This is a genomic window from Providencia sp. PROV040, from assembly GCF_032706145.1.
Classification (GTDB): Bacteria; Pseudomonadota; Gammaproteobacteria; order Enterobacterales; family Enterobacteriaceae; genus Providencia; species Providencia hangzhouensis.
Window position 1 is genome coordinate 1,730,145 of sequence record NZ_CP120530.1, and the last position, 230,686, is coordinate 1,960,830.

224 protein-coding genes, 8 tRNA genes, 1 other RNA gene and 2 pseudogenes (1 of these 235 running past the window's edge) are annotated in these 230,686 nt (G+C 40.3%); 154 read left to right on the plus strand and 81 right to left on the minus strand.

Going from position 1 to position 230,686, the window contains the following annotated elements; all coding sequences use genetic code 11:
• Nucleotides 1-377 precede the first annotated feature (377 nt).
• The 6 genes and pseudogenes from P3L40_RS07840 to P3L40_RS07865 all read right to left on the minus strand — a co-directional run bounded on the left by P3L40_RS07840 (nt 378) and on the right by P3L40_RS07865 (nt 5,044).
• Entirely contained in the window at nt 378-1,085 is a 708-nt protein-coding gene (locus P3L40_RS07840) for a DUF5677 domain-containing protein (protein WP_136134879.1), read from the minus strand.
• A gap of 390 nt (nt 1,086-1,475) precedes the next feature.
• Nucleotides 1,476-2,858, minus strand: coding sequence for a hypothetical protein (locus tag P3L40_RS07845; RefSeq protein ID WP_049221145.1), 1,383 nt, complete (start codon nt 2,856-2,858; stop codon nt 1,476-1,478).
• A complete protein-coding gene (locus P3L40_RS07850) occupies nt 2,858-3,334 on the minus strand; it encodes a hypothetical protein (protein WP_049221147.1) in 477 nt (158 codons plus the stop codon). Before P3L40_RS07850 ends, P3L40_RS07845 begins: the two co-directional genes overlap by 1 nt.
• 347 nt (nt 3,335-3,681) lie before the next feature.
• Entirely contained in the window at nt 3,682-3,948 is a 267-nt protein-coding gene (locus P3L40_RS07855; RefSeq protein WP_316928033.1) for an IrmA family protein, read from the minus strand.
• Nucleotides 3,887-4,093 (minus strand): annotated as a pseudogene (locus P3L40_RS07860) (antirestriction protein); the annotation flags it as partial. The pseudogene P3L40_RS07860 and the gene P3L40_RS07855, both read right to left, overlap by 62 nt.
• Nucleotides 4,094-4,183: 90 nt before the next feature.
• The gene (locus tag P3L40_RS07865) at nt 4,184-5,044 is read right to left on the minus strand and encodes a GTPase family protein (RefSeq protein WP_136134878.1); all 861 of its coding nucleotides are present in this window, start codon (nt 5,042-5,044) and stop codon (nt 4,184-4,186) included.
• Between the two features lie 272 nt (nt 5,045-5,316).
• Between P3L40_RS07865 and P3L40_RS07870 the strand changes: the two genes are divergently transcribed.
• Nucleotides 5,317-5,859: an RNA 2'-phosphotransferase gene (locus tag P3L40_RS07870; RefSeq protein ID WP_136134877.1), complete on the plus strand. Its 543-nt coding sequence runs from the start codon at nt 5,317-5,319 to the stop codon at nt 5,857-5,859.
• Nucleotides 5,860-5,862: 3 nt separating this feature from the next.
• Here P3L40_RS07870 and P3L40_RS07875 read toward each other — a convergent pair whose 3' ends face one another.
• Both P3L40_RS07875 and P3L40_RS07880 read right to left on the minus strand, forming a co-directional pair.
• Complete coding sequence (locus tag P3L40_RS07875) at nt 5,863-6,255, minus strand: SMI1/KNR4 family protein (RefSeq protein WP_136134876.1); 393 nt, start codon at nt 6,253-6,255, stop codon at nt 5,863-5,865.
• Nucleotides 6,256-6,261: 6 nt separating this feature from the next.
• On the minus strand, nt 6,262-7,740 hold the full coding sequence (locus tag P3L40_RS07880) for a VENN motif pre-toxin domain-containing protein (RefSeq protein WP_210852262.1): 1,479 nt from the start codon (nt 7,738-7,740) through the stop codon (nt 6,262-6,264).
• A gap of 332 nt (nt 7,741-8,072) precedes the next feature.
• Between P3L40_RS07880 and P3L40_RS07885 the strand changes: the two genes are divergently transcribed.
• Both P3L40_RS07885 and P3L40_RS07890 read left to right on the plus strand, forming a co-directional pair.
• Nucleotides 8,073-9,977, plus strand: coding sequence for a DUF3696 domain-containing protein (locus P3L40_RS07885; RefSeq protein ID WP_210852263.1), 1,905 nt, complete (start codon nt 8,073-8,075; stop codon nt 9,975-9,977).
• Nucleotides 9,978-9,981: 4 nt separating this feature from the next.
• Entirely contained in the window at nt 9,982-11,013 is a 1,032-nt protein-coding gene (locus P3L40_RS07890; RefSeq protein ID WP_210852264.1) for a hypothetical protein, read from the plus strand.
• Between the two features lie 161 nt (nt 11,014-11,174).
• Here the strand turns inward: P3L40_RS07890 and P3L40_RS07895 are convergent, their stop codons facing one another.
• The 9 genes from P3L40_RS07895 to P3L40_RS07935 all read right to left on the minus strand — a co-directional run bounded on the left by P3L40_RS07895 (nt 11,175) and on the right by P3L40_RS07935 (nt 17,219).
• On the minus strand, nt 11,175-12,347 hold the full coding sequence (locus P3L40_RS07895; RefSeq protein ID WP_210852265.1) for a site-specific integrase: 1,173 nt from the start codon (nt 12,345-12,347) through the stop codon (nt 11,175-11,177).
• On the minus strand, nt 12,302-12,511 hold the full coding sequence (locus tag P3L40_RS07900; RefSeq protein ID WP_210852266.1) for an excisionase: 210 nt from the start codon (nt 12,509-12,511) through the stop codon (nt 12,302-12,304). The genes P3L40_RS07895 and P3L40_RS07900 overlap by 46 nt, the downstream gene beginning before the upstream one ends.
• A gap of 104 nt (nt 12,512-12,615) precedes the next feature.
• The gene (locus P3L40_RS07905) at nt 12,616-12,762 is read right to left on the minus strand and encodes a hypothetical protein (protein ID WP_210852268.1); all 147 of its coding nucleotides are present in this window, start codon (nt 12,760-12,762) and stop codon (nt 12,616-12,618) included.
• 68 nt (nt 12,763-12,830) lie between these two features.
• Nucleotides 12,831-13,013 carry a hypothetical protein gene (locus P3L40_RS07910; RefSeq protein ID WP_096863383.1) on the minus strand — a complete coding sequence of 61 codons (183 nt, stop codon included), beginning with the start codon at nt 13,011-13,013 and terminating at the stop codon, nt 12,831-12,833.
• Nucleotides 13,014-13,042: 29 nt separating this feature from the next.
• Nucleotides 13,043-13,222, minus strand: coding sequence for a hypothetical protein (locus P3L40_RS07915; RefSeq protein ID WP_210852270.1), 180 nt, complete (start codon nt 13,220-13,222; stop codon nt 13,043-13,045).
• 44 nt (nt 13,223-13,266) lie between these two features.
• Nucleotides 13,267-13,767, minus strand: a complete 501-nt coding sequence (locus P3L40_RS07920; RefSeq protein WP_210852271.1) for a siphovirus Gp157 family protein — start codon at nt 13,765-13,767, stop codon at nt 13,267-13,269.
• On the minus strand, nt 13,767-15,743 hold the full coding sequence (locus tag P3L40_RS07925; RefSeq protein ID WP_210852274.1) for a hypothetical protein: 1,977 nt from the start codon (nt 15,741-15,743) through the stop codon (nt 13,767-13,769). The genes P3L40_RS07920 and P3L40_RS07925 overlap by 1 nt, the downstream gene beginning before the upstream one ends.
• A gap of 12 nt (nt 15,744-15,755) precedes the next feature.
• Nucleotides 15,756-16,088, minus strand: a complete 333-nt coding sequence (locus tag P3L40_RS07930; protein ID WP_210852276.1) for a hypothetical protein — start codon at nt 16,086-16,088, stop codon at nt 15,756-15,758.
• Nucleotides 16,089-16,466: 378 nt separating this feature from the next.
• Nucleotides 16,467-17,219: a S24 family peptidase gene (locus P3L40_RS07935; protein ID WP_210852278.1), complete on the minus strand. Its 753-nt coding sequence runs from the start codon at nt 17,217-17,219 to the stop codon at nt 16,467-16,469.
• Between the two features lie 107 nt (nt 17,220-17,326).
• On the opposite strand from P3L40_RS07935, the gene P3L40_RS07940 reads away from it, so the two are divergent.
• The 21 genes from P3L40_RS07940 to P3L40_RS25130 all read left to right on the plus strand — a co-directional run bounded on the left by P3L40_RS07940 (nt 17,327) and on the right by P3L40_RS25130 (nt 28,207).
• Nucleotides 17,327-17,575 (plus strand): helix-turn-helix domain-containing protein, encoded by a 249-nt coding sequence (locus P3L40_RS07940; RefSeq protein ID WP_125892425.1) that lies wholly within the window; start codon nt 17,327-17,329, stop codon nt 17,573-17,575.
• 44 nt (nt 17,576-17,619) lie between these two features.
• Nucleotides 17,620-18,075, plus strand: coding sequence for a toxin YdaT family protein (locus tag P3L40_RS07945; protein ID WP_210852280.1), 456 nt, complete (start codon nt 17,620-17,622; stop codon nt 18,073-18,075).
• 17 nt (nt 18,076-18,092) lie between these two features.
• Nucleotides 18,093-18,317 (plus strand): hypothetical protein, encoded by a 225-nt coding sequence (locus tag P3L40_RS07950; protein ID WP_210852282.1) that lies wholly within the window; start codon nt 18,093-18,095, stop codon nt 18,315-18,317.
• Nucleotide 18,318: 1 nt separating this feature from the next.
• Entirely contained in the window at nt 18,319-19,275 is a 957-nt protein-coding gene (locus tag P3L40_RS07955; protein ID WP_210852284.1) for a hypothetical protein, read from the plus strand.
• Nucleotides 19,272-20,009 (plus strand): replication protein P, encoded by a 738-nt coding sequence (locus tag P3L40_RS07960; RefSeq protein WP_210852286.1) that lies wholly within the window; start codon nt 19,272-19,274, stop codon nt 20,007-20,009. Before P3L40_RS07955 ends, P3L40_RS07960 begins: the two co-directional genes overlap by 4 nt.
• A gap of 54 nt (nt 20,010-20,063) precedes the next feature.
• The gene (locus tag P3L40_RS07965; protein ID WP_198633279.1) at nt 20,064-20,234 is read left to right on the plus strand and encodes a palmdelphin; all 171 of its coding nucleotides are present in this window, start codon (nt 20,064-20,066) and stop codon (nt 20,232-20,234) included.
• 2 nt (nt 20,235-20,236) lie between these two features.
• Nucleotides 20,237-20,467, plus strand: a complete 231-nt coding sequence (locus P3L40_RS07970; protein ID WP_198633280.1) for a hypothetical protein — start codon at nt 20,237-20,239, stop codon at nt 20,465-20,467.
• 113 nt (nt 20,468-20,580) lie between these two features.
• Complete coding sequence (locus P3L40_RS07975; RefSeq protein WP_164565073.1) at nt 20,581-20,751, plus strand: hypothetical protein; 171 nt, start codon at nt 20,581-20,583, stop codon at nt 20,749-20,751.
• 27 nt (nt 20,752-20,778) lie between these two features.
• A complete protein-coding gene (locus tag P3L40_RS07980) occupies nt 20,779-21,117 on the plus strand; it encodes a hypothetical protein (protein WP_198633281.1) in 339 nt (112 codons plus the stop codon).
• Nucleotides 21,118-21,229: 112 nt separating this feature from the next.
• On the plus strand, nt 21,230-21,859 hold the full coding sequence (locus P3L40_RS07985) for a hypothetical protein (RefSeq protein ID WP_198633282.1): 630 nt from the start codon (nt 21,230-21,232) through the stop codon (nt 21,857-21,859).
• Nucleotides 21,846-22,949 (plus strand): helix-turn-helix domain-containing protein, encoded by a 1,104-nt coding sequence (locus P3L40_RS07990; protein WP_210852287.1) that lies wholly within the window; start codon nt 21,846-21,848, stop codon nt 22,947-22,949. Before P3L40_RS07985 ends, P3L40_RS07990 begins: the two co-directional genes overlap by 14 nt.
• Nucleotides 22,950-23,019: 70 nt before the next feature.
• On the plus strand, nt 23,020-23,613 hold the full coding sequence (locus P3L40_RS07995) for a DUF1367 family protein (RefSeq protein ID WP_210852289.1): 594 nt from the start codon (nt 23,020-23,022) through the stop codon (nt 23,611-23,613).
• 11 nt (nt 23,614-23,624) lie between these two features.
• Nucleotides 23,625-23,939: a Ref family recombination enhancement nuclease gene (locus P3L40_RS08000; RefSeq protein ID WP_210852291.1), complete on the plus strand. Its 315-nt coding sequence runs from the start codon at nt 23,625-23,627 to the stop codon at nt 23,937-23,939.
• Nucleotides 23,927-24,457: an antiterminator Q family protein gene (locus tag P3L40_RS08005; RefSeq protein ID WP_131680999.1), complete on the plus strand. Its 531-nt coding sequence runs from the start codon at nt 23,927-23,929 to the stop codon at nt 24,455-24,457. The genes P3L40_RS08000 and P3L40_RS08005 overlap by 13 nt, the downstream gene beginning before the upstream one ends.
• Before the next feature lie 164 nt (nt 24,458-24,621).
• Nucleotides 24,622-24,816: a hypothetical protein gene (locus P3L40_RS08010; RefSeq protein ID WP_004912042.1), complete on the plus strand. Its 195-nt coding sequence runs from the start codon at nt 24,622-24,624 to the stop codon at nt 24,814-24,816.
• A 143-nt stretch (nt 24,817-24,959) separates the two neighbouring features.
• Nucleotides 24,960-26,009, plus strand: coding sequence for a DNA-methyltransferase (locus P3L40_RS08015; protein WP_210852293.1), 1,050 nt, complete (start codon nt 24,960-24,962; stop codon nt 26,007-26,009).
• Between the two features lie 38 nt (nt 26,010-26,047).
• Nucleotides 26,048-26,317 carry an HP1 family phage holin gene (locus tag P3L40_RS08020; protein WP_004912034.1) on the plus strand — a complete coding sequence of 90 codons (270 nt, stop codon included), beginning with the start codon at nt 26,048-26,050 and terminating at the stop codon, nt 26,315-26,317.
• Complete coding sequence (locus P3L40_RS08025) at nt 26,317-26,787, plus strand: lysozyme (RefSeq protein ID WP_210852295.1); 471 nt, start codon at nt 26,317-26,319, stop codon at nt 26,785-26,787. Before P3L40_RS08020 ends, P3L40_RS08025 begins: the two co-directional genes overlap by 1 nt.
• Nucleotides 26,769-26,942 carry a hypothetical protein gene (locus tag P3L40_RS08030; protein WP_210852297.1) on the plus strand — a complete coding sequence of 58 codons (174 nt, stop codon included), beginning with the start codon at nt 26,769-26,771 and terminating at the stop codon, nt 26,940-26,942. The genes P3L40_RS08025 and P3L40_RS08030 overlap by 19 nt, the downstream gene beginning before the upstream one ends.
• A gap of 20 nt (nt 26,943-26,962) precedes the next feature.
• Nucleotides 26,963-27,412 carry a lysis protein gene (locus P3L40_RS08035; protein WP_210852299.1) on the plus strand — a complete coding sequence of 150 codons (450 nt, stop codon included), beginning with the start codon at nt 26,963-26,965 and terminating at the stop codon, nt 27,410-27,412.
• Nucleotides 27,413-28,003: 591 nt separating this feature from the next.
• Nucleotides 28,004-28,207, plus strand: a complete 204-nt coding sequence (locus tag P3L40_RS25130) for a crAss001_48 related protein (protein WP_405029962.1) — start codon at nt 28,004-28,006, stop codon at nt 28,205-28,207.
• 271 nt (nt 28,208-28,478) lie between these two features.
• Here P3L40_RS25130 and P3L40_RS08040 read toward each other — a convergent pair whose 3' ends face one another.
• Nucleotides 28,479-28,610, minus strand: a complete 132-nt coding sequence (locus P3L40_RS08040; protein WP_048607741.1) for an entericidin A/B family lipoprotein — start codon at nt 28,608-28,610, stop codon at nt 28,479-28,481.
• A 401-nt stretch (nt 28,611-29,011) separates the two neighbouring features.
• On the opposite strand from P3L40_RS08040, the gene P3L40_RS08045 reads away from it, so the two are divergent.
• The 3 genes from P3L40_RS08045 to P3L40_RS08055 all read left to right on the plus strand — a co-directional run bounded on the left by P3L40_RS08045 (nt 29,012) and on the right by P3L40_RS08055 (nt 31,032).
• Complete coding sequence (locus tag P3L40_RS08045) at nt 29,012-29,254, plus strand: hypothetical protein (RefSeq protein WP_048607740.1); 243 nt, start codon at nt 29,012-29,014, stop codon at nt 29,252-29,254.
• Between the two features lie 404 nt (nt 29,255-29,658).
• A complete protein-coding gene (locus P3L40_RS08050) occupies nt 29,659-29,931 on the plus strand; it encodes a hypothetical protein (protein WP_110592070.1) in 273 nt (90 codons plus the stop codon).
• An 81-nt stretch (nt 29,932-30,012) separates the two neighbouring features.
• Nucleotides 30,013-31,032: a terminase small subunit gene (locus P3L40_RS08055; protein WP_210852303.1), complete on the plus strand. Its 1,020-nt coding sequence runs from the start codon at nt 30,013-30,015 to the stop codon at nt 31,030-31,032.
• A 1-nt stretch (nt 31,033) separates the two neighbouring features.
• Here P3L40_RS08055 and P3L40_RS08060 read toward each other — a convergent pair whose 3' ends face one another.
• The gene (locus P3L40_RS08060; protein WP_110732060.1) at nt 31,034-31,738 is read right to left on the minus strand and encodes a hypothetical protein; all 705 of its coding nucleotides are present in this window, start codon (nt 31,736-31,738) and stop codon (nt 31,034-31,036) included.
• 92 nt (nt 31,739-31,830) lie between these two features.
• Between P3L40_RS08060 and terL the strand changes: the two genes are divergently transcribed.
• The 24 genes and pseudogenes from terL (at nt 31,831) to P3L40_RS25140 (ending at nt 51,568) form a co-directional block, all read left to right on the plus strand.
• On the plus strand, nt 31,831-33,228 hold the full coding sequence (gene terL / locus P3L40_RS08065) for a phage terminase large subunit (protein WP_210852305.1): 1,398 nt from the start codon (nt 31,831-31,833) through the stop codon (nt 33,226-33,228).
• Nucleotides 33,229-33,232: 4 nt separating this feature from the next.
• Nucleotides 33,233-34,735 (plus strand): DUF1073 domain-containing protein, encoded by a 1,503-nt coding sequence (locus tag P3L40_RS08070; RefSeq protein WP_164565084.1) that lies wholly within the window; start codon nt 33,233-33,235, stop codon nt 34,733-34,735.
• A 37-nt stretch (nt 34,736-34,772) separates the two neighbouring features.
• Nucleotides 34,773-35,501: a phage minor head protein gene (locus P3L40_RS08075; RefSeq protein ID WP_110592065.1), complete on the plus strand. Its 729-nt coding sequence runs from the start codon at nt 34,773-34,775 to the stop codon at nt 35,499-35,501.
• Nucleotides 35,498-36,754, plus strand: coding sequence for a DUF2213 domain-containing protein (locus P3L40_RS08080; RefSeq protein WP_110592064.1), 1,257 nt, complete (start codon nt 35,498-35,500; stop codon nt 36,752-36,754). The genes P3L40_RS08075 and P3L40_RS08080 overlap by 4 nt, the downstream gene beginning before the upstream one ends.
• Nucleotides 36,754-37,251: a phage minor capsid protein gene (locus tag P3L40_RS08085; protein WP_110592063.1), complete on the plus strand. Its 498-nt coding sequence runs from the start codon at nt 36,754-36,756 to the stop codon at nt 37,249-37,251. The genes P3L40_RS08080 and P3L40_RS08085 overlap by 1 nt, the downstream gene beginning before the upstream one ends.
• Nucleotides 37,251-38,318, plus strand: a complete 1,068-nt coding sequence (locus P3L40_RS08090) for a major capsid family protein (RefSeq protein WP_042844781.1) — start codon at nt 37,251-37,253, stop codon at nt 38,316-38,318. The genes P3L40_RS08085 and P3L40_RS08090 overlap by 1 nt, the downstream gene beginning before the upstream one ends.
• A 54-nt stretch (nt 38,319-38,372) precedes the next feature.
• Complete coding sequence (locus P3L40_RS08095; RefSeq protein ID WP_105881054.1) at nt 38,373-38,714, plus strand: hypothetical protein; 342 nt, start codon at nt 38,373-38,375, stop codon at nt 38,712-38,714.
• 2 nt (nt 38,715-38,716) lie between these two features.
• Nucleotides 38,717-39,148 carry a DUF4054 domain-containing protein gene (locus tag P3L40_RS08100; protein WP_110592606.1) on the plus strand — a complete coding sequence of 144 codons (432 nt, stop codon included), beginning with the start codon at nt 38,717-38,719 and terminating at the stop codon, nt 39,146-39,148.
• Nucleotides 39,148-39,606, plus strand: a complete 459-nt coding sequence (locus P3L40_RS08105) for a hypothetical protein (RefSeq protein WP_110592062.1) — start codon at nt 39,148-39,150, stop codon at nt 39,604-39,606. Before P3L40_RS08100 ends, P3L40_RS08105 begins: the two co-directional genes overlap by 1 nt.
• A complete protein-coding gene (locus P3L40_RS08110; protein ID WP_110592061.1) occupies nt 39,606-39,974 on the plus strand; it encodes a phage collar protein in 369 nt (122 codons plus the stop codon). Before P3L40_RS08105 ends, P3L40_RS08110 begins: the two co-directional genes overlap by 1 nt.
• Nucleotides 39,964-40,479 (plus strand): phage gateway protein, encoded by a 516-nt coding sequence (locus tag P3L40_RS08115; RefSeq protein WP_110592060.1) that lies wholly within the window; start codon nt 39,964-39,966, stop codon nt 40,477-40,479. The genes P3L40_RS08110 and P3L40_RS08115 overlap by 11 nt, the downstream gene beginning before the upstream one ends.
• A 9-nt stretch (nt 40,480-40,488) precedes the next feature.
• Nucleotides 40,489-41,976, plus strand: coding sequence for a DUF3383 domain-containing protein (locus tag P3L40_RS08120; protein ID WP_110592059.1), 1,488 nt, complete (start codon nt 40,489-40,491; stop codon nt 41,974-41,976).
• 9 nt (nt 41,977-41,985) lie between these two features.
• Nucleotides 41,986-42,438: a phage tail fiber protein gene (locus P3L40_RS08125; RefSeq protein ID WP_068445366.1), complete on the plus strand. Its 453-nt coding sequence runs from the start codon at nt 41,986-41,988 to the stop codon at nt 42,436-42,438.
• A gap of 50 nt (nt 42,439-42,488) precedes the next feature.
• Nucleotides 42,489-42,947 carry a hypothetical protein gene (locus P3L40_RS08130; RefSeq protein ID WP_109911397.1) on the plus strand — a complete coding sequence of 153 codons (459 nt, stop codon included), beginning with the start codon at nt 42,489-42,491 and terminating at the stop codon, nt 42,945-42,947.
• Between the two features lie 82 nt (nt 42,948-43,029).
• Nucleotides 43,030-45,540, plus strand: coding sequence for a hypothetical protein (locus P3L40_RS08135; protein ID WP_405029961.1), 2,511 nt, complete (start codon nt 43,030-43,032; stop codon nt 45,538-45,540).
• On the plus strand, nt 45,537-46,064 hold the full coding sequence (locus P3L40_RS08140; protein WP_110592058.1) for a phage baseplate protein: 528 nt from the start codon (nt 45,537-45,539) through the stop codon (nt 46,062-46,064). Before P3L40_RS08135 ends, P3L40_RS08140 begins: the two co-directional genes overlap by 4 nt.
• A gap of 3 nt (nt 46,065-46,067) precedes the next feature.
• A complete protein-coding gene (locus P3L40_RS08145) occupies nt 46,068-46,361 on the plus strand; it encodes a phage baseplate plug protein (RefSeq protein ID WP_096863415.1) in 294 nt (97 codons plus the stop codon).
• A complete protein-coding gene (locus P3L40_RS08150) occupies nt 46,354-47,169 on the plus strand; it encodes a baseplate hub protein (RefSeq protein ID WP_110592057.1) in 816 nt (271 codons plus the stop codon). Before P3L40_RS08145 ends, P3L40_RS08150 begins: the two co-directional genes overlap by 8 nt.
• Nucleotides 47,170-47,172: 3 nt before the next feature.
• On the plus strand, nt 47,173-47,865 hold the full coding sequence (locus tag P3L40_RS08155; protein WP_110592056.1) for a Gp138 family membrane-puncturing spike protein: 693 nt from the start codon (nt 47,173-47,175) through the stop codon (nt 47,863-47,865).
• Nucleotides 47,862-48,206 carry a hypothetical protein gene (locus P3L40_RS08160; RefSeq protein WP_110592055.1) on the plus strand — a complete coding sequence of 115 codons (345 nt, stop codon included), beginning with the start codon at nt 47,862-47,864 and terminating at the stop codon, nt 48,204-48,206. Before P3L40_RS08155 ends, P3L40_RS08160 begins: the two co-directional genes overlap by 4 nt.
• Nucleotides 48,199-49,386: a baseplate J/gp47 family protein gene (locus P3L40_RS08165; protein ID WP_110592054.1), complete on the plus strand. Its 1,188-nt coding sequence runs from the start codon at nt 48,199-48,201 to the stop codon at nt 49,384-49,386. Before P3L40_RS08160 ends, P3L40_RS08165 begins: the two co-directional genes overlap by 8 nt.
• A complete protein-coding gene (locus P3L40_RS08170) occupies nt 49,383-50,042 on the plus strand; it encodes a DUF2612 domain-containing protein (protein ID WP_110592053.1) in 660 nt (219 codons plus the stop codon). Before P3L40_RS08165 ends, P3L40_RS08170 begins: the two co-directional genes overlap by 4 nt.
• Before the next feature lie 5 nt (nt 50,043-50,047).
• Nucleotides 50,048-50,428: pseudogene (locus P3L40_RS25135) on the plus strand (phage tail protein); the annotation flags it as partial.
• 546 nt (nt 50,429-50,974) lie between these two features.
• Nucleotides 50,975-51,568: a phage baseplate protein gene (locus tag P3L40_RS25140; RefSeq protein ID WP_405029965.1), complete on the plus strand. Its 594-nt coding sequence runs from the start codon at nt 50,975-50,977 to the stop codon at nt 51,566-51,568.
• Nucleotides 51,569-52,073: 505 nt separating this feature from the next.
• On the opposite strand, the gene ssrA is transcribed toward P3L40_RS25140, so the two are convergent.
• Nucleotides 52,074-52,437, minus strand: a transfer-messenger RNA (tmRNA) gene (ssrA, locus tag P3L40_RS08180).
• 48 nt (nt 52,438-52,485) lie between these two features.
• On the minus strand, nt 52,486-52,968 hold the full coding sequence (gene smpB / locus P3L40_RS08185) for an SsrA-binding protein SmpB (protein ID WP_004265004.1): 483 nt from the start codon (nt 52,966-52,968) through the stop codon (nt 52,486-52,488).
• A gap of 153 nt (nt 52,969-53,121) precedes the next feature.
• On the opposite strand from smpB, the gene P3L40_RS08190 reads away from it, so the two are divergent.
• Both P3L40_RS08190 and P3L40_RS08195 read left to right on the plus strand, forming a co-directional pair.
• A complete protein-coding gene (locus tag P3L40_RS08190) occupies nt 53,122-53,556 on the plus strand; it encodes a type II toxin-antitoxin system RatA family toxin (protein WP_036959027.1) in 435 nt (144 codons plus the stop codon).
• Nucleotides 53,540-53,845 (plus strand): RnfH family protein, encoded by a 306-nt coding sequence (locus P3L40_RS08195; RefSeq protein WP_004265002.1) that lies wholly within the window; start codon nt 53,540-53,542, stop codon nt 53,843-53,845. The genes P3L40_RS08190 and P3L40_RS08195 overlap by 17 nt, the downstream gene beginning before the upstream one ends.
• Nucleotides 53,846-54,018: 173 nt before the next feature.
• Here the strand turns inward: P3L40_RS08195 and bamE are convergent, their stop codons facing one another.
• The 3 genes from bamE to nadK all read right to left on the minus strand — a co-directional run bounded on the left by bamE (nt 54,019) and on the right by nadK (nt 57,171).
• Nucleotides 54,019-54,411 carry an outer membrane protein assembly factor BamE gene (bamE, locus tag P3L40_RS08200; RefSeq protein ID WP_004265001.1) on the minus strand — a complete coding sequence of 131 codons (393 nt, stop codon included), beginning with the start codon at nt 54,409-54,411 and terminating at the stop codon, nt 54,019-54,021.
• A 112-nt stretch (nt 54,412-54,523) separates the two neighbouring features.
• Nucleotides 54,524-56,185, minus strand: coding sequence for a DNA repair protein RecN (recN, locus tag P3L40_RS08205; RefSeq protein ID WP_210852308.1), 1,662 nt, complete (start codon nt 56,183-56,185; stop codon nt 54,524-54,526).
• Between the two features lie 86 nt (nt 56,186-56,271).
• On the minus strand, nt 56,272-57,171 hold the full coding sequence (nadK, locus tag P3L40_RS08210) for an NAD(+) kinase (protein WP_136134237.1): 900 nt from the start codon (nt 57,169-57,171) through the stop codon (nt 56,272-56,274).
• Nucleotides 57,172-57,272: 101 nt separating this feature from the next.
• Between nadK and grpE the strand changes: the two genes are divergently transcribed.
• Nucleotides 57,273-57,866 (plus strand): nucleotide exchange factor GrpE, encoded by a 594-nt coding sequence (grpE, locus tag P3L40_RS08215; RefSeq protein WP_004264998.1) that lies wholly within the window; start codon nt 57,273-57,275, stop codon nt 57,864-57,866.
• Nucleotides 57,867-57,919: 53 nt separating this feature from the next.
• Here grpE and ung read toward each other — a convergent pair whose 3' ends face one another.
• The gene (ung, locus tag P3L40_RS08220; RefSeq protein WP_110591984.1) at nt 57,920-58,600 is read right to left on the minus strand and encodes a uracil-DNA glycosylase; all 681 of its coding nucleotides are present in this window, start codon (nt 58,598-58,600) and stop codon (nt 57,920-57,922) included.
• A 380-nt stretch (nt 58,601-58,980) separates the two neighbouring features.
• Here ung and grcA point away from each other — a divergent pair, with 380 nt between their 5' ends.
• Nucleotides 58,981-59,364, plus strand: a complete 384-nt coding sequence (gene grcA, locus P3L40_RS08225; protein ID WP_036959024.1) for an autonomous glycyl radical cofactor GrcA — start codon at nt 58,981-58,983, stop codon at nt 59,362-59,364.
• A gap of 158 nt (nt 59,365-59,522) precedes the next feature.
• Complete coding sequence (locus tag P3L40_RS08230; protein WP_210852310.1) at nt 59,523-60,968, plus strand: ankyrin repeat domain-containing protein; 1,446 nt, start codon at nt 59,523-59,525, stop codon at nt 60,966-60,968.
• A 32-nt stretch (nt 60,969-61,000) separates the two neighbouring features.
• Here P3L40_RS08230 and srmB read toward each other — a convergent pair whose 3' ends face one another.
• The 4 genes from srmB to P3L40_RS08250 form a co-directional block, all read right to left on the minus strand.
• A complete protein-coding gene (gene srmB / locus P3L40_RS08235; RefSeq protein WP_004264992.1) occupies nt 61,001-62,338 on the minus strand; it encodes an ATP-dependent RNA helicase SrmB in 1,338 nt (445 codons plus the stop codon).
• A gap of 191 nt (nt 62,339-62,529) precedes the next feature.
• Nucleotides 62,530-63,735, minus strand: coding sequence for a sodium/glutamate symporter (gene gltS / locus P3L40_RS08240; RefSeq protein ID WP_036959023.1), 1,206 nt, complete (start codon nt 63,733-63,735; stop codon nt 62,530-62,532).
• A 521-nt stretch (nt 63,736-64,256) separates the two neighbouring features.
• On the minus strand, nt 64,257-65,174 hold the full coding sequence (hutG, locus tag P3L40_RS08245) for a formimidoylglutamase (RefSeq protein WP_112308258.1): 918 nt from the start codon (nt 65,172-65,174) through the stop codon (nt 64,257-64,259).
• A 2-nt stretch (nt 65,175-65,176) separates the two neighbouring features.
• Nucleotides 65,177-65,908 carry an IclR family transcriptional regulator gene (locus P3L40_RS08250; protein ID WP_036959022.1) on the minus strand — a complete coding sequence of 244 codons (732 nt, stop codon included), beginning with the start codon at nt 65,906-65,908 and terminating at the stop codon, nt 65,177-65,179.
• A gap of 158 nt (nt 65,909-66,066) precedes the next feature.
• Here P3L40_RS08250 and trmN point away from each other — a divergent pair, with 158 nt between their 5' ends.
• Nucleotides 66,067-66,801: a tRNA(1)(Val) (adenine(37)-N(6))-methyltransferase TrmN gene (gene trmN / locus P3L40_RS08255; protein ID WP_136134234.1), complete on the plus strand. Its 735-nt coding sequence runs from the start codon at nt 66,067-66,069 to the stop codon at nt 66,799-66,801.
• 30 nt (nt 66,802-66,831) lie between these two features.
• On the opposite strand, the gene nadB is transcribed toward trmN, so the two are convergent.
• The gene (gene nadB, locus P3L40_RS08260; protein ID WP_172766962.1) at nt 66,832-68,427 is read right to left on the minus strand and encodes an L-aspartate oxidase; all 1,596 of its coding nucleotides are present in this window, start codon (nt 68,425-68,427) and stop codon (nt 66,832-66,834) included.
• A gap of 394 nt (nt 68,428-68,821) precedes the next feature.
• Here nadB and rpoE point away from each other — a divergent pair, with 394 nt between their 5' ends.
• The 11 genes from rpoE (at nt 68,822) to acpS (ending at nt 78,713) form a co-directional block, all read left to right on the plus strand.
• On the plus strand, nt 68,822-69,400 hold the full coding sequence (rpoE, locus tag P3L40_RS08265; protein WP_004264984.1) for an RNA polymerase sigma factor RpoE: 579 nt from the start codon (nt 68,822-68,824) through the stop codon (nt 69,398-69,400).
• Between the two features lie 58 nt (nt 69,401-69,458).
• Nucleotides 69,459-70,082, plus strand: a complete 624-nt coding sequence (gene rseA / locus P3L40_RS08270) for an anti-sigma-E factor RseA (RefSeq protein WP_110591977.1) — start codon at nt 69,459-69,461, stop codon at nt 70,080-70,082.
• A complete protein-coding gene (gene rseB / locus P3L40_RS08275; protein ID WP_004264982.1) occupies nt 70,082-71,032 on the plus strand; it encodes a sigma-E factor regulatory protein RseB in 951 nt (316 codons plus the stop codon). Before rseA ends, rseB begins: the two co-directional genes overlap by 1 nt.
• Before the next feature lie 3 nt (nt 71,033-71,035).
• Nucleotides 71,036-71,500, plus strand: a complete 465-nt coding sequence (gene rseC / locus P3L40_RS08280) for a SoxR-reducing system protein RseC (RefSeq protein WP_004264981.1) — start codon at nt 71,036-71,038, stop codon at nt 71,498-71,500.
• Nucleotides 71,501-71,903: 403 nt separating this feature from the next.
• Nucleotides 71,904-73,697 carry a translation elongation factor 4 gene (gene lepA / locus P3L40_RS08285; RefSeq protein WP_036959062.1) on the plus strand — a complete coding sequence of 598 codons (1,794 nt, stop codon included), beginning with the start codon at nt 71,904-71,906 and terminating at the stop codon, nt 73,695-73,697.
• 17 nt (nt 73,698-73,714) lie between these two features.
• Complete coding sequence (gene lepB, locus P3L40_RS08290; protein WP_004264979.1) at nt 73,715-74,680, plus strand: signal peptidase I; 966 nt, start codon at nt 73,715-73,717, stop codon at nt 74,678-74,680.
• Between the two features lie 301 nt (nt 74,681-74,981).
• Complete coding sequence (gene rnc / locus P3L40_RS08295; protein WP_004264978.1) at nt 74,982-75,662, plus strand: ribonuclease III; 681 nt, start codon at nt 74,982-74,984, stop codon at nt 75,660-75,662.
• Nucleotides 75,659-76,567 carry a GTPase Era gene (era, locus tag P3L40_RS08300; RefSeq protein WP_004264976.1) on the plus strand — a complete coding sequence of 303 codons (909 nt, stop codon included), beginning with the start codon at nt 75,659-75,661 and terminating at the stop codon, nt 76,565-76,567. Before rnc ends, era begins: the two co-directional genes overlap by 4 nt.
• An 11-nt stretch (nt 76,568-76,578) precedes the next feature.
• Nucleotides 76,579-77,307 (plus strand): DNA repair protein RecO, encoded by a 729-nt coding sequence (gene recO, locus P3L40_RS08305; protein ID WP_004264975.1) that lies wholly within the window; start codon nt 76,579-76,581, stop codon nt 77,305-77,307.
• 288 nt (nt 77,308-77,595) lie between these two features.
• Nucleotides 77,596-78,327: a pyridoxine 5'-phosphate synthase gene (gene pdxJ / locus P3L40_RS08310; RefSeq protein ID WP_094961689.1), complete on the plus strand. Its 732-nt coding sequence runs from the start codon at nt 77,596-77,598 to the stop codon at nt 78,325-78,327.
• Nucleotides 78,327-78,713, plus strand: coding sequence for a holo-ACP synthase (gene acpS, locus P3L40_RS08315; protein ID WP_004264973.1), 387 nt, complete (start codon nt 78,327-78,329; stop codon nt 78,711-78,713). Before pdxJ ends, acpS begins: the two co-directional genes overlap by 1 nt.
• Nucleotides 78,714-78,800: 87 nt before the next feature.
• On the opposite strand, the gene P3L40_RS08320 is transcribed toward acpS, so the two are convergent.
• Nucleotides 78,801-79,061 carry a YfhL family 4Fe-4S dicluster ferredoxin gene (locus tag P3L40_RS08320; protein WP_036959019.1) on the minus strand — a complete coding sequence of 87 codons (261 nt, stop codon included), beginning with the start codon at nt 79,059-79,061 and terminating at the stop codon, nt 78,801-78,803.
• 540 nt (nt 79,062-79,601) lie between these two features.
• Nucleotides 79,602-80,051: a hypothetical protein gene (locus P3L40_RS08325; protein WP_004264971.1), complete on the minus strand. Its 450-nt coding sequence runs from the start codon at nt 80,049-80,051 to the stop codon at nt 79,602-79,604.
• A 184-nt stretch (nt 80,052-80,235) separates the two neighbouring features.
• On the opposite strand from P3L40_RS08325, the gene leuE reads away from it, so the two are divergent.
• Both leuE and tadA read left to right on the plus strand, forming a co-directional pair.
• A complete protein-coding gene (gene leuE, locus P3L40_RS08330; protein WP_004264970.1) occupies nt 80,236-80,883 on the plus strand; it encodes a leucine efflux protein LeuE in 648 nt (215 codons plus the stop codon).
• A gap of 95 nt (nt 80,884-80,978) precedes the next feature.
• Nucleotides 80,979-81,461, plus strand: coding sequence for a tRNA adenosine(34) deaminase TadA (gene tadA / locus P3L40_RS08335; RefSeq protein ID WP_004264969.1), 483 nt, complete (start codon nt 80,979-80,981; stop codon nt 81,459-81,461).
• 40 nt (nt 81,462-81,501) lie between these two features.
• Here tadA and mltF read toward each other — a convergent pair whose 3' ends face one another.
• Nucleotides 81,502-83,166: a membrane-bound lytic murein transglycosylase MltF gene (mltF, locus tag P3L40_RS08340; protein ID WP_050763803.1), complete on the minus strand. Its 1,665-nt coding sequence runs from the start codon at nt 83,164-83,166 to the stop codon at nt 81,502-81,504.
• A 270-nt stretch (nt 83,167-83,436) separates the two neighbouring features.
• On the opposite strand from mltF, the gene purL reads away from it, so the two are divergent.
• Entirely contained in the window at nt 83,437-87,324 is a 3,888-nt protein-coding gene (purL, locus tag P3L40_RS08345; RefSeq protein ID WP_210852312.1) for a phosphoribosylformylglycinamidine synthase, read from the plus strand.
• Between the two features lie 115 nt (nt 87,325-87,439).
• Here the strand turns inward: purL and P3L40_RS08350 are convergent, their stop codons facing one another.
• The 4 genes from P3L40_RS08350 to P3L40_RS08365 all read right to left on the minus strand — a co-directional run bounded on the left by P3L40_RS08350 (nt 87,440) and on the right by P3L40_RS08365 (nt 91,259).
• Nucleotides 87,440-88,087 carry a 3-keto-L-gulonate-6-phosphate decarboxylase UlaD gene (locus tag P3L40_RS08350; protein WP_196731759.1) on the minus strand — a complete coding sequence of 216 codons (648 nt, stop codon included), beginning with the start codon at nt 88,085-88,087 and terminating at the stop codon, nt 87,440-87,442.
• On the minus strand, nt 88,084-88,914 hold the full coding sequence (locus P3L40_RS08355; RefSeq protein WP_210852314.1) for a Cof-type HAD-IIB family hydrolase: 831 nt from the start codon (nt 88,912-88,914) through the stop codon (nt 88,084-88,086). Before P3L40_RS08355 ends, P3L40_RS08350 begins: the two co-directional genes overlap by 4 nt.
• Nucleotides 88,915-88,964: 50 nt before the next feature.
• Nucleotides 88,965-89,432 (minus strand): PTS sugar transporter subunit IIA, encoded by a 468-nt coding sequence (locus tag P3L40_RS08360; protein WP_094961694.1) that lies wholly within the window; start codon nt 89,430-89,432, stop codon nt 88,965-88,967.
• Nucleotides 89,433-89,504: 72 nt separating this feature from the next.
• Nucleotides 89,505-91,259: a PTS ascorbate-specific subunit IIBC gene (locus P3L40_RS08365; protein WP_094961695.1), complete on the minus strand. Its 1,755-nt coding sequence runs from the start codon at nt 91,257-91,259 to the stop codon at nt 89,505-89,507.
• Nucleotides 91,260-91,661: 402 nt separating this feature from the next.
• Here P3L40_RS08365 and ulaR point away from each other — a divergent pair, with 402 nt between their 5' ends.
• The 6 genes from ulaR (at nt 91,662) to P3L40_RS08395 (ending at nt 96,658) form a co-directional block, all read left to right on the plus strand.
• Nucleotides 91,662-92,417, plus strand: coding sequence for an HTH-type transcriptional regulator UlaR (gene ulaR, locus P3L40_RS08370; RefSeq protein WP_036959016.1), 756 nt, complete (start codon nt 91,662-91,664; stop codon nt 92,415-92,417).
• Between the two features lie 113 nt (nt 92,418-92,530).
• Nucleotides 92,531-93,598: an L-ascorbate 6-phosphate lactonase gene (gene ulaG / locus P3L40_RS08375; RefSeq protein ID WP_004264959.1), complete on the plus strand. Its 1,068-nt coding sequence runs from the start codon at nt 92,531-92,533 to the stop codon at nt 93,596-93,598.
• A gap of 258 nt (nt 93,599-93,856) precedes the next feature.
• A complete protein-coding gene (locus P3L40_RS08380; protein WP_112308265.1) occupies nt 93,857-93,961 on the plus strand; it encodes a pantocin A family RiPP in 105 nt (34 codons plus the stop codon).
• Between the two features lie 49 nt (nt 93,962-94,010).
• Nucleotides 94,011-95,141 (plus strand): ThiF family adenylyltransferase, encoded by a 1,131-nt coding sequence (locus P3L40_RS08385; RefSeq protein WP_112308266.1) that lies wholly within the window; start codon nt 94,011-94,013, stop codon nt 95,139-95,141.
• Nucleotides 95,128-95,799 carry a 2OG-Fe(II) oxygenase family protein gene (locus tag P3L40_RS08390; protein WP_136134228.1) on the plus strand — a complete coding sequence of 224 codons (672 nt, stop codon included), beginning with the start codon at nt 95,128-95,130 and terminating at the stop codon, nt 95,797-95,799. Before P3L40_RS08385 ends, P3L40_RS08390 begins: the two co-directional genes overlap by 14 nt.
• Nucleotides 95,786-96,658, plus strand: coding sequence for a DMT family transporter (locus P3L40_RS08395; protein ID WP_196731758.1), 873 nt, complete (start codon nt 95,786-95,788; stop codon nt 96,656-96,658). Before P3L40_RS08390 ends, P3L40_RS08395 begins: the two co-directional genes overlap by 14 nt.
• A 153-nt stretch (nt 96,659-96,811) precedes the next feature.
• Here the strand turns inward: P3L40_RS08395 and fbpC are convergent, their stop codons facing one another.
• The 7 genes from fbpC to P3L40_RS08430 form a co-directional block, all read right to left on the minus strand.
• Entirely contained in the window at nt 96,812-97,852 is a 1,041-nt protein-coding gene (gene fbpC / locus P3L40_RS08400; protein ID WP_210852316.1) for a ferric ABC transporter ATP-binding protein, read from the minus strand.
• A gap of 16 nt (nt 97,853-97,868) precedes the next feature.
• On the minus strand, nt 97,869-99,947 hold the full coding sequence (locus P3L40_RS08405; RefSeq protein ID WP_136134226.1) for an ABC transporter permease: 2,079 nt from the start codon (nt 99,945-99,947) through the stop codon (nt 97,869-97,871).
• Between the two features lie 154 nt (nt 99,948-100,101).
• Entirely contained in the window at nt 100,102-101,133 is a 1,032-nt protein-coding gene (locus P3L40_RS08410) for an ABC transporter substrate-binding protein (protein ID WP_094961702.1), read from the minus strand.
• A gap of 14 nt (nt 101,134-101,147) precedes the next feature.
• On the minus strand, nt 101,148-102,473 hold the full coding sequence (gene uhpC / locus P3L40_RS08415; protein ID WP_272693274.1) for an MFS transporter family glucose-6-phosphate receptor UhpC: 1,326 nt from the start codon (nt 102,471-102,473) through the stop codon (nt 101,148-101,150).
• A 106-nt stretch (nt 102,474-102,579) separates the two neighbouring features.
• Nucleotides 102,580-104,106, minus strand: coding sequence for an MASE1 domain-containing protein (locus tag P3L40_RS08420; RefSeq protein WP_110591969.1), 1,527 nt, complete (start codon nt 104,104-104,106; stop codon nt 102,580-102,582).
• A 7-nt stretch (nt 104,107-104,113) separates the two neighbouring features.
• The gene (locus tag P3L40_RS08425) at nt 104,114-104,740 is read right to left on the minus strand and encodes a response regulator transcription factor (protein ID WP_096863439.1); all 627 of its coding nucleotides are present in this window, start codon (nt 104,738-104,740) and stop codon (nt 104,114-104,116) included.
• A gap of 157 nt (nt 104,741-104,897) precedes the next feature.
• A complete protein-coding gene (locus P3L40_RS08430) occupies nt 104,898-105,923 on the minus strand; it encodes a methyltransferase (protein WP_210852318.1) in 1,026 nt (341 codons plus the stop codon).
• Between the two features lie 1,237 nt (nt 105,924-107,160).
• Here P3L40_RS08430 and P3L40_RS08435 point away from each other — a divergent pair.
• From P3L40_RS08435 to glnB, 5 genes are all read left to right on the plus strand, one after another.
• Nucleotides 107,161-108,600, plus strand: a complete 1,440-nt coding sequence (locus P3L40_RS08435) for a sensor histidine kinase (protein ID WP_153673946.1) — start codon at nt 107,161-107,163, stop codon at nt 108,598-108,600.
• Nucleotides 108,600-109,430 carry a two-component system QseEF-associated lipoprotein QseG gene (gene qseG / locus P3L40_RS08440; RefSeq protein ID WP_136134225.1) on the plus strand — a complete coding sequence of 277 codons (831 nt, stop codon included), beginning with the start codon at nt 108,600-108,602 and terminating at the stop codon, nt 109,428-109,430. The genes P3L40_RS08435 and qseG overlap by 1 nt, the downstream gene beginning before the upstream one ends.
• Nucleotides 109,427-110,767, plus strand: a complete 1,341-nt coding sequence (gene glrR / locus P3L40_RS08445) for a two-component system response regulator GlrR (protein ID WP_004264938.1) — start codon at nt 109,427-109,429, stop codon at nt 110,765-110,767. Before qseG ends, glrR begins: the two co-directional genes overlap by 4 nt.
• An 88-nt stretch (nt 110,768-110,855) precedes the next feature.
• A complete protein-coding gene (locus P3L40_RS08450) occupies nt 110,856-112,478 on the plus strand; it encodes an NAD+ synthase (protein ID WP_004264936.1) in 1,623 nt (540 codons plus the stop codon).
• Nucleotides 112,479-112,490: 12 nt separating this feature from the next.
• Entirely contained in the window at nt 112,491-112,829 is a 339-nt protein-coding gene (gene glnB, locus P3L40_RS08455; protein ID WP_004912721.1) for a nitrogen regulatory protein P-II, read from the plus strand.
• A gap of 187 nt (nt 112,830-113,016) precedes the next feature.
• Here the strand turns inward: glnB and hmpA are convergent, their stop codons facing one another.
• Nucleotides 113,017-114,216 (minus strand): NO-inducible flavohemoprotein, encoded by a 1,200-nt coding sequence (gene hmpA / locus P3L40_RS08460; RefSeq protein ID WP_210852320.1) that lies wholly within the window; start codon nt 114,214-114,216, stop codon nt 113,017-113,019.
• Between the two features lie 461 nt (nt 114,217-114,677).
• Here hmpA and glyA point away from each other — a divergent pair, with 461 nt between their 5' ends.
• The gene (gene glyA / locus P3L40_RS08465; protein ID WP_140172309.1) at nt 114,678-115,931 is read left to right on the plus strand and encodes a serine hydroxymethyltransferase; all 1,254 of its coding nucleotides are present in this window, start codon (nt 114,678-114,680) and stop codon (nt 115,929-115,931) included.
• Between the two features lie 81 nt (nt 115,932-116,012).
• Nucleotides 116,013-117,164, plus strand: coding sequence for a 3-phenylpropionate MFS transporter (locus P3L40_RS08470; RefSeq protein ID WP_004264932.1), 1,152 nt, complete (start codon nt 116,013-116,015; stop codon nt 117,162-117,164).
• A 38-nt stretch (nt 117,165-117,202) separates the two neighbouring features.
• On the opposite strand, the gene P3L40_RS08475 is transcribed toward P3L40_RS08470, so the two are convergent.
• The 10 genes from P3L40_RS08475 to P3L40_RS08520 form a co-directional block, all read right to left on the minus strand.
• Nucleotides 117,203-117,907 (minus strand): molecular chaperone, encoded by a 705-nt coding sequence (locus P3L40_RS08475; protein WP_136134223.1) that lies wholly within the window; start codon nt 117,905-117,907, stop codon nt 117,203-117,205.
• A gap of 13 nt (nt 117,908-117,920) precedes the next feature.
• Nucleotides 117,921-119,000, minus strand: a complete 1,080-nt coding sequence (locus tag P3L40_RS08480; protein ID WP_316928034.1) for a fimbrial protein — start codon at nt 118,998-119,000, stop codon at nt 117,921-117,923.
• An 11-nt stretch (nt 119,001-119,011) separates the two neighbouring features.
• The gene (locus tag P3L40_RS08485; protein WP_196724325.1) at nt 119,012-121,516 is read right to left on the minus strand and encodes a fimbria/pilus outer membrane usher protein; all 2,505 of its coding nucleotides are present in this window, start codon (nt 121,514-121,516) and stop codon (nt 119,012-119,014) included.
• A 14-nt stretch (nt 121,517-121,530) separates the two neighbouring features.
• Nucleotides 121,531-122,220: a molecular chaperone gene (locus P3L40_RS08490; protein WP_168697636.1), complete on the minus strand. Its 690-nt coding sequence runs from the start codon at nt 122,218-122,220 to the stop codon at nt 121,531-121,533.
• Between the two features lie 49 nt (nt 122,221-122,269).
• On the minus strand, nt 122,270-122,860 hold the full coding sequence (locus tag P3L40_RS08495) for a fimbrial protein (RefSeq protein WP_036958998.1): 591 nt from the start codon (nt 122,858-122,860) through the stop codon (nt 122,270-122,272).
• A 420-nt stretch (nt 122,861-123,280) separates the two neighbouring features.
• Nucleotides 123,281-124,558: a TRAP transporter large permease gene (locus P3L40_RS08500; RefSeq protein WP_004264925.1), complete on the minus strand. Its 1,278-nt coding sequence runs from the start codon at nt 124,556-124,558 to the stop codon at nt 123,281-123,283.
• Nucleotides 124,549-125,028, minus strand: coding sequence for a TRAP transporter small permease (locus tag P3L40_RS08505; RefSeq protein WP_004264924.1), 480 nt, complete (start codon nt 125,026-125,028; stop codon nt 124,549-124,551). Before P3L40_RS08505 ends, P3L40_RS08500 begins: the two co-directional genes overlap by 10 nt.
• Before the next feature lie 77 nt (nt 125,029-125,105).
• Nucleotides 125,106-126,110 carry a C4-dicarboxylate TRAP transporter substrate-binding protein gene (locus P3L40_RS08510; protein WP_004264923.1) on the minus strand — a complete coding sequence of 335 codons (1,005 nt, stop codon included), beginning with the start codon at nt 126,108-126,110 and terminating at the stop codon, nt 125,106-125,108.
• 51 nt (nt 126,111-126,161) lie between these two features.
• Nucleotides 126,162-127,607 carry a tagaturonate reductase gene (locus tag P3L40_RS08515; protein WP_167732477.1) on the minus strand — a complete coding sequence of 482 codons (1,446 nt, stop codon included), beginning with the start codon at nt 127,605-127,607 and terminating at the stop codon, nt 126,162-126,164.
• A gap of 364 nt (nt 127,608-127,971) precedes the next feature.
• On the minus strand, nt 127,972-128,877 hold the full coding sequence (locus tag P3L40_RS08520; RefSeq protein ID WP_004264921.1) for a GntR family transcriptional regulator: 906 nt from the start codon (nt 128,875-128,877) through the stop codon (nt 127,972-127,974).
• Between the two features lie 132 nt (nt 128,878-129,009).
• On the opposite strand from P3L40_RS08520, the gene P3L40_RS08525 reads away from it, so the two are divergent.
• On the plus strand, nt 129,010-130,038 hold the full coding sequence (locus tag P3L40_RS08525; protein WP_004264920.1) for a zinc-binding alcohol dehydrogenase family protein: 1,029 nt from the start codon (nt 129,010-129,012) through the stop codon (nt 130,036-130,038).
• An 86-nt stretch (nt 130,039-130,124) separates the two neighbouring features.
• Here the strand turns inward: P3L40_RS08525 and suhB are convergent, their stop codons facing one another.
• Nucleotides 130,125-130,928: an inositol-1-monophosphatase gene (gene suhB / locus P3L40_RS08530; protein WP_004264919.1), complete on the minus strand. Its 804-nt coding sequence runs from the start codon at nt 130,926-130,928 to the stop codon at nt 130,125-130,127.
• A 123-nt stretch (nt 130,929-131,051) separates the two neighbouring features.
• Between suhB and trmJ the strand changes: the two genes are divergently transcribed.
• The 24 genes from trmJ (at nt 131,052) to rluF (ending at nt 160,791) form a co-directional block, all read left to right on the plus strand.
• Nucleotides 131,052-131,783 carry a tRNA (cytosine(32)/uridine(32)-2'-O)-methyltransferase TrmJ gene (gene trmJ / locus P3L40_RS08535; RefSeq protein WP_004264918.1) on the plus strand — a complete coding sequence of 244 codons (732 nt, stop codon included), beginning with the start codon at nt 131,052-131,054 and terminating at the stop codon, nt 131,781-131,783.
• A gap of 119 nt (nt 131,784-131,902) precedes the next feature.
• Nucleotides 131,903-132,400: a Fe-S cluster assembly transcriptional regulator IscR gene (iscR, locus tag P3L40_RS08540; protein WP_004264917.1), complete on the plus strand. Its 498-nt coding sequence runs from the start codon at nt 131,903-131,905 to the stop codon at nt 132,398-132,400.
• A 121-nt stretch (nt 132,401-132,521) separates the two neighbouring features.
• Complete coding sequence (locus P3L40_RS08545) at nt 132,522-133,736, plus strand: IscS subfamily cysteine desulfurase (RefSeq protein WP_004264915.1); 1,215 nt, start codon at nt 132,522-132,524, stop codon at nt 133,734-133,736.
• Nucleotides 133,737-133,760: 24 nt separating this feature from the next.
• Nucleotides 133,761-134,147, plus strand: a complete 387-nt coding sequence (gene iscU, locus P3L40_RS08550; RefSeq protein WP_004264914.1) for a Fe-S cluster assembly scaffold IscU — start codon at nt 133,761-133,763, stop codon at nt 134,145-134,147.
• Nucleotides 134,148-134,348: 201 nt separating this feature from the next.
• On the plus strand, nt 134,349-134,672 hold the full coding sequence (gene iscA, locus P3L40_RS08555; protein WP_004264913.1) for an iron-sulfur cluster assembly protein IscA: 324 nt from the start codon (nt 134,349-134,351) through the stop codon (nt 134,670-134,672).
• An 88-nt stretch (nt 134,673-134,760) separates the two neighbouring features.
• A complete protein-coding gene (gene hscB / locus P3L40_RS08560; RefSeq protein ID WP_094961711.1) occupies nt 134,761-135,282 on the plus strand; it encodes a co-chaperone HscB in 522 nt (173 codons plus the stop codon).
• 12 nt (nt 135,283-135,294) lie between these two features.
• Complete coding sequence (hscA, locus tag P3L40_RS08565; protein ID WP_272515325.1) at nt 135,295-137,145, plus strand: Fe-S protein assembly chaperone HscA; 1,851 nt, start codon at nt 135,295-135,297, stop codon at nt 137,143-137,145.
• A gap of 2 nt (nt 137,146-137,147) precedes the next feature.
• Nucleotides 137,148-137,483: an ISC system 2Fe-2S type ferredoxin gene (fdx, locus tag P3L40_RS08570; protein ID WP_004912660.1), complete on the plus strand. Its 336-nt coding sequence runs from the start codon at nt 137,148-137,150 to the stop codon at nt 137,481-137,483.
• Between the two features lie 725 nt (nt 137,484-138,208).
• Complete coding sequence (locus tag P3L40_RS08575) at nt 138,209-139,396, plus strand: MFS transporter (protein WP_210852326.1); 1,188 nt, start codon at nt 138,209-138,211, stop codon at nt 139,394-139,396.
• A 44-nt stretch (nt 139,397-139,440) separates the two neighbouring features.
• Complete coding sequence (locus P3L40_RS08580) at nt 139,441-140,244, plus strand: hypothetical protein (RefSeq protein WP_210852327.1); 804 nt, start codon at nt 139,441-139,443, stop codon at nt 140,242-140,244.
• A 70-nt stretch (nt 140,245-140,314) separates the two neighbouring features.
• The gene (iscX, locus tag P3L40_RS08585; protein ID WP_004912658.1) at nt 140,315-140,515 is read left to right on the plus strand and encodes a Fe-S cluster assembly protein IscX; all 201 of its coding nucleotides are present in this window, start codon (nt 140,315-140,317) and stop codon (nt 140,513-140,515) included.
• Nucleotides 140,516-140,688: 173 nt separating this feature from the next.
• A complete protein-coding gene (pepB, locus tag P3L40_RS08590) occupies nt 140,689-141,984 on the plus strand; it encodes an aminopeptidase PepB (RefSeq protein WP_210852329.1) in 1,296 nt (431 codons plus the stop codon).
• A 112-nt stretch (nt 141,985-142,096) separates the two neighbouring features.
• Nucleotides 142,097-142,549, plus strand: coding sequence for an enhanced serine sensitivity protein SseB C-terminal domain-containing protein (locus P3L40_RS08595; protein ID WP_136134216.1), 453 nt, complete (start codon nt 142,097-142,099; stop codon nt 142,547-142,549).
• A gap of 317 nt (nt 142,550-142,866) precedes the next feature.
• Nucleotides 142,867-147,906: an alpha-2-macroglobulin family protein gene (locus tag P3L40_RS08600; protein ID WP_272693275.1), complete on the plus strand. Its 5,040-nt coding sequence runs from the start codon at nt 142,867-142,869 to the stop codon at nt 147,904-147,906.
• Nucleotides 147,907-147,984: 78 nt separating this feature from the next.
• On the plus strand, nt 147,985-150,306 hold the full coding sequence (gene pbpC / locus P3L40_RS08605) for a peptidoglycan glycosyltransferase PbpC (RefSeq protein WP_136134214.1): 2,322 nt from the start codon (nt 147,985-147,987) through the stop codon (nt 150,304-150,306).
• Nucleotides 150,307-150,583: 277 nt separating this feature from the next.
• A complete protein-coding gene (gene ndk / locus P3L40_RS08610; RefSeq protein WP_004264899.1) occupies nt 150,584-151,009 on the plus strand; it encodes a nucleoside-diphosphate kinase in 426 nt (141 codons plus the stop codon).
• A 161-nt stretch (nt 151,010-151,170) separates the two neighbouring features.
• The gene (locus P3L40_RS08615; RefSeq protein ID WP_004912645.1) at nt 151,171-152,352 is read left to right on the plus strand and encodes a bifunctional tRNA (adenosine(37)-C2)-methyltransferase TrmG/ribosomal RNA large subunit methyltransferase RlmN; all 1,182 of its coding nucleotides are present in this window, start codon (nt 151,171-151,173) and stop codon (nt 152,350-152,352) included.
• A 202-nt stretch (nt 152,353-152,554) separates the two neighbouring features.
• Nucleotides 152,555-153,499 carry a cytoskeleton protein RodZ gene (gene rodZ, locus P3L40_RS08620; protein ID WP_004264896.1) on the plus strand — a complete coding sequence of 315 codons (945 nt, stop codon included), beginning with the start codon at nt 152,555-152,557 and terminating at the stop codon, nt 153,497-153,499.
• 192 nt (nt 153,500-153,691) lie between these two features.
• Nucleotides 153,692-154,810, plus strand: coding sequence for a flavodoxin-dependent (E)-4-hydroxy-3-methylbut-2-enyl-diphosphate synthase (ispG, locus tag P3L40_RS08625; protein ID WP_004264895.1), 1,119 nt, complete (start codon nt 153,692-153,694; stop codon nt 154,808-154,810).
• A 219-nt stretch (nt 154,811-155,029) separates the two neighbouring features.
• The gene (gene hisS / locus P3L40_RS08630; protein WP_004264894.1) at nt 155,030-156,307 is read left to right on the plus strand and encodes a histidine--tRNA ligase; all 1,278 of its coding nucleotides are present in this window, start codon (nt 155,030-155,032) and stop codon (nt 156,305-156,307) included.
• 10 nt (nt 156,308-156,317) lie between these two features.
• Nucleotides 156,318-156,941 (plus strand): YfgM family protein, encoded by a 624-nt coding sequence (locus tag P3L40_RS08635; RefSeq protein ID WP_004264893.1) that lies wholly within the window; start codon nt 156,318-156,320, stop codon nt 156,939-156,941.
• A gap of 20 nt (nt 156,942-156,961) precedes the next feature.
• Complete coding sequence (bamB, locus tag P3L40_RS08640) at nt 156,962-158,134, plus strand: outer membrane protein assembly factor BamB (RefSeq protein WP_094961718.1); 1,173 nt, start codon at nt 156,962-156,964, stop codon at nt 158,132-158,134.
• A 129-nt stretch (nt 158,135-158,263) separates the two neighbouring features.
• Nucleotides 158,264-159,742 carry a ribosome biogenesis GTPase Der gene (gene der, locus P3L40_RS08645; protein ID WP_210852331.1) on the plus strand — a complete coding sequence of 493 codons (1,479 nt, stop codon included), beginning with the start codon at nt 158,264-158,266 and terminating at the stop codon, nt 159,740-159,742.
• A gap of 179 nt (nt 159,743-159,921) precedes the next feature.
• The gene (gene rluF, locus P3L40_RS08650) at nt 159,922-160,791 is read left to right on the plus strand and encodes a 23S rRNA pseudouridine(2604) synthase RluF (protein ID WP_094961720.1); all 870 of its coding nucleotides are present in this window, start codon (nt 159,922-159,924) and stop codon (nt 160,789-160,791) included.
• A gap of 121 nt (nt 160,792-160,912) precedes the next feature.
• On the opposite strand, the gene P3L40_RS08655 is transcribed toward rluF, so the two are convergent.
• Together P3L40_RS08655 and hemF are read right to left on the minus strand one after the other, a co-directional pair.
• Nucleotides 160,913-162,049, minus strand: coding sequence for a M4 family metallopeptidase (locus P3L40_RS08655; protein WP_164455470.1), 1,137 nt, complete (start codon nt 162,047-162,049; stop codon nt 160,913-160,915).
• A gap of 158 nt (nt 162,050-162,207) precedes the next feature.
• Nucleotides 162,208-163,125: an oxygen-dependent coproporphyrinogen oxidase gene (gene hemF / locus P3L40_RS08660; protein WP_004264888.1), complete on the minus strand. Its 918-nt coding sequence runs from the start codon at nt 163,123-163,125 to the stop codon at nt 162,208-162,210.
• Between the two features lie 136 nt (nt 163,126-163,261).
• Between hemF and P3L40_RS08665 the strand changes: the two genes are divergently transcribed.
• The 3 genes from P3L40_RS08665 to P3L40_RS08675 all read left to right on the plus strand — a co-directional run bounded on the left by P3L40_RS08665 (nt 163,262) and on the right by P3L40_RS08675 (nt 165,532).
• Complete coding sequence (locus tag P3L40_RS08665; RefSeq protein WP_004264887.1) at nt 163,262-163,693, plus strand: GNAT family acetyltransferase; 432 nt, start codon at nt 163,262-163,264, stop codon at nt 163,691-163,693.
• Between the two features lie 91 nt (nt 163,694-163,784).
• Nucleotides 163,785-164,390: an RpoE-regulated lipoprotein gene (locus P3L40_RS08670; RefSeq protein ID WP_136134212.1), complete on the plus strand. Its 606-nt coding sequence runs from the start codon at nt 163,785-163,787 to the stop codon at nt 164,388-164,390.
• Nucleotides 164,391-164,632: 242 nt separating this feature from the next.
• Nucleotides 164,633-165,532 (plus strand): Dyp-type peroxidase, encoded by a 900-nt coding sequence (locus P3L40_RS08675; protein WP_094961722.1) that lies wholly within the window; start codon nt 164,633-164,635, stop codon nt 165,530-165,532.
• Between the two features lie 65 nt (nt 165,533-165,597).
• Here the strand turns inward: P3L40_RS08675 and P3L40_RS08680 are convergent, their stop codons facing one another.
• Nucleotides 165,598-166,011, minus strand: a complete 414-nt coding sequence (locus tag P3L40_RS08680; RefSeq protein ID WP_094961723.1) for a type II toxin-antitoxin system HicB family antitoxin — start codon at nt 166,009-166,011, stop codon at nt 165,598-165,600.
• A gap of 49 nt (nt 166,012-166,060) precedes the next feature.
• Nucleotides 166,061-166,246 carry a type II toxin-antitoxin system HicA family toxin gene (locus P3L40_RS08685; RefSeq protein WP_210852332.1) on the minus strand — a complete coding sequence of 62 codons (186 nt, stop codon included), beginning with the start codon at nt 166,244-166,246 and terminating at the stop codon, nt 166,061-166,063.
• Nucleotides 166,247-166,568: 322 nt separating this feature from the next.
• On the opposite strand from P3L40_RS08685, the gene P3L40_RS08690 reads away from it, so the two are divergent.
• The 5 genes from P3L40_RS08690 (at nt 166,569) to cysM (ending at nt 171,630) form a co-directional block, all read left to right on the plus strand.
• Entirely contained in the window at nt 166,569-167,591 is a 1,023-nt protein-coding gene (locus tag P3L40_RS08690) for a sulfate ABC transporter substrate-binding protein (RefSeq protein ID WP_094961725.1), read from the plus strand.
• Entirely contained in the window at nt 167,591-168,421 is an 831-nt protein-coding gene (cysT, locus tag P3L40_RS08695; RefSeq protein ID WP_004264883.1) for a sulfate/thiosulfate ABC transporter permease CysT, read from the plus strand. The genes P3L40_RS08690 and cysT overlap by 1 nt, the downstream gene beginning before the upstream one ends.
• The gene (gene cysW / locus P3L40_RS08700) at nt 168,421-169,281 is read left to right on the plus strand and encodes a sulfate/thiosulfate ABC transporter permease CysW (protein WP_004264881.1); all 861 of its coding nucleotides are present in this window, start codon (nt 168,421-168,423) and stop codon (nt 169,279-169,281) included. The genes cysT and cysW overlap by 1 nt, the downstream gene beginning before the upstream one ends.
• A 2-nt stretch (nt 169,282-169,283) precedes the next feature.
• Nucleotides 169,284-170,372: a sulfate/thiosulfate ABC transporter ATP-binding protein CysA gene (gene cysA / locus P3L40_RS08705; RefSeq protein ID WP_094961726.1), complete on the plus strand. Its 1,089-nt coding sequence runs from the start codon at nt 169,284-169,286 to the stop codon at nt 170,370-170,372.
• 373 nt (nt 170,373-170,745) lie between these two features.
• Nucleotides 170,746-171,630 (plus strand): cysteine synthase CysM, encoded by an 885-nt coding sequence (gene cysM, locus P3L40_RS08710; protein WP_036958988.1) that lies wholly within the window; start codon nt 170,746-170,748, stop codon nt 171,628-171,630.
• A gap of 98 nt (nt 171,631-171,728) precedes the next feature.
• On the opposite strand, the gene crr is transcribed toward cysM, so the two are convergent.
• The 5 genes from crr to cysZ all read right to left on the minus strand — a co-directional run bounded on the left by crr (nt 171,729) and on the right by cysZ (nt 176,709).
• The gene (crr, locus tag P3L40_RS08715) at nt 171,729-172,238 is read right to left on the minus strand and encodes a PTS glucose transporter subunit IIA (protein ID WP_004264878.1); all 510 of its coding nucleotides are present in this window, start codon (nt 172,236-172,238) and stop codon (nt 171,729-171,731) included.
• Between the two features lie 48 nt (nt 172,239-172,286).
• On the minus strand, nt 172,287-174,014 hold the full coding sequence (ptsI, locus tag P3L40_RS08720) for a phosphoenolpyruvate-protein phosphotransferase PtsI (RefSeq protein ID WP_004264877.1): 1,728 nt from the start codon (nt 174,012-174,014) through the stop codon (nt 172,287-172,289).
• A 140-nt stretch (nt 174,015-174,154) separates the two neighbouring features.
• Nucleotides 174,155-174,412: a phosphocarrier protein Hpr gene (gene ptsH / locus P3L40_RS08725; RefSeq protein ID WP_004264876.1), complete on the minus strand. Its 258-nt coding sequence runs from the start codon at nt 174,410-174,412 to the stop codon at nt 174,155-174,157.
• A 352-nt stretch (nt 174,413-174,764) separates the two neighbouring features.
• A complete protein-coding gene (cysK, locus tag P3L40_RS08730) occupies nt 174,765-175,718 on the minus strand; it encodes a cysteine synthase A (protein ID WP_004264875.1) in 954 nt (317 codons plus the stop codon).
• Nucleotides 175,719-175,944: 226 nt separating this feature from the next.
• Nucleotides 175,945-176,709 (minus strand): sulfate transporter CysZ, encoded by a 765-nt coding sequence (gene cysZ / locus P3L40_RS08735; protein WP_210852333.1) that lies wholly within the window; start codon nt 176,707-176,709, stop codon nt 175,945-175,947.
• Nucleotides 176,710-176,927: 218 nt separating this feature from the next.
• Here cysZ and zipA point away from each other — a divergent pair, with 218 nt between their 5' ends.
• The 4 genes from zipA to P3L40_RS08755 all read left to right on the plus strand — a co-directional run bounded on the left by zipA (nt 176,928) and on the right by P3L40_RS08755 (nt 181,743).
• Nucleotides 176,928-177,911 carry a cell division protein ZipA gene (zipA, locus tag P3L40_RS08740; RefSeq protein WP_110591949.1) on the plus strand — a complete coding sequence of 328 codons (984 nt, stop codon included), beginning with the start codon at nt 176,928-176,930 and terminating at the stop codon, nt 177,909-177,911.
• A 57-nt stretch (nt 177,912-177,968) separates the two neighbouring features.
• Nucleotides 177,969-179,984 carry an NAD-dependent DNA ligase LigA gene (gene ligA / locus P3L40_RS08745; protein WP_096863456.1) on the plus strand — a complete coding sequence of 672 codons (2,016 nt, stop codon included), beginning with the start codon at nt 177,969-177,971 and terminating at the stop codon, nt 179,982-179,984.
• A gap of 278 nt (nt 179,985-180,262) precedes the next feature.
• Nucleotides 180,263-181,447, plus strand: a complete 1,185-nt coding sequence (locus P3L40_RS08750; RefSeq protein WP_102137575.1) for a NupC/NupG family nucleoside CNT transporter — start codon at nt 180,263-180,265, stop codon at nt 181,445-181,447.
• Between the two features lie 80 nt (nt 181,448-181,527).
• A complete protein-coding gene (locus tag P3L40_RS08755; protein ID WP_094961728.1) occupies nt 181,528-181,743 on the plus strand; it encodes a DUF3820 family protein in 216 nt (71 codons plus the stop codon).
• On the opposite strand, the gene P3L40_RS08760 is transcribed toward P3L40_RS08755, so the two are convergent.
• On the minus strand, nt 181,740-182,159 hold the full coding sequence (locus tag P3L40_RS08760) for a MarR family winged helix-turn-helix transcriptional regulator (RefSeq protein ID WP_228677319.1): 420 nt from the start codon (nt 182,157-182,159) through the stop codon (nt 181,740-181,742). The genes P3L40_RS08755 and P3L40_RS08760 overlap by 4 nt on opposite strands.
• Nucleotides 182,160-182,279: 120 nt before the next feature.
• On the opposite strand from P3L40_RS08760, the gene P3L40_RS08765 reads away from it, so the two are divergent.
• Nucleotides 182,280-183,032 carry an SDR family NAD(P)-dependent oxidoreductase gene (locus P3L40_RS08765; protein ID WP_136134211.1) on the plus strand — a complete coding sequence of 251 codons (753 nt, stop codon included), beginning with the start codon at nt 182,280-182,282 and terminating at the stop codon, nt 183,030-183,032.
• Between the two features lie 70 nt (nt 183,033-183,102).
• On the opposite strand, the gene P3L40_RS08770 is transcribed toward P3L40_RS08765, so the two are convergent.
• From P3L40_RS08770 to gltX, 3 genes are all read right to left on the minus strand, one after another.
• Nucleotides 183,103-183,178, minus strand: a tRNA-Ala gene (locus P3L40_RS08770).
• 42 nt (nt 183,179-183,220) lie between these two features.
• Nucleotides 183,221-183,296 (minus strand) — tRNA-Ala (locus P3L40_RS08775).
• A gap of 176 nt (nt 183,297-183,472) precedes the next feature.
• Nucleotides 183,473-184,894, minus strand: coding sequence for a glutamate--tRNA ligase (gltX, locus tag P3L40_RS08780; RefSeq protein WP_210852334.1), 1,422 nt, complete (start codon nt 184,892-184,894; stop codon nt 183,473-183,475).
• A 423-nt stretch (nt 184,895-185,317) separates the two neighbouring features.
• On the opposite strand from gltX, the gene P3L40_RS08785 reads away from it, so the two are divergent.
• The 6 genes from P3L40_RS08785 to P3L40_RS08810 all read left to right on the plus strand — a co-directional run bounded on the left by P3L40_RS08785 (nt 185,318) and on the right by P3L40_RS08810 (nt 187,693).
• Nucleotides 185,318-185,393, plus strand: a tRNA-Val gene (locus P3L40_RS08785).
• A gap of 26 nt (nt 185,394-185,419) precedes the next feature.
• Nucleotides 185,420-185,495 (plus strand) — tRNA-Val (locus P3L40_RS08790).
• Nucleotides 185,496-185,529: 34 nt separating this feature from the next.
• Nucleotides 185,530-185,605, plus strand: a tRNA-Val gene (locus P3L40_RS08795).
• 36 nt (nt 185,606-185,641) lie between these two features.
• Nucleotides 185,642-185,717: transfer RNA gene (locus P3L40_RS08800), tRNA-Lys, on the plus strand.
• Between the two features lie 32 nt (nt 185,718-185,749).
• Nucleotides 185,750-185,825, plus strand: a tRNA-Lys gene (locus P3L40_RS08805).
• A 1,574-nt stretch (nt 185,826-187,399) separates the two neighbouring features.
• Nucleotides 187,400-187,693 (plus strand): helix-turn-helix domain-containing protein, encoded by a 294-nt coding sequence (locus tag P3L40_RS08810; RefSeq protein ID WP_036959042.1) that lies wholly within the window; start codon nt 187,400-187,402, stop codon nt 187,691-187,693.
• A 248-nt stretch (nt 187,694-187,941) separates the two neighbouring features.
• On the opposite strand, the gene P3L40_RS08815 is transcribed toward P3L40_RS08810, so the two are convergent.
• The 5 genes from P3L40_RS08815 to P3L40_RS08835 form a co-directional block, all read right to left on the minus strand.
• Entirely contained in the window at nt 187,942-189,708 is a 1,767-nt protein-coding gene (locus P3L40_RS08815) for a potassium/proton antiporter (protein ID WP_227528923.1), read from the minus strand.
• A gap of 360 nt (nt 189,709-190,068) precedes the next feature.
• Nucleotides 190,069-190,737, minus strand: a complete 669-nt coding sequence (locus P3L40_RS08820; RefSeq protein ID WP_004264861.1) for a methionine ABC transporter permease — start codon at nt 190,735-190,737, stop codon at nt 190,069-190,071.
• The gene (locus P3L40_RS08825) at nt 190,734-191,747 is read right to left on the minus strand and encodes a methionine ABC transporter ATP-binding protein (RefSeq protein WP_210852335.1); all 1,014 of its coding nucleotides are present in this window, start codon (nt 191,745-191,747) and stop codon (nt 190,734-190,736) included. Before P3L40_RS08825 ends, P3L40_RS08820 begins: the two co-directional genes overlap by 4 nt.
• 3 nt (nt 191,748-191,750) lie before the next feature.
• Nucleotides 191,751-193,211: an FAD/NAD(P)-binding protein gene (locus P3L40_RS08830; RefSeq protein ID WP_210852336.1), complete on the minus strand. Its 1,461-nt coding sequence runs from the start codon at nt 193,209-193,211 to the stop codon at nt 191,751-191,753.
• Between the two features lie 4 nt (nt 193,212-193,215).
• Complete coding sequence (locus P3L40_RS08835) at nt 193,216-194,340, minus strand: CMD domain-containing protein (RefSeq protein WP_210852337.1); 1,125 nt, start codon at nt 194,338-194,340, stop codon at nt 193,216-193,218.
• A 212-nt stretch (nt 194,341-194,552) separates the two neighbouring features.
• Between P3L40_RS08835 and P3L40_RS08840 the strand changes: the two genes are divergently transcribed.
• Complete coding sequence (locus tag P3L40_RS08840; protein ID WP_094963177.1) at nt 194,553-195,395, plus strand: MetQ/NlpA family ABC transporter substrate-binding protein; 843 nt, start codon at nt 194,553-194,555, stop codon at nt 195,393-195,395.
• A 229-nt stretch (nt 195,396-195,624) separates the two neighbouring features.
• Complete coding sequence (locus tag P3L40_RS08845; protein ID WP_110591943.1) at nt 195,625-196,362, plus strand: cyclase family protein; 738 nt, start codon at nt 195,625-195,627, stop codon at nt 196,360-196,362.
• A gap of 52 nt (nt 196,363-196,414) precedes the next feature.
• On the opposite strand, the gene P3L40_RS08850 is transcribed toward P3L40_RS08845, so the two are convergent.
• Complete coding sequence (locus tag P3L40_RS08850; RefSeq protein ID WP_110591942.1) at nt 196,415-197,650, minus strand: SLC13 family permease; 1,236 nt, start codon at nt 197,648-197,650, stop codon at nt 196,415-196,417.
• A 546-nt stretch (nt 197,651-198,196) separates the two neighbouring features.
• Here P3L40_RS08850 and P3L40_RS08855 point away from each other — a divergent pair.
• The 6 genes from P3L40_RS08855 (at nt 198,197) to P3L40_RS08880 (ending at nt 203,454) form a co-directional block, all read left to right on the plus strand.
• A complete protein-coding gene (locus P3L40_RS08855; RefSeq protein ID WP_136134207.1) occupies nt 198,197-200,146 on the plus strand; it encodes a PTS mannitol transporter subunit IICBA in 1,950 nt (649 codons plus the stop codon).
• A gap of 11 nt (nt 200,147-200,157) precedes the next feature.
• Nucleotides 200,158-201,318, plus strand: a complete 1,161-nt coding sequence (locus P3L40_RS08860; RefSeq protein WP_136134206.1) for a mannitol-1-phosphate 5-dehydrogenase — start codon at nt 200,158-200,160, stop codon at nt 201,316-201,318.
• A 101-nt stretch (nt 201,319-201,419) separates the two neighbouring features.
• Nucleotides 201,420-201,950, plus strand: coding sequence for an MltR family transcriptional regulator (locus P3L40_RS08865; protein WP_228677318.1), 531 nt, complete (start codon nt 201,420-201,422; stop codon nt 201,948-201,950).
• A gap of 97 nt (nt 201,951-202,047) precedes the next feature.
• Nucleotides 202,048-202,470 carry a GNAT family N-acetyltransferase gene (locus tag P3L40_RS08870; protein ID WP_136134204.1) on the plus strand — a complete coding sequence of 141 codons (423 nt, stop codon included), beginning with the start codon at nt 202,048-202,050 and terminating at the stop codon, nt 202,468-202,470.
• A 77-nt stretch (nt 202,471-202,547) separates the two neighbouring features.
• Nucleotides 202,548-203,054, plus strand: a complete 507-nt coding sequence (locus P3L40_RS08875; RefSeq protein WP_136134203.1) for an AAA family ATPase — start codon at nt 202,548-202,550, stop codon at nt 203,052-203,054.
• A 229-nt stretch (nt 203,055-203,283) separates the two neighbouring features.
• Nucleotides 203,284-203,454 (plus strand): hypothetical protein, encoded by a 171-nt coding sequence (locus P3L40_RS08880; protein WP_168697633.1) that lies wholly within the window; start codon nt 203,284-203,286, stop codon nt 203,452-203,454.
• A gap of 330 nt (nt 203,455-203,784) precedes the next feature.
• Here the strand turns inward: P3L40_RS08880 and P3L40_RS08885 are convergent.
• Nucleotides 203,785-203,859 (minus strand) — tRNA-Arg (locus tag P3L40_RS08885).
• A gap of 355 nt (nt 203,860-204,214) precedes the next feature.
• Between P3L40_RS08885 and mlaA the strand changes: the two genes are divergently transcribed.
• Nucleotides 204,215-204,967, plus strand: coding sequence for a phospholipid-binding lipoprotein MlaA (gene mlaA, locus P3L40_RS08890; protein ID WP_136135008.1), 753 nt, complete (start codon nt 204,215-204,217; stop codon nt 204,965-204,967).
• A gap of 570 nt (nt 204,968-205,537) precedes the next feature.
• Here the strand turns inward: mlaA and fadL are convergent.
• Nucleotides 205,538-206,833: a long-chain fatty acid transporter FadL gene (fadL, locus tag P3L40_RS08895; protein WP_094962706.1), complete on the minus strand. Its 1,296-nt coding sequence runs from the start codon at nt 206,831-206,833 to the stop codon at nt 205,538-205,540.
• Nucleotides 206,834-207,186: 353 nt separating this feature from the next.
• Between fadL and P3L40_RS08900 the strand changes: the two genes are divergently transcribed.
• The 4 genes from P3L40_RS08900 (at nt 207,187) to sixA (ending at nt 212,125) form a co-directional block, all read left to right on the plus strand.
• Complete coding sequence (locus P3L40_RS08900) at nt 207,187-207,483, plus strand: YfcZ/YiiS family protein (RefSeq protein ID WP_004257173.1); 297 nt, start codon at nt 207,187-207,189, stop codon at nt 207,481-207,483.
• Between the two features lie 272 nt (nt 207,484-207,755).
• Nucleotides 207,756-209,075, plus strand: coding sequence for an acetyl-CoA C-acyltransferase FadI (fadI, locus tag P3L40_RS08905; RefSeq protein ID WP_210852338.1), 1,320 nt, complete (start codon nt 207,756-207,758; stop codon nt 209,073-209,075).
• Nucleotides 209,075-211,297: a fatty acid oxidation complex subunit alpha FadJ gene (fadJ, locus tag P3L40_RS08910; RefSeq protein WP_094962704.1), complete on the plus strand. Its 2,223-nt coding sequence runs from the start codon at nt 209,075-209,077 to the stop codon at nt 211,295-211,297. Before fadI ends, fadJ begins: the two co-directional genes overlap by 1 nt.
• A 345-nt stretch (nt 211,298-211,642) precedes the next feature.
• Nucleotides 211,643-212,125 (plus strand): phosphohistidine phosphatase SixA, encoded by a 483-nt coding sequence (sixA, locus tag P3L40_RS08915; RefSeq protein WP_004257190.1) that lies wholly within the window; start codon nt 211,643-211,645, stop codon nt 212,123-212,125.
• Between the two features lie 19 nt (nt 212,126-212,144).
• On the opposite strand, the gene smrB is transcribed toward sixA, so the two are convergent.
• On the minus strand, nt 212,145-212,687 hold the full coding sequence (smrB, locus tag P3L40_RS08920) for an endonuclease SmrB (RefSeq protein WP_004257192.1): 543 nt from the start codon (nt 212,685-212,687) through the stop codon (nt 212,145-212,147).
• 224 nt (nt 212,688-212,911) lie between these two features.
• On the opposite strand from smrB, the gene hutI reads away from it, so the two are divergent.
• From hutI to P3L40_RS08975, 11 genes are all read left to right on the plus strand, one after another.
• Nucleotides 212,912-214,150: an imidazolonepropionase gene (gene hutI / locus P3L40_RS08925; RefSeq protein WP_136135010.1), complete on the plus strand. Its 1,239-nt coding sequence runs from the start codon at nt 212,912-212,914 to the stop codon at nt 214,148-214,150.
• Between the two features lie 270 nt (nt 214,151-214,420).
• A complete protein-coding gene (gene hutC / locus P3L40_RS08930) occupies nt 214,421-215,158 on the plus strand; it encodes a histidine utilization repressor (protein ID WP_036957971.1) in 738 nt (245 codons plus the stop codon).
• Between the two features lie 322 nt (nt 215,159-215,480).
• Nucleotides 215,481-217,160 carry a urocanate hydratase gene (hutU, locus tag P3L40_RS08935; protein ID WP_094962702.1) on the plus strand — a complete coding sequence of 560 codons (1,680 nt, stop codon included), beginning with the start codon at nt 215,481-215,483 and terminating at the stop codon, nt 217,158-217,160.
• 11 nt (nt 217,161-217,171) lie between these two features.
• Nucleotides 217,172-218,704, plus strand: a complete 1,533-nt coding sequence (gene hutH, locus P3L40_RS08940) for a histidine ammonia-lyase (protein ID WP_210852355.1) — start codon at nt 217,172-217,174, stop codon at nt 218,702-218,704.
• Nucleotides 218,705-218,793: 89 nt separating this feature from the next.
• Complete coding sequence (locus P3L40_RS08945) at nt 218,794-220,185, plus strand: amino acid permease (protein WP_036957973.1); 1,392 nt, start codon at nt 218,794-218,796, stop codon at nt 220,183-220,185.
• A gap of 212 nt (nt 220,186-220,397) precedes the next feature.
• The gene (prmB, locus tag P3L40_RS08950) at nt 220,398-221,330 is read left to right on the plus strand and encodes a 50S ribosomal protein L3 N(5)-glutamine methyltransferase (protein WP_004257202.1); all 933 of its coding nucleotides are present in this window, start codon (nt 220,398-220,400) and stop codon (nt 221,328-221,330) included.
• Between the two features lie 115 nt (nt 221,331-221,445).
• Complete coding sequence (gene aroC / locus P3L40_RS08955; protein WP_004257206.1) at nt 221,446-222,534, plus strand: chorismate synthase; 1,089 nt, start codon at nt 221,446-221,448, stop codon at nt 222,532-222,534.
• Nucleotides 222,535-222,711: 177 nt separating this feature from the next.
• The gene (locus P3L40_RS08960) at nt 222,712-223,515 is read left to right on the plus strand and encodes a TSUP family transporter (protein ID WP_004257209.1); all 804 of its coding nucleotides are present in this window, start codon (nt 222,712-222,714) and stop codon (nt 223,513-223,515) included.
• A 17-nt stretch (nt 223,516-223,532) separates the two neighbouring features.
• A complete protein-coding gene (locus P3L40_RS08965; RefSeq protein ID WP_136135012.1) occupies nt 223,533-224,081 on the plus strand; it encodes an elongation factor P hydroxylase in 549 nt (182 codons plus the stop codon).
• Between the two features lie 28 nt (nt 224,082-224,109).
• Complete coding sequence (locus P3L40_RS08970) at nt 224,110-224,382, plus strand: YfcL family protein (protein WP_136135013.1); 273 nt, start codon at nt 224,110-224,112, stop codon at nt 224,380-224,382.
• 72 nt (nt 224,383-224,454) lie between these two features.
• Complete coding sequence (locus P3L40_RS08975; RefSeq protein ID WP_136135014.1) at nt 224,455-224,970, plus strand: GNAT family N-acetyltransferase; 516 nt, start codon at nt 224,455-224,457, stop codon at nt 224,968-224,970.
• Between the two features lie 4 nt (nt 224,971-224,974).
• Here P3L40_RS08975 and mnmC read toward each other — a convergent pair whose 3' ends face one another.
• Nucleotides 224,975-227,014 carry a bifunctional tRNA (5-methylaminomethyl-2-thiouridine)(34)-methyltransferase MnmD/FAD-dependent 5-carboxymethylaminomethyl-2-thiouridine(34) oxidoreductase MnmC gene (mnmC, locus tag P3L40_RS08980; RefSeq protein ID WP_136135015.1) on the minus strand — a complete coding sequence of 680 codons (2,040 nt, stop codon included), beginning with the start codon at nt 227,012-227,014 and terminating at the stop codon, nt 224,975-224,977.
• 201 nt (nt 227,015-227,215) lie between these two features.
• Between mnmC and fabB the strand changes: the two genes are divergently transcribed.
• Nucleotides 227,216-228,430: a beta-ketoacyl-ACP synthase I gene (fabB, locus tag P3L40_RS08985; RefSeq protein WP_004257234.1), complete on the plus strand. Its 1,215-nt coding sequence runs from the start codon at nt 227,216-227,218 to the stop codon at nt 228,428-228,430.
• A 55-nt stretch (nt 228,431-228,485) separates the two neighbouring features.
• On the opposite strand, the gene P3L40_RS08990 is transcribed toward fabB, so the two are convergent.
• The gene (locus P3L40_RS08990; RefSeq protein WP_136135016.1) at nt 228,486-228,947 is read right to left on the minus strand and encodes a hypothetical protein; all 462 of its coding nucleotides are present in this window, start codon (nt 228,945-228,947) and stop codon (nt 228,486-228,488) included.
• 183 nt (nt 228,948-229,130) lie between these two features.
• Here P3L40_RS08990 and P3L40_RS08995 point away from each other — a divergent pair, with 183 nt between their 5' ends.
• Nucleotides 229,131-229,307: a hypothetical protein gene (locus P3L40_RS08995; RefSeq protein ID WP_210852339.1), complete on the plus strand. Its 177-nt coding sequence runs from the start codon at nt 229,131-229,133 to the stop codon at nt 229,305-229,307.
• A gap of 148 nt (nt 229,308-229,455) precedes the next feature.
• Here the strand turns inward: P3L40_RS08995 and P3L40_RS09000 are convergent, their stop codons facing one another.
• A protein-coding gene (locus tag P3L40_RS09000) for a tripartite tricarboxylate transporter permease (RefSeq protein WP_136135017.1) crosses the window boundary here: on the minus strand, nt 229,456-230,686 show its 3' portion. It continues 278 nt past the right edge of the window; the window shows 1,231 of its 1,509 coding nt (coding positions 279-1,509); its start codon lies off the right edge, out of view; the stop codon is at nt 229,456-229,458.

Here is a 230,686-nt window from a genome sequence, read left to right on the forward strand (position 1 = left end):
AAAATTAATGGCGTAACTCATCTTATAGTTACAAAGGTGATAACATTGTCTGGCGGAGTCTGAATTAAATTTGTAGGTTATTGATCTTAAGCTAAAAAAATTCAATTCAACTTTTAATTTGGGCCTATTGTTGGGCCTAAAGTTTATTTTGCTGTTTTTGTGATGTGGGTTTGAAAAGTAGATTGCTATTTTAACATGGCTGCTCGGTTAAACGAGTAATAAAATTTGGTGGTTTGTTATGCGCCAGAAGCGGACGTTATTAACATCTGTTTTTTTATTTAACAGGCAAGCAAATCAGAACATACTAGATGTACGATGAGCGCTATTTAATGATTTACATTCCACCATCATGTAACACACCTTAATAAAATATAACATCACCATGGTTTTAATACACCTTCCGGCACGTTTAATTCAATCCTTAATCTCTCAAACATATCAAATGCATATTTTTGTGCAGATACAATCAGTATGTTAAAGCTATAGATGCAACTTGCTTCGTTATGTCGATTGATAAGATATGAAGTAGGATGCAATAATTTTGAAAATAGTTTGAATAGCGCCGTGTATTCTTCTTGTTCACCAATTTTTTCAGCAATACTTTTGACTGTTTCAGGGCTTTTGACACTTTTTAAGTTATTTTGATCTAGAATAGAATCATTTAGTTTCTTTTTGTTTTCGAACAACTCCAGTTCAGTGGTGTGGTTATCATTAGCAATCGTTGATATAGCGTCTATAATCTGCTTTTCATCCATAACCATCTCACTCATCCATTTGTTAAGTGAGTTTTCATCTTCAATTATCGATCTTAGCCTGATATTAAGCTCAAAAAGGTTTCTCGCACATAATGCTATTAATGTTATATCATAGTCATCTGACAAATTGTTGGCCAGTAAACTTAAAGAACGGTGGGTTCCTTTTGCAATATTAGTTAGTGCTACATTCTTATTAGTTCTTTCAATATTTTCAGTGCCCGAGCAAAACTGAATAAGTCTTTTATAATTCAAGTCTATTTTTAATACATTTTTTTTGACATTTTTGATTGAATCATGTTTCACAAACTCTCTAAGAGTTTTCTTAGACATACTTAATTCTCCCTTGGAAAATAAACTCATTAGCGATTAAGAAATTATTATATCACATAGACATCCATAGGCTGCGTGAGTTATAAAATAATCACAAGTTGTATTTAACGACTTTGAGATTCAACCTTTCGTGAAATTGTTCCGTAAGGTGTAATATTTTAGGCGTCCTAGCGCTCGTTAATATATCCGTAGCTGTATTAGTAAAGCCTCAATCAACTGTAATAAGAATCGTGGACTTCCGCTATTCTCTCAAAACTGCTCTTTGAGTTCAGTATGCGAGCGGTTTAGAGCCCTAATATTAACGCTAACATAAGTGGTACTATGCAGGAGCGATTAATGATAGTTGACCACTTCAGCTTGAATTTAATAGCTTTGTTGGATATCTTGTTTTTATATCGGAAGTCGTGAGGCTCTCTCAGATAAAGTATCCAGATCAATAATTATCTGTTGCATATCTTCAATTTCTCTTTGGGAAATGCCATCCCATAATTTGAGGTGACGGTCAAAAGCAACCCATTTAAGTGCATGAAAACCATTCCAAGCCAATCCTAGCCATGAAGCATAATTAGCATTCAAAATATTCTTTGTAATATACATTTTTCCTGCATTAATTGAGCTACTAGTCCCATAAGCTAAAGCGAGCACTATTCTGAAGCGAGGGTTTATTTTTAATGGCATTGTATCCATGATTGATTCACCAAAAGGCCTATCGTACAATTTCATTTGTTTTATAACATAAAAAGCTCGCAGCATTACTTCCATTATTGTCATTGGAATGCTGGTAACAACGAATTGCCTAAAGTCATATCCATTTACATACATAGACTCTATTTGCTTTCCAAAGTTTGAATTGCCCACAGGTATCCCTTCAAACATGCGTAGGATACCCATGAAAGGTGCGGGTAATCCCATTCCTCGATTGCCTTTCGCAGAAGGTGCATTAACATCTGAAAGCAAATGTCCTAGCATTCTTCCCAGAAGCTGAAAAACACTTCCTTCTGTTGGTGGCTTTGTACTAGGAATACTTTTTATGGTGCCATTAGTCACAACGGTGCAAGTTCCATTTAGCATATCGATGACACCAAATATGAATCCCAAAATTGGGTCATGGGCTAAAGATTTCAGCCTATGATTGAGTGGATTTATGGATATTGGTGGTGCACCAACAAGGTCGGCAATAGTTGATGAGTCTGGTGCACCAATTGGGTTGGCCTTACTGAGTGCATTACTTAAATCAGGAGGAATAATCTTGTTGAACGCTTGTTGAACCCATTTATTGAATACACCATCAACTTCTTGCTCCCATTTTACAGTCGGTTTAGGTGGAGCTTTAACGCATAAAATATCTAACATCGCAGCAAAAAGGCCGCACGAGCCTGCAATTGCATAGTCCCACCTATCCAGCCCATATTGGTTATTAAATGCTTCTACTCGCAAATTAATTTTATTATTAATTTCAAATGAATCCTGCTCGGTTAATACATCACTTAATGAAATCCTATCTTTATAATTGCTTTCAGCCGTACTATGGATTTGTTCTAAGCTAGAATCCTTCAACTGACCAATACCTGACATAGACTCTAGGTGCTTCTTCTTATTCTTAATAAAATCAGGGGAGTTCAGAACCTCTTGGTTATCTATTAGTCCTGACAATGCTGCCTTTATTGACTCTAAATCAGTATTTATTAACTCATGGGTCATAGATATTTCTGATGACCTTTCCTGTAAAAGCTTTATTGCTTTCAGCTCTTTCTGATATGAGGCTTTTTTCATTATGGCTTTTTCTTTGTAAGAAGATCTATTGTCGCCTTAATGCTTGCTATTTCTTCTTTGAAGTATTCAGCATTTTTTATAAGTCTTTCTTGTACATCATAAAGCTTTCGTATTGCAGTACCCAAAGCTGCAGCTAGTTTTGCATTTTTCTTCTTCTTAGCAATTGCATATGCACCGACACCGAGGATTGCCACAGGTGCAGCAAGAACTCCTATTCCTGCAACCATACCTCCACCCACAAGCGCCCCTGCTGCGGATAAGCCAGAAGTTATTCCAGCAGCAGATAAACCGACGACTTTACCTCCAAAATAAAGTGCTCCTAATGAGCCTAGAGCTCCTGTGCTAGATCCCAAGACAGTAGCTAACCCTTCAGTAATTCCTGGGTAATCCTTTTCCAGAGAGTTGAGGGCAGATGAGACATCTTCTGTTGCTTGTATTCTGATTTTCTCGACTTGCTCCTGGGACATATGTTCCATATTTTCTCCAAATTTAACTAGTTTTTATTTAATTATTTAATAATTTTAACCTAAATTAAACTGGGTTGTTATCGATTTTCCGATTCCTTAGGTAGTAAATCGTTAAACTTTCATAATTAGAATCTCGTTTATCGTATTTTAAAGTCTAGTGATGTGGTTGGGTTTACTTTTTGCTCAATCACTTCTTATCGATTCTTAGTGCGGTACCTTCTCAGGAATAAAAATGTATCTTAAAATTGATGAAAACTTTAAATGTTTCTACTTGCAAAGCCGATTAACCAAAAAAAACATAATTGGCAGACCATTCAGTCTGCCACATGTTTCTTTGATAGATACCTAAAAAACTATTATCTTTCCCCAGCCACCGACATTTTTGCCAACTCTGGATTATTCGCCTCAAAGATTGATAGCGGCAATTCAACCTTACGCCCGTTCTGATCTTCCACCGCTTTAACCACTTCAAACTCAGCAACATCTTCACAAGGAATTTCCAATCCAGCAAAAGTGGCACGAGTGGCGCTAGAATCGCCAAAAGGTTCAACTTCCAGTATCGTAGATAAAGGCACCGCCATTATTGAGTGAGCCGTACTCCCAGTAACCGCCATGATACTCATCGCAGAATTGGCCCATCGTGGTGAAGATCACCACTTCAAAGGTAGCCCAGCCCTTCACACTACCAAAATGCTTGAACCAAAAATCAAGGCGTTGTTCATCAGTGACTATTTCCATTGTGATAGCAGATTCAGTTGTGTTGTTCATAAGTTGATACTCCAATAAAAAGAAATAAAAAGCGCCAATCCCGTTAAGGACTGGCGCTAGATGTCATCAATGTTGCGTTAATTTAATAAGCTAAAAGAACAGGCTCCACAGGGATTTAGCGACGGAGACGATGCTGTTTTTAACAGTGCTAATCGTACTTTTTATCAATGGCGGCAAGGGAATGATATCGATTAAGGTATCCACAATATCACTGATACATTGCCCGAAATCATTACGTGCGGCATTCTCCAAGGATTGCGTTCGGTAAGTGCTGTTCAGTTGCCTGGCTACGCCGCTACTGGCTTGCGCTGGTAACGCCTGTATTAATTGCTCTGCTAATTCAGTGAGTTGAAAACCTTCTACCGCAGAGACTGTCATCACAGGGTGGTGCGGCTTGAATGCTGTTATCACAGCTTGTTGCTTCAATTCCAAGTTAGCTACTTGCTCAGAGGATGGTTGCTGGCACACTTCATCCCACTGGCGACAGGGCTCTATCTTGTCGGCTTGGTTCAGCATAAATAGAAATCTCTTAGGTTGATAACCGCATTGCTCAGTGAGAAAGCGATAACACTGTTCATCAGAAGACCATGCCCTATCATCGGCCTTAAGTACCCAGATGATTAAATCCAGTTCTGGTAATAAGTTACGATATAGCTGGTGGTACTCTTTATCTCGTTCGAGGCTTTCCCCTACGCCGGGTAAATCTATAAAGGTAAGCGTGTGATTGTTCATAGTTATACTGAAGCGCTGAGCCTGCCGTGTACAGCCTGAAACATCACTCACAGGCGATAAGGGCGATTGGAATAATGCGTTGATAAGACTGGATTTTCCTGCACCCGTTTTACCCATTAGACCAATGGTGGGCGAGTAGTTGATTAGGTGGCTAAGTTGGTTGAAAAAAGAGGTTTGGAATGAACTAGGTAGAGCTGATAAGAGAGAGTTATGAGGCATGTTAATCCTTGGAATAATAGGAAATTATAGTTATTCAAGGAGATGATATATATCTGAAATTATTTGTAATAACTGTAATAACAGCGCTCATTAATAGGAGCTGTCACGATGGCTAAGTGCGATTGTAGTGTAAAAACACAAGCAGCTAAGGGAAACCCTAGTGTGAACTGGGATTTATTTAGGTATATTAATAATATATGATGAGGCGGTTTGCCATTCAATAATAGATGTTAACTAAATCCACAATAATCGAAATTATTTAAGGTTGTTAAATGATTGAAAAACATTCAGATATTAGTAAGTTTTTAAGTTATATATTACGTCATCGACCAGAAGCAATCGGTTTATTTTTAGACAAAGAAGGATGGGCAATTATAGATGAGCTTATTCTTTGTTCTGCAAAAAAAGGATATGTACTTGATAAGATTCTTATTCGTAATATCGTTGATAATAGTGATAAAAAGCGCTTTACAATCTCAGATGATGGATCACGTATTAGAGCCTCGCAAGGGCATTCCTCTCAGCAAGTAAATATTGATTATAAGGAAAAAGTACCTCCATTTTTTTTATATCATGGAACAACTAAACGATTTTTACCTGCAATAAGAGAGCAAGGTTTACTCCCTATGTCACGACAGTATGTTCACCTTTCACTGGATGAAAATACTGCTATTTCAGTAGGTCAACGTCATGGAAAACCAGTTCTACTGAAAATAAAAACCCTGAACATGTACGAACAGGGCTTTAAATTTTATCAAGCTGATAATGGAGTTTGGTTAACAGAACAAGTGCCCTATGAGTTCATCCAAGAATAACTACTATTCATCATTTGCCTGTTCTGCTTTATAGCGGGCTGACTCAAGACGAGCTATTTTCAGCCATTCTGTAAAATTATCCATGTATCCTCTATCTTCCCAGCCAGCAGAGGCGAAAGCATGAACATAAAATACCTTTGGATCTCCCGAAGTATCATCCCCGTCAAAGCAAACAATATCATCAGAGTAAGATAGTTTTGCGAATGGAATTAGCTTTCTTGTTGGGTATTGGTTCTTCATTTCAAGCAACCAATATTTAGCAAATTTTTCAAACTCACATAAAAACCACCAAGGGTCTAAATCTAAAATAACCTCTTGATTTATGATTTCCAAAAAAGTACGCGGAAATTGAAATCCTTTTGGTAATTCATCTAATGAATAAATATAACATGACATACGATATTAATCCTTTGGCTTTCCAGTTACCCTAGGTGGCTCATTAGAGCCATATGGATTATTTTTACTAAAACCACCGCTTTGTTTATCAATTCTTCCTGTAATGGCTTCGCCCCAAGTTTTAGGCTCAAACCCTTTTCTCGGATCGGAAAACCGCGCTGATTCTGCGGCTGTTAATTTTTCATCAAAACTACGTAAATTAGCTTCAACTTTAATATCAGCATCCCTAGCCGCATTTATTCTAGTATTGTCTATACTAGTCATTTTTCCATCTGGCATTTTAACAACATCAACGGGAGCACCTTTCCAACCATCTTTTTTCATGCTGGAAACAAGATCATCGTAATTATATTTCACACCAGTACCTAGTTCTGTTTTATTGTATGAAACTGTATTTTGCGAAAAACGAATTTCATTAGCGTCAAATGAGATTGCATTTCCTTTTGGTGGAGTAACATCAGGTTTCACATCCGGCTTACCTGTAACTTTATTTCCTAAATAACCACCTGATACTGCCAATCCACCAAGACCAACATTGATACTCCCCTCGGCTATTTTACCATCTGCAATTTGTGCAAGACCAGTTCCAGTCTGATAAGAGCCCCCTGAAATCAAAGCCAACCGCATTATTTGGCTAATACGTCCCGGACCAGCCAATAAGGCATCGGTACCAATCATTGCTTGCCATTCCTGTCGAGCTTGAGTACTTAACTGACTTAATGCTTGATTATATTGCTCATCTAAGTTAGGTCCAATATGACTAGTTTCTTTCAATATATCCGCTATTTGTTTTTGTGCATCTGCTTCACTAACTCCCCTTAGCTGCAATTGCACACCGACAGCATTTAAATACTCAACTAAAACAGCTTGTTCTTTTTCATTTAGCAATCCTTTACTATTTCTTTCAATCAAGCTATTTGTATATTTATCCTTATCTATCAAATAGATGATATCTAAAGATGCAGATTTAAGGTTTTTCCCTGCCTCTTGGTCATCAAGTGCTTTATTCAGTGTAGCTCGTTCATCTTGGCTTAAGCGATTATTCTCAACCGCATTCTTCGCTGCTTGCGAGCCAGTAATCGCCCCAGCCACATCACCGGTAGTCAGTCCGCCAGCTAATCCTGAAGCCAGCTGACTCAGTGCACTGACTTGCTGTTTCTCACTTTCACTCAATTCCCAAATTTCTTTGCCCGGGAAGAGGGTATTCATGATAACGTGAGCCGATAGCTCACCGCCACCAGCGCCTAATCCACCTGCAACGGCAGATTGGTTGTTCAACTCAGCAACAACAGCACCTAATACCGCATGCGCCATCGCATTAGCCGCATCATCTCCCTTTGTTAATTCTTTAATCTTGGTTGCCAAGTACGGAGAAGATGCATTTGCCAATGCACCTGCTAAATTATCACCTGCCAGCCCTTGTAGCAAGCCAGTAACGGCTTGAGCGGCTTTTTGGAAGTCGCTGCCTGTGCCGTATTGTGCCATGGCGTTGTTGTAGGCTTGGTCTTTAATGGCCTGCTCGGTGGGAGTTGAACCCGAGTCCGTATTTTTTTAATTTATTGATTATGAAAGGGTATTTTCAGAGAGGGTCAATCATGTGCGCTAGGCGTGCACATGAAGGTCATGGCATAGGCTTACATAAACAGCAAGTGTAACTAGTATTTTCTTCTGAAAATAACTGTTATAGATGGTTTTATCATAAGAATATATGAGACTTTATATAGTATACTTTAAAGTATACGAATCTGAAAGTAATTGTTAGTGTTAGGTTATAGATGAGAAAACATAAACAATGAATTTAACTTTAGGGAGTATAGATGTTAAATCAAATATCCATTAAAAATTTCAAGTCCATAAATACAATTGAGCCTATTGAGTTAAAAGCGTTTACTATAATTTGTGGTTCTAACAGTAGTGGTAAAAGCTCTTTACTGCAAGCGATATTGATGTTAAGTCAAAGTTACTCTAGTAGATACCAAGATGAACCAATTACTTTGAATGGACCATTTATAAGACTTGGTTCCTTTCAAGATATAAAAAAACACAATACAGTTGAAGATGAAATTCATTTATCGATATCATTACCTATAAAGGAGAGATTTCTTTTTAGGAGTCGACGTGATGAAAATTTGTACCTTACTAACAACTTGAAAATAGGTTTAGATCCTAAAAAAGAAAGTAAAGATGATGAATTTCATCCTCGAATTTTAGAAAGTAAAGCAATAATTAGCGTAATTGATGATAATGGTTCTTTACAAGAGATAGATAGGATTGAAATTTCTATAAATGACGAACTATCTAAAGGTGAGGCTCCTTATTTAATAAAATCTTTCAGTACAAAAGAAGATGGAGCTATTAACTCTGAATTTCCAGATTTTAAAATTTTAGGCAGTGATAAGGGATCACTAATACCATCAACACTTAAAATAGAATATGACTTAATTAAGAAAATTAGCGGAAGTGTAATTGATTCAATTACTAGCGTTATAGTTAAAAGAGGTTATCAATCAGAAATTGATTTTGTTGATGAAGAGTATCAATTACTACCAAAGAAATTTATTGAAACAATATTGGATTTTATTAAAAAAGAAAAACGCGCAATTTATGATTCTATATCAATACCAGAAGATTTCTTTTCAAAACTACCAGCAGGTTCTAAAAAAGATACTGTTATTAAAACATTAAAAAACAACATCGTTAAATCGACATATAATCTTAATGAAAATGCTATTCCAAAAGATTTTCTAGCGAATAAATTTACCTCTTTGAATGATTGGAAAGCATATTTAATGGGACTAGAGGATAAACCTCAAAAGTCATTAATTGGAATTATTGATAAAAATAGGAAGATACTACAAAGTATATGGTGTCAAGAGATGCCACAAAAAAAAGATATTACATTTTTTAATTCGCGGATTTTTAATGATGTCGAGCGATTCTTAAGTTTTTATTTTGCTCGTTCAGTAAAATATTTAGGTCCCCTTAGAATAGAACCTCAAGCTATTTATTCATCTTTAGGTCATTATGATCCTAATACAGTTGGACTTAAAGGGGAGTTTACTGCAGCAGTTTTACATAAGAATAAAGATGTATTTGTTAATTATTTATCGCCAGTGTTAATTGATGAAAAGCTTAGTCTGGATAAAAAAAAGGGGCCTTTAAAAATAGCATGCCAAGAATGGTTGTCATATTTAGGAGTTGTTCAAGAGTTTACTACTGCAGATAAAGGTAAGTTAGGTTATGAATTAAATGTTAAAATTAATAAAAGTGAAAAATGGCAAGATTTGACACATGTAGGTGTTGGTGTCAGTCAAGTATTACCAATAGTTTTAATGTTCTTACTATCAGAAGAGGATGATATATTAATATTTGAGCAACCTGAACTTCATTTACATCCTAAAGTTCAATCTAGACTATGTGATTTATTTATTGCTATGAAAGCGTCGAAGCGTCAGTGCATTATTGAAACTCATAGTGAGTATCTTATTAATAGGTTAAGGCTCCGTATAGCTCAAGAAAAAGACACAGAAATTCAGGATAATACTTCATTATATTTTGTGAGCAAAAATGAAGGAACCTCAGAATTTATTAATGTGGAAATTAATAAATATGGAACAATAAAAAACTGGCCAGTAGATTTTTTTGATCAGACAGATAGAGAAATTGAAAGAATATTATATGAAGCTAGTTTAAAAAGGAAAATAGAGAAGAATAAGGAATAGGATAATGGTTGCAGTAATTAACTTTGAATATTTGATTTCTCCAATATTATGCGATAGCTCTATTTTTAGTAAAATAGTAAAAAATGTAAGATTGCTATCAGAGCTATTTTCTGCTGGGATACCGATCGCTTTTATAGAAGAAGATATTATCATAAAAATGAGTGAGCATAAATTATTTCCTAGTCAAAATATTTATCAAAGAATAATATCTCAATTAGATGAGGATATTTCTATATGTTCAAGTGATCTTGTGAGAATGATAAATATCATATTGACGCACTCCAAAGAGTTTGATAGTAGCTTTATAAGTCATGAGGTTGAATGGGATAGTGAAGTCGTTTTCAGTCCTGATTTTTGTTATATTTCAGATGTTCGATTTAATGAACTAAAAAGCCTCTATACTAATATTTCCATTGAAAATCATTTTTCAGAAATGAAATTTTTTCCATTATATTTTAACGATCAAAATCCTTTATGTTCGCAAAGGATAAGTATTACTGGAAAGGTGAGAAATATATATCCTGATAAAGATAAAGTTTATCCTTACCAATATAATGGTAGCGTTAATCTATTCGCGGACATTGATGATTTTTTTCTAAAGATGGATGGGTTTAATTTGTTTAAATTAGCAAAAACACCCTTGGAAATGAAATTATCATTTTATATTGGCACATTAAAAATAATAAATGAAAATAACTTAGATACTAATTTTTCATGGGATGACTTTAAGGTCGGCGCTAGTTTTATTGACTCGCTTAAGGTAAGTGAATGCTATGCTGAACAGCAATTTAGTTCAACTTTATATTCTATAATAATTAATTTGTTAGCCAAAACAAATAAAAGTGAAGTGAATCCTTTTTATAAAAGTGATTCGGCTGATGAGCCAAGAACTCTAGGGCATTTAACAGCATATAGAACACATGTTACAAAAAAAGGAAGAGCGCTTAGATTACTTTTTTGGAAAGATATGGAGGCTGATATATTAATATTTGCTAATGTGGGAAATAAACATGAACTAGAAATATTGAAACCGTAGGTTTTATCTCCACGTATCAGTGTGGAGATAAAAATAAAATTAAGTATATGATAATTCTATTAAATTGAATATTAAATTTTGATGTGTTAGTTTTTTGGCTATTTACTATTAATAATTTGTAGGTTTCTATTTTATTAAATTGTAAAAAATGAGGCCATAAATTAATTATTATGTACCTTATTTACAATATTTCCATCATACTCCTTAAGGTACCCCCCATAGTGCCTAAACAACATCTCAGGCCCCTTATGTCCCATTTGTCCTGCTAGCCAAAACAGGTTAGCGCCTTGGCTGATATGCCTCGTGGCAAAGGTATGTCTAGTTTGATATGGATTGCGATATCGAATACCTGCTTTTTTCAGCGTCGGTACCCATGCTTTTTTCCTGATTGCATCAGCGCCAGCCCAAGCTTTATTTGTTTTCGGATCTTCAAAAATTACATTGTCTTTCATGAACGTGAATTGCTTTTGGTCATTTAGGGCGTTCATGGCCTCACTATTTAATTCAACCTTTCTGGTACCGGCTTTAGTTTTGGTTTTCTTAATAACACCAACCACGCTGGCGGATTGCACATGAGCAGTATTTTCTATGAAATCTATATCACTCCATCTTAATGCACATAATTCGGAGCTTCTTAACCCAGTGTTAATGGCAAACTGGAATAAGTTTTTCCATTGCTCATATTTTGTCGCAGCGAGTAGGGCTGAAACTTCTTTTGGTGACATAGGATCAACAATATAACTGCTTTCAGCATCACTATTATTTGATTGATATCTTGAAGCCGATACAAGGCTCACAGGGTTAATCGGTACAATACCATCGGTAATGGCTTCATCCAGTGAGCTACGCAAAAATGAGAGCTGGTTACGGATGGTTTTTAATACTGTCGTTTGCTTTTGTATCCAGTTTTTAAGAATAGCCGGTGTCAGTGCTGAAACATGTAATTGGTGCAAATCAGATAAGGCACTTTTACATTTTTTATAACCGCCAATTGTTGAGGGCGATAAATTTCTAGTTTCACAAATAACTAAATATTCCTCTAAATAATCAATCACTCTTTTCTCTCGATTATTAACGCCAAAAAGTATTAATTTTTTAGAGTTAGGAAAATATTTAGCGTAATTAAAAGTGCCTTTTTCAATGTTATTTTGAATTTCAGCAAGCAACCTTTCAGCGTATTTTATATTTTTATTATCGACGGTTAATCTAGATAGGGGCTCTCTACAGAGCGCCCCTCTATAAGTAAACGTGATAACAATAGTTTGGCTGGTTTTGTTGTTACGAACAGTCACACCTCTTGGTAGTGCGTAGCCTGTTTGTTTTTTCGCGCCCACTTATTCACCTCAGCAATATCAATCCAACGTTCTTTTGAACCTTCAACTTTTAAAACATGTACACCGACTATCCAATATTGCCGTTGTATGCGCTTATTAATGGACTCTGGTGTTTCTCCGTACATATTGCAGTATGCGGAAATAGGCAAACATTCATATAACATAACTTCCTCCTATGTCCGCTTTCTTAATGTTGCGGGAAATTAAATCATAACCTTCTGTGATATTTTGTCTCATCTTGGTCTTGCCTCATCATTAATAAAATAAGTTAGTCAGCAATGTCGCAGGCATGCTTGATATCAGCTTCAGTACAGGGTCTGTTTTTTACACTGGCAGCTAATTTGCCTAACTTAATATCAAACTCAGTTAATAATTGTTCCTCGGGTGCCCAAGGGGTTAATTGTGGTTGTTTCATGGTGGTTATCCATTGATTTTGAATAAACCACCACAGTAAGAAAAAATGCAGAATAAAACTGATTCTGCTTAATCAATTAGATTGCCGACCACCCTTTGCTGTGCGGTTACTGTAGGCTGTATTTCAATTTTGATATGTGCCGGAAAGTCATAAGAAACCTTGCAACGCCTATCAGTTGAAACAAACCCGTGCGAGCCATCGGGTAGGGTGATTTTGACTTCTTGGTCTTTTTGGTGCTCGTGTCTTAGCATTGGTCTTGCCTCGTTTGTGACATGTCACGTTAATGAATAATTGCCATTGATATTGGATGGCCCAGCTGTAGCAAAACTGCTTTTTTCACCATGGATAACGTTTTTTCTTCTTGGCTGGTAGTTTGTTCTGTTGTGTCAACAGACCACTCAACGCTGCATTTATTGTTAGTTTCATCGTGAGTAATGATGACTTCTAATTTCATGGCCATAATATCATTTCCTATAATGCGCCGATTTAAAGGCGCTAACGCTATTAACGAACTTGTAAAGAACGTTCTCCAATTTCGAGATGTGCACCAGCAACTTTTTTGCCTTTTTCAATCGCATCTTTAATGGCTTTTTTGTCTGGTGTAGTCACTACTTGAACTTGAACTAAATCATTAGGAAGTAAATCTTCGTTATCGATGACAACAGAAGTTGATCCTTTACGTGCAGTAAACGTATTTTTAAGTGTTTTGAGCGTGCTTAGACCCGATGCTAGTAAGCAAGTTAACGCATATTTTTTCAGGTTCTTAACTTGGTTTTCGAATGACTTTTTACGGTCAGCCAAGCGTTTTGACTCTTCATCCAGTGTTTTGGCTTGCCCTTCCAAGTTGCGAGCATGGATCATAATTGCATCCAGTTTATCACCCAGTTCCCACTCGATACCCTCTAAGGTATCGGCGATCTCTTCTGCGGTGAATTCACCTGTTTCGACGAGTTGTTGTAATTTGCTGTAGTCAGCAGCCATTGCAATAGCGGTTGTCTTGGTCATTAGATTGCCTCTTCTTTTTGTTTCAGTTGGTCTAAACATTCTTTTTCAATTTCATTTAATCGACGTAGACGGCCGTTTAAATATTTTTCATACTCACTATCACCACGTTGTTTGGCCAACTTGGCATGGGTTGATATTTCACGGGTGAGGGTGGATGTGATACCCCGCAACTCGTTCGCCGTCACCGCACTGCGCATGGTTTCAGTGTGTCGCGTGAACTTCTCGTCTAACTCTTTGCGAATGCGGGTAGCATCTTCAGCGTTATCGCTGGCGGCTTTGATTTCGTACTCGAGCTTATTGCTTGCCACATATTCAGGGTTATCGTGCATTCCCATAAATACGTCAGAGCTAAAGCCAAGCATGGATAAGGCTTTTTTGATTGCATCGGTGAGAGATTTTTTTATCACTTCACCGTCCGTTCTTATTCCTTGCTTGCTTTGGTAGCGATAAGGTGTGGCACCATAGCTCTCGAATTCGCCACGAGTTTCGCCCTCAATGATGTACCAAAAGCGGATCTTGATTGAGTGGTTTTGTTCGAAGAGTAATGTTCCATCCCCATCGCGTAGGAATCTCATTGCGACTTGTTTATGGTGGGCATCGAGTACAGGCTCGACAAGGGGTTTCCCATCAATCATTTTTTCTTCAATGATTTCATAACCCCAACCTTCACCGATGGGGCCGAATATTTCAGTCGCACGCATAAACATATAGGTGCTGTTAATACTGGTACCAACAAAGCCAACGCCATCAAGTGGTTTGGTAAAGCGTGAATCAGTACGTTGTACTTGCTTCCAAATATTAAGGTTGTTTGTATTACCACTGTTAAGCACTTCATCAAGTACCGCCGCACGTTGTTCAAAATCATCTTGTTCAGTGGCAATTGGCGTAGGGGCAACAGGTGCCTCAATCACAACCGGATCAGGTTCTTTTTCTACTTTAGCCGGTGTATCTTTTTTCTTGCTGGTGCGCTTTGGTTTTTCTGCTTTAGCCGGTTGGTCGGGTGTTTCATCATTAGCCGGCTTAGCATCTAAATTATCAACTGCAAAACGGCCATTACCTAAGGCGGTTATCGTTGTTGTGCCGGTACCGAGTTTGGAATCAATAAACGCTTTACGGGCATTTGCATCATCGAATAATTCTGGCTTTTCGCGTGCCTCAGTCACTAATGCAAATATATTTTCACGAGGAATATCTAGAACGCTTGGGAAGGTACGTAAGTCCATCGCTAAGCGCTTCCATGCTTTGTCGTCAGTACTAATAAGTTCTTTCGCTTTGCGGACATCTGCACTTTTAACGTTGTTAATATCGACATCACCTAATAGAGCGAGGGCGATTTCCATATCTAGCATGGCATAATCACGTTTTACGGTTTGTTCAGGCTCAACAACTTCAATCTTAGGTTCATCTTTAAGCCAGCTTTCTCCTAAGGCTTTGGCATCTTCAATCGTGATATCGGCATCAGCATATTCATAAACCGCCTGCGCGATTTCCATGGTTTCATCAGCATTCATCAGAGAAACTTTGGTGATTTCAGCAAGGCCTGTCGCGATATGGCGAATTTTTGTTTCAGCTTCTTCATTATCACTGAGATATTTCAATGTTGAAGTGTATTCTTTATCAGTAATTTGAGTTTTACCGAACAGCAGTAAAGCAGCTACGCGGGGTTTAGTGGCTAACTTTTTAAATTCTTTATATTTAATGGGTTGCCATTTTTCACCGTCAAATTCATTTTCAACAGCAAATTTTTCATCGAACTGATCGAGTACAGGGCGGGGAGAACCTACCGCATCTTCACAAATAATAGGCTCATCGATATTAAAATTATCCATGGAATCGGGGTAAGCTTCCGATAATTTAATCATAGCTGTTGCCGCCGCAATCTTAGCGTTAGCCGAATTGAAAGCGATTGTTAAGGGTACAGCGCCGTTGGTTCGAGCCTCGGTCGTAGGCTCAAATACACAGATAAAAGTTGTCATTGGTCTTGCCTCTTAATAAGGGATTTGTTCGTCTTTTTTAGAAATGGGTTTGCCTTCCAAACACAGCAGCATCTGGATCTGGTCTTCCAGTAAGCTTGATTTCACCTGCGCATCAGCAAGAATTTTGCTTTGTTCAGCTTTGAGTGAGTCAATCTCTAATTGAACTAGCTCAGTGTTTGACGGAGCAGTAAAGGGAATGTCGATAGTATGCTCAGCAATGACAAAGCCTAAACCAGATTCAATATCATATTTGAATGGATAAGGGCGGTATTTGTATGAACCGTCAAGTTGCTTCTGTGCATGAATATAAAGGGTGACACTTAGGGTTTTAGGTTGTGCTTTCATAGCAGCTCCTTTAAAATAACTGTGATCAGTGATTTATCATTGGTCTTGCCTCTTCTAGCGTTTGGTCGCGCTAGTAGAACTCTCGGTTAGCTTTGGTCGGCGACCCGAGGTAAAGGAACCCACTTCGGTGGGTTTTTTTACGTCTGCAAATCAATACTCGTCTTTCCGATCTGTCTGGTCTTGCCTCTGGCTTTGGTCTAACTGTTTCCCTGGTGTGGGCTAATTTTTAAGTCTGAACACTTATCTAAATACTTGCTGTGTTTGTATTAATGAAATGAATATTAGCAGCGCTATTTTTAATTATCAATAGCAATGCTAATTATTTTAAGCAAAAAAAAGCCGCTAATATTAGCGGCGGTATTTAACTGTTTGTTTTAGTTAAGCAAAATCAACCATTTTTATTGGAAGAGATTTTATAACTTTACCTATCACACGCAAGTCATGCATCTCAGACTCTTCGATATAAAAGGTTTCATAGGCGGGATTATCTGATTTGACCGCAAGTTTTCGGCCTTTAACGCGTTGTAGTCGTTTAATGAATAGAGAATTTTCAAAACTAAACACATAAACGCCATCCCCATCAAAAAAGTCGCTATGTGTATCGACAAAGACAACATCTCTAGGATTAATTGCAGGGGACATGCTGTCACCATTGATATTAATCATCTCAATGCCTTTCAGACTTTTACGGCCAAATAACTCAAAAACTTTTTCGGAAGAGAACTCGATAGATTTTATGGTATCTGGGAAGTCATTGTTAATAAAACCACCCGGACCTGCTTTCGCATATATATCCATTAATCTCAATGTGTTGTGATCATTCCTAATTGATTGTTGCGGCTGAGCTATCTCAACATTTCGATTTGTTGACCTGACGTAGTCGAGTAAAATTTTTAATTCAGGGTTGATATCTTCAGGATCAACGCGAAGTAAAGCAGCAAATTTTAATGTGGTATCTGTATTTAAGGCGGTACGGCCATTTAGGTACTGACTAACTGCTCCCTGCGTAGCAAAACCAAGTGCCTCCGCGGCTTTTTCTTGAGTTAGGCCGAGAGATTCACGTTTGCTTTCCCAGATATTGCGTAAATTCTGGGCTGCTACCTTGTCAGATTCGGAAATTTTTCTGTTCATACTGCCTAGTTTATTTGTATTACTAATATTTTTCTAATAGCGTTGCTATTGATCTATTTAATTAGCATTGCTAATATTGCATTGTTAAGTTAAAAAGGAGCTAACAAATGAAATTAAATATCTACCTAAAGCAACAGCAAATTAGCCAGTCTGAGTTTGCTCAGGCAGTTGGCGTGACACAGGGCTACATTAGCCAAGTCATTGCAGGGAATTACATTCCAAAGGGACGAAAAGCTATTGAGTGGGCATCCAAAACAAATTGGCTAGTGACCCCACATGATTTGAACCCGATAGATTATCCAAACCCTTACGATGGCTTACCCAATGAGCCATCAGTATTACAGTTATCAGATTAAAAAACTGATTATTCATAATCAATTTTGCGACAGGAGACGCAGAGATGAGTTTTGATATCGATATTGTCCGCTCTGAAATTGAGAGCTGGGCTACAGAATATGGTCAAGAGCACGTAGCGATTGAGATAAGCCGTGCGTATTTGCAGATCACACGAGACAAGTCACAGAGCCGCTTACATGTGATTGAAGATGAACGAGGCCAAGCGGATTGGAAAGCGATTAACAATAACCGGCAGCAGATATTTCGTTGGTTGCGAGGCGATTCTAACGCATCAATGAAAAAATTAGCAGAGCTGATGCCTGCGATTGAAATGGCGTTGCCGGCTTCGAGGTTAGCTCGAGTACGTGGCGACACAAAAAACTATTTAGCTTCGGTGGCCATTCAACGTTTTGCAGATGCGATGACCGAAATTTTACTTGAGGGTCGTGACATGTCACGGAACATCAATAGCGCTATTACCGCACTCAATGCAATATCACGCCCGACCAGCGTGCACTAATTCAAGAGGCAAGACCAATGCTAAGAACGACTGAATTGATTACCTACTGCAATGGTTTTTTATTGAATGGAAAGCCAGCAGACAGACAACAGATCGAAGATATCTTCGAGGGAAGAAGGGCGGCAGCGCTCAATATTGGCATGCAATACGAACAACAAAAACAAAAGCTACTTTTAAAAAAGCTGACACCCGAGCAATACCAGAATGCTTGCCGCGATATCGCTAAAGCGCTGGGGGTGTGAAATGAGACCATCAGATTTGTTGCTTGATTTTGGGCGACCAGTGGCTTATTACCCTGGTCTAGTTAAACGCTTTGGTAGCGTTAATGCGGTGATATTTTTCAGCCAGATATTTTATTGGCAGGATAAAACCGATTCTGAATTAGGGGTCTATAAGTCTTCTGAGGATATTACGGCCGAAACGGGGTTAAGCTATCGCGAGCAACTCACCGCAAGAAAACATCTTGTGAAACGTGGGGTTTTAATTGAAACGGATAGGCGTTTAGAACACAAAATATATTACCGTATAGATTGTGACCAACTTGACCAAATTATGACGCAACCTGTTGATAATCTCCCAAATGCGCAAAGCGCAATCGGGGAAAGTCACAATGGGGATTTGGCGAAACAACAAAATGAACGGCCGCCACAAGACAAATTCGACGGTGGCGGTGAAACAAATCCGCAGTTCGATCCTACAGAGATTACAACAGAGAATACTACAGAGAATATAAACCCTTCTTGTCCGGTCGTTTCACAACCTGACGAAAACACGAATGATAATTCGTTTGTGGCTCGCCACCCTGATGCCGTTGTGTTCAGTGCAAAGAAACGACAATGGGGAACATCGGATGATTTGCTTTGTGCGCAGTGGATATCCAAACGGGTGACTGAACTTTACGAAAATGCATCTGCATCTGATGACGATATCAATCCACCAAAAGAACCAAACTGGGCGTTATGGGCCAATGATGTACGGTTAATGCGCACCATTGACGGCAGAACGCACAGGCAGATTTGTCGGTTGTTTGATAGGGCAAATAAGGACCCATTTTGGTGCAAAAATATTCTTAGCCCAAGCACACTTCGAAAACAGTGGGACAAACTGGTACTAAAATTTGCTGAAATTCCACAAGGTGAAGATTGTTTGCCTGCACAAGCTCATTGGAATAGCCCTGAAGCATGGGAGAACACACTATGAAAAGTCTCCTATTAGCAATTGAAACCAGACATAGCAAAAAATTATCGAGCCTAATTCAGCCAATCAATAAACCCACTGGAATCAATGAACATGCGGAAAAGTTGGTTGATATGCTGTTTGATAACTTAGTGCAAATTTTCCCAGCGGCAAAGCATACTGTGTTTTCAAACCAAGACGATATTTCAGCAACTAAACGGCAATGGGTACTGGCGTTTATCGAAAATGGCATAACATCTGTTGAGCAATTGAAAGCGGGAATGAGTGTGGCTAGGCAGCAAGAGTCTGATTTTTTCCCATCCTGCGGAAAGTTTATCAGTTGGTGCCGAGAGGGAATGATGCAAGCTATGGGTCTACCTTCAGTTTGTGAAGTCATGGCTGAAATGAAGCGCTATAGCAACATGGAGTGGCGATACCCATCCGTTGAGGCATTCCCTTGGAAATCAGCGGTGATGTATTGGATTGTGCCAGAAGCAAGGCGACGCATGACGCAGTATAACTTGTCCGATAAAGAGATTAGGGAATCTATCAAAAAGCAGCTGATAGCTTATTACAACCAGATACAGGAAGGTAAGCCAATCCCACCAATCAAGCCGTTAATAGGTCAAACTAAAAGAGGGGTTTCTACATCTGAACTCATCGATAAAGAGGGTAAGTATCGTTTAATTGGTGAGGAAGCGATAAAGGAAATAAGAGATAAAATTTTATGTAAAAAGGGTAATTACAGCCACAAATAAAAATCGATAAAAAGGCTAGACCAAGCCGTGACCATTAATACAGAGGCAGACCAAATGACAATTAAAGACCCAATCACCGGCGAGTCACTCGTCTGGAGCAATCACCCCATATTACCCGATGATGGTTTAGACCATTCACCATGTCATATTGAGCGCCTTAACGCAGCTGCAAGGGCAAGAACCAAAGCACCATATCAACCAGAGCCGAAACCCCAAAATAGGTAGTTATGTCAGGTAAATATTTACCTGATGGACTTCCTCATAACCGTGCTTTATGGCCAGAAGAATATCGCGAACTGGAGCAACTTGATTTATTCGCTAGCCGGTTAATTCGGCAATTGAAAAATCGCAAAATCTACAGGGAGCGAGTACTGGTTGAAATTGAAAAGGCACCGGTAGTACATCGGGAATTTTTTAGAGATAGGTTAAATTATTGGCGTGAGGTGATGAGGGTATGAAACGCACACACTTGGAAAAAATAAAATCGTTCCCATCATATAACTACAAGCTTTACAGCGTATATAAGTCCGTTTAGTCATAAGGTTATTAGATGTAGTTAGTTGGAGTTAAAATGAAAAAATCGGTTTATAAAGCAAGTGGTTTATGGAACCAAACGTCTTTCATAACTCTTTTTGTCGCAACAAGCGAAAAAGATGTACTTTCAACAATAGCATTTTGGGCAAATCTAGGTGGCGCTAGAGTAGATGATTTATCTATTGAGCGTTATTGCTCAGTGCATTAACCGAGTTGATATGAAGAGGCAAGACCAATGGCAAAAACAGCAGCAGAACGTAAAGCCGAACAGCGTAAGCGTCAAAAGGAATCAGGCGTTACTAAAATAGAGTTATTTCTTGATGAGCAAGAATTAGAAATGCTTCAAAGAAATTGCGCATTACGTAGACCAGGAAGAGAGCCTTATGATATCGCTGAATATCTCTCAATGTTGATTAGAATTGATGACCGTTCAGTTATATCGTTAATTACAGAACTAAATAAAAGGCACTGTAAAAAGTGTAATGAACAGCTACCGGTGGCTGAGTGTTGTCTCAGTGGTAGTTCTGAGTGCTGGAACACACGAGGTTGGCATGAACTGAAGCTAGCGCTTTAAGTACACTAAAAACACTTGGTTGACGAATTCCAATATATCCGAAGTTTTTTGGTTGACAAAAATAGAAATATGCGAAAATATAGCAATGCATTTCACCAATAGGATATAAAGAATGGAAGAGAAAAATTTAATGCCATGCTGGGATTTACAGCAAGAGCTAGATAAAAAATCAGTAATGGCATTACTCAGATCAATTGCTGGAGTATTGATTGAAATTCCTCAGCATGAGCATTATTTGGATAGTAATTGGTCAACAGGAGTTCGGGCTTATGATTGGGTCAGAAATTACTTGTGTTTAGCAGCAGAACAGGGAACTATACCCGGTTTAAAAATGATATCTAAACAGCTCGATTTTGTTTTGGCTATCAATGAGGTTCCTATTCAATTCTCTAAAGATTGTATTAGTGCCCCTAAAAAGAAACATCGTTTAGTTAGAAATCATGCTGAATTTGAACAAATGTCATTATTTGGCTCAAGTGAACCAGAAATAGATGTTATTTGGAGAGTACTAGCAGAACCATACTACATTGAAGATACGGATGAGTATCCGCAATGGGATGTTGCATTAGTTGGTATAAACCAATATGGCGTTAAGATGAGTGAAGTTAGATACCATGAAACAGTATCTGTACCTTTAACTGATAGTTCTGATTCACTACCAGAAGCTGCCGATATTAATGATGTACCTTTAAAACGCCGCAACGCACCAGATGAAACTGTGAAAAAAGATGGAACTGTTTGATTTCAAATCAGGCTATAGAGGGGACAAACTGAGACTTGCTAGGATGGCGAGGGGGCTGTCGTGTGAAGAATTAGCGACAGCTTTAGGTAAAAGTAAACAATACATTAGTAAACTAGAAAAAGGTTTTAAGCCATCAGAAGAACTTGCTGATGAAATAGCTCGGTATTTGAATATACAACCGGATTTTCTATTTACTGAACGAAGTTATCCAATAGAGGATGAACAGTGCCATTTTAGAAGTAAAAAATCTAGAACTAAAACTTTAACTAACAGCATATTAGCAAGGGCTGAAATTTTAAGTTCTTTGATTTCTTCTCTAGAAGATGAAATTGAGTATCCTGAATTAAATATCCCTGATATTTCAGATCGTCCAATGAATACCTTGGATGATATTGAAAGAATAGCTGAGAATTGCCGCCGTTATTGGGGGATAGGGCTAGGCCCAATAACATCGATGGTTAAATTCGTCGAAAACTTAGGTATTATCATTACTCATGTGACTGATGTTGATGATAGGGTTGATGCTTTTACTGTAAATAGTAAAAGGCCCATAATAATTCGTAATGATGCTAAAAGTTCAGTATGTAGATTTAGATCTGATATAGGGCATGAATTAGGTCATATAGTTTTGCATGAAGGGATTATTACTGGTGATAATTTAACTGAAAGTCAGGCTAATCAGTTTTCTAGCGCCTTTATGGTTCCTAGAGTATCTTTTATGAAAGAATTCCCTCGAATGAGGGGACGTTACTTGGATTGGAGTGCTTTAGGTGATTTTAAATTACGCTGGAGAGTAAGTTTGAGAATGATAATTTACAGAGCTTCAGCGTTAGGTTTAATTACGAAAGATCAGGCTAGACAAGGGTATATGTATCTTAATACAAAAGGTTACACCGCTGTTGAGCCCGGAGATCATTTAATTCCAGTAGAAGAACCAACTTTACTGACTAGAAGTATTGAAATGCTAGATGATTTATCATGGAATAACATTCTAGTTAAGACAGGTATTACAAGAGAATTAGTACGCGAGTTATTTGGTGTCAATAAACCAATCAGCGATAAAGCTTCTTTCATTTATTCTGTTGGTTAATTCATATATAATCCTATCATTGGTCTGAACACCCAATCTTAACACTTGCTGTGTCTACTGAGAGAAACGTATGGCACAGCATAGCTTTATCAAAATGTCTAACGACACTCTTGTACCGGCTAATCCCGCGGCAAGGGATTTTTTGCATTCAAAAATCAAGTGTGGTGATGTGCTTTCGGCTGATTTCAAGAAAGCCCGTAACCCACGTTTCCACCGAAAATATTTCGCACTACTCAATCTAGGGTATGAATACTGGGAACCAACCGGCGGCACAATTTCGCCTGAAGAAAAAGAATTGGTTCGTGGTTACGTTAAATTCCTCGCTTACTACACCGATAACGACGATGCTCTCCAATCTGCTGCTGATGTTTATCTAGACGATATAGCACAGAAACGTGCTCACAATATTTCAGCGACAAAATCTTTTGATGCTTTCCGCTATTGGGTGGTAGAGCAATCTGGCCATTATGAAACCTTTGATATGCCAGACGGTAGTCTACGCCGCGTCGCTAAATCAATTAGCTTTGCCAAAATGGATGAATTAGCCTTTGGCGAACTCTACAAATCAACCCTCGATGTGCTTTGGAACTTCATTCTATTCCGTAAATTTCCCACCCAAGAAGCTGCTGAAAATGCGGCGGCTCAGTTATTAGATTTTACCTAGAGGCAAGACCAATGACCAAAAAATCAAAGACAAAAGAAGATAAACAATGGCTATCAGATGTAGCCACACTTGGCTGCATTTGCTGCCGTAATATGGGATATGGGGCAACTCCCGCGGAAATCCATCATGTAAGAACGGGGCAGGGAATGGCACAGAGAGCTAGTCATAGAGATGTATTGCCGTTATGTCCACCTCATCACAGGCCTAGCTACGATACTGGCTTTCATGCGGCCCCCAAAACGTGGCAAAAAATTCACGGTACCGAAATCGAGTTATTAGAACAAACCAAAAGAGAAGTCATGGAGCTGCGCGCATGTCGAGTATAAAAAGTATTTCTGATGGGCTGGTATTAGACAAAGAGCGTGAGGCATGGTTACAAAATTGGTTAACTCGATTTGGTACATGGGTTCACAGTGGTCGAATTGATAAACGTCAAACCAGTATGATCGCTCAATTCATGGAAAGGGTAGAAAGGCGTGATTATCCTGACAGGCCCACATGCAGTGATGATGATGGTTTGCTTATTCAGCGAGTGGTTGACAGTATTTACCGTATAGATGTTAAGGCATTTGATATGTTACTTAGTCGGTATGCTTATTGTGCATCAGACAGAGCAATAGCGCGTCTCTATCATGAAAATAGTGAACCAAGAATTATGGCACGTAGAAATGGAATGCTAAGGGAGAGAAAACCTTCAATGTCTACTTGTCGACGAGAGGTGGAGGAAATATTAAAGGCAGCTGAATATTTATTGTACCAACCGCTGGTGGATGCATTTAAAAATAGAGAAAAAGAGGCAATATTGAAGCGAAATAGCAAAAACGTGTTGACTTCTTTGAACTAATGAGCCACTATTTTAAGGTAAGTTGCCATTTTAGTAACGTCACCAACTAACCCAGCCAATGCGCTGGGTTTTTTGCTTTCTAAAACAAGTAAAGCTTGCTGTCACCTTTGTTCAGAGTTACATGTGTATTCACGACCAATAAACGACCAAAGGTATGAAATATCATGTTAAAACATAATAGTATGACAGAAGAGGCAAAGCTTGTTTTAAATGCGGTTACAGGTGAACCTGCGACAGTCGGTGAAGTTTCTCAATTTACTGAACTAACAAATTCTTGTTGTCAGTTAATACTGACACAGCTTTCAATGGCTGGACTTATCAAAGAAAACGTCAAAGAAAAAACATATCAAAATATCTAAATCTGTGAAAATGGGCGACTGTAAAAGTGTTGGTAGCACTCTTACAGTCATTCGCCCGTTCCGCGAGATCACGGACAAACTAAAGCCCACCGCTTATGTGCACAAAGCATGGTGAAGCTTATCAAAAAAGGTTTCCCTGATCTATGAAAAATACTGTGAATTTAAACAGTGTAAATTTAGTTAATGATGACTCACTCAGCTACATAAAAACACTTCCAGACAACTGTATCGATTTAATCGCAACTGACCCGCCATACTTTCAAGTAAAGCCGTGCAGTTGGGATAATCAGTGGGAAAATGTCACGTCTTATCTATTATGGCTTGATGAAATGCTTGCGGAGTTTTGGCGCGTTCTGAAGCCCAATGGCAGCTTATATATGTTCTGCGGTTCAAAACTTGCAGCAGATACTGAGTTGTTATTGAGAGAACGCTTTAACGTCCTGAATCATATCATCTGGGCAAAACCGTCAGGGCCATGGCGTAGAGCATGTAAAGCTGACTTACGCAGTTTCTTTCCAAGTACTGAAAGAATTCTTTTCGCTGAACATTATCAAAGCCCATACAAAGGTAAAAGTAGTGATTATTTACAGCAATGTAAGCAGCTAAAAGAAAATGTGCTCAAGCCTTTGATTGAGTATTTCAAGCAGTCGCGTGAATCGTTAGGGATAACAGCAAAAGAAATAAAGCAAGCAACAGGTAAGCAAATGGCGTCTCATTGGTTCAGCTACAGCCACTGGCAATTACCTAATGAGTCTGATTACCAAAAGCTACAAGAATTATTTCACCGTGTAGCAAGTGAAAAACACAGTGAAAACCCGTTAAATCGAAGTCATTCAGATTTAACAGAAACACAAGTAACACTTAACCGCGAATATAGAGAGCTTGCTGAGCAGTATCAACTGTTACGCCGTCCTTTCTCGGTTACTGTTGATGTTCCTTATACAGATGTGTGGACATATCCGTCTGTGCAATATTACCCGGGCAAACACCCTTGCGAAAAACCTTCAGCGATGATGGAACACATTATCAATAGTAGTAGCCGTGAAGGTGATGTTGTAGCCGATTTCTTTATGGGCTCAGGTGCAACAATAAAAGCAGCATTAAAACTTAATCGTCGAGTTATAGGTGTTGAACTAGAAGCCGACAGATTTGAGCAAACCAAAGCGGAGATAAGTAAAACCTCCAGTTTCTAATTTTCAATTAACTCGGGCACTCCGTAGGGGGTGAATTTATGCGTATGGATAAATATAGCAACGCAGCCTACGGTAGTGCTGGGCTCACAGCATTCTTTGCAAGCTTATCGCTTTATGAATGGGGCTTCATTATTGGGATGGCATTTAGCATCATCCTAGGCCTAGCGACTTTTTTCATGAACAGACGAGAGCAGCGAAAGCGAACTCGTTTATTTGAAGATCTGGTTAACAAGACTGATCCACAAAACCCATCAGCTACCGCACGAAAAGCCGCCGAACTTATGGCGAAAGCACCTAAGGATATCTAATGTCACTCAAACAAAAACTAACTGTGCTAATTGGCGCAGGGGCTTCGGCCATCGCTTTAACGGTGATTGCGCATTTTGAAGGTGTAAGATATGAACCGTATGAAGACGTGGGCGGGGTTTTAACGGTCTGCTATGGGCATACGGGAATAGATATTGTTCCCAACAAGACTTACACAAAAGAAGAATGCGATGAGATATTAGAATTAGATTTCGAATTAACAAAAATGCAGGTTGATAGATTAGTGAAAGTTCCTATCAATGATTATACAAAAGCAGCTCTATATTCATTTGCTTTTAATGTTGGAACTAATGCATTTGCAAGATCAACAATGCTTAAAAAACTCAATGCGGGTGATCAATACGGTGCTTGTGAAGAATTAAAAAAATGGGTTTATATTAAAAAGAAAGTATGGCGTGGGCTTGTAAACCGTCGAGAAGCGGAGGCAGCTGTATGTCATGGAAACCTATAGTGGCTGTAATTCTCTTTATGCTGTTAGCGATATCAATAATTGTATTTGGTGCCTACAGACTAACTGACAATACATGCGGCATTGATAAAGCCAGTTTAGAAAAGCGCTGCCAGAAAGCTATCGACCACTATAAAGGTCGGCAAGTTAATTTTTAATCTTCTAGGTGGTAACTACCATGAATACAGTCAGAGCATTATTATTTGTCGCTGCATGGATGGCCATTTGGGGAATGTGGAAACAACACGAGAGGATAGGTGAATTAAACACCAAGAATGCCGAGCTGCTCGTTGAGCTCACGGAGCAAGTCAAAATTAATGAAGATTACCAAGAGCGTGTTCAAGCGCTTCATAAACTCGATACAAAATATACTCAGGAATTAGCCAATGCGAAGAGTGAAATTGACCAGTTGCGTATTGCTGCTGAGCGTAATCCTGAGCGGGTGTATATCAAAGCCAGCTGTAAAAAAGCCGAAGGCGCTACCACCTCCGGCATGGATGATGCAGCCACCGCCCGACCTACTGACTCCGCTATCCGAAATTATTGGTTACTCAGAGAGCGAATTGCAGAGTCAGAGAAAATAATACTTGGCTTACAAGATTATATTAGAACGGAGTGTTTACGTTAATACCAATCGGTAAATGCTCTTGCAAAAAAAATTAAACTTATGAAGGTAAGGGCGCTTAATAAGTAGATGGAAAACTTTAAAAAAAGAGTCGTTATATCTGGTTGTTTTTTATCTTTACTAATAATGAATAGGATGCAGATAAGGATAGGGATAGATATGAGTAAGAGCGCAATGGGGTAAGTATACATATATATTGATACAGCTCTCTTTGTGATGGAATTCTTATCAAATAGTAAAATATATTCTTAACAAGAAATCAATGCGGAAAATTGAACAACAACGACAGGCGATGAAATCAAAAAAAAGCCTACACAGCAGTAGGCTAAAAGATGTTGCTTTATACAATTGAATATCTCTTTAAATATAGTCGGTATTTCAAAGTATGCAAAATTATTTCTAAGTATTTTAAATTGATAGTCGATTAAGTGAACAATGAGCCTCCATTTGGGGGCTTTTTAGTAGCCAGATATTGAATAAGTCTCTCATTAGCCTTTAATTTGGTATGATCAGTCATTAATAATTTGAAATATCTGGATTCATATCTACTCTTTAAGTACTCATAATTAGTGTAATTGGTTATACGAAAGTAGTATGAAAAACAGAAGTCAACAATTACTAAATGATTCAGCACTCTTAGATGTAAGAATTAGATATTTAGTCAAATTTATACGTAGTAGAGCGTTTAATAAACTACCAGACAGTGAAAAAGGATTATTTGAGTCGCAACTTTATTCAATGAAGACGCTATCATCAATATTAAAAATGAGAGTAGATATAGTAAATGATAGAAAATAATAATAAATAATAGCCAGCCTCATACTAGTTTTTTATAAGGGAAAAATACAAAGTAACAACAAAGAAAAGCCCCTGTTCAGGGGCAAAATAAAATAAAGCAATAGTTTGAACACACTATCAGCATAGATGGTTTAAAAAGTTTTCATATGAACTAAGTGTAAGCAAATACGGAAAAGAAAATACGAATATGAGCCTCGTTAAAAGCTTAAGAAAACACTAGAAGGACAAAATAAACTTATCCTCTAGTTTGTTAGGTAAGAGAGTAGGCTTTTTACTGGGCTGCTCTTTGTATTGCCTCTCCTCCAGCCTCTATGTCTTCACCAACACCTTTAGTGGTGTTGCAGGCAGTTAATGTGAAAGCAACCGCTAATGAGCAGATGAGGAAACTGATTTTTTTCAACATATTTTCTTCCTTTTAGTGTGAAGTTATAAGTTACAAAAGATCACTTTTAATTATAGCAGAACAATTTGATTACCATTTTTATCAGTATAGAGCTGTAATATTAGTATTAATGCATGATATCTGTATGGGGTTGGTATGGTTAGATATACCTGACAAATGAAAATGAGCTGCTATATTTTAGGTGTTAATACTTTTTTTGGTAATTAATCACATTAGCAATAAAGGGTACACTCTATGATATTAAAAGAACTATTTATCCGTATGCTTTATGTTTTCCAATACTTAGTAGTTGGTTTTCTCTTGTTATTAACATCAATAGCCATACCAAACTGGTTAGGCAAGGCATCAGTCTTTTTTGTAGGGTAGAATTTAGTAAGTGGGTAGTGTTTAGGGAGGCTGCTATGGCAGGTAGTGAAGGGGACGAAATTAAATATTTACCATGGACAGGTGCGGCTTTGAAAGTAGCTTTGATAATGACGGTCGAAGCTATGAAGTTAACGCCTGAAGAGGCAGAAAGGAAAAACATTATAGTTGTAGTTGGTCCGTATGCTCGTCCATATAAGGAAATAATTTCCATAGCTGAAGAATATGGTGAAAAAGAAATTCCTAAATCAATGAGAGATGCTACTCCAGAAACAAAATAAAAAAGAATTCGCAATAACCCGCCTAGAGCGGGTTTTTTTATTTGAGGGAAATAGCTAATCAGAAAGTTTATTCCTACAAGTAGACTTTCTAATCGGCTAAGGAGATAAACACGATGGCTAAACCGGATTGGGGGACGCTACAGCAACAGTTCCACACATAACGTTATTTTGTGAGGGAAAAATAAAAATGCCCCAGATATCGGGGCGAAGTAGAGAATAATAGTTTATGAATGTGACGTCACTATACGTTAATCGTGAATGACCACAATCTGAAAAAGGTAGTAATCTCAAGCAGATGGTCAGATTAGAGCTTTGATGAATATCTCCTTTCTTATACATAAGTCAAATATGCGTTATTCATTATATTTAGCTAGTGTTAGTATCTCTCAAAAAGGGGGTAACTAATGATTTCATGGTTCGATGTTATGGCTCTTCTTGCGATACCAATAATTATATTGTTTGTAGTTATAAAGATGGCAATAGGAAGTCATAAGATGCTAGAAAAAAGTGAGCAAGTAAAAGGGGAAGTATTAGAATCTCACAAAAACGAAATTAAAGAGTCTAGCGATGATGTGCAGGCAAGGAAGATAAAGAAAAAAATAGTAACAAAGATAATCTGGTACAGGGTATGCTCTGTTGTACTATTGATACCGGTCCTATATTTTTTGTTTAGATAACACCTCGCTTAGAACGGGATTTTATTGCAAATCACAAAGCTCACTACGGTGAGTTTTTTAATTTGTTATGAGGAAAATATTATGGCTAAGCCGGATTGGAGCGAGCTACAAAAACAGTTCCTGTCTGACCATGCTAAATCAGGAATATCCCCTAAAGAGTGGTGTGAAGACCAGGGACTTAATTACGCAACAGCAAGGCGATATATAAAAAAGCCAGCTGCGCAATCTGCGCAAAAAACTGCGCACAAAAAATTGCGCACTGCGCACGAAAAAGAATGCGCAAAAGAGGCAATACACGATAGTGATATATCAACTGCGCAGGGTAGTGAACAAGATAATGCGCACAATGATGAAAACACGTTTAACCTGCGCAACTACAAGCTTACAGACCTACAATTTCGTTTCGTCAATGAGTATCTTATCGATTTAAACAGGACGGCAGCGTATAAGCGAGCAGGTGGAAATGGTGAAGGTAATACTGCTTATGTTGGCGCCAGTAGGATGTACAGAAATGCTAAGGTCAATCGAGCAATTATAGACGCGTTGGCAGATAGGGAACGCAGAACGCAAATAACCCAAGATGCCGTATTAAAAATGTGGTGGGATATTGCGACTGCAGACGTTAACGAGCTGACTGAATATCGTCGATTGTGTTGTCGTCACTGCTGGGGCTTTGGTTTCAATTATCAGTGGCGTGATGTGGTCGAATATGACGATGCTGTGAAAAAAGCCATGGCAGCAAGTAAACCACCTCCGCAAGATGTGGGTGGCTACGGTTACGATGATACATTAGACCCTAACCCTGATTGCCCTCGATGTAATGGCGCCGGCATTGGTCGTGCGCATTTTCACGATACACGTGATTTAACTGGCGCAGCTCGTCGTTTATTTGCTGGTGTGAAAGAGGGGAAGTTTGGTGTCGAGGTGATCACTCGTAACCAAGATGATGCGCTTAAAATGGTTGCGCAGCATTTAGGGATGGTTAAGAACAAGACTGAGATAACTGGTGCTGATGGTGGGCCCATTCAATCAACAGGGATAGATTTGAGCCACCTTAGTTTTGAACAATTAATAAAGTTAAGGGCTAAATTAACGAGTTGAGTTATTTGGGGATTTTTTCATACTCAGCTAATTTACCTGTAGGCATAATATCTCTTAACTCCTCGAATCCTCTTAAACAATTATATTTATTATTATTTTTTTTCTTAAGATTTAAGTATATAGAATATTCATTGCTTTTTGTTGCAGTGAGCGTATCTATAATGGATCTAGAAAGGTCATGATTTTTTATATAGACTTCACTTGCACAAATATTAGGTAAGTTATGAATTAGGTAATTATATCTCACTGTGTCAGTTACTGTGAACTCATTAGTTGGAAGGGTATTAACAAATGCAATGGTTTCTATTACATGAGTATTTTCTTTTTGAAATAATTCAGCTGCTTTATAATTTGTCATTATTGTGGGAGTAACTGTTATGAGCAAATTAATTAAAAGTAACAGAGAACTCAAAGCTTTTGGGATTCTTTGTTTTGTACTATAAGTTGAAATAATTAAAATAATGCTAATAATCGTTGATATTGCACCTAAAATGCCATTATAAAACATTGATCCAACAGTAAGTGAAATAGAGGTAATCCAGATTAGAATATCACGTTTATGGTATAATTTTTTAATAAGTTCAGTAATTTTCCAATGCTTCTTGTGTTTTTTTTTATTTCTTCGTCCCGGAGGGGGAGAGGATTCTGAAGGACTATTTATTTTTATTGATTTTTTTTCTATTTTTACCTTTGTTTCTACAGTCATGATATTTCCTTGATAGGGATTAAATTTAATTATGTATATTATATGAAAAGTTAAATTTATCTAATGTTGATTTCTATATTTTAGGTACAACCATGAACATCGATTTCAGCTTATTTGATGAAGAGATCGAAAGGGAGATAGCGCGCCGTAGTTTGCATGAATTTATTCAGTATATAAATCCTGAATACATCACAAGCCATTTCTCTCAAACGGTGTGTGATGCGCTCGACCAGTTCTTGGTTGATATGATGGACGGAAAGCGCCCTAAGTTGATATTAGGCGCACCGCCACAGCATGGTAAGTCTGATATTGTTTCCCGCTATCTTCCCGCTTATTTCTTTGGAAAATACCCGAACATGCGGGTTGGGGCGTTATCGTATTCCTCTGATTTAGCTGGTGATATGAATACCGATGTTCAGCGGATCATGATGTCGGCTGAATATCGTGTGCTATTTCCTAAGAGCTGGTTAGGCAACAAGCCTGAGAATGGTATCTCCGTTAAGCGTAACTCTGACGAGTTCGGCATTGCCAATCACAAAGGCAGCTATGTGTGTGCGGGTGTGGGTGGTCCATTAACGGGTAAGAAAGTTGACCTCGGTATTATTGATGACCCGATAAAGAACTCGAAAGAAGCACTTAGTCCGACGGTTAAAAAGTCGATTTGGAACTGGTACGTTTCGACCTTTAAGACCCGCTTATCAAAAAATAGCGGTGAAATCATCATGGCCACGCGGTGGGCGACCGATGATTTATCTGGTCAATTAAAAGAAAAAGCCCCTGAAACCAAGGTACTCGCATTCCCTGCTATTAATGAGCAAGGAGAAGCGTTGGTACCTGAACTTCATCCCATTGATAAGCTGTTGGAAACCAAAGCAATACTGGGTGATTATTTTTGGTCTGCCATGTATCAACAATCACCGAAGCCGGGCGACGGTCAAATCTTCCATGAAGAGTTTGTCCGCTATTATTTACCTAAAGACCTACCAGATAAATTCGATAAGGTTATTCATAGTTGGGATATGACCTTTAAAGACAGCGACGGTACCGACTATGTAGTGGGGCAGGTTTGGGGTAAGAAAGACGCCAATGCCTATTTGCTCTATCAAATTAGAAAACGCATGAGTTTTACTCAAACGAAGGATGCCGTGAAGCTACTTGCGGAAAAATTCCCAGAAGGGCGCCGTAAGCTGGTGGAAGACAAAGCCAATGGCCCAGCAGTTATCGACTCTCTTAAATCATCGGTATCAGGCTTAATTCCTGTTGAGCCCGATGGTAGCAAAATCGCACGTGCTCATGCCTGCACCGCGGAATGGGAGGCGGGCAATGTGTGGCTACCACACAAAGACATTGCGCCGTGGATAGTGGAAACCGTGGAGGAAATTACCACGTTCCCATTTGCTGGCCATGACGATACGGTGGATGCAATGACGCAGGCATTACGTGATTTATACCAGAAGAAAAAAGGCGGTTTCTTTACAACCAAGAGGTAATTCTATGTGGCCGTTTAAAAGGCGAAAAATTGCAGAACAGATTGCACCGCCGAAGCGGTCAGCGTTTACCACAGATTTGTATCCTGCATTAGCAAAAGAGAAGGGATTTAACGGGTTAGTTCTACCGCAGCCGATGATTAACGGTGTGGGGATGGACAGTATTGATACTTCCGTTCCTTCATTCAAAGGCGAACAAGTTTATGGTGTGCCTGAATCGCAAGCGGCTTGGTATGCCTCACAAATGTTTATTGGTAACAACATGTGCGCCATCATTGCGAAACATTGGCTGGTGGATAAGGCCTGTAATATGCCTGCTCGTGATGCTATTCGCCAAGGGTATGATATTGATTGCGATAATGACGATGACAGTGCTATCAGCAAGAAGCTACGCAAGCGCGATAAAAAGTACCGCATACAGCATCATTTGAAAGAACTTATTCACTTTGGGCGAGTGTATGGTGGTCGATTAGCGTTGTTTGTGGTGGAAACCTCAAACCCGAAAGAGTGGTATGAAAATCCGTTTAATCTCGATGGTGTGTCCAAAGGAATGTACAAGGGGATCAAGCAAATTGACCCACAATGGGTAACGCCTGATTTAACCGATTCCAATATCCAAGACCCAGCCAGCATGGATTTCTACGACCCAACCTATTATGTGATTGCGGGTCGCAAATACCATAAATCGCACTTTATTAAATTTGTGCCATTCCCCGTGCCTAATGTACTTAAGCCGCTGTATAACTACTTTGGTGTCTCGGTACCAGAGCGCATCTATGAGCGTGTCTATGCATCGGAACGAACAGCCAATGAAGCGCCGCAGCTGGCAATGACCAAACGGTTATTGACTATCGGTATGGCAGACCCTGAAGGTGCAGATAAGAACACCATTCAGGAAAACATGCTTTATTTTATGGAGATGCGCGATAACTACGGTGTGCAGGTGATGGGGAAAGAGGATGTTGCACAACAGTTTGATACCTCGTTAGCGGATTTAGATGCCACCATTATGACGCAATACCAGCTAGTCGCAGCGGCGGCAAACGTACCCGCGACTAAGTTACTCGGTACCACACCAAAGGGATTTAATGCCACCGGTGAATATGAAGAGTCGAACTACCGTGAAGAACTGGAAAGCGTCCAATCAAACGACTTAGAAGAACTTTTGCAGCGCCATTACGACATGTTGATGCGCAGCGAAGAACTACCGCTGACTGAAATATCGGTTACGTGGGCGCCACTTGATAGCCCAACGGCCGCAGAGAGTGCTGATATTGAGTTGAAATCTGCTCAGACGGATGCGGCTCTAGCGGCTACGGGGGCAATTGATGGGTTGGATATCCGTAAAAAATTGGCTGCAGATAAAGAGTCGAGCTATTACGGCATTGATGTAAACGAGAGTGACTATGTCGAGACGAATACGAGTCCGAACGAAAAAGGCGAAATGGGCAACCTCCCGCCAAGCGGTATTGAAGGGCAAACCCCTGCAGTATTCAGCAGCGCCATCTAGCCGTTATCAACGTGACATGTCACGGTTAATCAGTTCGATGATTAAAGACTATGAAAACGTATTTAGTGAATTGAATGATGATTTTTACGGCTCCACGATGGATGCCAGCATTGCGAGTCAAACGCGAATTTGGCTCAACCGGTTAAAACGCAAGTGGGATAAAATCTTTAGTACGCAGTCTAGCGCCATGGCCGATAAGTTTGTTTCCCAAGTCGATATCGGCGCGCAGCGTAATTTAGATGATTCTCTTAAACAGCTCTCTGGCGGTATTACCATCAAAACCGCTGTCATGCCGGACGCGTTAAAAGACCGAATGATTGCCGCCACGGCTGAAAATGTTTCCCTGATTAAATCCATCCCTACTCAATTTCATCAACGTATCGAAAGTGTCGCTCTGCGCTCTATCTCACAAGGGGGTGAGGGTGCGAAAACCTTATTAGATGAAATCAGGCACACTGGCAGCGTCACAGAAAGCCGAGCGAATTTTATCGCCGTTGACCAAACGCGAAAAATCACGACTGCGGCAAACTATGAGCGCATGAAATCAGCGGGAATTCGTAAGGCTATTTGGCATCACTCTGGTGGAAGCGCTGAACCTAGAGAATGGCATCTACAGCTGGATGGTGAAGTGTTTGATTTAGACAACCCACCGATTATTGAGCCCAAAACGGGTGAACGTGGATTGCCGGGTCAATTACCTAACTGCAAATGTTTTTGGACGCCTGTAATCGATTTTAGTGGGGAAGAAAGTGGCGAGGAGACATGACAAAACGAACCTATGACAATAACGGCTGGCTCGAAGTGACAGACAACCCCATCTCTAAAGTTGGGGTTTTTGATTATTTGGGGGCTGAAATTGGTGCGCCAATACCCGATAAAATCTATCGCGTATTGCGCCCTCCGGAAGAACTGGCCAGCGAAGCGACAATTAACTCTTTCAAACTCACTCCATTCATCATTGAACATGAAATGTTAGGCAAGCACGCGACCCCAGCGGAGAAAAAAGGCATTCAAGGGGTGATTGGTGAGAATGTCTATTTTGATCCACCGTATCTTAGAGCCAATATCAAAATCTTTTCAGATGTGGCGCTTAGCAATATCGACAGTGGCAAAATCGACCTTTCACCAGGTTATCGCAGTAAATATGAATTCACCTCTGGCATTTATGAAGGCCAACACTATGACGTTATTCAACGTCACCTACGTGGCAATCACCTCGCATTAGTGGATGAAGGGCGAACCGGCCCTGACGTCGCTGTGCAAGATCACCTCGTTATCACTATCGACACAAAGGAACTTATTCGCATGAACGAAGAAGAAAACAAAGAGAAGCAAACCACTGATGAAGGTGCGTTTACAGCGGAGCAAGTCACTGCGCTGAAAAGCATTATTGCAGAGGTGATTGCACAAACTAAGCCTTCAACCGATGAAGAGCCGAAAGAAGAAAAGAAATCCACTGATGCTAATCCCGAAGAAGAGCAAAAAGCGGAAGAAGCCGTGACAGCCGCCGAAGTTGCAGCAGAAGAAGCCACAACCGGTACACCTGAAGCCGTAGAAGCTGCCGAGGTGGCGATTGAGACAGCTGTCGAAGCGATTGAAGAAGCCAAGGAGCATCTCGACCAAGCAACAACGGATAGCTTAAATCGTCGCATCAAACGCTTGAAAAATGGCATCGGTACGATGGACGAGATTGCATCTTTAAAGCGCAAAATTAAGCGGTTAGAAGCATCAAAGCCAACCATGGACACTGGAGAGCTGTTAAAGCAAATCGGTGAGCGTGATTCATTAGCGCATAAGCTGACCCCATTCCTTGGCGTATTTGACCATGCCGCCATGACCAAGCAACAAGTGGCCGAGTATGGCGTTGATAAGCTCGGTATTCAATGCGGTAAGGGCAATGAAGCCATTGCACTCGATGCGTGGATGCAAGGGCGTGTGCCTGATTCACAGAAAGCCACAGTGACGATGGATTCTGCGGTGAGTAATCAATCAATTATGGATAAATGGGGAGCGAAATAATGGCAATTCCTAAATCAGTGTCGCATGGCTTAACGTCTGGCGTAGTGGGTGAAATCAGCCATGCAGGGCCTATTCGTGCCGTTGCCGCCATTCTCAGCTCAGCGGATGAAAAGCAAAATATCTTCGGTCGGGCTTACACCTACAAAGATGATTCTGTGGAGTCTGTGCAAGTGGGTGGCAAGGGCGCATTTGCGGGGATCATGATTAACCCGAAAGCGTATCGTATTGAAGTGAACTATGCACGCAATGGCACCCAAGGTGAGTTTTTAACGATGGGTGAGGTGTATGTCGAACTAAGCGATGACGAAGGCAAAATCAATGATCCCGTCGTATTCAGCGAAACGGACGGTTCGTTATCGGCTAAAGGTACGGTAGGTACAGGTGAGCGCGTGATTGGCTTTGTCAGTCGTCATCTTTCATCAACTGACGCACCGCATTTGAGCGTTATTCGCTTAACCGAAATCCCATATCCAGCGGCAGTAAAGGAAGGTGAATAATGCCAGTTAGCAAGCAAAAGTTTTATATGTCTGGCCGCGATATTCGCAAGCATGGTCAACTTAATATCCAACCTAACCAACAGTGGACGTATCGCGAACTTGAGCAAATTGGTTTTGGTGGTTTGGCATCGATGGACTCCGCGATCACGGGCGCAGCCATGCAAGGTGGGTTGATTCAGCGTGAAATGTTGCAACACGTTCTTCCTGGTCTCATTCGCACCGCAACCCGTGTTCGTGTGTTGGATGAAATCACCGGTGTATTGAATGCGGGTGAATGGCACGATGAGGAAATCATTCTGAACGTGGCAACACCAACCGGTAAAGCCGAGCTCTACGGCGATCATACCAACGTGCCGTTAGCATCTTACATTCAAGACCAAGAACGTCGCGGTATCGTGCGTTTTGAACAAGGTTTTCAAGTCGGTAAGTTAGAGGAAGCGCGCCAGTCTGCAGCTGGGTTTGAAGCCGCTGCGGAAAAACGTAATTCAGCGACTGAATCTTTAGAGCAAGGACGTGAGCGGATTGGTTACTATGGGTTTAATAGCCCTGAAACACGTGTATTTGGCTTGATGAATGAACCGAATCTACCGGCTTATGAAACCGCATCGAAAAAATGGAAGGGCGGCACGTTTGCCGATATCACCCAAGATATTACCGATATGTTCTCGCGCATTGAAATGAGTTCAGGTGGGATTATCAAAGACGATATCGCGATCACATTGACGTTACCGCTGGGCTACCGTTCAACGCTCAATGTTGCTAATCCTGTGGCGCGTGGTGAAACGGTGTATCAATGGGTAAAAGAGAACTATCCAAACCTGCGCTTTGTGTTCTCGCCTGAATTTGTCGGGGCAAATGGTGGTGCGGATGTGGCGTATATGTTCGCAGATACCATCGATGATGGCTCAACCGCAACCAGCGCGACCATCTTACAAGTGGTACCCGTTAAATACCAATTGTTGGGCTCACAAGCGCAAATCAAAGGGTATTTAGAGGATGCGACCAATGCGACAGCGGGTGTCTTTGTTACCCGACCTTGGGCTATCACCCGTCTCACAGGCATCTAACCTGACCACTTTTTTTTACGCCCTCAAATGAGGGCTTTTTTATCGGAGAAAGCCATGTCTCTCTATGTCTATTGCACGCTATCGAATGACCAAAACTACTCGGTTACGGATGGCAAAGTGTTTATTGCGGGTCAAGCCAATATCATGACCAAGCACATGTATACCCCGCGTGGGCGTGTCACGGAAATCAGTGACGAACAATACGCTCAACTTAAAGATAACCATGTATTTCAACTGCATAAAGAAAACGGGTTTATCAGCGTTGAAAACCGCAAAGAAGATCCTGAAAAAGTGGCCACTAATATGGAGGCTAGCGATAAGTCAGCGCCAGATACCGTGGAATCTTTGGAAGCAGAAAAACAAGCAGTCCCGAAAACCAACAAAAAGGGTAAATAATGATGGAGGCGAGCACATTTCCCCTAATGTCATTTCGTGTGCTCTATCCATCGTTTAATGGTGTGAGTGATGATGACATTTATACTATTGCTCAATCTGCCCTGAACTATTTTTCGCCTTGTCGCGGTGTTTGCACTAACGAACTGTGGATGCTGGTTGTTGCTCATATGCTATCACTGCGAAAGTGGATTGCGGATGATGAATCCCCAACCGGTGTTGTGACTAGTGTGACCATCGATAAAGTCAGCGTGTCATTCTCTGCGCCCCCTGCGGGTTCTGATTGGTCACACTGGTTCAAAATGACGACCTACGGCCAACAGTTTTTAGCACTGATAAAGCGCTGTAGTGTGCCGCAATATATTGGTGGTGCAGGTGAACGTTCAGCCTTTCGCGGTGTAGGTGGGCGATTTACGCGCGGGGGGCGGTTACGTTAATGACGAAATTAACCCAGTTAAAAGCGGTTTACGATGAGTTAGCCAAGAAACAATTGAAAGTGGGTTTCTTTGAACACTCCAAATATCCCGATGGCACGCCCATTGCCTATATTGCGGCGATTCAAGAATTGGGATACCCCGCTGGTGGCATTCCTCCCCGTTCGTTTTTTCGCCCAACGATGAGCGATAAAAAAGCAGAGTATGGCCAGTTAATTTTCCGTGTGGCCAAAGCGGCGACCGTTGGCAATATTTCCGTTACTGATGGGCTAACCCAAGTCGGTGCAAAAGCGGCTGGGGATGTGAAACTGGCCATAAAAGCGGTAACCACACCAGCCTTGGATGATTCAACGGTAAAGGCCAGAGCAAGACGTCACAGCAAAGGGAAATCTACCGATAAGCCCTTAGTGGATACAGGTCAGATGTTACAAGCCGTCAATTTTGCCGTGGAGGATAAGTAATGTTTGGAAATTTACACCGTATCGCTTCTCGCTATATTCCTCAGCAAACAGCCCTGTGGTTTCGCTTTAAAAACCGTGAGCCCGATGAGCGAGGCCATGACCAAAACCAATATCATGAGCCAGTGGATATTCGGGGCAGTTGGCAAGCGGTTGATACTCAAGATGCTCAATCAATGGGCTTTGATTCAAACCAAGTTTATCGCCGCTTTTATACTCCCCATGATATCAAAGGTATTCAGCGCGGTACTTCACCGGATTATCTTGTTTTTAATGGCAAGAAATACGATGTGATGGGGGATGCGGATTGGTACGAGCAGGACGGCTGGAAATCGGTGATTTGCATCGAGGTAGGGGCCTATGACGGATAATGATGTTGATATTGCCATTCGCAAACAGTTATTACGGCAGCTGACCGAAGTGGGTATTGATATCCCCGTGAAAGCCGGTTTTCAATCCACCAAGCAAGGCCGTGAAGATAATATGGTGATGTTCTTTGCTATCAATGAAAGTGGGCATGGTTGGCAAGGTCGCAATTACAATGTCCAAGGTAATAATGCCAATCACCAAGAAAACCAATTATCGGAAAAAACGTACCAAGTTCAGGCATTCATTACCCAATTAGGTTCGTATACGGCCAATGATATTGCCGCCATTACCCGAATGGTTGTCAATTCACTGCCTTTTGTGACCACACTGAGAAAGCAAGGTATTGGTGTACAACGGGCAACATCAGTTCGCCAGCCTTATTTTGTGAATGATCATGGCGACTACGAACAAAACCCCTCGTTTGATTTTAATGTGACGTTTAAACGCTCTCTTTTCCCTGATACAGCTGCCATAAGCGCGCTCTATCCTGATATCCACCGCATATAAGGTTTTATTATGCCAATTAAACAAACTCGATACGTTGATATCGCATCGGCGGTTATTGGCGCGTCTGCTGTTCCGATGCGTAAATTAACCGGTCGCTTATTTTCCACTAACCCCAAAATACCTGCAGGTAAAGTTTTAGAGTTCGCCAGTGGTCAAATAGATGATTTGCTGGGTGTTGATTCTCCCGAAGCCCACTTTGCACGACAATATTTTAGCTATGTTAGCCCTGCACCGGTGAGTAAGCCGAAGGAGTTACAAATTGCTTCTTATGAGCCTGTGGGGCGAGCGCCTACGCTATTTGGGACAAAAGCCGCCGCATTAGCGGATTTAAAAATCATTGCGGATGGAACGCTTTCGGTCACGATTGGTACTGTCACCAAAAGCTACAAAGACATTGATTTGTCGGAAGCGAAATCCTATGCGGATATTGCGTCCACCATTCAAGCAAAACTCAATGCAGAAAGAGAACCACAATTTTCCAGTAGCTATTTGACGTTTAATTCACTCGATAGTGCCTTTGAGCTGAGTGGCGGTGTGCAAGAACGTGCATCCATTAGTGTTGAATATTCAGTGCTGGCGAACGCCATGGGGCTGTCTTCCGGTACGGTATCTGAAGGTAACCCCGCACAAACGCCTCTGGAAGCCTTTATGGTAGCAGAGCAGGTTTCCGATTCATTCGGGAGCGCGACATTTTTGGACGAACTGCCGTTAGAGCAAGCGGTGCCATTGGCGCAGTATGTTTCCGGGGAGAACGTCAAATACCAGTTGCATATTAGCGTGAGTGAAAAGCAGGTTGAAGATTTTAGCGCAGCGTTGATGGGAACGGCTTCGGTGGGGTTAAATCTCAAAACGGATACTAACTATTTTATTCAAACCTTACCCATGGCTGTTATGGCGGCGACTGATTATGACCGCACTAATGCCACAACAAACTACATGTTTCGCCAGTTAGGTGTGACGTTCCCTGCGCAAGTGACCACGGATAAAGTCGCTGACCGCTTCGATAAGCTGCGCGTGAACTATTACGGTGAAACTGCGGTAGCTGGCTCACAAATTCGTTTCTATCAGCGGGGCTTCTTGTGCGGTGGTGCGTCTAATCCACTGGATATGAGTGTTCACGCCAATGAGCAATGGTTAAAAGCCTATATTGCTCAGCAATGGTTCAGTGTGTTATTGGCGACACGGGGCGTTCCTGCCAATAAAGACGGTGAAGCACGTGCGTTAATGGTGATAGCGGGTGCGGTCACTAAAGCCATTAATAACGGCACGATTTTAGCCGGTAAAACGCTGAGTGACGCACAAAAGCTTGCGATTGCTGATGCGTCGGGTGATGACCTTGCGTGGTATGACGTACAGGATAAAGGCTATTGGTATAACGCGCAGATTGTTGAAAATACGGGTGAAAGTGACTTGCCTGAGTATGTCATGAAATACGTGCTGATTTACGGCAAAGGCGATTGGGTTCGCAAAGTCGAAGGCTCACATAATTTAGTCTAGGAGTAGAACATGCATGATGTATCTGCAACCGGCTTGAGTTTTACCATTCAAGCCAGCAAAACCTTTCCCACTGGGATTTTAATTACCGCTTTTGCTGACGATGCTGATCCACTGGATTTACCGGCTGTCGATATTGCACAAACGGGTATGGATATTAACGGTAACTTGGTGAGTTGGTCTACACCAACACCACAAACCGTCACGATTAACGTATTGGCCGGTAGCGAAGAAGATCAAAACTTGTCTATTTTGCTCGAGGCAAATACCGCGAAAAAAGGGCGCCGACACGCAGGGGATATTATTACTTTTGTTGCGTCTTATGGCGATGGCTCAACGGTCACGGCGCGCAATGGCAAAATCACCAATGGTAGTCGTGGCAACTCAGCCGCCTCTGCGGGGCGTTTGAAATCTAAAGCCTATACCTTTGTGTTTCAGGATTTCGACAGTACGCGTATCCGTTAATTTATTTCAATTTCTGGCGGGGTTTCCCGCCTTTTTTATTGGTGTTTACCATGATGATTAAACCTAAAGAAGTCGCTATCAAAGACGTTGATGGTGTTGAAAAACTATTCATTATTAGTCGCCTACCCGCCACAGTCGGGCGTGAAATCCTAGCCAAATACCCGTTATCTAACGCCCCCAAAATTGGTGACTATGAGGTCAGCAAAGAGGCCATGCTCAAAATGATGGCCTATGTGTGTGTCACTATCGACGGTGAAGAAATCCCCCTTAAAACACAAACACTTATTGATAACCATGTGCCTGATGGCGAATCGTTGATCCGCTTAGAGTTGGAAATGTTGAAATATAACACCAGTTTTTTCGGCAACGACGGGAGCCAAGGTTTCCTCCACTTCCTGCTCAGCAAGGTAAGCGGTTCACTCCCGTCGATTATAAAAACGCTGATGGGTTCTTTGCCGTCATCGTCAGCGAACGCCTCGCCACCTTCACCGAACTCAAAACCTCAATAGATTTAGAAGAAGCAATGGACCTATGGGAAATTGCCATTACTAACCGTTATAACGAAGCCCTTGCGGCTTCAAAGGATCGCTAATGTCATTAATGGATACCTTTGTGCAGGTCTTTGAGTTTGATACAAGGCAAGCGGATGGGGCATTTAAAAAGGTGCAACGTTCGACCGATGACATTATTGATGGCATGAAACAAACCCAACAAGCGGCGCAGCAAAGTTCACTGACCATCAGGAGTGTAATGACAGAGCTTTGGCAATCACTGCAGGGGCTGTCGACCGAACATGCCATTCAGTTTACAATCAATGCCAGCGAGGTTAGTGCTGAGACAAGCCACATCGTGGATAGGTTAGATGCGGTGAGCTCATCATTAAGCGCATTGGATGAGCAACGGCAAAATACAGACACAGCTTGGGTCTTTGCGGGGGATACGCTAGGGGAGTGGGGGCAATCACTGCAAGCTGAAATCAGCCAACTGAAAAATGATCTCGGCTCGTTATCGGTGGGTGACCAAAAAAACGCATTAGAACAGGTAAAAGGCTCAGTCAGTGAGTATGTTAACGAGCTGCAAAAAATCCCGACCACTACTGCCGATGGCGCCGCAGAAATTGAACGTGTGATGGCAGACTTACGCCAATCGGTGCAAGGCTTATCGATTGAACATTCGATTGATTTCGTTACTAATGCAGATGAGGTTATTGCCCAAACTGGCTCGGTTAAAACACAATTAGAGACAGTAACAGATTCGATGGCTAACCTTGAGGCGCAGCGGTCAATATCTGACGCAGGCATGCAATCCACTCAGGTTGTTTTGGGCGAGCTCGATGCAAACTACTGGGCACTACAGCAAAATGTTATTCAACTTAATCAAGGTGTCACCGACCTCGCGTTAGCCGAACACCAAGGTATCACCGCGAAGCAACTGTCCAACGCCATTATTCAAGCACTGCAAGGTAATTACAGCGAGCTAATTCGCCTTGTGGACACGATGAAAGTGAAAGGAATTGAAGCGGCGACCAGTGAAATTAAAGCACAGCAATCCGTGCAAAAAGCCCTTGAGAATACCGAAACCAAATATCAGCAAGCTGGTAATACGGTTATGTCGTTTGCCAAAAAGGCATTAGGGACGGTTGGTTTACTGATGGGGGCTACCGCCTTGGTGGGAGAATCGATTTCACGTTCGACTGAAATTGAAGCCCTCGATAAGTTAGGTAAAAAAATCAATGTAGCCACAGCCGATGTAGACGCATTCGCGGGTTCAATGGCTGAACTGGGCGGCACGCGTGATGCGGCCCAAGCAGATTTATCGGCGATGGCTAAATCGTTTGGCTTGGCTAAAAACTCCATGGAAAAAGTACTTCAGACTGCAGATAAAGTGCAGGGTATGAAGTTTGATAAAGCCAAGGCAACGCTTGCGGGACTGGGCGTAACAGATGATAAAACCGTCGAGCTGATGATGAAAGGTCGCAAAGAACTCGAGCGCATGATGGGTATTCAAAAAGAGTACTCAGGCATCAACAAAGAGAGTATTGAACAATCCATCAAATTCAACAAAGCCATGCAAGGCTTTAAGCAATCATCAGGTTTACTGAAAAACAGCTTATTAGAAATGGTGATCCCGATTTTAACTAAAGGGTTAGAGTGGATTAACCGCTTTGTGAGCTTTTGCAAAGAAAACAAATCGCTCATTGTGGGGTTCTTTATTGCGATAGGTTCGGCTATTGCGGTGTTTTATGTGCCTGCTCTGTTATCGGCAGCGGCAGCGACCTTGGCAGCAACATGGCCCATCTTGGCGATTATCGCGGTTATTGCCTTACTGGCTGCGGCGTTTGCCTTAGTTTATGACGATATCATGAATTTTATCGACGGCAACGATTCGATGATAGGGCGTATTTTGGATGAATACCCCGAACTTAAGGCGGTCATTATTGCGTTGTGGGAAGCGTTTAAAGCCTTCTTTTATTTTGTCATGGCTTTATCTCAAGTTGTCGCCGATGTGGCGGTGGCTGCTTTTAACTTTATTGTTGATGGTGGCAAGCAGTTATGGGCATGGCTCACGGACTTTATTCGCGATTTAGCGGGTTGGGGCAAGCAATTTGAAGGGGTCTTTACGGTGGCTTCTGATGCCGTTGTAGGGATTTTTAAGTGGTTATGGGCGCAAATCAAACAGTATTTAAGTTGGATTAATGACGGCTTAGAAGCGATTAAAAATGGCTGGAGCACGGTCAAAGGGTGGTTTGGTTTTGAGGATGCACAAGTGACTCAAACGGTTGAACGCAAAATCACGACTGACGGCACGATAGAGCACCAAATCCCCGAACAGCCCAAGTTATCTGGAGAAGATACTGCGTTGTTAGTGAAAGGGCTGAGCCAACAAATTAACGGTATGTCGGCTAATCCAATTAACCCGATGACCAGCCAAGCTATCAGTAATCAATCCAGTACCACCAATGAAACTAACTTGTCGATTGGTGAAATCAAAGTGGAAACCCAAGCGACGGACGCGCAAGGAATGGCGAATGGCACGAAAGATGCGTTGCAATCCCAGCTACAAGATTTAGCCCATCAAACCAGTTCGGGGGTAAGCAAATGATCACCGAGGTGAAAATCTTCAATGTCGATAACTTTTCGACGTTATTTGAAACGGCCAATCCGATTCAAATTAACGTCCGTGACGAACACAAAGCAACACAATTTACCGTTGAGTCGGGGGAAACACGCAGTGACCATGTGGTAGTTCAGCCCGTTGAAATTGGTATGGATTTAATTTTAGCCGGCGAAATGAAAAGTGCCTTTGAAACCCTGCAACAAGCCTATGATAAACACCAGTTAGTGGGTATTCAAACTCGGGTGAAAACCTACCAGCCGATGCTGTTAGTGAATCTCTATCACGATGAAATTCCAGAGATGGCCGATGCGATTAAACTCTCGCTGCGCTTTACGGAGTGGCGAACGGTTGAGCCTGAATATGGCGACCTGCCGCCCCGTAAGGTGGCAAAAAAAGAGCAATCGAGCACGGTGAATCGCGGGAAAGTGCAAACGTCCACGGTACCGGACAAAAAGAAAAAATCGGCAGCAACCAAAATTGCTGACGGTGAATTTACGTTAGGGTGGTGACCCATGCAAGAGATCCCTTTAAATACCGTACCTAATCAACGTTTGCGCGTGAGCCTTGGCGGTGACGAGTGGGAGCTGACGATTAAAGTGGCGCGAACAACAATGTGTTGTGATATCAAGCGCAATGATGTGGTTCTATTGCAAGGCATTCGTGTGATGCCCAATCAACCGCTGATCCCCTACCGATATTTATCGGGTAACGGTAATTTTGCCTTTATCACTGAAAATGATGAATATCCGTGGTGGGCGCAGTTTGGCCAATCACACAGTCTTGTTTGGTGGGGGGATGATGATTGATTTACGCCGCATACGATTAGGGATTGAAGTTAATGGTCGGCTGCAATGGTATGAGGGGCTGCGAATTCGTGCTAACGGCACTAAATATGCCAATCCCCTGCAAAATGAATGCACGGTGAATATCGATGGCCTCAATGCGACAACACGCAATATGTTGCTGACCGAAACCAGCCCTTATACCCAAGCGAAGAAACCGCACCGTTTAATTGTTGAAGCCGGCCGTGTTAGCACCGGTATTTTTCGCATTTATGTGGGGGATATTGTTAGCGCAGAAATCGCCTCACCGCCCGATGTAACGCTGACCTTAAAAGCAAAAACCAACAATACAAACGCCCGAGATATTGTTTCTTCATCGGGTAGTGCCATAAGTAAAATGAGCGAGCTGGCTAAGAACATAGCACAGGATTGCGGGGTTAAATTGGACTTTCAAGCCACCGATAAAAATATCGCTAATTGGTATTTTTGTGGGCCAGCACTCAAGCAAGTGGAACGCCTGCAAGATGCGGGCAATGTGAAAGCGTTTATCGACGATGACATGTTGTATGTGAAAGACCAGGACAAAGCGTTAAGTGGCCGTTTGCGAATTCTTAACCAAAAATCGGGCATGGTAGGGATACCGAAAGCCACTGAGAAGGGCGTCGATGTCACTTATTTAATTGATAGTGAGTCGTCATTGGGCGGCATGTTACGCCTTGAAAGTCAGTTTAATCCTGCCTTAAATGGCGATTATATTATTGAGCAACTTAAGTTCGATATTGCCTCACACGACGACCCTTTCTTTTACCAAGCGACCTGCAAACGAGTGTAAACCATGAACCAACCCAATAATGATATTGCTAGCGAAGGCAGCTTGGCAGGGCAGTTTATGGCTGCGTTTCGTAGCCTATTGATGAATATTGACGACATGCTCCCAGCAACTGTGGTGAGCTATGACGATAAAACTAACCGCGCGGTGATTAAGCCGCTCGTCATGATGGTATCAACACAAGGGCAAAAAATCAGGCGAGCGGCAGTGCCGAATATTCCCGTTTTTCGTTTTGGCGGCGGTGGCTTTTTTATTCGTATGCCAATTAAACCAGGAGACTTTGGTTGGCTAAAAGCCAATGACCGCGATATCAGCTTAATCTTTCAGCGTGGCGGTTTGGAAGATGAACCGAATACGGCTCGTTTACATACCTTCAGCGATGCGATGTTCTTTCCCGATACACTTAAAGGCTGGTTAATTGATGGCAAAAATACGGATGCCTTGGTGATTCAGTCCATGGATGGCTCTGTGTGTTTGTCATTACATGCAGGAAAAGCGGTTTTAGATTCACCGATTCTTGAGGTCAATGTGCCTGAAACTACCTTTAACGGCAATGTCACCATCAATGGTAATCAGGCCGTGAATGGTAACAGCGATTCAAACGGGGGCACGATGAAACACAACGGTAAAGATATCGGCTCAACACATAAACACAGCGGTATTCAAAGTGGTAATAGCAATTCAGGAGTCCCCGTATGAAAACATTTAATGTTAACAGCAATAACGACATCCATCTCGGCAATGACGGAAACTTGTCGATTGTGAGTGGTGAACGGGCATCTAAAAACCGTTGTGAACATTATGCCAAAGCACTCCGCGGTGAAATGCTGCATAAGCTCGATATGGGTATTCCCTACTGGAAAACCACGTTTGGGCGACAGGCGGACATTCCGTTATTTGAAGCGGCGTTTCGTGACCGGCTGCGTGAGCTGGATGATGTGATATCAATAGTGTCATTTTCGGCATTTATCGCGGATAACTCGCTGAACTATACCGCGTTGATCCAAACCATCTATGGGGAGATAACGCTTAATGGCTGATTATCAATATCTTACGTCACAGGGTGTAATTGTGCCGGATACCAGCACATTACGTGATGATGTCGAAAGCGAATATAGAAGTGTGTTTGGTCAGGATTTAGATGTTAACCCCGAAACCCCACAAGGCGCATTGATCACCATGGAGGTCGAAAATCGGGACGCCGTTGTGCGCAATAATGCAGAGTTGGCCAATCAAATTAACCCCGATTTAGCTGGTGGCATTTTCCTTGATGCAATATGGGCCTTAATGGGCGGGCAGCGTTTTGATGCCACACACTCCTTTTTATCACAGGTGAAATTCACGGGTATTGCCGAGACTATCATCCCTAAGGGGTCACAAGCTGCCACGCTGAATGGCGACTTATTCGAAACCACCAAAACCTTAATTATCGGTAAAGATGGCTCAGTAACTGGGGATATGCGCGCCATTGAAACAGGGGCGGTTGAGTGTGGCGTGGGTCAACTTAATAAAGTGGCCAGTTCGGTATTAGGCTGGGAAACCGTACATAACCCCAGCAATGCGGTGTTGGGTCGAGATGCTGAATCAGACTTACAATCAAGGCGACGACGCAAACAGACGTTAGCCAAAAACACGGTGAGTGTGGGGGAGGCGATTACCTCTGCATTGTATGAATTGGAAGGGGTACGTTCGTTGTCGTATCGAGAAAACTACACGGACCAACCGATGATTTTTGATGGGATCACGTTAGTTCCCCATAGCATTTATGTGTGTGTTGAAGGGGGTGATAAAGAGGCTATAGCACGTTCGTTACTACGTACTAAAACCCTTGGCGCCGCCTTTAACGGTCGTGAAGAGGTTGAGGTATTGGAAACTATCAGCGGTCAAATTTATCCCGTTAAATTCGATAGGGCGAAAGAAATTGTGTTGTTCTGCCGAGTAACGGTGAAAAAAGCCACCGTCGATGCACAAACTATTATTCCTGCAGCGGTTGAGTCATGGGCGAATGGGGATATCGATGGTGAGGGCGGTTTAGTGGTGGGGCGCGATGTATCACCTTTTGAAATATCAGCCGGTATCAATGCCGTCGAGCCTCGGTTGTTTATTACACGAGTTGAACTTTCAACGGATGGCAAAGCCTGGTCTTCAAATAATTATGAAATCAAAATGAATGAGGTGGCAAGGCTCAAACGCAGTGCGGTACAGGTGGTGTTGGTATGAGTAAAATCCAATCGTTTGATTTTCATTCTGATTTATTAAAGGCGATCCTTTGGCAATATGAAGATGCGGCAAACCTCAAGGCGTTAGCTAAATACAAAGCAGACTATTTTGAACAATCCACTATCCAGTTTTGGCGTGATTGGTACCGTGATGTATTTAATATCGATACTGCGAACGAGTTTGGGCTAAATATTTGGGCGCGCATACTCGATGTGCCGTTGGGGATTGATGTCCCGCCTAGCGATAAAACAAAAATCGGCTTTGGTTTTGGTAAAAAGAATACCAATTTCAAAGGCAACTTTCGGCGTAATGCCGATTACACCCTATCGCTGACGGTCGACCAAAAACGTCTCATCGTGCGTATGCGCTATTTCAACCTTACGCAAAGCCCAACGGTCACCAATATTAACGAATTTCTTAAACGCTTCTTTTGGCAAGCAGACAGTAAAGTGTTTGTACTTGACCCGCTTGATATGACCTATCTGTATTACGTGTTTAATTTCAACCCGGACGAACGATTACGGGTACTTCTTGAAAACTTCGACCTTATGCCTCGCCCATCAGGGGTAGGGGTTAAATATCGTATCGTGACAAAGAAAGCCTTTGGTCACGGCCAACATCGCAAAAACTTCCTTAGCAGTAATTTCGGAGCCTAAAACTCATGACAAAAATCTTTAAAATCCCCTTTGCAACACAAGGGGATAGAACCCCTATTCCCGATGATGTGCAAGCTGATGGCGCGGTTTCTTACACGCAAGGCTATAGCTACGATTATGAGCGTGACCAACAAATTGATCCTGCGGCCAAAGATATCGAACGTGAAAAGATGAACGGCATGTTTCACGATATCACAGAAGCGATAGGCGAGTTGCAAAGCTTTGGTTTTCCTAAATGGGCGACAGAAGGTAAACCATACCCGATCCGCGCAATTGTTTATCATAAAAACAAAACGTGGCAGTCGAAGATTGAAAATAACAATGTTGAGCCAGTAGCTGGCACAGCATGGCAAGAACTTAAAGCGGATTTAAGTGCGGGTGATATCAATGTTTATACCAAAACAGAATCTGACAAGCGCTTCCAGCCGTTAGGCAATTACCAAGCGGCAGGTTATAGCTATTCTAAAGCCGAATCTGACACCAAGTATCAACCCAAAGGCAACTATGCCCCCGCAGGCAATTACGCACTTAAAGGTGAAAGCTACACTAAAGTAGAGGGCGATGGGCGATATCAGCCGAAAGGCAGTTATCAGCCCTCAGGGGACTATGCCTTAAAAGGAGATAGTTATACCAAGGCTGAAACCGATGGTAAGTATCAACCTAAAGGCAGCTATCAAGCTGCAGGTTATAGTTATTCAAAAGCGGAGTCTGATACCAACTATCAACCTAAGGGCAATTATGCCCCAGCAGGGAATTACGCACTCAAAGGCGAGAGCTACACCAAAGTGGAAGGGGATACACGGTACCAAGCTAAGGGGAGTTATCAACCGTCGGGGGATTATGCAACAAACACAGCACTTAATAACGGGTTGAATGCAAAGCTCAATACGAGCAGTGTTGCCCAATCAACGGGTGGATCAACAACGAACGTGATGAGCCAGAAGGCTGTCACCGATGCATTACAAAATGCGGTCAATCTTAATACCATTTACCCTATTGGTATTGTTGTGTGGTTTGCACAAAATAAGAACCCCAATACCTTATTCCCTGGTACGAAATGGCAGTACATCGGTGAAAATAAAACCATTCGTTTAGCTGCTGCAAGTGGTGCGAATGTGTTAACAACCGGTGGTTCGGATTCAGTGACCATTGGTAAAGGTCACCTCCCAGCAGTGTCATTAAAATACTCTGGTACGACAAGTTCAAATGGCGGTCACACCCACAACCGTGGAACAATGAATATAACAGGCGCACTCAATAGTATTCATGATAGTCGAACAAAAGGTGCATCTGGTGCATTTTCGTGGGGAGGGGCAGGTGGTAGCTGGAGTTATAGTAATGCATATAACCAAGATGCTAACTCTGGATGGAAATTTGATGCATCTAAATCTTGGGTAGGCGAAACATCGAATAATGGAGTGCACACGCATACTTTCTCGGGAGAAACTGAGAATTTAGGCTCTGGCACGGCTCTAACAGTGACGAATGCGTATATTATGCTTATGGGTTGGTATCGTTTGAGTTAAAAATAAGATTGGATAGGTTTATATTATCAGACCTATCCAATTAGAAAAATGCTATATGGCTCTGAATTAGGTGATGAGCTGACATCTGAAAATCTACCATATACTTATGATGGTGGACATTTGAGCGAGTACGGAACTAAAGCTACGGCTAAGAATTTTAAAGACCCATCACTGTATTACCAAGTGATAAAACAGTTGTCTGAGTAGTCGATAAAGCCGCTATAAAAACACGTTTTTACTGTTAAACGGCTAATGTTTTATTGTAAAAGTAAGAAAGCTCCAATTAATTCTACCATTTCTAAATTTGAGCTACAAAGAAATAACCTTAATAGGTTGTTTTTCTATGAACAATAAAAAAGCCCACCGAAGTGAGCTTTTAGTAACTTTCAAATGCGCGTGCATTTCACGTGCACTTTCTAGTCTTAATGTTGCCAGTACCTAGTCCAACTAATTTTGCTAACTTCCTGTTTTTAAACCTGTTGTCCTATCACTGACCCACCAAATTTGGTGGAGCTGGCGGGAGTTGAACCCGCGTCCGAAATTTCTACATCCTCGGTACTACATGCTTAGTCTAGTCTTTGAATTCATTTGCCAGCTGCGGACAGACACGCCACCAACAAACTATCCTGATTAAGTTTAACGCTTCAACCCCAGGCAAGGCATCCACGCGATCTCTTTTGGGTTTGACCTCTCTTGATCCCCGTCCTAAGAGCGGAGGCTAGGGAGAGAGGGCTCTAAGCAGGTTATTAAGCTGCTAAAGCGTAGTTTTCGTCGTTTGCGACTATTTTTTTGCGGCTTTTTACGAGGCCAACCGCCCCTCGGCATGCACCTTGGGTTTCGCAAATCCCGTCGAATCCAGAATCAGCCCCAAGTTGTTGAGCGTAGTATAACAGAAAAATACTCTATAAAGCTAGAGGTTAGCGGTTAGAATGTTTCATTATACGTGCTTTATCGAGTTGCCATTCACGTTCTTTAATATCAGAACGCTTGTCGTGAGATTTTTTACCTCTGGCAACACCGATTTTAACTTTACACCATGCATTTTTCCAGTAGAGAGAAAGTGCAATAACGGTATAACCTTCGCGGTTAACTTTACCGTAGAGTGTATCTAATTCACGTTGATTTAAAAGTAATTTTCGGCTACGAGTTGGGTCGCACACAACGTGCGATGATGCAACAGTCAGCGGTGTGAAGTTTGCACCGAATAAATAAGCTTCGCCGTCCCTTAAAAGAACGTAGCTATCTCCAATGTTGGCTTTGCCTGCACGGAGTGATTTGACTTCCCAACCTTGTAGGGATAGACCCGCCTCGAACTCCTCTTCGATAGAATATTCGTGGCGAGCACGCTTGTTCATAGCAATTGTTGCTGAACCGGGTTTATATGGTTTTTTCTTTGTCATAGTGCAATCATTATACTGTAAGCTGAGTTGAAAGAAATCTTTCTAAGCTGATATTTTTTTGATTGTGCAAATCTTGCCCTATGTGGGTTTTGTTTTTTGTTTAACCAATCAAAGATGGTATTATACGCTCAGTTTTTGGGGATAGGAATTGATATGCCACAGATTAGTCGCTCTGCGTTGGTCCCTTTTAGCGCAGAACAAATGTATAAACTCGTTAATGACGTTATTTCATATCCGAGCTTTTTGCCGGGGTGTGTGGGTAGCCGAATTATTAGTCATAGTTCTGAAGAAATGACCGCTTCTGTTGAAGTGTCAAAAGCAGGCATTAGCAAAACTTTTGTCACAAAAAATGTGCTAGAGGATAACAAGTGCATTCATATGCAACTTGTGGAAGGGCCATTTAGTAAATTAGCTGGTGGTTGGAAATTTATTCCTTTAAGCCCTGATGCTTGTAAAATCGAGTTTCACCTTGATTTTGAATTTACAAATAAATTGATAGAACTTGCATTTGGCAAAATTTTTAAGGAATTAGCTAATAATATGGTTCAAGCCTTCACTTTAAGAGCAAAGGATGTATACAGTGTCTGAGCTGAATATTGAAGTGACATATGCGCTTCCTGAAAAGCAATTTTTGCTATCAGTAAAAGTGAAAGAGGGGGCGACAATAGAAGAAGCAATACTAGCTTCTGGTATTTTAGCTCTTAGAGATGATATTGATCTTAAAAAAAATAAGATTGGTATTTATAGTCGCCCTGCTAAATTGACAGATTTAGTGCAAGATGGGGATCGTGTTGAGATTTATCGACCTTTGATTGCAGACCCAAAAGAATTACGTCGCAAACGAGCGGAAAAGTCTAAAGAAGTTAAAAATAAGTAAACCGATTATACGTAGCGAACCGAGCAAAGCTCGGTTTTTGTCTTTAAATTTATTTATACAAGTTGAGTCTAAATAAATTTTTAATAAAGATACTCATAATAACAACCCGCCTGAATAAGTCCTTCAGAAAACAGGTTGTTATTATCACACTAGGTGGTTCTTAGTGTTTGTGGTTAGTCAGCTGTTTTAGTTTCTGATGCTTTTGTTTCAGCAGCTTCCATTGATTCCTGCGCGGCAAGATTTTTCTCGTTTTTGATGTCAGTAAGAATACCATTGCGATCAAAAATCAGAGTCAAAGTTTCTTGCTGAACTGGGTCATGCCCTAGTTCTTGGCGGAAAACATAATACCAAGTCTGAGTACCAAACGGGTCAGATAACATTGGCGTGCCCAAAGTATAAGCGACCTGTTGCTGTGTCATTCCTTTTTGGATCTTAGCAACATCTTTCGCTGTGAGGTAATTACCTTGGTTAATGTCCGGGTGATAGACAAGACGTTCCATCATTGAACAGCCCGTAGACATTAATGCGAGTGATAGTGCGGCAGCAGTTAACAATTTATAACGCATGGATATCTCATTCCTTTTGGAGTCAGAACATCAATGATAATCGACATTGATACAATTTAAAACCTTCCTTATCGACTCTAAGACCACATGAGCGTAAAAAAGTTGTCAAAAATTATGCTGCAAGTAACTCTTTTGCGTTGGCTAGTGTATTTTTGGTGACTTCTGAACCTGCCAAAAGGCGCGCAAGCTCTTGTAATCTAGATTTTTTATCTAATAGCTGCATATGAGTTTCAGTTTCAACGCCATTAGTTTCTTTGCTTACATAAAAATGATGATGTCCACAACCTGCAACTTGAGGTAAATGCGTTACACACATGACTTGAGTTGATTCACCTAACTCACGTAATAACTTACCAACAATAGCGGCTGTTGGTCCGCTAATACCCACATCGACCTCATCAAAAATTAACGCTGGAGTATCCATTTTCTTAGCGGTAATAACTTGAATAGCTAGTGCGATACGCGATAGTTCACCACCTGAAGCAACTTTAGCGAGCGCCTGATGTGGCTGACCTGGGTTCGTTGTAACATTGAATTCTATCTTACATGCACCATCAATCTGCAATTGTTCTGGTATAAATTTCACATCAATAGTAAACAGGCCATGAGGCATTGAAAGTTGATGCATACTGTTGGTAATTAGCGTGCTTAACTCTTGGGCATAATGCAGTCGCACATGGTGTAAACGCTCTGCACAAGCTAATGCTTTTTGATGATCGATAGCGACTTGCTCGTTTAAAGTTTCACAATCTTCGTTTTGATTAGCAATTTGTTCTTGCTCAGTCAATAACTGTTGAAATAGTTCAGGTAGTGCCTCGGGGCTAACATGATGTTTTCGAGCTAAGCTAATTTGTTTAGAGATACGTTGCTCAAGTTCAAATAAACGGTTGGGATCAAGTTCGTATTGATCGCAATAATGTTTTATTTCATCACTGACTTCACTGACTTGTATTGATGCTTCTTCAAGCATATCGAGAAGTTCTGAAAATTTCGGATTGAGAGCAACGAGATCAGTCAATTCATTTTTTGCCATATTTAATAAACTAATGACATTCGCATCATCATTTTCAGATAGTATATGCGTGGTTGTTTGACCAATAGATAAAAATTGCCCATGATTAGCGAGTTGTTTATATTCTTGGTCTATCTCTTCAAATTCTCCTTGAACAGGAAGGAATTCGTTCAGTTCTTTTAGATGATATTCCAGCAACTGTTGTCGAGATTCACGCTCTTGCATCTCTTTTTGAAATACGGCTAATTGTTGGCAGGAGTCGTGCCATGTTTTCCATGCTTTTTTCATTTGAGCAAGTAGTTCTTGCCGGTTTGAATAGGCATCAAGCAGGGACTTTTGATGAGTGTTATCTAGCAAGAGTTGGTGTGCGTGCTGGCCATGAATTTGGATCAGTAATGTACCGAGTTCTCTAAGTTGTGATAAAGGTACAGAAACGCCGTTAATAAAACCTCGGGAACGACCGTCAGGAGAGATAGTCCGACGTAATAAGCACTCATTTTGGTTATCAAGTTGATGCTCAATAAGCCAATTAGCAGCCATCTCAGCATCAACTAAGGAAAAACGGGCACAAAGATCAGCACGCAGTGCACCAGGGCGTACCATATTGGCTTCCCCCCGATTACCTAAACATAGGCCAAGAGCATCAATAGCAATGGACTTACCCGCACCTGTTTCACCGGTTATGGCTGTCATACCATTACGGAAATCAATTTCTAATTCACGTACGATTGCAAAATTATTGATTGTTAGTTGGGTAAGCATCTGCGCTCTCCTGTAAAAATACACACCTGTGTTTTAATACAGTATATGACTGTTTTTTTATACAGTAAAGAGGCAGAATGAAAAAATTAAAAAGTTTTTTTAGCCCAGCCTAATTTTGAACTTAATGTATTGAAATAATTGTAATCTTGTGGATGAACTAAATTAAGATTTTTATTACTACGTTTAACAATAACTTCCTCTCCATCCTGAATAGGGAGCATAATTTGGCTGTCACAGCTGACTTCATAATCAATATTTGTTCGTAAAAACTTCAACCGAATACTGCTGTCGCTGCTAATCACCAGTGGTCTGGAGGATAAGGTATGTGGAAACATTGGAACTAATACAATAGCATCCAAGTTTGGGGTTAAAATAGGGCCACCTGCGGAAAGAGAATAAGCTGTAGAACCTGTTGGTGTGGCGATAATCAAACCATCAGAACGTTGAGAAAAGGCAAATTTTTCATCAATGTAAACCTCGAATTCGATCATATGCGCAACTTTGCCTGGGTGCAGAACAATCTCATTAATTGCGGTGCTTTTACGTGCTTTTTGGTTAGCTTTAATGACTTGTGCTTCTAGTAAAAAACGTCTTTCTTCGCGGTATTTTCCTTCAAGAACACTTGAAAGTTGTTGCAATGCATTATCAGGGTCTAAATCAGTAAGAAAACCGAGATTACCACGATTTACACCGATCACTTTATTATTATACCGGGATAAAATACGAGCAGCGCCAAGCATATTGCCATCCCCGCCAACGACGACAACTAAATCAGCCTGTTGGCCTATTTCAGTTAATGTACCAGTGTTGGCATTAGATAATTTTAAATCTTTAGCAACTTGTTTATCGATAATGGCATGATAATTTTTTGAAATTAACCAATGGTATATTAATTCATGAGTTGCCAATGCTTCAGGATGCCTAGGGTGCCCGACAATGCCTATCGTTTTAAAATGTGGTAGTGCTGTATTATTGTCCTTTCGCATACTTTTTTGGCCTCTGATTGTATGACTTCCCTTGAATCCCTGTATTAGATCCCCATAATACTCTCATATATGGGATTAATGCTAAATACGCGGAGATATTCATGAGTAGTAAAGACCAAAACATGCATGATGAGCAAGCTTTTGAACAAAATGAATCACAAAAAGTTCAAGCTGAGCAAGAAGCCAGCGTTCAACAAGCTGATGAGTTACAAGCAGACGAACAAGCGTTAGCCGCGCGTATTGCTGAGCTTGAGCAACAGTTAGAAGCTTCACAAAAAACTGAACGTGAAGCGATGTTACGTGCACACGCCGAAATTGAAAATATTCGTCGTAGGACTGAGCAAGATATCGAAAAGGCACATAAATTTGCACTGGAAAAATTCTCAAATGAATTATTGCCAGTGATTGATAACTTGGAACGTGCAATAGAAGCTGCTGATCACGAAAGTGAAGAGTCTAAAGCGATGTTAGAAGGTTTAAATTTAACGTTAAAAACCTTTTTAGATGCAGTGGCTAAGTTCGGTATTGAGCCTGTCAGTGAAGTGAATGTGCCATTCAACCCTGAAGTTCACCAAGCGATGACGATGATTGAGTCACCTGATCACCAAGCTAATCATGTGATTGATGTGATGCAAAAAGGGTACACGTTAAATAACCGTTTACTCAGACCTGCAATGGTTATTGTGTCTAAATAATCGATGAAATGGGATACGTGAGTATCCCATTTTTTATTGTCCGCAATTTGAAATTATTCGCTAATTACAGGTGTCCAATCTATAGGTTTTTTGCCTTGCTGAGCTAAAATTTCATTTGTTTGTGAAAAATGCCCACAACCTAAAAACCCGCGATGAGCAGAAAGTGGGGAGGGATGTGGGGCTTTCAGAACATGATGGCGTTTAGTATCAATAATTTTACCTTTTTTCTGGGCATGAGAGCCCCAGAGTAAAAAGATCACGCCCTCGGTATTTTCATTAATTGCTTCAATAACTTTATCTGTAAATGTTTCCCAACCTAAATGTGCATGGGAATGGGCATTGCCTTGCTCGACGGTGAGGACGGTGTTAAGGAGTAAAACACCTTGTTGAGCCCAACTGAGCAAGTACCCATGATTAGGCCTTTGAAAGTCACTAATATCTTTTTCTAGCTCTTTATACATATTGACTAATGATGGTGGTGGCTTAATTCCTGGGAGTACGGAAAAAGAGAGGCCGTGAGCTTGCCCTGGCCCATGGTAAGGGTCTTGCCCAAGGATAACAACTTTAATATCAGAAAGCTCGGTATACCTAAATGCATTAAAAACGTCGTCTTGAGCAGGATAGATAATTTTACCATTTTTGCGTTGTTCTGCTACATAAGCCAACGTTTCTTTGAAATAAGGTTTTGATTTTTCAGGGCCAATAACATCGTGCCACGTAATGGAGTTTGACATGAAATATTCCATAACAATAAATTTAAGAAGGAACAATTATATGAACCAGTTGATAGCTATAAGCTTACTGGTTCATGAGGGAGAGATAAAGCCCTGATATTGAGTATTAATCTTTAAAAAAAATTGAAAATATATAAAAATAGTTAAAAAAATGAATTGTGAATTTTGATTTAAATCATAATGTTGGGTTGGTTAAATTAGTTACTAAGCGGAATAATTGATAAATATCAAAGAAAATAGGGGATCTAGCTGGTATAAAATACCTATATACATTGGTTAGACCAAATATCCAATTACAAGTTTTCATAAGATTGATGGTTAATGTAGCTTCGATTTATTAAGCAAATCGAATGCAATCTAGCTCGAACGTGGAGGTCGACATGATTACAGGTATTCAAATTACTAAAACTGATAATGCAGCATTGATGAATTCGTTTTGGTTACTGGATGACGAAAAAAATGAAGCTCGTTGTGTTTGTGCGAAAGCCGATTATAACGAAGGGCAAATCGTTGCTAAAGACGAATTAGGTGCTTTTGAGTATCGTGAAGTTCCTTTAGAAATGAAACCAACTGTACGTGTTGAAGGTGGTCAGCACTTAAATGTTAACGTATTAAGCCGTGAAACATTAGAAGATGCAGTTAAAAACCCAGAAAAATATCCACAATTAACAATCCGTGTTTCTGGTTATGCAGTGCGTTTTAATTCATTAACGCCTGAACAACAACGTGATGTTATTACTCGTACTTTCACTGAAAGCTTGTAATAAATATTAAATGTAATTACATCTAGTAATGCATAATAAATTCTAAAGCCATTGTTACCAATGGCTTTTTATTTGTTCCTAATAAAGTTGATTATTTCCCACCTTGGTTATTTGTATTTCAATATTCTTCCAACAAATACACTTGTTAGGGAGAATTCATGTCACTATCAACACTACAAACATTATCAAAAAAAGATGAATATATTTTTGTTAGAGAAAACTTAAATATTTATTTGCAGCACCAACATCAAGAAATTAAACCTTGTATAACAGATTTATGGCCTAAAGAGATATTAAGAGAAGACTTCTTAGGAGGTCATGCACAACAAAATGACTATATTTTGGCTCTATTAGCGCAAGGTGCTTATCATAAAAATTGGGGGAATATTCAGGGTGTTGAAAGATTAAGTAATAAAGAGATTTTTGATCTCGGAATTAATGCGGAACTATTAAACGACGAGCAAACAGGTTTTCAAGCTAATATCTGTCGATTTAATGATTTATATATTCTTTGTTTTGCTGGTACTAACGATATTATCGATTTTTACAGTAATATTCGTCAAGGCCTTGGTTTTTATGAGTCTCAATATTTTCAAGCGGTTGGTTTGATGAATGTTTTATTCAATGCAGTTAATGGAAACACAATTTGTACAGGACACTCATTAGGTGGAGGATTGGCATCAATAGCGGCGTTAGCGAGTCAATCACCCTGTATCGCATTCAGTCCTGCAGGGCTGGCAAAAAATACTATTAATAATATTGGGATTGATTATCACGTTGCTGAAAAAATGGCACAAGAAGGGTTGATACGTTATTACACGGTGCAATATGATTGGCTCGATGGATTACAAAACTCTTTACCGATCCCTTCTGCGTTGGGAAATTGTATTAAAATGGCTTATAGCGAACATAGCTCTTGGAAAAATTGGTTACCCACCCGTTTATTAACAAGAAGTTTTATTGCTCATTCAATGCTTAAAATTATTAGGGTTATGTGCAAACATAAGCCATGGAATAATTGGAATGCAATCACAGGTGAATATAATAAGGTACAAGAAATACCACTAGAAATATTTCCAACTAAAGAAGAAAAACAGGAAATGAGTTGGCAGGAATGTTGTGAAAGTGCTATCAAAAAAGGAAATATAACGGAGTTTTCAGCACTTTTATCATTAGACCATAAACCTTGTGACATTAGTTTATTGGCACAGCAATCAGTCAGAACAGTTAATGGGCAATTTATGGCAGCCCTAATGGAATCTCAATATGGTCAAACAATTAAAATGTTTCAATCCAGAGGCCAAAAAAGTATTTTGCATTTAGCTGCGCAAAATGGCCGTCTTATACAATCGCAACTTTTATTAAAAAATGGATTAACAGTGAATATTAAGGATAGTTTGGGGAACACTCCTTTACATGATGCGTTAAATAGCCATGCACTTGATGTTGCTACATTACTATTGCAAAATGGAGCCGATTGGCGAATTAAAAATAATAAAGGCTTAGATTGTAAGGATATACTTGGTAGCCATATTATTAAGTATGATTTGCTAACTCATGAAGGCAAACAAATGCGAGATAAAGTTTTTCAAATGATGGGCTAAATAAAAAACGGGCCTAAACCCGTTTTTAGTGACTAGCTTTTATCGCTAGCTGTTGGTATAGAAGGGCTAGCAGGAGTACGACGTTTACCAATATTTTTCTTATCGCGATGGCGTACTTTTTCTTTTTTCTTAGCTTGTTCTTCTTTTTTCTTTTCTTTACGCTTAGCAAGCACTTTCTTCGACGGTTTTGGCTTATTTAGCATCGCTTCTGAAGGGGCTTTAGTTGTTGGACGTAAAGAATCAACCACACGAATTTTGATAGGTTCTTCAATATAACGAGTAATTTTACCCAATAATGGGAAGTCATGCGCTTCGACTAAGGAAATTGCGGTTCCTTTACGTCCAGCTCGGCCGGTACGGCCAATACGGTGCAAATACACATCTGCAGTTCTAGGTAAGTCAAAGTTAAAAACATGGCTAACGTTTTCGATATCTAAGCCACGGGAAGCAACATCTGTTGCAACGAGTACTTTAACTTGGCCATCAACTAGGCGACGTACCGCTTCATTACGCTTAGCCTGTGGCATTTCACCTTCAAGATAACAAGGTTCGATACCCGCTTCACGTAACCATTGGACTAATTCACGCAAACGCTCACGCTTACGCACAAAGACGATAGCTTTGGTGACTTCATCTTGTTTTAACAAATGGCACAGTAATGCCGTTTTATGCTCTAGTGTGTCAGCACGGTAATGAAATTGCTGAATTTTTTTACGTTCACGGCGTGAAGGGTCGGCGTCAATTTCAATTGGGTCTTCTAATAAGCGCTCAGCAAAGTCACGAATAGCTTCGCCTTCAAGAGTTGCAGAAAACAGCATGGTCTGCTTGCGCCAGCGTGTTTCGCCTGCGATTGTTTCTATGTCATTGGCAAAACCCATGTCGAGCATGCGGTCAGCTTCGTCAAGGATCAAAATCTCAACTGCACGACAGTCAAAGTTTTCTTCTTTAATATATTGGAGTAAACGGCCTGTTGTTGCGACGACAATGTCTTGATTTTCACTGAAAACTTCAGCGTGATTCATATAAGCAACACCACCCGTAATTGTTGCAATGTCTAGGTGATTATGGGCACATAATTCTTTTGCTTGGTCAGCAACCTGCATGGCTAATTCACGAGTCGGTGTGACAACTAGAACGCGAGGCGGCCCTGATTTCTTTCTAGGGAAATCAAGTAAATGTTGGATCGCAGGTAGTAAGAACGCGGCGGTTTTACCTGTACCTGTCGGGGCTGAACCTAATACATCGCGGCCATCCATTGCAGCAGGAATAGCTGCCGCTTGAATAGCGGTTGGACGTTGATAGCCTTTATCTGAAAGCGCATCAATTAGGCTTTCATCAAGTTCAAGTTCAGTAAAAGTGGATGCAGTCATGATATACCTCTATTTGGGGCGCTGATTATAAACAGGTTAGCAAAATTGTTCACCTGAAAAAATCAGCTTTGCTCAAGTGTAACTGTTTTCACTGTGGACAGGGAGCGATATATCAATGCATGTGAGTGAAATATAGAGAAGATAAATAATTGAAGGAGGAAAGAGCTTTTCCTCCTTCATGCTTATCTAACTTAGCTAAGTATATTAATTAACCATGTATGATAAGGAATACCAACTAAGTCAATGAGCACGGCACCACTGAGTGGCACAATCATGAAAGCTTTCATTGACACTTGTTTGTAACGTTCACAAACAGAGGACATATTCGCCATTGCATTTGGCGTCGCACCTAAGCCGTGCCCCATTAGGCCAGCACACATTACTGCGGCATCGTAGTTTTTGCCTAATAAGCGGAAAATGACAAAGACAACTAATAGAATTAAAATAATCACTTGCGCCAATAGAATGGTGAATAATGGCAAAGCAACAGCTTTTAGCTCCCATATTTTCAATGACATCATCGCCATAGTCAAAAATAGGCCAAGCGAAACTTCAGAGATAAGGTCAACCGACTTTTGGTTAATACGGAATAATTCTACTTGGTCATTAATATTGCGAATAACAATCGCAATGATCATTGCTCCAACATAGCTCGGCAAAGAAAACCCGGTTGCTTTGGTAAATTGCGCTGAAGCGAATTGACCAATAACCATAATTCCAAGAACAAGTGCTAGCATTTTTAAAAAGGCGTGAGCATCGATGGATTCAATTTTTCCAGCAATGGTTTCAGGAACTTGAACTCGCTCAACATTTTCATCAGCTTTAATCTGCACGTTAAATTTCTTAATTAAGAATGTTGCAATCGGACCACCAAGTAAACTTCCTGTAATTAGGCCGAATGTTGCTGCGGCAATTGCGGCAACCGTTGCGGATTGCACGCCAAGGCCCTCAGCCATGCCACCAAAGGCTGCTGCACCACCATGTCCCCCAGTAAGAGAAACGCCACCAGCCATGATACCAATAACGGGATCAACACCGAGTAAATGAGCAAGGCCTGCACCAAAGGTGTCTTGGAAAATAACCACAAACCAGCAGATAAACAGGTAGATAAAGAGTAACCGACCACCACTTTTTAAAATACGGAAGCTGCCGTCAATACCAATAGTGGTAAAGAAAGCGACCATTAAGAAGGTTTGTAAACTGGTATCAAAATTGATTTCGGCCAGATTAAATGATTTGAGCCCCCAAATAATCAAACTAACCAGAAAGCCGCCAATGACGGGAGAAGGGATACAAAAGCGCTGTAGCCATTCGATACGTTTCTTTAAGTGGATCCCCATGAGTAGGCAGATCACCGTTAGGAAGAGGGTGGAGAGTGTGTCGAGGTGTAGAATCATATTTTTCCCTTTTTAACTGTTGTCTTTCACGCTACAGCGTTGTTGGCCGCGCTCCGTTACCCTAGTCACATACTTTTGTATGCTCCTAGGGATAACGTCACTTGCCGCCTAGCTGTAACGCGAAATTCAATAGTTAAAAACCATTAAGTTATTGCGCTACAGCGTTGTTGGCCGCGCTCCGTTACCCTAGTCACATACTTTTGTATGCTCCTAGGGATAACGTCACTTGCCGCCTAGCTGTAACGCGAAATTCAATAGTTAAAAACCATTAAGTTATTGCGCTACAGCGTTGTTGGCCGCGCTCCGTTACCCTAGTCACATACTTTTGTAGCTCCTAGGGATAACGTCACTTGCCGCCTAGCTGTAACGCGAAATTCAATAGTTAAAAACCATTAAGTTATTGTGTTACGGCTAGTTTGATAATCAACTTCAAAGCTATTTTTATTGTGGTGTTTGAAAATTAATAATCTTAACAGCGTGAGAAACAGTGTATTTATCAGTCGAGTTGTTGTGTTGTTTTATTAGAATAAATATTGGTATATCAAATAAGCCGCGAGTTTGGCGGTATGGTTGTCAATATCAAATTCAGGATTACATTCTGCGATATCAAAAACCGCAATTTTTTGGCTGCTCTTGATAATGGCAAACAATTCATCAAAAATTTCAGTAGAAATGCCTTTTGGTGCTGGTGCACTAACGCCCGGCGCAATAGCAGCAGAAAATACATCTAAATCAACGGTGACATATAAATAGTCTACTTCGTCAATAAATTTTTTAATTTTTTCAATCGCTTGAGGTAGCTTGGAATAAGCGAGTTCTTTATCGCGGATATATTGGCAACCTAGCGTATCTGCGGTATCGAATAATACTTTTGTATTGCCATGATCTGCGATGCCTAAACATAAATATTTGAAAGAGCGTTGGTGTTGCTGGCACAACATGGCTGATTGTAAAAATGGAGTGCCAGAAGTGGCAACAGGGGCTTCACGCAAATCAAAATGTGCATCAAAGTTAATAATACCAATCGTTTTACCCGCTTGATGTTGTTCAACATAGTCAAACAGGCCCTGGAAGCTCGCAAATGCAACTTCATGACCACCGCCAAGGACAATCGGTTTTTGGTTATCAGCGAGGAGAGCGATAAGTTGGTCGGATAAACGGCGTTGTGCTGCTTCTAAATTGCCATCATCACAGCGAATTGTACCGACATCTTTGATTGCAAGTGGTTGATGAATAGGCAAACCTGCCAGTTGATGACGAATTGCATCAGGGCCTGCTTTTGCACCTTGGCGGCCTTTATTGCGTCGAACGCCCTCATCAGAAGCAAAACCAATTAATGCAAACTTGGCAGGTGTGTGTTTATTAATGACTTGGTGGATGCGCAAATGTTCTTGTGTTTCACCATCTGTGCGCCCTTGCCATTGGAAAGGTTGTGTCATAGTTACTCCAAGTTAATTAATTTAGTGATGTTATGCGCTGTTTGGCGGGTGTGCGTGATAAATTCATCCACGCGATGTGTAGAGCGAAATTCAGGTGCCATAACTGAAACGACAGCTAACACATCATTACCTTTGAAAATCGGTGCAGAAACACCCAGTACGCCTTCATCGATTTCACTCACAGACATGCCGTAACCTTGTTTGCGTATCTGTTGTAAATCTTGTTGTAGCTTTATTTTTTGTTGTTCAGTGGTTAACTGCTTTGTATGAGCTTCAAGTACTTGGTTTTGATAGAGTTCATGACGAAAAGCTAACAATGTTTTCGCACTTGCTCCTTTAACTAAAGTATTGCCCCGGCCAATAATAAAAGAGCAGCGCAGCGCTTGTTCACTCTCAATCATGTCGACACAAATGGTCTCTCGTAAATTTGAGGTGATAATCGCCACGGTTTCTTGGGTTTTTTTCGCTAAAGTTTGCAGTTCTTGTTTAGACGCGCTCATCAATAAACTGTGGTGATAGTATTTTTCTTGATTTTTGATACTCTGCGAGCCAACACAGTATGTTCCATATTGTTTTGCGTGAGATACAAATTCCCAATCTATGAGAATTGTTAGTAAACGATAGACGGTTGATAATGGGATCTCTAACGCTGATGAGATAGACTGTGGCGTCACTGGAGATGCGCAAGTTGTGATGTAAGACAAGATGTCTAAGGTTCTATTTATACTGTTCATGGCATCTCCTTTTTTTCGAACTTATCAGTAAATTTTTTTCGTCTCAAATATAATTCTCATATTATGAGAATTATATTGTAGCAAATAGGTTAAATTATGACTTTTATTTGCTTAGTATGAGAATGTTCGAACAAGTATTAGACAATTAGAGTGTTTGCATGTGTAAGCAAAAAAAGAATTACCGTAAAGGCGGTTTTACGTTTAAACAGTTTTTTGTGGCTCATGACCGATGTGCGATGAAAGTGGGGACGGATGGTGTGCTATTGGGGGCTTGGGCTCCTGCAGACGGTGTTCAGTCTGTATTGGATATTGGTAGCGGTAGTGGGCTAATAGCATTGATGCTAGCACAAAGAAATGCAATGTTATGTGTTGATGCCGTCGAGTTAGATAGTGACGCGGCAGTACAAGCACAAGAAAATTTTATTGAATCCCCATGGGCGGATCGTTTACATGTCATCAATCAAGACATTGTGAGTTACAGCCAGTTGTCATCGGTTCAATATGATTTGATTGTTAGTAACCCACCTTACTTTGAACCTGCGGTTGCGTGTCGGGATGAAAAACGAGACCAAGCGAGATATACCGCGACATTAACTCATGATGTATTACTCGAAAGTGCAAAATCCTGTCTTACATCTCATGGACTATTTTGTTTAGTGCTGCCCTATGAAGTTGGTGAAAAAATACAGAAGATGGCTGAGAATTCAGGTTGGTTTACCGCTTTTCGCGTCAATGTTAGTGATAAACCTACAACGGTCTACCATCGCATGCTATTGGGCATTCAACTGCAAGAGATACAAACACAAGTGACATCGCTGGCACTCAAAGATGAAAAGGGTGAGTATACCGATGAATTTCGTAAACTAATTCAGCCATTTTATGTGAAATATTAAAGCCGGCTCAAAGGCCGGCCCTAGCTCATGTTATTCAGGTTTTAAAATAGTGGGGCCTGAATTAGGAAGTGGTTCTGGGTAATCCAAGGTGTAATGTAATCCACGGCTTTCTTTGCGTTCTAATGCACAACTAACCATTAATTCAGCGACTTGAACTAGGTTACGTAATTCAAGTAAGTTATTTGAAATGCGGAAATTTGCATAGTAGTCGTGAATTTCTTGCTGCAATAGATGGATGCGACGCAGTGCGCGCTCAAGCCGTTTTGTGGTTCTCACAATTCCCATGTAATCCCACATAAATAGGCGTAATTCATGCCAGTTATGTTGAATAACAACCTGTTCATCTGAGTTATGCACTCGGCTTTCATCCCATTCAGATAAATAGGGAATTTCGTCGATCTGTTTGATCGTTTTATTAATATTTTCAGCCGCCGCCCAGCCGTATACCAAGCATTCTAATAGTGAATTGGATGCCATACGGTTTGCACCATGTAAGCCAGTGTAGCTCACTTCGCCAATTGCATAGAGATTCGTGATATCAGTCATACCCGTTTCATCTACAATAACGCCACCGCATGTATAATGGGCTGCAGGAACGATAGGAATAGGTTCTTTGGTCAGATCGAGCCCTAAAGTCATCAATTTCGCATAAATAGTCGGGAAATGGTTTTTAACGAAATCGCTAGGCTTATGGCTAATGTCCAAATACATGCAATCAGCACCAAGGCGTTTCATTTCATGGTCAATAGCTCGTGCAACAACATCGCGAGGAGCAAGTTCACCGCGATCGTCGTGATCTGGCATAAATCGGCTACCATCAGGACGCTTGAGGTAAGCCCCCTCACCACGTAATGCTTCAGTTAATAAGAAATTGCGTGCTTGTGGGTGAAATAAACACGTTGGGTGGAATTGATTAAATTCAAGGTTAGCAACACGGCAGCCAGCCCGCCACGCCATTGCGATACCATCACCAGAAGAAATATCTGGATTCGTGGTATATTGATAAACTTTAGCCGCGCCGCCCGTTGCTAGAACAATCGTTTTCGCTCGAATGGTTTCAACTTGCTCTTTTTGGCGGTTCCATACGTAAGCGCCTAAAATTCGTGGCGATTCAGCCTCATTAGAAAGGATAAGGTCGACGGCATTATAGCGTTCTTTAATATGAATGTTTGGGTGGGCAAAAGCGAGGTCAACTAACGTGGTTTCAACTTCTTTTCCTGTGGCATCAGCATGATGGAGGATCCGCCGATGGCTATGGCCACCTTCACGGGTTAAATGATACTGTGTTTCACCGCTTTCGGTAATTTCAGTATCGAATAAAACACCTTGGTCGATAAGCCATTGCACGCAATGTTTCGCATTGGAGGCAATAAACTCAACAGCTTCTTTCTGGCAGATACCTGCACCAGCAATTAGCGTATCTTCTACATGGGATTCGATGCTGTCAGTGTCATCAAAAACGGCGGCAATACCACCTTGTGCATAATATGATGCCCCTTCACTGAGGCTGCTTTTACTGAGAATGGTCACTTGATGAAAAGGGGCGAGCCGTAAGGCAGCTGAAAGTCCTGCGACACCACTCCCAATGATTAAAATATCAGTGTAATGCTGTGTGGATTCGTTCATAAGTGTTTGCATGTATATAATAGTATGTATTGAGTTTTTTATGTTAGCCTATCGAGTGTCCTATTGCTATTAGTGGATGGTTGTTAATGCACAGTATATTGACCTAGCGCTATTTACGTATTCAAATGCTTTTAGTGTGATAGCTATCGCATTCGCGCCTAAAATCTGTATGCTGTCTTATAGGCCTGAAAGAATATTATAGGCAGTTGTTTTAATAAGGATCTTTAAGATCGTCTCAGTAATTTTTTTATCAGTTTTGTAAATTTTTGACTATTTTTTTAGATTAAATTGAACTTCAACGAGTTCTACTACTCAAAGTAGTGCTTGCTTTAGGAAGGGAGAACATGATCAAGTTAACATATTATCGGCCTGAATTCGGGAGATACTTCCTGGAATGAGCGAGCAACTGACCGACCAGATTTTGGTTGAAAAGGTACAAAAAGGCGATCAACAAGCTTTCAACTTATTGGTGATAAAATATCAGCATAAAGTCGCAAGCTTAGTATCCCGCTATGTACCGCAAGCAGATGTGCCTGACGTTGCGCAGGAGTCATTTATAAAAGCTTATCGCGCCATTGGTTCGTTTCGTGGTGACAGCGCATTTTATACTTGGCTTTATCGGATTGCGGTAAATACAGCTAAAAATTATTTAGTTGCCCAAGATAGACGCCCACCTGCGTCGGACTTGGAAGCGAGTGATGCAGAAAACTTTGAAACCGCTGGTGCCTTAAAAGAAATTTCGAACCCAGAGAACTTAATGTTGTCTGATGAATTAAAGAAAGTTGTTTTCCGGACCATCGAATCGCTGCCAGAAGATCTTAGAATGGCAATTACTCTCCGCGAGTTAGATGGTTTGAGCTATGAAGAAATCGCAGAAATAATGGATTGCCCTGTTGGCACCGTACGTTCTCGTATTTTTAGGGCAAGGGAAGCGATTGATAATAAAGTTCAGCCTCTGATTCAACAGTATTAGTCTGTTAAATCAGTCAATTAAATATAATTGTGATGCAATTAACTGAAGGTAATTGGGCATGCAAAGAGAGAAACTTTCCGCAATGATGGATGGCGAAGTACTAGACTTAGAACTGGTCAACGCTATTTCACGTGATTCAACGTTAAAACAACGTTGGGAGAGCTATCATCTTATTCGTGATACTCTGCGTAACGATACTAATGAAGTCATGCACTTCGATATTGCAAGTAAAGTTGCGGCAGCATTAGAGAATGAAGCTGTGCGTATTAATCCTCAGGTAGTTGTCGAATCGCAGCCAGAGCCTGCGACTTGGGGGGCTTTCCCATTCTGGGGTAAAATTCGTCCTTGGGCGAGCCAGCTGACTCAAATTGGTGTTGCAGCTTGCGTGTCTTTGGCGGTTATTGTTGGGGTTCAACAATACAACCAAAGTAATGCCGTTGACTCACCGGTTGATGAGCCAATGTTTAATACTATTCCTGTTGGCAGCGGGGCTCCAGTTAGCTTAAATATCTCAGATAACCAATTATTTGGTAATGAGCAGCAAATTCAACAAGTTGAGCAACAAAATCAACGTATTAATGCGATGCTTCAACAGTATGAAATTGAAAGACGCTCGATGCTTAACCAGCAATATCAAGAGTCTGTAAAACCTGCGTCTTCAGCAGGAGTTAAATTGCAATAATGAACAAATGGTTATCCGTCATCTGCCTGACGGGCAGCCTGATTATTTCTAATCAAGCTTCGGCATCTGAACTAGATGCCGATGTTCTTTTTAAAGAAATGGGAAATGCTGCCCAGAACCTTTCTTACGAAATGTCTTATATGACATTCAGTCCGCAATCAATAACACCTGTACGTTACCGCCATGCCATCATTAATGGTGAACCTGTTTCACAAATGATCCAAATGGATTCATCGCGTCGTGAAATTGTTCAAAAAGGCAATAGCATCAGTTACTTTGAACCTGGTTTTGATGCATTCAGCTTAAATGGTAAATATATAGTCGATAATTTACCATCAGTAGTTTTTGCCAATTATCAACAGATTAAACCTTATTATAATTTTATTGATGCAGGGCGGACCCACATTGGCGATAGGCCAGCATTAGTAATTCGCATAATATCGAAAGACAATTCTCGGTTTAACTATGTAGTATTGATCGATGAAGAAACGAAATTGCCATTACGTATCGACCTTCTCGATAATAATAGCCAAACATTAGAACAATTTCGTGTGATCTCGACGGTGCTAGATAGCCAAACAGTTAAGGATTCATTACTTGCGTTAAGTAAAGTGAATATGCCGCCATTATTGATTTCCCCTAAAAATGGAAATCCTTCCTTTAAGTGGCAAGTTGGCATGTTACCACCTGGTTTTGAAGAAATATCCCGTTCTTCGCGAAAATTAGCTGAAGATGACGTGGTTGAAACTGCAATGTTTAGTGATGGTTTATTTACCTTTTCTGTAAATGTGACAAAATCGACTAAAGGCCCGTTACTCGATCAACCGCTTCAAAATGGGCGTCGAACTATTTACACAATGACGCAAAAGCAAAATGTCATCACTATCATTGGTGAATTACCATTAGCAACAGCACAAGTGGTAGCAGGTAGTATTCAGTTTCGGGAGTAAATTATGGTAAAAGAGTGGGCAACAGTAGTCCGTTGGCAAAACGGTAGGGCTTTATTGCGCTATGGTTCTTCATCCGGCTGTGGTAGTTGCGGTGCTCGTAAAACCTGTGGTTCTTATGCTTTAAGCAAAATTGGGCCAAATACGGAACATGAATTAGAAATCGCAATTGAACAACCACTAGTTGAAGGGCAGAAAATTGAAGTGGGCATCCCTGAGGGGAGTTTAATTCGCTCAGCGCTGTTAGTTTACTTAACACCCATTTTGGGGTTGTTTATTTTTGCAGGCTTAGCGCAGGCGTTTGATTTTGAGCAGTTCTGGATAGCGATTTCAGGTGTAATTGGTGGTATTATTGGTTTTTATGTTGCGCGTAGGCTAGCGTCAAATTTGCGCGATGATGAAGCTTTTCAACCTGTTGTTTTACAGATAGGGTTGCCTCCGAGCGAGCTTTCAGTACAAATTAATTGCTAAATTTCAATATGTTGAGTTAGAAGGTTAATTTGATATTATCAATTGAAAGGGGAACATATGTTTCCCTTTTTTGTGGATTAGAATTAATTAACATACAAATAGTATTATGGCTAATAAAGTCATTAACATATTTTGTCTGTTTTGAGTTAGAAATTACAATAGATTGATTATGGCTATAAGCGTGGTTGATGTGGTTTGTATTAATGATGAATTATGACGACTAACCTATTAACCTGATGCAGGTTTACAGTTGTTTTACATTGAATCTTTGTGTTAGCGGGTTCTTATATGTAAAATGCTGCTAATTAACAATCTTGTGATAATCATAGCATTTTAGTTTTGTCGCGATACTTGCACAAAGCTGATTTTGTAAGGCAATTTAAAAGAAGATATTACCTTGAAAATCAATAATATAAGAAACTTTTCCATCATTGCTCATATCGACCATGGTAAGTCGACCTTGTCAGATCGCATTATTCAAATTTGTGGTGGCTTAACCGACCGCGAAATGGCGGCACAAGTTTTAGACTCGATGGACTTAGAGCGTGAGCGTGGGATCACTATTAAAGCACAGAGCGTGACGCTTGATTATAAGGCGTCAGATGGTGAAACTTACCAATTAAACTTCATTGACACCCCGGGTCACGTAGACTTCTCTTATGAAGTATCTCGTTCATTAGCAGCCTGTGAAGGTGCTTTGCTGGTGGTTGATGCAGGGCAAGGCGTTGAGGCTCAAACCTTGGCAAACTGCTATACCGCTATCGAAATGGATTTAGAAGTAGTTCCGGTTTTAAATAAAATTGATTTACCCGCTGCAGATCCTGAGCGTGTTGCTGATGAAATAGAAGATATTGTTGGCCTTGACGCGCATGATGCAGTTCGCTGCTCTGCAAAAACAGGTATTGGTGTTCAAGATGTGATTGAACGCCTTGTTAAAGAGATCCCACCTCCGATTGGGGATGCGGATGCGCCTTTGCAAGCACTTATTATTGACTCGTGGTTTGATAACTATTTAGGCGTTGTTTCATTGATTCGTATTAAAAACGGAACATTGAGAAAAGGCGATAAAATTAAAGTGATGAGCACCGGGCAAGTATATAATGCAGATCGCCTCGGTATTTTCACACCTAAGCAAATCGACCGTGATGTTTTGAGTTGCGGTGAAGTGGGCTGGTTAGTTTGTGCAATTAAAGACATCACTGGTGCCCCAGTTGGGGATACGCTAACAGGGGCTCGTAATCCAGCAGATAAAGCATTACCTGGTTTTAAAAAGGTTAAACCACAGGTTTACGCTGGTTTATTCCCAGTCAGTTCTGATGACTATGAATCATTCCGTGATGCACTAGGTAAGTTAAGTCTAAATGACGCGTCTTTATTTTATGAGCCAGAAACTTCTACTGCGCTAGGTTTCGGTTTCCGTTGTGGTTTCCTTGGCTTACTGCACATGGAAATCATTCAAGAACGTTTAGAACGTGAATATGACCTTGATTTGATTACCACTGCGCCAACTGTAGTGTATGAAGTGCAGCAGACCAATGGTGATATCGTGTATGTCGATAGCCCATCTAAGCTACCGGCATTGAACAATATTGAAGAATTACGCGAACCAATCGCAGAGTGTCATATGCTGATGCCTAAAGAATATTTAGGTAACGTTATTACACTTTGTATTGAGAAACGTGGCGTTCAGACCAATATGGTCTATCATGGTAATCAAGTATCGTTGACTTATGAAATCCCAATGGCAGAAGTGGTATTGGATTTCTTCGACCGCTTAAAATCAACGTCTCGTGGATATGCATCTTTAGATTATGCATTTAAACGTTTCCAAGCATCAGACATGGTGCGTGTTGATGTTCTTATCAACAATGAGCGTGTAGATGCTTTGGCCTTGATCACTCACCGTGCGAATTCTCAATATCGCGGCCGTGAACTGGTTGAAAAAATGAAAGAGTTGATCCCGCGTCAGCAGTTCGATATTGCGATTCAAGCTGCGATCGGTAACCACATTATTGCTCGTTCTACAGTTAAACAACTGCGTAAAAACGTACTTGCTAAGTGTTATGGCGGTGACGTTAGCCGTAAGAAAAAACTGTTACAGAAGCAAAAGGATGGTAAGAAACGCATGAAGCAAGTTGGTAACGTTGAGCTACCACAAGAAGCGTTCCTTGCTATATTGCATGTTGGTAAAGACTAAGTTTACAAGGAGTCTCAATGGCTAACACCTTTGCCTTGATCCTAACACTGGCAACATTAATCACTGGGATTATATGGTGTTTAGACAAGTTTAAATTTGCACCTGCGCGTAAAGCAAAACTTAAGCAGTTACAGGATGCAACAAATGGCGCAGTGAGCGAGGCGGATGTGGCAAATGCTGTCCGCCGTCCATCATGGCTTGAAACAGGGTCGTCTATTTTCCCTGTGTTAGCGATTGTACTGATTGTGCGTTCATTTATTTATGAGCCATTTCAAATACCTTCAGGGTCAATGATGCCAACGTTGTTAGTTGGCGATTTTATGTTGGTTGAGAAATTTGCTTATGGTTTGAAAGATCCAATCACACAAACGACATTAATCGAAACAGGTAAACCGAAACGTGGTGATATCGCAGTTTTTAAATACCCTAAAGATCCTAATGTTGATTTTGTAAAACGAGTTATTGGAATGCCGGGTGATAAAATTATTTATAACCCAGATGCAAAGGAACTCACAATTTACCCTAATTGTGCAGATAACAAATGTACAGAGACCTTACCTATTGTTTATGGTCCTCTGGCGCCGAGTGAATGGACAATGTTCCTTGATATCGGTTCTGTTGTTGATAACCAAAAGGGCAATTATGAAATTCCATTAGACCAACCTCTACCAAGAAATGCATTGCGTCAATACGAACGTAGTGAAAAATTGGATACGGTTGAGCATCAAATTTTGATTATTCGTCAAGCAATTACGGAAGCAAAATATTTGCAACCAGGTATGCCGAAGAATGAATGGATTGTTCCTGAAAAGCACTACTTTATGATGGGTGACAACAGGGATAATAGCTCTGACAGCCGTATGTGGGGCTTTGTGCCGGAAGAGAATTTAGTTGGTCGCGCGGTATTTATTTGGTTAAGTCTTGATAAGCAAGAAAATGAATGGCCGACAGGTATTCGCTTTAGTCGAATTGGTCCACTATAATTTGGTTAGTGGGTCTAGCTAAATGCTACAAATACGGGTTTTCGTTTGAAAACCCGTATTATCCGAAGCATTATTGTTTTACCCAGTGTACAATATAGATTAATTAATATTATTGGCTCCCCAATTATTAACTCTCCCATTTTAACTTATTGTAACTAATGGATTTTTATAATTAGTTTCACTGAGCTGCAAAAATGCGGGAGTATTCGGAGTCAGTGCAAACGCAACAGTTTTGTAAAATGGTGCATTTTACAGGTCTGTTGCGTGTGCTTTTTTATCAAATAAAAATGGTTGGGCGCACATGAACCCCTCTTTAATAGAAAGATTACAACGTAAGCTTGGTTATCAATTCAAACAGAACGAGTTATTAATCCAAGCATTGACACATAGAAGTGCAAGCAGCAAACATAATGAACGCCTAGAATTTTTAGGTGACTCGATTTTGAGTTTTGTGATTGCAAATGACTTATACCACCGTTTTCCAAAGGTAGACGAGGGGGATATGAGTCGTATGCGAGCAACGCTTGTACGCGGAAATACATTAGCAGAAATCGCACGCGAATTTGAACTCGGTGAATGTTTACGTTTAGGACCGGGGGAATTAAAAAGTGGTGGTTTTCGTCGCGAATCTATCCTTGCTGATACTGTTGAAGCACTGATCGGTGGTATTTTTTTAGATAGTGATATCCAAACGATCGAAAGAATTATTTTAGATTGGTATCAAAGTAGACTGGTTGAGATCAGTCCGGGTGATAAGCAAAAAGACCCGAAAACAAGGTTACAAGAATATCTGCAAGGACGCCATTTACCACTACCTAATTATTTGGTTGTTCAGGTTAAAGGTGAAGCTCACGATCAAGAATTTACGATCCACTGCCAAGTCAGTGGTATTGACCAACCGATTAATGGCGTTGGCTCAAGCCGTCGTAAAGCGGAGCAAGCAGCAGCAGAGCAAGCATTGAAAATTTTGGAGCTTGAATGAGTGAATTACAATCCCACTGTGGTTTTGTTGCCATAGTTGGACGGCCAAATGTCGGTAAATCGACATTATTGAATCAATTACTGGGGCAAAAAGTTTCGATTACTTCGAGAAAGCCACAGACGACTCGCCATCGTATTATGGGGATCCACACAGAAGATAATTACCAAATTATTTATGTTGATACCCCAGGACTTCATATTGAAGAAAAACGTGCAATTAACCGTTTAATGAATCGCGCTGCATCCAGTTCAATTGGTGATGTTGAATTAGTTATTTTTGTTGTTGAAGGAACTAATTGGACCGCTGATGATGAAATGGTACTGACTAAGTTATCTAGCTTGCGTTGCCCTGTTATATTGGCAATTAACAAAATTGATAATGTGACTGATAAAACCATACTGTTGCCACATATCAGTATGATCAGTCAGAAAATGAATTTTTTAGATGTTGTTCCTATCAGTGCAGAAAAAGGTACTGGTGTGGATACAATTGCTAAAATTGTTAAACAACATATACCTGAAGCTATTCATCATTTTCCTGAAGACTATATTACTGACCGTTCTCAGCGTTTTATGGCATCTGAGATTATCCGTGAAAAGCTCATGCGTTTCTTGGGTGATGAACTGCCATATTCGGTAACCGTCGAAATTGAACAATTTAAGGTAACAGAAGCGGGTATTTACCATATCAATGGCTTAATTCTTGTTGAGCGTGAAGGCCAAAAGAAAATGGTTATTGGTAACAAAGGGAGCAAACTGAAAACCATTGGTACCGAAGCGCGTATCGATATGGAAAGAATGTTTGATAACAAGGTACACCTTGAGCTTTGGGTTAAGGTTAAATCTGGCTGGGCTGATGACGAAAGAGCATTACGTAGCCTGGGTTATGTTGACGACCTAAAATAGTAGGTGGCAAAGTGAGTGGTTGGCAGCGTGCGTTTGTACTCCATTCAAGGCCTTACAGTGAAACGAGTTTATTGCTCGATTTTTTTACTGAAGGCGAAGGGAAAATACGTTTACTTGCAAAAGGCGCTCGCCGTAATCGTTCACCATTAAGGGGCTGTTTACAGCCCTTCACACCTTTGTTAATCCGTTGGGGGGGCAAAGGTGAAATCAAAACCTTAATCAATGCCGACCCTGTGTCTTTGGCTCTCCCTTTAACGGGAACCGTTCTATATAGTGGTTTATACCTTAATGAATTAACCGCACGTGTATTAGAATTTGGTACACCATATTCCTCACTATTTTTTGATTACCTTTCATGCTTACAGATCCTTGCCGCAAGTGAGCACACTCCCGAATTTGCATTGCGTCGGTTTGAATTGGCTCTGCTTTCTTACCTTGGTTATGGTGTTGATTTTTTACATTGCGCTGGCAGCGGAGAGCCCGTTTCTGACACAATGACTTACCGGTATAGAGAAGAAAAAGGGTTTATTGGTAGCTTGGTTGTTGACCAGCTTAGTTTTACGGGTAAACAACTTAAGGCATTGGCGAGTCGAGAATTTCCTGACGCAGATACGCTCAAAGCAGCAAAACGTTTTACCCGACTTGCTTTAAAACCATATTTAGGCGGTAAACCTTTAAAAAGCAGAGAATTATTTCGACAGTTTACTTACTCGCCAGTTACACATAACAAACAGAGCTAAAATTGTTTTTCATTTTATTTTTTATCTAGTTTGTTACACCTCGATTACTACAATATATCCTTTTCTCATGTGTCTTTTTAGCGGAGCTGGCTCTTTCAGACAATACATTTATTTCACTGGTACAAAATCTTACGAAGCGCTTCGCAAAAATAAAATACAAATACTGAAACAGGATATACAGATTGGAATTTGCTTCGAATGGTGAGAGATTTATTCCCTCAAAGGAGAAAATTACAGTAGGATAGTAGGTAGATGAGTTTGTTAGTGTTTATTAATGGGGAATAAAAAATGGCAGAGCTTTTGTTAGGCGTAAATATCGACCATATTGCAACGGTTAGAAATGCAAGAGGAACTCAATATCCAGACCCTGTACAAGCTGCATTTGTTGCGGAGCAAGCAGGCGCTGATGGCATTACAGTGCATTTACGCGAAGATCGACGCCATATTACAGATAGAGATATCACTCTGTTGAATGAAACTATTCAAACACGTATGAATCTTGAAATGGCGGTAACTGATGAAATGGTTGAAATTGCGTGCCGCATCAAACCTACTTTTTGCTGTTTAGTGCCAGAAAAGCGTGAAGAGGTAACCACTGAAGGTGGTTTAGATGTTGCGGGCCAAAAACAGAAAGTGGCTGATGCTGTAAAACGTCTGACTGACGCGGGCATTCTCGTTTCATTATTTATTGATGCGGATCATCAGCAAATTGATGCAGCACAAGAGTGTGGAGCACCATTTATTGAAATTCACACAGGGGCTTATGCTGATGCTAAATCAGAACAAGAGCAAGAGTTAGAATTTCGCCGTATTCGTGATGGTGCCGTATATGCGGCGAGTAAAGGCATTAAAGTTAATGCGGGTCATGGTTTGACATACCATAACGTTCAACGTATTGCACAGTTACCTGAAATTTATGAGCTTAATATTGGCCATGCAATTATTGGCCGTGCTTTGTTTAGTGGGTTAGCTCAAGCGGTTACTGACATGAAAAAAATCTTATTAGAAGCACGTAAATAATGGCCATTGTTGGATTAGGAACGGATATTGTTGAGATTGCTCGAATTGAGTCGGTGCTTGAACGAACCGGTGATAGTCTGGCGAAAAGAATTCTAACTGAGACTGAATTAGCCCAATATCAACAGCAATCAAAGCCAGCTCGTTTTTTAGCAAAACGCTTTGCAGTTAAAGAAGCGGCAGCAAAAGCATTAGGAACAGGGATCCGTAATGGTTTAGCCTTTAACCAATTTGAAGTAACCAATGACAAATTGGGGAAACCATTATTAAGTTTAACTGGGGAGGCATTACAGCTAGCGAATCGGTTAAAAGTTACGCATTACCATGTTTCTATTACCGATGAACGTCACTATGCATCTGCTACAGTTATCATAGAAAGTATTTCTTGAATCAATGTAATACCGAGCTGCCAGTAAAAATCACTGGCAGCATTTAAGGATAACTAGATGAATAATTGGATATAAGTGAAGTTAAACCTAAATTTTATCGGCGTGATGAATTGCAACAAACTTATCCCAAAGCTGTTCTTCAGTTTCGATATGTTGAGGATCAGTGATGATTGTATTAGTAATTGGGCAAACGGACTGGCAAGTAGGTTTGTCGTAATGGCCTACACATTCAGTACATAGTGTTGAGTCAATTTCATAAATTTCGTCACCCATAAATATTGCATCATTTGGGCATTCGGGTTCACACATATCGCAATTGATACAGCGTTTTGTAATTAATAAAGACATATCAGTGATTTACATTGTATTAAGTTAAAAACTAGTAACTTATACCTTGCACCTATTCGTTACTTTCGTTTGGTTTTTATATTTTTATGCCATGTATTTTACCTGCAAAGCCTGAAAAAAGTAACAACAAATCATAGTGTAGATGTTTTACATCATTTAAATGATAAATTTGTGTTTTTAGCGTTCAATTTTTTGCTATACCAGAATATTGGTATCCTTTTCTGTTATTGTATTCACATCTGGATCGTTATTCTCTATTTTTAAATAATCAGTAAACTAGAATGTAATAATAAAGTGAATTAAGATAAGAATGTAAATATACCTATGCTAAATAATCGAAACTAGGGTGAAAGATAAGATTATTTATTTAAATAGACCTAATGTTAATAGTGTGGTGAAGTTTTAATGTTGATGATCTTATACCGCTTTTCTTTCTTTATTAAAATATGATTTTAAATTTGATTATTTAAATAAGGGGTAATTAATACCCCTTGTGACTGATTTAAGGTGTCATAAAATATACGTAATATAAGGAAGGTATTATATGATGCTATAGCTATGGGTTTTCCAGCTTTTATCTTTTTCAGCTTGACTGAATATATGGATAAGGCCATTGGCGATAAATAGAGTTGCCGATTGAATTGTACTTCCAACAGTAAATTCATCAACATAGAGTAGTTTTATGCCAGCTTTATCGTCAATTTCATATAATTCGACGATTTTCTCGCTTAAATTATATCCATATAAGTATTGTTTATTATCTACTGTATCATAAAATGCTTGAATATTACCAAGGTAGGATCTTAATTTGCCTTTTTGCGCAGGAGCATTTGGTTCAATTTTACCATTATCAGCCATAGCATAGACAACGTAAGTTTTATCTTTTGAGTGGCCTAAAAAATAATTACGTTTTGCGGCATTGAATGTCATTGTTGTTGGATAAAACTCTTCAAATGAACCGTCTTGTACCAATCTTCTAATGATAGCCATATATTTATTCCTTTTACTATTAATAATGAATAATAATTTGATTGCCTAGTTATCATAAATAAATAAGTTAGATTTAAAATAATTTTTATTATTAGTTCATTTCATATATCTAATAAATAGAATAAATATTCACAAAGATTGAAAGTTGTGATAAAAATAATAAAAAAGATAAAGGGTTGAAAATATGTTCGAAAATCTTGGTGTTCTTAACTTTTGGACTTACTTAGCAGGGCTTGTTTTAATCATTATCGTACCAGGGCCTAATTCATTATATGTATTAAAAACAAGTACTTCGAGTGGGACTCGGTTTGGTTATCGGGCTGCTCTAGGGGTATTTACTGGGGATGGGATATTAATTTTCCTGTCATTCATTGGTGTAGCTTCGGTAATCAAAGCTTCTCCAACATTATTTATGATAGTGCGCTATTTAGGGGCTGCTTATTTACTATATTTAGGTTGTAAGATTTTATATAGCACATTTATGCATAAGAAGTCGAATCAAGACGGCACTGACACTATTTCAATTAAAACAGAAAACCATTTTACTCGAGCCTTAGTGCTGAGCTTAACAAACCCGAAAGCAATTCTATTTTATATTTCTTTCTTTATACAATTTGTTGATTTTAATTACTCTCATGCATGGGTGCCTTATCTTGTACTCGCGACGATCTTAGAATTAGTCAGTTTTTTATACTTAAGCTTATTGATTTTTAGTGGTTACTTGATAGCTCGTTTTTTACGTGAAAAGCAGCTCCTTGCAAAACTTGGAAATTGTACGGTAGGCGCTTTCTTTATGGGTTTTGCAGCTAAATTAGCGATTTTTAGCAATTAAAATTAGGTTGTTATTATAAAGGCAAAAGCATTTTAATTGCGGTCATTCTAACATTTAAGGATAATCACGTATAAACGCATTGGTTAGAGGTAAGAGTGACACAAATAGAAATTGATGAGTATTGGATGCAACAAGCCATTGAACTTGCGCTAAAAGCACAAGATCTTGGCGAAATTCCTGTCGGTGCGGTCTTAGTGAAAGATAACCATTTGGTTGCCTCGGGGTGGAATCGTTCTATTATTGACCACAATCCGACTGCACATGCTGAGATTATGGCTTTGCAACAAGCAGGGCAAGAGCTATCAAATTATCGGTTATTAGATACCACCTTATATGTCACGTTAGAGCCTTGTATTATGTGTGCAGGTGCAATGATCCACAGCCGTATTAGCCGTGTAGTTTATGGTGCTAAGGACTTTAAAACTGGAGCTTGTGGTTCTTACCTAGATATCATGGGGCAAGCAGGGTTAAATCATTATGTGGATGTTACTGGTGGTGTTCTAGAACAGCAATGTTCTTCAATGCTGAGTGCTTTTTTTAAGCTGCGTAGAGCCCAAAAAAAAGAACAAAAGCGCTAATATGGTAAATTTTAGCGCTCCCATTTTATTTCAGCATGATTTATAACGGCTTCTCAGGTGCTTTTAGTGGTGTGATGGGCGTTTTATCATCGGTTTCATCGGTATTTTGCGATGGATGTAGTGAAAGCAAATACTTTCCTAATGGTAGTCTTTTTTCTTCAAGTGTTTTAGGTGGTTGCGTTGCAGAACTCATTTTCCCTAAATGCGTAGTACTCACTTTTTCAGGAATAGGGGACTGATTTTGAATCGTTTGAGACTCAGCTGCTGTCAGGTTTTCTGGTGAAATTAAATAAATAAGTGATTTTTGTGCAATATCAAGTGCATGCTGTTTTCTTTCTTGGCTTTGTAAGTAACCAACTAAACTTTGATGATAACGACGAATATTCTCAACGTAACGATAAGCTTCGTGGCCTCGTGCATAACCATAAGTGAGCTGTGAGTAATATTTTTTCTGTGTCAATAAAGGTAAGCGAGCTTTCACATCTAACCACCGGTTAGGGTCTCCGCCTAACATTTCAGTTAATTTACGTACATCCTGCATATGCCCATATCCCATATTATAGGCAGAAAGGGCGAACCAGATGCGGTCATCTTCTTCGATGGTTTCAGGTAAACGTTCCATAATATAAGCAAGATAAGCGGCACCACCCTTAATACTTTCTTCCGGGTCTAACCTGTCAGCAATACCCATTGTTGTTGCCGTTGGCTTGGTTAACATCATTAGCCCACGTACACCTGTAGGCGAAGTCGCTAAAGGGTCCCAATGGGACTCTTGCCATGCGATAGCTGCTAATAATTTCCAGTCAATCACCTGAGCATATTTTTCAAACAGCGGTTGATACTCGGGAAGTTTATTATCAATTGCCTTTATAAATGCCATTGTGTCGAAATAATCGAAGGATTCTACATGGCTAAAATATTTTTCATTAAGGCGTGCGAGTAATTCGGTTTCATGACTGAGATTGAAGAAGTCAAGTAACGCAGCGTCTAAACTGTTTTCTTTGCTACGTCGCATGTACCAAGTGATAGCATGTTCATCCAATAAATCAAAAGCCACGGCAATTTGAGGGTGAATACGTTGTTGTAGTGCAACCGCAATAGAGTCTTCTAACGTGTAGTCAACCTCGCCATCAGCAACCATTTCAAGGATTTGACTGGTATTGTATTTTGAAGTTTCTTCCCACTTTAGGTCTGGGTATTCTTTGGACAATTCTTTAAGTGTACTTGCATGAGCTGTGCCAGCGGTAACTAATAATTTACCATTAATTTCATTGAAATTTTTGGGACGGTTTGTTCCTTTACGATATACAAGTTGTTGAGTAACATTAAGATAGCTTGGACCGGTTTTCGTTTTGGCTAAACGGTCTTTGTTATACAGCAGGCCCGCTACCGCGATATCAGCATCACCATTTTCAAGGTCATCAAATATTTGCTCGAATGTTGGGCGGATGGTTATTTTGAGTTTAACTCCTAGGTATGAGGCAAAGCCTTGAGCCAGCTCGTAGTCAAACCCGCGCAGCTGTTTTTGCTCATCAATATAGATAAGTGGCGAGCTAACGGCACTAATACGTAATTCACCTTGAGAAATAATTTTATTAATTTGTGAATTCTGCGTATTGGGCCAACGGACGTTAAAACCGATGACCATAGTAGCCAGTAGCGCGATGACCACGACAATTAAATAGTTAACTTTTAAGTTATTCAAATAATAGTTTCTCGTGCATTGACTGGTGCTGTATGTCCATAAAAGAGTATGGCTAAGTAATGGTTATAATTCCAGTAGTCGGCTATTTTGCTCAACATTTAGGAAGGGTGCAACCTATATTATCGTATTTAGCACAGAATAATATTTAACTAATCGCTTTATTTTTAATCACGCAAACGGTTTCGTATTGATGAACATTGCTCTATAATGTGTTCCGGTTTCCCTGCTTTCATGTTCAGGGCTGGCGTTTAAAAGAGAGAAATTAAGACGATGGAAATTTTGCGTGGTTCACCTGCTCTATCAGCATTTCGTATTACCCGCCTTTTGGCACTGTTTGTAGAAAAACAGCTTCCTGTCACGGATATCTATGCTGAGTATATGCACTTTGCTGAAGTTTCGGCGCCGTTGAGTGATGGTGAGCAAGGCAAACTGAGCAGTTTGTTAAAGTACGGCCCTTCTCTGGCAGAGCACGACCCATTCGGTAAGCTTATTTTAGTGACTCCTCGTCCGGGAACTATCTCTCCATGGTCTTCAAAAGCAACAGATATTGCACACAACTGTGGTCTTAATCAAGTCAAGCGTATTGAACGTGGGGTTGCTTATTATGTCCAAGGTGATGCACTGACCCAAGAGCAGTGGCATGAAGTGATCGCTATTTTGCACGATCGCATGATGGAAAGCATTTTCTCTTCTTTTGAACAAGCGAGCGCATTATTTGTGCAGCACCAGCCAGCACCAATGAAATCTATTGATGTGATTGCGGGTGGTCGTATTGCATTGGAAACAGCAAACAGGGAAATGGGACTGGCATTAGCTGATGACGAAATTGATTACCTGTTAGAGGCCTTTGTCGGGTTAAAACGTAATCCAACGGATGTTGAGCTCTACATGTTTGCTCAAGCAAACTCAGAACACTGTCGCCACAAAATCTTTAATGCAGATTGGGTGATTGATGGCGAAGAACAGCCTAAATCGCTGTTTAAAATGATTAAAAATACGTTTGAAAAAACACCTGACCACGTTTTATCGGCATATAAAGATAACGCAGCCGTGATGGAAGGTTCGCCTGTTGGTCGTTTCTTCCCTGAGCCTGAAGGGCGCACTTACCGCTACCACCAAGAAGATGCTCATATTTTAATGAAGGTAGAAACCCATAACCACCCAACAGCGATTTCGCCTTGGCCAGGCGCAGCAACAGGCTCTGGTGGTGAAATTCGTGATGAAGGCGCAACAGGTCGTGGCGCGAAGCCAAAAGCAGGTTTAGTCGGTTTTTCGGTTTCTAACCTACGTATTCCTGGTTTTGAACAGCCTTGGGAAGAAGATTTCGGTAAACCAGAGCGCATTGTGACCGCTTTGGATATTATGATGGAAGGGCCATTAGGCGGTGCGGCATTTAATAATGAATTTGGTCGCCCTGCGTTATTAGGCTATTTCCGTACTTATGAAGAAAAGGTCAATAGCCACAATGGAGAAGAGTTACGTGGTTATCATAAGCCGATTATGTTAGCGGGGGGCATAGGAAATATCCGTGCAGATCACGTACAGAAAGGCGAAATTACGGTCGGTGCAAAACTCATTGTACTCGGTGGCCCTTCAATGAATATCGGGTTAGGTGGTGGAGCTGCATCATCAATGGCATCGGGCCAATCAGATGCAGACCTGGATTTTGCTTCGGTACAGCGCGATAACGCAGAGATGGAACGCCGTTGCCAAGAAGTCATCGATAGCTGTTGGCAACTTGGTGATGATAACCCAATTTTATTTATCCATGACGTAGGCGCAGGCGGTTTGTCGAACGCGATGCCAGAATTGGTCAGTGATGGTGGCCGTGGTGGGCGCTTTGAGTTACGTAAGATTCTCAATGATGAGCCAGGAATGAGCCCATTGGAGGTCTGGTGTAACGAATCTCAAGAACGTTATGTAATGGCCGTTTCACCAGAGCAGCTTCCTGTGTTCACCGCAATTTGTGAGCGTGAACGTGCGCCGTTTGCAGTGATTGGGGAAGCCACTGAAGAACGTCATTTGACATTAAATGATGAACATTTTGCTAACCAACCGATTGATATGCCACTGGATGTTTTATTAGGCAAAACGCCAAAAATGTTGCGTGATGTAAAAACATTAAAGGCGGAACCGGATTCATTAGACAGAACAGCGATTAATTTAAATGAAGCGGTGAAACGTGTCCTGCATTTACCCGCCGTAGCTGAAAAAACATTCTTAATTACCATTGGCGACCGAACCGTTACAGGCATGGTTGCTCGTGATCAGATGGTTGGCCCATGGCAAATTCCTGTCGCTAACTGTGCGGTAACGACTGCAAGTTTAGATAGCTACTATGGGGAATCCATGTCTATTGGGGAAAGAACGCCAGTAGCATTGGTGGATTTCGCTGCATCAGCACGCATGGCCGTAGGTGAAGCATTAACCAATATTGCATGTTCATATGTGCAAGATTTAAAACGCGTTAAATTGTCTGCAAACTGGATGGCAGCGGCAGGGCATCCGGGGGAAGACGCAGGTTTATATGAAGCGGTTAAAGCGGTAGGGGAAGAGCTTTGTCCTGCGCTAGGCTTAACCATCCCTGTTGGTAAAGATTCCATGTCAATGAAAACTCGTTGGCAGCAGGATGGTGAAGAGCGTGAAATGACGTCGCCACTTTCCTTGGTGATTAGTGCATTTGGCCGTGTTGAAGATGTCCGCTTAACAGTGACACCTGAGTTAAAAACAGGTCATGATAATGCCTTGTTATTAATTGACCTCGGGCAAGGCCATAACGCGCTGGGCGGTTCTGCACTCGCACAGGTATATCGTCAGTTAGGCAATAAAGCCCCTGATGTACGTAGCCCTGAAGTATTGCTTGGCTTCTTTAATACCATTCAGAAGTTATTATCCGAGCAAAAATTATTAGCCTATCATGACCGCTCAGATGGCGGCTTATTCGTCACTTTAGTGGAAATGGCTTTTGCAGGTCATTGCGGTATTAATGTTGATATTAGCTCTTTTGATGAAGACACGCTCGCAGCATTATTCAACGAAGAGTTAGGCGCTGTCATTCAAATTAATGAAGCCGATAGAGAGTATGTGGCAGAATGTTTTGCACAAGCAGGGCTTGCAGGCTGTGTTCATTATTTAGGTTCTGCAATACAAGATGATGCCGTGATCATCAATAGCCGAGATACGGTTGTTTACCGCGAATCTCGCAGTTTATTGCGCCAATGGTGGGCTGAAACGACTTGGCAAATGCAGCGCTTGCGCGATAACGAAATGTGTGCCGACGAAGAACATACAATGAAACAGGATAACCAAGACCCAGGTTTGAATGTGAAATTGACTTATGACATTGAAGAAGACATTGCTGCGCCATTTATTTTGTCAGGTGTACGTCCTAAAGTAGCTGTTTTACGTGAACAAGGTGTGAACTCACATGTGGAAATGGCGGCAGCCTTTGACCGTGCTGGTTTCGATGCAATTGATGTGCATATGAGTGATTTACTCGCAGGTAACTTGTCTTTGGAACAATTCCAAGCATTAGTGGCTTGTGGCGGTTTCTCTTATGGTGACGTATTAGGTGCGGGTGAAGGTTGGGCAAAATCTATTTTATTCAACAATAAAGTCCGTGATGAATTTGAGACATTCTTTAACCGTGCTGATACTTTATCTCTGGGGGTATGTAATGGTTGCCAGATGATGTCGAACTTACATACGCTTATCCCGGGTGCTGAATTCTGGCCTCGTTTTGTACGTAATCGTTCTGAACGTTTTGAAGCACGCTTTAGCTTAGTTGAAATAGCAAAAAGCCCATCACTGTTACTGCAAGATATGACAGGTTCTCGTATGCCGATAGCGGTTTCTCATGGGGAAGGGCAAGTGGAAACCCGTGCAGCCGCACATTTACAGCAATTAGAAGATAATGGGCTGGTGGCAATGCGCTTCGTGAATAACTACGGTCAGGTAACTGAGCAATATCCAGCTAACCCGAATGGGTCAGTTAATGGTATTACGTCGGTGACCTCGAAAGATGGCCGAGCAACGATCATGATGCCGCACCCTGAGCGTGTTTTCCGCACTGTGAGTAATTCATGGCACCCTGAAAATTGGGGAGAAGATAGCCCGTGGATGCGGATTTTCCGTAATGCACGTAGGCAATTAGGTTAATAAATCACAAGTTTGATAGATTGTTGAAAAGGCCAGCTATTTTGCTGGCCTGAATTTTAATCGAGTGAGTTTTAAACGGAAAGGTCGGTTTTTGAGTCAGAATTATTCCTAATTACTATTTCCAAAAACGATCAATTTGTTCCCTTAATGCTTCCGCCGTTTTTTTGCCTTTTTCGCCAACTAATGCACGGCCAGCAATAAAGGCTTTTGCATTGATACCATTAAATAAATGCAGGTCTTCTGGAACTATCCCGCCTGTAATTGAGAGTTCTAGTCCTAAATCAGACAGTCTGCGCATTTTTTCGATATCTTCATTGGTCCAGCCAATACCAGCGAGTTCTGCATCACGGGAACGATGGTAAATAGCTTGCGAAATACCAAGTTCAACCCAATTTTTGGCATCGTCAAAAGTCCAATTACCATAGATTTCAATTTGGATTTCACGATTAAACTCATCGGCAACTTTTTTACAGGCAGCAATAGTGGCAATATGTGCCGCCGCTGATACTGTGATCCAATCTGCTCCCGCTTCAAATGCCATTTTCGATAAAATGGCTCCACCATCCGTGGTTTTCATATCGCAAACTAGAATGTGGTTGGGATATTTTTGACGTAAAGTCGCGACCGCATTCATACCTTCTGCAAAAGCTAAGATTGTGCCCACTTCAATAATATCAACGAAAGTGTGTACATTTTCAGCCACTTCGAGTGCAGCCGGTAAGTTGGTTTGGTCTAGAGCTATTTGGATCAAAGGCTTTGTCATTGTGATTGTCCTAAAATATTTTCATGTATGAGACGCGCAAGGCCATCACCATTGTTATCGGTAGCACAAACGAAATCCGCATGGGACTTCACGGTGTCATCAGCATTTTTCATTGCAACCCCTAAGCCTGCTAGCTTAATCATGGAGATATCGTTGTGATTATCACCAACAGCAATAACTTGCTTCGAGTCATAACCCAGAGAATGAAGATACTCAGCTAAACGCGTGCCTTTGTTATTGCCTTTAGCAGCAAAATCGAAACGGTTTGACCATGATTTTTCTGCATTAAAAGTTTGTTTTATCCAAGGTGAGTTTAAGAAGCGCTCTAACGTAGCCGGTTCACCTTCGACGACAAATTTCCAAATATAGTCAGCGTGCTGGACTTGTTCTTCAAATGAATCAATGCGATAAATTTTTGGCGGATGGGCCATGGTTGGGTCGTTAGCCCATTGCTCCATCGCGCTCATGTAATCGATGGGATAGATTTTTGAATACACCATGGCATCGGTGATATACATCACCATTTTCAGTTTGTCCTGTTGCGCCAGTTCAATAAAAGTGAGCGCGTTCTCTTTGGTGAGAGCATTGTGTGTGAGAACTTTTTCATTTTGGTAATCATAAATATAAGTACCATTGCAACAAATAATTGGCGTGGTTAAACCAAGCTCATCATAATAGGGGCGAGCTGCGGTATGATGGCGACCCGTGACTATCATGACATGGCATTGTTTTGCTGCTTTGTGAATGGCTTGTTTGACGGCTGGGTGGATAGTGTGTTCTTGAGTTAAAACTGTGCCATCTAAATCAAGCGCTAATACGTTATACATAGTTGATTACCTCTATTGCTAATTAATGATTCTTTTTTATTATCATTAAATTAGCATAATGCTTGGTCAATAACCTGATAAACATCATCAATGGTGCGGCAGCGGCGTAATTTATCAAGATCGACACCGGTTTCACTGTTTTCATCATCGAGAACGCGAGTCACTTCCATCAAGCCTTCCATATGTTCATCTGATGAGCTACCCGCTAAGGTGATCAGCACATCAACGGGTTCATCCTCGCCATCAAAAATAATGGGTTTGTCTAGTGTGACTAAAGCAAAGGCTGTTTTTAGTACACCATCTTCAGGTCTTGCATGGGGAAGGGCCAAATTAGGCGCGATACAAATATAAGGCCCAAGTTTTTCAACGCTGCTGATGATTGCCTCATGATAGCTGGGTTTTATCGCCCCCGAAGCGATGAGCAGGTCTGTACCTATCTTAATAGCATCACGCCAGTTATCAGCGGATGCTTGTAGCTGTATCGAATTATTGTCGATTAGTGATTGTTTAAATCCCATCATTGCCTTCCTATTTTTCAACGTTAAGGGAGTAGATACCGTTATGAGCGATATCTATTCCTATGACTTAGGCTATTTATTTCCGATAAAATTAGTATGTATGATATCGAGTAGTTCATCACCGAATGAGTTAGGGTTGAGCATATTTTGTACGCCAAGCACAAATTTCCCATCACCGGGGTCCATTTCTGAGCTTAAATGCTTAGAGGAAACGATAATATCAGTGGCTGTTAATTTTGATTTATAGTCAGATACGGCGCAGGAGTCCATGATGTGTGGGATCCCTTTTTTCTCAAGATACTGGCCAATTTTCATTTTCATCATCATTGACGAGCCTTGTCCATTACCGCAAACTGCTAAGATACGTACAGGTTTAGCGCCGCTATTTTCAAGTGGGGCTGCTTCAGCTTTCTGATTGATCTGAATTTCAGTTTCGGTTGGACTTTGTGCGTCTTCTTCAGCGCGTAATTTTTTTGCGGCAAAGTACATATAGACAAAGGAGAGGGCGACAACAACAAAGAAGAACATTTTAGAGAAAGACAAACCTTGCATAATGACAGGGAAAGCTAATGCCCAGTCGGCCATTCCCATCCAACCGCTAAATTCAGTACCTTGTCGATTGATAAGATCAATGGCCCAAGCAGAACCTAATATCTCGATAACGCCCATGACAAAACAGACTTTCATAACCGCTTTCCAGCCGCCAAAATGGTTTGCAAAGATACCAATAGTGGCGTTGGAGAAAAACATTGGGATAAAACCAGGAATAATCATAATTGGCGAGTTAAATGCCAACATACCCAGAACGGCAACAAATTGCCCAATTGCCCCCCACATAAAGCCAAATACCATCGCATTAGGTGAGAAAGCGTAGATTGCCGCACAATCGATAGCGAGCACAGCGTTGGGAATGACACGTTCGGAGATTCCTTTAAAGGCCTCAGAAAGCTCGGCAACAAACATTCGCACACCCGTTACAATGATTTGGATAGCAACGGCAAACTTTAAACCTGTTTCAATAATATAAATGGTCCAGTGGGTGGTCCCTGCCATGGTTTGCAGATTAGGTATACCAAAGGAAATTAAGATCACACCAAAGAATAAGGTCATCACAATGGCAGTAGCGGAAATACTGTCATGGAAGATATGCAGCCATTTGGGCAGTTTTAAATTATCAACACTGTCTTTTCTATCCCCCAATTTCGGGGAAACTTTGGTTGCTATCCATGAGGCAAACTGCTGCTGGTGGCCGATAGAAAAACCGGCACCGCCAGTGACTTCTTGCGTTGGCTTAAACATAATATTGGAAGAAATTCCCCAATACAGCGCCATTAATACCGCAGAATACAAAATGGTTTCCCACATGCTTGAGCCAAGCACAAAATAGAAAACAGCGATTAGGCCTGCTTGTTGAAACATAATATGCCCTGTCAACATAATGGTACGAATACCCGTGACGCGGCGAAAAAGGACTAAAACAATATTAATTGCGAGAGCTAATAAAACGGTATAGCCCACCCAAGAATAGTTATCACCCATGGCTTCCATTGTCGCCATCATTGACGTATATGGGTCAATAACTGAGCCCGTAAGTCCATGGTATTCAGACATTTTTTCTATTACGGGTTTAAAACTGGAAACTAAAGTACTGGCTCCAACGCCAACTAGCATAAAACCAACAATCGTTTTGATTGTCCCTTTGAGGATTGTCGTGCCATCGCGCTTTAATAGCCAATAACCAATAAATGTGACTAAGCCTAATAATAGAGGCGCTTTTGTCATTACTTGGCTGTAAAAAATATAGAAAGCGTCGTATAAAAAATCCATATTTTTACCTCTAATCAAATTGTATTTGTAATTTATCTGGGTCAGAGATGATTCATATTGATCGTATCTGGTGTTATTGCGATATAATCATTTAAAGGGGTTAAACAATCCCGCAAAAATCAAATGTGATCATATGTAATCACGAATTGCTCTTTTATGATTGTTTGCATTTGTCTGTTTTTTTACCAGTAAAAAAATAAATAAATGGCGACTTGATCACGTAATATTTAAAATATCCATGTATATCAATGTGATATTTTTACTTGAATCAAATATTGTTTTTTTGCATAAGCAAAGGTTGACAATATTAGATGAGATAAATAGAATCAAAACTAATCACTAGTAATCATTTTGAGTCATATGTCATCATGGTCGTGATTATTAACTAATAAGGCGATGATTATGAATGAAGTGCAAAGACACAATGAAATATTGTCGTTATTGGAAACACATCGAGTGATCAATGTTTCTCATATAACCGAACAATTTAGTGTGTCTCCTGCAACTGCTCGTCGTGATATTTCAAAGTTAGATGGGCAAGGTAAATTGCGAAAAGTCCGTAATGGTGCAGAACGTATTGAAAATAAAAAGCGTAAGTGGACACCGTTAAACATCAATAGTACTGAGCACTATGAAGAAAAGTCTGAAATCGCAATTAAAGCGGCAGAACTTTGTCTTCCGGGAGAAAGTGCTGTAATTAACTGTGGTTCAACCGCGTTTATGTTAGGGCAGCAGTTGTGCGGTAAAAACGTGCAAATTGTGACGAATTATTTTCCATTAGCGAGTTATTTGATTGACCAAGACCATGATGACGTCATTTTAATCGGTGGGCAGTATAACAAAGCACAAAACATTTTTTTGAATCCTGCTTTGAACACGTTAATGGGCTATGCCGGTAACTGGATGTTTACTTCAGGTAAAGGATTAACGGAAGCTGGCTTATATAAAGCGGATATGTTAACTGCGGTAGCAGAGCAGCAAATGCTTGACCAAATTGATAAATTAGTCGTTGTTGTAGACAGTTCCAAAGTGGGTCATCGAACGGGAATGTTATTTTGCCCAGCTAATAAGATAGATGTTCTTATCACTGGAAGAAATGCCAATGCTGAGGTTATCAAAGCGATTGCCGAGCAGGGCACGCGAGTGATACTGGTTTAATTCCGTCGAATACCTGATTTTTTAATATAGACAAATTCAGCTGCCATGCCTTAATTTCTCGATTAAGGCATCAGGCTCCCTACATCTAAAATTCTAGAAAAGGTATTGTTACTATGAGCAAAGTAAATGAAATCACACGTGAATCTTGGATTTTAAGTACGTTTCCTGAGTGGGGAACGTGGCTAAATGAAGAAATTGAAAAAACGGTTGTTGAACCCAATACCTTTTCAATGTGGTGGCTGGGGTGCACAGGTATTTGGTTAAAGAGTGAGGGAAATACCAATGTTTGTATCGATTTTTGGTGTGGAACAGGGAAAAAAACGCAAAAAAATCCACTCATGAATAAGCAACACCAAATGATGCGTATGGGCGGTGTTGAAGCGCTACAACCCAACTTACGTACTGCAATTTTCCCTTTAGATCCGTTTGCGATTAAAGAAGTTGATGCGATTTTAGCTTCTCATGACCATGCTGACCATATCGATGTCAATGTCGCTGCTGCGGTAATGCAAAACTGTGGTGACCACGTTAAATTTATTGGCCCTCAAGCTTGTGTGGATTTATGGATAAAATGGGGAGTACCAACCGAACGTTGCGTTGTTGCCAAAGTCGGTGATGTACTGGAAGTGGGGGATATGAAAATCCGTGTGTTAGACTCATTTGACCGCACGGCACTAGTCACATTGCCACAGGGTGTTTCTTCTTATGATAAGCAAATTTTAGATGGTATGGATTCACGTGCAGTGAATTACCTGATTGAAACAACGGGTGGCTCTATTTACCATTCGGGCGATTCACATTACTCAAACTATTATGCGGCTCACGGTAACCGTTATCAGATTGATGTGGCATTGCTTTCCTATGGAGAGAACCCTCGTGGTGTGACCGATAAAATGACGTCATCCGATATTTTACGTGCGGCAGAGTCATTAGATTGCGAGCGGGTTATTCCATTCCACCATGATATTTGGGCTAACTTCCAAAATGATCCGCGGGAAATTGAAGTCTTGTGGAATATGAAAAAAGAGCGTTTGCAATATAAATTTGCCCCGTTCTTCTGGCAAGTGGGTGGGAAATATACTTATCCAACAGATAAAGACCGCATGCATTATCAACATTTCCGTGGCTTTAGTGATATTTTCAAAAATGAACCTGAATTGCCATATAAAGCGTTTTTATAATTAATCCTGCTATTAAAAGCAGCGTTTAAGGAAACTTAGACGCTGTTTTTTTATTTTATTTAAAAAAATATATATATTCAAATAATATGTATTGCCAATATATTTATTATCTATGTGGCATTATTTTTTATTAATCTACTGACGTTGACTGTCTTAATTTAATATTTTCTAATGTTAGTGTTATCAATGTAGATAACTTATCTGATTAAATTAAATTAAATTAAATTAAATTAAATTAAATTTATTTAAGGTTGGAATATGAAAAATGAAATAATATTGCATGACTTAACTGAACGTATCTCTTCAATTAGCGAAGAAATTGCGATGTATAATGAGGATGAAGAGATTGAATTAGAAGAATAAATGTTAAATTAATGCCGCGGTAAGCGGCATTATAAAAGGGAAAGTAAACATGTATAGTTTAGTAACAAAGCCAATTATAAAACGCTCTCATCATATTATTGAATCTGATAATGGAAATATTTGTATTGGTGAAATTCCAGGTAAGGCTAAAATAATCAAGTCTCCCCCAGAATGGGTGAAAGTTGTATTGTCTAAATTAGATGGCGAACATACATTACCGAGAATAATAAAGGAGCTGTTAAATAGAAACTTAAATGTTGAAGAACATGAAGTAATAGATTTTATTAGGAAAATGATATCATGTGGCTTAGTTGAAGATAATATTATTTCATCTGAGCTACTTACTTCTAGAGAAATTGAACTATACGATCGTCAATTGCTACAATTTTCTTTAATCGATAATGATAATTTATCATCGATAAAGTATCAGGAGCGTTTAAAAAAAAGTAGAGTTCTTGTGCTTGGTATGGGGGGATGGGGAACATGGTGCTCATTACAACTTGCATTAATTGGTGTTGGAACATTAAGAATTGTTGATGGTGATGTTGTCGAATTATCAAATCTAAATAGACAGGTCTTATATACAGAAGATGATATCGGAAAAAGTAAAGTTGATTCGGCTGAAAATGGAATATATAGGCATAATAAGTATACTAAAATAGAAAAATATTTTGAATTTTTAACACCAAGTGAAAATAGAGTTAATGATTTACTTGATAGTGTTGATATGATTTTGCTAGCATGGGCAAGTTTAGGTTATTACAAAAAAAATACGGTTGAGGATATAATACATAAAGTTGCTATTGATAAATCGATACCTATCATTGAGCTAGGTGGTGATCCTCATGAAATATCTATAGGTCCTATTTATTTAAATAATAAAATAGGAAAAACATACTTTGATGTTAAACATCAAATTAAAAAAACATTTTATAGTGATGACTCGATAGTAAAAGATTTCCAAGAGGCTAGAATGAAGCAACAGTTTTTAAATGGAGTAAGAAAAGTTAATGCTTGGCAAAGCTCGCCGTCACTAGCTGCAATGTCAGGGTTAGTGGTTGACCAAGTAATTAAAGTAATCACTAAGTATGACACTATCTCATTGGAGGGACGAAAAATCAAAATATCGCTTAGGGACTTTAGTTTTGCAGAGGAGAAACTGTTTAATGGGGATAAATAGGCATAAAAAAGAGTTTTTGAGTAATGGGTATACTAGTTTTACAATAAAAGATTTTTTTCCTGACTTTAATATTGACTTGAATTTAATCAATAGTATTGAAGAAGATAAATGGAGTTTCATTATAAAAAATAGACAAAGGGTAAGCGATTTTTATCTTTCTGATACCGATATAAATAGTATTAATGATGAAAAAACAAGTGCATTTGAAGATAGAGATAATGGCGAGTTCTCATTTTCATTTAGAAGAATATGCTTTAATGAAATAAAAATAATTTTTGCTGATTTAATTTCAGTTGTTAATGATGTTAAATTTAAAAACTTTTTAGAAAACCTAACAGGAAGTAAAGTAAATATTATATCAAACATGTACTTAAGCAAGTTTGATAAAGATGATTTTCTAACTACACATTGTGACTCCGATGATGGGATAGGTATTGTAATTAACCTAACAAAGGAATGGGAAGCAAATTATGGAGGATTAACGATGATTTTAGATAAGGATAAAAAGACAATTTTAGATACTTTTATCCCGTCATATTTAAATATTTTAATTTTTGATACAAAAAAAAGAAAAATCCCACATTTCGTTTCCACAGTGACATCTAATAGAACAAGTAAAAGAATGGCATTAGTTGTGAGGTATAATGAAGCAAATTAAAGTACTTCTTTGTGCTATTTTAATATCATTCATATGGGGGAGTGCATTTCCTATATCAAAACTAGCGATTGACCAAGTAGGTGTTTGGGCTTTTAGAATCTACTCCCTAATTATTTCAGTTATTTTTTTGTGCTTTGTTTTTTTCTTTTTTAGTCGGTGTCGGTTTAATTTTCGAGAGTTTGTAAACAGTATCCCACTTGGTTTTTTAAATGTTTTTTTAGTTCCTATATTAAATAGTTTGGCGTTAAAGTATACAGAAGCGGTAAAGGCATCTGTACTTGTTTATACAATGCCAGTAATGGCAACAGTTGTATTGGGTGTAATAAATAAACATATTGAAACTCGGTCAGTATTTGTATCTTTGTTATGCATTAGTGGTATTTTTATCTTTATATCACCAGTTGGTATAAGTATTGGTGAAATGATAATTTTATTAAGTGCATTTATGTGGGCACTAGGAACTATTTTATCTGAAAAAATTACCATGAAAATAAACCTAACTTCAAAAGTATTTTATCAAAATATAGTATCATTTGTTTTTTTTATTTTATTAATTCCATTTTTAAATGTTGATTTAAACATATTGAGTAATATACATTCTGAATTTTTTATGAGTGTATATATACCAATTATCTATATGGGGATAGCTAATGGCGTGATTGTTTATGTTCTTTGGTATTATATGATAGAGTATGGTGGCGCAAAGCTTTCATCATACTCAATTCTTATTTCACCAATCATTAGTGTGATGATTTCATCCTATCTTTTAGATGAGACAATGACAATTTCGATGATAATCGGTATGTTATTTATTTTGTTAAGTATGTTAATTGTACTTTCAGAAAAAAATAAAAATTGATATTGAAGTCACCGATAATATGCTTTTAGTGATTATTTTCTTATGGGGCACATTCCCCCTCCGCCCTTATGGGTGAAGGGAGAATGTGCTATTCACAATGCTAAGTTTCCCTTGTTACCTAATGACATTTTGTATTATTCAAAGAGTGGGATATTACTCAAGAATAAACATGCCGTATGGGTGGATCTGCAAATAGAGGTTTTCCCCGACAGAAGGTTGTAATTGAGTGGCATTAATTTGCAGCAACATTGATTGACCATGCCAATCAACAGTGACTTCATATTGAGGCCCCATATAAGCAACATGAGTCACTGTACAGCGTTGGCTTTCTTCACCTTGTAAACTCAGCGTGATAGCTTCGGGACGAACCCCCACAGTTACCGCGGTTTTATCAGTAACAAACTGTTCTGGGCGTGGTAAGCGATAATTGAAAATATCCACGGAATCCGCACTGAGTGTCGCAGGGAAAATATTGGCATCCCCCATAAAGCTGGCCATAAATTTTGACGCTGGCTGGCGGTAGAGCTCTTGCGGTGAGCCGAGTTGCATGATTTTCCCTTTATTCATGACCAACACCATATCCGAAACCGCAAAGGCCTCGCTTTGGTCATGGGTAACATACAAAGAGGTGATATTAAACTGCTGCTGTAACTCACGGATTTTTTCACGCATGCTACGACGTAAATTTGCATCCAAGTTACTTAATGGCTCATCGAACAACAGCACTTTTGGCTTAAGGATCAATGCGCGAGCCAAGGCCACGCGCTGTTGTTGGCCACCTGATATTTGGTCAACGAAACGGTCAGCAAAACCAGCTAAATCAACTAATTCTAATGCCTCGTCAACTCGTTTTTTTATTTCGGCTTTGGGTAATCCTAACATTTTTAAGCCATAACCCACGTTGTCCCCCAAGGACATATGCGGGAACAGGGCGTAAGATTGGAAAACCATACAGATATCGCGTTGTTGAATGGAACGGTCTGTCACATCTTCACCGTCAATAAACATACGGCCTTCAGTCGGTTTTTCTAAGCCAGCCACTAAACGCAATACGGTGGTTTTACCGCAGCCTGATGGGCCGAGTAGGGTCACCATGCTACCTTGCGGAATTGAAAGACTTAAATCATCGATGACGGTATTGTTGCCAAAGCGTTTAGTCACATTTTTTAGTTCAACAAAATGATGTTGTGTCATGTCAGTTACTCCATGATTACTGTGCATTTTTGGCTTTGGAACGTGAAACACGGGCTTCGCCAATCAAATAGTCAAATAAGAAAATAATTGCCAACATTACGACAATCAGGATTGAGCCATAGGCAATGGCAACGCCATATTCACCGTCTTCAACACGGTTCAAAATATAAGCCGTTGCGACGCGAGTATCTGGAGTAACCAAGAATACAATCGCACTGACAGTGGTGATCGCGCGGACAAAGCTATAAATCAACGCCGATAAAATGGCTGGGCGCAACAAGGGTAACAGGATAAAGAAGATGGTACGCATTGAACCCGCTCGTAAGCTGAGTGACGCTTCATCCAATGATTTATCAATTTGCCCTAAACCTGCAATACCAGCACGGATACCCACAGGGACGTTACGCATGGTCATTGAAATAATTACGATGGCAGCCGTTCCCGTTAAATAAAACGGTGAATCGTTAAAGGCTAAAATGTATGACACACCTGCCACGGTACCTGGAACAGCAAAACACAACATCGTCGTGAATTCGATGGTCTTTTTACCACGGAAGTCTTGGCGAACTACGATATAGGCAATTAGTAAACCAAGGATCGCGGTAATAGGTGCCGCAATACCTGCATACAGAAGCGTATCTAACAGTGACGGCCATGCACCATCACTCATACCCTGACCAAATAATTTAATAAAATTATCTAAGGTTAAGGTGTAATCAACACCCCAGTTCACGGTAAAGCTACCGTAGAAAATGCTACCGTATAACAATATGTTAAATGCAACCCAAATAGCTAAGAAGGCTGTTACAGTGGCAATTAACGATGTTGGTAACGGCTGAACATCACCACGGTAAGATTTCCCGGACACAGTGACATAGGAGCGTTTGCCTATCCACATATACTGAACGCAGAAGACTAAAAGTGAGAACACTAGTAGTGACGCACCCAAGGTACTGGCGGCTTGATAATCTAACTGCGACCCAGTGATATAGAAGTAAATTTGCGTCGCGAGTACGTCGAAGTTACCACCTAAAACTAATGGGTTACTAAAGTCAGCCAATGATTGCACTATGACGATTAAAAATGCGTTTGCCAAAGCAGGTTTCAGTAATGGCATAAATACATTAAAGAAAGTTTGGTAACGGTTGGCACGCAATGTATAAGACGCTTCTTCTAAAGATGGGTGAATAGTTTTAATCGCACCATCTAAAATCATGAATGACATCGGGGTGAATGCTAGCACTTGCGCTAACCAAATTCCCGTAAAGCCATATAGCCAGTTGGTATTTTCAAGGCCCATATAAGTAGCAAGGAATTCGGTAATATACCCTGAACGCCCCATCATCAATGTGACCCCTAGGCCGACGACAAATGGGGGAGTGACGATAGGCAAAATAGAAAAAACACGGCCAATGATGGCGGAGCGTTTAGCAATACGCGTTGTATAAATGGCTAAAATTAAACCAAAAAAAGTACAGCCAGCCCCTACCGCTAACGATAAAAATACAGAGTTAATAATAACTTGGACAATATGCGATTGTGTCAAAATTGCCACAAAGGCGAATGGTGCAAAGTCTCCATTTCCATCAGTAAACATTGGGATAAAAATAGCGACACTAGGGAACACAATAAACAGGGTTATTAAAGCAACAACGGTGATCAGTGAGCCAATAACAAACTGGTCTCCACCGAGCCACTCAAGGCGGGTTAACGCCAATGTCATCACCATTCCCAAGGCGATAAATAGCACAATAGCTGAGTAACCTAACCCTTTTCCTTCAAAGTAGGAGGTTAAGATCACCACGGCGGCGGTGATAACAGCCACGCCAATATCGAAGTAATGCCGTGTTTTATGATAACGATCCGCTGGTGTTAACGGGCGAATAAATAAAATAGAAGGTAATAAATACCAAAGCCAACTAATGTTTAGGCTACTCCAACCGTAAGCCGCTATGATCTCGTCTTGTGTTGAATCAAGTACGCCATAGTCTAGGCTCCAAGAAGGTAGTAACGCGAAACCTAGCCATGCAATCAGCAACCAAAAGAATATGCTATCCTTTTTGGTTGGGGTCGATAAGGTTAGGGTTTGAGACATAGTTCCCCCTAAGCTCGCCATATTTTGCGCTGTCACGGTCTTAGCTGTACTCCGCCAACCCATCACAACACTCATAATTTGAAGCTTAATTAAATTAATTTTTTATTTTAGTTAAGTAAGTGCTCAGTGCGGCGAGTTAACGCCGCACTTAATGCTATTTGCTCATTTTGACTTCAGTAACCCATTTATTGATAAGGTTTTTACGAACATCAGCATCACCGTATTTATCCATATCGTAATTAATTAGGTTCAATTCATTGAGTTTTAATGAAATAGGCGAGGACTCTGCCGTTGTGTTGGTTAAGATTTGGTAAGATTTCCCTTCTTTCCAGCTCAGCTCTTGAGCTTCTTTCGATAAGACGAAATCAACGAATAATTTGGCGTTATCCATATTACGCGCGTTTTTCAGGATACTGATCCCGCCGATTTCATAGCCTGTTCCTTCACAAGGAGCGATGAGTTCTAACGGCGCACCGTTTTCCACTTCTAATGAATAATCATGTAAGAAGCCAATACCAATTGCCGACTCACCACGAGCCGCATTACGTGCTGGAGCAATACCTGACTTGGTATATTGTGATATGTTAGCATTTAATTTTTTTAGATAATCAAAGGCTTGCTCATTTCCCCATAATTGGTCGAAAGTGGCTAATGCAGTATAAGCTGTCCCTGAACTTTGTGGGTCTGCGATTTGAATTTCGCCTTTATACTCAGGTTTTGTTAAATCTTTCCAGCAAGTTGGGATCGGCAAACCTTTTTCTTTTAAGCGGTCTTTATTGACACCGAAGCCTAAAATACCGATGTAAACTGCGGAAGAATAGTTACCTTTACGTTTTGCTGGGTCTTGGAACTGCGGCATAATTTCAGACAGATTTGGCGACTTGTATGGCTCAAGTAAATCCATTTCTCCTGCTTGTGAATGAGGGTCTAATGTACCGCCATACCACACGTCAGCTTGTGGGTTACGTTTTTCGGCCTCAATTTTGGCTAAAGTACTGCCAGAACCATTACGTACAAATGTGGTTTTGACATCGTATTTTTTCGCAAAAGCTTGCGTTTCAGTTTCGCACATGGCGTTAGTGGCGCTACAGTAAACAACCAAACGGCCCGCAGCATTTGCAGTGGTAGAAATAGCCGCTAGTGATAAACCAGCAGCGATAAGCGTAGAGAGAGTTTTCAGTTTCATTTTCAGTCCTTTATTCAGGTTTTATTATCAGAGGGTGAAACGGTGCCTGCTAAATGCTCTCGCTTGCTGACATTGGCAATCAATAGAGGCATTAGCAGTAATCCCATCAAAGCCGCAGCACTGGCCAGTAAAGAAAACATCCCTGACCAACCATAATGTGCAATGACTTGAGAGAGTGGCCATCCCGCAATTGCCGCCCCTAAATAGGCGTACAATCCAAGATAGCCCGTTACCGCCCCAGCTGCTTTTTTATGACAATATTCTGTTGCAGCTAAGCCGATTAACATTTGCGGTCCAAACACAAAAAATCCGATAGCAAAGAAACATACAGCCAATAAAGCGTAGTGATGAATTGGTGTTAACCATAAGGCGCTAACTGAGACACAAAGCCCCAAAGAAAACAGTAGGATCATTGGCGCTCGTTGGCCGCGAAATAGGATATCAGAGCCCCAGCCAGAGCAGAGAGCACCTAATAATCCTCCCAATTCAAATAACGATAATGTTGCATTTGCACTGAGTAAATTAGTGCCATGTTTTTCTGTTAACCATAAATTCCCCCAATCGTTTATCGCCATACGAATGAGATAAACCAAAATATAGGAGAAACCCAGTAACCAAATCATACGGTTAAAAATAATGGCATCTTTTAAAATCGTTAACATCGGCATGGGAGGGGACAAACGCTCTTGGCGTAACTCCAACACATCTTGTCGCCATTGCCCCACGCTTGGAAGCGGTTCTTCTTGTGGTGTGCCACGTAATTGGCGGCACAGCCATAACCCAATGATGACTCCAATAACGCCAGGGACAATTAATGCCATTTGCCAGCTGTACTGGGTTGCCAATAATGCCGTTAGCAGAGGCAGTAACATTCCCCCTAGGTTGATGGAAATATTCCACAGCCCCCACCAAAATCCACGCTCATTGCGTGAATACCAGTGCGTTAGAATGCGTGCGCAAGGTGGCCAGCCCCAGCCTTGAAAAAAGCCATTTAGTGTCCACACGATTAATAACGCCGGAAACGATAAGCAATAGGCAAAAATAATATTTAGCAGCCCTGTCATCACTAAGCCGACACCCATAAACCAACGGTATCCGGTGATATCGTGGAAAATTCCCGATAAAAACTTAGAAATACCGTAGGTTAAATAAAATGCAGTCGCTATCCAGCCAATATCGCTTTTATCGAGAAACAGCTCGTTTTGCATGACAGGCATCACGAAGTTAAAACTCTTTCGCGTAAGGTAAAAAGTGGCATAACCAATAATCATTGATAGCATTAAGCGGCGACGCCAAAAACGATACGTGTTATCCAGACTCAAGGTGTCTTTACCTGTCATAGGGCGGTTTCTCTTGTTAGGCAAAATGTAATCAAGTTTTTAACAAAAAGGATGAGAGAAGGTATTAGGGGACTAGGAATTATTCCTAGTTTTGCGATGTTTTATCTCAAAATGTGGGCAAGTTAACACTTATTTGTGTTCCGTTTTGTGTGGTCAATGTCCAGTCACCGCCTAAGGCTCGAACTCGCTCCTCAATACCGCGCAAACCAAAGCCACTCGTGCGTTTGCTAAATGGAATGCCAACGCCATTGTCATCAACAACTAGCTGGATCGAGTCACCTATTTGCTTAAGAGATATGTGAATTTGTGTGGCTTTTGCATGTTTACTGATATTGTTAAGTAATTCTTGGACGAGGCGATAAAGTGTAAATAAAACCGTTTCATTGATCGGCGTTTCTTGTAAGCCATAATGAAAGTGACATTGAATATTATTCTGTGGAAAAGAAAATTCAGTAATTAAGTGCTTAAGTGCATTTTCAAGGGACATTTCATCCAATACGGGAGGGCGCAATTGGCGTAATAATTGCCGCGTAGATTGGTGAATTTGCTGAGCTAGTTCATTTATTTGACTTGCTGCTTGGTGGCTGATGTCGTCAGACGCTGTTTTTTTCACTAGCATTGACTGAATTTGGATGGCAGTAATATTTTGCCCAATTTCATCATGCAACTCGCGAGCAATCGCTTTTTTGATATCTTCCTCGGTATGAACGAGTTGTAACATTAAGTCGCGTCGCGCTTTTAGCTCTTGCTCTAAGCGTTGTCGATAGCGCTGTAGGTTACTCGCCAGTTGTTTTTGTCGGCTAATTGCTATCCCAAGCCCGATGCCAATTAAGGCTTGGGAACTGAGAAACATTTCTAGCTCTTCTAAATCAACAAAGGCACCGTGAAATTGCCGTGCAAAAGTAATAATTAAACTGCCTAATAATGCAGAAAGTACGCCGCCCTGCCAACCATAGCGATAAGCCATAAAAACATTAGGAATAAAAACGAGTAGGACAATTAACCGCTCAATTTCGGGGGCAAAAAAGACTTGGGCACTCAACCCAACGACACAGAATAGAAAACACCAAACTATTAAAGAGGTTCGTAATTGTTTATCTGGCGTTCCATAATCAAGGAGCATTTGGTAGTGCTGCTCGTGGAGATACTCATAAATGAGATAAACAAAAGGAGAGAGAAGTATTCCTCCGGTGAATGTTGTTAGGAATAATTGGCTAATGGAATAAGATGATAACCCACTGAATAATAAAGCGTGTAATACACTATTTGCGGCGACACCTGCGAGCAATAATAGTAATCGTTGCCAATATAACGTATAGCGCCACCAAATGTTTTGAATGACGAAGGCAACACCGAGACTCAATAATGGAGATAACAGTAAAACAGGTTGGAAGAGCAGTTGCTCTGATGATAACCAAAAATTTAATATCCCTTCGCTGAGTAGTAGTGTTGGCCAGTAACGTCGCCACAGGATAATCATCAATGCTAGGCGCAAGCCTTGTGGAAGAAATAAAGTTGCTTGAAAACTGTTTTGACTTAAATAAAAGCCGATGATCCACAACCCAATCCATAACAGAGAATAGGTAAAAAATAGAAAGATGGATTGCAGTGTTAAACGTAAGCTTTTATTCATGCCTAAATTACCTTGATATTAGGTTATGTTCTAACGCGTAATGAACAAGGTCGATGGTGTTTTCGCATTGTAATTTGCCTAATATATTTGCACGATGCACATGCACAGTTTTATGGCTTAATTCAAGTTGCTCTGCGATCACTTTTACACTCAAGCCAGCAACTAATAAATCAAACACTTCCCGTTCCCGAGGCGTGAGTTCTTGTAGACTTTGCTGCTGTTGGGGTGAGTGGCGTAACGCTCTCATGGCATCGGCGCATAGGTAGCAGCCTCCTTGGTGCACTGAGCGAACCGCTTGCACTAATTCTTCAGGGCCACAGCGTTTAGTTAAATACGCACTGGCTCCAGCATCTAAAGCACTTTGCACAAAAGCGGGGGTATCATAAATACTCAAGATAATGGTGCGAAAATCCGGCTTTTTTTGGCGCAACCGTGATAAAAGTTGCAGGCCGTTCTCATCTGGCATCGAAATATCCATGATGGCAACATCAATATCTAAATTAAGCAAATTAGGCCAAGCTTCTTGAGCATTAGCATATTGCCCGATAACCGAAATATCAGGTTCAAGTGTTAATAGTTGTGCGAAGCCAGAACGCACAACGATATGGTCATCAACTAACGCGATTTTTATCATATTTTTTATCAATTTGATGAGTAGGGTATTGGCAAATCTTATAGCAAGACGAACAGGGATAAGCTACTAACATAATTTAAAATTCTGATATTCATCAGGTATTTTCTTTAATTATCCTGCTTTAGTGCTTTGATTGTATAAAGCAGGATAGCGGACGTTAAATGGGGTATGCTTCAATAATGGAAATATGACATTGTGTTGAAATAATTTGTTTTAATTGTAAGTTTGCTTGATTTAGCAGTGAATTGAACTCAGTTTCTGTGCGTTCATGGCCTTCATCAAATAAAACCATCTGTACTAAATCCATATTTTTACTGAAGTGGGGGTGATTGTCGTTGGTAACAATATTTTCAATGATTAGTAACTTAGAGTTAGGACTCATCGACTTTCTAATTGTTTTAAGTATCTTTATTGCAACAGTATCTGACCAATTATGAGTAATATACTTGAGTAAATAAATATCAGCTTCAGGGCAGGCTTCAAGAAATGAGCCAGCTTGGATGCTCCAACGGGTGGGGTCATCTAGTTGATTAAGAATATGTTTTTCTAATACTTGGGCTTTATCAAATAATATGCCTTTTAATGTTAAATTTGCTGTCATAACCTCTAAAAGTAACCCACCACAGCCGCCGCCAATGTCTGCAACGAGAGCGTTATCTGGGAAACTATAACTTTCTACGACAAATGCATTTTCTAATTTACTTACAGACGAAATGCCTTCGTGGAAATTATCACTATCAGTAATTCGTTCATCCCAATATTCATAAAAACTCATTCCAAACATGCTGTTAAACAAATGGGGTTCAAACGCGCTGCGGTGTAACTCGCCTGCGGGTAACCAGAACGAAGGGTCAGTAAACATCAATACCGCTTGCCGTAATGAAAACGTATTCTTTTCAGATAAATATTGTGCGGCGGGTGTGAGGTCAAATTTGTTATCAGGGGTTAGCTTAAAAATATCTTTAGTGGCTAATAATCGTAATAATCGAGTGAGTTCTCGGGGATTTGCTCCCGTTTCTTTGGCGAGTTCTTCAGCTGTTTTGGAACCTGATTGTAATGCTTCTGCAATACGCAGTTTCACCGCGGCACGTAGTGCAGCTTGGTATAAATAGCCAATAGATTGCTCTAAAATATGTAAAGCTGGTTGAAGATCCTGCATAGGTAATGAGGGCATTTTATTCATAAATACACCTTAAACGAGAAAGTAACAATAAAATATAATGATTGGTAAAGTATCTCTGCTGTTTTTATTATAGATGGATTTAACCAAAGTCAAATATATCAATTACATATTGTTGTCTTGCTCTCTATCTTAATTAGTGCCTTACGGTAAATCATTAATTATTCTAATTTAATTTATATTAAGTGTATATTTAATGTGTGATTAAACGACAGTGTCTTAAATAAGAGACAAACACACTATAGCCGTGTCTCCAAAAGGCGACATTTATCTTATTGATATTTAAGGTATTTGAAAATGAGCTAATCGGGTGTCATAAATTAGCGACACTTAAGAAAAAACAGTAAGCGGGTACGGTGTATTAAAAAGTAGCTAAAGTGGGATTAAAAATAAATTTTGTTTTTAATCATGTAGATATAAAATTTCTTGAAAAGTTGGCACGGCTTGTGCATAATAATATTCAGTTGCTCATTCAACTTCTTATGTAGGTCCAAAATTAGTTGGGTACATACCACATAAACCAAGAATGACGCCAAAGTAAGGTGCCTACCGTCCAACAGCATAGATATTCGCCTTCGGGCCTTATCAAACACAGGGCGACACGTGGAGTGAGGCACCACCTATATGATTATCTTTAATGTAAAGACATAATCATATAAAAAGCATTATAGAAGTTGTTATCGCTGGCGGGGTGAAGGTCAATACTTCATCTCGCCTTCCTGTTTTATGCCCGTCATACTTCGAACCGCAGCGTTGTTACCTGCGTTCAGCCACTCTAGTCACACACTTTTTATGTTTCATAGAGATATCTTCTCTTGCCGCCCTATGCCCGTCATACTTCGAACCGCAGTGTTGTTACCTGCGTTCAGCTACTCTAGTCACATACTTTTGTATGTTTCATAGAGATATCTTCACTTGGCAGCCTAGCTGCAATCCGAATTATTTAGGGCATAGCTTAGTGTTTTATTTTTAAAGAAAAAACTAAAGAAAAGACGAAAGAATTCATTTAGTAAGACCTATCGATTCTTTTATGCTTTCGTTTATGCGAAAAAGGAACATCCGGAGCGTTGAACATACCTATCTGAAAATTATCATTTTTTACCAATTAACTTGGCACGTTCATTGCTTTTTGATTGTTACACTTAGTCTGATTTTAACGCTATGGGACACAGAATTTGGATTGTGCTTTTCGCATTACAGGGAGTTCTGCTACCATTGCAATACGTTTAATGGGTATGAGATGAATGTATTGAGTAAATGGCGTTTTTTCCCTCGCTCCTTGCGTCAACTAGTTGTGATGGCATTCTGGCTTGTATTACTTCCTTTATTAGTATTAGCCTATCAGGCATATCAAAGCCTAGAGCAACTGAGTAACCAAGCTGCCAATATCAATAAAACCACGTTGCTTGACGCACGGCGTAGTGAAGTGATGAGTAGCCTCGCCTTAGAAATGGAACGGAGCTATCGTCAATATTGTGTTTTGCAAGATGCTACATTGCATACTCAATATCAGAAACAGTTTGCAGACTACCAGCAAATGTTTGAACGTCAGCGAACGATCTTACCTACCTCGTCAGACACTTCTGCATTGACTAAGACTTTGGATGTACTTAAAACGGTTGTGTGTGAAAACAATGAACCGACAGAAAAAATCACACGGGCTTTAGAACAATTTTCTGCCGAAAATGCCTCATTAGTGCAAGAAACTCGTGATGTGATTTTTAGCCGTGGGGAACAGCTGCAAAAAGCGATTGCGAATAAAGGCCAATTATTTGGTTGGCAAAGCTTAATTTTATTCTTATTAAGCGCATTGCTAGTGGCATTATTTACTCGGATGATTATTGGCCCAGTTAAAGCTATCGAACGAATGATTAACCGTCTCGGTACTGGGCGTACAATTGCGAATAATATTGAACGCTTTAAAGGCCCTAGGGAGCTACGGACAATCGCACAGCGGATTATTTGGCTAAGTGAACGACTCGCATGGCTTGAATCACAGCGCCACGAGTTTCTACGCCATATTTCACATGAATTAAAAACACCTCTTGCAAGCATGCGTGAAGGAACAGAATTACTCGCTGATGAGGTGGCAGGGCCATTAACGGTGTCTCAAAAAGAAGTTGTAGAAATTCTTGATCACAGCAGTAAGCATCTTCAGCAACTTATTGAGCAATTACTTGATTATAATCGTAAGCTTGTCGATGACCCGCCAGAAGCACAAATTGTTGATTTACAAAAACTCATTGAAGATATTGTTAAAGCACATAATTTACCGGCACGGGCTAAAAATATTAAAACAGAAGTGCGTTTAAAAGTGGACAGCTGTTTAGCCGAACCCTCACTTTTAGGACGGGTTATTGATAATATCTACTCCAATGCGGTGCACTATGGTGGCGAATCAGGTAATATTTGGATCTCTAGTCGCCAAACAGGTAATAAGCTTCTGATTGAAGTTGCGAATACGGGGACGCCAATTCCTGAGTCTGAGCAAAGTATGATTTTTGAGCCGTTCTATCAAGGTTCACTACAAAGAAAAGGTGCTGTCAAAGGAAGTGGGCTAGGGCTGAGTATTGCGCAAGATTGTATTAAACAAATGGGGGGAGAACTTTCTCTCGTTCCCAACAAATCAGCAGATGTCTGTTTTAGAATTGAACTGCCTCTAACCGCAGAGAATGAATAATGGTAAATCGGTCTACAGGTGTTTGGGCGGTACTTTACCGTAACGCATCGTTAAGTAAATATAACCAAAGAGTACCTTATGTGATGAGACGTACAGGGCTCAATTTTGGGGCGGTTTTATTTTCCCTAATTTTAAGTGGATGTGTAGTAAAAAATGGTCAGTCACCACTCGAAACTCTGGCGCAAGTTGTTGTGCCTGAAGTTAAAGTCACAGACTACCGTTATACATCATGTGAATCTATTTGGAACAATGACCAGCCAACTGCACGGGAAAATGCATTATTTTGGTTACGAATGATGGACTGCGCAGATCGCACGGAAACCAGTCAAGCACGTGAGGATGCAGGTAAAATAGACGTAACAAATTGGTCGAGTGCATTTCAACAAAATATTTTGTTGAATTCTGCTGACCCGTCTATTGCAGAGCGCCGTAAAATGCTTGATAGCATAAATACGTACAGTTTGAATTTTCCCACTGCGGTACGTCCATTATTACAATTATGGCGTGAGCAACAAGTACAAATTATCAATCTGTCAGACGCGGGGGCTCGTTATAAACGCCTACAGCAAGAAATGGATACAAAACTCGACCGTCTAAAGGAAGATAATGCTAAATTGGCTTTTGAACTGAATACGACCTCCCGTAAGCTTGAAAATTTAACGGATATTGAACGCCAGCTTTCTTCTCGTAAGAAAAGCACCAACGAAACCGAAAAAGATGTAGAGAATGGGGTTGAAGGAGATAAGCCTATTTCCTCAGAAGAGCCAAAGCCTGATAGCAGCGCATCTTCTCCAGTAGAGCAAAATTCATCGGAGAATGAACAAAAATGACGAATCGTAAGTCAGCAAATTTATTGCTAGTTGACGATGACCCGAGCCTTCTTAAACTATTAGGTATGCGCTTGAGTAGTGAAGGTTTTAAAGTCACTACAGCAGAAAGCGGCCCTGAAGCACTAAAAATCTTACAAAAAGAAAAATTAGATTTAGTGATTAGCGATTTACGCATGGATGAAATGGATGGTATGGCGCTTTTCGATGAGATACAAAAAGCCCATCCAAACATGCCAGTTATCATACTCACTGCTCATGGTTCTATCCCTGATGCCGTCGCGGCAACACAACGAGGCGTATTTAGTTTTTTAACTAAGCCAGTAGATAAAGACGCATTATATAAAGCAATCGATGAAGCTCTCGCGCTCTCTTCGACACCGATTAGCGATGAGGAGTGGAGCGCTGGTATAGTCACGCGTAGCCCCTTAATGATTCGGCTATTAGAACAAGCGCATATGGTGGCACAATCTGATGTTAGCGTGCTAATTAATGGGCAAAGTGGTACAGGTAAAGAAGTTTTAGCTCAGGCTATTCATAAAGCTAGCCCTAGGGCACGTAAGCCGTTTATTGCCATTAACTGCGGTGCATTACCTGAACAATTATTAGAGTCTGAATTATTTGGTCATGCTAAAGGGGCTTTTACCGGCGCAGTAAGTAACCGCGAAGGGTTATTCTTTGCAGCCAGCGGTGGTACGTTATTTTTAGATGAGATTGGCGATATGCCAATGCCATTGCAGGTTAAATTATTGCGAGTATTGCAAGAACGCAAAGTTCGCCCTTTAGGTAGTAACCGCGATTTAGATATTGACGTGCGAATTCTCTCTGCAACTCACCGGAATTTGCCTAAAGCGATGGAAAAAAATGAGTTTCGTGAGGACCTCTACTATCGCTTAAATGTGGTTAATCTACGTATTCCTGCGTTAAATGAACGTTCTGAAGATATTCCATTATTAGCAAATCATCTATTGCGTGAATCTGCATCACGGCATAAACCTTTCGTGCGTAGTTTTTCCAGTGACGCCATGAAGTGCTTAATAACAGCGAGTTGGCCGGGCAATGTTCGTCAATTAGTTAATGTTATTGAACAATGCGTTGCATTAACAACGTCTCCTGTTATCAGCGAAGCACTCGTTAGCCAAGCGCTTCAAGGTGAAAATACGGCCTTGCCGACATTTGTTGAAGCTCGTAATCAATTTGAATTGAATTATTTACGTAAGTTATTACAAATGACAAAAGGGAATGTCACCCAAGCTGCCCGAATGGCAGGGCGAAACCGCACAGAATTTTACAAATTACTTGGTCGACACGATTTAGAAGCCAATGATTTTAAAGAATAAATAAGAATTATTTACCACATAGTTGTTATCGATTACATTATGTGGAATAAGGCAATTCATATTCACGCTCCGGGAGAAAAAACACCTTATGAGCCGTAAGCTTAATATTTCACTAGCACAACTTAATTGGTTAGTCGGTGACATCGAAGGCAACTGCGATCGCATGTTGCAAGTTGTGAGTGAACAAGCACCAAACACAGATATTGTCATGTTTTCAGAGCTGTCTTTGACAGGGTACCCACCAGAGGATTTAATTTTCCGAGCTGATTTTGAGGACCGCTGTTTAGTACAACTCGACCGTCTGCAAAAAGCCAGCCAAGAAACGGCAATTATTGTTGGTCATCCATGGTATGAAGGGGATGATATCTATAATGCATTGTCTTTTTTCTATCAAGGAAAATTACACGCACGCTATTTTAAACAAGAATTACCAAATTATGGCGTGTTTGATGAGCCTCGTTATTTCACCGCAGATGAAAAAACCTGTGTTGTTGAATTTAAAGGTTATCAGCTCGGCTTATTGATTTGCGAAGATATTTGGTATGACGAACCGGTTGATGCAGTAAAAGGGGCTGGCGCAGAAATATTACTGACAATCAATGCATCTCCTTATGATATTAATAAAGAACATATTCGAACTGATTTATTAGTCGATCATTGTAAACGCACTCATATGCCAATTGTGTATCTCAATCAAGTTGGCGGGCAAGACGAATTGGTGTTTGATGGTGGCTCAAAAATCATTGCAAACAAAGGCAAGCAAACCTTTAAATTGGAAGAATTTAAAGAGCAGGTTATCACAGTGCAATTTGATGAACTTGCATTGGTGAGCGAAGGTAGCGTATTTATTGAGAATGACCCTGTGGCGCAGGTATACCAAGCTTTAGTCATGTCTACTCGCGACTACATCAATAAAAATGGTTTTAATGGGGCTATTTTAGGGCTATCAGGCGGGATTGATTCAGGGTTAACAGTGGCTATTGCCGTTGATGCAATAGGGAAAGAGCACGTGCAAGCGGTCATGATGCCATTCCGCTATACTTCTGAGATGAGCATCCACGACGCTAAAGAACAAGCTGATTTGCTTGGTGTTGAATTCGATATCGTATCTATCGAACCGATGTTTGATGCTTTTATGGCACAGTTAACGCCTATGTTTGAAGGAACCGCGGTTGATACAACTGAGGAAAACTTACAAGCGCGTTGCCGAGCCGTTATTTTAATGGCGATGTCAAATAAACGTCGTCGCTTAGTTTTGACTACCAGTAATAAAAGTGAGTCAGCGGTTGGCTACTCGACATTGTATGGTGATATGGCGGGTGGTTTTGACGTGTTAAAAGATGTGCCTAAAACCCTTGTCTTTGAGTTGGCTAAATACCGTAATACTATCTCTCCAGCAATCCCACAACGTGTGATTGATAGGCCGCCATCAGCAGAACTTGCGCCAGGGCAATTAGATCAAGACAGTTTGCCACCTTATGATGTGTTAGATGCATTATTAGAAGGCTATGTGGAAAAAGACTTGTCAGTTAATGACCTAATCAAACTTGGTTTTGATAAAGACGTGGTACGCAAAGTTGTGCGCCTTGTTGATATTAATGAATATAAACGTCGTCAGGCGCCTGTTGGGCCACGTATTACGATGCGTAATTTTGGCAAAGACCGCCGTTATCCGATCACCTCAGGTTTTGGCCGTAAAAACTGGTCATAACAGGAATTATTTATGAAAAAAATTGATGCAATTATAAAGCCATTCAAACTTGATGATGTTCGTGAAGCGCTTGCAGAAGTGGGCATTACTGGAATGACAGTGACTGAAGTGAAAGGTTTTGGACGTCAAAAAGGGCATACTGAACTTTACCGTGGCGCAGAGTATATGGTTGATTTTTTACCTAAGGTAAAAATTGAAATTGTAGTACCTGATGACATCGTTGAAAACTGCGTCGAAACCATTATGCAAACTGCGCAAACTGGCAAAATTGGTGATGGAAAGATCTTTGTTTATGATGTCGCTCGAGTGATCCGTATTCGAACCGGTGAGCAAGACGAAGAAGCAATTTAATAAATTAAGTTTGTATGAAAATGCGGTAACGGAAAATACACAGGAATGGGATTAAAATTGTGTATTTATTATGCGAGCCCGTTACCGCTAAATTAGAAAACTACGAACATTTAACTAGTTAACCCATTTTCTTCAGTTAATATGTTTCATAGAATGCTCTTCTAAACAGAAGAGCATTTTTTGTGAATTAATTGAGGGGTAATACCTTGTGTGGTCCAAAACATTCATAGTGAATAGCACTGGTATCGACACCCATTGCAATTAGCTGCTTACCTACGTGCTGCATAAACCCAACAGGGCCACAGAAATAGAATTGCATATTCGGTTGCTCAATCCATTCACGTACCAATTCTAAATTCATTAAACCTTCATATTGGTAATCAAACCCGAGACGATCTTCCTCTCTTGGTTGATTAAACCAAATCGCGGATTGGCTGGTTTGCTGTTTTGCTAATAGTTGTTGAATTTCGTGCCTAAAGGCATGAACAGCACCATTTTCAGCGGCATGGAACCAATTAACTTGTGCGTTGTGACCTTGTTCTGTTAGATGATTTAACATGCTCAGCATTGGAGTTAAACCAACGCCTGCAGAGATCAAGGTAACAGGTGTCTGACCATCAACATCAATAAAGAAATCACCACATGGAGGTGCGAGCAGTACACTATCACCTTCATTTAATTGTTGATGTAAGAAATTAGAAATGGAGCCTTGTTCTTCACGTTTTACCGCAATACGGTAGCTACGGCCATTAGGTGCAGTGGTCAGAGAGTATTGGCGGATTTCTTGGTTTTCAAATCCCTGGTTGTTGACATAAATAGTGATATATTGGCCTGGGCGGTAATCAGCGACAGGTTGCCCATCGACAGGAACAAATTCAAAACTTGTAATCACATCACTTTGTGGTTGTTTTTGCGCTAATTTAAACTCACGTAAGCCTTCCCAACCCCCATTTTTATCCGCATTTTCTTGGTAAATTGCAGCTTCTCTACCAATAAAAATATCGGCTAAAACACCGTAAGCTCTTCCCCATGCATCAAGAACCTCTTGGCCTGGGTTGAGGAGTTCATCAATAGCCGCGAGTAAGTTTTCCCCGACGATTGGATAGTGCTCAGGTTTAATATTTAAGCTTACATGTTTTTGGGCGATTTTTTCGACAGCTGAAATAAGAGCCTCAGGAGTTTCAATATGCACAGCATATGCGCAGATAGCGTTGAAAAGGGCTTCTCGTTGGTCCCCATTCACTTGGTGAGTCATGTTAAAAATATCTTTTAATTCAGGATGCTGTTTAAACATCCGATCATAAAAATGCGCGGTCAGTTTTGGCCCTGTTTCAGCAATGGCAGGAATGGTTGATTTAACAATGGCAATGGTTTGGCTATCTAGCATACAGGTGCTCCTGAATTATTTTCATGTTCTCATTATAGTTATGGCAAAAGGCAAATTTTTGCGATCTAAAAATATTCCTTTGTAGATTAGTTAGATAAATTTATTTCATCTCAGCTAATCCCTATTTTTTGCGAACGATGAAGGTGATTTATAAAGATGTATTTTAAATACAACTTATAATATTTACGTGTTTATGTAAAGACTCAAATCGGAAAAATAGGGTGGATTTAGGCACATAATGAGAAGGGAATAGCAAATCTGGATGTTTGTCCGTTAAAAATTAAAATTTGAGCTATTTTATAATGAAGCCTTCAGAAGCAAATGAAGTGAAAAAAATTAATGCAATCGTTTGCGTATATTTTTTCTTTAGGGCTATCTCAAGAGAGAAAAAGAGTTTACACTGTGTGTCATTGCGATGAATCGATTTTCAACCTATTGAATTGCTGAGGCAGGAGAAGCGAATGTTAAAGCGTGAAATGAATATTGCTGACTACGATCCGAAATTATGGGAAGCAATGGAGCAAGAAGTACAACGTCAAGAAGAACACATTGAATTAATTGCTTCTGAAAACTATACCAGTCCACGAGTCATGCAGGCTCAAGGTTCTCAGCTAACCAATAAATATGCAGAAGGCTACCCAGGCAAACGCTACTATGGCGGTTGTGAGTATGTTGACGTGGTAGAGCAATTAGCGATTGACCGTGCGAAAGAACTATTTGGTGCTGACTATGCGAACGTGCAGCCGCACTCAGGTTCACAAGCTAACGCTGCAGTTTACATGGCGTTATTACAGCCTGGTGATACCGTTCTGGGAATGAACCTAGCACATGGTGGTCACTTAACTCACGGTTCACCAGTTAACTTCTCAGGTAAACTGTACAACATCGTGCCTTACGGTATTGATGAAAGCGGTAAAATTGACTACGACGATATCAAAGCGCAAGCGGAAAAACACAAACCAAAAATGATTATCGGTGGTTTCTCTGCGTACTCAGGTGTCGTTGATTGGGCAAAAATGCGTGAAATCGCAGATGGTATCGGCGCTTACCTGTTTGTTGATATGGCTCACGTTGCAGGTTTGATTGCTGCGGGTGTTTATCCAAACCCAGTTCCTCATGCACACGTTGTGACAACAACAACGCATAAAACTTTAGCGGGTCCACGTGGTGGGTTAATTTTAGCTAAAGGTGGTGACGAAGAGTTGTACAAAAAAATCAACTCAGCGGTATTCCCTGGATCTCAAGGTGGCCCTTTAATGCATGTTATTGCAGGTAAAGCGGTTGCTCTGAAAGAAGCGATGGAACCTGAATTCAAAGTTTATCAACAGCAAGTTGCTAAGAATGCGAAGGCAATGGTCGATGTTTTCCAAAAACGTGGCTACAAAGTGGTATCTGGCGGAACTGAAAACCACTTATTCTTAGTTGATTTGGTTGATAAAGACATTACAGGTAAAGATGCAGATGCTGCACTTGGCCGTGCGAATATCACTGTTAACAAAAACAGTGTACCGAACGACCCTAAGAGCCCATTTGTAACGTCTGGTGTACGTATTGGTTCTCCTGCGATTACGCGTCGTGGCTTCAAAGAAGCAGAAGCGGGTGAGCTAGCTAGCTGGATGTGTGATATTCTAGACAACCTCAATGACGAAGCGACCATTGAGAGCGTGAAGCAAAAAGTATTAGCAATTTGCAAAAAATACCCAGTTTACGCATAACATAACGTATTATTAATTACTGAAACCCGCTTCTACATGTATGTATGAGCGGGTTTTTTGCATTGAAAAAACGGAGGAGTGATGGTCATTCCATCAACGCGTTGGCTAGCTATTGATTATTTTACCTACTTTTTTGCCTACAGTATTTTCTTGCCATTTTGGTCAGTTTGGTTACAAGGTGAGGGAATTGATGCAGAAATGATTGGTGTTTTGTTAGGGGTAGGGCTAGCAGCCCGTTTCCTTGGTGCGATGTTTATTACTCCTTTAGTTAAAGAGCCCTCGAAACTTATTACTGCTCTACGCTTACTCGCAGGGCTTTCACTTATTTTTTCTGTCGGTTTTGCTCTGGGTTCTCACTGGGCATGGCTGTTGTTTGTAATGATTGGGTTTAACTTATTTTTTGCACCAATGGTTCCACTGGGTGATTCACTGGCGGGGACATGGCAAAAACAATTTACCTTTGACTACGGCAAAATTCGCGTTTGGGGTTCGATAGCTTTTATTATTGGTTCCTCACTGATGGGGTATTTAGCCGGTGTTTGGGGAAATAAAGCCATCATGGTGGCCTTGATAGTAAGCTGTTTAGCATTATTACTAGGCGCAATGCTGAAACCAGCAATTATGCCAATGGGGGCAGCGAAAGCGGATGGTGGTAATAAGGTTACGTTTAAACAATTGATTGCGGATAAAAACGTCGTTAGGTTTCTTATCTGTGTTACGTTACTGCAAGGGGCTCATGCGGCTTATTATGGTTTTGCTTCCCTATTTTGGAAAGAAGCCGGCTATTCAGATTTAGTTATCGGTAATTTATGGTCGCTCGGTGTGGTTGCTGAAGTCATTGTATTTATGTTAAGCCACCGTTTATTTAGGCGTTGGAGCGCTCGAAATTTACTGTTGTTATCTGCCTTCTGTGGAATTATTCGTTGGGGCTTGATGGGAGCGTTTACTGCATTACCGGTATTAATCGTGGTACAAATTCTTCACAGTGGTACTTTTACAATTTGCCACCTAGCCGCAATGCGCTTTATTAGTGCAAGAAAAGAAAATGAAATTATCCCATTACAAGGTGTTTACTCCGCACTCGCAACTGGCGGCGGGTTAGCCGTACTGACTATTATTGTCGGATACATTTATGAGCGAGTGCCTGCTCATCATGGTGTGGTATTTTACTTAATGGCTCTTCTCGCTATCCCTGCCGTTTTTATCCGCCCTAAAGTGGTGGCTCAATCTTAATATTCACCTGCCAAGTTATAGAAGCGGTTAAGCCTATTTTATAGCTTGGTTTGGTATTGAATTTGTTTTCCAGTATCGTCAATATAAATCATTGTTATATTTTCTCCGTGATTAATATCAGCGGTTGAAAAGTAAGTTTGTGATGAAAATGGCTCTACCATCGCGCTTTTTGCAATAGAACGACTTTTATTATTAGCTAGATAGATATTGGCAATATTTAAAAAATAAGGGGTCGGGTTGTTGACGACAATACCGTCTTTAGCTAAATGAAATTGGATGTTTTTGATGACATTGTTTGGCTTTTCTGTGAGGTTTGTAGGGCGATAAAAAACTTTAATTCGTGTTTGAATGGCAAACTGTAGCATATTGGCACTATTTATTTGCTTTGGCTTTGGCGCAATATCTAATACATTTAAATAAAATACAGACTCTTTATTCGTAGGGAGTTTGTCACCAATAAAACGTATTTGTAATTGAACTCCGTCATTTGCTGCGATTTTAGTGACGGGGGGCGTTACAATAAATGGTGCGTTCGTCGTTTCTGGTGTCGAGTCCGGATTACCTTCATCCACCCAGCTTTGAGTTAATGTGGCTTGTTCACTGTAATTAGTAAGTTGAATTCTGACGGATTTTTTATCACTAGGGAAAATAATTCGTGTTCCTTGCAAAACAAGACTTGCACTTGTTTGGAAGCTAAAAAATAGTAATGTAGCGAACCCTGTAATTTTAATGAATTCCACCATGGTATTTTCCTTGTTAATTATATGACATCACAACTGTTGCCGTACTTGAGACTTGCCCTTGAGTGACACTATTGGTGTTGTATGCATAGTAATAAGCACCTAAATTTACTGAAAAAGAAGGGGAGATTGGATTTCCCTTGAGGACAGTAAAAATATTTGTCGCTCCATTTTTAGCTGCCACGCTATCTGAAAGCACTAACGGTGTATTGAGATTACTTGCGCTAACTAATCGGAAGCCAACGCCTTTAGCGCCTTGGCTAATGGTATTATTCAATGTTGCTTTATCATTTGAGAGCAAATTGCTACTGGATAAAAAAATAGATACATCACGAGAAGCATTACCGCCTGCTAAAAAGTCTTGGCAAGTAAAATTAAGTGTGAATGGCGTGTAGCCCGCTCTGGTTGCAGTTTTCACTGCATTGATGCTTACTGGGGGTAGCGAAACGACTAAACCTTGGTTAACAAAATTACAGGTAGTGAGGATTGGATTATAAGTTAAGGTAATTGGTTGTAAGTAGATATCATCAGCACTGGTTGGCCATTGCAGCGTTAACAGAAAAGTGACTAATTTAGATACAATATCTAATAGCCACTGTAAAATTCCCAAGCTGGAAGCATCAGAGGCGAGTACGATAGGGGTAACTGTGGCGGTGCTTCCTGATACTTCGACATAGTTGGTTCCGGGTTTAGTCGCAAGCAAATTAAATTGAACGGTAAAATTTGTATCGAGTTCACTACCTTGATGTACACCTTCCGTAAGGCCGATAACCCTATCTTTTTCTAATGCAGTGACTGTAATTGAGACAAACTGCTTTCCGCCATTAAAACCAATAGTGGCGGTTCTACCTTGGAAAGGAGATGCGATACCAATAGAGTTAGGAAAAAGTAGCCCTCTTGCAGTACAGGTAAAAGTTCCAGGGTAGATGGTTCTACTATTTTTACTAACTTGAGTCGATGTACTGGTGAGCTCTGTCGATAAATCAAAAGTAAGAGCGGGAGCCGTCACGGTAGAAGTTTGTCTACAATGTGCTGAGGAAAACTGGCTGTAAGCCAATATACTGGAAAACATCAGTGCTAAAGTGATTTTTTTCATCATATTTTCCTTTATCGACAGAGGTTTTTGTTCTTATCCATCGTGTTGAGTAGCGGCTCAATAACACATGTCTGTTTCCCTTTAAGCTTTATGTGTAATGCCATCGGTAATTGCTCACTTTTGATATACATCACGCCAGATTGGCCGACATAACCAATACTCTGTTGTTTAGCATCTGTGATTTCTGTTCCAAAAGGTAAGCTATCGCCATTAGCAAGAGCGCCACGGATGATATAAGTTTGTCGAGTATCGGTCTCGAGTTTGATGTAATTTACCGCCCCTTGATATGGACTTACATTTGCCATATTACCGAGCACCTCAGCGCCTGCGGTTTTCTCTGTATCTGTCAAGGTATAGGTATTGGTTCTATAGGGTGTGGAGTTAGCGACTAAAACAACACCTTGTTGATTAGTTAAGGTGGTTTTATCGGCATTGACCATCATGTCACTGGCCATTGGAGCATCAATGATGGTGTAGGTCTGTCCTGTTTCCCCTGAAAAAACAATATGTCCAGGAATAGCAACCAGAGTTCCTTTGGCGCCTAAACCCGTTTGGCGGTAATTATTGGCCTCTGTGTAAGATCCTGAAAGCGTGCTAGAGGGAAGCTGATAGCTGACGTTCCCACCAACTAAGTTATTACCACCGCTTTGGTTCGTTGCAGTTAGCGTATAATTGACTTGGTCATTTTTACCTGCAATACCACTGACACTCAGCGTAGTTTGTTGATAACGAGAGTCGGTGAAATAGCTTCCCATACTAATATTGGCGCGTTTTTCAAATAAAGAAAAAGGAACACTAAAGTTGGCATAAATACGAGTTTCTTCTTCGCTGTCGTAATTGCGAACACGTGAAACAGACACACTATAGGAAATATCGTTATAATTGTTTGCATAACCGGCTTGATATTCACGGCTATTACCGTTTGCATTCCAATAATCACGGTGTGTACCCGATATGAATACCGAACCATAACCATCAGCTAATTGTTGGTTTAAATTCAACGTAAATGTGTTTTTAGCACGTGAACCACGTAAAGCGTCATAATTAGTGAGTGAAAGCTCAGGTGGAATATTATTGCCGAGTTTTTCTGATAACTGGTCTTGATAAGCTTTCCAAGCGCGATAATTATCTTGGGAATAAATGGCATCAATAAAGCTATAGTAACCACTAGTGGAATAACGATATGACGCCAAGGTTAAATTGGTCGATGTTGCATTAATATATTTGTTATAAGTCAGGCGGTAGCTTTGCCCACTGTGATTTCCGGAATCCAATTTAGTATTTGCTTGCGTAATGTCAGCTGAAATGGCCCCAAAACTAAAATTCCAACCACTCCCTATAACGCCAGAATAGTATTTTTCGCTAAATAGCATTCCTGCATAAAGTGTCACTAAATTATTTAATCCATAGTGAAACTCACCTTGAGTAAATTTGGGTTGATAATGGGTATTGTCGATTTTAGTTTGCCCAGCAATAAGGCTGTAATTATAAACGCCCTGTTTGAGCATGTCAGGTACAGCAGAATAGGGCACAGTAAAGGTTTCTTGCCTTCCATCAGCTTCTTGGACAACGACGAATAAGTCACCTCCACCAGCACTAGGCTGCAGGTCATTAAATGCAAACTCACCAGGGGGAACGCTTTCTTGATAAACCAGATTATTATTTTGGTACACGCTGACTAAGGCATTTGTTTGAGCGACACCGCGTATAATAGGTACAAAATTTTGACTTGAATTTGGCAACATACTAGCTTCTGTTGCCAATGCAATCCCTCGAACTCGAATACTATTAAATAGGGCTGCGGGTGTATAAAAATCACCTAATTTCAACCCGGATTTGATTGTACTTAGAGGACGATAAACATAACGGGTATTGTTTTTCCATTTTTGGCTACTATGAGAGCTATGTCGATAGCTGGATTCATCTCTAAATTGCCAAGCGCCTAAATTAACGCCTGAATTTAAGGTAGCAAAAAAATTGTCACTGCTAGTTTTAGAGTTTTTTTTCTCTTTGTAACTATAATAATTTGTATTATAAGAAAAAATAATTGCAGGTTCGCCATAATTCCAGAGACTGGGGTCAACATAGTTAGCTTCGAGTTGTTTCAGAGCGATTTGAGGGACGGTAATATCGAGTCGTAGGTCGTTGATATTGAATTTATATTTTATATTGGCCACTAAATCATCAATAGGAATAAATGACTGTTGTTTGGTTTGTTCAATCACCTCAGAAGATAAATTCAGGTTTAATTTCTGCACATCATCAGCAGCAAGGCTAATCAGTTTACCATCATTATTGATATCAATTTCAAATTGGCCTTTCCAATTATTATTTACATAAAGGTCGGCTAATTGTTTACCTGATGGAATTTTACTGTCGGTATAGAATCGTGAAATATCTCCTTGTGCAGATTTGCCTACCAATAGGGAAGTCTCAAACTCGTCCGCTATTGAGTTCTTTTGATAACTTTGTAGTCCTATTAAGATTAGGAGGTAGAGATAGTTTTCTTTTTTCACGATGATTTCTTCTATTAAAGTTTAATGTTTTTAGATTTGAAAACACCATAGTCATCCACATACATTAAAATAAGATCGTGGCTTTTCATTGTTCCTTTAATAGGTAATTCTTTTTCAGACATAGGGGCAATCATCGCAGAATCAATTAATGAATTATTTTTATCGTCCGATGGTGTGATAGCTGCAATAGTTAAATGGTATTGCGAGTTATTTTTAACTAATATGTTATTATTTTTAATCTGGTAGCTCGCATGATTAATGACTTCATCGGAGGATTCGGTTAGACCAATAGGACGATAAAAAATTTTAATTCGTGAGCGTGTGGCTAGCTGAATTGCATTTTTGCCTTTAGCAGATTCTGGAGTTTTAGGAATATCTAAAACATTTAAGAAAAATACACTTTCAACATTGTCAGAAAGTTTTCCGGGTATTTTTTTTATTTTTAATTGCTGACCTTGTAAACCTTCAATTTTAACAATAGGAGGGGACAAATAAAAAGGCGCTTCAGAATTCTCAGGTGTGGAATTTTCATCACCGTTATCAATCCATGACTGAACAAGAGACGATGTTTTGCTATTATTGGTTAATTGTACAGTAATACTATCAGCATCAGCAGGATATATAATTCGAGTGCCTGTAATAATAACATTAGAAAATGTTGAGCTCGAAAATAAAATAGTGAGTAATAAAACTAGAGTTTTCATAATAGTATCCATTTAAAGCCAGGCTAATAAAAGCCTGGCTAAGTCATAATTATAAATAGGAAACTGTATATATTACATTTGATTGCAAAAGACCGACTTTGGCGGCAGTTGCATTAGTTTTATAATAACTGGCTATTAAATTGAGTGTAGCTCCTGTCGCGCCACCAGTGTCAGCCCCTGTAAGGTTAGTATCAAAGGCCACATTGAGTGGAATTGCGGTTGTTGGAGTGCTGGTTTTAGATAAACTAAATCCAACATTTTTAGCAACGGAAGCATCATTTTCATTGACGGAAGTATTCACTAAATACAAACCGGAAGGGGAAATATTACTTGATGAATAAAAGTGTAATTTCAGATTACTTACAGGAGTGCTCGCAGGTGCGCAATCAGAGAAAGTTAAAGAAAATTGTTTTTGATTTTTAGAAATAACCGTCGCGGCAGTGGTCCCTGCATCTGTTACGGTTATTGGGTCAAGAACAACAGTCATATCGGCACTATTTCCGCCATTAATTGTACAAGTTGTATCGCTTATTGCTCCAGAAATTGAAATAATTCCTCCAGCACTGTTAGTTATTGCAAGTGCTGAACCTGATATAACAGATAACGAAAGTAAAGACAGAGGTAGTATATATCTAGACATAATTAACCCCATAAGGTCAAAGTAAAATAAAGTGATATAACTTTGATTAACAGCTGAATGTAAATTAGCTGTGTTATTTTATGCTAGATATAAAGTATATTTTTTTCAAATTAAAAATTAAAAAAAATATTTAATGAGATTAATGTCTTTTTTATATATATGAATTTAATGTGATATTATTTTTCTAATTATGTCAGTGTGACTCGTAATAAGTGTAATTTTTTGATGATCAGTAGTTTATCTTTTTGAGTATTTATTGTTGTGCATGTTATTGTGACAAGGATAAAGATCAATTAACTTAACAATAAACAAAAGTAATATTAATTTGTGAAATTAAATAAAATTTAATTTATAAAAAATTAATTGATAATAAAATGGCAAGTCATAGTTAATGACTTGCCATTGAGATATAATTTTATCTTATAAGCTAGGTAGGAAAGTCGTAAATACAGGCATAAAAGTGACTAAGAGTAATACGATAATTAATGCAAAGAACAGTGGCATGACCTCACGAATAAAGTCTGAAATACGTACACCAGTAATCGATGTGGCAACAAACATTACCGTTCCCATAGGGGGTGTTAAACATCCGATAGCTAAATTAAGGATCATGACAATGCCAAAATGGATAGGGTCAATTCCTAAAAGTTTTACTGTAGGCATTAATAATGGAACAAGGACAATAATTGCTGCATTACCTTCAATAAACATACCTAGAATTAAAAGCACCGCATTGACAATCATTAAGAAGACATATGGATTATCAGAGAAACTGGTCATCATTTTGGCAACATCTTGTGCCACTTGCTCGTTCGTCAATACCCATGCTAACGCAGAACAAGTCATAATAATGAGCATGATGCTTGCTGTTGAACGAGCTGTTTCTAAAAATGAGGCCGCAATGTCTTTTAACTTCATTTCACGATAAAAAAAGGTACCAATTACAATAACGTAAAGTACAGCAATAGCACCAGCTTCTGTCGGTGTAAAAATACCAAAGCGAATTCCGCCAATAATAACGAGGACTAAGAGGAAAGCTGACATTGCTCCTTTACCTGTTTGGTAAACTTCAGCAAATGTAGGCGCTTTGTCTCTAGCAGGTTTGTATCCACGTTTTTTGGCAATAAGATAAATTGTAACCATTAAAGCAACGCAGCACATTAAACCAGGAATGATCGCAGCCATAAACATCTTACCAATAGAGACATCGGCAACAAATCCATAGATGATTAATGCAATACCCGGTGGAATTATAGGTGTTATTAATGATCCTGCAGCAGTGACAGCGGCAGAGAAGCTTTTCCCATAACCTAATTTGGTCATTTCGGGTACTAACATTTTAGATAACATGGCACAGTCAGCAAGGTTAGATGCAGAGAGCCCACCCATCATTGTACTTAATAATACGTTAGATTGGGCAAGTCCCCCTGGGTAGTGCCCAGACAGTGTGCCAGTAAATTTTAACATTCGGCTAGTGATACCCGTGTAATTCAAAAGGTTACCTAACAGAATGAAAAAAGGAATAGCAAGTAACGTGACATTTTCTCCTGCACCAATAATGCGCTGTACTGCAATAAGAGGAGATATATCACCAGCAGAAAAGAAATAAGTGAGTAATGCAATTAGCACACTTAAAAAAATGGGAACATTAATTAAAAAGCAGAATATTAATACAATACAGGCGATAATTACTGACATGGTTTATCTCCTTTTATTAATTTACTCATGTCTTCCAGTAAATGTTGGATAGAAAATAACACCATGATGGATGCGCCAATGGGAACAGAAAGGTCGATATAGTAATAAGAAACACCAATAATTGGTGTTATTTTATCTTCTGCGATAATCGAGAGTTCATATCCAAGATACCCAAAAATTGATAAAGCAATAATGGCCATAATATGCGTAATGACCGCGATAGCTAATTGTACTTTTTCAGGAAATAAAGAGGTAATAGCATCAATACTGACGTGCATTCTTTTACCCGCAGCGGATGCTGCTCCAATCATAACCAACCATATGTAGCAAATAATTAAAACTTCCTCACTCCACATTAAAGGGTCATTAAGAAGCCAACGCATGAATACAGCAAGAATGGTAATAATGACGATAGCGGCAACGGCAAGCGATGCCACTATATCACTTAATTTCCCCAGAAATTTAAACATAAAAGATCCTTGCGAGAATAATAGTCAACCATTTGTATTGTAAAAATATTGGCGGTGTTAACCGCCAAGTTATAGGGTTAATTATTAATAATATCTTGAGTTTGTTGATATAAATTCGCAGACCACTCAGGGAATTCATTATAGAAAGGCTTAGATTTTTCTTTGAAGAGCGCTCTGTCTACTTCAACAACAGTAACACCTTCACTTTTCATTTTCTCAATGATCTCTTTCTCTTGCTGTAAGACTAAATCTGTTAAGAATTGCCCAGCTTCATTTCCTGATTCAACTAAAGCCTGCTGAATATTTTCAGGTAATTTAGCGTAGGTTTTGCTGCCCATAACTAAGTTGGTTACGTTTTCTACATGGCCAGTTAGAATTAAGAATTTGGCAGCTTCATGGTGTTTTTGCCCATATAGCACTGGAATTGGGTTTTCTGCACCATCAATAATTTTAAGATTAAGTGCAGTATAAACTTCAGCTAAAGGTAATGGTGTTGGTGTGGCTCCCATTGCCTCTAAACCTTTAATTTGAATTTTATTGTTGGGGACGCGAATTTTTAAACCTTTTAGGTCATCTGGGGTTTGGATCATTTTATTGGCTAAGATATGACGTGAACCATATAGCCAATCTTTAGAAACCACATGAAGGCCTTTTTTGTCTAACTGTTGTTCTAAGGAACCATACCAAGGTGAGGCATTTAATTTAAAAATATCTTTATAAGATAGCCCTAAGTACGGCCCAAACATAATACCGTAATCAGGTACATAATCAGAAAAGAAGGCACCATCTGCTAAGGTAATTAATGGACTACCTAACTTCATTTGTTCGATGACATCTTTTTTAGAACCTAATTGTGAGCTTGGGTAAGGAATTAACTCACCTTCACCATTAGTTTTTTCATTGAATTTCTTTGCCCATTCGTGGATAGCTAAGTCAAAAGGCTCTCCGGGGTTATTTTCATAAGCGACTTTTAGCTTATATTTAGCATCGGCGAATGCGGCACCTGTCATGCTGCCCATTAATAGCATTGTGCTGAGTGTTAAGCTAAGAAATGTCTTTCCGTTTAATGTGCTCAGTTTCATAAAGGTATCTCCTGTAGGGGATTTATTGTTTTAAGTATTTAGTTTCTTTTTCTAACCAATGTATTTTTTGCGTAGCATTGCTTCTGTGCCACAATTCAGAATATCTGTGATTTTTTGGCTCACATCATCCTGTAATTGTGGTATTTCGTTGAGGTTTAATCCCCATAAATCAGACATTGCTAGCACATTTTCAGTCAGTTGTTTTACATTTGAGTCATAGAGCTCATTCCAAGCTTTAAAGCGTTCAAGTAAATAATCATCATCATTTAAAGGAATGAGTTGTTCACCCTGTTTTCCTCGATAGAAAACAATAAGCGCAGCAAGTGAAAATGAAATGCAATAAGGAATTTTATTGTATTGCTTAACATAAGAGATTAATTGAGGTAATAAACGAGTTTTAAATTTAGTTAGCGAGTTTAGAGAAATTGAAAGTAACTCATGCTCTATATATGGGTTATTAAAACGGTCAATTACTGCGGAGGCAAAAGCCATGAGCTCCGAAGGGCTTTGAGATAAAACAGGAATAACCTCATTATCAATTAAATCTTTGATGAAAGATAAAAAGATTGGGTTGGTAGTGACATCACGAACAGTTCGAACCCCTGCTAAATAAGCAACGGGAACCATCGCAGTGTGTGCACCATTTAAGATTGCAACTTTACGTTCTTTGTAGGGTTTTATGTCATCTACTACTTTGATATTTAATGGCAATTCATTTAACTTTAGCTTCTGCTCTAGTATTTTTGGCCCTTGAATAACAAATAAATAGAAATATTCAGCAGTGACGAGAAAATCGTCTTTATAGCCTAATTCTTTTTCCAGTTTTTCAATTTCATTTTTCGGGTAGCCAGTAACAATTCTATCGACTAACGTAGAACAAAACGTATTACTGCTATTTAGCCAAGCGATAAAATCTGCGGGGAGTTGCCAGTCTTGTGCATGTTGATTTACAAACTCTTGTAATTTATCGCCATTATAGTCAATTAGCTCACAGGGGATGATGAACAACCCTTTGCTACTATCGCCATTAAAATGTTGAAAGCGGTGAAATAAAAATTGAGTAAGCTTTGCAGGGAAACTACTTGCTGGTGTATCTTCTAAGCGTACGTCGTGCTTATATACGATCCCTGCTTCCGTAGTATTAGAGAAGATCCATTGTAATTCGGGATTTTCTGCACACTTTAAAAATTTATCATATTCAGAATAGATAAGTATTTCACGGTTAACCGAATTAATAATCCTTATATTAGAAACGCTTTGTTTTTGTTCATTAATTCCCCTGGTGATGGCAGTATAAAGTCCATTTTGTTGATTAATTGAGGGATGAGATGAGTCAATTGGCCTGACAAGCGTAATGCCACTATTGAAATCTGTCTTTTCATTCAGTTGGTCAACCATCCAGTCGATAAAAGCACGTAAAAAATTACCTTCTCCGAATTGTAAAATTCTCTCTGGGTATTGCTTATTAGCCATTGACTGTCTATTTAAGTAATCCATGACCATTCCTCTAGTTATTATGTGTATTAATCATCTGGTGTTGATTCAGACTAGAAGTATTTTTTTCTATGGACTATTAATTGCATCAATTTTGTGGAATGAATGGCTTTTTGATGTTTTTAATGTGTTTTTTATCAGTTAAAAACAGATGAATTATTGATAGATTAAATCTGTTCAATAAATATGTCTTTTAATTAATTGAAATATAGTGATAATTTTATTTTCTATAATTTTTGATAATAATAATTTTATAATTAAGCTGTTTTTTTACTGAAAAATTCAGGTTTTGTTTGATGTGTACCATTATCGACCCAAAGAAATAATTCGTCATTGGCCATCCATTGGCCTTGTAAACTAATGTTATTTATTCATAAGTTTGCTGTATGGAGTTGATCATAGTTCGTTTAGCGGTATCTAAATGATGTCTAAGTTCATTCATCGCGACAATATCATTACGGCTAATTAACGCACTTAAAATGGTCATGTGTTCTTCAATTGCCAGTACATTTCTTTCTTTTAAATCTGATTCATCCCATTGATATTGAAAATGAAATATCACAGTGATGATTTCAAGAGATTGATTAAAAAATGGGTTGTTGGCACCCGATAAAATAAGGCTATGTAGTTCATAATCTAGTTGAGAAAAGTCGCGGTAATTGATAGTAACGGTTTCACGCAGTGTTCTATGTTTGAGTAATAGCTCTTTCGCTAAAATCCAACGATGGTCATCTGGTGGTAAATTTAAAAAATGAGTCAATGCATTGGTTTCTAGTAACTCCCTAAACTCAAAAAGTTTTTCTGCGTATTCACGTGAAAACTTCATCATATGCCAATTTCCTCGGTGGGTGTTTTTAATTAACCCATAACGGGAAAACTCCACTAAGAACTCCCGAACAACACTAGAACTTACATGACTTTTTTTTGCTAATTGTAATTCAGTAAAAGTATCTCCGGGCATCAATTCTTTGCGTTTAATCATTTGATAAAACGCTTTTTCGAATAAGACGATTTGTTGATCAGGGAGACTTGATTCAACAGGAAAGAAATCAGTTTTATTGGGATAGCGAATGACATGATATTCATTCCCTTGTTTTTCAATGATTTTCTTTTCTAATAAATATTCGAGGGTATGTCTCACGGTGGTTCGACTGATATTAAACATCTCTGCTAAAGAAGATTGTGAGGGGAAGGGGGATGTTAATAAATTTTTATGTATGGCATCTAAGAATTCATTAATTGACCCATAGCGTATATTTTTACTCCTCACCATTTAAATACTCCTTGAATCTGATTTTTATTCTTTAAAGACCGATTTAAAACCGATTTAAAAACATTTAATCACAAAATTCGGTTGTTAATTATCTAGTCTATGTTTTTTAAATTAAAAAAGACAGATAAATTGATGGAGGGAAATATGAAACAATTGATTTGCCAAGAACCTAAACAATTAGTCTATCAACAAGTTGTTGAACCTACAGTTCAAACTGGGCACGTAAAAATAAAAATTCATGCGGTTGGTATATGTGGAACTGATATTCATGCATGGGGAGGAAACCAGCCATTTTTTCAATATCCACGAGTATTAGGACATGAAATTTCTGGAACTATTTGTGAGGTTGCATCAGATATCACGCAGTGGAAAGTCGGGCAACGTGTTGCGGTGATGCCTTATGTCGCATGTTACGAATGTGGTGCATGCAAGGAAGGAAAAACAAATTGTTGCGAAAAAATATCAGTTATTGGCGTTCACGAAGACGGGGGTTTTTGTGAATATTTAAATGTTCCAGAGAAAAATGTATTAGCGATTGAAGACACTGTCACAGATATTGATGGCGCCTTGATCGAACCATTTTCAATCAGTGCTCATGCCGTCAGGCGTGCGCAGGTTAAAGCGCAAGATACTGTTTTAGTCGTAGGGGCTGGGCCGATAGGGCTTGGCGTTGCTGCAATTGCCAAAGCGGATGGTGCTAACGTATTAGTGGCTGATACCAGTGAGGCACGTCGCCAACATGTTGAAAAGGTCTTAGGCTTAAAAACGTGTGACCCAGCGGCTGAAAATTACTTATCAAGCATTGAAGGCCATTTTTCAGGCATGCTTGCTGAGAAAGTCATTGATGCTACGGGGAATCAACACGCAATGAACACCGCGGTGAATTTAATTCGTCATGGTGGTTTAATTGTATTTGTTGGCCTATTTAAAGGTAATTTATCGTTTCCAGACCCCGATTTCCATAAAAAAGAGACAACAATGATGGGGAGTCGTAATGCAACGCCTGAAGACTTCAATAAAGTTGCAAGATTAATGGCTGAAGGTAAGTTATCTAGTGGGATGATGCTAACACACCAATTTGACTTTGATACCATTGGTGATGTTTATGAAAGTGATGTTATTAATAATCGTGAATTAATTAAAGGTGTTATTTTGTTTTAAACAACAATTTATTTTTAAGTAACAATAAAAACCCACAATAAGAGTGGGTTTTTGTTTGGCGCTAATTTATTTCTAGTCTGAATGAATTAGCGTTTTAATGCTTCCGATAATTCATCTTTCATGACGGACAGTATGTCTCTAACAACACGTGGGCTACCAGCGACTAAGTTACCAGATGCGATATAATTATGGCCGCCAATAAAGTCAGTCATGATACCGCCAGCTTCACGCATGATTAGCTCGCCGCCTAAGAAATCCCATGGTTTTAAGCCGATTTCAAAGAATGCATCAACACGACCAGAAGCAACATAACACAGGTCTAACGCCGCAGAACCCGTACGACGGAAATCAGCGCATTTGTCGAACATTGCGGTCATGATATTCATATATACCGCAGCGTGCTGTTTTTGTTTGAAAGGGAAACCTGTCGCAACGATAGCGCCATCAAGGTCACGCTTTTCATCAATGCGAATACGATAACCGTTAAGTTGAGCGCCTTGTCCACGTACTGCGCTAAATAATTCATTACGCATTGGGTCGTAGACAACAGCAACTTCTGTACGGCCTTTAACGCGTACAGCGATAGAAACAGAAAAATGAGGGAGGCGTTTTGTGAAGTTGGTGGTGCCATCCAGTGGATCGATTACCCATTGAATATCATCATCTTTACCAATTAATTCACCGCTTTCTTCAGTGATAATAGTGTGGTCTGGATATGACTTGCGGATGATTTCAATTATTAGTTGCTCAGATTCTTGATCAACGTTAGTAACGAAATCGTTAGTGCCTTTCTGAGTGACTTTAATATTGCTAGGCATTTCATAGTTTTTAGCTATGTGATTACCGGCCTTACGTGCTGCACGTATGGCGATGTTAAGCATCGGATGCATGGGCTTTTTCCACTGGAATGTTAAAGAACGAAAAACTTGAGTGCCGAAGTATATAGATGTTCGTCACAATAAGCAATTTTGTGTTAAGCTATTGCGATAATTTTTTTATGAAACGTATAAACCATGTTAGATAATATCCGTATTGTTCTTGTTGAGACCTCACACACTGGTAATATGGGCTCAACGGCCCGTGCAATGAAAACCATGGGGCTTTCTAATCTCTATCTTGTTAACCCTCTTGTTGAACCAGACTCACACTCTATTGCGCTTTCTGCAGGAGCAAGTGATGTTATTGGTAATGCGACAATCGTTAAAACTCTCGATGAAGCTTTAGAAGGCTGTAAACTAGTGATCGGCACTAGTGCGCGTTCTCGTACTTTATCTTGGCCGATGGTTGAGCCACGTGAATGTGGCGTTAAATCTGTTGAGCAATCCAAAGAATCGCCAGTTGCGATTGTTTTTGGTCGTGAGCGAGTAGGATTGACCAACGAAGAATTACAAAAATGTCAGTATCATTTATATATCCCAACGAATCCTGAATACGGTTCTTTGAATTTAGCGATGGCGGTTCAGTTGGTGAGTTATGAGATACGTATGGCGTATCTTTCAATGAATGAAAAAAATACGGTAATTTCCGCAGATGATGAGGTAGAATACCCGCCGTCAGAAGATGTTGAGCGGTTTTATGTCCATCTTGAAAGCGTATTGAATGAATCCGGTTTTATACGTAAAGCCCACCCTGGCTTAATTATGAATAAATTACGCCGTTTATTCACTCGAGCGCATATCGAAACCCAAGAGTTACATATCCTGCGGGGTATTTTAACGTCAATGGAAAAATGGGCGAAAAAGTGAGGCGAAATCCGTGGTAAAATCAGGTGAATAATACTTGAGTAAATTAGTCAGGTAAATAGTTGACTAAATTACTCAGGAATGTCACAATCTGACCATAATTTACCACGGAGTAATATGTTATGAGACTCACTTCCAAAGGGCGTTACGCAGTAACTGCGATGTTAGATGTCGCATTACACTCTCAGTCAGGTCCAGTGCCTTTAGCTGACATTTCTGAACGTCAGGGAATTTCCCTCTCTTATCTTGAGCAACTTTTCTCTCGTTTACGCAAAAACGAGTTGGTTTCGAGTGTGCGCGGTCCAGGCGGCGGTTATTTGCTTGGTAGAGACGCAGACCAAATCTTTGTTGCTGAAGTAATCGCTGCGGTAGATGAATCTGTTGACGCCACCCGTTGCCAGGGTAATAAAGAAGGTTGCCAAAATGGCGATCGCTGCTTAACTCACGCACTATGGCGCGATTTAAGCGATAGAATTACAAGTTTCCTTAGCAGCATTAGCCTTGATGAGCTGGTTAAAAACCAAGAAGTCATGGTTGTTGCTGATAGACAAGATAACGAACAGCGTAAAACCATGCCAAATGGGATTACACCTGAATCGATTATCAATGTACGTGCTTAAAAATATTAAAAAAATTGCAGTCGGTACATCTTGGTGAGTTGTTAGACGAAGAGCTAATTTCCGCTATTTGTATCTTTAAAAATTAAAGGCAAGTTACCTTGTCCTTTGGAGTAAGTGAGCAATGAAATTACCAATTTATCTTGATTATTCAGCAACAACACCGGTTGACCCTCGTGTGGCTGAAAAAATGATGCAATGTTTAACAATGGATGGGAACTTTGGTAACCCAGCGTCCCGTTCTCATCGTTTCGGCTGGCAAGCGGAAGAAGCGGTAGATATTGCTCGCAATCAAATCGCCGAATTAGTGGGCGCTGACCCGCGTGAAATCGTGTTTACTTCAGGCGCAACTGAGTCTGATAACTTAGCGATTAAAGGCGCTGCTAATTTCTATAAAAAGAAAGGCAACCATATTATTACCTGTAAAACGGAACACAAAGCCGTTTTAGATACCTGCCGCCAATTAGAGCGTGAAGGTTTTGAAGTGACTTACCTGTCACCGCAAAGCAACGGTTTAATTGCTATGCAAGACCTACAAGACGCTATCCGTGAAGACACTATTTTAATTTCTATTATGCATGTTAATAATGAAATTGGTGTAGTGCAGGATATCGAAGCTATTGGTGAATTATGCCGTAGCAAAGGGATTATTTTCCACGTCGATGCAACTCAAAGCGTGGGCAAGTTGCCCATCGACCTGAATGCGTTAAAAGTTGATTTAATGTCGTTCTCTGCGCACAAACTCTATGGCCCAATGGGCATTGGTGCACTGTATGTCCGACGTAAACCACGTGTTCGCCTTGAAGCGCAGCAGCACGGTGGTGGTCATGAGCGCGGTATGCGTTCTGGGACATTACCTGTACACCAAATCGTTGGTATGGGCGAAGCTTACCGTATTGCCAAAGAAGAAATGGCTGCGGAATCTGAGCGTTTACGCGGTTTACGGTTACGTTTGTGGAACGGTATTAAAGATATCGAAGAAGTTTACCTCAATGGTGATTTAGAACACGGTGCGCCGCACATTCTGAACGTCAGCTTCAACTATGTTGAAGGTGAATCACTGATGATGTCATTAAAAGATTTGGCTGTATCTTCAGGTTCTGCATGTACTTCTGCAAGCCTAGAACCTTCTTATGTACTGCGCGCTTTAGGGATGAATGATGAGCTGGCACATAGCTCAATCCGTTTCTCTTTAGGTCGTTTCACGACAGAAGAAGAAATTGACTATGCAATCAAAATGATTCATGGCGCAATTGGCCACTTACGCGAGCTGTCTCCTTTATGGGAAATGTTTAAAGACGGCGTAGATCTTAACAGCATCGAATGGTCTCACCATTAATCAGACGGTTTCAGGAGTTTAAAAATGGCTTACAGTGAAAAAGTTATCGATCATTATGAAAACCCACGCAACGTTGGTTCGTTTGACAACAGCGACCCAAGCGTCGGTAGCGGTATGGTAGGCGCACCTGCCTGTGGTGACGTCATGAAATTACAGATTAAAGTAAATGATGACGGCATTATTGAAGATGCACGCTTTAAAACTTATGGTTGCGGTTCAGCAATTGCATCAAGTTCACTCGTGACTGAGTGGATGAAAGGCAAAAGCTTGGACGAAGCGGAGTCAATCAAAAATACAGCCATTGCAGAAGAGTTAGAACTACCACCAGTGAAAATTCACTGTTCAATTCTAGCGGAAGACGCAATCAAAGCTGCTATTGCTGATTACAAAAGCAAACGCCAAAGCAAATAAGTTTTTAATCAGTTTATAGGACAAGCCATATTAATAAATAACAACAAGTTATCGTCCTATAACTGGAACAATACTCATGCCTTCTAGGCTAAACATCGCTGAGTTTCTTAGCTTAGAAATAGGGTGGGTATAAAATAATTTGAAGGCGGATGCGACTCTTGAGTAGCATCTGCCTTGTTTGTTTCTAAAGTGAGGTTTGCAATGTCTATTTCTCTTACAGAAAGTGCTGCGCAGCGTATTCAATCCTTTCTGCAAAATCGTGGAAAAGGCGAGGGCTTGCGTTTAGGTGTAAGAACTTCAGGTTGTTCGGGAATGGCTTATGTTCTTGAATTCGCTGATATAATCAATGAAGAAGACACGGTTTTTGAAGATAAAGGCGTGAAGGTCATCGTCGATGGCAAGAGCATTGTTTATCTTGATGGTACTGAGCTGGATTTCGTTAAAGAAGGCTTAAACGAAGGGTTTAAATTTAATAACCCTAACGTCAATAGTGAATGCGGATGCGGTGAAAGTTTTCACGTATAATGCGTTCAATTAAGCCTAATTTTCGGCCAATCTCACTAATATTAACTTGTTAGTGGCATTGGTAACCGGTTCGAGAAACTGAGCACTTATGGATTACTTTACTCTTTTTGGGTTGACCCCAACTTATGCCATCGATAGCGAACAACTGACGTTACGTTTTCAAGACTTACAGCGTCAATACCATCCTGACCGGTTTGCAACCTGTTCTGAACAGGAAAAAATGCAAGCACTGCAAAAAGCAGCAACCATTAATGCTGCCTATCAAGCCCTTCGTCACCCGCTAAAACGCGCGGAATATATGCTTTCATTACATGGTTTTGATATTAATAACGAACAACATACCATGCATGATACGGCATTTTTAATGGAGCAGCTTGAGCTACGTGAAGAGTTAGACAATATTGAAAACAGTGATGATGCACTTGATTTATTGGCTAAATTTATGCAAAACGTCAAACAAATGCAGCAAGCACGAAGCGCACTGATGGTGACAGAGTTAGATGCCATGCAGTGGGAAAAAGCCGCTGATACCGTACGTAAACTACGTTTTCTCGATAAGCTTCAGCAGCAAGCTGAGCAACTCGAAGAACGGTTACTAGATGAATTTTAAGAGAAAACGATTATGGCGTTACTACAAATCAGCGAACCCGGTATGACAGCAGCTCCGCATCAACGCAAATTGGCTGCTGGCATTGATTTAGGTACCACCCACTCTTTGATTGCGACAGTGCGCAGTGGTGAAGCTGCGGCTTTGCCTGACAATCAAGGGCGTTTTTTATTACCATCGATTGTTAATTATCAGCCTGAAAGCAAACTAGTGGGATGGGATGCGAAGCAACTTGCAGAGCAAGACCCAGTCAATACCATTATTTCAGTGAAACGCATGATGGGGCGTTCATTGGCCGATATTCAAAAACGCTACCCTGACTTACCTTATCAACTAAGTGCCAGTGAAAATGGTTTGCCATTTATTCAAACTGCGGCTGGCCAAGTCGACCCAATCCAAGTGTCTTCTGACATTCTAAGAACATTAGCAAAACGTGCAGAAGAAACCTTAGGTGGCGAAATGGATGGCGTAGTGATTACGGTGCCGGCTTATTTTGATGATGCACAACGCCAAGGTACAAAAGATGCGGCGCGCCTTGCAGGCTTACATGTATTACGTTTACTGAATGAACCGACTGCCGCTGCGATTGCTTACGGGTTGGACTCTGGGCAAGAAGGCGTGATTGCTGTTTATGACCTTGGTGGTGGTACTTTTGATGTTTCTATTTTGCGTTTAAGCCGCGGTGTATTCGAGGTGTTGGCAACGGGCGGCGATACTGCACTTGGGGGCGATGATTTCGACCAAGTACTGGCACAGTGGATTGCTGAGCAAGCAGGCGTTTCATTACAAGGCGATCATCATTTAAATCGTCAACTATTAAATGTGGCAACAGAAACGAAAGTTGCGCTCAGTGACGCAGATGCCGTGGCTATTCAGCTTGCCAATTGGCAAGGGGAAATTCGTCGTGAGCAGTTTGAAACGTTAATTGAAACTTACGTGAAACGTACACTGATGGCTTGTCGTCGTGCATTGAAAGATGCAGGTGTTGAGTCAGAAGAGGTGCTGAACGTTGTTATGGTTGGTGGTTCGACTCGCGTACCCTTAGTACGTCAAAAAGTTGGGGAGTTTTTTGGTAAATCACCACTGACATCCATCGACCCAGATAAAGTGGTGGCAATTGGCGCCGCAATTCAAGCCGATATTTTAGTAGGGAACAAGCCTGACAGCGAAATGTTGTTATTGGACGTGATCCCGTTATCCCTTGGTCTAGAGACCATGGGGGGATTGGTTGAAAAAGTGATCCCGCGCAATACGACGATTCCAGTTGCTCGAGCTCAAGAGTTTACCACATTTAAAGACGGCCAAACGGCAATGAGTGTGCATGTGGTGCAAGGTGAACGTGAAATGGTGGCAGATTGCCGCTCGTTAGCGCGCTTTACCTTACGTGATATTCCAGCAATGGCAGCCGGTGGGGCTCATATTCGCGTCACTTTCCAAGTCGATGCTGATGGGCTGCTGAGTGTCAGTGCTATGGAAAAATCCACTGGTGTAGAAGCCTCGATTCAAGTTAAGCCATCGTATGGGTTAACGGATAACGAAATTTCAAACATGATTAAAGATTCAATGACTAACGCGCAAGATGACTTAAATGCGCGCCGCTTAGCGGAGCAAAAAGTTGAAGCTGCAAGAGTGCTTGAAAGTTTAACGAGCGCATTAGCCCAAGATGGCAATTTACTGACGCCAGAAGAAGAGTCAGAAATTGATAATGCGGTCAATGAGTTAATTAAAGCGGTTGAGGGTACAGACCCAATCGTAATTGAAAATGCCATTAAACAACTGGATAAGCAATCGCAGGAGTTTGCAGCGCGTCGTATGGATACGTCTATTCGCCAAGCGTTGTCAGGCCATTCTGTGGATGAGATATAATTATGCCTAAAATAGTTTTTTTACCTCATAGTGATTTATGTCCAGACGGTGCTGTCGTTGAAGCACAAGAAGGCGAGTCTATTTTAAATGTTGCATTACGCAGCGGTATTGAGCTTGAGCACGCCTGTGAAAAATCCTGTGCTTGTACAACCTGCCATTGCATCGTTCGCGAAGGCTTTGACTCACTAGAAGAAAGTAGTGAACTCGAAGATGACATGTTAGACAAAGCATGGGGGTTAGAACCAGAAAGTCGTTTAAGTTGCCAGGCGTTGGTGACGGATGAGGATTTAGTGGTGGAGATACCACGTTATACTATCAATCACGCCCGCGAACACTAATGCTCGTTATATTTCGCGTTGTAGGGGTGTTGGCTTCTTTCGAGTACTTGGGTCACATACTTTTGTATGCTCCCCAAGATACTCTCAATTGCCGCCTACCTACAACACGAACTATTTAGAGCATTGAATAGTTTGTTATATTTCGCGTTGTAGGGGTGTTGGCTTCTTTCGCTAACCCTAGTCACATACTTTTGTATGCTTTCCAAGCTACTCTCAATTGCTGCCTAGCTACAACGTGAATTATTTAAAAAATCAAAATACATGTCATGCTTCACGCTGTAGCGTTGTTGGCTTCTTTCGCTAACCCTAGTCACATACTTTTGTATGCTCTCCAAAATACTCTCATTTGCCGTCTAGCTACAATGTGAATTATTTAAAAAATAACAGTAAATCGTCCTTAATATTTATTCATATATGTAATAAGAGTGATTTTTTGTATTTTAATATTTTCCTTATTATTTTCTTTTGTTTTTTTTGAAAGTGAAATGCAACTCTTAATATTTTATTTAATTTTAATAAATTAATTATTTATATATTATGAAATTCTTTTGTTTTATTTTCTTGATGATTTAAAGTTAGTAATTAAATTATCACTTTGTGCGCTTTATTTTTTATGTTATAGATAATATCGATATTGAGGTAGTTACCTTTGGATTAAAAGATAATGATTCAATGTTTATATAAATGCTAATTAAATAAAGTTGGAGATAAAAAGGAATTTTATCATGAAATGGAAATATCGATTTGGCGCAGTGGCTGGTAATACACTTGAATATTATGATATTGCTGTTTTTGCGGCAATATCGAGTTATCTCAGCGCAGAATTAGAGCGGCTAGGCTATAACCAAGCGACAGAGATGGTATGGGGTATATTTGCTTTGCGTTTTATTATTCGGCCTGTTGGTGGGTACATAATTGGGCGTTATGCAGAAGAGGCGGGAAAGAAGCCTGCTTTAGTTTTAACTAGCTTGATAACTGGTATAGCAACACTTTGTATGGCAATGCTCCCCATCCAGCTTTTAGGTTCATATACACCGATAATTATTTTAATTTTGCAAATGGCTCTATCGTTTAGTTTTGCAGGGGAATATCCATCGCTAGTAACTTACTTAATTAGTAGTGCTAAACGAGCAGAATATGGACGAGTTTCTTCTATTATTTGTGGGAGTTCAGTATTAGGTGTGATTATTTCACTTTCTGTTGTTTTTTTTCTTGAACGTATTCTTGAACCTAAAGTAATGCAAGATATTGGTTGGAGGATACCTTTATTACTGGGAGTATTAAATATAGTTGTCAGTTTCTGGTTTAGAGTGAGATTACCGAGTCATCCATCAAAAGGGAAAAATAATTTTTCGATTAAGTGGAAAAATTTAGTACCTATTTTTCTTGTAACGATACCGGGAACAGTGATTTTCTTTGCACAAAACATTTCAACACCGTTGTTTCTTGAAGAGTTAAAACTAGTTGAATTTAAAACATTATATGGAATTATATCATCTACACTACTATTTGTTTCTATGATTGCTGTTGGATGGCTAACAGATAAATACAGTAAGCCAGAGAAAGTATTTAAACTAGGCATCTTAGGGATGTTTATATTTTCATTCCCTACTTATTGGCTGATGGGCACTCAATCTATTGAGTGGGTAATATGCATTCAATTTATAATAACAATCTATGCTGCAATGATTTTAAGTAATTTCTCATTCATGTTATGCCTATATTCTGAAGGAAAAACAGCTTCGTTAGCGTTAGGCTTTAATTTAGCAGCAACGATACTGGGTGGAATTACTCCCTTGCTATTCTCTTACTTCACTAAAGTTAATTTAATGTATGTTGGTGTTTATTTAACATTATGTGGTTTGTCTGGTTTTGTAATTTATCAGAAAAGTTTTTTAAATTTAAAAATATAGTTTTGTGATTTTCCTTGCAATAAATATAATAAAAGGTAATTATTATGAATATAGAAAATAGTTTGTTAGAAAACGTATGTTCTGAATTTTCTAATTTATTCTCAATGTACTTTGATTGGAATGAAATTGACCTGACTTATTTCCGTGTTGATGTGAAGGACAAGAAAGTAAGTATAGCTTCAAATAATTATGAATGGCAATTAATATGCTGGGATGATGATTTAGATCTTTTTATGGAGGAAAGGTTAAAATCAAGCATTCAATATTGGAGTAATTATTCAGAGGCTTATAATAGAACATTAAAGAAATCAAAGAAAAATCAATTTAAAATAGATTTATGCGCAAGATATGGGAGTACATTTGAAATTACTACTGTAAATTCAAATAAGCAGCTCACATTATCTGAAATGTTATCTATTTATAAGCATCGTCCCATGATTTCTGAGTATGCCCACCAGCTTTGGAAAAAAAATCCTGACGTTACTTTACCGATGAGAGCGAATATTCCTATAAAGGCGCAATTATTAGGACAAACAAAGAATGTTGCACCGGAACTATTAAATCCTCAAAAATATATGCGTTTTGGCCATATTCGTTTTACACGAAAAGAGATGATAACCATACGCCTACTACTTTCGCACTGTAAGGTAAAAGAAATCAGTTATATTCAAGGTTGTTCAGAAGCCAGTGAAAATAGACGAATTCAAAATATCAAAGAAAAGTTGGGTTTCCCTTATGCTTCATCAAGCGGTTTGTTTACAGCATTAAAAGAGCAAGGTATTACATTGGCTTGTTTGGAAACACTTATCGATTTACCTCTCACAAATAGTATAATGAAAAATAACTGAAAAAGATCCGTTGATATAATTCAAAGGGCTATAATTCGAAAAATAGTTGTTCATATAATGAGAGAAAATGATGAGTTTAAAATGGTCAAATAGCCGTGAAATCGGTGAGGCACTGTATGACGCATTTCCAGATGTTGATCCAAAAACGGTGCGCTTTACCGATATGCACCAGTGGATTTGCGATTTAGAAGAATTTGATGATGATCCGCAAAAATCGAACGAGAAAATCCTAGAAGCGATTTTGTTAGTTTGGCTGGATGAATTCGAATAAGTAGGGTTTTCCCCTAAAAACCGAGTGACTGCCAGAAATAGTGCTCGGTTTTTTATTTTATATCAGCACTATAATGATATCCCTATTGGTATTTATCAGTTAAGGTAATGCCATCTGCCGACAGAATAAATGGGCTTTTACTGTCTGCAAAAATAGACAAAGTGAGAAAAACGATGACAAAACAAATTATGCCAGTAATGATTTCTTGTGAGCCTGCTGCACCTTGTTGGGGCGAAGGCGCATTGTTAAGCTCTAGCGATAAAGGGATGACAATCCACCTGAAACATGCAGGTAAATTATGTGCAGTACAAAGCGCTGGCCGTAAATTAGATGGCCAAGGGATCCGCAATGTTGCTTTGGCTGGCGAAGACTGGGATTTAGAAAAAAGCTGGGCATTTTGGCAAGGTTTTCGTGCGCCAAAAGGGGCTAGAACGATTGAATGGCCAGTACTGCCAGAAGCGGATCGCAAAGAGTTAGAAAACCGTATTCGTACCATTGATTGGGTACGTGATGTGATTAACGCACCGGCAGAAGAGTTAGGCCCAGAACAACTCGCACAACGCGCCATTGATTTACTCTGCACTGTCGGCGCACAAGACATTAGCTACCGTATTATTAAAGGTGATGATTTATTAGAACAAGGTTATACCGGTATTCATACGGTTGGTCGTGGTTCAAGTCGTCCACCTGTATTTTTGGCGTTGGATTACAACCCAGGAGCCAACCCAAATGCCCCTGTATTTGCTGCGTTAGTGGGTAAAGGAATTACTTTCGATTCAGGCGGCTATAGCATCAAACCATCATCCTCAATGAATTCAATGAAAGCCGATATGGGCGGTGCAGCAACATTGGCAGGTTCATTGGCATTGGCGATTTCACGTGGCTTACAAAAACGTGTGAAAATGTTTTTGTGCATTGCTGACAATATGGTTAGCGGCAATGCATTCAAATTGGGTGATATTATTCGTTACCGCAATGGTAAATCCGTTGAAATAATGAATACAGATGCTGAGGGTCGTTTAGTCCTAGCCGATGGCCTGATTGATGCGAGCAAAGAAAAACCAACGTTAATTATTGATGCAGCAACCTTGACGGGCGCAGCGAAAACTGCCGTGGGTAATGACTACCATTCTGTATTGAGTTTCGATGACAAGTTAGTTGCTGATTTAATGAGCGCTTCAGACGCTGAGTTTGAACTGTTCTGGCGTTTACCACTGGCAGAGTTCCATCGCCAGCAATTACCGTCTGGTTTTGCGGATTTGAACAATATTGCGGCACCATCGCACACAGCAGGCGCAAGCACCGCTGCGGCATTTTTATCGCATTTTGTCGAAAATTATCGTCAAAATTGGGTGCATATTGACTGCTCAGCGACTTACCGTAAATCTGCAGTTAGCTTATGGGCAGAAGGCGCAACGGGTACAGGTGTAAGAACATTAGCTAACTTATTAATCAGTAAATCAAAGTAGCGAATGTTTGATTGATAACAGGCACGGGAAGGTGACTTTTCGTGCCTATTTTTTTACCTTGACGTATTTGCGAGTATAATAAGCGATTATTTTTAATAGCAGGGGATTGGCAATGTCGCAGCAATCGAATAATAACAGTTCCAACCAAGAAACTGAGATCCAATTTACTGAATTAACAGTGCCGAAAGGTTCATCACTTAAATTAAGTGTGTTAGAAGATCAGCCACAAGCCATTGTTGACGCGCTTACTGAATTTTTTAAACAACACAAAGTGGTCAGACGCGGTTTCATGGTCTCCGCAACAGAGAGCGATGCTGCTGAAGAAACGCCTATCTTAATGATAGCGCTGGAGTTTACCACAGGAGCAGAAAATATTGATTCAATTATCCATGAGGCTGGGACGCTTGCTTGTGAGTTTTTAGCCGATGACGAGTCTATTGATTTTTGTGTGGTGAATGAAAATGAACAAGGTGTTAGCCATTTTATTACTCAACACGTTCAGCCTTTTTACCAGCGTCGTCTTGGTAGCTTCTTGCGGGACACAATCCCAGTAAAAAACACCTAATAATTCCATGTATAGAGTGAGGGAAATATTTTTTCTCACTCATAAAATGCATATTGCTCATTGATTAAATATATATTCTGCTTACTATTTAAAAAATATTATTTCATTTCTCTGTTTTTCTCTCCCATCATTTTTTCCGTTTTGTCTGATAGGCGTTTTTATAACATTCTGTTAAATTATTTCGATAATTGAAATAATATCAGCAGTATTTATCTGTGTGTGTTTTTAAACATTTCCAATGTATATAGTGGGTTTTAACCTCCTGTTAAGACCTTAAAAAACAGAATCAATTTTAACTAATTAAAGGGCGGGCGGTAATGAAACAACAATCAAGTTGGGCTTCATTGGCGGGTCTCAAAACCAAAAAGCGTTATTTAGCACTTGCGTTGGCATCGGTAGTGGCATTGGCTGGTTGTGATAATACAGATGAAACAACCAAAAATGAGCCAAATGTTTCAACCACAGCGCCAGAAAATCAAACCAAAACAGCGCCAGTTGCAGAGCAGAAAAAAGCAGCACCGAAACTTTCCACTGAAGAAATGATAAAAAAATATGCAGGGAAAGATTTAACTATTTTGGATGCATCTGAATTACAGCTTGATGGTGCGAGTGCCATGGTGGTGACATTCTCGGTTCCACTACAAGCAAACCAAGACTTTGGCCAGTACATTAACCTCATTGATGTTAAAGCGGGTAAGTTAGATGGCGCTTGGGAACTGTCTGATAACCAAATGGAACTCCGTTTTCGCCATCTTCCGCCATCTAAAGAGTTAAACTTAACCATTAACCCGGGTATTAAAGCGGTTAATGAGCGTACGACGACCGAAAATTTTGAGAAAAAATTGACCACTGCACAAATCATCCCAACCGTTGGTTTTGCAAGTAAAGGCTCTTTATTACCTAGCAAGGTTGCCCAAGGCTTACCTGTGATTGCCTTGAACGTTGATAAGGTCGACGTCAATTTCTTCCGTGTGGATGAAAAGCAATTACCACAATTTTTAGCACAGTGGCAGTATCGTAGTAATTATGAGTATTGGTATTCCGAAGAGTTTCTCGACAAAGTGGAGCTGGCTTATACCGGCCGCTTTGACTTAAATCCAGATAAAAATACCCGCCAAACCATTTTACTGCCGTTGAAAGATGTCAAAGAGTTACAGCAAGATGGCGTGTATTTGGCCATCATGCAAAAAGCAGGCAGCTATAGTTATCAATTCCCTGCAACTGTCTTCACATTGAGTGATATTGGTGTATCACTACACAGTTACCAAGACCGTGTCGATATTTTCACTCAATCCTTAGCGAAAGGCTCTGCAATTAAAGGCGTTGAGCTGCGTATTTTGGATGAAAAAGGCCAGTTAGTAACAAAAGGTACGACAGATGGCGATGGCCATGCTCAGCTAGATAAATTAGCGGGTGGAAAATTGTTGCTGGCAACCCATGAAGGGCAAACCAGTATGATTGACCTCACTCAGCCAGCGCTTGATTTATCTGAATTCGATATTTCAGGGCCAGAAGGCTACGCAAAACAATTTTTCACCTTCGGTCCTCGAGATTTATATCGCCCAGGTGAATTATTGCTGGTAAACGGCCTATTGCGTGATGGCGATGGTAACCCAGTCAAAACTCAGCCAGTTAAAGTTGATGTATTAAAAACTGATGGGCAAGTGGTTCGCAGTTTTGTTTGGCAACCAGAAGAAAACCAAAATGGCTTATATCAATATCAATTTGAAATTCCTAAAAATGCAGAAACAGGCGGTTGGTCGCTTCGCTTTGATTTAGGTGATGGTTCACCACTGCGTTACTACAAATTTAATGTTGAAGATTTTATGCCAGAACGTATGGCTCTGGAAATTGAGGGCAGCGATGTCCCTCGTTTAACAAGTCAATCTGTCGATTTTGATATTCAAGGTCGTTATTTATACGGTGCGCCAGCAGCTGATAACCAGCTACAAGGGCAAATTGTCTTAAAAGCAGCTCGGGAAGCGGTCGCAAAATTACCTGGTTTTGAATTTGGTGCTGTCAATGAAGAAGGTTTACCACGTAAGTTGGACGAGTTTGACTTGACGCTGGACAGTAATGGTGAAACTGTGATTTCAATTCCAAATAGCAATTGGAGTTCAACACGTTCACCTATTTCGGCTGTTTTACAGGCAAGTTTGCTTGAGGCTGGCGGACGTCCTGTGACACGTCGTGCCGAGCAAGCCATTTGGCCTGCGGAAAAACTGGTGGGTATTCGCCCATTATTTGCGAAAAAAGAAATTTATGATTACCGCACTGATCGTTATGTAAAACGTCACAATGTGGATGAAAATTCACTCGCAGAATTTGAATTAGTCATGGCAGATGCCGCAGGTAATAAACTGGCAGCAGAAAATTTAACCGTGCGTTTAGTGTATGAGCGTCGTGATTATTACTGGAGTTGGTCTGAAAGTGGTGGTTGGTCTTCAAATTATGACCAAAAAGACCTCGTTATGGCGAATGAAAATATTGCGATTGCCAAAGACGGAACGGCGAAAGTGTCTTTTCCTGTGGATTGGGGGGCATTCCGCCTAGAAGTTGTTAACCCAGAAAATCAGCTAGTGTCGAGCGTCCAGTTTTGGGCAGGGTATTCATGGCAAGATAACACAGGGGGAAGTGGCTCTGTTCGTCCTGACCAAGTGAAACTCAGCCTGAATAAGCCTGCGTACTTACCGGGTGAAAAAGCTAAAGTTCGCATTGAATCTCCTAAAGCCGGTAAAGGGTATATATTGCTCGAATCGAGCAACGGTCCATTGTGGTGGGAAGAAATTGATGTGCCAGAAAAAGGCTTAGACGTTGAAATCCCAGTCAATAAAGAGTGGGCTCGTCATGACTTGTACGTCTCAGCAGTTGTGGTGCGCCCAGGAGACGATTCTAAAGAAGCAACGGTAAAACGTGCGGTGGGTGTGTTGCATTTACCAATCGCAGATGAAAACCGTAAGATTGCTTTAGCACTCTCCGCGCCAGATAAAATGCGTCCAAACCAAGACTTAACGGTAAAAATTAAAGCGACAGCACAAGATGGCAAACCGTTACCTGAAAAAGTGAATGTGTTGTTATCTGCGGTTGACACTGGCGTATTGAATATCACAGATTTCAAAACCCCAGACCCGTATGATGCCTTTTTTGGCCGTAAGCGTTATAGAGTTGACCAATATGACGTTTATGGTCATTTAATTGAAGGACAAGGTAAGGTTGCTAACTTGCGCTTTGGTGGTGACAGCGAGGATGCCGCATTAGAGCGTGGTGGTATGAAGCCACTCACTGAAGTGCAAATTATTGCGGAGCAAGCCAAGCCTGTCACATTAAATAAAGACGGCGAAGGTGAAATTAGCCTCGCTATCCCTGATTTTAACGGGGAATTACGTGTGATGGCCCAAGCATGGAATGAAAAAGAGTTCGGCCATGCGGATAGCAAAGTGATTGTCGCGGCACCATTAGTGACACAAATGTCGATGCCACGTTTTATGGCTGGTGGTGATAAGTCTTACTTTGCGCTTGATTTGACCAATATGACGGATAATACACAAAATGTGACCGTCAATTTCAAGGCATCAGGAATGGTGAAACTTGATGGTGTCAGCAGCCGTGAGTTGGAGTTACCAAAAGGCAAACGTACCACGATTAATCTACCTGTCAGAGCAGACTACGGCTTCGGTGAAGGTGAAGTGTCAATGACCATTAATGGTGTGAAAATTCAAGGCGAAGCCAATAAAGATTACAGTAATAGTTGGAAAGTCGGGGTTCGTCCGGCACAACCAGCAGAAACTGTTTCTTTTGCAACGGCTATTGAGCCAGGCACCTCATGGGCGTTGCCGACTAACCAAATTGCCGGGTTACAACCCGATACCCTAGAAGGGCAAGTACTATTAACCAGCCGCCCACCGTTAGATGTTTCCCGTTATATTAGAGAGCTATTTGCTTACCCATACGGCTGTTTAGAGCAAACTATCAGTGGGTTATATCCATCATTATTCTCAACTCAAGCTGAGTTAAATAAGATAGGGATTAAAACGCAAACAGATGCAGATCGCCATAAAGCGATTGAAATTGGTATTCCGCATTTGTTAAGTATGCAACGTAATGATGGCGGTTTCTCGTTATGGGATAGAAACGGCCGCGAAGAGTATTGGTTAACTGCATATGCGGCGGATTTCTTGAATAAAGCGAATCAGCGTGGGTTTACGGTTCCCCAAGAAGCTATCAGTAACGCGAACACGCGCTTATTGAGCTATTTACAAGATGGCAACCAAATCAATTATCCTTATACGGAAAATCAGGCAGGTGCGCGTTTCGCAACTCAAGCCTACGCTGGCTTAGTGTTGGCGTCACAGCAAAAAGCACCTCTAGGTGCATTACGTCAACTTTATAACCAAAGAGATCATGCCGCTAGTGGTTTACCGCTCGTTCAGCTTGGTGTTGCATTGAACTTGATGGGGGATAAATCACGTGGTGAGAGCGCGGTGATTGACGGACTGAAAAAACAACGTAACCGCTACAGCTATGTAGGGGATTACGGTTCGGTGATCCGTGATGACGCGATGATTGTTGCGCTATTAAATGAATATAATTTAATGCCAAAATCCCGTGACCAAAAACTGCAAACTTTGTCTAATAACTTGACTTCCCAACGTTATTTCTCAACACAAGAGAGCAATGCGTTGTATTTAGCGGGTCGTTTCTACTTAAATGAAAGTGAAGCGCCGTGGAAAGCAACGATCAATGGCCAAGAACCTCCGATGGTTTCAGATAAACCCGTGAGTGAGTTCTTGAGTAAAGCACAATTAGAAACAGGTTATAGCATCGAAAACACGGGAACCAATACGCTATACACACGCCTAAACGTGGTGGGTTATCCACAACATTCGCCGAAGCCAAGTTCGAATGTGCTGGGTATCACTCGTAGTTACTATGATATGAAAGGTAACCGCATTTCGTTAGATAGGCTAAGAAGCGGTGAAATGGTGGTGGTTAAATTGGAAGTTCAAGCATCCCAAAGCGTACCAGATGCGCTAGTGGTTGACTTACTACCAGCGGGCTTAGAACTGGAAAACCAAAATTTAGCGAACAGTAGCGCTAATTTGAGTGAGTCTGCGCCGAACCTGCAAGAACTGATTGATGATATGCAGCAATCACAAATTCGCCATATGGAATACCGTGATGACCGTTTTGTGGCTGCCGTTGAAGTTCAGCAGTATCGCCCAACGACATTAGTCTACTTAGCACGTGCAGTGACACCGGGTGTATATAGCATTCCAGTACCACAAGTTGAATCAATGTATGTCCCTGATTGGCGCGCGACGGGCTATTCTGATGGCCAATTAGAAATCGTTCGTTAATCACCGCTAAACTGAGCCCTTATATATTGATATATAAAGTATAAGGGCTCTTTTAATTTATTTTCGGTACTCCCATCAATGAAAAAATGGTTACGCCGCACAGGCATTGCACTGGTTCTGTTGGTCATTATTTTGCCACTGGCTTTTCTAGCGGCTGATAAAATATGGCCGTTGCCGATTAAGCAAATTGAAATGGCTCGAACTGTGGTTGCTGCGGATGGCACACCATTGTGGCGCTTTGCAGACAAAGAAGGTATTTGGCGCTTTCCGGTTACACTCGATGAGGTTTCTCCTGATTTTATTGAAGCGTTATTAACGTATGAAGACCGCCATTTTTATCGCCATCCGGGGGTAAACCCGTTTTCGCTAGTTAGGGCCGCGGGGCAGTTTGTGAGTTCAGGGCGTATTGTGTCGGGCGGTAGTACCATTTCGATGCAAGTTGCACGGTTAATTGATCCCCATGAAAGAACATTGGGCGGTAAGCTGAAACAGCTTTGGCGTACGGCTCAGCTTGAGTATCACTACTCAAAAGATGAAATTTTAGAAATGTATTTAAACCGCGCTCCGTATGGTGGAACCATTGAAGGTATTGGAGCCGCTAGCTGGGTATATTTGAATAAGTCACCAGCAAAATTGACGGCGAGTGAAGCGGCTCTCTTTGCTGTTCTACCTCAAGCTCCTAGCCGTTTAAGGCCAGACCGTTATCCACAAAGGGCACAAGCCGCTCGTGATAAGGTGTTAGACAGGTTAGAGGAATACCAAGTTTGGAGCCCTGAAAAAGTTGCCGATATTAAACAAGAACAAATTTGGCTAGCACCGCGGAAGAATCCGCATTCTGCTCCTTTGCTTGCAAGGCGTGTGACTAAAAATACGCAAGACCCCATCATTGAAACCACTATCGACGCCAGTTTGCAAAGGCAACTGGAAGACATGGCAATGAATTGGAAAAACCAACTACCAAAACAAACTTCACTGGGGATTTTGGTGGTTGATCATACGGATATGGCAGTAAAAGCTTATATTGGCTCAATTGATTTCCAAGATGATAGCCGTTTTGGTCATGTGGACATGATTAGCGCTTGGCGCTCTCCAGGCTCAACGTTAAAACCTTTTTTATATGCATTAGCGATGGATGACGGGCTCATCCATGCGGAGTCGTTATTACAAGATGTACCGAGGCGCTTTAATGATTACCGTCCGGGGAACTTTGACAGTGGTTTTAATGGGCCAGTGAGTGTTAGTGATGCACTCGTTCGTTCATTAAATTTACCCGTAGTTCAGTTATTAGATGTGTATGGTAGTAAACGATTTACGGCTCAACTGCGTAATGTTGGGACTGAGCTGCGCTTTCCGTTAGGGAGTGAACCAAACTTGTCGCTGATTTTAGGCGGCACAGCCACACGGATGGAAGATTTGGTTTCCGCTTACAGCGCATTTGCGAGAAAAGGTTATGTGTCGCCGCTACGTTTTAAACCAACCGATGAAATTCGCGATAGAGCGCTGATGTCACCGGGAGCCGCGTGGATAGTGCGCCGTATTATGGGCGGGGAAGCACGCCCTGTTCCTGAGGCTAATTTATCAGGGCAACTTAATTTAGCATGGAAAACGGGAACCAGTTATGGTTATCGAGATGCATGGGCGATTGGTGTTAATCCGCGTTATACCATCGGCGTTTGGGTCGGACGACCGGATGCAACGCCTGTTGCAGGGCAGCTAGGCTTTGCCACTGCTATCCCGATTATGAATCAAATCAATGGAATGTTACTGAGCAAAATTTACCTATCTCATGAACCGTTACCGAAAGATGTGAAGCCTGCCAGTGTTAGCCAAGCAGTGATTTGCTGGCCGGGAGGAACGGCATTACTGAAAGATGATAATAATTGCCGCCAAAGGCGCCTAAGTTGGATCTTGGATAATACGATCCCACCCACTTTAATGGCACGAGACCAAGAGTCACTCTTAGGGTTAAGACAAAAAATCTGGGTAAATAACAAAGGGCTACAAGTGGCGGCAGATTGCCCGAATGCACAGGAAAAAGAGGTACATTTATGGCCGATCACGGTGGAGTCATGGTTACCGAGTAGTGAAAAACGGGAAAATCGATTACCTAAAGCAGATTTAGCTTGCCCTCCATTGAAGTTAGAAACGCCGCCATTATTGATTTCCGGTATACGTGATGGTGAAGTATTACAGCGCTTGCCAGGAAAAACCAGTTTAGATTTGCGTTTAGTCACACAGGGTGGGCAGGGGCAGAAATGGTGGTTCTTAAATGGAGAACAGGTGAACACAACAGAGCAAAATGGTTCTATTTTGCTGACACTCGATAAAAGTGGAAACTACCAAATTTCAGTATTGGATTTAAGCGGCCAAGTGACGGCAATGAGTTTTAGAGTGAAGTAATAGATGAAAAACGTGACTTACCCGAAAAAATAGTGTTTTTTGCTATAAAAAGTTTAACAAAATGTTGTTGTGACTGTAGGAAATTGTAATCAGAGCCCCTATAATCATCGCCTTATTTTTCTTTTTCCTAGACATGGTTGCTTTTGAAGTTTAAAAGCCTAACAATAGAATTAGAAATAATATAAAAAACTACAACATGCCTATTTTAAGTTCTTGCATCCTAAGTTACAGGGAAGAATAAAGAATAAAGGCCTAATGAATCGCTAAGAGGTTATTTATGACTGTTCAACGTACATTTTCTATTATTAAACCAAACGCTGTGAAGAAAAACGTTATTGGTGCAATTTACAACCGTTTTGAAAGCGCGGGTTTCACAATCATCGCTGCTAAAATGATGCATTTAACTCGTGAGCAAGCTGAAGGCTTCTACGCTGAACACAAAGGCCGTCCTTTCTTTGAAGGTCTGGTTGAATTCATGACTTCAGGCCCTATCATGCTGCAAGTGTTAGAAGGTGAAAATGCAATCCAACGTCATCGTGACCTGATGGGCGCAACTAACCCAGATAACGCGTTAGCAGGTACTTTACGTGCAGACTACGCAGACAGCTTCACTGAAAACGCAACTCACGGTTCAGACTCTGAAGAATCTGCTGCTCGTGAAATCGCGTATTTCTTCACTGCTGATGAAATCTGCCCACGCTAAGACTTCTTTAACTAATGCATTAGCATTATTGTTATAAAGTTTGTACAATGCGACGCCCTGCTATGATTAGCGGGGCGATTATATTTTTAAGACTGCAAAAATTACGTCGTGCTATACTCATTACTAGCACTGCCGAAAGTGTAACAACGAGGCAATACACCATGTCTGATATGACGACAGATGCACAATGTGCAACTTCTTCTGCTATTTCTGTCACGCCAGAAAAAACGAATCAAAAAACCAATTTACTTGATTTAAACCGCAAGCAAATGCGTGAGTTCTTTGCCCAAATGGGTGAAAAACCGTTCCGCGCGGATCAGGTCATGAAATGGATCTATCATTATTGCTATGATGATTTTGACCAAATGACCGATATTAATAAAGTTCTTAGAGCAAAACTAAAAGAAGTCGCGGAAATCCGTGCACCGGAAGTCGCTGACGAACAGCGCTCATCAGATGGTACCATTAAGTGGGCTATCAAAGTGGGTGACCAACTGGTTGAAACTGTATATATCCCAGAAGCAGATCGTGCAACATTGTGTGTCTCTTCACAGGTTGGTTGTGCGCTGGAGTGTAAATTCTGTTCCACGGCGCAACAAGGCTTCAACCGTAACTTACGTGTTTCGGAAATCATTGGTCAGGTTTGGCGAGCTGCAAAAATTATTGGTTCACTGAAATCCAGTGGACGCCGTCCAATTACCAACGTTGTAATGATGGGAATGGGTGAACCATTACTGAATTTGAATAATGTCGTCCCTGCGATGGAAATTATGTTAGATGACTTCGGTTTTGGTTTATCTAAGCGCCGTGTCACGATTTCCACTTCCGGTGTTGTACCTGCACTGGACAAATTAGGGGATATGATTGATGTCGCGTTAGCGATTTCATTGCATGCGCCAACAGATGATATCCGCGATGATATCGTTCCAATTAATAAAAAATACAATATTGAAACCTTCCTCAACAGTGTGAATCGTTATTTAACGAAATCGAATGCCAATGCAGGACGAGTAACCGTTGAGTATGTGATGTTAGATCACGTGAACGATAGTGTTGAACAAGCTCATCAATTAGCGGAATGTTTAAAAAATACACCGAGCAAAATCAACTTAATTCCATGGAACCCGTTCCCTGGAGCGCCATACGGTAGAAGTTCGAATAGTCGTATTGACCGCTTTTGTAAAGTATTGATGGGATATGGTTTTACTACGATAGTACGCAAAACACGCGGTGATGATATAGATGCAGCTTGTGGGCAACTTGCTGGCGATGTGATCGACAGAACAAAACGAACGTTGAAAAAACGCTTAGCAGGGGAACCTATCAAGGTAAAAACAGTCTGATTTATAAATATGTTTGAATCAGTGAATTAAGTTATGGTTTAGGGCGTTTTAGAGTTAGGCAAAACGCCTTTGTTCACCTACAATAGTAGAAGCAATAAGAAAAATTTAATTGTTGTTTCAACATGATGATAAATTATTGACGAGTAAAGCTGCTCAATGCTTGCTTTATATATTTTTAACTTGGAAATAGTGTTGCCAGCAAATGACTATCGAAAATAATACCGAACAGACTACGACGACAGTAGGACAATTATTGACGCAAGCACGTGAGCGCATGGGGCTAACCCAAGATGTTGTTGCAGAGCGATTATGCCTTAAAATCAGTACGGTAAAAGAGATAGAACAAGATATTGCTCCCGCTGGTGTAGAACCGACGTTTTTACGTGGTTATATTCGCCTTTATGCACGCATGGTAGGCATATCAGAAAGCGAATTAAAAACGTATATGAAAACGGAAGAGCCCGTCACATTAGCCAAAGTTTCTCCTATGCAAAGCTATTCTTTAGGGAAAAAGCGTAAAAAGCGCGAAGGTTGGTTAATGAAACTGACTTGGTTGATTGTGATCGTCCTCATTGCAATGGTTGGTGTATGGTGGTGGCAAGATCATAACGCACAAAAAGATGAATTAGTTTCAATGGCAAATCAAAATGATTTGATTTTGTCTCAGCAAGATAACAGCACAACCCCTGTTGAATTGCCGGCTTCAACAGAGATAGTCTCAACGGATACAGCGCCTGTTACACAGGAAAATACACTTGAATTACAAGGCCAAGAGCCCGTATTAACGGCTGACTCTGTTACAGAGCCAGTTAGAACAATTCCATTACCGAATGCACCACAATCTTCAGTTGCATTAGATAGAACACAAAATACAGAAACGACTGAACCTGTTGCAGTGAGTAGCCAAGCTCTGGTCTTGAATTTTACTGGGCAGTGTTGGTTAGAAATTCGTGATGCGAATAATAAAATTTTATTCAGTGGTACCAAAAATAATGGGGATAAGCTGGAACTTGATGGTCCGCAACCTTATCGTCTGAACATTGGTGCGCCGGCGAATGTGACGGTACAGTTCCAAGGTAACGCTGTTGATTTAAGCCGTTTTATTAAAGCGAAACGTCCAGCAAAATTGAAGTTACCTGAAGCCTAAAAACAAATAGGCAAAAAGAAGCAAACTATATCCGAAAACATCTTTTTTGATAGGCTATGGTTTGCTTTCTTGTGTATAGTTGAGCGTATAAAAATAATCGTTAAAACTATACCACGGTAACAAAGAGTACTATAGGCACAAAAAGTACCACGGTAACAAAGAGCACATGGACGTTCGGAGAATTAAACCAAAATGCATAATGAATCACCGATAAAAAGACGTAAATCCACCCGTATTAATGTAGGTAGCGTACCCGTAGGCGATGGTGCTCCTATCGCTGTCCAGTCAATGACCAATACTCGTACAACTGATGTCGAAGCCACAGTCCGCCAAATAAAATCCCTTGAGCGCGTGGGTGTTGATATCGTGCGTGTTTCTGTTCCTACCATGGATGCTGCTGAAGCATTTAAATTGATTAAACAGCAAGTTAGCGTTCCACTGGTGGCTGATATCCATTTTGACTATCGTATTGCATTAAAAGTCGCAGAGTACGGTGTTGATTGCTTGCGTATTAACCCAGGTAATATTGGTAGTGAAGAAAGAATTCGCCAAGTTGTTGATTGCGCACGCCATTACAATATTCCTATTCGTATTGGGGTCAATGGCGGTTCCCTTGAAAAAGACATTCAAGAGAAGTACGGAGAACCAACACCTGAAGCCTTAGTTGAGTCGGCAATGCGCCATGTGGACATCTTAGATAGGCTGAATTTCGACCAATTCAAAGTCAGTGTAAAAGCTTCTGATGTATTTTTAGCTGTCGGCTCTTACCGTTTATTAGCGAATAAAATTGATCAACCTCTGCATTTAGGTATTACCGAGGCGGGTGGCGCACGTGCAGGATCCGTAAAATCGGCGATTGGCTTAGGAATGTTACTGTCTGAAGGTATCGGTGATACTCTGCGTATTTCTTTGGCTGCAGACCCTGTTGAAGAAGTTAAAGTCGGTTTTGATATTTTAAAATCACTGCGTATTCGTTCGCGTGGCATTAATTTTATTGCTTGTCCAACCTGCTCACGGCAAGAATTTGATGTGATAGGCACGGTGAATGAGTTAGAACAGCGCTTAGAAGATATCATTACGCCAATGGATGTGTCGATTATTGGTTGTGTGGTCAACGGCCCCGGTGAAGCGGAAGTTTCTACGCTAGGTGTTGCAGGCGCAAAAACCAAGAGTGGTTTCTATGAAGACGGTAAACGTCAAAAAGAGCGCTTTGATAATGACAACATCATCGACCAATTAGAGGCTAAAATTCGAGCAAAAGCAGCGATGATGGATGAAAGCAAGCGGATTGAAGTCAACTTAAAAGATTAATTTTGTGTATTCTAATGCCAAGCGACTCATAGAGTCGTTTGGCGTATTTAGAACAAACGCTATATCAATTATCCGCATTTTTTTCTAAAATCGGTCGCTCACCGTACAAATTAACAGATAAATCCCGATTAGTATCAGTAATTGGTGTTTGTTGATTGAACCAGATGATATTTCGCTCTTATAATCAAACTAATGTAATTCTGAAAATAGAGAAATAAAGTGGGAAAAAATATCCAAGCCATTCGCGGCATGAATGATTACTTGCCAGCTGACACGCGTGTATGGCAGAAAATCGAAGCAACATTAAAAAATATTTTACAGGGTTATGGTTTTAGTGAAATTCGTACCCCGATTGTAGAGCAGACCCCGCTATTTCGCAGAGCGATAGGTGAAGTGACGGATGTCGTTGAAAAAGAAATGTACACTTTCAATGACCGTAACGATGAAAGTCTGACATTACGCCCTGAAAATACCGCAGGTTGTGTACGTGCAGGTATTGAGCATGGTTTGCTGTACAATCAGGAACAGCGTTTGTGGTATTTAGGCCCAATGTTCCGTTATGAGCGCCCACAAAAAGGTCGTTATCGTCAATTTCATCAGTTAGGGGCTGAAGTTTTTGGCCTTGCAGGCCCTGATATCGATGCTGAAGTTATTTTAATGACAGCGCGCTGGTGGAAAGCGTTAGGAATTAGTGAGCATGTAACATTAGAGCTGAACTCGATTGGTTCATTAGAAGCGCGTGCTAATTACCGTGAGGCTTTAGTTGCTTTCTTAGAACAGCATAAAGATAAGCTGGATGAAGACTGCAAACGCCGGATGTACACAAATCCTTTACGTGTTTTGGACTCAAAAAATCAAGAAATTCAGGCATTATTGAATGATGCACCTGAACTGTTTGATTACCTTGATGTCGAATCACGTGAGCACTTTGATGGCTTATGCAAGTTGTTAGAAGCTGCTGGGGTTCAATACCGCGTAAATCAACGTTTAGTTCGTGGTCTTGACTACTATAACCGCACTGTTTTTGAGTGGGTAACCACGGCGCTGGGTTCACAAGGCACTGTTTGTGCGGGTGGCCGTTATGATGGCCTAGTTGAACAATTAGGCGGTCGTGCAACACCTGCGGTTGGTTTTGCCATGGGTATGGAACGCATGGTGTTATTAGTCCAAGAAGTGAACCCTGAATTTACTGCGGATGCTTCAGTCGCTGACGTTTATCTCGCTTCTTTTGGCGAAAATAGCCAACAAGCAGCGATATTAGTGGCTGAAAAAGTCCGTGATGCACTACCAACACTACGGTTAATGACTAACCACGGTGGTGGTAACTTCAAGAAACAGTTAGCAAGAGCGGACAAACAAGGCGCTAAAATTGCACTGATCTTGGGGGAAGATGAAATTAAAAATAACCAAGTCACAGTGAAAGACTTACGTACTGGCGTACAAGAAACTATTTCGCAGCAACTTATGGCGTCACGCATCGCCGAATTATTAGGTTAAGGAGAGACAAGTGGAAGTCTATACAAACGAAAATGATCAAGTCGATGCGATTAAGCGCTTTTTTGCGAATAATGGCGTGGCATTAGTTATTGGTCTCGTCATTGGCGTTGGCGGTGTATTTGGTTGGAACTACTGGCAGTCCCATAAAACCAATGTACTGCAAGAAAGTGCACAAAAATTTGAAACAGTAAACGCCCAATTACGTTCGGGTTCAGATCAGGCTATTGCTGCGGCGCAAAAATTTGCGGCTGAAACTGACGATGTATACAGTGCGATGATGGGTTTAGAGCTTGCGCAAATTGCAGTGGATAAAGGTGATTTAGCTAACGCACAAACTGCATTGACCAATGCATTAGCCAAAGCAAAAACTGTGGATATGCAAGATTTAATTAACTTGCGTTTAGCACGAGTACAATTGGCTCAAGGTAATGCTGATGGTGCGATAGCGTCAGTGGCAAATATTAAAAGTAAGTCATGGCAAGCAACGGCACAGGATGTCCGTGGCGATGCATTACTCCACAAGGGTGATAAAGCAGGCGCAAAAGCCGCTTACACTCAGGGGTTAGAAAGTGAAGGCTCTCAATCTATTAGAGGTATTTTGACTCTGAAGTTGAACAACGTATCTAATTCATAAGAAGAAAGGAAACGACAAACATGCAGTTGCGCAAAACACTTTTAGTTGGCCTAGTCGCTTCAGCTTTACTTGCCGGTTGTTCCAGCGAAACTGATTCTATTATTATGGCGCCACTTCCACAGGTTGAAAATCAATTCACCCCATCAATTGTTTGGGATAAATCTGTTGGAAATGGTGTTGAACAATTTTATTCTGAATTATCACCGGTTTGGGATGGCTCAGCCGTTTATGCAGCAGACCGCAAAGGTTTAGTTAAAGCCTTTGAACTCGACAGTGGTAAAGAACTATGGTCGGTAGATTTATCTAAACGAACGGGTTTTCTTTCTGCTAATTTATCTGCATTATTATCCGGTGGTTTAACCGTTGATGGCGACAAAATCTTTGTGGGTACTGAGCGTGGAACAGTTATCGCTCTTAACAAAGAAGATGGTCAAGTCGCTTGGGATGTCGAAGTTGCAGGTGAAGCCCTTTCTAAACCTGTAGTGAGTAATGACCTTGTTGTTATTCATACCAGTAATGGTCAACTGCAAGCTTTAGACGTCAATAGCGGGGAAATCAAGTGGACTGTTAACATGGATACCCCATCGTTGTCATTACGTGGTGAATCTGCTCCAGCAGTTGCCTTTGGTGCTGCGATTGTGGGGGGGGATAACGGTCGTGTCAGTGCAGTGTTATTGTCTCAAGGCCAATTAATTTGGCAGCAACGCATTTCGCAAGTGACCAGTTCGACAGAAATCGGCCGCTTAAACGATGTCGATATGACACCAATTATTGATGACGGCAAAGTGTATGCGATTGCTTATAATGGCACATTGGCAGCACTGGATATGCGTTCAGGTCAAATCCTATGGAAACGTGAACTGGGCTCAATCAATGATATGGTAATGTCAGGTGAAAACCTGTACCTCGTTGACCAAAGTGACCGCGTATTGTCTGTTCGTAAAAGCGATGGTGTGACACTGTGGACACAGGAAGACTTACTAAACCGCGGGTTATCTGCACCAGAAATGTATAATGGCTATCTTGTTGTCGGTGACAAAGAGGGTTATCTGCATTGGTTAGACATGAGTACGGGTGGGTTTGTTGCACAAAACAAACTAAACAGCTCTGGTATTCACAGTCGCCCAGTGGTTGCAAGTGATAAACTAATGGTTCAGACAAAAAACGGAACAGTTTACCTGTTAACACGTTAATTTTCTGACAAACCGCCAATTTATCGATAAAATCAACGGTTCCTGAACACAGGAGCCGTTTCGTTTTTTGTTTTCTGAGTTAAAGCCTCAGAATTCCTTTAGTTAATAAAAGTTGTGAGGCATCTAAGAATGATACCCGTCGTAGCGCTGGTAGGGCGTCCAAACGTAGGAAAATCCACGTTATTTAACCGTTTAACCCGTACCCGTGACGCATTAGTAGCGGACTTTCCCGGTCTGACTCGTGATCGCAAATATGGTCGTGCAGAAGTTGAAGGTCACGAATTCATTATTATCGACACGGGTGGTATCGATGGGACTGAGGAAGGTGTAGAAACGCACATGGCCGCACAGTCCTTGCAAGCAATTGAAGAGGCAGATATTGTTCTGTTTATGGTCGATGCAAGAGCAGGGCTAATGCCTGCGGATGAAGGCATTGCCAAACATCTTCGTAGCCGCAAGAAAAAAACTTATTTAGTGGCAAACAAAACAGATGGTATTGATGTCACAACAGCAATCGGGGATTTTTACTCTCTTGGTTTAGGGGAAATTCATCCTATCGCTGCATCACATGGCCGCGGTGTCACTCAGTTAATAGAACAATCGTTAAAACCTTTTGTTGCTGAAGATGAAGAAGAAGTCGAGCTGACCGAAGAAAAAGAAAATGCGGCATATTGGGCAGAGTTAGAAGCTCAAGGTGAGCTTGATGAAGACGAAGAAGATGACTTCGATCCAACAACATTACCGATTAAATTAGCCATCGTTGGTCGTCCGAATGTCGGTAAATCGACATTAACCAACCGTATATTGGGTGAAGAAAGGGTTGTTGTGTTTGATATGCCAGGCACAACCCGTGACAGCATTTATATTCCAATGGAACGCGATGAGCGTGAATATATTCTAATTGACACGGCTGGTGTGCGTAAACGCGGTAAAGTTACTGAAACAGTCGAAAAATTCTCTGTAATTAAAACATTACAAGCGATTGAAGATGCGAACGTCGTATTATTAGTTATCGATGCACGCGAAGGTATCTCAGACCAAGATTTATCTTTACTTGGTTTTATCCTCAATGCAGGTCGTTCATTAGTTATTGCGGTTAATAAATGGGATGGTATGAAGCCCGAGGACCGCGAGCATGTGAAGGATATGCTTGAACTGCGTCTTGGTTTTGTTGATTTCGCACGAATTCACTTTATTTCTGCATTGCATGGCAGTGGTGTGGGTAACCTATTTGAATCAGTGCAAGAAGCTTATGAATCTGCAACTCGTCGAGTGGGAACGGCATTATTAACGCGCATCATGAAGATGGCAGAAGATGAGCACCAACCGCCGCTTATTCGTGGTCGCCGTGTTAAAATGAAATATGCCCATGCTGGGGGGCATAACCCACCGATTGTTGTGATCCATGGTAACCAAGTCTCTGATTTACCAGACAGCTACAAACGTTATTTGATGAATTACTTCCGTCGTTCATTACAAGTGATGGGAACGCCAATTCGAATTCTGTTTAAAGAGGGTGAAAACCCATATGCAGATAAGAAAAATAAGCTAACGCCAACTCAGTTACGTAAGCGTAAGCGTTTAATGCAGCATTTGAAAAAACGTTAGTTAATAAGGCACTAATGTAGGTTTAGTTGACCGTATTAAATGCATAAAGCCGTAACAAAACCATTATGTTACGGCTTTTTAATATTATTTAGATTGATACTTTAAGAATAAATATCGCCCTTACGTTATCAAAATATATCATGACGGACAGGGGGAAGAATTAAAGATTGAGGGAAATTATGGACACTCGTTCTTCTACACGTTTAAACAAATATATTAGTGAAAGTGGTATTTGCTCAAGACGTGAAGCTGACCGTTATATTGAGCAAGGTAATGTATTTATTAATGGTAAGCGTGCAGGAATAGGCGACCAAGTTTTTTCTGGTGACGTGGTAAAAGTTAATGGGCAATTAATTGAGCCGCGTAATGAAGAAGATTTAGTGTTAATCGCTCTGAATAAGCCAGTCGGTATTGTCAGTACGACAGAGAGTGGTGAAAAAGATAATATTGTTGATTATGTTAATCACAGTACCCGAATTTTCCCAATTGGCCGTTTAGATAAAGACTCTCAAGGGTTGATTTTCCTCACAAACCATGGGGATTTGGTGAATAAAATTTTACGGGCAGGAAATTCCCATGAAAAGGAATATTTAGTTACTGTCAATAAACCCGTTACAGATGAATTTATCCGTGGAATGGGTGCTGGAGTACCGATTCTTGGCACAATGACTAAAAAATGTAAGGTTAAGAAAGAAGCTCCATTTGTTTTTAGAATTACTCTTGTGCAAGGGTTAAACCGTCAAATTCGTCGCATGTGTGAACACTTTGGTTTTGAAGTCACTAAACTTGAACGCGTTCGCATCATGAATGTTAGGTTGACGGGTATTCCTGTCGGGGAGTGGCGAGACTTAACAGATGATGAATTAATTGAATTATTTGATATGATGGAAAAATCTGAGTCAGATATTAAACCGAAAAAAACACAGAAATCAGTTTCTGCTAATAAAGGTAATACAAAGCAAGCATCGCCAAGTAAACCCAAAGTAAAAACAGAAAACCCGACACGTAAAAAGTTTACACAACCAGGTAGAAAAAAGAAAAAACGTTAACGTGCAGGTTTAATGAATAAGGCTGAATAAAAGAGTTGATTAATGCTCTTTATTATCGGCCTTTGTATTTTACAGAAAAATTAATTTCAAATGGTTTAATGCTATCTAGCGATATATTTTATTACAGGTTTACTATCAGCCCAACATCTAACCAACTCTGTTGTGTTTTTTGCGCAATATTATCATCAAACAGTTTCTTAGCTGCACGGATCGTGGCATCAGCAAATTCGATAAATGTCGCTTTTTTTGTCACTCTATTGTCAGACACTGCTTCCAGCCAAATTTTACCGGCGATATCCCACGTATAGCCACCAAGGCTCTTAGCTAATAAGTAAAAGGCTCTATTTGGAATGCCTGAATTAATATGTACGCCGCCATTATCAACAAAAATAGGTAAATCTTGATATTGAGACATATGGCCAACTTGTGGATCTCTGACCTCATCAGAAAGATAATAAGCATCGCCTGGATTTATCATCGAACGTAGGGCAGGTGCATTTATTTGGTCAATAAATAAATTTTCCCCAAGTAGCCAATTAGAGGTATTGGCTGTTTCATTATTTAAATATTGCTTGACCATAATCCCAAGTACATCTGCGACAGACTCATTAAGAGCACCAGACTGGAAAGAATATCTAAAATTAGCTTTTGAACTAATAAAACCATGAGCAAGTTCGTGAGCAATTATATCAATGTCGTTATAGAATGGGCCAAAAACGATTCCATCCCCGTCACCAAAGAAAATAGCTTGAGAATTCCAAAATGCGTTAGCGTAGTTTGTTCCATAATGAATAACCGCATTAATATCAGCAGAACAGCCAAAAATTTGGTCAATATTTAATTTTTCCTTGAAAAAGGTACGAATAACACCAATTGAATTAAATACTTGCCCAGCGGGTTTTGATGGTGCTTGAGTGTCTTCTTCGCACATAATTACCGCATAGTCATCATGTGGCATATGACTATCTGGAGAAAGCCCTGAACGTTCACAAATTGGCAGGTCAGAATGCCAGTGATGTTTATGTGGAATAGGGCGCTGAGCATCACGAATAAAACGGTTATAGCGCTTTCCTGTCGTATCTATAGGGCAAGATGAAAGATTATTGCGATGAAATAATGCATCTTCATGTGAATAGGTTCGGCTCATAATATCATTGATATGAGTGAGCGTTGATTTTAAGTCAGTATGACCTGCTTTAGTCACTAAATTGGCTAATAAGCAAGGTGAGAGTAAAGAACGGCCTAAAATTTGATTCATATTATAACTCCATTCAGTTGGGTGAAATGGAATCATAATCTGTTGTGATAATTTTGTAACTAGTTGATATATAAGCTTTAAAATCAATTTCTGTTATTTTATATTAGAAAGGTAGAACGGTTATCTTTCTACCTTAATTTATAAACTAATGTTATTAATTATGGCGAAACCCACTCTTTATTTAGGATTAAAAATTCAGTATAGAGAGCAGCTTCTTGGCTATTAGGTTCAGGATGATAGTCGTATTCCCAGCGGACAAGTGGTGGCATTGACATTAAAATTGATTCTGTTCGGCCTCCACTTTGTAAGCCAAATAATGTACCTCTGTCCCATACCAAATTGAATTCGACATAACGACCACGACGATATAATTGGAATTGACGCTCTCGTTCACCCCATGAATGATCTTTGCGTTTTTCAACAATCGGCACATAGGCATCTAAAAAGCCATTACCAACGGCTTGAGTGAAGTTAAAACAGGATTCAAAACCCCCTTGGTTAAGGTCATCATAAAATAGCCCACCCACACCACGAGGTTCATTTCTATGCTTCAGGAAAAAGTATTCATCACACCAATTTTTATATTTAGGATAAACATCAGTACCATAAGGGCGGCATAAATCACGAGCAACAGTGTGCCAGTGGATGACATCCTCATGAAAGCCATAAAAAGGGGTTAAATCAAAACCGCCACCAAACCACCAAACAGGCTCGCAACCTTCTTTTTCAGCAATAAAGAAACGGACATTAGCATGGGTTGTCGGAATGTAAGGATTTAGAGGGTGAATGACGAGAGAGACGCCCATTGCTTGGTAGCTACGACCAGCAAGTTCAGGGCGATGGGCTGAAGCAGATGCAGGTAATTTTTCTCCTTTAATATGAGAGAAATTAACCCCAGCTTGTTCAAATAATGCCCCTTTGGTTAATACTCGGCTACGACCCCCACCACCTTCAGAGCGTTCCCATGTTTGTTCTAGAAAAGTTTCCTTACCATCTAGCTCAGTGATTTTTTGACAAATAGCCTCTTGCAAGCTTTGCAAATAGGTTTTTACACGTTCAATATCTGGGTAATTCATTGTTTTATAATAGAACCATAGGTAAAAAATAATGGTTAAAGTATACCCTTTTGCTCGAAGAAAGGCATATTGAATATTGATTGTGTGGCAAAAGCAGAGATAATGGCAGAAAGATTAGTTTAAGCAGGCAAATGAGATGGAAATACGAGTCTTTCGACAAAGTGATTATGAAGACGTCCTGACATTATGGGAGCGTTGTTCTCTTAATGAATTTTCAGGGGATCCTGAACTCGATATTGAACGCAAATTACAGTGTGGAGCAGACTTATTTCTAGTGGCTGAAGTTGCCGGGGAAGTCGTTGGTACTATTATGGGGGGGTATGATGGTATTCGTGGTACTGCTGTTTACCTTGCCGTTCACCCTGAATACCGTGGCCGTGGTATTGCGAATGCATTAGTAAGTAGACTAGAAAAAAAACTGATCGCCAGAGGTTGCGGAAGAATCGAGCTGTTAGTGAGTGAAGAATCTGATGCTGCTATCTGTATGTTTGAAAAAATGTTGTATGAAGAAGAACAACCTGAACGTTTAATTTATTCGAAAAAATTAACGCACGAAACGGATTTTTAAGTTAATTGACTATTTATTTAACTATTCATGGGAATGTTTTGATAAATAGATTGTCACAATATGCATTATGCGACTCATAAAAGAGGATGATATGTCCCAACATGCAAAGTTGAATAGAAATAATGGATTATCGCCGTTGTTGAAGGCTTCTCTACTCTGTGGAACAGTTCTGTTATCAGGGTGTGCGGGTGTGAAATTCTTTTCGCCATCGACTTGGTTTAGCGGCCCACTGGTGGTTTCTAGCTCAGGACTTGGTCAAGTGACTAGTTTTACACCAATGCAAGCGGATATCATTAAGAAACAACTTGATGACCGCTATACATTACGCAGCGGTATGCAAATGGAAAATGGGGATGTGGTCACAATTTTCCAAGGAATGGATGATAATGAAGTAAAATTAGAAATAGTTGGCCCAGAGCACGGCTATGTATCACGAATTATAGTGAGTGACCCCGATATTGCAACTGAATGGGGGCCAACAGTGGGTACTGAATTTAGTGAAATTTATCAAAAAGCATTCGGTATTTGCGGTCTAGGCGAGCGAGTCAATGACGTTCCAACCATTGAATGTAATTCACCGCAATCAAGTAAAGTGGTTTACCGTTTTACAGGTAAGTGGAAAGGGCCAGAAGATTTAATGCCTTCAGATGATGACCTGAAAACATGGAAAATCTCGCAAATTATTTGGCATAAATAATCTCATTTCGTTAATAATATCGTCAGGGCTATCTATACTGGCGATATCTTTCCATTAGTGTTTCTTTTTCCTTGTTTTCAAAGAAATTTACCCTTTCTTAAATTTTCTTTCTTATAATAGACCGGAAACCTATATTCCCTTGCGTTAAAACAAGGTGAACATCATAGCGATAAGATAAGATATTAAAATCGCTTATATAAAAAATAGGTTATATAACATATTCATTTTACGAGGTTTACCGTATGTCTCATTCTCAAAGTGGTATTTTGAAAGAACATAGCCGTTTTGGTATTTTTATTGAAGCGCAAGTGCAAGAGGGATCTCTGGATGAAGTTAAGTCTGGATGTAAAAGCTTTGTCGAGGCTTTAACCAAATTACAAGCGCAATACCCAGATGATCGCCTTGGTGCAGTTATCGCGTTTGGCTCTGATATCTGGAAACAGCTCGGTAAGGCAAATACTGCTCCTGAATTGAAACCATTTCGCACTCTGGGTAAAGGGCTTGCTCCCGCCACTCAACGGGATATGTTTATTCATATTCAATCACTGCGCCACGATATTAATTTTTCTTTAGCACAAGCTGCTTTAAAAGCATTTGGTAAATCTATCTCTGTGGTTGAAGAAATTCATGGATTTCGTTGGGTAGATGACAGAGATTTAAGTGGTTTTATTGATGGAACAGAGAACCCGCAAGGGGAAGAAATTGCAGAGGTCACATTAATCGAAGACGGTGAAGATAAAGGCGGAAGCTATGTTTTAGTCCAACGCTATGAACACGATTTACGAAAATGGGATCGTTTTTCGGAACATGAACAAGAAAAAATGATTGGCCGTACGAAAAAAGATAGCGTTGAATTAGATGAAGATGCGCGCAATGTCACCTCTCATGTCTCACGCGTGGTGATAGAAGAAGAGGGTGAAGAGCTTTCAGTCATGCGTCACAGCTTGCCATATGGTACAGCAAGCGGCAAACATGGCTTATTCTTTATCGCTTATTGTGCAAGGTTACACAATATTGAACAGCAGTTACTCAGCATGTTTGGTGAAAAAGATGGCAAATACGATGATTTGCTGCGTATGACGAAAGCCGTTTCGGGGAGTTATTACTATGCTCCGTCGATTGAGACATTGACGTCTCTTTGATCAATAAGTTGCCGCAAGGATGCGGCGATTGATAATTATTTATGTAATCTATTATTTTCAATGTATTAATCGGTTTTTTTTAATTCTTTACGAGCTGCAGCAGCAATAAAACCACTACGGCTACCATATTCAGGATTAACCTTCACTAAAGCATCAATACGATGTAATAAACGATGCGGCAAGGTGATATTAATACGCTCAGTACGGCCATCGTATTTATCCATATCGACATCCACAAATAACCATATCCCATGCGCATATTCAGGTTGTATTGGGTTCAATAGCGTTTGCTGAGATTTCGATAATGGGATCTCAAAGCCTTTTTCACTCAATAATTCAAAATGAGCATCAATTGCTGATTTTGCTTCTGCGTAAGCCTCTTCTATATTGCTGCCCGCGAATGTACATCCTTCAATATCAGGAAACCAGCCACTTGCGCTGCCATCATTATCAATTTCAATAAAGGCGGTATAAAGCATTAGGTTATCTCCATTAAAGATAGCGCTCATGCGTGAACGCTTTTCTTATTTAATGTTTTAGTTTCGCAGCCTTCAAAATGTGATTTAGTGTGCCTATCTTTAAATCTTTTTGTGGATGCGGAACAGTAATTACAATTGAAAAATGTGGGTGGGGAAACTGATGGTGACTTCCTTTTATTCTTTCAAGTTTCCAACCGTTTTTTTGCAGTATGTTTATCAGTTCCGAACTTTGCACGATCCCTCCATTTCGTTAACTGATATACACATAATACACACTCTGAAGAGCGCTTACAATATTTAAAGTGTGTGTTATGTGTATAAAAAAGAGAGAGGGGGAAAATGTTTAAGGTGTCTTTGCTTCGCTAAACTTAAAAATGAAACGCATTCATATCACTAACTAATTAAAAAATCAGTTAATTTTCCTGCTTATGACGTTCATTTCTTTGTTATTCTAATTTGATATATAAAAAGGTGATTGATAGCTACACAGTTATAACCAAAACATATACAGTGGTTCCAATGTCAGCCATTTGGGTTTAGTTACGAATAGGTGTGGAATGAAAAAATCATTTTTGAAAAAAACAGCACTAGCGAGTTTGGCAACGGTATCATTACTCGGAAGCTCACCATTAGTTGCAGCTGAACTGCTTAATAGCTCTTATGATATTGCCCGTGAATTATTTGTGGCGTTGAACCCTTCATTTGAAAAACAATGGAATGAAGCCCACCCTGACGACAAACTCACGATTAAACAATCACACGCCGGCTCATCAAAGCAAGCTCTGGCTATTTTACAAGGGCTGAAAGCGGATGTGGTGACCTATAACCAAGTCACGGACGTGCAAATTTTGCATGACAAAGGGAATTTGATCCCTGCAGACTGGCAAGCTCGCTTACCAAATAATAGCTCGCCTTATTATTCAACAATGGCGTTTTTAGTTCGTAAAGGAAACCCTAAAGGGATTAAAACGTGGGATGATTTAGTCCGTGAAGATGTTAAATTAATCTTCCCGAACCCAAAAACTTCAGGAAATGGCCGTTATACCTACCTTGCGGCATGGGGCGCTTTTAATCAAGAAAATAAAGATGATAAAGCAAAAACCCGTGAGCAAATGAAACAGTTTCTGAAAAATGTAGAAGTATTTGATACCGGTGGGCGTGGCGCGACGACGTCATTTATTGAACGGGGGCTCGGTGACGTCCTTATTAGTTTTGAATCAGAAGTGAATAATATTCGCTCTCAGTATGGTGAATCAGACTACGAAGTTATTGTACCGCCGGTGGATATCTTAGCGGAGTTTCCCGTCGCTTGGGTCGATAAAAATGTACAAAAAAATGGTACTGAAGATGTCGCTAAAGCTTACTTAAATTATCTCTATAGCCCACAGGCTCAAGAAATCATCACTCAGTACAATTACCGAGTGAATGACAAAGCGGTGATGAGTGCGAATAAGGATAAATTCCCAGAAACTCAGTTGTTTACGGTTGAATCACAATTTGAGAGCTGGCCGAAAGTAATGGACGTTCATTTTGCCACCGGTGGGGAATTTGACCAATTAATGGCTGAAGGGCGCCGTTAATGAATCGTTCAGGAAAGCGTTTTTTGCCAGGCTTTGGGCTAACGCTAGGTAGCAGCCTTTTTTATACCTGCTTGATTTTGCTATTACCCATGAGCGCTTTGGTGATCCAATTATCGGAAATGACATGGCAGCAATATTGGGCTGTCATTAGTTACCCGCAAGTGGTTGCCGCGTACAAAGTGACGTTACTGTCTGCATTAGTCGCAAGTTTGTTTAATGCGGTGTTTGGCATGTTATTAGCGTGGATTTTAACGCGTTATCGCTTTCCTGGGCGTTTGTTTTTAGATGGTTTAGTAGATTTACCCTTTGCATTACCTACTGCGGTAGCGGGGCTGACATTGGCAACCCTGTTTGCAACCTCGGGCTGGTATGGGCAATATCTGCACCAGTTTGACATTAAAGTTGTTAATACTTGGCTGGGAATTGCGGTTGCGATGGCTTTTACCAGTATTCCGTTTGTTGTGCGTACGGTTCAACCTGTGTTGGAAGAGCTAGGCCCTGAATACGAAGAAGCTGCTCAAACCCTAGGTGCGAGCCGTTGGCAAACCTTTCGTCGAGTGATACTGCCAGAGCTTTCACCGGCCTTATTAGCCGGAACGGTTTTGTCCTTTACACGGAGTTTAGGCGAGTTTGGTGCCATTATATTTATTGCGGGTAATATTGCGTGGCAAACCGAAGTTGTCTCATTAATGATTTTTAGTCAGCTACAGCAATTTGATTACCCGGCAGCCAGTGCTGTGGCCTCAGTTATTTTAGCGGTTTCATTGTTACTTCTATTTAGTGTTAATTTAGTACAAAGCCGCTTTGGTAAACGGTTGGGGGGCAAGTAATGGCGCAAATTACACCAATTCACACTACTAGCCGTACCCAAATTAACTGGGGGAAATGGCTACTAATTGCGATAGGTTTATTGTTTTCGTTTTTACTATTAGTGATTCCAATTGTTTGGATATTTATTACTGCATTTCAAAAAGGGTTAGATGCCGTTTTACTGAATTTGGCAGACCCAGATATGCTACACGCTATTGGTTTAACAGTATTAATTGCTTTAATTACCGTTCCTGTAAATTTAGTTTTTGGCACCATGATGGCGTGGTTAGTGACACGATTTCAATTTCCTGGTCGCCAATTATTACTCACCTTGGTAGATATCCCGTTTGCGGTTTCACCTGTTGTTGCGGGTTTGCTGTACTTACTTTTTTATGGCTCGAACAGCTGGTTTGGTGGGTGGCTTGAAGGTTTTGATATCCAGCTAATGTTTTCATGGCCAGGTATGGCGTTAGTGACCATTTTTGTAACGTGTCCATTTGTCGTACGTGAGTTAGTGCCCTTGATGTTAAGCCAAGGTAGCCAAGAAGATGAAGCCGCGGTGTTACTGGGAGCGTCAGGATGGAAGATGTTTTGGCGTGTGACATTGCCCAATATCCGCTGGGCATTATTGTATGGCGTGGTTTTAACTAACGCCCGTGCAATCGGTGAATTTGGTGCGGTTTCGGTGGTTTCAGGAGCTATTCGTGGTGAAACATACACCTTGCCATTGCAAGTTGAATTATTACATCAGGATTATAATACAGTAGGGGCGTTTACGGCCGCAGGGATCTTAGCACTGCTGGCAATTATCACCTTAATACTTAAAAGTGCATTGCAGTGGCATTTAAGTCGCCAGCAATCTGAATCAGGAGTCCATTAATCATGAGTATTGAAATTGAAAAAATCGGTAAGTTATTTGGTAAAACCCAAGTACTCAGCGATATTTCACTGGATATTGCATCGGGTGAAATGGTTGCCTTATTAGGGCCTTCCGGTTCAGGAAAAACAACCTTATTGCGGATTATTGCTGGGCTTGAGCAACAAAGTCAGGGGTTATTGCGCTTTCATGGTCACGATGTTAGTAAAATCCATGCGAAAGATAGGCATGTTGGCTTTGTATTTCAACACTATGCACTATTTCGCCACATGACAGTGTTTGATAATGTGGCATTTGGTTTAACGGTTTTACCCAGAAAGCAGCGCCCATCAGCTCAGGCTATTAAAGATAAAGTAACAAAATTGCTGGAAATGGTTCAACTCGCCCATCTGGCTTCACGTTACCCCGCGCAACTTTCAGGGGGGCAAAAACAGCGAGTGGCACTGGCAAGGGCTTTAGCCGTTGATCCACAAATTTTATTATTAGATGAACCTTTTGGTGCGCTTGACGCACAAGTGCGTATTGAATTACGCCGTTGGTTACGTCAATTACATGATGAATTAAAATTTACCAGTGTTTTTGTGACTCACGACCAAGAAGAAGCCATGGAAGTTGCAGACAGAGTGGTGGTGATGAGCCAAGGTCATATTGAGCAAGTTGGCACACCGAGCGATATTTGGCAGCGCCCAGAAACCCGTTTTGTGCTTGAATTTATGGGGGAAGTGAACCAAATTTCTGCCCACATCAAAGGTTCAACATTAAATATAGATGGCTATGAATTCCCCCTTAACCATACCAGTGTTCAACAAGGTGAAGTCGACGTATTTTTACGTCCCTGGGATATCTCATTACAAGCTGAAGTGGATGAACAGCACCGTTTACCTGTTAGAATTACGGAATCGGGGCCAAGAGGGCATTTTTGGCAATTAACCGTTCAACCATTAGGTTGGGGGAAAGAGCCTTTGTCAGTGATTTGGCAGTCCGAAAAAACGATACCAACGCGAGGTGAACGTTACTTTTTAGGTAGCCAGCAGGCAAAGATCTATCAAGGAGATCAGGCGTTAATTTTCCCACAACTTGCTGAAAGTGCATGAATATAAAACTCAATAACTTATAACACTAATAAATATATTATTGGTGTTATCTTTTCTATTACTTTCTAGGTATATGACCGATGATTAGACTTTATATTAAAAATATTTAGTCTATTTCCCCTTATGATTAAATCCACCATAACCGATTGATATAAAAGATTTATTTATCATATTTTTATATAAAATATAACTGGTAATTCTATAAACTTATTGTAATATAATATATCAATTAGCTATATCAGAAATAGTAATTAAGATAATCTATTTTTCTAATATTAATGTGAAGAGATTTCAATTTTCACATATCAATATTGGGGTAATATCTTATCTCTATTATTTCTTATTTATATATAAAAATTATAAGGATGGTAAAGTGTCGGCTCTGGAACAATTTATCGGTAATACCCCATTAGTAAAGCTTCAGCGTTTAACACAAGGGATTGAAGCTGAAATTTGGGTGAAGCTTGAAGGTAATAACCCCGCAGGTTCAGTGAAAGATCGCGCGGCATTTTCAATGATTAATGAAGCGCAATTACGGGGTGAAATTAAGCCAGGTGATACGCTAATTGAAGCAACTAGTGGAAATACAGGTATCGCGCTCGCGATGATAGCCGCAGTAAAAGGCTACAAACTGAAATTACTCATGCCAGATAACATGAGCAAAGAGCGGCAAGCTTCAATGCAAGCCTATGGTGCAGAACTCATTTTAGTGAGTACGGCTGTTGGTATGGAAGGTGCCCGCGATTTGGCTAAGGAAATGGAACAAAGAGGTGAGGGGAAAGTTTTAGACCAATTTAACAACCCTGATAACCCATTAGCTCATTTTAAAACAACAGGCCCTGAAATATGGCAGCAAACCAATGGCCGCATTACCCATTTTGTATCGAGTATGGGAACCACGGGGACCATTACCGGGGTAAGCCGCTATTTAAAATCCCAGTCAGATGATGTCCATATTGTTGGGTTACAACCTGCGGAAAAAAGCCAAATTCCGGGTATTAGGCGTTGGTCACCAGGTTACTTACCCGGTATTTTTGATGGCTCATTAGTTGATAGTGTACTGGATATAAACCAGCAAGAAGCTGAAGAGACTATGAGAGCTTTAGCTAAAGTTGAAGGTATCTTTTGTGGAGTGAGCTCGGGTGGGGCGGTTGCTGGTGCGTTAAAAGTGGCGAAAGCTAACCCGGGAGCGGTCATTGTGGCAGTAATTTGTGACCGAGGAGACCGTTATTTATCAACAGGTGTATTTAATGAGTGAGATAATTTAATGACAAATCTGTGCTCAATAAAAAATCCCTACAAATGAAAAACCATCAGGCAAGGCCTGATGGTTTTAACTAAATATTGGCAGTTAAGTTATTTCTTAATACGCATGATGACAGTTTCACCGACTGTCACTGAGCCTGTCAGTTTGTTTAGTTCTTTGATTTCGTCCATATTAGAAATGACAACTGGCGTTAGAACAGATTTTGCTTTCTCTTCTAACAGCGCTAAATCAAACTCGATGATTAAGTCGCCTTTCTTCACAGTTTGGCCTTCTTCAGCGATGCGTTTAAAGCCTTCACCTTTAAGTTCAACGGTATCAATACCGAAGTGAACAAATAGTTCTATACCATCATCTGATTCAATAGAAAACGCATGGTTAGTTTCAAATATTTTACCAATTGTACCGTCTACAGGGGCAACGATTTTGTTACCTGCGGGTTTAATCGCAATACCATCACCAACAATTTTTTCTGCGAACACAACGTCTGGAACATCTTCAATATTGACAATCTCACCCGATAAAGGTGCGATAATTTCAATACTGCCACTGCTACTTTTGTCTTCCGAAACGAGTGATTTCAGTTTGTCAAACAGACCCATGGACCTTCTCCTAATCGTTTTATATGGGACCGAACTAATGTGCTGTTCTTAGCATAACGTTTTTTCTTGGATAAAGGTATCTACAAGTTTCATCAATTCATCCGCTGTGGGTTGAGCAAGTGCTTGTTCAGCCAAAGCTTGGGTATCAGTAAAGCTCGCATTGCGAATTAACTTTTTGATACGCGGAATTGAAATCGCGCTCATACTAAATTCATCCAGCCCCATGCCAAGTAGCAATAAGGTTGCACGCTCATCTCCAGCTAACTCCCCACACATCCCAGTCCATTTACCTTCAGCGTGTGATGCATCGATCACTTGCTTAATTAAGTTTAGGACAGCAGGTGACATCGGGTTGTAAAGATGAGAAATCAGTTCATTACCACGGTCGACCGCTAAAGTGTATTGAGTGAGATCGTTCGTCCCAATACTAAAGAAATCAACTTCTTTTGCCAAGTGGCGAGCAATAACAGCTGCGGCTGGTGTTTCAACCATCACACCGACTTCAATTGACTCGTCAAAAGCTTTACCTTCTTCACGTAACTGAGCTTTAAGCATTTCTAGCTCTGCTTTTAGTTCACGAACTTCTTCAACGGAAATAACCATTGGGAACATAATACGCAGTTTACCAAATTTAGAGGCTCTTAAAATAGCTCTTAATTGTGAGTGTAAGATTTCTTTGCGATCAAGACAAATACGAATTGCACGCCAGCCGAGAAATGGGTTCTCTTCTTTTGGTAAATTCATATATGGCAGGTCTTTATCACCGCCGATATCCATTGTACGGACAATAACGGCTTGGCTGCCCATTGCTTCTGCAACGGCTTTATAAGCTTGAAACTGTTCTTCTTCGGTAGGAAGAGAGTCTCTATCCATGAATAAAAACTCAGTACGATAGAGCCCAACGCCTTCTGCGCCATTGCGCTCTGCACCAGCGACATCACGTACAGTACCGATATTCGCACAAACTTCAACTTGATGACCATCAAGGGTGATGGCAGGCAAATCTTTTAATTTTGCGAGCTCTTCTTTTTCTTGTAGATATTCATCACGGAAAGCTTTCAGTTTGTCGATTTCGGCTTCAGATGGGTTCAAGTGGATGGTGTTGTTGACACCATCTAATACAATGAAATCGCCATTTTTAATTTTGCTGGTGGCATCACTAGTTCCAACAATGGCAGGTAACTCAAGAGAACGCGCCATAATTGAGGTATGTGATGTACGGCCACCTAAATCAGTAATAAACCCTAATACTTTATCTAAATTTAGCTGTGCGGTTTCTGAAGGGGTTAAATCCGCAGCCACTAAAATAACTTCTTCGCTGATTGCACTTAAATCAACGATAGGAATATTTAAGATGTTTTTTAATAGACGTTTGCCAATATCACGCACGTCAGCGGCGCGTTCTTTAAGATATTCATCATCAAGGGATTCAAGCGCTTGAGCTTGATCTTCAATAACGGAATACGCAGCGGCATCTGCCGTTTTTTTATCGCCTTTGATTAAAGAGACAATTTCTTGTTCCAGCTCTTCATCTTCTAGCAGCATGATATGACCTTCAAAAATCTCAGCTTTTTCGGCTCCAAGATTTTTTTCGGCTTTCTCTTTAATCAAATTGAGTTGTTCGGCTGATTTGTTACGACCCTCAATAAAGCGAGCAATTTCTTTATCAACCTGATCGTCAGCAATTTTTTTTGTGCTAACAACGATAGGATCTTCTTTGAGGATTAAAGCCTGACCAAAAGCAAAACCCGGGGATACTAAAATTCCTGAAATCATAATATTACCTTACTGCTGCTAGTGCTGGGAGTTCTGATGTTGCAGAGACGACAATGAATATAGCCGATTATACAAATGTCCCCGAATGACATCACTCAGGGACATTGAATGAAATCAGTAAATGCTATTTTCGTGCGAAATTATTCTAATTCGCCCATCAGTTTAACTAAATGTTCAACGGCTTCTTTTTCGTCTTCGCCTTCAGCAGAAATTGTCACAACTGTGCCTTGCGTTAGGCCTAAGGTTTGTAATTTAAACAAACTTTTTGCGCTAGCGGATTTGCCGCCAGAAATTAAAGAAATGTCGGAAGAGAATGCTTTTGCTTCTTTTACGAATTGAGCTGCAGGACGAGTATGTAGACCATTTGGTGCCGTAATAGTAACTTCTTGCTGAAACATAGTATTTCCTCAATAACTTTCGTTTTTTTAATTACCCAGCCAATTGTAGATGAAATAGACTAGGTTTGCGTATAAGTTAGATTATTAACTTGAAAAAAGGTTTCCTACTTTGTGCGGTATCAACCCTTTTTCTGTTTTTCTTGCGAACTCGATACTTTTTTCTCATTGGCAAATTATTTTACTTGCCCTAGAGGTTGGCTAAAAAGTGATTAATTTCGAGGTGCAAAATAATTACTATGTTTAATACTAAACCCCGAATTATAAATCATCTCCATCCGTGCTAAAGTTTGATCTATGCCACAAAAAAAGCACCATTTAGGTGCTTTTTTAACGATATTGTAACGAAGTTATGCTACTCAGCCGAGATGTCAGCAAACAGGGCTGTAGACAAATAACGCTCACCTGAAGAAGGTAAAATAACGACGATATTTTTACCTTTATAGGCAGGGTCTGCGGCAATTTTAGTGGCAGCAGCAATAGCAGCGCCTGATGAGATACCCGCAAGGATACCTTCTTTTTCCATCAGCTCACGAGCCGTTTTGATGGCTTCGTCATCGCTGATTTGAATGACCTTATCGAGTAATTTTAAATCTAAGTTACCCGGAATAAAACCAGCGCCGATCCCTTGTATTTTGTGAGGGCCCGGTTTAATTTCTTCGCCCGCTAAAGCTTGGGTAATAACAGGGGATGTTTCTGGTTCAACAGCCACGATAGTCACATCTTTGCCTTTGGTGTTTTTCAGGTATTTTGCAATCCCTGTAATCGTCCCGCCCGTACCAACACCTGCGACTACAACATCGACATTGCCGTCAGTATCTTCCCAAATTTCAGGCCCAGTGGTTTTTTCATGGATTTCAGGGTTTGCTGGGTTATTAAACTGTTGAAGTAATAAGTATTTTTTAGGGTTGCTATTCACTATTTCTTCAGCTTTAGCTATTGCACCTTTCATGCCTTTTGCCCCCTCAGTTAAAACGAGGTTGGCACCTAATGCTTTGAGTAGTTTACGGCGCTCAATACTCATGGTTTCAGGCATGGTTAACGTCAATTTATAACCTCTCGCCGCAGCGACATAGGCTAAAGCGATACCCGTATTTCCACTAGTTGGTTCAACTAATTCTTTGTCTTTGTTTAGGATACCTTTTTTCTCTGCATCCCAAATCATGTTAGCACCAATACGGCACTTAACACTGAAGCTTGGGTTGCGAGATTCCACTTTTGCTAAAATATTGCCATTACCAAAATGTTTTAGGCGAACAAGTGGGGTGTGGCCAATAGTCAACGAGTTATCATCATAAATTTTGCTCATGGGATATCCTTAAAAATCGGTTAGCCAGTAATGTAATCGGTATTAATTAAAAATAATGAGATGGATTCAACATACGTTAAGAACAAATTAATGCAAATATGATTTGAGCATAAGCTTATAACGAAATGTTATTTTAGATCTAATAGTTCTAAGGAATAATTATAGTGTAACAATAATAAGTAAATAAAAGAGCGCAGGCGATAAACCTGCGCAATGATTTAATAGATTAGTAGCGTGCGTAACGCTCACGATACCTGTCAACCCACATCAATGTTGCACCACAAACTGCAACAGGCATGATCACTAAGTTGACAAAAGGCACCATCATTAACAAGCTAATGACGCCACCAAATTGAACGTTTCTCATCCGCTCTTTGGCAAGCGCCTGCTTCATTTCGTTAAAGCCAACACGGTGGTTATCAAACGGGTAATCGCAATATTGGATTGACATCATCCAAGCACCAAATAAAAACCACAGTACGGGGGCGACTGTTTGGCCAATACCGGGTATGAAAAATAGGATTAATAACCCAATAGCGCGAGGTAAGTAGTAACCGATTCGGACAAACTCGCGCTTTATCATACGAGGAACATCTTTTAATAACTCAGCAACACCAGTTTCCGGTGATGGTTTACCCGTTAACTCGGCTTCGAGTTTTTCTGATAACCAACCGTTAAAAGGTGCAGCGATAATATTAGCAACCGTACTAAAAAAATAGGTAAACACGAGCAAAATAGAGATAACAGCGATTGGCCAAATAACATAATCGAGCCATTGTAGCCAGTCAGGAACGTAACTCATCACTTGGGCTATCCAGCCGCCAAGCTTTGTATATAACCACCAAAATGCGCCGCCTAAGAATAAAATATTGGCTAATAGGGGCAAAATAACAAAACGTTTAATACCGGGCCGAGTGATTAATCTCCAGCCTTGTGTAAAATAATAAAAACCAGAATGGTCTTTTTGTGTCGAAAATGTCGATTGGGTCATACTTCTTGTTCTCTCCTTTTCGGTTGACCATGTATCATATAGATATGAAATTAGGCTGACTAGCCATTATTCGCTTAAAAAAGCAGCAAATGAAAGCGGAATATTCTCTTTCTTGTAAGAAAATCGTTCTGGGGGTTGCACTTAGAGCAATTGAGAAATAATCTTAAGGAAGTTTCCGCCGTGTTGGCATTATCATTCATCAACTAGAGATAGCAGCGATGCAGGATTTGCGTCTGATATTAGTGGTCGTAGGTGCGATAGCGATTGTCGCTTTATTACTGCATGGTTTATGGACCAGCCGTAAAGAGCGCTCAAAGTTATTTCGCGACAGACCCGTAAAACGTAGAAAAAACGATATGCAGGAGAATTCATCAGAATATGATGATTCTGCATTATTTACTGAAAATCAACCGACTCAGCAGGCGCCTGTTCATCCCGCTGCGACTGAGCCTGTATATCCGGTAAAAAATGAGTCTCCAGTTGAGCCTAATATACAGCCAAAAGCATCGGTTGAACCTGACATTATTATGAACAAGGAGCCTGAGGCTAAATCGCCGGTTCATAATGAGCCTACGATGCATCAACGTACTGAACCCGTTCATGTACCCGAACAACTCACCATTAATATGAGTGAGGAAGTGATTGTTGAGCCAGCCACTGAAACTGTCGCTGAACCACATATTGATTCAACCAAATTGAGAGAAGAGCCTCAGCCGAGCACCTATGAACAAGAGACGCAGCATATTGAGAAGAAAGCTGAGCCGCAGGAAGATTCTGCTACAACAAGTAGCAAGGAGACAGTTCTGGTACTTCACGTAGCCGCTTTGCAAGGGCAGGAACTTCAAGGTGAGTTATTACTGCAAAGTATTTTACAAGCTGGTTTCCAATTTGGGGAAATGAAAATATTCCACCGCCATGTAAACCCGTCTGGTACGGGGCCTGTTTTGTTTAGCTTAGCCAACATGGTGAAGCCTGGCTCATTCGACCCAGAGACAATGGCTGATTTTACCACCCCAGGGGTTTCCATGTTTATGATGGTCCCGTCTTACGGTGATGCAGGGCAAAACTTCAAATTGATGTTGCAAGCTGCTCAACGTATCGCATCAGATGCGGGAGGGGTTGTTCTTGATGACGAACGCAAAATGCTGACACCTCAAAAAATAGAGGTGTATCATGCTCGAATTAGAAACACATTAAGTTAAATAAACGTTGAACAAAACCCCCATTAATTGGGGGTTTTTTATCTGTATGAGTGAATCATGACTACCAAACAAGAAATAGACGAATTAAAAAAACAGTTACGTCATCATGAATATCAATACCATGTATTAGATGCCCCCGAAATTCCAGACGTAGAATATGACAAGTTAATGCAACGTCTAAAAGAGATAGAGGCACAGCATCCTGAACTTGTTACAAGTGATTCACCGACTCAACGTGTTGGTGCCGCACCATTGGCTGCGTTTGATACCGTACGCCATGAAATACCTATGTTATCCCTAGATAATGTTTTTGATGAAGAAAGTTACCTTGCGTTTGATAAGCGGGTAAGAGATCGTTTGAAAAATCATCAAGAACTGACTTTTTGTTGTGAGCTCAAGCTCGATGGGTTAGCGGTAAGTTTGTTGTATGAAAATGGTGAATTAGTACAAGCGGCGACTCGTGGTGATGGGACCGTAGGTGAGAATATTACCGCGAATGTACGAACCATACGCGCTATCCCATTGCGTTTAAGGGGAAGCAATATTCCTGATCGCGTTGAGATCCGTGGCGAAGTCTTCATGCCCCAAAAAGGTTTTGAAGCACTCAATGAGCAGGCACGTAAAACGGATGGCAAAGTCTTTGCAAACCCGCGTAATGCGGCTGCGGGTTCGTTACGTCAATTAGACCCGCGTATTACCGCCAAAAGGCCACTCACTTTTTATTGTTATGGTGTTGGGCTTGTGGAAGGTGGCTCGTTACCGGACACTCATTATGACCGTTTGATGCAATTTAAAGCATGGGGTTTACCGGTTAGTGATTATGTTCAATTACGTGTTGGTCATCAGGCCGTATTAGATTTTTACCATGAAATTGAGCAAGTTCGACCTGATCTTGGCTTTGATATCGATGGGGTAGTCATTAAAGTTAACTCAATCGCGATTCAAGAAGAATTAGGTTTTGTTTCTCGGGCACCTCGCTGGGCGACTGCGTTTAAATTCCCAGCTCAAGAACAAGTTACATTATTAAAAGATGTTGAATTTCAAGTTGGGCGTACAGGTGCTATCACGCCTGTGGCGCGTTTAGAACCCGTGCAAGTCGCAGGTGTGGTGGTCAGTAATGCGACGTTACACAATGCAGATGAAATTGAACGCCTTGGCGTGCATATCGGTGATACGGTCATTATTCGTCGAGCAGGGGATGTTATTCCACAAATCGTCAGTGTTGTGGTTGACAAGCGACCAACAGATAGCCGTGAAATTGTCTTCCCGACCCATTGCCCTGTATGCGGTTCTGATATCGAACGAGTTGAAGGTGAAGCGGTGGCACGCTGTACTGGTGGGCTTATTTGTGGGGCACAACGCAAAGAAGCACTGAAACATTTTGTCTCACGCCGAGCAATGGATGTGGATGGCATGGGCGATAAAATTATCGACCAGTTAGTCGAAAAAGAGTATGTCAAAACGCCGGCAGATTTATATCAATTAAGTGCGGGTATCTTAACAGGCTTGGATAGAATGGGGCCGAAGTCGGCACAGAATCTGGTTGATGCACTCAATAAGTCTAAGCAAACAACATTGGCTCGCTTTATTTATGCCCTTGGAATTCGTGAGGTTGGCGAAGCAACGGCGGCAAACTTAGCAGCGCATTACACCACACTTGAGGCTGTGATGGCGGCGGATGAAGAGTCACTAAAAACCGTTCAAGATATTGGTCATGTAGTTGCGAAACATGTGGTCAATTTTTTCCGTGAACCTCATAACCAAGCGGTGATTGAAGATTTACTGACGAAGGCAAATATTCATTGGCCTGAAGTAAAAGTCGTTAATAGTGCAGAAATCGATAGCCCATTTGCAGGTAAAACAGTGGTGCTAACAGGGTCAATGAGCGTATTGACGCGTGATGAAGCCAAAGACAAGTTAGTGGCTTTAGGTGCAAAAGTCTCAGGAAGCGTCTCGAAGAAAACAGATTTGGTCATTGCAGGTGAGGCCGCTGGTTCTAAATTAGCCAAAGCAAATGAACTTGGCATACGCGTTATTGATGAAAATGAATTGGTTCGTTTGCTGAATATTTAATAGTGAACTATATTCAATTTGACTTAGTTGCCTACGATCTCTGTAGGCAACAATTTTATACGCAGGTTGTTGTAAGTCTTAACTTAAATTCTCAGTAAAATTTCTGTGCAAAAAAAGCGAATGCTAGGAATTGTTATAGTTGAAACGTGATCCCCTTCTTCTTTTTGCAAAATACACCTAGTAAGCTTTCATATTAATGTGACCTCTGTCTCATTTAAATGTTGTCTATTACATAGAATATGCACATAGACTGATTCTTAAATTTGTTGGAGTCGCATATGACCTCGATCCTGCATTTCGTTTTATCTTTAGTAGTAATTGCCGCTCTTGCCATTTTAGCCAGTAGTAACCGTAGAGGGATCCGTCCTCGCTATGTTGTTCAACTACTGGTTATTCAAATTGCATTAGCTTATTTGTTCTTAAAATCGAATATTGGCGAATCTTTTGTTCTTGGTGTGGCAGGGGTATTTACTCACTTGTTAGGCTATGCAGCAGAAGGAACCAAATTTATTTTTGGTGGCATGATTGAAGGGAACTTAGCGTTCTTCTTCTTACAAGTGTTATGCCCAATCATCTTTATTTCTGCGTTGATCGGGATCTTACAGCACATCAAAATTCTTCCTATCGTGATCCGTATTATCGGTACCGTATTATCGAAAGTGAATGGTATGGGTAAGTTGGAATCTTTTAACGCAGTCAGTTCATTGTTATTAGGTCAGTCAGAAAACTTTATCGCGTATAAAGACCAATTGAACCGGATGTCAGACCGCAGAATGTACACCATGGCAGCAACAGCCATGTCAACGGTATCTATGTCTATCGTTGGGGCATACATGACCATGTTAGAGCCGCGTTTTGTGGTCGCTGCATTGGTTCTGAATATGTTTGGTACTTTCGTCGTACTCTCACTGATTAACCCTTACCCACCGGAAGGTGAAGAAGATATTCAAATGAGCAACCTGCACGAAGGGCAAAGCTTCTTTGAAATGTTAGGTGAATATATTCTTGCAGGGTTTAAAGTAGCGATTATCGTTTCAGCGATGTTGATTGGTTTTATTGCCCTCATTGCGATGATTAACGGTATTTTCTCAGCTGTATTCGGTATCGACTTCCAAACCATGTTAGGTTACGTATTCTATCCATTTGCATGGATGCTCGGCATTCCTGCCGATGAAGCCTTACAGGTTGGCGGAATTATGGCAGTGAAAATGGTAACGAATGAATTCGTTGCGATGGATGGCTTACAAGCGATTGCTGGTGGGTTATCTGAGCGTTCTGTTGGTATCTTGTCCGTATTCTTAGTTTCTTTCGCTAACTTCTCATCCATCGGTATTATTGCAGGTGCGATTAAAGGCTTAGATGAGAAACAAGGTAATACCGTGGCTCGCTTCGGTTTAAAATTACTGTACGGTTCAACCTTAGTTAGTTTCTTATCCGCAGCGGTTGTTGGGTTAGTTTTGTAATCCACTAAAACATGTTAGATTAAGAAACGGCGTTCAAATGAGCGCCGTTTTTTATGCTTTGATACGAAAGAGAAATAACAATGGAAAAACAAGATCTCATTGATATGGCCAATACGTATATGCCATTTGGTAAATATAAAGGCTGTATCTTAATTGATTTACCTGAAGAATATTTATTATGGTTCTATAAGAAAGGAGAGTTCCCTGCTGGACGTTTAGGGCAGTTAATGGAGATGACCCTAGGAATAAAAATAGAAGGCTTAGAAGGGCTGGTAAAGCCTTTAAAACGGGGTTAATCGTGGCCTAGTGCGTGAGTAATTTTCTGACTTAAAGTAATAAATAGTTTTTGTTCTTGGGGCGTTAATGCTGCTTTGACCTTAGCTGCATTTTCAGCACGTCCTGTGGCTGCACGCTGCAAAAAATGATGCCCTTTGTCGGTTAAACGGGTGATCAGTTCCCGTCTATCTTCTTCAGATTGATATTGCTCGACAAATTCATAAGATTTCAGAGCTCGAAGAAATTTCGATAAATTTTGGCGAGAGAGGCCAAGTGATTGGCTTAACTGGCTTGGTGTTAAATCCCCTTTTAATCTCAATATCTCTAGCACATCATATTGACCCCAAGTTATTTGCTCTGGGGTAAAGCTAACTCTGCGCGCAACTAGCGTACATTGCAGCAGGGAAAGCGCATCTTCAAGAGAATTTGGCATCATGAAAACTCCGTAACATTCAATCTATTGAGTATATATTGATTTTAATAATAAGACGACCAGTTGATTAACTTTGGTTAATTAATTATAGTTAACTAAAGTTAATCATAATTGAGGTGAGCTATGGGGAAGTTTAATCAGCGAGTGGCATTGGTTACAGGGGCATCGACAGGTGTCGGTTTTACTATTGCACAAAAGCTGTATTCACTTGGCGCGATAACGGTAATTACGGGGCGCAATGAGGTCGCTTTACAACAAGCCGCTAGAGAGATAGACCCAACAGGACAACGTGTCTATGCCATAAAAATGAATGTCGCAAATGCACAAGACTTTAAAACAACAGTCGAAAAAATTGAGCAGCAATACGGTGTTTTACACTATTTAGTGAATAATGCGGGGATCACTGGACCTCATGGCGTCAATATTGAGGATTATCCTTTAGAGGCTTGGCATGAGGTGATTGAAACCGATATAACAGGGACATTTCACGGTATGAAGTACAGTATTCCTATGATTTTGCGTAGTGGTGGGGGAGCTATCGTAAATTTATCAGCTTGCAATGGGGTAACAGGGATAGCGGGTATAGCACCTTACACTGCAGCAAAGCATGCGGTACTGGGATTAACACGTTCCGCTGCCTTAGAGAACGCTCAAAAAGGTATCCGTATCAATGCTGTTGGCCCTGGCTATATAGAAACACCGAATATTAGTGCATTACCACAGGAAACGCAGCAGTGGATGGCTTCTACTCACCCAATGGGCAGAATGGCTACTCGGCTAGAAATTGCTAATGTGGTGGCCTTTTTGTTATCAGAAGAAAGTAGCTTTATAACCGGTGCATTTATTCCTATTGATGGTGGTTATACCGCTCAGTAATTCATAATCTAAAAGATATTATTGATTTAAAATGGAAGAGGTGAATAGTGACTTTTAGTATTTAAGTGATTGGTGGAGCTAAGCGGGATCGAACCGCTGACCTCTTGCATGCCATGCAAGCGCTCTCCCAGCTGAGCTATAGCCCCAATCGAAATGTTTTGTATTGTGCCACCTAACAGGGAATTAGATGGTGGAGCTAAGCGGGATCGAACCGCTGACCTCTTGCATGCCATGCAAGCGCTCTCCCAGCTGAGCTATAGCCCCAAACAAAATCTTTTGGACGGGATGCATCATATTCAAGCTAAGTTAGAGTGTCAATAAAATAATCGGGTTTTAGGTTTAATTGCTGAAATATAGAACATTTTGCAATCAGTTGAGTGGAGAAGGGAGGATGAATCAGAGAATTGGCCCCCAATAAATTGAGGGCCAATAATATTAAATTATTGAGCAGAAGCTTCACGTTCAGCGATAAACGCTAAGGCTTTCTCAATACGAGTGATAGAGCGAGCTTGACCGATAGCGTGAACGGTCACATCAAGGCCTGGAGACTGGCCAGCACCTGTCACAGCAACACGTAAAGGCATACCCACTTTACCCATACCCACTTCTAATTCAGCGGCAGTTGCTTCGATGGCTTGGTGAACATTTTCAGCCGTCCAATCAGTTATCGCAGCTAATTTATCTTTTACGACTTCTAAAGGCTGACGAGCAACAGGTCGCAAGTGTTTTTTCGCCGCATCAGCGTCAAATTCTTCGAAATCTTGGTAGAAATAGTGGCAAGATTCCGCCATTTCTTTTAATGTTTTACAACGTTCACCAAGTAATTTGATTAGATCAACTAATTGAGGTCCTGTGCTGGTATCAATATTCTGTTGTTCAATATGCCATGCAAGATAGGTTGCAACTTCTTCTGCTGGTAATGTATTGATATAGTGGTGGTTTAACCATTGCAGTTTTTCAGTATTAAACGCGCTTGCTGACTTGCTGATAGCGTCAAGGCTGAAATACTCTTTCATTTCTTCAACAGTGAAAATCTCTTGGTCGCCATGAGACCAACCTAAACGCACAAGATAATTAAGAAGCGCTTGCGGCAAATAACCGTCATCACGATATTGCATAACACTAACCGCACCATGACGTTTTGATAGTTTTTTACCGTCATCACCTAGGATCATCGAAACGTGAGCATACACAGGTACTGGTGCCCCTAATGCTTTTAGAATGTTGATTTGGCGAGGCGTGTTGTTGATATGGTCTTCACCACGGATAACGTGGGTAATTTCCATATCCCAGTCATCAATAACCACACAGAAGTTGTAAGTTGGTGAACCATCAGTACGACGAATAATTAAATCGTCCAGCTCTTGGTTACTAAATTCAATTGGCCCACGAATTTTGTCGTCAAAAATAACGGAACCTTCTTGTGGGTTACGGAAACGAACAACGTGCGGCTCATCAGGTGTATGGTTGTGTGCATGGTCACGGCAACAGCCATCATAACGAGGCTTTTCATTATTTGCCATTTGCTCTTCACGTAACGCTTCTAAGCGCTCTTTCGAACAATAACAACGATAAGCGGTACCCGCATCTAACATTTGGTCAATGACATCATTATAACGGTCAAAGCGTTTAGTTTGATAGTAAGGGCCTTCATCCCAATTTAAATTCAACCAGTTCATACCGTCCATAATGGCGTCGATAGCTTCCTGAGTTGAGCGTTCTAAGTCAGTATCTTCAATACGCAGGACAAATTCGCCCTGATTGTGGCGACTAAATAACCAGGAATACAGAGCGGTACGTGCACCACCAACGTGTAAATAGCCAGTTGGGCTTGGTGCAAAACGGGTTTTGATTTTACTCATCGAGATTGCCTTAATTGCAAAACATGTTTTTGAAGCGCTTATCTGTTTACTGTTTAGAAGACTAAAAACAGGCACAATTAACTTGATGGCGAGTTTGATGTTCTAAGCAGTGAAATGTCTAAGCATTGCTAAAATGTATATCTATTCTATCATCCTACAATGATTCCTCAATCAAGTTATCAGGATAGAAGACAAGAAATTAGTTTGTTTCGCCAAATTTGACATAAATAAATGCGCTTTAAAAATAGTTTCTGTTTTTTTCTTAAAAGAATAAAGAGAAAATGATAGGTAATTGATTAAAAAGGCAGCTTTTCTGGTGAATATTGAAACATCTTGATTATTTTTGCAACGAACGAAAAAAATCTATTGAAAAAGCGTTGACTCAGAACTCAGTATCCCTATAATGCACCTCCATCGACGACGGGGCGATTAGCTCAGTTGGTAGAGCACCTCCCTTACAAGGAGGGGGTCAGTGGTTCGAGCCCGCTATCGCCCACCACCGTTGACGATGAAAAATAAATAATTGGGCGATTAGCTCAGTTGGTAGAGCACCTCCCTTACAAGGAGGGGGTCAGTGGTTCGAGCCCGCTATCGCCCACCAATTATTTATTATAATGTAGTATAAGTCATGAAGTGGGCGATTAGCTCAGTTGGTAGAGCACCTCCCTTACAAGGAGGGGGTCAGTGGTTCGAGCCCGCTATCGCCCACCACTTCATCAGTTATTTGCATTGAAACACAATTTAGATGGGTCGTTAGCTCAGTCGGTAGAGCAGTTGACTTTTAATCAATTGGTCGCAGGTTCGAATCCTGCACGACCCACCATCTAAGCAGTAAAAAATCAGATCTTCCAAGATGGGTCGTTAGCTCAGTCGGTAGAGCAGTTGACTTTTAATCAATTGGTCGCAGGTTCGAATCCTGCACGACCCACCATCTCAAGCCATTCCCAAGCAAGTAATCCAATTTAACCGTCACCTAAGTAAACATTCAGTCGTTAAGCCAGACCTCGACAAGCTGGTTGCAGGTTCAGCCCGTAGGGCAAATCCGAAGGATTTCAATCCTGCACGACCCACCATCTCAACCCATTCCTAAGCAAGTAATCCAATCTAACCGTCACCTAATTAAACACTCAGTCGTTAAGCCGTACCTCGACAAGTTGGTTGCAGGTTCAGCCCGTAGGGTAAATCCGAAGGATTTCAATCCTGCACGACCCACCATCTCAAGCCATTCCCAAGCAAGTAATCCAATCTAACCGTCACCTAAGTAAACACTCAGTCGTTAAGCCGTACCTCGACAAGCTGGTTGCAGGTTCAGCCCGTAGGGCAAATCCGAAGGATTTCAATCCTGCACGACCCACGATCTCAAGCCATTATCAAGCAAATAATCCAAACTAATACTTAGATCAGTAAACACTTACTCACTAAATAATACACCTATTTTGTAGTTGCATTTTCTAAGTAATATGATAAGAACTTAGAGAATTATCGGCTACACAGCCCGCCTAATATGTAAAATAATTCAAGATGTACTTTGAAAAGCCACTTAGTTTTTATGTCTATATTCCAATATGGCATTAGCAGGATATATTTTAAAATATAATGACGTCATTTAAGCATAAATGAATGGCTAATTACTCTTCCATAGAATGGACGAGTAATTATCATTTTTTATAAATAGCTTTCATTATATCGTAAATATAAAAATCTGTAATTTAGCTATAAATGCTTAAATTGTGTTTATTTTTAAAATTTTGTATTATCCTTCATCCTAAAAAAACAGAAACAAGTGGAATCAAAAACAGACTGTCGATGAAAGTTATTTTTCATAATTTTGTGATATTCATCTAGTAAAATGAATAATAAGCTTTCTTAACGTTATGGTTTTGTTATGTTTGGTACTTGTAGATAATAAATCCATTTCTTGCTACTTTAAAAATTTAGTAATTTACTAATTGTAACAGTTTAACTGGCTTTTTAACGTACTGATATTTTGTCGAATTAGAGAGTTTTAGAGATAAAATTGACTGTTTTTACCATTTTTTACATAAAAGTATCATTTATACTGGGTTTATCACTTTTCATCGAGTTTAATTGTATCAATAACATTAATATTGTTACAGTGTTAAATAATTCTATTTATTTCCTTTATTTTTAGGTTATACATCGGCTATATAGGTCTTTTTTAGATGAATATTCCAAGGGTTTAGGCATATCCTCTGGAATATTACTATGCAGTGATACACACATTGCGTGTAACTTTGTGATATTAAAGTATTATTTTGATTTTAATACGGAAATGTATAGCGTGAAATACTTTGTTACATAGTTGCAATGTCAATTTAGGACTAGTTGAAACTAATTATAAGGGTAGTATATCATTCTGTTAGATATATGCTGAATCGTCTGTAGCATTATCAATGTTATACACATAAATATAAAAAATAAAATATGTAGATAATTATCTGCTAATTTTTATTTCCTTAAATATAAATTGAAGCGAGAATGTTTATGAACACGAAATATCCTGTCGCTTGTGCAGTTGGACAAAAAATAAAAGCCCTTAGAAGAGCTCAAGGCTTTACTGTTTTTCAGTTAGCTAAAGAGATAGATATAAGTGAACAGCAGCTATTTCGTTACGAGCGTGGTGTGAATCGTATCGATATAGATTGTCTAGTTCGAGTATTAAAAGTTTTAGACGTTAACATGGGTGAGTTTTTTAGTGAAGTCCTGCAAGAGGATACTCAAGTAGATGAGAGCACGGGTAATAAGGGGTTTGAAAGCTCTGCATATACTCTGGTGTAACTAAATATCTATATTGTTTTAGAATGAAACGTAATTCGCTTTAATTCTTAATTGTTTCAATTAGGAACATAAATTAAATATACCTGCTATTTATAGCTTAAAATGACAATAGCTGTTTTTATCTTATGTTTCATTAAAGAACAAATAAAAGCCCGAAAGGGCTTTTATTTTTGTATCCTTAAAATAATTATTACTTAAGATTTTACTCAATATCTAAGAAAAATATTGGGTAAGATATTTATGCTCTGTTAACCTTCCTGCTCTTTGATTGGCTCTAATATTACGGTTACGATACGTGTGCCTATCATCTCTCCAATTCTTAATTGCAGTTGATCTAATTTTATGATGGTATCTTGCAAAGGTTCCGATATAGAAGCGTAAATAAATTGGTTAAGAGTCCTTTCATCACTATTATCAATTTGGATACCATAAGATGAGTAGATCTCATTTAATCGAGTCGTTCCTTTTAGACTTAGCCCTGTATCGGGAAGTTCAATAGGAGTGTGTTCAGAGATGTTTTTTTCTGAAAAAAGGCGTTCAAGAAAAATACGATTTTCAGGTTTAAGAACAACGAATAAATGGTCTTCAGCATGAAAGGTAGTTGAACCCCTTGGAGGTAAAACACTTTTTTCACGCGTAATCATTGCAATGACAGTTTGGTCAGGTAATGCAAGTTGCGATAATCGGCGACCCACTGCAGAGCAATCCTCTCCTAATGTATATTCCACTAAATCTGCGTCTATTTGTTCTACTGCGGTAATATCTAAAGTGGCCGCAGGGATCAATGGAGGTGGCTGCATTAAATTTAATTTACGAGCAACGTAAGGCAAGGTTGAGCCTTGTAAGGTTGCTGAAATTAATACCACAAAGAAAACCACGTCAAAAATTAAATGGGCATTAGGTAGCCCGTAGATAAACGGGAAAATAGCAAGAATAATAGGAACAGAGCCACGTAACCCTACCCAAGAAATTAATGTTATTTCAGGTTTAGGGAAACCAAATAATTTTAGAACAGGTATTACAGCCAATGGCCTCGCGATAAACGTTAAGACCAGAGCAATAATTAAGCCTTCAAGCCAGACTTCAATAAGAGAACTTGGGTTGACAAGTAACCCTAGCATAACGAACATGATAATTTGGCTTAGCCATGCTAATCCATCATGGAACAAAAATGTATTGCGTTGAAAAACAAACCGATGATTACCAATCACAACACCAGTGACAAAAATAGATAAAAACCCACTGCCTTCTAAATTACTGGCGAGACCGAAAGATAGTAGTCCACATGCAGCGACAAGCACAGGATACAAACCAGTAGCTAATAGCTTAATCTTATTGATAATTTTGACTGAAACCCAGCCAACGCTCAAGCCAACAACAGTACCTATTCCCATTTGGCTAAAAAACAGCAGAATTAATTCACTACCTGAAGCTTGTGGGTTCATTAAAAGTTGTAATAAACCAACAGTTAAAAATATGGCCGTAGGGTCATTTGTTGCACTTTCTATTTCTAAAGTGGATTGCAATCGTTCATTTAAATAGATCCCCGCGTTGCGTAGTAAGGAAAAAACGGCTGCGGCATCGGTAGAACCTACGATAGCGCCTAGTAATAGCCCTTCAAGCAGAGGAACGCCGAGAATATAGGCAGCAGCAAGACCTGTCACACCTGCGGTGACAAGAACGCCTAATGTTGCTAGTGTAAAAGATGGTTTCCAAACTAGACGAATTGATTTTACTGATGTTTGTAGACCCCCATCAAATAAAATTAAAGCAAGGGCGAGAGAACCAACGGCATAGGAAACATTCACGTTATCAAATGTAATCTTACCTATCCCGTCTTCGCCTGCTAACATGCCAATAAACAAAAACATGACTAGCATAGGTAAACCGAGCCTAGCAGACAATTTGCTAGAGAAAATTCCCAAAAGAATGAGTATAGAAATCAATAAAATGAGTTGTTCAATAGTTGGCATAATCAGTTTAATCTGTAAGTGAATAAAACGCTGACGATGCATCGTAAAGCGCGCGTAGAAAGCAAAAAACGAAAAAACAGCAAGACGACTAAATATACATAGAGAATAGATTATTTTAGCGAAAAGCTGATAATATCCATTAAAAAGTATATCTACATGATTATAATATAAATAAATTTAAATAATTTGATTATTTATCGCATTTTTTATTATTAAAGTGAGTTAAATCACGTAAAAAAATGATAAATTTGAATAAGTAAGCCCGCAGTTCACTTTATTTTTAATTTTTTAATTAAAGGTAATTTTGAAATGGGGGACATAAGCATTGAGGGGGAAAATAGGCACTTATAAAGTAAGGTAAAAGAGAGAAGGCCGAATATTCTTTCGACCTTCACCATCTAATTAATGGTAGCGCGCTTTTTTAGCTAAATAGTCACCAATAAATTGCATGCCTTGTACGATAATTACTAATGTAACAACGGTGATAGCCATTGCAACATTATCAAAACGTTGGTAGCCGTAGTTTAGAGCTAAGTCACCAACACCACCACCACCAACGGCTCCTGCCATTGCGGTTGCACCGACTAAAGTAATACTTGCAGCGGTTAAACTTAAAATTAATGATGACTTTGCTTCTGGTAAAATAAAATGCCAAACAATTTGCCAATTAGTCGCTCCCATAGAATCAGCCGCTTCAATAATACCCGAATGTACACTGAGTAATGAATTTTCAACTAAGCGTGCGGTATAGGGCGCAATAAAAATGACTAATGGCACTATTGCTGCGGTTGTTCCTATTGAAGTTCCCACCATAAAGCGTGTGAGAGGGATCATAGCAACTAATAAGATGATAAAAGGCAGTGAGCGAATAATATTAATAATCGGGTTCACTATACGATAAATACATTTATTTTCCCAAATACCGTCTGGTCTCGTTACAACAAGTACGATACCTAATAAGATCCCAAATATAGAACCTAGTACGAGCGCAACGCTAACCATCGTAAAAGTTTCTGACATCGCTAATAAAAACTGTTTAGTTGTTAAAGCGGTTTCGAATAATTGTGTCATAGTGCCCCCTTATTAACTGCAACTCCACGTTGGCGAAGAAAAGAAACTGCATCTTCAATTTTTTCTTTATCACCAATAAATTGGACAAACATACTGCCTAACACGACACCACTAATTTCTTTCATATTGGCAAACAAAATATTTATTTTGACAATTTCTTTGAGTATTAACTCATTAACGACAGGTTGTTGTGCGGAAGCCCCTAAAAATTCAAGACGATAAACATCTTGTTGATGTTCTAAGCTATGCAGAACGCGTTCTGGAATTTCTTCGTTTAATACGGTTCCTACAAATTTCTTGGTTGTGTCATGGCGTGGGTTGGCAAAAATATCAAGTACAGTTCCTTCTTCGACAATTTTGCCAGACCCCATAACAGCAACACGGTTACAAATTTGTTCAATAACTTCCATTTCGTGAGTAACTAGCAAAATAGTAATATGCTGCTCTTGGTTGATCTTTTTTAGTAATTGCAAAATTGAGCGTGTTGTTTGCGGGTCGAGTGCTGAAGTGGCTTCATCACATAATAAAATTTGTGGGTTGTTGATCAAGGCACGCGCAATGCCCACTCGTTGCTTTTGTCCACCAGATAACTGCCCAGGGTATTGGTTTTTTTTATCACTAAGCTCGACATATTCAAGAATGCTATCAACTCGCTGATTGATTTCTTGTTTATTGACACCTGAGAGTAATAAGGGCATCGCAATATTTTGAGCAACAGTTTTCGTTTCTAGCAAATTGAAATGCTGAAAAATCATACCGATGCTTTTTTTATGTGAGCGCGTTTCTGCTGGGGTATGCTCAGCAATATTTTGGCCATTGATAATAACGACACCACTGGTTGGTTTTTCTAATTGATTCACCAAGCGGATAAGTGAACTTTTACCAGCCCCGCTATAACCAATAAACCCAAAGATATCACCTTTATTGATATGCAAATTAATGTCTTGCAATGCAACTAAAGACTGCCCATCTTTTTCATAGACTTTTTGAATGTTTTGAAAGGTAATCATAATCTACTCTACACTATCAGCTAATTTCACACGTTCTGAAGGCGGTACAGCGGGTTGCCACTCATCCCCCAATAATTCAGCTTCTTGGCTATTTTTGACTTGCTCAAGGTGTTGTTCTTGATGACTCAAGTACAATTGAGCTGCAATATGGTCAGCCAATCGTTCTGCCCCAATATTCGTTCCAGGGATTAACCCTATGACCGGGCCCATACTGAGCGATGCACTTAAGTTAAAACAATATAACTGATTGATTTTTAATGTGTTTGACTTGTTTTTAGCTTGAAATTCAAAATGATTACCTAAATAAGGGTGTGAAGCTAACTCTGCATTTTCTTCATGAATGGATGGCGTGTATGCATCCCCCCATGTTTTAACTAACGGTGATAACCGATGAAAGGCGCTGTGCTTGGCCCAATTAATCCGATAACCAGTTGCCAAGATCAAATAATCTAATATAAATTTACCTGTCGTTGTCGTGACATGTAACTTTTTGTTTTTTAATTCAATAAATTTAACTTGAGTATTGAAATTGAAATAAGCATTCTCATGACGAGATACTCTTAATGTGCTTCCGTGGGGCGCTGGTGTTTTGGCTTTGGCAACATAGTCCGTGTAATGCCATTTTTGAACATCGGTAAAATAGGTATATGCATTGGTAAAACCTGCGCTTCCAGCAACTTTCCCTCGGTTTACACGAGGCATATCGCTAGCACGAATTAAAATTTCAACCGAATTAGCACCATTTTCTAATGCCGTTGCTGAGCTATCCATAGCGCCGGCACTATAACCAACAACACCAATGTCTAAGCCTTTAAAACGACGATAGTCAGTACCTGCATATGAATGTTCCCAATAGGTCGTTGGGATATCATTCATAAAACTAGGGATATTAGCTTCACTAAAAGACTCCATACCCGTCGATAAAATAACATGTTGCGCTTGATAACTGACCGTTCCTTCTGGGGTATCAAAAATTAATTCACGGTAGTTATCGTTTAATTGCACATCCACTAACCGATATTGATTAAGCACATAGGGTTCTGTCATGGTTTTATACCATTGCAAGTATTCTCCCCACTGCAAACGTGGGATTTTATCGAGTTCATCCCATTTTTGAATGCCAAACTGGGCTTTAAACCAAGCCTGAAAAGTTAAAGAGGGGGATGCAAGCGCAGGGCCAACCACATGTTTTGGGGAACGTAGTGTTTCCATTAGTGCAGGGGTTTGCCATGGGCCTTCTTTGCCGGCAGGGGCTTGATCGAAAACAATCGCATTGATACCGCGTAATTTCAGGGCGAATGCTGCTGTAATACCTGACATACCCGCACCAATGATAGCGACATCAACAACTTGGTTTTCAGGGTTATTTTTTGATAATGACCAAGACGTTATTGGTAAATTTAGATACTGCAAATCTTGTTTTATTTGCGCTTCTAATGCCTCTAAACCCATAATCAGTTCCATTGAATTACTCCTTACCTTCTACTATTTCAAAGGGTTCACCCAGAGATAACATTAAGCGGTTCGCCCATGAAAAGAAGGCCGTTGATTGAACTAAATCAAGTAATTCAAGTTCAGATAAACCCAAGTTTTGTAACTCTTTAATTTGTGATGGTGTGGCTTGGATGGGGGTTGCAGATAAAGAGGCGACTAAATCTGTGATGGCTAGGAGTCTGTCATCAAAACCTTCAGCAAGTACTGAACCCGTCGCAGTTGCTAGTAATTTATCAACATCAGCACGTCGTTCTTTTGCATACTGACTGGCTTTTCTAGCATGTACAGAAGCGCAGTATATGCAGCCATTAACTTTGCTAGTTACGGCCGCAGCAAATTCACGTTCCCAGCGAGATAACCCTTCTGAGGTATAAAACACGCCTCGGTCAACTAAAGTTCGTAACTCTAAAATTTTACTTTGATGGGCGAGCAGTAAAAAATATTCAGAGTTTAATTGACCAAATTTTTTCATGACTTGGGCTTCTTCAACGGATAGCGTTTTTGCATCCCTTGCTGAAATCCAAGCTTCCCATCCTAAGTTATCTTGTGTAAAAGCGGTTGGAGAAGAGTTCCCTTTTCGGGTTAATAGTTGATGGTTCCATTTACCAGCCACAACTTTGGACGAATTACTTGTAAGGCTGCTATTATCTGTCAGTAAAAGGATCCCTTCGATTAGCCGAGCTTGATAGGTGACATAAGTTATTAATTGGGCAAGTAAAATAATGTCACTCTCTTGCCAACCTTGTTCAGTTAATGCAGCAATTAATTGGTAATGGGTGTCTTTAGGTGATTGCGTTAAAATTTGCAGATATTCTTTTGCTGTGGAAAGTGGTTGGGTAAGAGGTTCATCAGGAATTGAGTCTATTAATTGCAAATAAAATTCAGCGAGACGGGGACTTCCCGTTATTTTCGCGACTTCATGAGCAAAATAATATTTCACATCATTTGTGAGAAGTGTCGATGGCGTAGAAAAAATAGCTTCAAATACGGCTTGAGTATTTTCAGTCGCGACTGAGCGTTCATGGCGAATTTTAGCTAAGTTGGAATCTGGCGTTAAATTAGTTAAATAATTAATTACATCATTATAGGAAATAGTCATAAAGCAACTCACTTTTTTTAAACGTTTTTATCTCCTTCATTACATATCAATCACATCACTAATCGAACGATCTATTTGTTATATATTTATAACCAAAAAGAATTACAAGTGACTCTTATATTACTTTTGTATTAAGTTATAACGATATAGTCTAAGTTGTGCTCTTTAATTATGATTATACTGCCCAAAATATCTTTACAGGGTTGTTACATATGTTAAAACAAAAAATAATAGGTTTATCTTTAATTACTACTGCTTTAGTTGTGTTGGCAGGGTGTGGCGATAATAGTGAAAAAGATAATCCTAATAAAAAACAAATTACAATAGGCTTTGGTGTTGGCAATTATATTGACCAAGTGGATAAAGGTATTGTACCGATTTTAGAAAAAAAAGGTTATACCGTTAATTTGCGCCAATTTTCACAGAATAGGCAAATAAACCCTGCTTTTGAAGAAGGCTCTATTGATGCTTCTGTAAATCAAAGCCGTGCCTATATGGAGGCTTATAACAAAAAAAATAATATTAACATGGTGGCATTGACAGACTCACCGAGTGCGCCTCAAAGCCTGCGGTCAAATAAACATAAAACGCTGGATGATGTGAAAGATGGTATGATTGTTGCGTTATCTAATGACCCCGTTAATGCAGAGCGTGGCGCTAGGATCCTGGAAAAGTTAGGTTGGATTACAATTAAGCCTGATGTGAGTACATTAAGTTTTAGTGTTAATGATATCTCCCCAAATGAATATAACTTAGATATTCGAGAAACCGATGCGGCTCAAGGGTTGCGATTATTAGATGATGTTGATTTTGTTGTTGTGAATGGTAACTATGTGGCAAGTGCTGGCCAACGTATTGCTGATGGTTTAGTTGTAGAAAACTCACCGCTAGAGCATCGCGTTATTGTGACTGTCATGCAAAAAGACCTAGATGCTCAGTGGGCAAAAGATTTGAAAGAAGCTTTTGAATCTAAAGAGTATGCAGATTATATTCGTTCTCAGCGTATTTATGATGGTTTTATTGAACCTGACAGCTGGAACAAATACCCTAAATAAAATCCTAGTCTATTTTTTTATTATTAATATTATGTTAACCACTAATTTTTATTAATTAGTGGTTTTTTGCTATAAAAGATAAATATCTTACTGATTTAATATGAAAAAGATTCGTGTTGAATTTGTAGACAACAGGATGTTTTTTCGTTATTTAATAGGTTAGGAAAGGTATTATAAAAATAGTCTGTAGATAATTTTATTTAGAAAATAGAACTGACAGGGGGAAAATATGAGCAATGAATTAATTGATGCATTTAATGTAATAAAATCTAAAAAATGGGTTGATTTGACACATAGCTTCGATAAAGACTCACCGCATTTTTTTATGTTTGACTCTGCTGAGTTTAAAACATTATTTGGCTATCCAGAAGGTTTCTTTGCACAGCAATTTACATTTCCAGGGCAATATGGCACCCATATTGATGCTCCCTGTCATTTCGTTGAAGGGAAACGTTATTTACATGAGCTTGAATTAAAAGAACTTGTTCTGCCATTGATTGTTATTGACCAGTCTGAAAGGGCAAAAGAAGATCCTAATTTTGCATTTTCTCTTGATGATGTCCTTAATTTTGAAGCGAAATATGGCCGAATTGAATCAGGGAGTTTTGTTGCATTACGTACTGACTGGAGTAAACGTTGGCCATCACAAGAGCTGATGGATAATAAAGATGACGAGGGCAATAACCAAATACCGGGTTGGGGAATGGATGCACTTAAATTTTTATTTGAAGAACGCGGAATAAAAGCGATTGGTCATGAAACATTTGATACTGATGCAGCAAAAGATTTTCGAAAAAATAATGCGTTACTTGGTGAGTATTATGTATTAGAACAGGATACATACCAAGTTGAATTATTGGCTAATTTGGACCAAGTCCCCACTCGTGGTGCTGTAATTTTTAATATTGTTGCTAAACCAAACAATGCTAGTGGTTTTCCTGTTCGTTCTTTTGCAATACTGCCATAGAATTTATAATTATAACCAATCTGCTAATGTAATAGCAGATTGGCTAAAACGACTATAAAGCAAATAAAATCCATGCAGCAGCTAATAACATACACAAGAGTGCTACAACTCCCCCTGATTTAGAAAACTCACCAAAAGAAATTTTTACGCCATATGCCGCTGATTGTTCGACCACAATAATGCCAGCAAGACTACCGAAAACCAGTAAGTTACTTGAAAAACCAGAACCCAAAACGAGAGCGGCGCCTAACGAATCGGCATTACCTTCAGGTGTTAAGAAGGGAACGAGTAACATGACTGAGGGGTTGTTTCCAACGATAGTACTTAGAACACCAGTAACTAAAAATAGAGCTAATGGATTGTTGAGATCCACACCATAGCTTCGCAAATCAGTTAATAATTGCTGAGGAAGACCTGTGGCGGCAAAAGCGGCATTGACGACAAATAATCCCATGATGAGTAATAAAAGATTGCCATCGACGAGTTTAAGCATATCACTCGAGGCAATGGATCTATTTAATAATAAAAATCCAGCAGCCGTTAATGCTATAAGTTCTTTAGGAATATCAGTCACAATAAAGGTAATGATAACTGCGAAAGTAATAACACCAGCTTTTGCAGTTTCCCATACATTTAATGTTTCTTGGGTGGTTTGAGGGGGAGTTGATAGCGCATTTTCTTTAGTCAAATACCAACGATTACGATATAACCAAACAAGTACTAACCATGTTAATGGTAAGGAAAGCAGGGCTGGTATTGCAGACGCCTGTAATAAGCCAACAAACGAGATATCGAGTCCTTGCGCTGCGATCATATTCTGTGGGCTACCAATTAATGAGCCCGCCGCTCCGTTATTAGCCGCGAAACAAAAGCCAAGTAAAAAAGGAATTGGGTTTAAACCGCGAGATAAACTAATTGATACTAATAATGGTGTCATAGCGACAACAACAACATCATTCGTGAGCAATGCAGAAAGAAAGCCGCCGACAAGAATTAAAACAGCCAGTAATATTGGTGGTGAAACTTTTAGCATCGCCACCCGGTTTGCGGTCCAGCTATAAAAACCAGAAACAACGAAAGAAGCAGAAACGACCATAAGCCCAAATAACATACCAATAGTTCGGTAATCAATAGCATTCCATGCATGGGGAGGGGTAATACTATCGATAGCCATCATAGCTAAGGCACCAATAACCGCAGCGCCAGTTCTATCAACTTTGAAGCCAGGTAGCTTACCAAAGCCCATCGCAATATAAACCAAAAGAAAAACAATAACGGTTAACGTCATGATATTCACATTTTAATTAAGAAAATTAGAGGTAATTTATCGGTGAACACCTGATGAAGCAAGGCTAAATAATGTATTGATAATAATGCGTTGCTGTTGGTTCTATTTAAGACTATCTCAAAAAGACGGTGGCTATAATGAAATAGATAATACGTTTAGTAATTTTATTACAAAATTGAGAAATGATCTGTGCGGGTGAGAAAATGTTGGCAGTTCACTGGGTAGAAAAAGATAAATAGAAAATAAATTGTGATGATTGTCACCAATTGAAGATAAATTGTGATTTTTTCTTTGTGATTAAAATCACGAAAAATGTTTTTTTAGTGCAAAAAAAGAGCAATGTAATTTAGTAACACGATTTTTTTGTGATCTTTGTCAATATAAAGATGGGGTAAGTAGGGGGTGGATGGTGATGATGGTCACAAAAAGGCCCGCGTGGTGCGAATCTGATCAAGCTCATGCTAGAGTGAAAGTGTTGAAAAAATCACAGACGTTATTTGGCGATAACGTTACAACTTTATCATTTTCGTACCACGGGGTTCTGTCATGGTAACATCAAATATCAAATTAAAGGTACAGAATTTTGGGCGTTTCCTCAGTAATATGGTTATGCCTAATATCGGTGCCTTTATCGCTTGGGGATTAATAACGGCGTTATTCATCCCAACTGGCTGGTGGCCTAATGAGACATTAGCTCAACTTGTTGGCCCTATGATCACTTATTTATTACCACTATTAATCGGTTATACTGGTGGCCGTTTAGTTGGTGGAGAGCGGGGCGGAATAGTCGGCGCAATAACAACAATGGGGGTAATTGTTGGTGCTGACATGCCAATGTTTATGGGGGCAATGATTGCTGGCCCATTAGGCGGATATGCAATAAAACGTTTTGATTTGTGGATAGAAGGCAAAGTTAAAACAGGTTTTGAAATGTTGGTGAATAATTTTTCCTCCGGCATTATCGGCATGTTATTAGCCATTTTGGCTTATTTAGCTATTGGGCCTCTTGTTGCAGGGCTATCCAAAATATTGGCAGCAGGCGTGAATGTGATGGTGGAGAATAATTTACTTCCACTCACGTCTATTTTTGTTGAGCCCGCCAAGATATTATTTCTAAATAACGCGATTAACCACGGTATTTTCTCACCCTTAGGTATTCAACAAGCGACTGAAACTGGCGCATCTATTTTCTTTCTTATTGAAGCCAACCCTGGACCGGGTTTAGGTGTTTTACTTGCTTACATGTTTTTTGGTAAAGGAAATGCGAAGCAATCTGCACCAGGAGCCGCAATTATTCACTTTTTTGGTGGGATACATGAGATTTATTTCCCCTATGTCTTAATGAACCCTCGGTTAATTCTTGCAGTTATTCTGGGTGGGATGACAGGAGTGTTTGTTATGAACCTTTTTCATGCAGGGTTAGTCTCTCCTGCATCACCGGGTTCAATATTTGCAGTTCTGTTGATGACGCCTAAGTCATCATTGGTCGGTGTGATTTTATCAGTCACCAGTGCGACGTTAGTTTCCTTTATTGTTTCCGCGATTTTATTAAAGAAAACTCGCATAGGTGATGATGATGAGCTCGAAAATGCTACGAAAAAAATGCGTAATATGAAATCGCAATCAAAATCATCGGCAGCAGTAGAAATCAATCAAAATACCTCTGTTAATTTAGCAGAAGTACGCAACATTATTGTAGCTTGTGATGCAGGAATGGGTTCTAGTGCCATGGGAGCAGGGGTATTAGCTAAAAAGGTGCGTGATGCGGGCTTATTAGGAATTTCTGTTACGAACATGGCAATTAACGACCTGCCGGATAACGTTGATATTGTGATAACGCATAAAGATTTAACACAAAGAGCGAAAACATTTGCACCAAATGCAATGCATATATCGTTGACTAATTTCCTAGATAGCCAAACGTATAATGATCTTGTAACAAACTTAATAGCTAAAAAAAATCCTCAAGCAGCAAATGATGGACGACTGATTAAACAAACGATTATTGCAGCAAATGATGAATTCTATGAAATGGAAGATCATGATGATGCGATATTTACATTGAGTGCAAAGCATATTCATTTAAACCTATCTGCACAGAATAAAATGCAAGCCATTCAATTTGCGGGGCAAAAATTAGTTGAGGGTGGCTATGTTGAGCCTGACTATATTGAGGCGATGTTAGCTCGCGAAAAACTGACTTCAACCTATCTAGGTGAATCTATTGCTGTTCCTCATGGCACCATAGAAGCAAAAGATCGAGTATTAAAAACTGGCATTGTTATTTGCCAATACCCTGAAGGCGTACAATTTGGTGAAGAACCTGATGAAATTGCCCGCCTAGTTATTGGTATTGCAGCACAAAATAATGAGCACATTGAAGTTATCACACGAATTACTTCCGCTTTAGATGAAGATGGGGTTATTGAGCGTTTATGTGAAACCCAAGATGTTCAGGAAGTACTCGAAATTTTAGCGTCTCAAAGTGCAGCATGAGGAGAATAATAATGAAAGTCATTCATTTTGGTGCAGGAAATATAGGCCGCGGTTTTATTGGTAAATTATTAGCAGACGCAAATTCACAAGTAACTTTTACTGATGTCAATCAGCCATTGATTGACCAACTCGCGCATCAGCAATCTTATAATGTTCATGTTGTTGGTCAGGAAAATCGTATTGAGAAAGTTCAACACATTCACGCTATTAATAGTAATGACCCTAAAACGATAGAGTTTATTGCAACAGCAGATATGCTTACAACAGCAGTCGGGCCACAGGTGCTGGAAAAAATTGCCTCAACGATAGCTAAAGGCATTATTCATAGAAAATCGTTGGGAAATAACCAGCCGCTCAATATTATTGCATGTGAAAATATGGTAAGAGGAACTAGCCAACTAAAGCAACATGTATTGGCTCAATTGCCTGAAGAGTTGCATCAATGGGTTGAGCAGCATATTGGCTTTGTAGACTCCGCAGTTGACCGTATTGTTCCTCCGATGGATGCAGCGAATGATGACCCGCTTGACGTTACTGTCGAATCCTTTAGTGAGTGGATTGTTGACCAGACACAATTTGTTGGTGATATTCCTATTATCAATGGGATGGAATTAACGGATAACCTAATGGCATTTGTTGAACGCAAACTATTTACGTTAAATACAGGCCATGCGATGACAGCGTATTTGGGACAATTATATGGATACCAAACAATTAGTGAGTCAATTGGGGATTTGAGGATCCATACTGTTGTTAAATCGGCTATGCAAGAAAGTGGACAAGTTTTAATTCAACGTTATGGCTTTGATTCACAAATACATAATCAATACATAGATAAAATACTAAGTCGCTTTGCAAACCCATATTTAAAAGATGATGTTAGTCGAGTAGGGCGACAGCCTATGAGAAAGTTAAGTTCTAATGATCGCTTAATTAAGCCGTTGTTAGGCACATTTGAATACCAATTACCAAATGAAAATCTGATCATAGGAATTGCTGCCGCATTGCATTTCAGATGTGAAGCCGATCCTCAAGCAAATGAAATGGCAAAGTTAATTGCTGACAAAGGTATATATCAAGCGGTTGTTGAGCTTTGTGGGTTAGAGCAATATCCCGAGGTTGTTGATAGAATCTGTTCTCAATACCAGTTATTGATATTGAGCAATAAGTGATATTACGGATAATAGATTGATTAATTGAGGTTCAGTCACTTTATGGCTATCTACAGAATGATAGTAAGTAGTATAGCTATAAAGTGATAAAAGAAGCTAATATGGAAAATAAACAAAACATTGAAAATCAGATTCTTGAGCGGTTAAATCAACGGCCAGAAGTAAATTTATTTGTTCAAGAGGTCGTTCTTTTAATTTCACAAGCTATTGATAAATTAATGTTAAAAGTTTTTAGAAAGGATGACTATGCAGTAAAATATGCAGTTGAACCACTTTTAACTGGAAATGGGCCATTAGGAGAGTTATCAGTTCGTTTGAAACTTCTATTTGCATTAGGGGCGATTTCTCGTGAAACCTATGAAGATATAGAATTATTTCTTGCTTTGAATGAATCGTTATCAACCGAAAATTTAAATATAAATTTTACAGATGATGAAATTTTAGGCAGCATTAAAATGCTTCATTGTATGGAACCTTTACCAGAAATGATGAGATTCAATCAACCAGAGGATCTTGTCGATAACCAATTAATTGAATTACAAAAACACCGTTTTCAGCAAATGATCAAATCCTCATTGGTGTTGTCTGTAACGGCTTTAATTACCCAAATTATAGAAACTGATGTATTTTAAAATCGCATATTCAGTCCTCTCCTATTTTACTGTTTACTTATCAAAGTAAATATGTTTGAAATAACACATTATTAGTCGGGTATCAGCAGAGCATCGAATGAATATTATTGTTGCACATGAAATTACCACTGAAGATAAAGAAGAACTCCTTGCAGGGTTACGTAGTTTTAATATCCAATATTTGAATGCAGAACGTTTTGGTGAGCTAGGCGTTTATTTTAGAAATGATTCTGGTGTTATGTTGGGAGGATTACTGGCTTCTGTGAAGGCAAATTGGCTTTGTATCGATTTTTTATGGGTAAGTGAGGACGCCAGAAAAATGGGGTTAGGCAGTAAATTGATGAAGATAGCTGAACGAGAAGCAATTAAATTAGGTTGTATTCATAGTTTAGTTGATACATTCAGTTTTCAAGCCTTGCCATTTTATGAAAAATTAGGATATGTAAAACAAATGTCCTTGCCCGATTTCCCAGAGACAGGCATGGAGAGGCATTATCTCACTAAAACTGATTTATCATAATCATATTTACTGCATTTAATCTGCTGTAAGTTGACATTGTTATCATTTAACTAGCATTTGATACACGAAGAGAAGATATGAAAGTTTGTATTATAGGGACATCTGGAGCAGGGAAGACGACGTTATCTGCCAAGTTATCTGATGTATTTAACACGCCCGTGTATGGTTATGATGAAATTTATTGGGATAAAACCCAGCAGGAATATATCAAAAATCCTCAATCTACTATTAACGCCTTAGTTTTAGCGATAACGTCTAAAACAGAATGGATAGTTGAAGGTGCTTACGATAAGCGTTTAATACCATTTTTTAACGATTGTACGCTGATTATTCGCTTAATTATACCTTATCGTATTTGTGCCTTTAGAATTGTAAAACGATACCTTTCATCGAAACTTACAACAACGGGGCCTAAAGAAACGCTTTTTAATACGATTGAGCTATTACGATTTGCAAAGCAATTTGATAAGAGACTTGATGATTTCTTTGCTCAAAATCCTTTATTTGCATCTAAGGTCATCATTATTAATGACAATAAGCAATGTATTGGTGCAATAAACAAACATTTAGAGCAAATAAAATAAATAGAATTCGTTTCCTGCCAAGCACCTACCTTTATAACTAATCTTTACGATAATTTTATTTAAGATGATTAAGTTTGGGTGACTACCAACCGAAGCTTTTACGAACACAGAGTTTGCATCTATAGTACTTCTTATTTTCTTAATGTTTAGATATTGTTTAATTGCTGATCTGAACTTACAAATTTATATAGGTCTAAAACTTAATATGAGTGTAAATATGAGGTATGACATGAGGTTGTTTATAATCGTTTTTGCAGTAATGCTTTCCGCTTGTGCATCTTCTGGGCATGAGTTAAGTAAAGAAAAACCTAAAGATGACCCTTACGCTGATAGCACATTAAACAGTATTAAAGCTGGTCAGGATATTCAAATAGAGCGGCAAATGCGACGAGGATATTAATTTGGCAATAGAATAATTAATAATAAACTAAGAAGTCTGCCTATGAAGTGCCTTCTACTAATCGTTGGGTAACTAATTACAGGGAGGCATTTCATCGTTATAAATTTTTCTTTTTGGCTATTTAGTATTTTAAAAGCCAAGACATAGGGCCGTTGTTGACATATGAAGATACAAACCTTAGGTATCGGTTAATTCGTATGCTTTTTTTGTGTCTTGCTGTTTCGATTTGGTTTGTATTTCGCTTTATAGGGGGGATTGAGTATGAGTAATAGACATGATTGGCTTTGTGAGGTTTTTGTTTAGGTGGGAATAGCTGGGTTTAGCTTGCTATGGTGTCCCCTGCAGGAATCGAACCTGCAACTAGCCCTTAGGAGGGGCTCGTTATATCCATTTAACTAAGGGGACTTTTGGAGTCATAATTACGACAGCGAAGGCATTTTACTGTTCAGGTCTAATTGAATCAAGTTGTTACGGGCAAATAATCCAATTTATCTTCCATAAATATTTTTTTGACTATTTTTTACTCGAAAATAGGGTGGTTATCATTTCTATAATTAAGGGAAGTGAGCATTTCTGCTTTGTACTAGTTGTTCAATTTTCTTATAATAAGAATATGATTAAATGGCGTATAATTAGTCCTTAAGGTAATTAAATAACTCAAAAGGATTAACATAATTCTTTTTTTAGCCTTACTATAAGCAAAATAGTTATTACAGTGGAAAGTACCGTAGTGGAACGGTGCAGGGAATGGAGAAATGTTATGAAGTTTCGCATGACGGGCGTTTTTCTGGCAGGGGTGCTAATTGCAGGTTGTGCAAGTAGCATTGATCCAGAAACACATGAGCGTTCAGACCCCTTAGAAGGGTTCAACCGAGCAATGTTTAATTTCAACTATAACGTCCTCGACCCTTATGTGTTAAGGCCAGTCGCTGTTGCTTGGAACGATTATGTCCCGATGCCCGCCCGTAATGGATTAACCAATTTTTTTGTTAACCTTGAAGAACCTGCAAGTATGTTAAATAGCTTTTTGCGAGGTGAAGTTACTCAAGGTTTCAAACACTTTAACCGCTTTTTCCTTAATACCGTCTTTGGTATGGGGGGACTTATTGATGTTGCATCAATGGCCAATCCTCAGCTAGTTAAAGAAGAGCCCAAACGCTTTGGTAATACATTGGGTTATTACGATGTGGGCTATGGCCCCTATGTGGTACTACCAGGATATGGCAGTGTAACACCAAGGGAAGAAGGCGGTGACTTAGTTGATGATTTATATCCAATGCTAAGCTATCTCACATTCTGGATGTCAGCAGGTAAGTGGGCACTGGAAGGAATTGAAACTCGAGCAAGGTTATTAGATTCAGATGGATTACTGAAAAACTCTTCAGACCCGTACTTAATGATGCGAGAAGCCTATTTCCAACGTAATGACTTTTTATCAAGTGGTGGTGCGTTAAAAGCAACAGAAAACCCAAATGCAGCAGCGATTGAAGACCAACTTGATTCGATAGATTAGTATATTGAATTGTTTTGGAAGGTTTATCACTCTCTTGTATACGAATGATACTAGAGAGTGATAAATAAAAAGCTAATCATTGTCTCGCTTTCCTCGTTGAGAGATGGTGTCAATTAAGGCTATTACCCCTAATACACCAATAAAACCGACAGTAAACAGTGTTCCCATAAAGCCTCCTAAGTTTTAGTCATTGTTGCCTCTTTTACATGCCTTCCGGCCTTAGCCAATAATAGAATATAGCGTGATTAATACAGTTTGATGAAAAAGCCATACATATTAGTGGATATCATCAGTATAAAATATGCTATTAGGTTGTATTTGCAAATAAGAACATTCAGAGAATGAATGGTAATCTAATGAAATATAAAGCGATTTATCTTAAAAATGCGATAGTGTGTATTTTATAAAGAAATGATGAGGTTAACTAATGTGCTTAACATTTAATTTACATATGATGCGGGTTAGGGTCAAGAAAATTTATGTTAAGTTTTGAAAATTAGTGGGATGAGATAGTTGAAGTTGAAAATAATATCAGGGAGGGAGCTCCCTGATATTTAAAAATTCAATTAATTAGAATGTATAGTTGAAGTTTACGCCGTATAACCAAGCAGAACCTTCAGATTTGAAGCGAGTTGTTGTGCTTGGGTCACCTTCTTTTAACATTTCATTGATATTAACCTTCTTGCCATGCATATAAGCAATACCCACATCAACAGAAGTGTTTTCATTGAATGCGTAAGTTGAGCCCGCACTTAACCAGTAGCGATCTTGGTCAGGTATAGAAATTGAGCGGTACTCTGCACGAACAGGCGTTTGGTCGTAGGCGATACCGGTACGGAATGTCCAGTTGTCGTCATAGAAATAAGTGGTACCCAAAGCTAAACGCCAAGCATCTTTGAAATGCTCAGGTTTATGGAATAGCTCTTTGCCATCACTTTTTTGATAAGCGGTTAGCTCTTTAAATTCACTCCAGCCAGTATAGGCAACGCTGTAATGTAGAGCCCACTTAGGCGCAACTTTATGATATCCAGAGAATTCCCAGATATCCGGCAAATTAAGGTCCAACGTGCCTTTAACGGTTTCTCCGCCCATTGGATTAAGAGGTTTCAGCAGAGGATGTTTTGGAATGTCATTAGTATATTTGCCATTTTCAAATTTAACTTTAACTTTTGAACGGTAAGTGAAGCTTAAGCGGTTGTCTTGGTTGATTTCATATAAAAGACCCGCATTCCAGCCATAGCCCCAATCATCACCTTCTAATTTAGCTGCTGTTGTGCTTGATGTCACACCGAAAGGCGCCAATTGTTTTGCACTTACTCCTAAGTGGCGAGTGATCTCGGCATCAGCATAGACTGCATTAACGCCTAAGCCGAAACTAAAATTATCATTTAACCGATAGGCGCCGCTTAGATTTAAGTTAACCGTTTTTAAATCTGTTTTTCCGCCAACAGGCCCACCAGCATAATTTTTAGGGAAATCGGTGGCTAAACCAAAGTTGGTAGTCATTGATGTACCAACCGCCCATTTATCATTGACAGGAAAGATAAAGTGAGCGTTAGGAACAAGAGCATTTGGTGCGATATTGTTCGAAGTAAATATATCGTTATCACGCCCTTTAATATCAACACTTGGATCAATATAAACGGCACCAATAGAAAGAGAAGGGCGATCAAACAACATCATGGCAGCAGGGTTTCGGCTTCCCTCACTTGCGTTGTCGCCCATCGCACCAGCCCCCGAAAACGCGCGTCCCAGTGCGGATGTAGAATATTCATTAAGCAAAAAACCAGCCGCGCCTGCGTTGGATGATACAATTGCCACTGCTATTGCTAAAGCTGATCTAGAAAACAGGTTTTTCTGGTTCATGACCAAAACCCTCTTATGTTTTATTTTGAATAAAGCGACTTCTATCGCAAGAAGCGCAGAATTGTAGGGTCCCTTGCCGCTATGACAAATCAGACCAGTTACTAGAGTATAGGTCTGACCACCTGATATGTTGCAAGCTTGTTTTGCAGTTATTGTGACTTTGTTTTCAAAAATGCGACATATTTAACAAAATGGCAACATAAACTGACGAATTGGGAGCAATAAGTATACGAATACGGGGTAAGATCAAACTTATGTTTAATTATTAGCGATATATTTTGATACACACTAGTTTTTAGCACTTTTTCAGCGTTATGATAGCAGCTTAACAGTTTGTTTATTTGGAGAGTAAGATGACTGATGCGATTAACCGTTGTAGCGCGGATGAAACCGCAGCCTGCTGCTGTGTAGATGTGGGAACAGTATTGGATAATAAAGACTGTACTGCTTCGTATCAGCATGTTTTTGCTACACAAGGTGAAGCAGAAACCATGTTGAAAACACTCACAGAGAAAGCAAAATCTGTTGAGTCAGACCCTTGTGTAATAACCCATTCTATCAAGTCTGTAGAGGGTGGAGTTGAGCTGACGGCTGAGTTTAGTTTTAGCTGTGAAGCTGAAAGCCTGATTTTTCAATTAGGCCTTCGTTAATCAAACGATTGAATTTACTCTAATTTGCCTTTTATCACTAAAACGATGGTGTGATTAACGTTCAGTGGTAAAAGGCTTCCTTTATCCTTTCACTTTCTTCTATTGCAAATCGCTGTGTTTTTACTCTAAGTTGCGTACCTGCTCGCATTTTTTATTAATACTCATTGATAATTGTGAATTTTATGTTAACAATCACTACAGGTCAGACCTCTTTGTCCACTTAGTGAGTTAGTTAACTATAATTTTCATTTTTGCTTTTAGCAGGAGCGACCATGAATCAATATCTCCACCATGGTGAAAAGACAGATAAAACAAAAGAAAGGATCGCCATTGTCAGTGGTCTACGCTTGCCTTTTGCAAAGCAATCTACGGCATATGCAGGAATTCCAGCCGTCGATTTAGGTAAAGCAGTCGTTGCTGAATTATTAGCCCGCAGTGATTTAGACAAAAACCTTATTGAGCAACTGGTATTTGGGCAAGTAGTACAAATGCCTGAAGCGCCGAATATTGCGCGGGAAATTGTTCTTGGAACAGGTATGAGTGTCTCAACAGACGCCTATAGTGTATCAAGAGCCTGTGCGACAAGTTTTCAAGCAATTGTTAACGTTGCTCAAAGTATGATGGTAGGTGATATTTCTATCGGTATTGCTGGTGGGGCCGACTCATCTTCTGTGCTTCCTATTGGCGTATCAAAAAAATTGGCCGAGACATTATTAGCATTAAGTAAAGCGAAGTCTGTTGGGCAAAAATTATCCCTGTTAACGAAATTACGCCTGAAGGATTTAGCGCCAGTCGCACCAGGCGTTGCGGAATATTCTACAGGGCTGCGTATGGGCGATACAGCAGAGCAAATGGCGAAAAGTTATCAAATTAGCCGAGCCCAGCAAGATGAGCTTGCTCATCGCTCGCATATATTAGCGACAAAAGCGTGGGAAAATGGTGCTTTAAATAATGAAGTTATGACTGCGTATATGCCTCCCTTTAAGCAAGCCTTTTCCCAAGATAACAATGTACGAACAAACTCAGTATTATCATCTTATGCGAAATTAAAACCTGCCTTTGATCGTAAACACGGTAGTGTTACCGCCGCAAATAGTACTCCGCTGACCGATGGCGCCGCAGCAGTGTTGATGATGACAGAATCTCGTGCGAAATCGTTGGGTTATACACCGTTAGGCTACATTCGAAGCTATGCGTTTTCAGCGATAGACGTATGGGAAGATATGCTATTAGGGCCTTCTTATGCCACACCACTCGCATTAAAACGTGCAGGGTTATCGTTGCAAGACTTATCCTTGATTGATATGCATGAGGCCTTTGCTGCGCAAACGCTCGCTAATTTACACATGTTTGGTAGCCGTAAATTCGCTCAGGAGAAACTGGGAATGGATAACGCAATTGGCGAAGTGGATATGGCTAAATTTAACGTCTTAGGTGGTTCTATCGCGTATGGGCACCCGTTTGCGGCTACAGGCGCACGAATGGTGACTCAAACCCTAAATGAATTGCGCAGACGGGGTGGTGGTTTTGGTTTAACAACAGCTTGTGCTGCGGGTGGTTTAGGTGCAGCAATGATCTTAGAGGTGGAATAATGGCTCAAAATTCTGCTACAGAAGTTGCGAGAGAAACAATACAACAAGCTTTTAGCTTAGAAATTTATGGCGAAAACGTGGGGGTGATCTTCATTGATGTTCCCAATGAAAAAGTCAATACATTAAAAGCTGAGTTTGCGGAGCAATTCCTTGCGATTTTACAACAAGCGCAGTCTACCTCTGGCCTGAAAGGGTTAGTTATTACCTCAGGGAAAAAAGATAATTTTATTGCTGGTGCGGACATTAGCATGATCGCTGGCTGTGAAAATAAAGCCCAAGCCAGTGAGTTGTCAAAAGCAGGCCATGTATTATTTGATAAAATCGATAATTACCCCTTGCCTATTATTGCTGCGATACATGGTGCGTGTTTAGGGGGCGGGCTAGAGCTTGCTTTAGCATGTCATGCACGAGTTTGTTCAAATGATAATAAAACGAAATTAGGTTTACCCGAAGTACAATTGGGGTTGTTACCCGGTTCCGGAGGAACGCAGCGTTTACCTAGGTTGATCGGCATTCCACATGCATTGGATTTAATGCTGACAGGTCGTCAGTTAAAAGCCAAACAGGCGCTGAAATTAGGGTTGGTTGATGATGTGGTTCCTGAGTCTATTTTACTCGACGTTGCAGTTAAAATGGTGAAAAAAGGGGGCGTTCAGCGTCCTGCTATTCATTGGCAACAGCGCCTATTAAGTAGCAAATTACTTCGCAATAAAGTGTTCGATAGCGCCAAACAAAAAGCACTCAGCAAAACCAAAGGCCATTACCCCGCCCCTGAAAAAATTATTCATGTTGTGAAAACAGGAATGAATAAAGGGTTGCAAGCCGGTTATGCAGAAGAAGCGAAAGCCTTTGGTGAGCTTGTGATGACACCAGAGTCTGCTGCATTACGTAATTTATTTTTTGCGGTTACTGCGTTAAAAAATGAAACGGGTGCACAAGCAACACCCTTGAAGATTAATCAAGTTGGTGTGCTTGGTGGCGGGTTGATGGGGGGCGGAATTGCTTATGTCACGGCTTTTCAAGGTAAATTACCCGTTCGTATTAAAGATATTTCAGACAAAGGTGTTACCCAAGCCTTGCGCTATAGCTGGGATCTGCTGACTCAGCGAGTTATCAAGCGGCGGTTATTAGCTCGAGAGCGTGCAGCCGTTATGGCTAGAGTATCAGGCACATTAAGTTATCAAGGTCTTGAAAACGCTAATGTTATTATTGAGGCGGTATTTGAAGATTTAGCACTAAAACAAAAAATGGTTGCTGAAGTTGAAAAGATGTCGAAACAACAAGCCATTTTTGCCTCTAATACATCATCTTTACCTATTCACCAAATTGCACAGAATGCGACCCATCCTGAAAAAGTTATTGGCTTACACTATTTTAGTCCAGTGGATAAAATGCCGTTGGTTGAAGTCATCCCTCATCAACACACCGATGAAACAACGATTGCAACTGTTGTTGCTTTGGCAAAACGCCAAGGCAAAACAGCGATTGTTGTAGGGGATGATGCAGGTTTCTATGTAAATCGTATTTTAGCGCCATTCTTATGTGAAGCCGCCCAATGCCTTGTTGAAGGTGAATCAATAGAGCATATTGACCGTGCTTTAGTTGAATTTGGCTTCCCTGTCGGGCCTTTTAATCTATTAGACGAAGTCGGTATTGATGTAGGGACTAAAATTTTACCGATTTTAGTTGAGCGTTTTGGTGAGCGTTTTAAAGCCCCTGATTTACTCGATAAAGTCGTTAAAGATGACCGAAAAGGGAAGAAAAACGGCAAAGGTTTTTATGAATATGGTCATCACACAAATAAGTTGTGGTTTTGGAAAAAAGCCAATAAACGTCAAGTTGATAAAACCATTTATTCACTGATTGGCGTAGTTCCCAACAATACACTAACTAAAGCGGATATTGCACAGCGGTGCGTTATGATGATGCTTAATGAAGCTGCCCGTTGTCTTGATGAAAATATCATTAAAAGTGCGCGTGATGGGGATGTGGGGGCGGTATTTGGTATCGGTTTCCCGCCTTTCTTTGGTGGCCCATTCAGGTATATGGATAGCTTGGGGATTGCAAAAACCGTGGAAACCCTGAATAACCTCGCTGTGAGATATGGTGATAAATTCGAGCCTTGTGAATTGCTATGTAACATGGCAGAAAATAATCAAACCTTTTTTTCTGCAAATGCAGAAGATGAGGTTAACGCAACAAAACTAAGTAACGAACAATAATGGCATAGCAGGGTAGACTATTAGCCGATGGTTGTTTGATTCAATAAAACTAGTCAAGGCCTGATGCCAAATATATTCTTGGTTATCAGGCTTTTTTAAGTAAAGTTCGCATGATTAGAATAAATAATTATATTATCTTTAACTGATTGATAATAAATAGCAAACTTTAGCCCACAACATAGCCAGCTAAAGAAACATACATAAAAATCTACCCAAATCATTTTCTTTGTTGGTCATTTCATGCAGAATCACATTTCACCCCAACTGATGGTTACTTTTACAACAATTATCTTAACAACAAAAGAATAACCACCTTAATAAGGTAGGTTACTCAGATGGTGGATTATGCAAGTTTACATTATGCGTCACGGTGATGCAGCGATACAAGCGCCTAGCGATGCTGAGCGCCCATTGACTCAAAAGGGAAAAGACGACTCAGTATTAATGGCTCAATGGTTACAGAACCAAGGTATTAAGATTGATTCGGTGTTAGTAAGCCCTTATTTAAGAGCCGAACAAACTAGGCAGGTTGTGAGTCAATACCTTGATTTGCCAGCAAAGTCGGAAATTTTAGGGCAATTAACACCTGGAGGGAATGCTGAATTTGTGGCTGATCATATTCGAGACCTTGCTGTGCTAGGTGCAAATGCGATATTAGTTGTATCTCATTTACCGCTGGTTGGTTATTTAGTATCGGAGCTGTGCCCACATAAAGAACCACCTATGTTCACCACATCAACAGTTGCATGCGTAGATATTGATGTGGCTCATCAGAAAAGTCATTTCGAATGGATGTTGAGCCCATCACAATTGCTGTTTGCTAAATAATACAGAACAGTATGAGCGCTTAACGACGAGCGCTCTCCGCAGTTTCAATAAGTAGTAATAAGGCAGCATTACCACCCCATTCTTTAGGTGCTTGGTGAAAAGCAATAATATCAGGATGTTGGGCAAGCCATAGAGGTGTTTGCTGCTTTAAAACATGCTTGCCATGGCCGTGCATAATGCAGGCACAATAGACATTTTCACGCTTGCAGGCGGCAATAAGTGCGCCAATTTCTTGTTTTGCTTCCATTTGTGTTAAGCCATGCAAATCTAAAAATAACTCGGGAACGTAGTCACCCCGACGAAGTTTCTTTAATTCATAAGGATTGGCTTCTGGCCTTAAATAACGTGTAGGCCCTTCATTTTCAAGTTGAGGCTGGAATTCATCTGAAAAATAAAAAGAGGCGTCAACCTGTTCTTGCATGACTTTTTTATTTGATGCTTGTGTCACTTTGGCACGTACAGGTGCGTGCAGGACTTGATCCTGACGGATTTTTTTTGCTCCATTAATGGCTTCTTTGAAAAGACGAATATCTTCATCTTCTAGACCAAATTTTTTCTTCATAATTTTAGTAATGTATTTTTGTGATTAATTTTTCTGGTTGCTAGTGTAACTCATTTTTAATGAATGGTGATAATCGTAGATTGTTCGCGTGAAGTAACATTTTTATAACCTTTTTACAGGTAAGCATTGACAAAAGGGGACTTGCTAGTCTAATTGTATATACATATATATACTATTTATTAATACAATGATTAAAACTGAATTCAATAACAATAGGAAAAACGATGGTATTCAAAACACACTCACAAGATATCGTTTGGCGTAATGGCCGTATTGCCACTATGGACCCAGAACTATCGGTCCCTTATGGACTTGTTGAACACCATGATTTAGTTGTCCGTGATAATAAAATAGTTGCAATAGTTCCTACTCAGGAAGTCGAACTAAATGACTGCCAGGTTATTGATGTCAAAGGTAAATTAATAACGCCCGGATTAATCGATTGCCATACTCATTTAGTTTTTGGCGGTGACCGAGCGTCTGAATGGGAACAGAGAATGAATGGGGTTTCTTATGAAACCATTAGTTCTCAAGGTGGTGGAATTAATTCTACTGTGCGTGAAACTCGTAAGATGAGCGAGAACGAATTGTTTGAACGAGCTAAACCAAGGCTCGAAGCATTAATTCGAGAAGGCGTGACAAGTATTGAAATGAAATCAGGTTATGGGCTTGACTATGAAAATGAAGAAAAACAATTACAAGTCGCGAAACAGTTATCTGCACAATATCCTATTTCAGTCAGTTCAACCCTGCTTTCCGCTCACACTGTCCCCGTTGAATATAAAGATAGACCTGATGAATACATTGATTTGATTTGCCAAAAAATCATGCCTGAATTATGGGAAAAAGGCCTGTTTGAGGCGGTAGATGTTTTCTGTGAAAGTGTGGGGTTTTCCCTTTATCAAAGTGAAAAATTATTTTCAGCGGCTCAGAAATTAGGGATCCCAGTGAAAGGGCATGTGGAGCAGTTATCAAACTTAGGTGGGAGCGAGTTGGTTGCTCGTTACAAAGGTTTGTCAGTTGACCATATTGAATATCTAGACCTAGAAGGGATTAAAGCACTTAAAGCGAGTGGAACGGTTGCAGTTTTATTACCGGGGGCATTTTATTTTTTACGGGAAACCAAGTTACCGCCAATTGAGCTGTTGCGGGAACACAATGTTCCTATGGCAGTTTCAACGGATTTTAACCCAGGCACCAGTCCTTTTGCCTCATTACGTATTATTATGAATATGGCGGCCGTCCTATTTAAGCTGACACCGGAGGAGATATGGGCAGGCGTGACACGTAACGCTGCAAAGGCGTTAGGCCGTGAAAATAGCCATGGGCAATTGAAAACGGGCTTTGTTGCTGATTTTGTTGTGTGGAATGCGCAAGAGCCTGTCGAAATGATTTATGAACAAGGGAGTAACCCATTGTTCATTAGAGTGCATGAAGGCAAAATTACCCATCGAAACGGGTGATATATGTGACCCGCAGTTCTAGCTACGAAAATAACAATAATTAATAGTGGTAAATGATGTTGTTTGCCGCAATTTACCCTAAATATTTTCTGTTTTTTGTTTGTTTTTATTAAAATTACATCGTTTAATTATGTGAATGCTTAATAATTAAGCATGATGTTTTTATTCGCGACTGTCAGGATAAAAAATGTCCGATAGCACTAAGGTCGTGTTGTATGCTATCCAATGAATAGCATATTAATACTTAAGATTTTAATCATTAAATTGGAAATGACTGTGACAGCCGATAAAAAGGATAAACAGGGGGCACCGCTCCCACTCTATTTGCAAGTAAAACAATCGATAATTGAAAAGATCCATACGGCAGAGTGGAAGGCAAATGACCGTATTCCATCTGAGTCTGAGCTCGTGACACAGTTTCAATGTAGCCGGATGACCGCTAACCGAGCACTACGTGAATTAACGGCTGAAGGGTTATTGGTTCGCTTGCAAGGTGTGGGAACGTTTGTGGCTGAGCCAAAGGGGCAATCCGCACTATTTGAAATACACAGTATTGAAGCCGAAATACTGGCAAGAAACCATAAATACAGTTGCAGGATCATTAAGCTCGAAGAAATACAAGCGTCTCCAGCGCTCGCAAATGAATTAAATATCAGCCCAGATAGCGCCGTGTTTCATTCTATTATTGTACATTTAGAAAATGATGTCCCTGTACAAATTGAAGACAGATATGTCAATGCCTTAGCAGCACCTGACTATTTAAAGCAAAATTTTTCATCGATTACACCGCATGATTATTTGTCTCAAGTCGCTCCTTTAACACAAGGGGAGCATATTGTTGAGGCCGTAGAGGCAGATGAGCGCTCAGCGAGGTTATTGCAAATTACCACAGGCGCATCTTGTTTGTTAATTACAAGGCGTACTTGGTCCCAGTCTTTCACGGTGACAAGTACCAAACTATTGTTTCCTGGTCACCGCTATAAGCTTAAAGGTAGTTTCACGTCATAAGTTATTTCTCCACGTAAAAGTATGGGCGGAATGATATACAACATATTTTCCGCTTATCGTATCGAGTGATTTCCTTTCATACCCATTTCGTGTGAATTTATTGTGAATTAAATGTGATCCAACAAGCATATTTAGAATAAAAAACACACACAAAAATATCAGGTTCATTTTATATCCAATTGTTTTATTTGAATAAAAATATTTTTATATCATATTTTTTTAATCTTTATGTTAAAAGATTGATTGATCGTACATGTATATACAACTATATCTATAAGAACAATAAAAGGTAGCTAATGGACAGATAAAAGAGGGTATATAAGTGACAGCACTGAATAATAAATATCGAAATATCGAAATTAGGGCGCCGCGGGGAAACACATTAAATGCCAAAAGTTGGCTGACAGAAGCCCCATTACGCATGTTAATGAATAACCTTGATCCTGATGTTGCAGAAAATCCTCATGAATTAGTGGTCTATGGCGGTATCGGGCGTGCAGCACGTAATTGGCAATGCTATGACCAAATTGTTGAGTCCTTAAAACAACTCGAGAGTGATGAAACACTGCTGGTTCAGTCAGGTAAGCCCGTCGGTGTTTTCAAAACCCATGCAAATGCTCCACGTGTTTTAATTGCTAACTCAAATATAGTGCCACATTGGGCAAACTGGGAGCATTTCAATGAGTTGGATGCGAAAGGCCTCGCCATGTACGGGCAAATGACGGCAGGTAGCTGGATTTATATCGGTAGCCAAGGCATTGTTCAAGGAACGTATGAAACCTTTGTGGAAGCCGCTCGTCAGCACTTTAATGGTGATTTAACCGGGCGTTGGGTATTGACTGCAGGTTTGGGTGGAATGGGGGGAGCGCAACCTCTTGCTGCAACATTGGCTGGTGCATGCTCATTGAATATTGAGTGCCAGCAAAGCCGTATTGATTTCCGTTTAAGAACTCACTATGTGGATGAACAAGCGGCCGACCTTGATGATGCATTAGCGCGTCTTAAAAAATACACATCGGAAGGAAAAGCCATTTCTATTGCACTGTGTGCCAATGCCGCTGAAATTCTGCCTGAGCTTGTCAAACGTGGTGTAAAACCGGATATGGTGACCGATCAGACAAGTGCTCATGACCCGCTAAATGGTTATTTGCCAATTGGGATGAGCTGGGAAGAGTACCGTGAGCGCAGTGTCCAAGAGCCCCAAGCCACCGCGTTGGCAGCGAAAAAATCCATGGCTGAACATGTTAAAGCCATGTTAGCGTTCAAACAACAAGGCATTCCTACGTTTGATTATGGGAACAATATTCGCCAAATGGCGTTGGAAATGGGCGTAGAGAATGCGTTTGATTTCCCAGGTTTTGTGCCTGCTTATATTCGCCCGCTATTTTGCCGCGGTGTTGGCCCATTCCGCTGGGTCGCGTTATCAGGGGATCCTGAAGATATCTATAAAACCGATGCGAAAGTGAAAGAGCTGCTACCGGATGATAAGCATTTACATCGCTGGTTGGATATGGCTCGTGAACGTATTAGCTTCCAAGGCTTGCCAGCACGTATTTGTTGGGTAGGGCTTGGGGATCGCGCTAAATTAGGTTTAGCATTCAATGAGATGGTAAGAAGCGGTGAGGTTTCGGCCCCGATTGTTATTGGTCGTGACCATCTGGATTCAGGTTCAGTGGCCAGCCCAAACCGTGAAACAGAATCCATGAAAGATGGCTCTGATGCCGTTTCAGACTGGCCGTTACTCAATGCGTTATTAAATACAGCCAGTGGTGCGACGTGGGTATCTTTACATCACGGTGGTGGCGTAGGTATGGGCTTCTCTCAGCACTCTGGGGTAGTGATTGTGTGTGATGGAACGGATGAAGCAGCAGAGCGTATTGCCCGAGTGTTGCACAATGACCCGGCAACCGGTGTCATGCGCCATGCCGATGCGGGCTATGACATCGCTATCGCATGTGCGCAGGAAAAAAATCTTAATTTACCAATGATTAAAACACGTTAAGGAGTGCCATGATGACTAAGTTAACCATTCACCCAGGAAAAATGACACTCGAAGACCTCCGCATTGTTTTCCAACAGGCAGTAACAGTGGTACTGGATAAACGCGCTCACGCGGCTATTGAGAAAAGTGTGGCGACGGTCAATAAAATTATTGAAGAAGATAGAACCGCTTATGGTATCAATACAGGTTTTGGTTTGCTTGCCAATACCCGCATTGCGACTAAAGATTTGCAATCATTACAACGCTCTATCGTGATGTCTCACGCTGCGGGTGTTGGCGAGCCGTTAGATGACGACCTCGTACGTTTAATCATGGTGCTTAAAATTAATAGTTTAGCTCGTGGTTTCTCGGGTATTCGTCTTGAAGTCATTAATGCCTTGATTGCATTAGTGAATGCGCAAGTTTATCCATTTATTCCTGCGAAGGGCTCTGTGGGGGCTTCTGGCGACTTAGCGCCATTAGCACATATGAGTCTAATTCTGTTAGGGGAAGGGAAAGCACGCTATGAAGGCAAATGGATTTCAGCGAAAAAAGCGTTAGAAAAAGCAGGGTTAGCGCCACTAAAATTGGAAGCTAAAGAAGGTTTAGCCCTATTAAACGGCACGCAAACCTCCACGGCTTTTGCGTTGAAAGGGTTATTTGAAGCAGAAAAATTGCTGTTATCTGGCATTGTTTGTGGTGCGCTTAGTGTTGAAGCCACACTGGGCTCTCGTAAACCGTTCGATGCACGCGTGCAAGAGGTTCGAGGGCAAAAAGGGCAAATTGATGTTGCGGCGATGTTCCGTGATGTTTTATCACCGACCAGTGAGTTGGCGAAGTCCCATGAGAACTGCGTGAAAGTGCAAGACCCTTATTCACTACGTTGTCAGCCACAAGTGATGGGGGCTTGTTTAACCCAAATTCGCCAAGCCGCTGAAGTGATTTTAATTGAATCAAATGCCGTGTCGGATAACCCGCTAGTCTTTACCGATAATGGCGATATTATTTCAGGTGGTAACTTCCATGCAGAGCCTGTTGCTATGGCAGCCGATAATATTGCGCTTGCGTTAGCGGAAATCGGTGCGTTATCTGAACGCCGTATTGCATTATTGATGGATACCCACATGTCACAGTTGCCTCCTTTCTTAGTGAATAATGGGGGGGTTAACTCAGGTTTTATGATAGCTCAAGTCACCGCGGCTGCATTAGCCAGTGAAAACAAAGCATTAGCCCATCCTTCGAGTGTTGATAGCCTGCCGACATCAGCCAACCAAGAAGACCATGTCTCGATGGCGCCTGCCGCGGGTCGTCGTTTATGGGAAATGGCAAAGAATGTCACGGGTATTTTAGCCATTGAATGGCTTTCAGCGTGTCAGGGAATGGATTTCCGCGAAGGTTTGAAATCGAGTGAAACCTTGGAGAAAGCACGTAAAACATTACGTGACCAAGTGGCTTACTATGATAAAGACCGTTATTTTGCCCCTGATATTGAAGCGGCAATTAATTTAATTAACCAATATAAACTGTCCGCGCTGTTCAAGGCTGATTCAGTTTTTTCTAACTAGTTTATCAAGCAAATAAAAGGTGGCTGGCAATGTACTGGCCGCCTGAAGTATTTATCTGCACGACAATAAAATAATACGAAGGATAAATCATGCAAAGCACATCACAACTTGCGCGAGGGCTTTCTGCGCGCCACATTCGATTTATGGCTTTAGGTTCTGCGATTGGTACAGGTTTGTTTTATGGTTCAGCGAAAGCAATAGAAACTGCTGGTCCCGCGGTATTACTCGCCTATATTATCGGCGGTGCTGCAGTGTTTATGGTTATGAGAGCGTTGGGTGAAATGGCGGTCCATCGGCCACTTGCTGGGTCGTTCTCACAGTATGCTAGTCATTATTTAGGGCCGAGAGCCGGTTTTTTTGCGGGTTGGACCTATGTTTTTGAAATGCTTATTGTTTGCTTGGCGGACGTGACAGCATTTGGTGTTTATATGAAACTGTGGTTTCCGGAGGTTGCGCAGTGGATCTGGGTGTTGAGCATTATTTTCTTTATTGGTGCAATAAACCTATGCCACGTGAAAACTTTCGGCGAAATGGAGTTTTGGCTTTCAATCATTAAAGTTATTGCGATTATTGCAATGATTGTTGGTGGTGCAGCCATTATGATGTTTGGTTTTGGCCAAGCGGCAGACCATGCGGTTGGGGTATCAAACTTATTTATTCACGATGGGTTTATGCCAAATGGTATTGGTGGGGTGATTGCTTCCTTTGCCGTGGTGATGTTTGCATTTGGGGGAATTGAAGTTATTGGTATTACTGCGAGTGAAGCGAAAAACCCGGAAACCACTATCCCAAGAGCGATTAATGCCGTGCCAATTCGCATCTTACTGTTTTATGTCCTGACCTTATTTGTCTTAATGTGCATTTATCCGTGGAACCAAATTGGGCAGCAAGGTAGCCCATTTGTGCAAATTTTCGACAGCTTAGGTATTCAATCTGCAGCGAATATCTTAAATATTGTGGTGATCACGGCGGCAATTTCGGCGATTAACAGTGATATATTTGGTGCTGGGCGTATGATGTATGGCATGGCACATGAAGGGCAAGCGCCAAAAGCCTTTACCAAGCTGACAAAAAATGGTGTGCCTTGGATGACGGTATTAGTCATGGTTGCGGTGCTGTTAGTCGGAGTGGTATTGAATTATGTCATTCCTGATGATGTGTTTGTAGTGATTGCGTCAATTGCAACATTTGCCACCATTTGGGTATGGTTGATGATTTTACTGTCACAGTTTGCAATGCGTAAAAAAATGTCACCAGAAGAAATTAGCCAATTAAAATTCCCTGTGCCTATGTGGCCTGTCGCACCTATTCTAGCCATCGCATTTATGGTATTTGTTTTTGGTGTACTGGGGTATTTTGAATCAACACGAATTGCGCTCTATGTCGGAATTGTTTGGTTAGTATTACTGGCTATCGCCTATGCACTTTGGGTCAAAAAACCTACGAAAGAGGCGGAAGTCGTGCTGCAAAACGAAAGCTAATATTGTTACTTTCTTACTGAGCTTGTTATTTTTCTCACGCCCTTTAGCTAAAATAAAGGGCGTTTTTACATCACCGCATTCATTAATAAGCGCGATAACCAGACTTTTTGGGCAAATTTTATTATATTAATCTGCTGATTTGTCTTTCACTTCATGGCAAACTTTAACTATTCATATATTCCCTTTCAAAATACAGGCTGGAGAACCCCTTCTTGGAAAAGATTTTCGTTGATGAAGCCGTTGCAGAACTTCATACCATTCAAGATATTTTGCGTTGGACGATGAGCCGCTTTAATGCGGCTAATGTGTACTATGGCCACGGTACAGATAACCCATGGGATGAGGCGCTACAACTGGTGTTACCAACACTTTACTTGCCTCTAGACCTGCCCGATGAGCTGTTAACATCCCGCTTAACGCCAACAGAGCGTCACCGTATTATTGAGCGTGTTTTACGCCGTATCAATGAGCGTATTCCAGTTGCATACCTGACAAATCGTTCATGGTTCTGTGGTCATGAATTTTATGTTGATGAACGTGTGCTTATCCCTCGCTCGCCAATTGGTGAGTTAATCAATAACCACTTTGTTGGCTTAGTGGCTGATGAACCACAAACCATTCTTGATTTATGTACCGGAAGTGGTTGTATTGCGATTGCTTGTGCTTATGAGTTCCCTGATGCAGAAGTCGATGCGGTTGATATTTCAAGTGATGTGCTGGCGGTGGCTGAACAAAATATTGCCAATCATGGTTTAGAACACCGTGTGATACCGATTCGTTCTGACTTATTCCGTGATATGCCAGAGGTTAAATATGACCTGATCGTGACGAACCCACCGTATGTTGATGCGGAAGATATGGACGATTTACCAGAAGAGTTTCGTGTCGAGCCTGAATTAGCACTGGCTGCTGGAAGTGATGGTTTGAAACTGGTACGCCGTATTTTAGCGAATGCCCCGCGTTTTCTGACGGAAGAAGGGGTGTTAGTGTGCGAAGTGGGTAACAGTATGGTTCATTTAATTGAACAATACCCTGAAATTCCATTTATTTGGCTGGACTTCGAATACGGCGGTGATGGTGTGTTTATGTTAACACGTGAACAACTTGTTGAGCACCACGCACATTTTGAGCTTTATATCGATTAATCAACAGTTGCGTGATGTTCCAAGATCATGTAATCAATAATAACGACACAACGATATAATAACTAACAACCAAAATTCTTGGTAAAACAAGAATGGCTTAGAATAGGAAACTCCGATGGCAGGAAATTCAATTGGGCAGCTGTTTCGTGTGACCACATTTGGGGAATCACACGGGGTTGCATTAGGTTGCATCGTCGATGGGGTTCCCCCAGGCTTAGCACTAACAGAAGCAGATTTACAAAAAGATTTAGACCGTCGCCGTCCAGGAACATCACGTTATACGACTGCGCGTCGTGAACCTGACCAAGTAAAGATTTTATCGGGTGTATTTAATGGGGTAACAACCGGAACCAGCATCGGTTTATTGATTGAAAATACTGACCAGCGTTCGCAAGATTATGGTGCAATCAAAGACGTGTTTAGGCCGGGCCATGCGGATTACACTTACGAACAAAAATACGGCCAGCGTGATTACCGTGGTGGTGGCCGCTCATCAGCACGTGAAACGGCAATGCGTGTTGCGGCAGGCGCGATTGCGAAAAAATATTTACAAGAAAAGCTCGGTGTGCAAATTCATGGCTGTTTAACGCAAATGGGCTCCGTCGCTTGTGAAATAAAAGACTGGTCAATTGTCGAAGAAAACCCATTTTTCTGTCCAGATCCAAGCAAATTAGAGGCTCTTGACGAATTATTGCGCGGTTTAAAGAAAGAAGGTGATTCGATTGGCGCTAAAATTACTGTCATTGCAGAGCATGTGCCTGCAGGCTTAGGTGAGCCCGTATTTGACCGATTAGATGCCGATCTCGCTCATGCATTAATGAGTATTAATGCAGTGAAAGGGGTGGAAATTGGTGATGGCTTCGGTGTTATTGCGCTTAAAGGCAGCGAAAACCGTGATGAAATTACACGAAATGGTTTCACATCAAACCATGCAGGCGGTATTTTAGGCGGTATTAGCAGCAGTCAGCCTATCATTGCACATATTGCGTTAAAGCCGACATCCAGTATTACCGTTTCAGGTAAAACATTAAACCGTGATGGCGAGGAAGTGGAAATGATCACCAAAGGGCGTCATGACCCTTGTGTAGGCATTCGCGCGGTACCGATTGCGGAAGCAATGATGGCGATTGTTCTAATGGACCACTATTTACGTCATCGTGGCCAGTGTGCGGATGTAACGCCAGCAATGGAACCTTTTGAGTAATCGGTTTTACTGTGTTTTATGTAGTGACAACAGAGCGGCCTATAAGGTCGCTTTGTTGATGATGAAGGTTCGGATGAAGCCTCCTAAAAATACCTCATCTAGGTTGTGATATCACCAAACCTGACTGGCGATATATTCACATCAACATCATGATATTTCTTCTCTTTGGATAGTAAAATGGATTGGCTAACTGCCGTTGCACCTGAAGTTTATGCTTTACTCTTCTTTGTTGCGCTGTTTGCAGGGTTTATTGACTCCATCGCGGGTGGTGGTGGGTTATTAACGATCCCAGCCCTGTTATCTGTGGGGATAACACCTGTTGAAGCTTTAGCAACCAATAAGTTGCAAGCGGTTGGCGGTTCGTTTTCTTCAACGCTCTATTTTGTTAGGCGCAAAGCCATAGATTTACGAGCACAACTGTTTCCGTTCATTATGACCATGATTGGTGCCATGCTGGGTGCGATTGTCATTCAAATGATTGATACCGCGTTCTTAAAACAGTTATTGCCCATTTTGGTGATTTGCGTCGGCTTATACTTTTTATTGACGCCATCAATTGGTGTACAAGACCGCCAACAGCGTATCAGTATGCCTTTCTTCGGGGTGGCAATTGGGATGACGCTGGGTTTTTATGATGGTGCCTTTGGTCCCGGAACCGGTTCATTTTTGGCATTGGGTTATGTTTTGTTGCTTGGTTATAATCTTGCCAAAGCCACTGCGCATGCGAAGTTACTTAATTTTGCCTCTAATTTTGGCTCTTTAGTGTTCTTTATTATCGGGGGTCATGTTCTTTGGGCCTTAGGTTTTGTTATGCTAATCGGCCAAATGGTTGGCGCTCGTTTAGGTGCGCGTTTGGTCTTAACCAAAGGACAAAAACTGATCAGGCCGATGATCGTGGTGATTTCGTTACTGATGAGTATTAAATTACTCCATGATAGCCATGGTGACGTGATTAAAGCTTGGTTTCTCTCATTATTTTAAGATGATTTAAATTATTCATGAGTACACATAATTATCAGGACCTAATCAATATCTTTGATGAATGTTTTGGTGTGACATATAACACCAGGCTGGTAAAAGGGGATGATGAACCCATTTATTTACCCGCAGATGAGGCTATGCCTTATCACCGGATCGTCTTTGCACATGGTTTTTTCACCAGTGCGCTGCATGAAATCTCACATTGGTGTATTGCTGGGGAGGCAAGACGTCAGCAAGTCGATTACGGTTATTGGTATTGCCCAGATGGGCGAGATGAAAAAACACAGTGTGAGTTTGAAGTGGTGGAAATCAAGCCCCAAGCGTTGGACTGGCTGTTTTGTGTTGCCGTTGGCATTCCATTTAATGTCAGTTGTGACAACTTAGAGGGGGATTTTGAGCCTGATCGTATTGCGTTTATGCGCAAAGTTCATGCACAAGTCATGCTTTATTTAGAAAATGGCATCCCTGAACGGCCATTACACTTTATTAATGCGTTACAATTGTTTTACAATACGCCACCTCTTTGTGCAGAAGCTTTTCCTTATCCGGAAGATATTTTTGCCTAATGAACACACATTTAAGTAAGGATTAAGCATGCTTGCGGATTTAGAAACACGCATACTAACGAAAATTGATGATATGGTTGAACACGCGAGCGATGATGAACTCTTCGCTGGCGGCTATTTGCGTGGTCACTTAACCCTTGCTGTGGCTGAACTGGAAGAAGAAAACGAAACCAGTTCTGAAGCATTATATCAACGTGTCGAAGTCAGTATTCAAAATGCCATCAAAGCTGGCGAATTGACACCACCAGACCAAGTACTGGTTTTAGATATGTGGAGAAACTTATTAAATAACGCCATTTAATTTGTTGAGTTCTGCATGAAAAGCGGGGAAACCCGCTTTTTTGTTAGCTAAATTTTGTTGCGAGTAAAAATTATGGCGAAGATTCGTTTAGCAACCCCCCTTGATGCCAAATATCTTCCTCCGGTGGAAGCCTCCGCAGGCCAGGCATTTACGAGTATCGAAAAATATAAATGGCTTGCTGAAGGTGATGGGCAAACGGAGCAAGACCACCTCGCTTTTATTTCTGAGCAATTAGAGTGGGTAGCAGTGAATGATTGTGATGAACCAATTGGTTTTATCAATGCTGAAGATCATCATACTAGCCTGCATATTTGTGAGGTTTCTGTTTGCCAGCCATGGCAAGGACGCGGGCTGGGTAAAAAGCTGATTAAGCAGGTACTTGGTGCTGCTTTGGCACGGAATATCACGGTAGTGACATTGACCACTTGCCGCGATGTGCCTTGGAATGCACCTTATTACCAACGCTTGGGTTTTAAAATTCTTGAAAGTCATGAGCTAACCACCGAGCTACAGGCTATTTTACAGTCTGAGGTCGATGCAGGGTTTGCTGCTGAAGACCGCTGTGTAATGGCTATCTCATTAACTTAATGTATCAATAAGGAAGTTTAATAGGGCGGCCTAATAATAATTTCCTTATCCAAAAACGGTTTGGGTTGAGTTCTGCAAGAGTTTCATCGTCTAGGGGGAGTACTTCCCCAAAAATTTGCGCCACAAGCAATTCTGCGCAAAGTGGTGCGGTTGATAGCCCTCTTGACCCTAATGCACCAAAAATAAATAAATTTGGGTGCACCGGAGCGAGGGCAATAGGCTGTTTTTTGGCAATTTGAGTGGGCAAATCATGATAGAGTGCCACATGTTGTTCGAAATCAGGCACATTGCCTAATAACGGAAAATGGTCGCGAATAACACAACGAATACCTTGGCGTGAACGTTGTTGAGAAATATCGATATCCTTAGGCCAAGTTACATCGGGTAGGTTATCAACCAGCTTTTGGCGGTTCCCTTGCTGTTCCTCTTCACTATAATCGAAATCAAGTCGTTCACGTTGGTAGCTAGCACCTAAGCAATGTTGTGTACCCGTGGCATCGGCAGGGGTTAAATAGCCTTCAAAGCACAGAACATTTTTCAGTTGTTGTAGGGTGTGATTGGTTGGAATATGGCTGACTTGCCCTCGCACAGGCGAAATAGGTAAATTAACGGTTTGAGCAAATTGGCGCAGCTTGTGCCCATTAGCAATAATGACAGTTGAGTGAACACGTGTTAGCTGTTTGTGTTGCGCGGTTTCAATTAATAACTGCCAATCTTGTTCTGTTTGTTTTAATTCAACGACATTATGTTCAAAACAGAAGGTAATACCCTGCTGTTGTAAATATTGTTGTAAACTCTCACAAAGCTGGGCAGGGCACAGCCATCCTCCAGACGCATAATGAATGCCATCATGGTTGACATCAACGCCGCAAATATCACTCAGTTGCTGACGATTTTTACCAATAGCAAAATCAGCCGGCCACTCAGTTTCTAGCATTCCTGCTATTTTACGAGCCACTTTGTCGTTATACGCTAATTGGCTTACACCGCACCATTGCCCATCAAACGTGAGCCCTTGTTTTGCTAATTGGTGATAAAAGCGAGAAGCAAAAGGGAAAGCGCTGACAAAAAAGCGTTCGAGTGGGTCGCTATTGCCGGTGAGTAAGGGGTAAATAGCCCCTTGGCGATTGCCCGAAGCATTCTGTGCAACTTGTGCATCTTGGCAGTATAAGGTGACTTTAGCACCGCGGTTATGAAGGGCGTAGGCCGCTGTTAAACTGGCAAGCCCACCACCAATGATAGCGACATCAGTTGGGTTATCTGCGCTTTTTCTGGCAAACCAAGGCGTTGGGATATTAATTTCTTTTTCAGCTAAGACCCCAGTTAACATTTCTCGTTTGTTACCAAAGCCTTTGACTTTTTTAAGGGTAAAGCCAGCTTGTTGAAGGCCTCGTTTAACGGAACCTGCCACGGTAAATGTTGCAAAAGTTCCATTGATGCGGGCGAATTTTGCCATATTAGTGAACAGTTGTTCACTCCACATTTCGGGATTTTTTGAGGGAGCGAAACCATCTAAAAACCAAGCATCTATCTTATTGTTTAAATTGTTTTTTAGTAAAGATATTTGCTCATTTACATCACCAAACCATAAATCTAATATCACGCTACCATTTTCTAACATGATCCGCTGGTTACCCGGTAAGGCTTGTGGCCAATTTTCACAAAGGGATTGTGAGAAGCTGCTCAGTTCAGGCCAACATTGGTGGGCTGTCATTAAGTCAGATTGTGTTAATGGGTATTTTTCAAAACTAATAAAATGTAATTGTTGCAATTTTGCGTTTGGATTTCCGGCTTTAAATTGTTTAAAAGATTGCCATAATGCTAAAAAATTCAACCCAGTACCAAAGCCAGTTTCGGCAATCACACAGGTTGTGAAAGGGTGCGTCGCGAAGCGATCAGGAAAATGATTTCCTTGCAAAAACACATGACGAGCCTCTTCTAAGCCATCTTGGTTAGAAAAATAGATATCTGCAAACTGTTCAGACATGGGTGTGCCTTCGTCATTCCAACTTAGGCGTGCGGTTTGTACAGCGTTCTTTTTCACAATAAGCCTACATTCTTTATTTAATACTTAAATTTTACCGCTGATATGGGTGTAAGGCTACCGTCATAAAAAAGTCTTATTGGCGTCATAAAGAAAAAAATACAAATATTTACCCTGATCGGACTTGTTCAGCGTACAAGTGTAAGCTAAAGTGACAACCTGTAATCCCGCAATCATATAATTATAGACATGAGGTAACGAATGAAGCGTGCAGTCATCACTGGTCTAGGTATTGTTTCCAGCCTTGGTAATAACCAGGAAGAAGTACTGGCTTCTCTGAAGGAAGGTCGTTCCGGGATCACTTTCTCAGAAGAATTCAAAGAGGCAGGGCTGCGTAGCCATGTCTGGGGTAATGTTAAAAATTTAGACCCAAAAGATTTAATCGACCGTAAAATTTTCCGTTTTATGAGTGATTGCTCCGCCTATGCTTATTTATCGATGGAACAAGCGATTGCGGATTCAGGTTTAACAGAAGAACAAGTTTCAAATTTACGTACAGGTATCGTTGTTGGCTCTGGTGGTGGTTCTCCACGTAACCAAGTTGCTGGTTCTGACGGTATGCGTGCTAAAGGTTTACGTGGTGTGGGCCCATACATGGTGACTCGTGCAATGGCATCAGGTATTTCTGCTTGTTTAGCAACGCCATTTAAAATCAAAGGTGTGAACTACTCCATCAGTTCTGCTTGTTCAACATCAGCGCACTGTATTGGTCATGCGGTTGAGTTAATTCAATTAGGCAAGCAAGATGTTGTTTTCGCTGGTGGCGGTGAAGAACTGAGCTGGGAAATGACCTGTGAGTTTGACGCAATGGGCGCATTGTCAACTAAATACAATGAGACGCCAGACAAAGCATCAAGAACTTACGATAAAGACCGTGATGGTTTCGTTATCGCAGGTGGTGGTGGTATCGTTGTTGTTGAGGAATTAGAGCATGCGTTAGCGCGTGGTGCACATATCTACGCTGAAATCGTGGGCTATGGTGCGACCTCAGATGGCGCAGACATGGTTGCTCCATCAGGTGAAGGTGCTGTTCGCTGTATGCAAATGGCGATGCAAGGTGTTGATAAAATTGATTACATCAATACACACGGTACCTCAACGCCAGTGGGTGACACGAAAGAGTTAGAAGCGATTCAAGAAGTGTTCGGTAACAACTCTCCAGCAATTTCAGCAACGAAAGCAATGAGTGGTCACTCATTAGGTGCTGCGGGTGTTCACGAAGCAATTTATAGCTTACTGATGTTAGAACACGGCTTTATTGCGCCAAGCATTAACGTCGAAAACCTAGATGAGAAAGCTGCGGGCTTGAATATCGTGACAAAACCAACCGAACAAGCGCTGGATACGGTCATGTCTAACAGTTTCGGTTTCGGTGGAACTAACGCCACATTAGTGATGAGCAAATACAAAGCATAATTTGTATTAGGCTAACGTATTAAATAAGCGAGAACTTCGGTTCTCGTTTTTTTGTTTAATCACTACCTCCACCGTCTGCTCCTCCTGAATCGGACGATGAGCAATCTGAACTTGAGTTATCATTAGAACAATAATGGTTGCTTGAGCGGTGATTATTATCACTGGATGAACTGTCATAATAAGGGGGCGTGTAGCTTGAACTCGAATTATTTGAATTCACTCGATATGCAGTTTCTTTCACATTTTTACGCACTTCAAATATTTGGCTTTTATCTTTCGCCCAGCCAATAGTCACCAGTGTGGTATTTTTCTTTACGCTGATAAGCAACATTTCCCCACAAAAAATATGCATTTTACCCAATGCTTTTATTTGGATATAACCACTGTCTTTTTCCGTGATAGTGACAGGTTTTTGACTATGGATAGTATAACAGTCACCATGGACATCAATAGTGCGAGTATATGCTAACGGTTTTGGCTGGATATTAAAAAGGACAAAAAGTAATCTATCGAACATTGTGTTTTATGTTTTAATAAATGAGATGGCTAAGATAATTGATTGAGGTTATTCAATACATCGTCATTATCTGAATCCGTGGTTTATTAATGATTGAATGAGTATTCGTCATTTTATTAAATTTTTCTGCCTAAAATAGTGACATGATATTGACTCAATATTTAGTTGATTAGAGGAAATCATATGAGTGTAACAAGGTTTCATGCAGCTATTTGGAAACAGGATTTCAAAATTTTAGGTGCGGCATTATCTCGTTATATCCGCAGTAAATTTAGTAAGATGATTAGTAAAATACATAATATTGAAAATCCATTTCCACTACATAGAAATGCCCCAAAAACGGCCAAGTACTATTATTAGTTCACCATCAAAGAATATCTATTATGGCGAAGGAGCTCATGATAACAATGTGGTTTTACTTAGTTATATAAATTTTTCCACTGACTAATAAAAAAAATGCCCCAAATACACTGGGGCAAAGTTTTACAGAGATTGTATGAACACTTAATTACGATGAGACAGCGGATTGTTTACGTTTACGAATGCGCTTTATAATTGGTGGCAAAATTAGCACTAATACCGCTAGAATTAATAAACTTTGGGAAATCGTACTGCTCCAAAGAATATCGAAATTACCATTACTGATGGATAATGAACGGCGTAAGTTTTGTTCTAACATTTCACCCAGTACAAACCCTAAAATTAATGGTGAAAGTGGGAAGTTCATTTTGCGTAATATAAACCCAAATACGCCTAGCCCCATCATGAGTAATAAATCAAATGTCGTACTATGAACGGCATATACCCCGACAGCAGAAATGCAAGCAATAGCAGGGACTAAAAACCATAAAGGAACCGTTAACATGCGGGTGAATAAGCCAATTAATGGAATATTCATGATGAGCAAAACCACGTTGGCAATCAACAGAGCGGCAATTAACCCCCAAACAATATCCGGTTGCTCTGTAAACATACCTGGGCCTGGGGTGATATTATAGAGCGTTAGTGCGCCCATCATCACGGCAGTGGTTCCTGAACCCGGAACTCCCAAGGTTAACATAGGAATAAATGATCCACACGCAGAGGCATTATTGGCCGCTTCTGGTGCGGCAACACCACGCACATCCCCATTACCGAAATCGCCTTTTTCACCACTGATTTTCTTTTCAGTCATGTAGGTGATAGCACTGGCGATGGTGGCACCCGCTCCCGGCAAAACGCCAACAAAGAAACCGATGAATGAAGAGCGTAAAGCAGGGCCAGCACATGCTTTGGCTTCTTTGCGATTGAATAGCATTCTGCCTGTTTTACGGATCAGACCTTGGCCTGTTGCAGTGCCTTCGAGCATCAATAAAATTTCACTAACAGAAAATAAACCAATAACCACGACGATAAACTGCACGCCATCCGATAAATGTACGCTATCAAACGTAAAACGATATTCCCCAGAGTTGGCATCCACTCCCACAGTGGCGAGTGATAAACCAATTAATGCAGCCAATAGTGATTTGATTGGGTTTTGGCTCATCATGCTACCTAAGCAGGCAATGGCAAAAACCATTAAGGCAAAATATTCGGCAGGACCAAAGGCGAGTGACCATTGGGCAAGCAAAGGAGCGAATAGTATTATCCCTACAATTGCAATCGTTGAACCAATAAATGAACTGACCGCGGAAATAGAGAGCGCAACGCCACCTTTTCCCTGTTTTGCCATAGGATAACCATCTAGCGTGGTCATG

What these genes read in the sequence shown, in the direction of transcription:
- P3L40_RS07840 (WP_136134879.1), bottom strand. Translation starts at nt 1,085, where the DNA reads ATGTCTAAGAAAACTCTTAGAGAGTTTGTGAAACATGATTCAATCAAA.
- P3L40_RS07845 (WP_049221145.1), bottom strand. Translation starts at nt 2,858, where the DNA reads ATGAAAAAAGCCTCATATCAGAAAGAGCTGAAAGCAATAAAGCTTTTA.
- P3L40_RS07850 (WP_049221147.1), bottom strand. Translation starts at nt 3,334, where the DNA reads ATGGAACATATGTCCCAGGAGCAAGTCGAGAAAATCAGAATACAAGCA.
- P3L40_RS07855 (WP_316928033.1), bottom strand. Translation starts at nt 3,948, where the DNA reads ATGAGTATCATGGCGGTTACTGGGAGTACGGCTCACTCAATAATGGCG.
- P3L40_RS07865 (WP_136134878.1), bottom strand. Translation starts at nt 5,044, where the DNA reads ATGCCTCATAACTCTCTCTTATCAGCTCTACCTAGTTCATTCCAAACC.
- P3L40_RS07870 (WP_136134877.1), top strand. Translation starts at nt 5,317, where the DNA reads ATGATTGAAAAACATTCAGATATTAGTAAGTTTTTAAGTTATATATTA.
- P3L40_RS07875 (WP_136134876.1), bottom strand. Translation starts at nt 6,255, where the DNA reads ATGTCATGTTATATTTATTCATTAGATGAATTACCAAAAGGATTTCAA.
- P3L40_RS07880 (WP_210852262.1), bottom strand. Translation starts at nt 7,740, where the DNA reads ATGGCACAATACGGCACAGGCAGCGACTTCCAAAAAGCCGCTCAAGCC.
- P3L40_RS07885 (WP_210852263.1), top strand. Translation starts at nt 8,073, where the DNA reads ATGTTAAATCAAATATCCATTAAAAATTTCAAGTCCATAAATACAATT.
- P3L40_RS07890 (WP_210852264.1), top strand. Translation starts at nt 9,982, where the DNA reads ATGGTTGCAGTAATTAACTTTGAATATTTGATTTCTCCAATATTATGC.
- P3L40_RS07900 (WP_210852266.1), bottom strand. Translation starts at nt 12,511, where the DNA reads ATGTTATATGAATGTTTGCCTATTTCCGCATACTGCAATATGTACGGA.
- P3L40_RS07905 (WP_210852268.1), bottom strand. Translation starts at nt 12,762, where the DNA reads ATGAAACAACCACAATTAACCCCTTGGGCACCCGAGGAACAATTATTA.
- P3L40_RS07910 (WP_096863383.1), bottom strand. Translation starts at nt 13,013, where the DNA reads ATGCTAAGACACGAGCACCAAAAAGACCAAGAAGTCAAAATCACCCTA.
- P3L40_RS07915 (WP_210852270.1), bottom strand. Translation starts at nt 13,222, where the DNA reads ATGGCCATGAAATTAGAAGTCATCATTACTCACGATGAAACTAACAAT.
- P3L40_RS07920 (WP_210852271.1), bottom strand. Translation starts at nt 13,767, where the DNA reads ATGACCAAGACAACCGCTATTGCAATGGCTGCTGACTACAGCAAATTA.
- P3L40_RS07925 (WP_210852274.1), bottom strand. Translation starts at nt 15,743, where the DNA reads ATGACAACTTTTATCTGTGTATTTGAGCCTACGACCGAGGCTCGAACC.
- P3L40_RS07930 (WP_210852276.1), bottom strand. Translation starts at nt 16,088, where the DNA reads ATGAAAGCACAACCTAAAACCCTAAGTGTCACCCTTTATATTCATGCA.
- P3L40_RS07935 (WP_210852278.1), bottom strand. Translation starts at nt 17,219, where the DNA reads ATGAACAGAAAAATTTCCGAATCTGACAAGGTAGCAGCCCAGAATTTA.
- P3L40_RS07940 (WP_125892425.1), top strand. Translation starts at nt 17,327, where the DNA reads ATGAAATTAAATATCTACCTAAAGCAACAGCAAATTAGCCAGTCTGAG.
- P3L40_RS07945 (WP_210852280.1), top strand. Translation starts at nt 17,620, where the DNA reads ATGAGTTTTGATATCGATATTGTCCGCTCTGAAATTGAGAGCTGGGCT.
- P3L40_RS07950 (WP_210852282.1), top strand. Translation starts at nt 18,093, where the DNA reads ATGCTAAGAACGACTGAATTGATTACCTACTGCAATGGTTTTTTATTG.
- P3L40_RS07955 (WP_210852284.1), top strand. Translation starts at nt 18,319, where the DNA reads ATGAGACCATCAGATTTGTTGCTTGATTTTGGGCGACCAGTGGCTTAT.
- P3L40_RS07960 (WP_210852286.1), top strand. Translation starts at nt 19,272, where the DNA reads ATGAAAAGTCTCCTATTAGCAATTGAAACCAGACATAGCAAAAAATTA.
- P3L40_RS07965 (WP_198633279.1), top strand. Translation starts at nt 20,064, where the DNA reads ATGACAATTAAAGACCCAATCACCGGCGAGTCACTCGTCTGGAGCAAT.
- P3L40_RS07970 (WP_198633280.1), top strand. Translation starts at nt 20,237, where the DNA reads ATGTCAGGTAAATATTTACCTGATGGACTTCCTCATAACCGTGCTTTA.
- P3L40_RS07975 (WP_164565073.1), top strand. Translation starts at nt 20,581, where the DNA reads ATGAAAAAATCGGTTTATAAAGCAAGTGGTTTATGGAACCAAACGTCT.
- P3L40_RS07980 (WP_198633281.1), top strand. Translation starts at nt 20,779, where the DNA reads ATGGCAAAAACAGCAGCAGAACGTAAAGCCGAACAGCGTAAGCGTCAA.
- P3L40_RS07985 (WP_198633282.1), top strand. Translation starts at nt 21,230, where the DNA reads ATGGAAGAGAAAAATTTAATGCCATGCTGGGATTTACAGCAAGAGCTA.
- P3L40_RS07990 (WP_210852287.1), top strand. Translation starts at nt 21,846, where the DNA reads ATGGAACTGTTTGATTTCAAATCAGGCTATAGAGGGGACAAACTGAGA.
- P3L40_RS07995 (WP_210852289.1), top strand. Translation starts at nt 23,020, where the DNA reads ATGGCACAGCATAGCTTTATCAAAATGTCTAACGACACTCTTGTACCG.
- P3L40_RS08000 (WP_210852291.1), top strand. Translation starts at nt 23,625, where the DNA reads ATGACCAAAAAATCAAAGACAAAAGAAGATAAACAATGGCTATCAGAT.
- P3L40_RS08005 (WP_131680999.1), top strand. Translation starts at nt 23,927, where the DNA reads ATGTCGAGTATAAAAAGTATTTCTGATGGGCTGGTATTAGACAAAGAG.
- P3L40_RS08010 (WP_004912042.1), top strand. Translation starts at nt 24,622, where the DNA reads ATGTTAAAACATAATAGTATGACAGAAGAGGCAAAGCTTGTTTTAAAT.
- P3L40_RS08015 (WP_210852293.1), top strand. Translation starts at nt 24,960, where the DNA reads ATGAAAAATACTGTGAATTTAAACAGTGTAAATTTAGTTAATGATGAC.
- P3L40_RS08020 (WP_004912034.1), top strand. Translation starts at nt 26,048, where the DNA reads ATGCGTATGGATAAATATAGCAACGCAGCCTACGGTAGTGCTGGGCTC.
- P3L40_RS08025 (WP_210852295.1), top strand. Translation starts at nt 26,317, where the DNA reads ATGTCACTCAAACAAAAACTAACTGTGCTAATTGGCGCAGGGGCTTCG.
- P3L40_RS08030 (WP_210852297.1), top strand. Translation starts at nt 26,769, where the DNA reads ATGTCATGGAAACCTATAGTGGCTGTAATTCTCTTTATGCTGTTAGCG.
- P3L40_RS08035 (WP_210852299.1), top strand. Translation starts at nt 26,963, where the DNA reads ATGAATACAGTCAGAGCATTATTATTTGTCGCTGCATGGATGGCCATT.
- P3L40_RS25130 (WP_405029962.1), top strand. Translation starts at nt 28,004, where the DNA reads ATGAAAAACAGAAGTCAACAATTACTAAATGATTCAGCACTCTTAGAT.
- P3L40_RS08040 (WP_048607741.1), bottom strand. Translation starts at nt 28,610, where the DNA reads ATGTTGAAAAAAATCAGTTTCCTCATCTGCTCATTAGCGGTTGCTTTC.
- P3L40_RS08045 (WP_048607740.1), top strand. Translation starts at nt 29,012, where the DNA reads ATGGCAGGTAGTGAAGGGGACGAAATTAAATATTTACCATGGACAGGT.
- P3L40_RS08050 (WP_110592070.1), top strand. Translation starts at nt 29,659, where the DNA reads ATGATTTCATGGTTCGATGTTATGGCTCTTCTTGCGATACCAATAATT.
- P3L40_RS08055 (WP_210852303.1), top strand. Translation starts at nt 30,013, where the DNA reads ATGGCTAAGCCGGATTGGAGCGAGCTACAAAAACAGTTCCTGTCTGAC.
- P3L40_RS08060 (WP_110732060.1), bottom strand. Translation starts at nt 31,738, where the DNA reads ATGACTGTAGAAACAAAGGTAAAAATAGAAAAAAAATCAATAAAAATA.
- terL (WP_210852305.1), top strand. Translation starts at nt 31,831, where the DNA reads ATGAACATCGATTTCAGCTTATTTGATGAAGAGATCGAAAGGGAGATA.
- P3L40_RS08070 (WP_164565084.1), top strand. Translation starts at nt 33,233, where the DNA reads ATGTGGCCGTTTAAAAGGCGAAAAATTGCAGAACAGATTGCACCGCCG.
- P3L40_RS08075 (WP_110592065.1), top strand. Translation starts at nt 34,773, where the DNA reads ATGATTAAAGACTATGAAAACGTATTTAGTGAATTGAATGATGATTTT.
- P3L40_RS08080 (WP_110592064.1), top strand. Translation starts at nt 35,498, where the DNA reads ATGACAAAACGAACCTATGACAATAACGGCTGGCTCGAAGTGACAGAC.
- P3L40_RS08085 (WP_110592063.1), top strand. Translation starts at nt 36,754, where the DNA reads ATGGCAATTCCTAAATCAGTGTCGCATGGCTTAACGTCTGGCGTAGTG.
- P3L40_RS08090 (WP_042844781.1), top strand. Translation starts at nt 37,251, where the DNA reads ATGCCAGTTAGCAAGCAAAAGTTTTATATGTCTGGCCGCGATATTCGC.
- P3L40_RS08095 (WP_105881054.1), top strand. Translation starts at nt 38,373, where the DNA reads ATGTCTCTCTATGTCTATTGCACGCTATCGAATGACCAAAACTACTCG.
- P3L40_RS08100 (WP_110592606.1), top strand. Translation starts at nt 38,717, where the DNA reads ATGGAGGCGAGCACATTTCCCCTAATGTCATTTCGTGTGCTCTATCCA.
- P3L40_RS08105 (WP_110592062.1), top strand. Translation starts at nt 39,148, where the DNA reads ATGACGAAATTAACCCAGTTAAAAGCGGTTTACGATGAGTTAGCCAAG.
- P3L40_RS08110 (WP_110592061.1), top strand. Translation starts at nt 39,606, where the DNA reads ATGTTTGGAAATTTACACCGTATCGCTTCTCGCTATATTCCTCAGCAA.
- P3L40_RS08115 (WP_110592060.1), top strand. Translation starts at nt 39,964, where the DNA reads ATGACGGATAATGATGTTGATATTGCCATTCGCAAACAGTTATTACGG.
- P3L40_RS08120 (WP_110592059.1), top strand. Translation starts at nt 40,489, where the DNA reads ATGCCAATTAAACAAACTCGATACGTTGATATCGCATCGGCGGTTATT.
- P3L40_RS08125 (WP_068445366.1), top strand. Translation starts at nt 41,986, where the DNA reads ATGCATGATGTATCTGCAACCGGCTTGAGTTTTACCATTCAAGCCAGC.
- P3L40_RS08130 (WP_109911397.1), top strand. Translation starts at nt 42,489, where the DNA reads ATGATGATTAAACCTAAAGAAGTCGCTATCAAAGACGTTGATGGTGTT.
- P3L40_RS08135 (WP_405029961.1), top strand. Translation starts at nt 43,030, where the DNA reads ATGTCATTAATGGATACCTTTGTGCAGGTCTTTGAGTTTGATACAAGG.
- P3L40_RS08140 (WP_110592058.1), top strand. Translation starts at nt 45,537, where the DNA reads ATGATCACCGAGGTGAAAATCTTCAATGTCGATAACTTTTCGACGTTA.
- P3L40_RS08145 (WP_096863415.1), top strand. Translation starts at nt 46,068, where the DNA reads ATGCAAGAGATCCCTTTAAATACCGTACCTAATCAACGTTTGCGCGTG.
- P3L40_RS08150 (WP_110592057.1), top strand. Translation starts at nt 46,354, where the DNA reads ATGATTGATTTACGCCGCATACGATTAGGGATTGAAGTTAATGGTCGG.
- P3L40_RS08155 (WP_110592056.1), top strand. Translation starts at nt 47,173, where the DNA reads ATGAACCAACCCAATAATGATATTGCTAGCGAAGGCAGCTTGGCAGGG.
- P3L40_RS08160 (WP_110592055.1), top strand. Translation starts at nt 47,862, where the DNA reads ATGAAAACATTTAATGTTAACAGCAATAACGACATCCATCTCGGCAAT.
- P3L40_RS08165 (WP_110592054.1), top strand. Translation starts at nt 48,199, where the DNA reads ATGGCTGATTATCAATATCTTACGTCACAGGGTGTAATTGTGCCGGAT.
- P3L40_RS08170 (WP_110592053.1), top strand. Translation starts at nt 49,383, where the DNA reads ATGAGTAAAATCCAATCGTTTGATTTTCATTCTGATTTATTAAAGGCG.
- P3L40_RS25140 (WP_405029965.1), top strand. Translation starts at nt 50,975, where the DNA reads ATGAGCCAGAAGGCTGTCACCGATGCATTACAAAATGCGGTCAATCTT.
- smpB (WP_004265004.1), bottom strand. Translation starts at nt 52,968, where the DNA reads ATGACAAAGAAAAAACCATATAAACCCGGTTCAGCAACAATTGCTATG.
- P3L40_RS08190 (WP_036959027.1), top strand. Translation starts at nt 53,122, where the DNA reads ATGCCACAGATTAGTCGCTCTGCGTTGGTCCCTTTTAGCGCAGAACAA.
- P3L40_RS08195 (WP_004265002.1), top strand. Translation starts at nt 53,540, where the DNA reads ATGTATACAGTGTCTGAGCTGAATATTGAAGTGACATATGCGCTTCCT.
- bamE (WP_004265001.1), bottom strand. Translation starts at nt 54,411, where the DNA reads ATGCGTTATAAATTGTTAACTGCTGCCGCACTATCACTCGCATTAATG.
- recN (WP_210852308.1), bottom strand. Translation starts at nt 56,185, where the DNA reads ATGCTTACCCAACTAACAATCAATAATTTTGCAATCGTACGTGAATTA.
- nadK (WP_136134237.1), bottom strand. Translation starts at nt 57,171, where the DNA reads ATGCGAAAGGACAATAATACAGCACTACCACATTTTAAAACGATAGGC.
- grpE (WP_004264998.1), top strand. Translation starts at nt 57,273, where the DNA reads ATGAGTAGTAAAGACCAAAACATGCATGATGAGCAAGCTTTTGAACAA.
- ung (WP_110591984.1), bottom strand. Translation starts at nt 58,600, where the DNA reads ATGTCAAACTCCATTACGTGGCACGATGTTATTGGCCCTGAAAAATCA.
- grcA (WP_036959024.1), top strand. Translation starts at nt 58,981, where the DNA reads ATGATTACAGGTATTCAAATTACTAAAACTGATAATGCAGCATTGATG.
- P3L40_RS08230 (WP_210852310.1), top strand. Translation starts at nt 59,523, where the DNA reads ATGTCACTATCAACACTACAAACATTATCAAAAAAAGATGAATATATT.
- srmB (WP_004264992.1), bottom strand. Translation starts at nt 62,338, where the DNA reads ATGACTGCATCCACTTTTACTGAACTTGAACTTGATGAAAGCCTAATT.
- gltS (WP_036959023.1), bottom strand. Translation starts at nt 63,735, where the DNA reads ATGATTCTACACCTCGACACACTCTCCACCCTCTTCCTAACGGTGATC.
- hutG (WP_112308258.1), bottom strand. Translation starts at nt 65,174, where the DNA reads ATGACACAACCTTTCCAATGGCAAGGGCGCACAGATGGTGAAACACAA.
- P3L40_RS08250 (WP_036959022.1), bottom strand. Translation starts at nt 65,908, where the DNA reads ATGAACAGTATAAATAGAACCTTAGACATCTTGTCTTACATCACAACT.
- trmN (WP_136134234.1), top strand. Translation starts at nt 66,067, where the DNA reads ATGTGTAAGCAAAAAAAGAATTACCGTAAAGGCGGTTTTACGTTTAAA.
- nadB (WP_172766962.1), bottom strand. Translation starts at nt 68,427, where the DNA reads ATGAACGAATCCACACAGCATTACACTGATATTTTAATCATTGGGAGT.
- rpoE (WP_004264984.1), top strand. Translation starts at nt 68,822, where the DNA reads ATGAGCGAGCAACTGACCGACCAGATTTTGGTTGAAAAGGTACAAAAA.
- rseA (WP_110591977.1), top strand. Translation starts at nt 69,459, where the DNA reads ATGCAAAGAGAGAAACTTTCCGCAATGATGGATGGCGAAGTACTAGAC.
- rseB (WP_004264982.1), top strand. Translation starts at nt 70,082, where the DNA reads ATGAACAAATGGTTATCCGTCATCTGCCTGACGGGCAGCCTGATTATT.
- rseC (WP_004264981.1), top strand. Translation starts at nt 71,036, where the DNA reads ATGGTAAAAGAGTGGGCAACAGTAGTCCGTTGGCAAAACGGTAGGGCT.
- lepB (WP_004264979.1), top strand. Translation starts at nt 73,715, where the DNA reads ATGGCTAACACCTTTGCCTTGATCCTAACACTGGCAACATTAATCACT.
- rnc (WP_004264978.1), top strand. Translation starts at nt 74,982, where the DNA reads ATGAACCCCTCTTTAATAGAAAGATTACAACGTAAGCTTGGTTATCAA.
- era (WP_004264976.1), top strand. Translation starts at nt 75,659, where the DNA reads ATGAGTGAATTACAATCCCACTGTGGTTTTGTTGCCATAGTTGGACGG.
- pdxJ (WP_094961689.1), top strand. Translation starts at nt 77,596, where the DNA reads ATGGCAGAGCTTTTGTTAGGCGTAAATATCGACCATATTGCAACGGTT.
- acpS (WP_004264973.1), top strand. Translation starts at nt 78,327, where the DNA reads ATGGCCATTGTTGGATTAGGAACGGATATTGTTGAGATTGCTCGAATT.
- P3L40_RS08320 (WP_036959019.1), bottom strand. Translation starts at nt 79,061, where the DNA reads ATGTCTTTATTAATTACAAAACGCTGTATCAATTGCGATATGTGTGAA.
- P3L40_RS08325 (WP_004264971.1), bottom strand. Translation starts at nt 80,051, where the DNA reads ATGGCTATCATTAGAAGATTGGTACAAGACGGTTCATTTGAAGAGTTT.
- leuE (WP_004264970.1), top strand. Translation starts at nt 80,236, where the DNA reads ATGTTCGAAAATCTTGGTGTTCTTAACTTTTGGACTTACTTAGCAGGG.
- purL (WP_210852312.1), top strand. Translation starts at nt 83,437, where the DNA reads ATGGAAATTTTGCGTGGTTCACCTGCTCTATCAGCATTTCGTATTACC.
- P3L40_RS08350 (WP_196731759.1), bottom strand. Translation starts at nt 88,087, where the DNA reads ATGACAAAGCCTTTGATCCAAATAGCTCTAGACCAAACCAACTTACCG.
- P3L40_RS08355 (WP_210852314.1), bottom strand. Translation starts at nt 88,914, where the DNA reads ATGTATAACGTATTAGCGCTTGATTTAGATGGCACAGTTTTAACTCAA.
- P3L40_RS08360 (WP_094961694.1), bottom strand. Translation starts at nt 89,432, where the DNA reads ATGGGATTTAAACAATCACTAATCGACAATAATTCGATACAGCTACAA.
- P3L40_RS08365 (WP_094961695.1), bottom strand. Translation starts at nt 91,259, where the DNA reads ATGGATTTTTTATACGACGCTTTCTATATTTTTTACAGCCAAGTAATG.
- ulaR (WP_036959016.1), top strand. Translation starts at nt 91,662, where the DNA reads ATGAATGAAGTGCAAAGACACAATGAAATATTGTCGTTATTGGAAACA.
- ulaG (WP_004264959.1), top strand. Translation starts at nt 92,531, where the DNA reads ATGAGCAAAGTAAATGAAATCACACGTGAATCTTGGATTTTAAGTACG.
- P3L40_RS08380 (WP_112308265.1), top strand. Translation starts at nt 93,857, where the DNA reads ATGAAAAATGAAATAATATTGCATGACTTAACTGAACGTATCTCTTCA.
- P3L40_RS08385 (WP_112308266.1), top strand. Translation starts at nt 94,011, where the DNA reads ATGTATAGTTTAGTAACAAAGCCAATTATAAAACGCTCTCATCATATT.
- P3L40_RS08390 (WP_136134228.1), top strand. Translation starts at nt 95,128, where the DNA reads ATGGGGATAAATAGGCATAAAAAAGAGTTTTTGAGTAATGGGTATACT.
- P3L40_RS08395 (WP_196731758.1), top strand. Translation starts at nt 95,786, where the DNA reads ATGAAGCAAATTAAAGTACTTCTTTGTGCTATTTTAATATCATTCATA.
- fbpC (WP_210852316.1), bottom strand. Translation starts at nt 97,852, where the DNA reads ATGACACAACATCATTTTGTTGAACTAAAAAATGTGACTAAACGCTTT.
- P3L40_RS08405 (WP_136134226.1), bottom strand. Translation starts at nt 99,947, where the DNA reads ATGTCTCAAACCCTAACCTTATCGACCCCAACCAAAAAGGATAGCATA.
- P3L40_RS08410 (WP_094961702.1), bottom strand. Translation starts at nt 101,133, where the DNA reads ATGAAACTGAAAACTCTCTCTACGCTTATCGCTGCTGGTTTATCACTA.
- uhpC (WP_272693274.1), bottom strand. Translation starts at nt 102,473, where the DNA reads ATGACAGGTAAAGACACCTTGAGTCTGGATAACACGTATCGTTTTTGG.
- P3L40_RS08420 (WP_110591969.1), bottom strand. Translation starts at nt 104,106, where the DNA reads ATGAATAAAAGCTTACGTTTAACACTGCAATCCATCTTTCTATTTTTT.
- P3L40_RS08425 (WP_096863439.1), bottom strand. Translation starts at nt 104,740, where the DNA reads ATGATAAAAATCGCGTTAGTTGATGACCATATCGTTGTGCGTTCTGGC.
- P3L40_RS08430 (WP_210852318.1), bottom strand. Translation starts at nt 105,923, where the DNA reads ATGAATAAAATGCCCTCATTACCTATGCAGGATCTTCAACCAGCTTTA.
- P3L40_RS08435 (WP_153673946.1), top strand. Translation starts at nt 107,161, where the DNA reads ATGAATGTATTGAGTAAATGGCGTTTTTTCCCTCGCTCCTTGCGTCAA.
- qseG (WP_136134225.1), top strand. Translation starts at nt 108,600, where the DNA reads ATGGTAAATCGGTCTACAGGTGTTTGGGCGGTACTTTACCGTAACGCA.
- glrR (WP_004264938.1), top strand. Translation starts at nt 109,427, where the DNA reads ATGACGAATCGTAAGTCAGCAAATTTATTGCTAGTTGACGATGACCCG.
- P3L40_RS08450 (WP_004264936.1), top strand. Translation starts at nt 110,856, where the DNA reads ATGAGCCGTAAGCTTAATATTTCACTAGCACAACTTAATTGGTTAGTC.
- glnB (WP_004912721.1), top strand. Translation starts at nt 112,491, where the DNA reads ATGAAAAAAATTGATGCAATTATAAAGCCATTCAAACTTGATGATGTT.
- hmpA (WP_210852320.1), bottom strand. Translation starts at nt 114,216, where the DNA reads ATGCTAGATAGCCAAACCATTGCCATTGTTAAATCAACCATTCCTGCC.
- glyA (WP_140172309.1), top strand. Translation starts at nt 114,678, where the DNA reads ATGTTAAAGCGTGAAATGAATATTGCTGACTACGATCCGAAATTATGG.
- P3L40_RS08470 (WP_004264932.1), top strand. Translation starts at nt 116,013, where the DNA reads ATGGTCATTCCATCAACGCGTTGGCTAGCTATTGATTATTTTACCTAC.
- P3L40_RS08475 (WP_136134223.1), bottom strand. Translation starts at nt 117,907, where the DNA reads ATGGTGGAATTCATTAAAATTACAGGGTTCGCTACATTACTATTTTTT.
- P3L40_RS08480 (WP_316928034.1), bottom strand. Translation starts at nt 119,000, where the DNA reads ATGAAAAAAATCACTTTAGCACTGATGTTTTCCAGTATATTGGCTTAC.
- P3L40_RS08490 (WP_168697636.1), bottom strand. Translation starts at nt 122,220, where the DNA reads ATGAAAACTCTAGTTTTATTACTCACTATTTTATTTTCGAGCTCAACA.
- P3L40_RS08495 (WP_036958998.1), bottom strand. Translation starts at nt 122,860, where the DNA reads ATGTCTAGATATATACTACCTCTGTCTTTACTTTCGTTATCTGTTATA.
- P3L40_RS08500 (WP_004264925.1), bottom strand. Translation starts at nt 124,558, where the DNA reads ATGTCAGTAATTATCGCCTGTATTGTATTAATATTCTGCTTTTTAATT.
- P3L40_RS08505 (WP_004264924.1), bottom strand. Translation starts at nt 125,028, where the DNA reads ATGTTTAAATTTCTGGGGAAATTAAGTGATATAGTGGCATCGCTTGCC.
- P3L40_RS08510 (WP_004264923.1), bottom strand. Translation starts at nt 126,110, where the DNA reads ATGAAACTGAGCACATTAAACGGAAAGACATTTCTTAGCTTAACACTC.
- P3L40_RS08515 (WP_167732477.1), bottom strand. Translation starts at nt 127,607, where the DNA reads ATGGATTACTTAAATAGACAGTCAATGGCTAATAAGCAATACCCAGAG.
- P3L40_RS08520 (WP_004264921.1), bottom strand. Translation starts at nt 128,877, where the DNA reads ATGGTGAGGAGTAAAAATATACGCTATGGGTCAATTAATGAATTCTTA.
- P3L40_RS08525 (WP_004264920.1), top strand. Translation starts at nt 129,010, where the DNA reads ATGGAGGGAAATATGAAACAATTGATTTGCCAAGAACCTAAACAATTA.
- suhB (WP_004264919.1), bottom strand. Translation starts at nt 130,928, where the DNA reads ATGCATCCGATGCTTAACATCGCCATACGTGCAGCACGTAAGGCCGGT.
- trmJ (WP_004264918.1), top strand. Translation starts at nt 131,052, where the DNA reads ATGTTAGATAATATCCGTATTGTTCTTGTTGAGACCTCACACACTGGT.
- iscR (WP_004264917.1), top strand. Translation starts at nt 131,903, where the DNA reads ATGAGACTCACTTCCAAAGGGCGTTACGCAGTAACTGCGATGTTAGAT.
- P3L40_RS08545 (WP_004264915.1), top strand. Translation starts at nt 132,522, where the DNA reads ATGAAATTACCAATTTATCTTGATTATTCAGCAACAACACCGGTTGAC.
- iscU (WP_004264914.1), top strand. Translation starts at nt 133,761, where the DNA reads ATGGCTTACAGTGAAAAAGTTATCGATCATTATGAAAACCCACGCAAC.
- iscA (WP_004264913.1), top strand. Translation starts at nt 134,349, where the DNA reads ATGTCTATTTCTCTTACAGAAAGTGCTGCGCAGCGTATTCAATCCTTT.
- hscB (WP_094961711.1), top strand. Translation starts at nt 134,761, where the DNA reads ATGGATTACTTTACTCTTTTTGGGTTGACCCCAACTTATGCCATCGAT.
- hscA (WP_272515325.1), top strand. Translation starts at nt 135,295, where the DNA reads ATGGCGTTACTACAAATCAGCGAACCCGGTATGACAGCAGCTCCGCAT.
- fdx (WP_004912660.1), top strand. Translation starts at nt 137,148, where the DNA reads ATGCCTAAAATAGTTTTTTTACCTCATAGTGATTTATGTCCAGACGGT.
- P3L40_RS08575 (WP_210852326.1), top strand. Translation starts at nt 138,209, where the DNA reads ATGAAATGGAAATATCGATTTGGCGCAGTGGCTGGTAATACACTTGAA.
- P3L40_RS08580 (WP_210852327.1), top strand. Translation starts at nt 139,441, where the DNA reads ATGAATATAGAAAATAGTTTGTTAGAAAACGTATGTTCTGAATTTTCT.
- iscX (WP_004912658.1), top strand. Translation starts at nt 140,315, where the DNA reads ATGAGTTTAAAATGGTCAAATAGCCGTGAAATCGGTGAGGCACTGTAT.
- pepB (WP_210852329.1), top strand. Translation starts at nt 140,689, where the DNA reads ATGACAAAACAAATTATGCCAGTAATGATTTCTTGTGAGCCTGCTGCA.
- P3L40_RS08595 (WP_136134216.1), top strand. Translation starts at nt 142,097, where the DNA reads ATGTCGCAGCAATCGAATAATAACAGTTCCAACCAAGAAACTGAGATC.
- P3L40_RS08600 (WP_272693275.1), top strand. Translation starts at nt 142,867, where the DNA reads ATGAAACAACAATCAAGTTGGGCTTCATTGGCGGGTCTCAAAACCAAA.
- pbpC (WP_136134214.1), top strand. Translation starts at nt 147,985, where the DNA reads ATGAAAAAATGGTTACGCCGCACAGGCATTGCACTGGTTCTGTTGGTC.
- ndk (WP_004264899.1), top strand. Translation starts at nt 150,584, where the DNA reads ATGACTGTTCAACGTACATTTTCTATTATTAAACCAAACGCTGTGAAG.
- P3L40_RS08615 (WP_004912645.1), top strand. Translation starts at nt 151,171, where the DNA reads ATGTCTGATATGACGACAGATGCACAATGTGCAACTTCTTCTGCTATT.
- rodZ (WP_004264896.1), top strand. Translation starts at nt 152,555, where the DNA reads ATGACTATCGAAAATAATACCGAACAGACTACGACGACAGTAGGACAA.
- ispG (WP_004264895.1), top strand. Translation starts at nt 153,692, where the DNA reads ATGCATAATGAATCACCGATAAAAAGACGTAAATCCACCCGTATTAAT.
- bamB (WP_094961718.1), top strand. Translation starts at nt 156,962, where the DNA reads ATGCAGTTGCGCAAAACACTTTTAGTTGGCCTAGTCGCTTCAGCTTTA.
- der (WP_210852331.1), top strand. Translation starts at nt 158,264, where the DNA reads ATGATACCCGTCGTAGCGCTGGTAGGGCGTCCAAACGTAGGAAAATCC.
- rluF (WP_094961720.1), top strand. Translation starts at nt 159,922, where the DNA reads ATGGACACTCGTTCTTCTACACGTTTAAACAAATATATTAGTGAAAGT.
- P3L40_RS08655 (WP_164455470.1), bottom strand. Translation starts at nt 162,049, where the DNA reads ATGAATCAAATTTTAGGCCGTTCTTTACTCTCACCTTGCTTATTAGCC.
- hemF (WP_004264888.1), bottom strand. Translation starts at nt 163,125, where the DNA reads ATGAATTACCCAGATATTGAACGTGTAAAAACCTATTTGCAAAGCTTG.
- P3L40_RS08665 (WP_004264887.1), top strand. Translation starts at nt 163,262, where the DNA reads ATGGAAATACGAGTCTTTCGACAAAGTGATTATGAAGACGTCCTGACA.
- P3L40_RS08670 (WP_136134212.1), top strand. Translation starts at nt 163,785, where the DNA reads ATGTCCCAACATGCAAAGTTGAATAGAAATAATGGATTATCGCCGTTG.
- P3L40_RS08675 (WP_094961722.1), top strand. Translation starts at nt 164,633, where the DNA reads ATGTCTCATTCTCAAAGTGGTATTTTGAAAGAACATAGCCGTTTTGGT.
- P3L40_RS08680 (WP_094961723.1), bottom strand. Translation starts at nt 166,011, where the DNA reads ATGCTTTATACCGCCTTTATTGAAATTGATAATGATGGCAGCGCAAGT.
- P3L40_RS08690 (WP_094961725.1), top strand. Translation starts at nt 166,569, where the DNA reads ATGAAAAAATCATTTTTGAAAAAAACAGCACTAGCGAGTTTGGCAACG.
- cysT (WP_004264883.1), top strand. Translation starts at nt 167,591, where the DNA reads ATGAATCGTTCAGGAAAGCGTTTTTTGCCAGGCTTTGGGCTAACGCTA.
- cysW (WP_004264881.1), top strand. Translation starts at nt 168,421, where the DNA reads ATGGCGCAAATTACACCAATTCACACTACTAGCCGTACCCAAATTAAC.
- cysA (WP_094961726.1), top strand. Translation starts at nt 169,284, where the DNA reads ATGAGTATTGAAATTGAAAAAATCGGTAAGTTATTTGGTAAAACCCAA.
- crr (WP_004264878.1), bottom strand. Translation starts at nt 172,238, where the DNA reads ATGGGTCTGTTTGACAAACTGAAATCACTCGTTTCGGAAGACAAAAGT.
- ptsI (WP_004264877.1), bottom strand. Translation starts at nt 174,014, where the DNA reads ATGATTTCAGGAATTTTAGTATCCCCGGGTTTTGCTTTTGGTCAGGCT.
- ptsH (WP_004264876.1), bottom strand. Translation starts at nt 174,412, where the DNA reads ATGTTTCAGCAAGAAGTTACTATTACGGCACCAAATGGTCTACATACT.
- cysK (WP_004264875.1), bottom strand. Translation starts at nt 175,718, where the DNA reads ATGAGCAAAATTTATGATGATAACTCGTTGACTATTGGCCACACCCCA.
- cysZ (WP_210852333.1), bottom strand. Translation starts at nt 176,709, where the DNA reads ATGACCCAATCGACATTTTCGACACAAAAAGACCATTCTGGTTTTTAT.
- zipA (WP_110591949.1), top strand. Translation starts at nt 176,928, where the DNA reads ATGCAGGATTTGCGTCTGATATTAGTGGTCGTAGGTGCGATAGCGATT.
- ligA (WP_096863456.1), top strand. Translation starts at nt 177,969, where the DNA reads ATGACTACCAAACAAGAAATAGACGAATTAAAAAAACAGTTACGTCAT.
- P3L40_RS08750 (WP_102137575.1), top strand. Translation starts at nt 180,263, where the DNA reads ATGACCTCGATCCTGCATTTCGTTTTATCTTTAGTAGTAATTGCCGCT.
- P3L40_RS08755 (WP_094961728.1), top strand. Translation starts at nt 181,528, where the DNA reads ATGGAAAAACAAGATCTCATTGATATGGCCAATACGTATATGCCATTT.
- P3L40_RS08760 (WP_228677319.1), bottom strand. Translation starts at nt 182,159, where the DNA reads ATGATGCCAAATTCTCTTGAAGATGCGCTTTCCCTGCTGCAATGTACG.
- P3L40_RS08765 (WP_136134211.1), top strand. Translation starts at nt 182,280, where the DNA reads ATGGGGAAGTTTAATCAGCGAGTGGCATTGGTTACAGGGGCATCGACA.
- gltX (WP_210852334.1), bottom strand. Translation starts at nt 184,894, where the DNA reads ATGAGTAAAATCAAAACCCGTTTTGCACCAAGCCCAACTGGCTATTTA.
- P3L40_RS08810 (WP_036959042.1), top strand. Translation starts at nt 187,400, where the DNA reads ATGAACACGAAATATCCTGTCGCTTGTGCAGTTGGACAAAAAATAAAA.
- P3L40_RS08815 (WP_227528923.1), bottom strand. Translation starts at nt 189,708, where the DNA reads ATGCATCGTCAGCGTTTTATTCACTTACAGATTAAACTGATTATGCCA.
- P3L40_RS08820 (WP_004264861.1), bottom strand. Translation starts at nt 190,737, where the DNA reads ATGACACAATTATTCGAAACCGCTTTAACAACTAAACAGTTTTTATTA.
- P3L40_RS08825 (WP_210852335.1), bottom strand. Translation starts at nt 191,747, where the DNA reads ATGATTACCTTTCAAAACATTCAAAAAGTCTATGAAAAAGATGGGCAG.
- P3L40_RS08830 (WP_210852336.1), bottom strand. Translation starts at nt 193,211, where the DNA reads ATGGAACTGATTATGGGTTTAGAGGCATTAGAAGCGCAAATAAAACAA.
- P3L40_RS08835 (WP_210852337.1), bottom strand. Translation starts at nt 194,340, where the DNA reads ATGACTATTTCCTATAATGATGTAATTAATTATTTAACTAATTTAACG.
- P3L40_RS08840 (WP_094963177.1), top strand. Translation starts at nt 194,553, where the DNA reads ATGTTAAAACAAAAAATAATAGGTTTATCTTTAATTACTACTGCTTTA.
- P3L40_RS08845 (WP_110591943.1), top strand. Translation starts at nt 195,625, where the DNA reads ATGAGCAATGAATTAATTGATGCATTTAATGTAATAAAATCTAAAAAA.
- P3L40_RS08850 (WP_110591942.1), bottom strand. Translation starts at nt 197,650, where the DNA reads ATGACGTTAACCGTTATTGTTTTTCTTTTGGTTTATATTGCGATGGGC.
- P3L40_RS08855 (WP_136134207.1), top strand. Translation starts at nt 198,197, where the DNA reads ATGGTAACATCAAATATCAAATTAAAGGTACAGAATTTTGGGCGTTTC.
- P3L40_RS08860 (WP_136134206.1), top strand. Translation starts at nt 200,158, where the DNA reads ATGAAAGTCATTCATTTTGGTGCAGGAAATATAGGCCGCGGTTTTATT.
- P3L40_RS08865 (WP_228677318.1), top strand. Translation starts at nt 201,420, where the DNA reads ATGGAAAATAAACAAAACATTGAAAATCAGATTCTTGAGCGGTTAAAT.
- P3L40_RS08870 (WP_136134204.1), top strand. Translation starts at nt 202,048, where the DNA reads ATGAATATTATTGTTGCACATGAAATTACCACTGAAGATAAAGAAGAA.
- P3L40_RS08875 (WP_136134203.1), top strand. Translation starts at nt 202,548, where the DNA reads ATGAAAGTTTGTATTATAGGGACATCTGGAGCAGGGAAGACGACGTTA.
- P3L40_RS08880 (WP_168697633.1), top strand. Translation starts at nt 203,284, where the DNA reads ATGAGGTTGTTTATAATCGTTTTTGCAGTAATGCTTTCCGCTTGTGCA.
- mlaA (WP_136135008.1), top strand. Translation starts at nt 204,215, where the DNA reads ATGAAGTTTCGCATGACGGGCGTTTTTCTGGCAGGGGTGCTAATTGCA.
- fadL (WP_094962706.1), bottom strand. Translation starts at nt 206,833, where the DNA reads ATGAACCAGAAAAACCTGTTTTCTAGATCAGCTTTAGCAATAGCAGTG.
- P3L40_RS08900 (WP_004257173.1), top strand. Translation starts at nt 207,187, where the DNA reads ATGACTGATGCGATTAACCGTTGTAGCGCGGATGAAACCGCAGCCTGC.
- fadI (WP_210852338.1), top strand. Translation starts at nt 207,756, where the DNA reads ATGAATCAATATCTCCACCATGGTGAAAAGACAGATAAAACAAAAGAA.
- fadJ (WP_094962704.1), top strand. Translation starts at nt 209,075, where the DNA reads ATGGCTCAAAATTCTGCTACAGAAGTTGCGAGAGAAACAATACAACAA.
- sixA (WP_004257190.1), top strand. Translation starts at nt 211,643, where the DNA reads ATGCAAGTTTACATTATGCGTCACGGTGATGCAGCGATACAAGCGCCT.
- smrB (WP_004257192.1), bottom strand. Translation starts at nt 212,687, where the DNA reads ATGAAGAAAAAATTTGGTCTAGAAGATGAAGATATTCGTCTTTTCAAA.
- hutI (WP_136135010.1), top strand. Translation starts at nt 212,912, where the DNA reads ATGGTATTCAAAACACACTCACAAGATATCGTTTGGCGTAATGGCCGT.
- hutC (WP_036957971.1), top strand. Translation starts at nt 214,421, where the DNA reads ATGACTGTGACAGCCGATAAAAAGGATAAACAGGGGGCACCGCTCCCA.
- hutH (WP_210852355.1), top strand. Translation starts at nt 217,172, where the DNA reads ATGACTAAGTTAACCATTCACCCAGGAAAAATGACACTCGAAGACCTC.
- P3L40_RS08945 (WP_036957973.1), top strand. Translation starts at nt 218,794, where the DNA reads ATGCAAAGCACATCACAACTTGCGCGAGGGCTTTCTGCGCGCCACATT.
- aroC (WP_004257206.1), top strand. Translation starts at nt 221,446, where the DNA reads ATGGCAGGAAATTCAATTGGGCAGCTGTTTCGTGTGACCACATTTGGG.
- P3L40_RS08960 (WP_004257209.1), top strand. Translation starts at nt 222,712, where the DNA reads ATGGATTGGCTAACTGCCGTTGCACCTGAAGTTTATGCTTTACTCTTC.
- P3L40_RS08965 (WP_136135012.1), top strand. Translation starts at nt 223,533, where the DNA reads ATGAGTACACATAATTATCAGGACCTAATCAATATCTTTGATGAATGT.
- P3L40_RS08970 (WP_136135013.1), top strand. Translation starts at nt 224,110, where the DNA reads ATGCTTGCGGATTTAGAAACACGCATACTAACGAAAATTGATGATATG.
- P3L40_RS08975 (WP_136135014.1), top strand. Translation starts at nt 224,455, where the DNA reads ATGGCGAAGATTCGTTTAGCAACCCCCCTTGATGCCAAATATCTTCCT.
- fabB (WP_004257234.1), top strand. Translation starts at nt 227,216, where the DNA reads ATGAAGCGTGCAGTCATCACTGGTCTAGGTATTGTTTCCAGCCTTGGT.
- P3L40_RS08990 (WP_136135016.1), bottom strand. Translation starts at nt 228,947, where the DNA reads ATGTTCGATAGATTACTTTTTGTCCTTTTTAATATCCAGCCAAAACCG.
- P3L40_RS08995 (WP_210852339.1), top strand. Translation starts at nt 229,131, where the DNA reads ATGAGTGTAACAAGGTTTCATGCAGCTATTTGGAAACAGGATTTCAAA.